This window comes from Neorhizobium alkalisoli (assembly GCF_007829835.1).
Taxonomy (GTDB): domain Bacteria; phylum Pseudomonadota; class Alphaproteobacteria; order Rhizobiales; family Rhizobiaceae; genus Neorhizobium.
This window is the reverse complement of record NZ_VIWP01000005.1, coordinates 1-230,686: the sequence shown is the minus strand read 5'-3', so window position 1 is coordinate 230,686 and position 230,686 is coordinate 1. Positions and strand designations below refer to the sequence as shown.

The 230,686-nt window shown below is 60.2% G+C and carries 205 protein-coding genes, 1 tRNA gene and 2 pseudogenes (1 of these 208 cut by a window edge); 115 read left to right on the top strand and 93 right to left on the bottom strand.

Going from position 1 to position 230,686, the window contains the following annotated elements:
- The 3 genes from FHW37_RS20220 to FHW37_RS20210 all read left to right on the top strand — a co-directional run.
- Positions 1–553 carry the final stretch of an amidase gene (locus FHW37_RS20220; protein ID WP_145639691.1) on the top strand. The gene continues 842 nt to the left of window position 1, outside the view, so 553 of the gene's 1,395 nt are visible here — the last part of the coding sequence; its start codon lies beyond the left edge, outside the window; the stop codon is at positions 551–553.
- Positions 554–794: 241 nt separating this feature from the next.
- Positions 795–1,136: a DUF883 family protein gene (locus FHW37_RS20215; RefSeq protein ID WP_145639689.1), complete on the top strand. Its 342-nt coding sequence runs from the start codon at positions 795–797 to the stop codon at positions 1,134–1,136.
- Between the two features lie 16 nt (positions 1,137–1,152).
- Complete coding sequence (locus FHW37_RS20210) at positions 1,153–1,596, top strand: hypothetical protein (RefSeq protein ID WP_210249310.1); 444 nt, start codon at positions 1,153–1,155, stop codon at positions 1,594–1,596.
- Positions 1,597–1,915: 319 nt separating this feature from the next.
- Here FHW37_RS20210 and FHW37_RS20205 read toward each other — a convergent pair whose 3' ends face one another.
- Positions 1,916–2,482: an RNA polymerase sigma factor gene (locus FHW37_RS20205; RefSeq protein ID WP_145639686.1), complete on the bottom strand. Its 567-nt coding sequence runs from the start codon at positions 2,480–2,482 to the stop codon at positions 1,916–1,918.
- Complete coding sequence (locus tag FHW37_RS20200) at positions 2,479–2,661, bottom strand: NepR family anti-sigma factor (protein WP_145640152.1); 183 nt, start codon at positions 2,659–2,661, stop codon at positions 2,479–2,481. The genes FHW37_RS20205 and FHW37_RS20200 overlap by 4 nt, the downstream gene beginning before the upstream one ends.
- Before the next feature lie 167 nt (positions 2,662–2,828).
- Between FHW37_RS20200 and FHW37_RS20195 the strand changes: the two genes are divergently transcribed.
- Both FHW37_RS20195 and FHW37_RS20190 read left to right on the top strand, forming a co-directional pair.
- The gene (locus FHW37_RS20195; protein WP_145639685.1) at positions 2,829–3,623 is read left to right on the top strand and encodes a response regulator; all 795 of its coding nucleotides are present in this window, start codon (positions 2,829–2,831) and stop codon (positions 3,621–3,623) included.
- Between the two features lie 394 nt (positions 3,624–4,017).
- The gene (locus tag FHW37_RS20190; protein ID WP_145639683.1) at positions 4,018–4,959 is read left to right on the top strand and encodes a sensor histidine kinase; all 942 of its coding nucleotides are present in this window, start codon (positions 4,018–4,020) and stop codon (positions 4,957–4,959) included.
- Positions 4,960–5,291: 332 nt separating this feature from the next.
- Here the strand turns inward: FHW37_RS20190 and FHW37_RS20185 are convergent, their stop codons facing one another.
- The 3 genes from FHW37_RS20185 to FHW37_RS20175 all read right to left on the bottom strand — a co-directional run bounded on the left by FHW37_RS20185 (position 5,292) and on the right by FHW37_RS20175 (position 9,005).
- On the bottom strand, positions 5,292–6,218 hold the full coding sequence (locus FHW37_RS20185; protein WP_145639682.1) for an ABC transporter permease: 927 nt from the start codon (positions 6,216–6,218) through the stop codon (positions 5,292–5,294).
- Entirely contained in the window at positions 6,211–7,221 is a 1,011-nt protein-coding gene (locus tag FHW37_RS20180; RefSeq protein WP_145639680.1) for an ABC transporter permease, read from the bottom strand. Before FHW37_RS20180 ends, FHW37_RS20185 begins: the two co-directional genes overlap by 8 nt.
- Before the next feature lie 74 nt (positions 7,222–7,295).
- On the bottom strand, positions 7,296–9,005 hold the full coding sequence (locus tag FHW37_RS20175) for a peptide ABC transporter substrate-binding protein (RefSeq protein ID WP_145639679.1): 1,710 nt from the start codon (positions 9,003–9,005) through the stop codon (positions 7,296–7,298).
- Between the two features lie 340 nt (positions 9,006–9,345).
- Here FHW37_RS20175 and FHW37_RS20170 point away from each other — a divergent pair, with 340 nt between their 5' ends.
- From FHW37_RS20170 to FHW37_RS20110, 13 genes are all read left to right on the top strand, one after another.
- Positions 9,346–10,509, top strand: a complete 1,164-nt coding sequence (locus tag FHW37_RS20170; RefSeq protein WP_186458334.1) for a M20 aminoacylase family protein — start codon at positions 9,346–9,348, stop codon at positions 10,507–10,509.
- A gap of 119 nt (positions 10,510–10,628) precedes the next feature.
- On the top strand, positions 10,629–12,476 hold the full coding sequence (locus FHW37_RS20165; RefSeq protein ID WP_145639677.1) for an ABC transporter ATP-binding protein: 1,848 nt from the start codon (positions 10,629–10,631) through the stop codon (positions 12,474–12,476).
- 108 nt (positions 12,477–12,584) lie between these two features.
- Positions 12,585–12,830, top strand: a complete 246-nt coding sequence (locus tag FHW37_RS20160; protein ID WP_145639676.1) for a hypothetical protein — start codon at positions 12,585–12,587, stop codon at positions 12,828–12,830.
- Positions 12,831–12,926: 96 nt separating this feature from the next.
- A complete protein-coding gene (locus tag FHW37_RS20155; protein ID WP_186458333.1) occupies positions 12,927–13,184 on the top strand; it encodes a type II toxin-antitoxin system prevent-host-death family antitoxin in 258 nt (85 codons plus the stop codon).
- Between the two features lies 1 nt (position 13,185).
- Positions 13,186–13,641 (top strand): type II toxin-antitoxin system PemK/MazF family toxin, encoded by a 456-nt coding sequence (locus FHW37_RS20150; RefSeq protein ID WP_145639673.1) that lies wholly within the window; start codon positions 13,186–13,188, stop codon positions 13,639–13,641.
- 77 nt (positions 13,642–13,718) lie between these two features.
- Positions 13,719–14,669 carry a sugar-binding transcriptional regulator gene (locus tag FHW37_RS20145; protein WP_145639671.1) on the top strand — a complete coding sequence of 317 codons (951 nt, stop codon included), beginning with the start codon at positions 13,719–13,721 and terminating at the stop codon, positions 14,667–14,669.
- 240 nt (positions 14,670–14,909) lie between these two features.
- Complete coding sequence (locus tag FHW37_RS20140; protein WP_145639669.1) at positions 14,910–16,235, top strand: ABC transporter substrate-binding protein; 1,326 nt, start codon at positions 14,910–14,912, stop codon at positions 16,233–16,235.
- Between the two features lie 201 nt (positions 16,236–16,436).
- Entirely contained in the window at positions 16,437–17,309 is an 873-nt protein-coding gene (locus tag FHW37_RS20135) for a carbohydrate ABC transporter permease (protein ID WP_145639667.1), read from the top strand.
- An 11-nt stretch (positions 17,310–17,320) separates the two neighbouring features.
- Positions 17,321–18,145, top strand: coding sequence for a carbohydrate ABC transporter permease (locus FHW37_RS20130; RefSeq protein ID WP_145639665.1), 825 nt, complete (start codon positions 17,321–17,323; stop codon positions 18,143–18,145).
- Between the two features lie 12 nt (positions 18,146–18,157).
- Positions 18,158–19,162, top strand: coding sequence for an ABC transporter ATP-binding protein (locus FHW37_RS20125; protein ID WP_145639663.1), 1,005 nt, complete (start codon positions 18,158–18,160; stop codon positions 19,160–19,162).
- Positions 19,163–19,207: 45 nt separating this feature from the next.
- Positions 19,208–20,692 carry a mannitol dehydrogenase family protein gene (locus FHW37_RS20120; protein ID WP_145639661.1) on the top strand — a complete coding sequence of 495 codons (1,485 nt, stop codon included), beginning with the start codon at positions 19,208–19,210 and terminating at the stop codon, positions 20,690–20,692.
- Positions 20,693–20,701: 9 nt separating this feature from the next.
- Complete coding sequence (locus FHW37_RS20115; protein WP_145639659.1) at positions 20,702–21,418, top strand: HAD family hydrolase; 717 nt, start codon at positions 20,702–20,704, stop codon at positions 21,416–21,418.
- A gap of 75 nt (positions 21,419–21,493) precedes the next feature.
- Positions 21,494–23,074: an FGGY-family carbohydrate kinase gene (locus FHW37_RS20110; protein ID WP_145639657.1), complete on the top strand. Its 1,581-nt coding sequence runs from the start codon at positions 21,494–21,496 to the stop codon at positions 23,072–23,074.
- Positions 23,075–23,100: 26 nt separating this feature from the next.
- On the opposite strand, the gene FHW37_RS20105 is transcribed toward FHW37_RS20110, so the two are convergent.
- The gene (locus tag FHW37_RS20105; protein WP_145639656.1) at positions 23,101–24,849 is read right to left on the bottom strand and encodes a hypothetical protein; all 1,749 of its coding nucleotides are present in this window, start codon (positions 24,847–24,849) and stop codon (positions 23,101–23,103) included.
- A 141-nt stretch (positions 24,850–24,990) separates the two neighbouring features.
- On the opposite strand from FHW37_RS20105, the gene FHW37_RS20100 reads away from it, so the two are divergent.
- On the top strand, positions 24,991–25,713 hold the full coding sequence (locus tag FHW37_RS20100; protein WP_145639654.1) for a sulfate transporter family protein: 723 nt from the start codon (positions 24,991–24,993) through the stop codon (positions 25,711–25,713).
- A 3-nt stretch (positions 25,714–25,716) separates the two neighbouring features.
- Here the strand turns inward: FHW37_RS20100 and nth are convergent, their stop codons facing one another.
- A complete protein-coding gene (gene nth / locus FHW37_RS20095) occupies positions 25,717–26,490 on the bottom strand; it encodes an endonuclease III (protein ID WP_145639652.1) in 774 nt (257 codons plus the stop codon).
- A gap of 21 nt (positions 26,491–26,511) precedes the next feature.
- Between nth and FHW37_RS20090 the strand changes: the two genes are divergently transcribed.
- From FHW37_RS20090 to FHW37_RS20080, 3 genes are all read left to right on the top strand, one after another.
- Positions 26,512–27,033 (top strand): DUF2244 domain-containing protein, encoded by a 522-nt coding sequence (locus tag FHW37_RS20090; RefSeq protein ID WP_145639649.1) that lies wholly within the window; start codon positions 26,512–26,514, stop codon positions 27,031–27,033.
- A 73-nt stretch (positions 27,034–27,106) separates the two neighbouring features.
- On the top strand, positions 27,107–27,997 hold the full coding sequence (locus FHW37_RS20085) for a methylated-DNA--[protein]-cysteine S-methyltransferase (RefSeq protein ID WP_145640149.1): 891 nt from the start codon (positions 27,107–27,109) through the stop codon (positions 27,995–27,997).
- Between the two features lie 105 nt (positions 27,998–28,102).
- On the top strand, positions 28,103–28,429 hold the full coding sequence (locus tag FHW37_RS20080; RefSeq protein WP_145639647.1) for a GCG_CRPN prefix-to-repeats domain-containing protein: 327 nt from the start codon (positions 28,103–28,105) through the stop codon (positions 28,427–28,429).
- 95 nt (positions 28,430–28,524) lie between these two features.
- On the opposite strand, the gene FHW37_RS20075 is transcribed toward FHW37_RS20080, so the two are convergent.
- Genes FHW37_RS20075 through FHW37_RS20065 form a run of 3 tightly spaced genes read right to left on the bottom strand, consistent with a single transcriptional unit; the run spans position 28,525 to position 30,166 of the window.
- A complete protein-coding gene (locus tag FHW37_RS20075) occupies positions 28,525–28,863 on the bottom strand; it encodes a type II toxin-antitoxin system RelE/ParE family toxin (RefSeq protein ID WP_145639645.1) in 339 nt (112 codons plus the stop codon).
- Complete coding sequence (locus FHW37_RS20070) at positions 28,860–29,120, bottom strand: CopG family ribbon-helix-helix protein (protein ID WP_145639643.1); 261 nt, start codon at positions 29,118–29,120, stop codon at positions 28,860–28,862. Before FHW37_RS20070 ends, FHW37_RS20075 begins: the two co-directional genes overlap by 4 nt.
- 53 nt (positions 29,121–29,173) lie before the next feature.
- Positions 29,174–30,166, bottom strand: a complete 993-nt coding sequence (locus FHW37_RS20065) for a sugar-binding transcriptional regulator (protein WP_145639642.1) — start codon at positions 30,164–30,166, stop codon at positions 29,174–29,176.
- A 211-nt stretch (positions 30,167–30,377) separates the two neighbouring features.
- Between FHW37_RS20065 and tal the strand changes: the two genes are divergently transcribed.
- A complete protein-coding gene (tal, locus tag FHW37_RS20060) occupies positions 30,378–31,343 on the top strand; it encodes a transaldolase (RefSeq protein ID WP_145639640.1) in 966 nt (321 codons plus the stop codon).
- 224 nt (positions 31,344–31,567) lie between these two features.
- Positions 31,568–33,277 (top strand): methyl-accepting chemotaxis protein, encoded by a 1,710-nt coding sequence (locus FHW37_RS20055; RefSeq protein WP_145639638.1) that lies wholly within the window; start codon positions 31,568–31,570, stop codon positions 33,275–33,277.
- 15 nt (positions 33,278–33,292) lie between these two features.
- On the opposite strand, the gene FHW37_RS20050 is transcribed toward FHW37_RS20055, so the two are convergent.
- The 3 genes from FHW37_RS20050 to FHW37_RS20040 form a co-directional block, all read right to left on the bottom strand.
- Positions 33,293–33,925: a GNAT family N-acetyltransferase gene (locus FHW37_RS20050; RefSeq protein ID WP_145639637.1), complete on the bottom strand. Its 633-nt coding sequence runs from the start codon at positions 33,923–33,925 to the stop codon at positions 33,293–33,295.
- 133 nt (positions 33,926–34,058) lie between these two features.
- Positions 34,059–35,354 (bottom strand): MFS transporter, encoded by a 1,296-nt coding sequence (locus FHW37_RS20045; RefSeq protein WP_145639636.1) that lies wholly within the window; start codon positions 35,352–35,354, stop codon positions 34,059–34,061.
- An 82-nt stretch (positions 35,355–35,436) separates the two neighbouring features.
- Positions 35,437–35,838: a MarR family winged helix-turn-helix transcriptional regulator gene (locus FHW37_RS20040; protein WP_145639634.1), complete on the bottom strand. Its 402-nt coding sequence runs from the start codon at positions 35,836–35,838 to the stop codon at positions 35,437–35,439.
- 383 nt (positions 35,839–36,221) lie between these two features.
- Between FHW37_RS20040 and FHW37_RS20035 the strand changes: the two genes are divergently transcribed.
- The 4 genes from FHW37_RS20035 to FHW37_RS20020 all read left to right on the top strand — a co-directional run bounded on the left by FHW37_RS20035 (position 36,222) and on the right by FHW37_RS20020 (position 41,298).
- Complete coding sequence (locus tag FHW37_RS20035) at positions 36,222–38,018, top strand: type I secretion system permease/ATPase (protein ID WP_432442878.1); 1,797 nt, start codon at positions 36,222–36,224, stop codon at positions 38,016–38,018.
- Complete coding sequence (locus FHW37_RS20030) at positions 38,015–39,313, top strand: HlyD family type I secretion periplasmic adaptor subunit (RefSeq protein WP_145639631.1); 1,299 nt, start codon at positions 38,015–38,017, stop codon at positions 39,311–39,313. The genes FHW37_RS20035 and FHW37_RS20030 overlap by 4 nt, the downstream gene beginning before the upstream one ends.
- A gap of 225 nt (positions 39,314–39,538) precedes the next feature.
- Positions 39,539–40,987 carry a hypothetical protein gene (locus FHW37_RS20025; protein WP_145639630.1) on the top strand — a complete coding sequence of 483 codons (1,449 nt, stop codon included), beginning with the start codon at positions 39,539–39,541 and terminating at the stop codon, positions 40,985–40,987.
- Between the two features lie 131 nt (positions 40,988–41,118).
- On the top strand, positions 41,119–41,298 hold the full coding sequence (locus FHW37_RS20020; RefSeq protein WP_145639628.1) for a hypothetical protein: 180 nt from the start codon (positions 41,119–41,121) through the stop codon (positions 41,296–41,298).
- Between the two features lie 77 nt (positions 41,299–41,375).
- Here FHW37_RS20020 and lysS read toward each other — a convergent pair whose 3' ends face one another.
- The 3 genes from lysS to FHW37_RS20005 form a co-directional block, all read right to left on the bottom strand.
- Entirely contained in the window at positions 41,376–42,875 is a 1,500-nt protein-coding gene (gene lysS / locus FHW37_RS20015) for a lysine--tRNA ligase (protein WP_145639627.1), read from the bottom strand.
- Between the two features lie 163 nt (positions 42,876–43,038).
- Positions 43,039–44,496 carry a glutamate--tRNA ligase gene (gltX, locus tag FHW37_RS20010; RefSeq protein WP_145639625.1) on the bottom strand — a complete coding sequence of 486 codons (1,458 nt, stop codon included), beginning with the start codon at positions 44,494–44,496 and terminating at the stop codon, positions 43,039–43,041.
- A gap of 150 nt (positions 44,497–44,646) precedes the next feature.
- Positions 44,647–46,419 carry an SLC13 family permease gene (locus tag FHW37_RS20005; protein WP_145639624.1) on the bottom strand — a complete coding sequence of 591 codons (1,773 nt, stop codon included), beginning with the start codon at positions 46,417–46,419 and terminating at the stop codon, positions 44,647–44,649.
- A gap of 292 nt (positions 46,420–46,711) precedes the next feature.
- Between FHW37_RS20005 and FHW37_RS20000 the strand changes: the two genes are divergently transcribed.
- The 5 genes from FHW37_RS20000 (at position 46,712) to FHW37_RS19980 (ending at position 50,850) form a co-directional block, all read left to right on the top strand.
- Positions 46,712–47,833 carry an ABC transporter substrate-binding protein gene (locus FHW37_RS20000; protein WP_145639622.1) on the top strand — a complete coding sequence of 374 codons (1,122 nt, stop codon included), beginning with the start codon at positions 46,712–46,714 and terminating at the stop codon, positions 47,831–47,833.
- Between the two features lie 24 nt (positions 47,834–47,857).
- On the top strand, positions 47,858–48,922 hold the full coding sequence (locus FHW37_RS19995; RefSeq protein WP_432442885.1) for a FecCD family ABC transporter permease: 1,065 nt from the start codon (positions 47,858–47,860) through the stop codon (positions 48,920–48,922).
- Positions 48,922–49,680 (top strand): ABC transporter ATP-binding protein, encoded by a 759-nt coding sequence (locus FHW37_RS19990; protein ID WP_145639619.1) that lies wholly within the window; start codon positions 48,922–48,924, stop codon positions 49,678–49,680. Before FHW37_RS19995 ends, FHW37_RS19990 begins: the two co-directional genes overlap by 1 nt.
- 71 nt (positions 49,681–49,751) lie before the next feature.
- A complete protein-coding gene (locus tag FHW37_RS19985; RefSeq protein ID WP_145639618.1) occupies positions 49,752–50,297 on the top strand; it encodes a glutathione peroxidase in 546 nt (181 codons plus the stop codon).
- Between the two features lie 139 nt (positions 50,298–50,436).
- Complete coding sequence (locus FHW37_RS19980) at positions 50,437–50,850, top strand: ester cyclase (protein WP_145639616.1); 414 nt, start codon at positions 50,437–50,439, stop codon at positions 50,848–50,850.
- A 20-nt stretch (positions 50,851–50,870) separates the two neighbouring features.
- Here the strand turns inward: FHW37_RS19980 and FHW37_RS19975 are convergent, their stop codons facing one another.
- From FHW37_RS19975 to FHW37_RS19965, 3 genes are read right to left on the bottom strand one after another with little or no spacing between them, the layout of a single operon-like run.
- The gene (locus FHW37_RS19975; protein ID WP_210249309.1) at positions 50,871–51,326 is read right to left on the bottom strand and encodes a MarR family winged helix-turn-helix transcriptional regulator; all 456 of its coding nucleotides are present in this window, start codon (positions 51,324–51,326) and stop codon (positions 50,871–50,873) included.
- A 13-nt stretch (positions 51,327–51,339) separates the two neighbouring features.
- Positions 51,340–51,621: a helix-turn-helix domain-containing protein gene (locus FHW37_RS19970; RefSeq protein ID WP_145639614.1), complete on the bottom strand. Its 282-nt coding sequence runs from the start codon at positions 51,619–51,621 to the stop codon at positions 51,340–51,342.
- Entirely contained in the window at positions 51,618–51,947 is a 330-nt protein-coding gene (locus tag FHW37_RS19965) for a type II toxin-antitoxin system RelE/ParE family toxin (RefSeq protein WP_210249312.1), read from the bottom strand. The genes FHW37_RS19970 and FHW37_RS19965 overlap by 4 nt, the downstream gene beginning before the upstream one ends.
- Positions 51,948–52,115: 168 nt before the next feature.
- Between FHW37_RS19965 and FHW37_RS19960 the strand changes: the two genes are divergently transcribed.
- Positions 52,116–52,478, top strand: coding sequence for a VOC family protein (locus FHW37_RS19960; protein WP_145639611.1), 363 nt, complete (start codon positions 52,116–52,118; stop codon positions 52,476–52,478).
- 10 nt (positions 52,479–52,488) lie between these two features.
- On the opposite strand, the gene FHW37_RS19955 is transcribed toward FHW37_RS19960, so the two are convergent.
- Entirely contained in the window at positions 52,489–53,250 is a 762-nt protein-coding gene (locus tag FHW37_RS19955; protein WP_145639610.1) for a TerC family protein, read from the bottom strand.
- A gap of 98 nt (positions 53,251–53,348) precedes the next feature.
- The gene (locus FHW37_RS19950) at positions 53,349–54,062 is read right to left on the bottom strand and encodes a TetR/AcrR family transcriptional regulator (RefSeq protein WP_432442884.1); all 714 of its coding nucleotides are present in this window, start codon (positions 54,060–54,062) and stop codon (positions 53,349–53,351) included.
- Positions 54,063–54,227: 165 nt separating this feature from the next.
- Here FHW37_RS19950 and FHW37_RS19945 point away from each other — a divergent pair, with 165 nt between their 5' ends.
- From FHW37_RS19945 to xylA, 5 genes are all read left to right on the top strand, one after another.
- The gene (locus FHW37_RS19945; RefSeq protein WP_145639606.1) at positions 54,228–55,421 is read left to right on the top strand and encodes an HlyD family secretion protein; all 1,194 of its coding nucleotides are present in this window, start codon (positions 54,228–54,230) and stop codon (positions 55,419–55,421) included.
- A 63-nt stretch (positions 55,422–55,484) separates the two neighbouring features.
- On the top strand, positions 55,485–57,086 hold the full coding sequence (locus FHW37_RS19940; protein WP_145639604.1) for a DHA2 family efflux MFS transporter permease subunit: 1,602 nt from the start codon (positions 55,485–55,487) through the stop codon (positions 57,084–57,086).
- 206 nt (positions 57,087–57,292) lie between these two features.
- Positions 57,293–58,318 carry a LacI family DNA-binding transcriptional regulator gene (locus tag FHW37_RS19935; protein ID WP_145639602.1) on the top strand — a complete coding sequence of 342 codons (1,026 nt, stop codon included), beginning with the start codon at positions 57,293–57,295 and terminating at the stop codon, positions 58,316–58,318.
- Between the two features lie 62 nt (positions 58,319–58,380).
- The gene (gene xylB, locus FHW37_RS19930; RefSeq protein ID WP_145639600.1) at positions 58,381–59,835 is read left to right on the top strand and encodes a xylulokinase; all 1,455 of its coding nucleotides are present in this window, start codon (positions 58,381–58,383) and stop codon (positions 59,833–59,835) included.
- A gap of 247 nt (positions 59,836–60,082) precedes the next feature.
- Positions 60,083–61,393 carry a xylose isomerase gene (xylA, locus tag FHW37_RS19925; RefSeq protein WP_145639598.1) on the top strand — a complete coding sequence of 437 codons (1,311 nt, stop codon included), beginning with the start codon at positions 60,083–60,085 and terminating at the stop codon, positions 61,391–61,393.
- 58 nt (positions 61,394–61,451) lie between these two features.
- On the opposite strand, the gene FHW37_RS19920 is transcribed toward xylA, so the two are convergent.
- Positions 61,452–61,838 carry a DUF930 domain-containing protein gene (locus FHW37_RS19920; RefSeq protein ID WP_246690842.1) on the bottom strand — a complete coding sequence of 129 codons (387 nt, stop codon included), beginning with the start codon at positions 61,836–61,838 and terminating at the stop codon, positions 61,452–61,454.
- Positions 61,839–61,909: 71 nt separating this feature from the next.
- On the opposite strand from FHW37_RS19920, the gene FHW37_RS19915 reads away from it, so the two are divergent.
- The 6 genes from FHW37_RS19915 to FHW37_RS19885 all read left to right on the top strand — a co-directional run bounded on the left by FHW37_RS19915 (position 61,910) and on the right by FHW37_RS19885 (position 69,853).
- Positions 61,910–62,842 (top strand): LysR family transcriptional regulator, encoded by a 933-nt coding sequence (locus tag FHW37_RS19915; RefSeq protein ID WP_145639595.1) that lies wholly within the window; start codon positions 61,910–61,912, stop codon positions 62,840–62,842.
- Between the two features lie 522 nt (positions 62,843–63,364).
- Positions 63,365–64,891, top strand: coding sequence for a sugar ABC transporter ATP-binding protein (locus FHW37_RS19910; protein ID WP_145640146.1), 1,527 nt, complete (start codon positions 63,365–63,367; stop codon positions 64,889–64,891).
- A gap of 226 nt (positions 64,892–65,117) precedes the next feature.
- A complete protein-coding gene (locus FHW37_RS19900) occupies positions 65,118–66,122 on the top strand; it encodes an ABC transporter permease (RefSeq protein ID WP_145639592.1) in 1,005 nt (334 codons plus the stop codon).
- A gap of 240 nt (positions 66,123–66,362) precedes the next feature.
- Positions 66,363–67,328, top strand: coding sequence for a substrate-binding domain-containing protein (locus FHW37_RS19895; RefSeq protein WP_145639591.1), 966 nt, complete (start codon positions 66,363–66,365; stop codon positions 67,326–67,328).
- Between the two features lie 217 nt (positions 67,329–67,545).
- Positions 67,546–68,604, top strand: a complete 1,059-nt coding sequence (locus tag FHW37_RS19890; protein WP_145639589.1) for a sugar phosphate isomerase/epimerase family protein — start codon at positions 67,546–67,548, stop codon at positions 68,602–68,604.
- A 73-nt stretch (positions 68,605–68,677) separates the two neighbouring features.
- Positions 68,678–69,853, top strand: a complete 1,176-nt coding sequence (locus FHW37_RS19885) for a Gfo/Idh/MocA family protein (protein ID WP_145639587.1) — start codon at positions 68,678–68,680, stop codon at positions 69,851–69,853.
- Between the two features lie 33 nt (positions 69,854–69,886).
- On the opposite strand, the gene FHW37_RS19880 is transcribed toward FHW37_RS19885, so the two are convergent.
- Entirely contained in the window at positions 69,887–70,279 is a 393-nt protein-coding gene (locus FHW37_RS19880) for a hypothetical protein (RefSeq protein WP_145639585.1), read from the bottom strand.
- A 66-nt stretch (positions 70,280–70,345) separates the two neighbouring features.
- On the opposite strand from FHW37_RS19880, the gene FHW37_RS19875 reads away from it, so the two are divergent.
- Positions 70,346–70,987 carry a TetR/AcrR family transcriptional regulator C-terminal domain-containing protein gene (locus FHW37_RS19875; RefSeq protein ID WP_145639584.1) on the top strand — a complete coding sequence of 214 codons (642 nt, stop codon included), beginning with the start codon at positions 70,346–70,348 and terminating at the stop codon, positions 70,985–70,987.
- A 102-nt stretch (positions 70,988–71,089) separates the two neighbouring features.
- Here FHW37_RS19875 and FHW37_RS19870 read toward each other — a convergent pair whose 3' ends face one another.
- Genes FHW37_RS19870 through FHW37_RS19860 form a run of 3 tightly spaced genes read right to left on the bottom strand, consistent with a single transcriptional unit; the run spans position 71,090 to position 74,897 of the window.
- The gene (locus FHW37_RS19870) at positions 71,090–72,403 is read right to left on the bottom strand and encodes a cytochrome c (RefSeq protein ID WP_145639583.1); all 1,314 of its coding nucleotides are present in this window, start codon (positions 72,401–72,403) and stop codon (positions 71,090–71,092) included.
- Positions 72,404–72,414: 11 nt separating this feature from the next.
- Complete coding sequence (locus FHW37_RS19865) at positions 72,415–74,184, bottom strand: GMC family oxidoreductase (protein WP_145639581.1); 1,770 nt, start codon at positions 74,182–74,184, stop codon at positions 72,415–72,417.
- Between the two features lie 5 nt (positions 74,185–74,189).
- Complete coding sequence (locus tag FHW37_RS19860; protein ID WP_145639579.1) at positions 74,190–74,897, bottom strand: gluconate 2-dehydrogenase subunit 3 family protein; 708 nt, start codon at positions 74,895–74,897, stop codon at positions 74,190–74,192.
- A gap of 386 nt (positions 74,898–75,283) precedes the next feature.
- Here FHW37_RS19860 and FHW37_RS19855 point away from each other — a divergent pair, with 386 nt between their 5' ends.
- From FHW37_RS19855 to FHW37_RS19830, 6 genes are all read left to right on the top strand, one after another.
- Entirely contained in the window at positions 75,284–76,657 is a 1,374-nt protein-coding gene (locus tag FHW37_RS19855; RefSeq protein ID WP_145639578.1) for a GH1 family beta-glucosidase, read from the top strand.
- A 332-nt stretch (positions 76,658–76,989) separates the two neighbouring features.
- Positions 76,990–78,024 (top strand): methionine ABC transporter ATP-binding protein, encoded by a 1,035-nt coding sequence (locus FHW37_RS19850; RefSeq protein WP_145640144.1) that lies wholly within the window; start codon positions 76,990–76,992, stop codon positions 78,022–78,024.
- Positions 78,014–78,682, top strand: a complete 669-nt coding sequence (locus tag FHW37_RS19845) for a methionine ABC transporter permease (protein WP_145639577.1) — start codon at positions 78,014–78,016, stop codon at positions 78,680–78,682. Before FHW37_RS19850 ends, FHW37_RS19845 begins: the two co-directional genes overlap by 11 nt.
- A 33-nt stretch (positions 78,683–78,715) precedes the next feature.
- Positions 78,716–79,495, top strand: a complete 780-nt coding sequence (locus FHW37_RS19840) for a MetQ/NlpA family ABC transporter substrate-binding protein (RefSeq protein ID WP_145639576.1) — start codon at positions 78,716–78,718, stop codon at positions 79,493–79,495.
- A gap of 106 nt (positions 79,496–79,601) precedes the next feature.
- A complete protein-coding gene (locus tag FHW37_RS19835; RefSeq protein ID WP_145639574.1) occupies positions 79,602–80,378 on the top strand; it encodes a MetQ/NlpA family ABC transporter substrate-binding protein in 777 nt (258 codons plus the stop codon).
- A gap of 144 nt (positions 80,379–80,522) precedes the next feature.
- Complete coding sequence (locus FHW37_RS19830) at positions 80,523–82,718, top strand: putative bifunctional diguanylate cyclase/phosphodiesterase (protein ID WP_145639573.1); 2,196 nt, start codon at positions 80,523–80,525, stop codon at positions 82,716–82,718.
- 186 nt (positions 82,719–82,904) lie between these two features.
- Here FHW37_RS19830 and FHW37_RS19825 read toward each other — a convergent pair whose 3' ends face one another.
- From FHW37_RS19825 to FHW37_RS19815, 3 genes are read right to left on the bottom strand one after another with little or no spacing between them, the layout of a single operon-like run.
- The gene (locus FHW37_RS19825; protein ID WP_145639572.1) at positions 82,905–83,849 is read right to left on the bottom strand and encodes a rhodanese-related sulfurtransferase; all 945 of its coding nucleotides are present in this window, start codon (positions 83,847–83,849) and stop codon (positions 82,905–82,907) included.
- Positions 83,850–83,866: 17 nt separating this feature from the next.
- On the bottom strand, positions 83,867–84,853 hold the full coding sequence (locus FHW37_RS19820) for a CHAD domain-containing protein (protein WP_145639570.1): 987 nt from the start codon (positions 84,851–84,853) through the stop codon (positions 83,867–83,869).
- Complete coding sequence (locus tag FHW37_RS19815; protein ID WP_145639568.1) at positions 84,828–85,325, bottom strand: CYTH domain-containing protein; 498 nt, start codon at positions 85,323–85,325, stop codon at positions 84,828–84,830. Before FHW37_RS19815 ends, FHW37_RS19820 begins: the two co-directional genes overlap by 26 nt.
- 185 nt (positions 85,326–85,510) lie before the next feature.
- Between FHW37_RS19815 and FHW37_RS19810 the strand changes: the two genes are divergently transcribed.
- The 5 genes from FHW37_RS19810 (at position 85,511) to FHW37_RS19790 (ending at position 88,779) form a co-directional block, all read left to right on the top strand.
- Complete coding sequence (locus tag FHW37_RS19810) at positions 85,511–86,149, top strand: 2-dehydro-3-deoxy-phosphogluconate aldolase (protein ID WP_145639566.1); 639 nt, start codon at positions 85,511–85,513, stop codon at positions 86,147–86,149.
- 201 nt (positions 86,150–86,350) lie between these two features.
- The gene (locus FHW37_RS19805; protein WP_145639564.1) at positions 86,351–87,118 is read left to right on the top strand and encodes a M10 family metallopeptidase C-terminal domain-containing protein; all 768 of its coding nucleotides are present in this window, start codon (positions 86,351–86,353) and stop codon (positions 87,116–87,118) included.
- 118 nt (positions 87,119–87,236) lie between these two features.
- Positions 87,237–87,947, top strand: a complete 711-nt coding sequence (locus FHW37_RS19800) for a tellurite resistance TerB family protein (RefSeq protein WP_145639562.1) — start codon at positions 87,237–87,239, stop codon at positions 87,945–87,947.
- Between the two features lie 93 nt (positions 87,948–88,040).
- The gene (locus tag FHW37_RS19795; protein ID WP_145639560.1) at positions 88,041–88,427 is read left to right on the top strand and encodes an ester cyclase; all 387 of its coding nucleotides are present in this window, start codon (positions 88,041–88,043) and stop codon (positions 88,425–88,427) included.
- A gap of 34 nt (positions 88,428–88,461) precedes the next feature.
- Positions 88,462–88,779: a hypothetical protein gene (locus tag FHW37_RS19790; protein WP_145639558.1), complete on the top strand. Its 318-nt coding sequence runs from the start codon at positions 88,462–88,464 to the stop codon at positions 88,777–88,779.
- Positions 88,780–88,853: 74 nt separating this feature from the next.
- Here FHW37_RS19790 and FHW37_RS19785 read toward each other — a convergent pair whose 3' ends face one another.
- Positions 88,854–89,783: a hypothetical protein gene (locus FHW37_RS19785; protein ID WP_145639556.1), complete on the bottom strand. Its 930-nt coding sequence runs from the start codon at positions 89,781–89,783 to the stop codon at positions 88,854–88,856.
- A 255-nt stretch (positions 89,784–90,038) separates the two neighbouring features.
- Here FHW37_RS19785 and FHW37_RS19780 point away from each other — a divergent pair, with 255 nt between their 5' ends.
- Both FHW37_RS19780 and FHW37_RS19775 read left to right on the top strand, forming a co-directional pair.
- Positions 90,039–90,731 (top strand): GNAT family N-acetyltransferase, encoded by a 693-nt coding sequence (locus tag FHW37_RS19780; protein WP_145639554.1) that lies wholly within the window; start codon positions 90,039–90,041, stop codon positions 90,729–90,731.
- 13 nt (positions 90,732–90,744) lie between these two features.
- On the top strand, positions 90,745–90,954 hold the full coding sequence (locus tag FHW37_RS19775) for a hypothetical protein (RefSeq protein ID WP_145639552.1): 210 nt from the start codon (positions 90,745–90,747) through the stop codon (positions 90,952–90,954).
- A 206-nt stretch (positions 90,955–91,160) separates the two neighbouring features.
- On the opposite strand, the gene FHW37_RS19770 is transcribed toward FHW37_RS19775, so the two are convergent.
- Positions 91,161–92,039 (bottom strand): aldo/keto reductase family oxidoreductase, encoded by an 879-nt coding sequence (locus tag FHW37_RS19770; RefSeq protein WP_145639550.1) that lies wholly within the window; start codon positions 92,037–92,039, stop codon positions 91,161–91,163.
- 120 nt (positions 92,040–92,159) lie between these two features.
- On the opposite strand from FHW37_RS19770, the gene FHW37_RS19765 reads away from it, so the two are divergent.
- Positions 92,160–93,083, top strand: coding sequence for a LysR family transcriptional regulator (locus FHW37_RS19765; protein ID WP_145639548.1), 924 nt, complete (start codon positions 92,160–92,162; stop codon positions 93,081–93,083).
- On the opposite strand, the gene FHW37_RS19760 is transcribed toward FHW37_RS19765, so the two are convergent.
- From FHW37_RS19760 to FHW37_RS19740, 5 genes are all read right to left on the bottom strand, one after another.
- Complete coding sequence (locus FHW37_RS19760) at positions 93,072–94,127, bottom strand: nickel/cobalt transporter (protein ID WP_145639546.1); 1,056 nt, start codon at positions 94,125–94,127, stop codon at positions 93,072–93,074. The two genes, FHW37_RS19765 and FHW37_RS19760, sit on opposite strands and share 12 nt — an antisense overlap.
- Entirely contained in the window at positions 94,121–94,765 is a 645-nt protein-coding gene (locus FHW37_RS19755; protein WP_145639544.1) for a DUF1007 family protein, read from the bottom strand. The genes FHW37_RS19760 and FHW37_RS19755 overlap by 7 nt, the downstream gene beginning before the upstream one ends.
- A gap of 88 nt (positions 94,766–94,853) precedes the next feature.
- On the bottom strand, positions 94,854–95,747 hold the full coding sequence (locus FHW37_RS19750) for a LysR family transcriptional regulator (RefSeq protein WP_145639542.1): 894 nt from the start codon (positions 95,745–95,747) through the stop codon (positions 94,854–94,856).
- A gap of 34 nt (positions 95,748–95,781) precedes the next feature.
- Positions 95,782–96,111, bottom strand: coding sequence for a type II toxin-antitoxin system PemK/MazF family toxin (locus FHW37_RS19745; protein ID WP_145639541.1), 330 nt, complete (start codon positions 96,109–96,111; stop codon positions 95,782–95,784).
- The gene (locus FHW37_RS19740) at positions 96,108–96,326 is read right to left on the bottom strand and encodes a hypothetical protein (protein WP_145639539.1); all 219 of its coding nucleotides are present in this window, start codon (positions 96,324–96,326) and stop codon (positions 96,108–96,110) included. The genes FHW37_RS19745 and FHW37_RS19740 overlap by 4 nt, the downstream gene beginning before the upstream one ends.
- Positions 96,327–96,894: 568 nt before the next feature.
- Here FHW37_RS19740 and odc2 point away from each other — a divergent pair.
- The 4 genes from odc2 (at position 96,895) to FHW37_RS19720 (ending at position 100,521) form a co-directional block, all read left to right on the top strand.
- Entirely contained in the window at positions 96,895–98,028 is a 1,134-nt protein-coding gene (gene odc2 / locus FHW37_RS19735) for an ornithine/lysine decarboxylase (protein ID WP_145639538.1), read from the top strand.
- Between the two features lie 132 nt (positions 98,029–98,160).
- Complete coding sequence (locus tag FHW37_RS19730; protein ID WP_145639537.1) at positions 98,161–98,730, top strand: GNAT family N-acetyltransferase; 570 nt, start codon at positions 98,161–98,163, stop codon at positions 98,728–98,730.
- 295 nt (positions 98,731–99,025) lie between these two features.
- Positions 99,026–99,679, top strand: a complete 654-nt coding sequence (locus tag FHW37_RS19725; RefSeq protein ID WP_145639535.1) for a cysteine hydrolase family protein — start codon at positions 99,026–99,028, stop codon at positions 99,677–99,679.
- Positions 99,680–99,831: 152 nt separating this feature from the next.
- Positions 99,832–100,521, top strand: a complete 690-nt coding sequence (locus tag FHW37_RS19720; RefSeq protein ID WP_145639534.1) for an OmpW/AlkL family protein — start codon at positions 99,832–99,834, stop codon at positions 100,519–100,521.
- Positions 100,522–100,607: 86 nt separating this feature from the next.
- On the opposite strand, the gene FHW37_RS34515 is transcribed toward FHW37_RS19720, so the two are convergent.
- From FHW37_RS34515 to FHW37_RS19705, 3 genes are all read right to left on the bottom strand, one after another.
- Positions 100,608–102,449, bottom strand: a complete 1,842-nt coding sequence (locus FHW37_RS34515; protein WP_145639532.1) for a methyl-accepting chemotaxis protein — start codon at positions 102,447–102,449, stop codon at positions 100,608–100,610.
- A 257-nt stretch (positions 102,450–102,706) separates the two neighbouring features.
- Positions 102,707–102,946: a hypothetical protein gene (locus tag FHW37_RS19710; protein ID WP_145639531.1), complete on the bottom strand. Its 240-nt coding sequence runs from the start codon at positions 102,944–102,946 to the stop codon at positions 102,707–102,709.
- On the bottom strand, positions 102,946–103,221 hold the full coding sequence (locus tag FHW37_RS19705; RefSeq protein ID WP_145640143.1) for a hypothetical protein: 276 nt from the start codon (positions 103,219–103,221) through the stop codon (positions 102,946–102,948). The genes FHW37_RS19710 and FHW37_RS19705 overlap by 1 nt, the downstream gene beginning before the upstream one ends.
- Positions 103,222–103,483: 262 nt before the next feature.
- Between FHW37_RS19705 and FHW37_RS19700 the strand changes: the two genes are divergently transcribed.
- Together FHW37_RS19700 and FHW37_RS19695 are read left to right on the top strand one after the other, a co-directional pair.
- Entirely contained in the window at positions 103,484–104,521 is a 1,038-nt protein-coding gene (locus FHW37_RS19700; protein WP_145639530.1) for a serine hydrolase domain-containing protein, read from the top strand.
- Positions 104,522–104,585: 64 nt separating this feature from the next.
- Positions 104,586–105,743, top strand: coding sequence for a GGDEF domain-containing protein (locus FHW37_RS19695; RefSeq protein ID WP_145639528.1), 1,158 nt, complete (start codon positions 104,586–104,588; stop codon positions 105,741–105,743).
- 30 nt (positions 105,744–105,773) lie between these two features.
- On the opposite strand, the gene FHW37_RS19690 is transcribed toward FHW37_RS19695, so the two are convergent.
- Positions 105,774–106,943 (bottom strand): hypothetical protein, encoded by a 1,170-nt coding sequence (locus FHW37_RS19690; protein WP_145639527.1) that lies wholly within the window; start codon positions 106,941–106,943, stop codon positions 105,774–105,776.
- A gap of 258 nt (positions 106,944–107,201) precedes the next feature.
- Here FHW37_RS19690 and FHW37_RS19685 point away from each other — a divergent pair, with 258 nt between their 5' ends.
- Positions 107,202–107,501, top strand: a complete 300-nt coding sequence (locus tag FHW37_RS19685) for a hypothetical protein (RefSeq protein WP_210249308.1) — start codon at positions 107,202–107,204, stop codon at positions 107,499–107,501.
- An 82-nt stretch (positions 107,502–107,583) separates the two neighbouring features.
- Here FHW37_RS19685 and FHW37_RS19680 read toward each other — a convergent pair whose 3' ends face one another.
- Positions 107,584–108,570 (bottom strand): WD40 repeat domain-containing protein, encoded by a 987-nt coding sequence (locus FHW37_RS19680; protein WP_145639524.1) that lies wholly within the window; start codon positions 108,568–108,570, stop codon positions 107,584–107,586.
- Between the two features lie 58 nt (positions 108,571–108,628).
- A complete protein-coding gene (locus FHW37_RS19675; protein ID WP_145639522.1) occupies positions 108,629–109,780 on the bottom strand; it encodes a CobW family GTP-binding protein in 1,152 nt (383 codons plus the stop codon).
- A gap of 315 nt (positions 109,781–110,095) precedes the next feature.
- Here FHW37_RS19675 and FHW37_RS19670 point away from each other — a divergent pair, with 315 nt between their 5' ends.
- A complete protein-coding gene (locus tag FHW37_RS19670) occupies positions 110,096–111,649 on the top strand; it encodes a calcium-binding protein (protein WP_186458332.1) in 1,554 nt (517 codons plus the stop codon).
- 75 nt (positions 111,650–111,724) lie between these two features.
- Here the strand turns inward: FHW37_RS19670 and FHW37_RS19665 are convergent, their stop codons facing one another.
- Positions 111,725–112,078 carry a nuclear transport factor 2 family protein gene (locus FHW37_RS19665; RefSeq protein WP_145639519.1) on the bottom strand — a complete coding sequence of 118 codons (354 nt, stop codon included), beginning with the start codon at positions 112,076–112,078 and terminating at the stop codon, positions 111,725–111,727.
- A 63-nt stretch (positions 112,079–112,141) separates the two neighbouring features.
- Between FHW37_RS19665 and FHW37_RS34665 the strand changes: the two are divergent.
- Positions 112,142–112,671: pseudogene (locus FHW37_RS34665) on the top strand (cupin domain-containing protein); the annotation flags it as partial.
- 24 nt (positions 112,672–112,695) lie between these two features.
- On the top strand, positions 112,696–113,103 hold the full coding sequence (locus tag FHW37_RS34660; protein ID WP_432442883.1) for a helix-turn-helix transcriptional regulator: 408 nt from the start codon (positions 112,696–112,698) through the stop codon (positions 113,101–113,103).
- A gap of 27 nt (positions 113,104–113,130) precedes the next feature.
- On the opposite strand, the gene FHW37_RS19650 is transcribed toward FHW37_RS34660, so the two are convergent.
- Positions 113,131–113,913, bottom strand: coding sequence for a creatininase family protein (locus FHW37_RS19650; protein ID WP_145639513.1), 783 nt, complete (start codon positions 113,911–113,913; stop codon positions 113,131–113,133).
- 84 nt (positions 113,914–113,997) lie between these two features.
- On the opposite strand from FHW37_RS19650, the gene FHW37_RS19645 reads away from it, so the two are divergent.
- From FHW37_RS19645 to FHW37_RS19635, 3 genes are all read left to right on the top strand, one after another.
- Positions 113,998–114,504: a MarR family winged helix-turn-helix transcriptional regulator gene (locus FHW37_RS19645; protein WP_145639511.1), complete on the top strand. Its 507-nt coding sequence runs from the start codon at positions 113,998–114,000 to the stop codon at positions 114,502–114,504.
- A gap of 206 nt (positions 114,505–114,710) precedes the next feature.
- On the top strand, positions 114,711–115,730 hold the full coding sequence (locus FHW37_RS19640; protein ID WP_145639509.1) for a LacI family DNA-binding transcriptional regulator: 1,020 nt from the start codon (positions 114,711–114,713) through the stop codon (positions 115,728–115,730).
- A 40-nt stretch (positions 115,731–115,770) separates the two neighbouring features.
- The gene (locus FHW37_RS19635) at positions 115,771–116,724 is read left to right on the top strand and encodes a 2-hydroxyacid dehydrogenase (RefSeq protein WP_145639507.1); all 954 of its coding nucleotides are present in this window, start codon (positions 115,771–115,773) and stop codon (positions 116,722–116,724) included.
- Positions 116,725–116,764: 40 nt separating this feature from the next.
- On the opposite strand, the gene FHW37_RS19630 is transcribed toward FHW37_RS19635, so the two are convergent.
- Positions 116,765–117,553 carry a gamma-glutamyl-gamma-aminobutyrate hydrolase family protein gene (locus FHW37_RS19630; RefSeq protein ID WP_145639506.1) on the bottom strand — a complete coding sequence of 263 codons (789 nt, stop codon included), beginning with the start codon at positions 117,551–117,553 and terminating at the stop codon, positions 116,765–116,767.
- 311 nt (positions 117,554–117,864) lie between these two features.
- On the opposite strand from FHW37_RS19630, the gene FHW37_RS19625 reads away from it, so the two are divergent.
- Complete coding sequence (locus FHW37_RS19625) at positions 117,865–118,983, top strand: TRAP transporter substrate-binding protein (protein ID WP_145639504.1); 1,119 nt, start codon at positions 117,865–117,867, stop codon at positions 118,981–118,983.
- A gap of 402 nt (positions 118,984–119,385) precedes the next feature.
- On the opposite strand, the gene FHW37_RS19620 is transcribed toward FHW37_RS19625, so the two are convergent.
- From FHW37_RS19620 to FHW37_RS19605, 4 genes are all read right to left on the bottom strand, one after another.
- Complete coding sequence (locus FHW37_RS19620; protein WP_145639501.1) at positions 119,386–120,228, bottom strand: oxidoreductase; 843 nt, start codon at positions 120,226–120,228, stop codon at positions 119,386–119,388.
- 136 nt (positions 120,229–120,364) lie between these two features.
- Complete coding sequence (locus FHW37_RS19615) at positions 120,365–120,850, bottom strand: GNAT family N-acetyltransferase (protein ID WP_145639500.1); 486 nt, start codon at positions 120,848–120,850, stop codon at positions 120,365–120,367.
- Between the two features lie 553 nt (positions 120,851–121,403).
- Complete coding sequence (locus FHW37_RS19610; protein ID WP_145639498.1) at positions 121,404–122,909, bottom strand: TRAP transporter large permease; 1,506 nt, start codon at positions 122,907–122,909, stop codon at positions 121,404–121,406.
- A gap of 21 nt (positions 122,910–122,930) precedes the next feature.
- Complete coding sequence (locus FHW37_RS19605) at positions 122,931–123,470, bottom strand: TRAP transporter small permease subunit (RefSeq protein ID WP_145639497.1); 540 nt, start codon at positions 123,468–123,470, stop codon at positions 122,931–122,933.
- Between the two features lie 314 nt (positions 123,471–123,784).
- Here FHW37_RS19605 and FHW37_RS19600 point away from each other — a divergent pair, with 314 nt between their 5' ends.
- From FHW37_RS19600 to FHW37_RS19570, 7 genes are all read left to right on the top strand, one after another.
- The gene (locus FHW37_RS19600; protein ID WP_145639495.1) at positions 123,785–126,103 is read left to right on the top strand and encodes a putative bifunctional diguanylate cyclase/phosphodiesterase; all 2,319 of its coding nucleotides are present in this window, start codon (positions 123,785–123,787) and stop codon (positions 126,101–126,103) included.
- Positions 126,104–126,396: 293 nt separating this feature from the next.
- Positions 126,397–127,155: an N-acyl amino acid synthase FeeM domain-containing protein gene (locus FHW37_RS19595; protein WP_145639493.1), complete on the top strand. Its 759-nt coding sequence runs from the start codon at positions 126,397–126,399 to the stop codon at positions 127,153–127,155.
- 230 nt (positions 127,156–127,385) lie between these two features.
- Positions 127,386–127,622, top strand: coding sequence for an aa3-type cytochrome c oxidase subunit IV (locus tag FHW37_RS19590; RefSeq protein WP_145639492.1), 237 nt, complete (start codon positions 127,386–127,388; stop codon positions 127,620–127,622).
- Between the two features lie 156 nt (positions 127,623–127,778).
- A complete protein-coding gene (locus tag FHW37_RS19585; RefSeq protein ID WP_145639491.1) occupies positions 127,779–128,009 on the top strand; it encodes an AbrB/MazE/SpoVT family DNA-binding domain-containing protein in 231 nt (76 codons plus the stop codon).
- Positions 127,999–128,403, top strand: coding sequence for a PIN domain-containing protein (locus tag FHW37_RS19580; protein WP_145639489.1), 405 nt, complete (start codon positions 127,999–128,001; stop codon positions 128,401–128,403). Before FHW37_RS19585 ends, FHW37_RS19580 begins: the two co-directional genes overlap by 11 nt.
- A complete protein-coding gene (locus tag FHW37_RS19575) occupies positions 128,400–129,407 on the top strand; it encodes an acetylxylan esterase (RefSeq protein ID WP_145639488.1) in 1,008 nt (335 codons plus the stop codon). Before FHW37_RS19580 ends, FHW37_RS19575 begins: the two co-directional genes overlap by 4 nt.
- Positions 129,407–130,135 carry an esterase family protein gene (locus tag FHW37_RS19570; protein ID WP_145639487.1) on the top strand — a complete coding sequence of 243 codons (729 nt, stop codon included), beginning with the start codon at positions 129,407–129,409 and terminating at the stop codon, positions 130,133–130,135. Before FHW37_RS19575 ends, FHW37_RS19570 begins: the two co-directional genes overlap by 1 nt.
- Positions 130,136–130,162: 27 nt before the next feature.
- Here the strand turns inward: FHW37_RS19570 and FHW37_RS19565 are convergent, their stop codons facing one another.
- From FHW37_RS19565 to rpsU, 3 genes are all read right to left on the bottom strand, one after another.
- Positions 130,163–131,227 carry an NAD(P)/FAD-dependent oxidoreductase gene (locus tag FHW37_RS19565; protein ID WP_145639485.1) on the bottom strand — a complete coding sequence of 355 codons (1,065 nt, stop codon included), beginning with the start codon at positions 131,225–131,227 and terminating at the stop codon, positions 130,163–130,165.
- 132 nt (positions 131,228–131,359) lie between these two features.
- The gene (locus FHW37_RS19560; protein ID WP_246690862.1) at positions 131,360–132,142 is read right to left on the bottom strand and encodes a tetratricopeptide repeat protein; all 783 of its coding nucleotides are present in this window, start codon (positions 132,140–132,142) and stop codon (positions 131,360–131,362) included.
- Positions 132,143–132,364: 222 nt separating this feature from the next.
- Positions 132,365–132,595 carry a 30S ribosomal protein S21 gene (gene rpsU / locus FHW37_RS19555; RefSeq protein ID WP_145640141.1) on the bottom strand — a complete coding sequence of 77 codons (231 nt, stop codon included), beginning with the start codon at positions 132,593–132,595 and terminating at the stop codon, positions 132,365–132,367.
- A gap of 278 nt (positions 132,596–132,873) precedes the next feature.
- On the opposite strand from rpsU, the gene FHW37_RS19550 reads away from it, so the two are divergent.
- From FHW37_RS19550 to FHW37_RS19530, 5 genes are all read left to right on the top strand, one after another.
- Entirely contained in the window at positions 132,874–133,848 is a 975-nt protein-coding gene (locus FHW37_RS19550) for a zinc-binding dehydrogenase (protein WP_145639481.1), read from the top strand.
- Between the two features lie 152 nt (positions 133,849–134,000).
- Entirely contained in the window at positions 134,001–135,254 is a 1,254-nt protein-coding gene (locus tag FHW37_RS19545) for a sarcosine oxidase subunit beta family protein (RefSeq protein ID WP_145639479.1), read from the top strand.
- 19 nt (positions 135,255–135,273) lie between these two features.
- On the top strand, positions 135,274–135,579 hold the full coding sequence (locus FHW37_RS19540) for a sarcosine oxidase subunit delta (protein ID WP_145639478.1): 306 nt from the start codon (positions 135,274–135,276) through the stop codon (positions 135,577–135,579).
- Positions 135,576–138,548: a sarcosine oxidase subunit alpha gene (locus FHW37_RS19535; RefSeq protein ID WP_145639476.1), complete on the top strand. Its 2,973-nt coding sequence runs from the start codon at positions 135,576–135,578 to the stop codon at positions 138,546–138,548. The genes FHW37_RS19540 and FHW37_RS19535 overlap by 4 nt, the downstream gene beginning before the upstream one ends.
- Positions 138,541–139,101, top strand: coding sequence for a sarcosine oxidase subunit gamma (locus FHW37_RS19530; protein ID WP_145639473.1), 561 nt, complete (start codon positions 138,541–138,543; stop codon positions 139,099–139,101). The genes FHW37_RS19535 and FHW37_RS19530 overlap by 8 nt, the downstream gene beginning before the upstream one ends.
- 16 nt (positions 139,102–139,117) lie before the next feature.
- Here FHW37_RS19530 and FHW37_RS19525 read toward each other — a convergent pair whose 3' ends face one another.
- From FHW37_RS19525 to FHW37_RS19435, 18 genes are all read right to left on the bottom strand, one after another.
- The gene (locus FHW37_RS19525; protein ID WP_145639464.1) at positions 139,118–140,170 is read right to left on the bottom strand and encodes a DUF2332 domain-containing protein; all 1,053 of its coding nucleotides are present in this window, start codon (positions 140,168–140,170) and stop codon (positions 139,118–139,120) included.
- Positions 140,171–140,209: 39 nt separating this feature from the next.
- Positions 140,210–141,451 (bottom strand): SAM-dependent methyltransferase, encoded by a 1,242-nt coding sequence (locus tag FHW37_RS19520; protein WP_145639461.1) that lies wholly within the window; start codon positions 141,449–141,451, stop codon positions 140,210–140,212.
- 80 nt (positions 141,452–141,531) lie between these two features.
- Positions 141,532–142,017 carry a MaoC family dehydratase gene (locus tag FHW37_RS19515; protein WP_145639459.1) on the bottom strand — a complete coding sequence of 162 codons (486 nt, stop codon included), beginning with the start codon at positions 142,015–142,017 and terminating at the stop codon, positions 141,532–141,534.
- Positions 142,018–142,081: 64 nt separating this feature from the next.
- Positions 142,082–144,040, bottom strand: coding sequence for a glycogen debranching protein GlgX (gene glgX / locus FHW37_RS19510; protein WP_145639457.1), 1,959 nt, complete (start codon positions 144,038–144,040; stop codon positions 142,082–142,084).
- A 209-nt stretch (positions 144,041–144,249) separates the two neighbouring features.
- Positions 144,250–145,878: an alpha-D-glucose phosphate-specific phosphoglucomutase gene (locus FHW37_RS19505; RefSeq protein ID WP_145639455.1), complete on the bottom strand. Its 1,629-nt coding sequence runs from the start codon at positions 145,876–145,878 to the stop codon at positions 144,250–144,252.
- A 1-nt stretch (position 145,879) separates the two neighbouring features.
- Positions 145,880–147,328, bottom strand: coding sequence for a glycogen synthase GlgA (glgA, locus tag FHW37_RS19500; RefSeq protein WP_145639453.1), 1,449 nt, complete (start codon positions 147,326–147,328; stop codon positions 145,880–145,882).
- A gap of 34 nt (positions 147,329–147,362) precedes the next feature.
- A complete protein-coding gene (glgC, locus tag FHW37_RS19495; protein ID WP_145639451.1) occupies positions 147,363–148,628 on the bottom strand; it encodes a glucose-1-phosphate adenylyltransferase in 1,266 nt (421 codons plus the stop codon).
- A 17-nt stretch (positions 148,629–148,645) separates the two neighbouring features.
- On the bottom strand, positions 148,646–150,859 hold the full coding sequence (gene glgB, locus FHW37_RS19490) for a 1,4-alpha-glucan branching protein GlgB (RefSeq protein WP_145639449.1): 2,214 nt from the start codon (positions 150,857–150,859) through the stop codon (positions 148,646–148,648).
- Entirely contained in the window at positions 150,859–153,321 is a 2,463-nt protein-coding gene (locus FHW37_RS19485) for a glycogen/starch/alpha-glucan phosphorylase (RefSeq protein ID WP_145639448.1), read from the bottom strand. The genes glgB and FHW37_RS19485 overlap by 1 nt, the downstream gene beginning before the upstream one ends.
- 230 nt (positions 153,322–153,551) lie before the next feature.
- Positions 153,552–154,733 (bottom strand): vWA domain-containing protein, encoded by a 1,182-nt coding sequence (locus FHW37_RS19480; protein WP_145639447.1) that lies wholly within the window; start codon positions 154,731–154,733, stop codon positions 153,552–153,554.
- A 157-nt stretch (positions 154,734–154,890) separates the two neighbouring features.
- On the bottom strand, positions 154,891–155,850 hold the full coding sequence (locus tag FHW37_RS19475; protein ID WP_145639445.1) for a TadE/TadG family type IV pilus assembly protein: 960 nt from the start codon (positions 155,848–155,850) through the stop codon (positions 154,891–154,893).
- A 272-nt stretch (positions 155,851–156,122) separates the two neighbouring features.
- Positions 156,123–157,001 carry a transglutaminase family protein gene (locus FHW37_RS19470; protein WP_145639443.1) on the bottom strand — a complete coding sequence of 293 codons (879 nt, stop codon included), beginning with the start codon at positions 156,999–157,001 and terminating at the stop codon, positions 156,123–156,125.
- An 18-nt stretch (positions 157,002–157,019) separates the two neighbouring features.
- Positions 157,020–159,437 carry a circularly permuted type 2 ATP-grasp protein gene (locus FHW37_RS19465; protein WP_145639441.1) on the bottom strand — a complete coding sequence of 806 codons (2,418 nt, stop codon included), beginning with the start codon at positions 159,435–159,437 and terminating at the stop codon, positions 157,020–157,022.
- 8 nt (positions 159,438–159,445) lie between these two features.
- Positions 159,446–162,790, bottom strand: a complete 3,345-nt coding sequence (locus tag FHW37_RS19460; RefSeq protein WP_145639439.1) for a DUF2126 domain-containing protein — start codon at positions 162,788–162,790, stop codon at positions 159,446–159,448.
- 259 nt (positions 162,791–163,049) lie between these two features.
- The gene (locus tag FHW37_RS19455; protein ID WP_145639437.1) at positions 163,050–163,502 is read right to left on the bottom strand and encodes a cupin domain-containing protein; all 453 of its coding nucleotides are present in this window, start codon (positions 163,500–163,502) and stop codon (positions 163,050–163,052) included.
- 214 nt (positions 163,503–163,716) lie between these two features.
- Positions 163,717–164,532 (bottom strand): ATP-binding cassette domain-containing protein, encoded by an 816-nt coding sequence (locus FHW37_RS19450; protein WP_145639435.1) that lies wholly within the window; start codon positions 164,530–164,532, stop codon positions 163,717–163,719.
- The gene (locus FHW37_RS19445) at positions 164,508–165,587 is read right to left on the bottom strand and encodes an ABC transporter permease (protein WP_145639434.1); all 1,080 of its coding nucleotides are present in this window, start codon (positions 165,585–165,587) and stop codon (positions 164,508–164,510) included. Before FHW37_RS19445 ends, FHW37_RS19450 begins: the two co-directional genes overlap by 25 nt.
- Before the next feature lie 241 nt (positions 165,588–165,828).
- Entirely contained in the window at positions 165,829–166,854 is a 1,026-nt protein-coding gene (locus FHW37_RS19435) for a sugar ABC transporter substrate-binding protein (RefSeq protein WP_145639430.1), read from the bottom strand.
- A gap of 311 nt (positions 166,855–167,165) precedes the next feature.
- Between FHW37_RS19435 and FHW37_RS19430 the strand changes: the two genes are divergently transcribed.
- The 3 genes from FHW37_RS19430 to FHW37_RS19420 all read left to right on the top strand — a co-directional run bounded on the left by FHW37_RS19430 (position 167,166) and on the right by FHW37_RS19420 (position 171,042).
- Positions 167,166–168,389, top strand: coding sequence for an ROK family transcriptional regulator (locus tag FHW37_RS19430; protein ID WP_145639428.1), 1,224 nt, complete (start codon positions 167,166–167,168; stop codon positions 168,387–168,389).
- 108 nt (positions 168,390–168,497) lie between these two features.
- Positions 168,498–170,327 (top strand): ABC transporter ATP-binding protein/permease, encoded by a 1,830-nt coding sequence (locus FHW37_RS19425; RefSeq protein WP_145639426.1) that lies wholly within the window; start codon positions 168,498–168,500, stop codon positions 170,325–170,327.
- Complete coding sequence (locus tag FHW37_RS19420) at positions 170,311–171,042, top strand: DUF1003 domain-containing protein (RefSeq protein ID WP_348642846.1); 732 nt, start codon at positions 170,311–170,313, stop codon at positions 171,040–171,042. The genes FHW37_RS19425 and FHW37_RS19420 overlap by 17 nt, the downstream gene beginning before the upstream one ends.
- A 207-nt stretch (positions 171,043–171,249) precedes the next feature.
- Here FHW37_RS19420 and FHW37_RS19415 read toward each other — a convergent pair whose 3' ends face one another.
- The 4 genes from FHW37_RS19415 to FHW37_RS19400 all read right to left on the bottom strand — a co-directional run bounded on the left by FHW37_RS19415 (position 171,250) and on the right by FHW37_RS19400 (position 175,882).
- Positions 171,250–172,092 (bottom strand): DMT family transporter, encoded by an 843-nt coding sequence (locus FHW37_RS19415; RefSeq protein ID WP_145640138.1) that lies wholly within the window; start codon positions 172,090–172,092, stop codon positions 171,250–171,252.
- A gap of 108 nt (positions 172,093–172,200) precedes the next feature.
- Positions 172,201–174,288 (bottom strand): ATP-dependent helicase, encoded by a 2,088-nt coding sequence (locus FHW37_RS19410; protein WP_145639424.1) that lies wholly within the window; start codon positions 174,286–174,288, stop codon positions 172,201–172,203.
- Positions 174,289–174,536: 248 nt separating this feature from the next.
- Positions 174,537–175,361: an anti-sigma factor family protein gene (locus FHW37_RS19405; RefSeq protein WP_145639422.1), complete on the bottom strand. Its 825-nt coding sequence runs from the start codon at positions 175,359–175,361 to the stop codon at positions 174,537–174,539.
- Positions 175,358–175,882 carry an RNA polymerase sigma factor gene (locus tag FHW37_RS19400; RefSeq protein WP_145639420.1) on the bottom strand — a complete coding sequence of 175 codons (525 nt, stop codon included), beginning with the start codon at positions 175,880–175,882 and terminating at the stop codon, positions 175,358–175,360. The genes FHW37_RS19405 and FHW37_RS19400 overlap by 4 nt, the downstream gene beginning before the upstream one ends.
- A 412-nt stretch (positions 175,883–176,294) precedes the next feature.
- Here FHW37_RS19400 and FHW37_RS19395 point away from each other — a divergent pair, with 412 nt between their 5' ends.
- From FHW37_RS19395 to FHW37_RS19380, 4 genes are all read left to right on the top strand, one after another.
- Positions 176,295–177,305, top strand: a complete 1,011-nt coding sequence (locus FHW37_RS19395) for an iron ABC transporter substrate-binding protein (protein ID WP_145639418.1) — start codon at positions 176,295–176,297, stop codon at positions 177,303–177,305.
- 106 nt (positions 177,306–177,411) lie between these two features.
- Positions 177,412–178,980, top strand: coding sequence for an ABC transporter permease (locus FHW37_RS19390; protein WP_145639416.1), 1,569 nt, complete (start codon positions 177,412–177,414; stop codon positions 178,978–178,980).
- Entirely contained in the window at positions 178,977–180,005 is a 1,029-nt protein-coding gene (locus FHW37_RS19385) for an ABC transporter ATP-binding protein (protein ID WP_145639415.1), read from the top strand. The genes FHW37_RS19390 and FHW37_RS19385 overlap by 4 nt, the downstream gene beginning before the upstream one ends.
- Positions 180,006–180,113: 108 nt before the next feature.
- Entirely contained in the window at positions 180,114–180,287 is a 174-nt protein-coding gene (locus FHW37_RS19380; protein WP_145639413.1) for a DUF1328 domain-containing protein, read from the top strand.
- Between the two features lie 93 nt (positions 180,288–180,380).
- Here FHW37_RS19380 and FHW37_RS19375 read toward each other — a convergent pair whose 3' ends face one another.
- Positions 180,381–180,617: a hypothetical protein gene (locus FHW37_RS19375; protein ID WP_145639411.1), complete on the bottom strand. Its 237-nt coding sequence runs from the start codon at positions 180,615–180,617 to the stop codon at positions 180,381–180,383.
- Positions 180,618–181,059: 442 nt separating this feature from the next.
- Here FHW37_RS19375 and glf point away from each other — a divergent pair, with 442 nt between their 5' ends.
- From glf to FHW37_RS19350, 5 genes are all read left to right on the top strand, one after another.
- On the top strand, positions 181,060–182,214 hold the full coding sequence (glf, locus tag FHW37_RS19370; protein ID WP_145639409.1) for a UDP-galactopyranose mutase: 1,155 nt from the start codon (positions 181,060–181,062) through the stop codon (positions 182,212–182,214).
- A 520-nt stretch (positions 182,215–182,734) separates the two neighbouring features.
- Positions 182,735–187,387, top strand: coding sequence for a beta strand repeat-containing protein (locus FHW37_RS19365; protein WP_145639407.1), 4,653 nt, complete (start codon positions 182,735–182,737; stop codon positions 187,385–187,387).
- A gap of 245 nt (positions 187,388–187,632) precedes the next feature.
- Positions 187,633–189,678, top strand: a complete 2,046-nt coding sequence (locus FHW37_RS19360) for a glycosyl transferase (protein WP_432442877.1) — start codon at positions 187,633–187,635, stop codon at positions 189,676–189,678.
- Positions 189,679–189,820: 142 nt separating this feature from the next.
- Positions 189,821–191,095, top strand: a complete 1,275-nt coding sequence (locus FHW37_RS19355) for a hypothetical protein (RefSeq protein ID WP_246690840.1) — start codon at positions 189,821–189,823, stop codon at positions 191,093–191,095.
- A gap of 220 nt (positions 191,096–191,315) precedes the next feature.
- A complete protein-coding gene (locus FHW37_RS19350) occupies positions 191,316–191,549 on the top strand; it encodes a DUF6894 family protein (protein ID WP_145639403.1) in 234 nt (77 codons plus the stop codon).
- A 299-nt stretch (positions 191,550–191,848) separates the two neighbouring features.
- On the opposite strand, the gene FHW37_RS19345 is transcribed toward FHW37_RS19350, so the two are convergent.
- Positions 191,849–192,172 carry a hypothetical protein gene (locus FHW37_RS19345; protein WP_145639401.1) on the bottom strand — a complete coding sequence of 108 codons (324 nt, stop codon included), beginning with the start codon at positions 192,170–192,172 and terminating at the stop codon, positions 191,849–191,851.
- A gap of 428 nt (positions 192,173–192,600) precedes the next feature.
- Between FHW37_RS19345 and FHW37_RS19340 the strand changes: the two genes are divergently transcribed.
- Entirely contained in the window at positions 192,601–196,005 is a 3,405-nt protein-coding gene (locus tag FHW37_RS19340; RefSeq protein WP_145639399.1) for a beta strand repeat-containing protein, read from the top strand.
- Positions 196,006–196,038: 33 nt separating this feature from the next.
- On the opposite strand, the gene FHW37_RS19335 is transcribed toward FHW37_RS19340, so the two are convergent.
- The 3 genes from FHW37_RS19335 to cpdR1 all read right to left on the bottom strand — a co-directional run bounded on the left by FHW37_RS19335 (position 196,039) and on the right by cpdR1 (position 197,283).
- On the bottom strand, positions 196,039–196,245 hold the full coding sequence (locus FHW37_RS19335) for a hypothetical protein (protein WP_145639397.1): 207 nt from the start codon (positions 196,243–196,245) through the stop codon (positions 196,039–196,041).
- A gap of 328 nt (positions 196,246–196,573) precedes the next feature.
- Positions 196,574–196,648 (bottom strand) — tRNA-Val (locus FHW37_RS19330).
- 272 nt (positions 196,649–196,920) lie between these two features.
- On the bottom strand, positions 196,921–197,283 hold the full coding sequence (gene cpdR1, locus FHW37_RS19325; protein WP_062460988.1) for a response regulator CpdR1: 363 nt from the start codon (positions 197,281–197,283) through the stop codon (positions 196,921–196,923).
- Between the two features lie 180 nt (positions 197,284–197,463).
- Here cpdR1 and FHW37_RS19320 point away from each other — a divergent pair, with 180 nt between their 5' ends.
- Positions 197,464–198,354, top strand: a complete 891-nt coding sequence (locus FHW37_RS19320; protein ID WP_145639395.1) for an N-formylglutamate amidohydrolase — start codon at positions 197,464–197,466, stop codon at positions 198,352–198,354.
- 271 nt (positions 198,355–198,625) lie between these two features.
- Here FHW37_RS19320 and FHW37_RS33660 read toward each other — a convergent pair whose 3' ends face one another.
- Positions 198,626–198,769 (bottom strand): hypothetical protein, encoded by a 144-nt coding sequence (locus FHW37_RS33660; protein ID WP_186458330.1) that lies wholly within the window; start codon positions 198,767–198,769, stop codon positions 198,626–198,628.
- Between FHW37_RS33660 and hisN the strand changes: the two genes are divergently transcribed.
- The 5 genes and pseudogenes from hisN (at position 198,768) to FHW37_RS19300 (ending at position 203,539) form a co-directional block, all read left to right on the top strand.
- A complete protein-coding gene (hisN, locus tag FHW37_RS19315) occupies positions 198,768–199,544 on the top strand; it encodes a histidinol-phosphatase (protein WP_145639393.1) in 777 nt (258 codons plus the stop codon). The two genes, FHW37_RS33660 and hisN, sit on opposite strands and share 2 nt — an antisense overlap.
- A 98-nt stretch (positions 199,545–199,642) precedes the next feature.
- The gene (locus tag FHW37_RS19310; RefSeq protein WP_246690839.1) at positions 199,643–200,248 is read left to right on the top strand and encodes a sugar O-acetyltransferase; all 606 of its coding nucleotides are present in this window, start codon (positions 199,643–199,645) and stop codon (positions 200,246–200,248) included.
- A gap of 183 nt (positions 200,249–200,431) precedes the next feature.
- Positions 200,432–200,800, top strand: a pseudogene (locus FHW37_RS34150) (hypothetical protein); the annotation flags it as partial.
- 94 nt (positions 200,801–200,894) lie between these two features.
- Positions 200,895–201,425, top strand: a complete 531-nt coding sequence (locus tag FHW37_RS34145; protein ID WP_246690838.1) for a GGDEF domain-containing protein — start codon at positions 200,895–200,897, stop codon at positions 201,423–201,425.
- Between the two features lie 356 nt (positions 201,426–201,781).
- Positions 201,782–203,539 (top strand): peptidoglycan D,D-transpeptidase FtsI family protein, encoded by a 1,758-nt coding sequence (locus FHW37_RS19300; protein WP_145639392.1) that lies wholly within the window; start codon positions 201,782–201,784, stop codon positions 203,537–203,539.
- A gap of 18 nt (positions 203,540–203,557) precedes the next feature.
- Here FHW37_RS19300 and FHW37_RS19295 read toward each other — a convergent pair whose 3' ends face one another.
- Complete coding sequence (locus tag FHW37_RS19295; protein ID WP_145639390.1) at positions 203,558–204,175, bottom strand: TetR/AcrR family transcriptional regulator; 618 nt, start codon at positions 204,173–204,175, stop codon at positions 203,558–203,560.
- A 176-nt stretch (positions 204,176–204,351) separates the two neighbouring features.
- On the opposite strand from FHW37_RS19295, the gene FHW37_RS19290 reads away from it, so the two are divergent.
- Complete coding sequence (locus FHW37_RS19290; RefSeq protein WP_145639388.1) at positions 204,352–204,825, top strand: VOC family protein; 474 nt, start codon at positions 204,352–204,354, stop codon at positions 204,823–204,825.
- Between the two features lie 11 nt (positions 204,826–204,836).
- Here FHW37_RS19290 and FHW37_RS19285 read toward each other — a convergent pair whose 3' ends face one another.
- Both FHW37_RS19285 and FHW37_RS19280 read right to left on the bottom strand, forming a co-directional pair.
- The gene (locus FHW37_RS19285) at positions 204,837–205,889 is read right to left on the bottom strand and encodes an alpha/beta fold hydrolase (protein ID WP_246690837.1); all 1,053 of its coding nucleotides are present in this window, start codon (positions 205,887–205,889) and stop codon (positions 204,837–204,839) included.
- Positions 205,890–205,956: 67 nt separating this feature from the next.
- Positions 205,957–206,391, bottom strand: a complete 435-nt coding sequence (locus FHW37_RS19280) for a winged helix-turn-helix transcriptional regulator (RefSeq protein WP_432442876.1) — start codon at positions 206,389–206,391, stop codon at positions 205,957–205,959.
- A gap of 100 nt (positions 206,392–206,491) precedes the next feature.
- On the opposite strand from FHW37_RS19280, the gene FHW37_RS19275 reads away from it, so the two are divergent.
- The gene (locus FHW37_RS19275; RefSeq protein WP_145639386.1) at positions 206,492–207,331 is read left to right on the top strand and encodes an enoyl-CoA hydratase/isomerase family protein; all 840 of its coding nucleotides are present in this window, start codon (positions 206,492–206,494) and stop codon (positions 207,329–207,331) included.
- A gap of 122 nt (positions 207,332–207,453) precedes the next feature.
- Here the strand turns inward: FHW37_RS19275 and FHW37_RS19270 are convergent, their stop codons facing one another.
- Positions 207,454–208,341, bottom strand: coding sequence for an SDR family oxidoreductase (locus FHW37_RS19270; RefSeq protein WP_145639384.1), 888 nt, complete (start codon positions 208,339–208,341; stop codon positions 207,454–207,456).
- A 171-nt stretch (positions 208,342–208,512) separates the two neighbouring features.
- On the opposite strand from FHW37_RS19270, the gene FHW37_RS19265 reads away from it, so the two are divergent.
- Together FHW37_RS19265 and FHW37_RS19260 are read left to right on the top strand one after the other, a co-directional pair.
- Entirely contained in the window at positions 208,513–209,481 is a 969-nt protein-coding gene (locus tag FHW37_RS19265) for an AraC family transcriptional regulator (RefSeq protein ID WP_145639382.1), read from the top strand.
- A 401-nt stretch (positions 209,482–209,882) separates the two neighbouring features.
- On the top strand, positions 209,883–210,365 hold the full coding sequence (locus FHW37_RS19260) for an Hsp20 family protein (RefSeq protein WP_145639380.1): 483 nt from the start codon (positions 209,883–209,885) through the stop codon (positions 210,363–210,365).
- A gap of 93 nt (positions 210,366–210,458) precedes the next feature.
- Here the strand turns inward: FHW37_RS19260 and FHW37_RS19255 are convergent, their stop codons facing one another.
- Positions 210,459–210,830 (bottom strand): DUF2442 domain-containing protein, encoded by a 372-nt coding sequence (locus tag FHW37_RS19255; protein WP_246690836.1) that lies wholly within the window; start codon positions 210,828–210,830, stop codon positions 210,459–210,461.
- Positions 210,831–210,942: 112 nt separating this feature from the next.
- Complete coding sequence (locus FHW37_RS19250) at positions 210,943–211,947, bottom strand: bile acid:sodium symporter family protein (protein WP_145639376.1); 1,005 nt, start codon at positions 211,945–211,947, stop codon at positions 210,943–210,945.
- A 203-nt stretch (positions 211,948–212,150) separates the two neighbouring features.
- On the opposite strand from FHW37_RS19250, the gene FHW37_RS19245 reads away from it, so the two are divergent.
- Positions 212,151–213,014, top strand: a complete 864-nt coding sequence (locus tag FHW37_RS19245; RefSeq protein ID WP_145639374.1) for a LysR substrate-binding domain-containing protein — start codon at positions 212,151–212,153, stop codon at positions 213,012–213,014.
- A 19-nt stretch (positions 213,015–213,033) separates the two neighbouring features.
- On the opposite strand, the gene FHW37_RS19240 is transcribed toward FHW37_RS19245, so the two are convergent.
- A complete protein-coding gene (locus FHW37_RS19240; protein ID WP_145639372.1) occupies positions 213,034–214,086 on the bottom strand; it encodes a threonine aldolase family protein in 1,053 nt (350 codons plus the stop codon).
- 495 nt (positions 214,087–214,581) lie between these two features.
- On the opposite strand from FHW37_RS19240, the gene gltB reads away from it, so the two are divergent.
- Genes gltB through FHW37_RS19230 form a run of 3 tightly spaced genes read left to right on the top strand, consistent with a single transcriptional unit; the run spans position 214,582 to position 220,949 of the window.
- Entirely contained in the window at positions 214,582–219,318 is a 4,737-nt protein-coding gene (gene gltB, locus FHW37_RS19235) for a glutamate synthase large subunit (RefSeq protein ID WP_348642845.1), read from the top strand.
- A 5-nt stretch (positions 219,319–219,323) separates the two neighbouring features.
- On the top strand, positions 219,324–219,482 hold the full coding sequence (locus FHW37_RS33655) for a hypothetical protein (protein WP_186458329.1): 159 nt from the start codon (positions 219,324–219,326) through the stop codon (positions 219,480–219,482).
- Positions 219,483–219,494: 12 nt separating this feature from the next.
- The gene (locus FHW37_RS19230) at positions 219,495–220,949 is read left to right on the top strand and encodes a glutamate synthase subunit beta (RefSeq protein WP_145639370.1); all 1,455 of its coding nucleotides are present in this window, start codon (positions 219,495–219,497) and stop codon (positions 220,947–220,949) included.
- Between the two features lie 116 nt (positions 220,950–221,065).
- Here the strand turns inward: FHW37_RS19230 and FHW37_RS19225 are convergent, their stop codons facing one another.
- Positions 221,066–221,425 (bottom strand): PAS domain-containing protein, encoded by a 360-nt coding sequence (locus FHW37_RS19225; RefSeq protein ID WP_186458328.1) that lies wholly within the window; start codon positions 221,423–221,425, stop codon positions 221,066–221,068.
- Between the two features lie 295 nt (positions 221,426–221,720).
- Between FHW37_RS19225 and FHW37_RS19220 the strand changes: the two genes are divergently transcribed.
- Positions 221,721–222,209: a hypothetical protein gene (locus FHW37_RS19220; RefSeq protein WP_145639367.1), complete on the top strand. Its 489-nt coding sequence runs from the start codon at positions 221,721–221,723 to the stop codon at positions 222,207–222,209.
- 6 nt (positions 222,210–222,215) lie between these two features.
- On the opposite strand, the gene FHW37_RS19215 is transcribed toward FHW37_RS19220, so the two are convergent.
- Complete coding sequence (locus FHW37_RS19215) at positions 222,216–223,457, bottom strand: SGNH/GDSL hydrolase family protein (RefSeq protein WP_145639365.1); 1,242 nt, start codon at positions 223,455–223,457, stop codon at positions 222,216–222,218.
- 98 nt (positions 223,458–223,555) lie between these two features.
- Positions 223,556–224,776, bottom strand: a complete 1,221-nt coding sequence (locus FHW37_RS19210; RefSeq protein ID WP_145639363.1) for a lytic murein transglycosylase — start codon at positions 224,774–224,776, stop codon at positions 223,556–223,558.
- A 198-nt stretch (positions 224,777–224,974) separates the two neighbouring features.
- Between FHW37_RS19210 and galU the strand changes: the two genes are divergently transcribed.
- Entirely contained in the window at positions 224,975–225,862 is an 888-nt protein-coding gene (gene galU, locus FHW37_RS19205) for a UTP--glucose-1-phosphate uridylyltransferase GalU (protein WP_145639361.1), read from the top strand.
- Positions 225,863–225,964: 102 nt separating this feature from the next.
- Here the strand turns inward: galU and FHW37_RS19200 are convergent, their stop codons facing one another.
- From FHW37_RS19200 to FHW37_RS19190, 3 genes are all read right to left on the bottom strand, one after another.
- Positions 225,965–227,251: a sugar MFS transporter gene (locus FHW37_RS19200; RefSeq protein WP_246690834.1), complete on the bottom strand. Its 1,287-nt coding sequence runs from the start codon at positions 227,249–227,251 to the stop codon at positions 225,965–225,967.
- A 425-nt stretch (positions 227,252–227,676) separates the two neighbouring features.
- A complete protein-coding gene (locus tag FHW37_RS19195; protein WP_145639357.1) occupies positions 227,677–229,209 on the bottom strand; it encodes an outer membrane beta-barrel protein in 1,533 nt (510 codons plus the stop codon).
- A 279-nt stretch (positions 229,210–229,488) separates the two neighbouring features.
- Complete coding sequence (locus FHW37_RS19190; protein WP_432442882.1) at positions 229,489–230,655, bottom strand: flagellin; 1,167 nt, start codon at positions 230,653–230,655, stop codon at positions 229,489–229,491.
- Positions 230,656–230,686: the final 31 nt, after the last annotated feature.

Genomic DNA, 230,686 nt, shown 5'->3' with positions numbered 1-230,686 from the left:
CAAAAAGTTCGAGGTGGCGGGGGCAGAAATTATTCCGGTCGGGCCGGTCATGACCCGCGGCATGCTCGATGGTCTCGACAATTTCTGGCGGGCGCGGTTCTGGGGCGATATCGCCACCATGCCGGAAGAGCGCAAGGCGCTGATCCTGCCTTATATTTTCGAATGGGCGAAGGGTGGCGAATTCGTCTCCGGTGTCGATGCGGTCAAGGGCTTCAACCAGACGATCGAGATGCGCAAGGCCTGCGGAAAGCTGTTTACCACGGTCGATGCGGTGCTTTCGCCGACCAATCCGATCGTCTCCTATCCGGCCGACTGGGCTTCGCCCACTAATGATCCGGCAAAACCTTTCGAACATATCGGCTTCACCGTGCCGTGGAACATGTCGGAACAGCCGGCCGCCTCGATCAATTGCGGGTTTTCTGCCTCCGGCATGCCGATCGGGTTGCAGATCGTCGGGCCGCGTTATGGCGATCTTCTGGTGCTGAAACTGTCGAAAGCATTCGAGGTCTGGGATGGCGGGATCAGCCAGTGGCCGGAGCCGCCGAAGGGCTGAAACAAGCCGGGCTCAGCTTTTGGGGGAACAATCTGGCGACAGTGACGTTTACCGCCCGGAGCTTGAATGTCAGGATGTGTTTCGGCATTCCGGTTGGACGAAGAACGGGGGCGATGATGGGCTGTATCTTTCGAGGATCTGCCGAATTTGTTTTTCCCGCGCTTGGTCGCCACGAGATTTGACTTTTCGCAAAGCCGGCGCGACCCTCGTGCCGCGATGATCCCCAAAAGAGGAGATTTCCATGCCAGCCGCCAATTCCACGACTGAATTCGCCCGCAACGGTAACGGTTCCGCATCCACTAAGGATATCGAGGCACAGCTGCAGCAGCTGCGCGAGGATATTTCTGCGCTCGCCAAGACCGTCGCCGCCGTCGGCAACGAAAAGGCCGCAGAAGTGCGCGGCAAAGCCCGCAAAGCTGCCAACGAGGCTGCTGACGTCTCGATCGGCGTTGTCGAAGCTGCCCGTGAACAGGCCGTTTCGCTGGAGCGTGATCTCGAGAACCAGATCCGCAGCAATCCGATCCAGTCGGTTGCGATTGCGGCCGGCGTTGGCTTTCTCTTCGCACTGATGACCCGCCGCTAATGTCGGGTGCACGCTGATGTTGGGTGCATTGGGGCCATTGCTCGCGTCCCTCGTTGCAGTGGACATGGGCTCCATGAAGCGCCGGATCAGGCGCAACGCGATCCTTTACGGGATCGCGTTCGCGTTTTTCCTGACCGCCTATTGTCTGCTGGTGACGGCGCTTGCGCTTTACCTCGGTGAACGCTGGGGTCTGTCGATCGCGCTTCTGGCGATTGCCGGCGGCATGATCGTTCTGGCGCTGATCCTGATCGGCTCTGCCGCGATTGCCAACAGCATGGAAGCCAAGCGGCGGCGGGAGGCTGCCCAGGCCGCCAGCGCCCAGGCGATGATGGTGACGGCCGCGCTTTCGGCAGTGCCTTCCGTCATCAAGTCGAAGCCGCTGATGGCGGTGACGATCGCTGCCGGTCTCGGTTTTCTGCTGATGAAGGGTGTGGGACGGTCGTCGGGTAGCGAGGACTGATCTGGAATTTTTGTATTGTTTTTGGAACGGCTGCTCGTGGTTCGGGTGGCCGTTTTTCGTTGTGTCTTTCTGTTGTCGCGAAAGTTGCCCCTCACCCTAGCCCTCTCCCCGCAGGCGGGGAGAGGGGACTTGCCTCACTTTGGGCTTGAGAGCGTGCCGCTTGTGTCCTTCTCCCCGCGCGCGGGGAGAAGGTGCCCGGCAGGGCGGATGAGGGGCAGATCAGAAAATGATGATCCGAGGCAGTCATCGGCACAAACAGAAGCGCCGCCCCATTCCAGGGGCGGCGCCATTCGTTTCGTCTGCTTTGGAGAGGTTTGGCTCAGCTGCCGAAGGCGCGCGAAGTGATCGCTGCGTCGCCGGCATCCGGGCCGTAATCGACTTCGCCGGAAACACCGAGCAATTCCTGTAGTCTTGTGCGAGCGCGCGAGACGCGGCTCTTGATCGTACCGACGGCACAGCCGCAGATTTCGGCAGCTTCCTCGTAGGCAAAACCCGCTGCACCGACGAGAACGATCGCTTCGCGCTGGTCATCCGGCAGCTTGTCGAGCGCCTTGCGGAAATCCTGCAGGTCTAGGCGGCCATGCTGTTCGGGATGAACCGAAAAGCGTTCGGAAAACAGGCCGTCACTATCCTGCACTTCACGGCCACGCTTGCGCATCTGGCTGTAAAATTCGTTGCGCAGAATGGTGAAGAGCCAGGCGCGCATGTTGGTGCCGGCGGTAAAGCTCTTCTGGTTGGCCCAGGCCTTCATGATCGTGTCCTGAACCAGATCGTCCGCCTTGTCATGGCGGCCGGTCAAGGACACGGCGAAGGCGCGCAGGTTCGGCAGAGACGCCAGAAGGTCGCGCTTGAAGGCGCGGTCGTCGTTATCCTCTTCCTTGCTCATTTCGCATCCACCGGTTTGGCGTTGCGTTCGGCTTCATCAAGCCTTTCGAGCAGATCGAGAAAACGATCCGGAATTCCTTCTTCCTGGACGGCCTCATAGAATTCACGCAGCTTTCGGGAAATAGACGCGTTCGGCGTCACTGTCCCAGGTTTTGTCTCTTGTGATTGGAAAGTCGTCATATCAGATTTTTTTCTGAGGTCATCACTCATACTTAAGGCAGCCCATTGCGATATCGTGTGAACTATAATGTGCGATGCGAAAAAAAGTTCCCCCCTTGCGGAACTTTTTTTCCGGCCCCACGTTGTTATCAGTCAATTGCCCGTCCGGGCACCTGGGGAGATTTTGTATGTCACTCACTACACGCGTTGCGTCCCACCTTCCGTATCTGCGCCGTTATGCCCGCGCTGTTACCGGATCGCAGACTTCTGGGGATGCATATGTCGCGGCTGTTCTCGAGGCCCTGATTGCGGACGTTTCTATTTTTCCGGAAACATCCAAGGATCGGGTTTCGCTGTATAAACTTTTTGTCGCAATCTTTGGTTCCACGCAGATTGAGATCCGCCCGGTGGAGTCGCCTTTCGCCTGGGAGCAGCGCGCAGCGTCCAATCTGTCCAGCCTCCCGTCGCAGGCACGTCATGCCTTCCTGCTGATTTCGGTCGAGGGTTTCACGGTCGATGAGGCTGCCGAGGTTCTGAACGTCAGCACGACCGAAGTGAACCGGCTGCTCGACGAGGCTTCCCGCGAGATTTCCCGTCAAGTCGCGACCGACATCATGATCATCGAAGACGAGCCGCTGATCGCGCTCGACATCGAGCAGATGGTGCAGGATCTCGGCCACCGCGTCACCGGTATCGCCCGTACGCATAAGGAAGCGGTGTCGCTGTTCCAGTCGTCGCATCCGAAAATGGTTCTGGCCGATATCCAGCTCGCCGATGGCAGCTCGGGCATCGATGCCGTCAACGAGATCCTCAAGAGCTCGGCCATTCCTGTGATCTTCATCACTGCCTTCCCGGAACGTCTGCTGACGGGCGAACGCCCGGAGCCGGCCTTCCTTGTGACCAAGCCGTTCAATCCGGACATGGTCAAGGCGCTGATCAGCCAGGCGCTGTTCTTCAACGAAACGGTGAGGGCGGCTGCCTGAGCCGTTAAGATGCCGGCATCCCGACAGGAACGAATTCTGAAAAACGGCGTTTGGTCATTCGGTAAGAATGGCCAGACGACCGGTTTTTCATCCTTGCCTTCTGGCCTGCCGGTACCATGTTCATCACGGGCGGCTTTAACACGCCGTTCGAATGTTTAGAGTACCTGCCGGATGTTCCCTCAAAGTCGCCCACATTTCTTCGAATGATCAGCAGTTTGCAGATTGTTCCAGAAAGTGTGAGACTTTATAAGATTTTGGCAATACAGAGAAATCGGTGTGCCCATGGCGGGTGCCCGGTTCTCCTGAAAGCCCGCAGACGGAGTGATAAGAAGTGACGCATCCGCTGACATGGCAGCAAGCTGGTCAGAGTGATGATAAACTGCGTGAATTTTTCATGCCGGCACTCGTCGATCTGGGCGCGAGCATCATCATTCAGGATGCAAGCCACAATTATCTTTTCGTCACCAACCTTCCCGAAAGCTGGGCGGTCGAGAAATTCTCGGCGCCAAGCGACGAGGTGCTGTTTGGCGCCGAGGTTGCGGCAAAGCTTCTGACGCTCAAGAAGGGTATGACGGAGCCGGGCCGCAAGGGCCATATCGAGGTGACGATCGGCGCGGAAGACGTCTATGAATTCCGGGTCCAGGCCGTCGAATTCGAAAAGGGCGGCATTCATCTCGTCACGACGATTGTCGATCGTTCGGAAGAGCGGCACCGCGAGCGGCTGCTGAGAGCCCTGCTGCGCGAAGTCAGCCACCGCTCGAAAAACCTGCTTGCCATCATCCAGAGCATTGCGCTGCAGACGGCGCGTTATTCCGGCTCGCTCGATCTCTTCCTGCACAAGTTCCGTGGTCGTCTCTACTCGCTATCGCAGAGCCAGGATCTGATCACGGATTCGAGCTGGCGCGGCGCCTATCTGTTCGAACTGGTGCAGCAGCAGACCGAAAAATACCTTCCGGACAACCGGCATCTGATCCGCATGAGCGGCGATAACGTGCTTTTGACACCGAATGCTTCGCTGCATGTGGGGCTTGCGCTGCACGAACTGGTCGTCAACGCCGTCAGCCATGGCTCCATCCTGCGCAGCCACAATGCCATCAACGTCACCTCGCTGCGTTCGCATACGAATGGTCATGAATGTCTGGAAGTGGTCTGGGACGAGGCACTCGACCATGTCAACGGATCTGCGGTCGATCACGAGGCGCTGAAATCGCATTTCGGCAGCACAGTGCTGGAACGCGTCGTGCCGGCTTCGGTCAATGGCAAGGCGCAATATGTGATTTCCGACGAGCGGATCAGCTATCGTCTGACCTTCCCGCTCGAGGGCGCTGCCGAATAGCGATTTCCATTATCATTTGCCGCTGACCGGGAAACTGCCCGGTTCGCGGTCATGCGCGCAAAAAAAGCGCTCAAAACTGATCTGGCCCGGTTCCTGAGGGAACCGAGCCAGCTCATCTCTTCGAGGGGGATTGAAGAGTATATCCGAAGGCTTTTTGTAGGGCGGGGGACGGGGGGTCGCCTTCGGATACTTTGATAACGAGGCTCCCGAAAATAGGTTCCAAAAGAATCTGAATTTTTTCAGGTCTTTTTTTCATTCCACCGTTGGCCCGCAATTTAACGGAAAACGGCGGCAAAAGCCGCCGTTTCCAACCGGTGAGATCAATCCGCTAATCAGCGTCTGAGGCTGCGCGGATCAAGCGCGTCGCGGATCGCGTCGCCGATATAATTGACGCTGAGAACGGTGGCCGAAATCGCAAGGCCGGGCCACAGAACACGCGAAGGCGTCAGCTGCAGGAAGTTGGCGCCGTCGAACAGCAGGCGGCCCCAGGTCGGGTAATCCGAAGGAAAACCGAGGCCGAGGAAGCTGAGCGACGATTCCGTGATGATCGCGGATGCGATGCCCAATGTTGCCGAAACCATGATCGAGGACAGGACATTGGGCAGGATATGCCGCAGGATGATGCGGTATTCCCGCATGCCGCTCGATTTCGCCGCCAGGATGAATTCCTGACTTTTCACCGCCAGCACGTCGCCGCGGACGATGCGGGCGGTGTGCATCCAGCTCGTGACGCCGATGACGAAGACGATCAGGATGAAGATGCCGGTTTCCGGCCCGAATGCCGACCGCAACGTATCGCGGAACAACATCAGGATGACGAGGAGGAGCGGCAGCAGCGGCAGGGCGAGAAACAGGTCGGTCAGGCGCATCAGCGGACCGTCGATGCGCCGGAAATAACCCGAGACAACGCCGACAAGCGTGCCGAGGAAAAGCGCCAGCAGCATGGCGGCAAAACCGACTGCAAGCGAGGTCTTTCCGCCAGCGAGAACCTGGGCCAGCATGTCCTTGCCCAGATTGTCGGTGCCGAACGGGTGGGCGAGCGACGGCCACTGGTTCTTGTCGCGGATGTTGATCTGGTTCGGGGCGACGCGGTGGATATAAGGCCCGAGATAGACCGCGGCGACGATGAAGACGAAGACAATGAGCCCCGCCACGCCGCCCTTGTGGGCGCGGAACTGGTGCCAGATATCGGCAAAAGCCGAGCGGGCAGGGGTGGCCGCCTTGGCGGGTTCCGCAGTTGCGATGGTGGCGTCAGTCATAACGGATCCTCGGGTCGAGAATGCCGTAAAGCACGTCGGCAATCAGGTTGAAGAGGACGATCAGGACCGCAAAGATGAAGGTCAGCGTCTGAACGAGCGGAATGTCAGCGCCCTGCACGGCGATGATCAGAAGCTGGCCGAGACCATTCACGCGAAAGATCTGTTCGGTGATGATGGCGCCGGAAAAGATGGTTGGCACGCCGAGCGCGATCACGGTCACGACCGGGATCAGGCTGTTGCGCAGCACGTGCACGAGCAGCACGGCCTTTTCCTTGACGCCTTTGGCGCGGGCGGTGCGGACGTAATCCTGATGCAGGTTGTCGAGCATCGAGGCACGCACGAAACGGGTGATCTGCGAGGCGTTGTAGAGCGCAAGCACGCCGACCGGTAGGATCATCTGTTTCACCTGGGCAATGAAGCTCGAAAGATCCCTAACCTCGAGATTGGTGTCGTAAACCGACGGGAACCATTGCAGATAGGAGGAAAAGACGACGATCAGCAGAACGCCGGTGAAGAAGGTCGGGACCGAGTAACCGACCATCGAGACAAACGTGCCGAGCTGGTCGAAGATCGAATACTGGCGATAGGCGGAGATGACGCCGATCGGGATGGCGATCAGGATGCCGAACAGATAGGCGAGGCCGACGACCCACAGCGTCTGCGGTAGGCGCTGGACGATCAGATCGACCACCGGACTGCGGGTCGCCCAGGAGAGGACGCGCATGCGGTTGCCATCACCGAACTGCCAGCCGGTCAGCTTTTCGATGATGTTCAGCGGTTCGTTGATAAAGAACTGCTGCAGCCAATACATGTAACGGATGAAAAAGGGCTGATCGAGGCCGAGAGAGGCGCGGATCTGCAAGCGGACTTCTGGCGGGATCGTCAAAGGCAGGTCGCCGGTCGGATCGTTGGGCGCCAGATCGAGAAGCGCGAAGATGATGAAGCTGATGACCAGCAGGGTCGGGATTGCAAACAGCAATCGCCGCAGTGTGAATGTGAACATATAAAATGTCTCCAGACGAGCGCGGAGAAGAGCAGCGCCGGGCAAGCCTTGTCAGGCCTGCCCGGCGCCAGCGATTACTTCTTGCGCGACCAGTCTGCGACGTTCCACAGTTCCGAGTCCCAGGCATTCATCTTGACGCCTTCCAGCATCAGGGAGTGGGACGAGGTGCTGCCGCGGTGGACGAGCGGGATATGCGCGCCTTCTTCGGTCAGCATGTCGTTCAGTTCCTTGGAAAGCGCTTCGCGCTTTGCCGGATCGGCGGTCTTGGAGAGTTCGGCAACCTTCTTGTCATAGGCCGGGTTGCAGTAACGAACTTCGTTCTCGCCCTGCCAGCCGTTTGCCGGCGTCGGCATCTTGTCGCAAAGCCAGCCGGCCAGATACTTCTCCGGATCGGTGCCGTCGAAATTGTTCGTCAGCATTTCGATATCGGCAAAGAACTTCTGGAACGTGTCCGGGCTTGCCGGGTCACCGCCGAAATAGACGGAGGCCGAGATGTTGCGCAGTTCGGTTGCAACGCCGATCTGCGACCACATGTCCTTGACCAGTTCCTGGGTGGCCTGACGGACCGAGTTGGTCGAGGTCTGGTAGAGGAAGGAAAGTTTGACGCCGTTCTTGGCGCGGATGCCATCCGGACCCTTCTTCCAGCCGGCATCGTCGAGCAGCTTGTTGGCGCCTTCGATATCCTGCTTCAGGCACCAGCTGTCGTTCTTGGTCGAAGCGACGGCGGCCGGGGCCGGAACGATGTTGCAGGTTGCCTTGCCGGATTCGCCGTAACCGGCATCGACGATGATCTGGCGGTCGATCGCCATCGAAAGTGCGCGACGGACGGCCGGATCGGAGAGCGACGGATGCGGGCCGCCTTCCTTGGTGGCGCGCTTGTCGCCGAGCTTCGGATCCGGGTTCATCCAGTTGAGGTCGATACGTTCGACCTGGGTGCCGAAGGCGCGCTCGAGCTTGCCCTTGCCGGCTTTCAGCATGGTGGCCAGAACTTCAGGCTCGACCTGCATGTTCCAGGCATAGTCGTATTCGCCGGTTTCCAGAACTGCGCGGGCGGCAGAGGCCGCGTCGCCGCCGCCCTTGAGGGTGGCCGTTGCGAAGGCGGGCTTTGCCGGATCACGATAGTTCGGGTTGGCGACAAAAGTGATGACGTCGTTCGGCTTGAAATCCTTGACCATGAAGGGGCCGGTGCCGATCGGGCCGAAATTGGCCGCCGTGCAGCCCGGAGCCTTGGCGCCGACGCAGTTTTCGAACTGCTTCTTCTGGATGATCGGCGACTGGGCGCCGACGAAGGCCGAATAGGGGTAGGGCTTCGGTTCGGTGAAGGTGATCTTGACCGTGTGCGGATCCGGAGCCTCGACCGACTTAACGCCTTCGAAATAAGCGCCCTGGGCGCAGCCGCCATCCGGCGCCTTGCAATATTGCCAGGTGAAGATCGCGTCGTCGGCAGTGAACGGCGTGCCGTCTGCCCACTTGACGTCAGGCTTCAGCTTCCAGGTCATGCTGAGCAGATCCTTGGCAACGCCGCCATTGGCGACAGTCGGGATCTCGGTCACCAGCATCGGTACCAGCTCGCCCTTTTCGTCGTAGCGGGCCAGAGGCTCGATCACCATCGAGGATGCGTAGACTTCCTTCGTGCCACCCGAAAGATACGGGTTCATGGTGGAAACCGCCTGCCAGAACAGGATCTTCAGATCACCGTCCGTCCCCCGGGCAGCCTGTGCGGCAGACGTGGCAAGGCCAAGCGCCGCCACCGTGCCGATCAGGGCGAGTTTCAAGTTCTTCATGCTGCTATTCCCCTTTGTTTTGTAGGTCTCGTGAGAGAGTTCTCTTGTCGAGTTTTGTTCGGCTCGCCCATTCTTTGGGGCAATGCCGCAATAGGTTCGTAACGCCGGCAGAAGCCGTCGATACTAGAGAAGAAATTCGCCGCTCCTCCTGAGAAATGATGTTTTGAAAAACACAACCTGTCGGCCGCCCTCGATGCGACTGATCAAATTTTGAGCTATCTAAGCATAGGCCTATTTTCCGTTCAAGACGGAAAATTGAAGCTTGCAAAGACTGGCATTGTCGTCGCAATATCCCCTCCTTCGAGACCAAAAAACACTGAAAATAAAGGGGATTTCCTGAATGCCGGTCATCAATCGCGTCGCCGAGATGCAGGACCAGATCGCCGAGTGGCGTCGCTACCTGCACGAGAATCCGGAACTCCTCTATGATGTTCACAACACGTCACGCTTCGTCGCGGAGAAGCTGAAATCCTTCGGCTGTGACGTGGTGGAAACCGGCATCGGCAGGACCGGTGTTGTCGCCATCATCAAGGGCAATCATGGCGATGGACCGGTGATCGGTTTCCGCGCCGATATGGACGCGCTGCCGATCCTCGAGACCTCCGGAAAACCCTGGGCTTCCAAGACGCCGGGCAAGGCGCATTCCTGCGGTCATGACGGCCATACCGCGATGCTGCTCGGGGCGGCGCAATATCTTGCCGAGACCCGCAATTTCAAGGGTTCCGTCGCCGTGATCTTCCAGCCGGCCGAAGAGGGCGGTGCCGGCGCGCTTGCCATGATCAATGACGGGATGATGGACAAGTTCGGCATCAAGGAAGTGTATGGCATGCACAACGAGCCGCGCCTGCCGCTCGGCAATTTCGCGATCGCCAAGGGCGGCGTGATGGCGGCGGCCGACACGTTCGAAATCACCGTCAGCGGTCGCGGCAGCCATGCGGCCCAGCCGCATCTGTCGATCGATCCGGTACTGGCTGCCTCGCATATCGTCATCGCGCTGCAGTCGCTCGTTTCGCGCGAGACCGACCCCTTGAAATCACTGGTCGTCACCGTCGCTTCCGTTCACGGCGGCGAGGCGAGCAATGTCATTCCGGACTTCGTCAAGCTTTCCGGCACGGTGCGCACGCTTGCGCCGGAAATCCGCGATTTTGCCGAAAAGCGGCTGAAGGAAGTCGCCGAGGCGACCGGGATCGCCCATAATGCCAAGGCCGAAGTTACCTACCGGCGCGGGTATCCGGTGACGTTCAATCACGATGTGGAAACGGACTTTGCAGCCAGCATTGCCGGCAAGGTGGCCGGCCCGAAGGCGGTCGATACCGCCATGTCGCCACATATGGGTGCGGAGGACTTTTCCTACATGCTGGAGAAGCGGCCGGGCGCCTTCATCTTCATCGGCAATGGCGATACCGCGACGCTGCACAATGCGGCTTACGACTTCAACGACGAGGCCATTCCCTTCGGTGTCAGCTACTGGGTGACGCTTGCCGAAACGGCGCTTGCCGCCTGAACCGTACCGCTCGGCCGCTTGCCTGATCCACAGGGCAGGCGGCCAAGCCCTTCGTTTTTTCCGCAATGCCGGCTGCTGGAAACGCCTCGCGATCGCAGCCATTGCTTCAGGAGATCGAAATGCTGCTTTCCGGTACCCAGTTCGAACAGTCGGGCGGCTCTGTCACGCCAGTCCTGTCGGTGAAAAACCTGTCGACCTCGTTTCGCGTCAATGACGAGTGGAAGACGGTGGTGCGCAACATTTCCTTCGATGTCGCGCCGCGCGAGACGGTAGCGATCGTCGGTGAATCGGGCTCCGGCAAATCGGTGACCTCGCTGTCGATCATGCGGCTTCTGGCAAAACATTCGAGCCGGATCGAAGGCCAGGTCATGCTCGGCGGGCGCGACCTTCTTTCGCTTCCGGAAGAAGAGATGCGCAAGGTGCGCGGCAACGAGATCTCGATGATCTTTCAGGAGCCGATGACCTCGCTCAATCCGATCTTCCCGATCGGCAAGCAGATTGCCGAGGCACTGACGGTGCATAAGGATATTTCCAAGGCCGAAGCCAAGGCGGAGGTGATCCGGCTTCTGGAAAAGGTGCGCATTCCGAACGCCAAGGGTCGGTTCGACGAATATCCGCACCAGTTTTCCGGCGGCATGCGCCAGCGCGTGATGATCGCCATGGCGCTTGCCTCCAAGCCGAAACTGTTGATCGCCGATGAGCCGACGACTGCGCTCGACGTGACGATCCAGGGCCAGATCCTCGACCTGATCAAGGTGTTGCAGGAAGAGGAGGGCATGTCGGTTCTCTTCATCACCCATGACATGGGCGTGGTGGCGGAAGTTGCCGACCGGACGATCGTGATGTTCCGCGGCGATGCCGTTGAAGTGGGCGAGACCGATGATATCTTTCATCGCGGCAAACATCCGTATACGCGCGCTCTTCTCTCCGCTGTGCCAAAGCTCGGCTCGATGGGTGAAAGCCGGCTGCCGATGCGGTTTCCGCTGATCGATGTGAAGACCGGCGAACAGCAGATTCTGAAGGATGTCACCGACACGGTGTCGAAGCTGAAGACGCCGATCCTCGACGTCAAGGATCTGACGACGCGCTTCGACATCCATTCCGGGCTTCTCGGCCGCAAGACCGGCGCCGTCCATGCCGTCGAAAAGGTGTCGTTCAACCTGTTCGAGGGCGAGACGCTGTCGCTGGTCGGCGAATCCGGTTGCGGCAAGTCGACGACCGGGCGTTCGGTCACGCGGTTGATCACGCCGACGAGCGGCAATGTCCAGATCGACGGTTACGACGTGATGAGCCTCGACCAGCATGCGCTCAGGAAGATGCGCCGCTCGATCCAGATGGTGTTTCAGGATCCGTTCGCCTCGCTCAATCCGCGCATGACGATCGGCTCGGCGGTAATGGAACCGTTCATTGAGCACAAGCTCGGCACGAAGGCCGAGGCGCGTGAAAAGGCGGCGGCGATCCTGGAAAAGGTCGGTCTGGCGGCCGAGATGATGCGGCGTTTCCCGCATGAATTCTCCGGTGGCCAGCGGCAGCGCATCGCAATTGCCCGCGCGCTGATGCTCGATCCGAAGGTAATCGTCGCCGACGAGGCGGTGTCGGCGCTCGACGTGTCGATCAAGGCGCAGGTCTGCAATCTTCTGCTCGACCTGCAGGAAAGCCTCAACCTTGCCTTCCTGTTCATTTCCCACGACATGGCCGTGGTCGAGCGCGTCAGCCACCGGGTGGCGGTGATGTATCTCGGCGAGATCGTCGAGATCGGCCCGCGCGCGGCGGTTTTCGAAAACCCGCAGCATGCCTATACCAAAAAGCTGATGTCGGCCGTGCCGATCCCCGATCCGGCCCGCCGCAAGATCAAACGCAACATGTCGACCGACGAGATCAAGAGCCCGATCCGTTCGGTGGATTACGTGCCGCCGGTCAGGGAATATCGCGAGGTGAGCGAGGGACATCTGGTGCAGGTGGCCTAAGGGCCTGTCTATATCTGGCGAATTTGCCGAAGGTCCGCGTTTCTGGTATATTTCGGGAGCCTGAGACGCGGATATCCGCTCTTGCGGAGATGGAGGCGAAAGGCGCAGATGACCGACAAGGAGACGATCCGCCAGCGCACGCTCGAAGCAGCGCATCTGCAGGAAATCGAGGGCAATCCGCTCGATGCGGATCAGATGGCGATGTTCGAGATGTTCGATCGTGAAGGGTTTTCGCCAGAGCAAGAGATTGAATATATCCGCGCTGATATTGAACGCCGCAAACTTGCGCGGGAAACGCAGTCTGTGACGCTAGTGGATCGAGGCGTCCAAGCAGGCGCAGCTTGCTCGCTATGACCGGATGACAGCGGTGATCGAAAAGGCGCTGTAACGAGCAATCCATGGACATTTTTCCTGGAAAACGTTATGATCACGCCGTTTCCGGAGGGCTTCATGGTCAAGATTACTGCCGCCCAATTGCAGAGTGATTTCGACCACTATCGCGATCTGGCACAGCACCAGCCCGTGTCTGTGACGGAGAATGGCGAAGAAAGCCTCGTCATTCTGTCCGCTGACGAATATCGGCGACTGAAATATTTCGATAACAGGCAGGCGCTTTATCCTTGGGAACTGCCGGACGACGTTATCGAGGTGCTCGACAAAGGATATCAGGGCGAGGCCACGCCGCATCTCGATCATTTGATGAAGTGACATGGCGCTGGATCCCAAGCCGGGCCTTGTGATCCGTTATGATTTCCTCTGGAAGGAGGAAGAGAAAACCGGTTTGGAAAGCGGCAAGGATCGGCCTTGTTCAATCGTCCTTATTTCCGCGGAGCGAGCGGATGGGGCGAAGGATGTGTTGCTTTGCGCGATAACCCATACGCCACCCGCAAGTGGAGAAACGGCCGTAAAGATTCCGATCGCAGTGGCAAGGCATCTCGGTTTTGATGATATGCCGTCATGGATCAAGACCGACCAGGTCAATCTCTTGAAGTGGGAAAAGGGGCGTATCCCTCATGGCGTAAGTCAGGTGCGCCCGGGAGAATGGTTTTACGGAATGCTGCCACGCAGCCTCGGTGAACAGGCATTCAACCAAGTCCGGGAGAAGGCGCATGCTCGCACGCTTCGAACCGTGCGACGCGACGATCTCATACCGCCGGAAAAATAAGCCGCAGCCCGAATGTTCCAATCATTTGACAGTCCCTCACAAAACATGTCAGCAAATCGTTGGAGGAGATTTCTGTCATGGCAAAACGGTCGGATACCCAGGGTCGGCTCGACGACGCGGCGCGTGCGGGGTGGCTCTACTACGTCGCTGGGCGAACCCAGGACGAGATCGCCAATGCCATGGGCATTTCGCGCCAGTCGGCGCAGCGGCTTGTGTCGCTTGCCGTTGCCGAGCGGCTGATCAAAGTGCGGCTCGATCATCCGATTGCCGCCTGTCTCGAACTCGCGGAAGGTCTTCGCGCAAAATACGGGCTGAAACATGCCGAAGTCGTGCCGAGCGATCCGGGCAGCACGTCCTCGACGGTCGGCATTGCCGAGGCGGGGGCGGCCGAGATCGAGCGCTGGCTGAAGCGGCCGGATCCGATCGTGATTGCCGTCGGGACCGGGCGTACGCTGAAGGCTGCCGTCGACCAGTTGCCGCCGATGGAATGCCCGCAGCATCGCATCGTGTCGCTCACCGGCAATATCGGGCCGGACGGTTCTGCCGCTTTCTACAATGTCATCTTTTCGATGGCCGATGCCATCAAGGCGCGGCATTTTCCGATGCCACTGCCGGTTCTCTGTTCCTCTGCCGAAGAGCGCGAGACGCTGCATGACCAGGCGCTGGTGCGCTCGACTTTGTCGCTCGGAGCCCAAGCGGATGTCACCTTTGTCGGCATCGGCGAACTCGGTGTCGACGGGCCGCTCTGTGTCGACGGATTTCTTGCGCGCGACGAAATGACGGGCCTGATGGAGCGCGGCGCCACCGGCGAAATCTGCGGTTGGATTTTTAACGAGCGCGGTATCCTGTTCGACAACGCGGTGAACAACCGGGTTGCCAGCGTGCCGATCCCTTCGCGCGAGACGTCCCGCGTCATCGGTATTGCCCAGGGACCGAAGAAATGGCCCGCCATGCGGGCAGCGCTGGCAGGTGGCTTGCTGAACGGCATCATCACCGATGAAGCCGCAGCGGAATTCCTCCTTTCCTGACATCGGTGCCTGCCAGATCGAGGGTGCGACTCGGGTGCGTCAAATCCGGTGCAAGCCTTTAAATCGATTAGGTATTTTCTCCGCACCTTTAGCTTTTGCAAAAATAACCAAGCCAATTCAGAGGCTTATTTTCTTTCGTTGCGCCGCAGCGATGAATTCGCATTGACTTGTCCTAGGTATCTGTGGGTAATTGCCCACGAGCAAAGCGAATGCTCGTATTCATCTTCTCGGGAGGAAGATATGACATTGAAGACCATTTTGCTGAGCGCATGCTCGGCGCTGATGCTTGCTGGCGTTTCGGCCACGGTTGCATCGGCAGAAACCCTCACCATCGCAACGGTCAATAACGGCGACATGGTTCGCATGCAGAGCCTGACCGGCGAATTCACCAAGGCCAATCCGGATATCCAGGTGAACTGGGTCACGCTCGAAGAAAACGTTCTTCGCGAGCGCGTCACCACCGATATCGCTGCAAACGGCGGCCAGTACGACATCGTCACGATCGGCAATTACGAAGTTCCGATCTGGGCCAAGCAGAAGTGGCTGCTGGCGCTCGACGGTCTCGGCGACAAATACGATATGGACGACCTTCTGCCGGCAATCCGCGGCGGTCTGTCTGTCGATGGCAAGCTCTATGCCGCACCGTTCTACGGTGAATCGGCCATGATCATGTACCGCAAGGACCTGTTCGACAAAGCCGGCCTGAAAATGCCCGATAGCCCGACCTGGGAATTCATCGGCGATGCAGCCCGCAAGATCACCGACAAGAAGTCCGACCTCGCCGGCATCTGCCTGCGCGGCAAGGCTGGCTGGGGTGAAAACATGGCTTTCGTCTCGGCGCTCAACAACTCCTTCGGCGGCCGCTGGTTCGACGAAAAGTGGAAGCCGCAGTTCGATCAGCCGGAATGGAAGGCATCGCTCAAGTTCTATGCCGACCTGATGAAGGATGCCGGCCCGGCCGGTGCTTCCTCGAACGGCTTCAACGAAAACCTGACGCTGTTCCAGCAGGGCAAGTGCGGCATGTGGATCGACGCGACCGTCGCCGCATCCTTCGTATCGAACCCGAAGGATTCCAAGGTTGCCGACAAGGTCGGTTACGCGATCTTCCCGTCCAAGGAAGGCGTATCCAACCACGGCAACTGGCTGTGGTCGTGGAACCTTGCCGTTCCGGCTTCTTCCAAGAAGGCTGCTGCTGCACAGAAGTTCATCTCCTGGGCAACCAGCAAGGAATACACGGCACTCGTCGCTTCCAAGGAAGGCTGGGCTAACGTTCCTCCGGGCACGCGCACCTCGCTCTACAAGAACGCCGACTACCAGAAGGCTGCTGCCTTCGCGGCTCCGACGCTGGCTGCCATGGACGCTGCCGACATCACCAAGCCGACCATCAAGCCGGTTCCCTATACCGGTGGCCAGTTCGTCGCGATCCCTGAATTCCAGGCTCTCGGCACCACGGTTGGTCAGCTGTTCTCGGCTGTCATTGCCGGCCAGTCCTCGGTCGACGACGCGCTTGCTGCTGCCCAGGCAACGGCAACCCGCGACATGACCCGCGCCGGTTACATCAAGTAAGTCCTCCCAAGACAGAAACTGCCCGGAATTTTTCCGGGCAGTTTCCACTGGGAATGCCAGCTTGTGAATATTCGGGCGGCATCTCCTCTTTTCGGTTGGGAATCCTATAAAAAGAAAATCATGTTTCCGCACACATGTTCCTGAAGGGCAGGTGCGGTGGCTAGGCTGCACAAGCGGTTAGCTCCGGGGAGGGCCGTTGAAATGGCGACGCAAAATACCAAAACCCTTGCACGTCTGATGATGGCGCCGTCCGTCATCGTGCTTCTGGTCTGGATGGTCGTGCCGCTGGCGATGACGCTGTGGTATTCGTTCCAGAACTACAATCTGCTGACACCGATGAATGTCAGCTTCGCAGGCTTCTTCAATTACCAGTATTTTTATACCGATCCGGCCTTCTTCCAGTCGATCTGGAACACGCTGGTCCTGGTTCTTGGCGTGCTTGCGATCACGGTCATCGGCGGCATTCTGATCGCGCTCCTGATCGACCAGCCGATCTTCGGCCAGGGCATCGTGCGCATTCTCGTCATTTCGCCCTTCTTCGTCATGCCGCCCGTCGCGGCGCTGATCTGGAAGAACATGATCATGCACCCGAGCTACGGGGTGCTTGCGGATCTGGCCCGTTTCTTCGGCCTGCAGCCGGTCGACTGGTTTGCGCAATACCCGCTCTTCTCGGTCATCGTCATCGTTGCCTGGCAATGGCTGCCCTTCGCGACGCTCATTCTCCTGACCGCGCTGCAGTCGCTCGACAGCGAGCAGAAGGAAGCGGCCGAGATGGACGGGGCGAATTTCGTCAACCGCTTCATCTATCTGACGCTGCCGCATCTTTCGCGCGCGATCACGGTCGTCATCCTGATCCAGACGATCTTCCTGCTCGGCATCTATGCGGAAATCCTCGTCACCACCAATGGCGGTCCGGGTTACGCATCGACCAACCTCACCTTCCTGATCTACCGCACCGCGCGTCTCGGTTATGACGTGGGTGGTGGTGCTGCCGGCGGTATCATCGCGGTCGTGCTTGCCAATATCGTCGCCTTCTTCCTGATGCGCGCCGTCGGCAAGAACCTGGACAAGTAGGAGAGAAGATCATGGCTCGCTCAGCAACAACAGGAACCAAGATCGGCTGGACCATCCTCGCATGGGTGGTCGCCCTCCTGATCTTCTTTCCCATTCTTTATGCGATCATCACCAGCCTGAAGACCGAACCGGAGGCGATCGACGGGTTCAGCCTGTTCCCGTCCTTCACCTTCGAGAACTACGTCACCGTTCAGACGCAGCGCGACTATTTCAAGCCGTTCACCAATTCGGTGATCCTGTCGCTCGGTTCCACGGTTCTGGCGCTTATCATCGCCATCCCGTCCGCCTGGGCTATGGCGTTTGCACCGGGCAAGCGGACGAAGGACATCCTGATGTGGATGCTCTCGACAAAGATGATGCCGTCGGTCGCGGTTCTGCTGCCGATCTTCATCCTGTTCCGCAATTTCGGCCTGCTCGATACGCGGATCGGCCTCACCTTCATGCTGACGCTGATCAACCTGCCGATCGTGGTGTGGATGCTCTATACCTACTTCCGCGAAATTCCGGGCGAGATCCTGGAAGCGGCCCGCATGGACGGCGCCAATCTGTGGAAGGAAATTGTCTATGTTCTGACGCCGATGGCGGTGCCGGGCATTGCCTCGACGCTGCTGCTCAACATCATCCTTGCCTGGAACGAAGCGTTCTGGACCATCCAGCTGACGACCACCAATGCGGCGCCGCTGACGGCCTTCATCGCCTCCTTCTCGTCCCCGCAGGGCCTGTTCTGGGCAAAGCTTTCGGCGGCATCGACCATGGCGATCGCGCCCATCCTCATCCTCGGCTGGTTCAGCCAGAAGCAACTCGTTCGCGGCCTCACGTTTGGCGCGGTTAAGTAAGGATCTCCTCTCATGGGTAGCATCACTCTCAAGAACGTGCAGAAGCACTTTGGTGAAGCCAAGGTCATCCCGTCCGTCGATCTCGAAATCAAGAATGGCGAGTTCGTTGTGTTCGTCGGCCCGTCCGGTAGCGGCAAGTCGACGCTGCTGCGCCTGATCGCCGGTCTCGAAGACGTCACCGGCGGTACGATCACCATCGACGGCAAGGATGTGACGCAGGCGGCCCCCGCCGCCCGTGGTCTTGCCATGGTGTTCCAGTCCTATGCGCTTTATCCGCATATGAGCGTGCGCAAGAACATCGCCTTCCCGCTGAAGATGGCGAAGATGGATCAGGCGAAGATCGACAAGAAGGTCGAAGATGCAGCCCGCGTGCTGAACCTTACCGACTATCTCGAGCGCCGCCCTTCGCAGCTTTCCGGCGGTCAGCGCCAGCGTGTCGCGATCGGTCGCGCCATCGTCCGCGAACCGTCGGCCTTCCTGTTCGACGAACCGCTGTCCAACCTCGATGCGGCCCTGCGCGGCACGATGCGTCTCGAAATCAGCGATCTGCACAACCAGCTGAAGACGACGATGATCTACGTCACGCACGATCAGATCGAAGCCATGACCATGGCCGACAAGATCGTCGTCCTGAACCGTGGCAATATCGAGCAGGTCGGTTCGCCGATGGAGCTCTACAACACGCCGCGCAATCTCTTCGTCGCAGGCTTTATCGGTTCGCCGCGCATGAACCTCATCACCGGCGACTACGCGAAGTCCAAGGGTGCCGTCACTGCCGGCATCCGTCCCGAACACATGACCCTGTCCAAGGACAGCGGTACCTGGAAGGGAACCGTTACCGTCGCCGAGCATCTCGGTGCCGACACGTTTCTGCATCTCGATGTCGATGGCATCGGCAAGATGACCGCCCGCGCCGGCGGCGAGTTCGGCGCGCGGCACGGCGACACGGTCTACCTGACGCCGGATGAAACCAAACTGCATCGCTTTGACGACAAGGGCCTGGCACTCAAGGCCTGATTGATCCTACCGGCCTCAAAAACAGGCCAACCGGAGTATGAGAAAATGACTGTGAAGCTTTCGTTGGCAAGCCTCAAGGATGCCGCTGCGACCGCTGGTGTGCCCAATTACGACCCGAAGACGCTTTCGCCGGGCATCATCCATTTCGGCGTCGGCAATTTTCACCGTGCGCATCAGGCCGTCTATCTCGACGACCTGTTCAATACCGGCAAGGGTCATGACTGGGCGCTGATCGGCGCCGGCGTTCTGCCGTCTGATGCCGCCATGCGCGACAAGCTCAAGGCGCAGGATTATCTCACCACCGTTGTCGAGCAGGACAATAACAAGACCGGCGCGCGCGTGACCGCGCCGATGATCGACATCATCGCGCCGGACAGCAAGGACGCGCTGATCGAGAAGCTGGCCGAGCCGGCGATCCGCATCGTTTCGATGACGATTACCGAAGGCGGCTATTTCATTGACGCGGCCGGACATTTCAACCCGGCGCATCCGGCCATGGTCGAGGACGGCAAGAACCCGGCGGCGCCTAAAACGGTGTTCGGCCTGATCCTCGCCGGCCTGAAGCTGCGCCGCGAGCGAGGCGTTACGCCCTTCACGATCATGTCGTGCGACAACATTCCGGGCAACGGCCATGTCACGGAAAACACCGTGATCGGCCTTGCCAAGATGTCCGACCCGGCCTTTGCCGAGTGGATCCATGGCAATGTCGCTTTCCCGAATTCGATGGTTGACCGCATCACGCCGGCCACCGGCGCGCGTGAGATCGACATCCTCAAGAACGATTTCAACATCGACGACAACTGGCCGGTCTTCTGCGAAGAATTCAAGCAGTGGGTCATGGAAGACAATTTCCCGGCCGGTCGCCCGGCTCTGGAAGAAGTCGGTGTCCAGTTCGTGCCCGACGTTGCGCCTTACGAGCTGATGAAGATCCGTATCCTCAACGGTGGCCATGCGACGATCGCCTATCCGGGCGAACTTCTCGACATCCATTTCGTCCATGAGGCGATGGAACATCCGCTGATCCGCGCCTTCCTCGCGAAGCTCGAGAAGGAAGAGATCATCCCGATCGTTCCGCCGGTGCCGGATACCAATCTCGACGAGTATTTCGACCTGATCGAGCGGCGTTTCCTCAACCCGAAGATCGGCGATACCATTCCGCGCCTGGCGCAGGACGGCTCCAACCGCCAGCCGAAATTCATCCTGCCTTCGACTCGCGACCGTCTGGCCAAGGGTGACGACATCGTCGGCCTGTCGCTGGTATCGGCCCTGTGGTGCCGCTACTTTGCCGGCACCTCGGACAGTGGCCGCAAGATCGTCTTCAACGATGCGAGCGCCGAGAAGCTGCAGGCCGCGGCCATCAAGGCCAAGGACGATCCGAACGCCTTCCTCGTCTTCGACGAGATTTTTGGCGAAGTGTCGAAAAACGAGCTGTTCCGCAAGCGTTTCGCCCATGCTCTGAAGACGCTTTGGGCGGAAGGCACGGCCAAGACGCTGCAGCTCTATCTCGACGATAAGCTCGTCCAGGACTGAGGTGATGCCATGAACCCGGCAGCGGCAAAACAGGATGCACCCCTGGTGATCTTCGATTGCGACGGCGTGCTGGTCGACAGCGAGCCGCTCTCGGTCCGGGTTCTTGTCGAGGCGCTGCGGCGCCGCGGCGTCGAGATGACCGAGGAGGAGGCCTATGGCCACTTCCTCGGCAAAAGCCTTTCGACGATGAAGCAGATTCTCGACGAGGAATACGGGTTCCATACCGGACCTGAATTCCTTGAAGAGATGCGGCTTGATCTCTACGCATTGTTCAAAACGGATCTCCAGCCGATCTCCGGTATTGCCGAGACACTGGACGGGTTGAAGGCTCTGGGGTTTCGCACCTGCGTCGCATCCTCTAGCCAGCCGGAGCGGATCCGCCTGTCGCTGACGCTGACCGGTATTGTCGACAAGCTCGACCCGCATCTCTTTTCCGCAACCATGGTGAAAAACGGCAAGCCGGCGCCGGATCTTTTCCTGCATGCTGCAAGTGAAATGGGCGTTCTCCCGGAAAACTGCATTGTCATCGAGGACAGCCCGGCCGGCATCGAGGCCGGCCATCGGGCGGGCATGGCAGTGTTTGCATTTACCGGTGGATCTCATGCCATTCTTCCCGGCCACCGGGAGAAGATCGAGGCGCTCTCTCCCGAACGTGTGTTTGACGTGATGACGGATTTGCTCCACCTTGTTCCGCAATACAAAGAGGGTCGGCGGGACGCGGTTTGACCGGGCGCTCAGCGCTTGAGAAAACCTGCCCGGTTGTGTAACCCCATGCGGCACTAGGGAGAGGAACAGAGCCGGATGCGTGATCACCTCGTTGCGGTCGATATCGGCACGGCCAGCGCCCGCGCCGGCGTCTTCGATCGCGATGGCCGACTGCTTGCCAAGGCAAAACATCCGATCCGAATGTTTCGGCCGAAGGAAAATCACGCCGAGCACTCCTCCGAGGATATTTGGGACGCCGTCTGCCGGTCCGTCCGTCAGGCGATGATGGAGGCCGCGATTGCGCCGACCGAAGTGGCGGCAATCGGTTTCGACGCGACCTGCTCGCTCGTCCTGCGCGACCGCGATGGCGCTCCGTTGACTGTCTCCACCACTGGTATGGCCGATCAGGATACGATCGTCTGGCTCGACCATCGCGCGATCCGGCAGGCGGAGGCGATTTCGGCGACCGGTCATACGGTCTTGAAATTTTCCGGTGGTTCGCTTTCGCCCGAAATGGAAATGCCGAAGCTGAAATGGCTGAAGGCGCATAGGCCGCAGAGCTGGGAAAAGGCCGGATATTTCTTCGATCTCGCCGATTTCCTGACCTGGAAGGCGACGGGTTCGACTGCGCGCTCGCGCTGCACCCTGTCGGCCAAGTGGAACTATCTCTCCCATGAAAAATCCGGCTGGGACTCGGATTTTCTAGGCGCGATCGGCCTTGAAGACCTGTTGCAGAAGGGCGCTCTGCCGGCAGAGACGGTCGGCCCCGGCGAGACCATCGGCGAGCTTTCCACGCAGGCTGCCGAAGAGCTTGGCCTCGATACGGGCATTGCCGTGGCGCCGGGCATGATCGATGCCTATGCCGGTGCTTTTGGTGTTCTGGGCGGAGTTCTCGCCGGCCCGAAACTGGAGACGAGCGTGGCGCTGATCGGCGGCACGTCAAGTTGCATCGTCGCGCTGTCGAAAGACGGCAAGCCGGGCCGGAGCCTGTGGGGACCCTATTACGAGGCGGTTCTGCCAAAACACTGGCTGGTCGAAGGTGGCCAGTCGGCCGCCGGTGCGCTGCTCGACTACGTCGTCCAGATGCATGCGGCCGGCGGCGAACCGAGCAACGAGCTGCATGGCCGCATCATCGCCCGGATCGCCGAATTGCGGACGGCAAGCGATGGGGACATCGCCCCGGACCTGCATATCCTGCCGGATTTCCACGGCAACCGTTCGCCGCTTGCCGACCCGCATGCGACCGGCGTGATCAGCGGCCTGACGCTCGATACCTCGTTCGATGGCCTTTGCCGGCTCTATTGGCGGACCTGCGTGGCGATCGCTCTCGGCATCCGCCATATCCTCGATGCCATGTCGGATTACGGCTATCGGTTCGAAACGCTGCATGTGACCGGCGGCCATGTGAACAACCCGCTGCTGCTTGAGCTCTATGCCGATGTGACGGGCCGCAAGGTGGTCATCCCCGATACGCGTGACGCCGTCCTGCTCGGCACGGCGATGGCGGCGGCGGTCGCGGGTGGCGTGCATGCCTCGCCCTTCGAAGCTGGGGAAGCGATGGCGGGTGGAGATACAGAATATCTGCCGGACGCGGGCCGGGCAGTGCTCTACGAAAAGGATTACCGGATCTTCCTGGCGATGATCCGGCATCGGGATGAGCTTAAGGGCATGAGGTGAGCGGAGCCGGCACCTGCTCGGGTTGGTCATACACCCCAGTCGTCTTCCAACTGTTTTAGCTGGGCGGATTTCCGACGCTGTTCCTCTTCCGCCGCCTCTGCCGGCCTGGAATCGTCTGGTCTGGCTTTTTGCCTCTTGTCGGCGCCCTTCTGTCCGGTCTCGCCATATTCGGAGGTATCCATCGAAGTCTGCTGGCGCTTGCGTGCCCAGATCCAGACATCCTCGCTGAACACTGCTGCAACGAAGCAGGCAAAGAAGATTGCATAAGCATTGAGCGGGGCATCGCCCTTCGTAAAAACGGCCGTGCCGCCCTTGGCAAGAAGAAAAACGAGGACCGCCGCGCCGATGCCGCGGATGAAGGCAGGGATGACAAAGGAGAGGCTCGGGAACTCAGCATCTCTTCGATTGGCATATTGGCGGATGAAGCTCGCGGCCAGCGCGCCGAAGAAGCCGAAGCCGAGCAGGCCGGTGATCAGAGCGAGCTCCTGATTTTCCGTCTGTAGCAGCCACGCCGCAGCGGCGCCGAATGGGCCAAGCGACTGAGCGAGAGCCGACCGTTGTGGCAAAAAGCCCTGTATGCTGGGCTGAAGGTAGGAGCAGCTACCGGAACTTGGCAGGTCGATGGATGGTCTCGAGGCGATCGGATCCAGCGCAACCGATTGAAGATTTGATCGAATAACTCTCAGCGTCCCGAGCGTATAGCGCAAGGCCGAATAGCAACTGAGTACATTGCTCCGATAGTCATTCTGCCAATCGGAGAATTCCGCGGTAATTCGGCTGACATGTCGTCTCGAGAGCATCTCGCCTATATGGCCCTCGTTGTTGACCTGGAAAAACAACTTTGCATTGCGGATAAATTCGCTCGATCGAGCAGGCATTGCGGCTGCTGCAGCGAGCAGATTTTCGTAATCCCTGTCCCAGGACAAAAGCTGGGTTTCCCAGATGGAGGTGACGAAATCAGGGGTCTTGTTCTGCCCTGCCTTTAGGGAGAGTTCGGCCGCAAACGCTTCCTTCGTCGGCAAGGCCGACCGTTCGTGCTGCAAGAAGGGCAACTCTGCGAAATTGATGTCGAATTGTTTCGACGTCTCGTCGAGGCGGGTTTCGAGTTCTTTGGCCATCTCGGTCAGATCGGGCGCTTTCTGATCGAATACCGGTACGGCGACAATCGCGATGAAGGCGAGGTAGGCGGCGAAGATGAATGCGACGGAAAGTCCGATGAATGCGGCGACTTTGTCCCGGCTGGCGCCGAATATGGGCCTTCCGGTAGTTTCGGTTTTCGATCCACCGATCATAACCGCAATCGTTGCGACAATCATGAAGGCTAGTGCCGCTCGATCAAGGCCGGGCGGGAACTGGAAATCGTTCAGCGAGGATCTGAGGGTATCCTGCCAGAGTTGCGAGATCAGGTTGCTGGATTCCGCGGCGCATTGAAGCGGCGAATCGCAATTGTAAATATTGATCGCAAATTTGGCCGCAATCGTCGGGACATTGAAGATAATCGCCTTGCCGAGCGAGACGAACCAGTTCCAGAGATAGATGAATGGCTCGGGTACCAGCACGACCGCCCAGAGTATCGTCAGCAGCGCCGCCGGCTGTGAGATTTCACGGATGGCACCGCGCGCTGCCTTGCGACCAAGCCGCAGCGGCAGAAACATGATCCTGAAGCCGATGAGAAGCACGACAAGCGTGAAGAATAAGTAGGTAGCCAGGACGGCGAGGCTCATAAGCTCGCGGCCATTCAGCCCCAGGCCTGCATTAGAGAAGTATTCAAACATTCTTACCACCCCTGGCCTCGCGGGTGAATCTTATAGCATGTGCATCTTTTGCGCGAGATCGCTTTTTTATCGATAGTTAATCATTGCGAGCGCGCGAACCGATAATATCTTACATATCTCCACGCCAACCCGGAGACGCCGATGATCCTCGACGCCACACGCCTTGCCCTCGTCAACCTCTTGTCCCCCGAAAGCCGGTCCGCCTTCTGGAAGACATTGGGGCTGACGCTTCTGATCCTGATCGGGCTGTGGTTCGCCTTTCGCGAGGTCTTTGTTATCTATCTCTGGCCTTGGTTTGCCGCCTTCCTTCCGGCCATGCCGGAATGGACCGGCTGGCTGACGCTGATTGCCGGGATTGCCGCCAGTATCGGGCTTGCGCTCGGGCTGGCGCTGTTGATCGCGCCGATCACGGCGCTGATCGCCGGCCTGTTTCTCGATGACGTCGCCGAAGTGATCGAGAAGCGCGATTATCCCAGTGATCCGCCCGGAAAATCCATGCCCTTCGGCGAGGCGATGCTGGGGTCGATCCGCTTTCTCGGGGTCGTCATTCTCGGCAATATTGTAGCGCTGATCCTGCTGCTCGTGCCCGGCGTCAATCTCGTCGCCTTCTTCCTGGTCAACGGGTACCTGCTTGGGCGGGAGTTTTTCGAATTTGCGGCCATGCGTTTCCGGCCGCCGGCGGAGGCGCGAGATTTCCGGGCGAAACATTCGAGCACGGTGTTTATCGCCGGTCTCGTCATCGCCTGTTTCCTGGCGATCCCGATCGTCAACCTTCTGACGCCGCTGTTTGCGGCCGGGCTGATGGTGCATCTGCACAAGGCGATTTCGAAGAAGGATCCGTCCTTCGCCGTCGCTCCGCGATAGGCGTCAGACGCCGCCGATCACCTGTTGCGGCAGTTCGACCAGCGGTGCCGGAATATCGACGGTCTTTTCCGGTGAGCGACAGAGATCGGCAATCACGCAGGCCTCGCATTCGGGCTTGCGCGCCTTGCAGCAATAGCGGCCGTGCAGGATCAGCCAGTGATGCGCGTGGAACAGGTATTGGTCCGGAATAACCTTCAAAAACTGTTCTTCCACCTCGTCCGGCGTCTTGCCGGGCGCCATCAGACAGCGGTTGCCAATGCGGAAGACATGGGTGTCGACGGCAAGCGTCGGGATACCGAAGGCCATGGACATGACGACATTGGCGGTCTTGCGGCCGACGCCGGGAAGGCGCACCAGTTCCTCGCGCGTCTTCGGCACTTCCGAGCCGAAATCGTCGATCAGCATGCGACAGAGGGCGATGACGTTTTTTGCCTTGTTGCGGTAAAGGCCGATCGTCTTGATATGCTCGATGACGCCGTCTTCGCCGAGCGCCAGCATCTTTTCCGGCGTGTCGGCTATTCTGAAGAGGGCGCGTGTCGCCTTGTTCACGCCGGCATCGGTCGCCTGCGCCGACAGTGCCACGGCGACGACGAGTGTAAACGGATTGACGTGTTCCAGCTCGCCCTTCGGCTCGGGCCGCTGGATCGACCAGCGGCGAAAGATTTCTTCCATCTCGGCCTTGGAATAGGCCGGTTTGTAGAGCTTCTTGCCGCGCGCGGGCGCAGCATTTGACTTTTTCGGGGTGCTGGTTTTGGATCGGGTTTTCGCGACGGCCATATGCCTCTATAGCCGCCCTTCATGAAGGAAAGCAACGTGGATGCGGGGATGGATCAAGGGAGCGGCGAGGGTTTCGACAGGCCGATCTTTGCGGCCGAGCTGACGCCCTATCGCTCGCTCGGCAGGACGGGTTTTCGCGTCGTGCTTTGCCTTTGCGGAGCGGTCTGCCTCGTCTATGGCGGCTTTTTTCTGGTGACCGGCGCCTATCCGATCGGACTGTTTTTCGGGCTCGATTTCATCGGCCTCTATGTAGCGCTGAAACTCAGCTATCGCTCCGGCCGGGCGCGGGAAGAAGTGTCCGTCTCACGCACCAATGTGCTGATCCGCAAATTTTCGCCGGCGGGGCGGATGGTCGAGCACCGGTTCAATCCGTTCTGGGCGCGGTTCCGGGTCAAGCGGCATCAGGAATTCGGCATTACCTCCATGTATGTGACGGGCGAAGGGCATGGCACGGATGTCGGCTCCTTCCTCAACCCCGATGATCGCGAGAGTTTTGCCAAGGCCTTTGGCGGCGCGCTTTCGACGATCAAGCAGCGGATATGAATTTGGACAAGAAACGGGTGGTGCGGCGACATAGGAAGGGGCATCTATGAGCGAAAGGAGAGACGCCATGAACATGCTTTCGAAAGTCGCTCTGGATCCCGTTCCAGAAGGTGCCATCGACGTGACGCCGCAGGGTTCCGATTACGAGACGGTGCGGCGGGTGATCGAGATGATCACGCTCGAATATCGCGATCAGCCTTCGCTGGAGGCGATCGCCGCCGAACTCGGCCAGTCGCCGACGCAGCTGCAGAAGCTTTTCATCCGCTGGGCGGGGCTTTCGCCGAAGGCGTTTCTGCAGGCGGTGACGCTCGACCATGCCAAGCGGCTGCTCGGTCAGGAAGGCTTGCCGCTGCTCGAAACCTCCTATGAGATCGGGCTGTCCGGTCCCGGTCGGCTGCATGACCTGTTCGTCACCCATGAGGCGATGTCGCCCGGCGAATGGAAGGCGCGCGGCAGCGGGCTGACGATCCGGTATGGCTTTCATGTCTGCCCGTTCGGTCTGGCGCTGGTCATGGTCACCGATCGCGGTCTTGCCGGTCTTGCCTTTGCCGATCCGGGCGAGGAGCGAGCGGCGCTGGAAGACATGATGGGTCGCTGGCGCAATGCGCATTATGTCGAGGATCTGGAGGCGACGGCGCCTTATGTCGGACGTGTCTTCGAACGGGAAAAATGGTCGGCCGACCGGCCGCTCAATATCGTGCTGATCGGCACGGATTTTCAGGTCAAGGTCTGGCAGAGCCTGCTCAAAATCCCGTTCGGCAAGGCGGTGACCTATTCCGACGTCGCCTGCGATATCGGCAATCCTGCCGCCAATCGTGCGGTGGGGGCGGCGGTCGGCGCCAATCCGATCTCCTTCGTCGTGCCTTGCCACAGGGCGGTCGCCAAGAATGGCGCGCTGACCGGCTATCACTGGGGGCTCACCCGCAAACGGGCCATGCTCGGTTGGGAACAGGGCGGGGCCTAAGCATTTAGCTGCCCGGCGAAACCGGCGATTGGCTGAACGGCAAATTCATGCGTCGTTCAGTGCGCCGGACTTAGTCTCATCCTACCTTTCAAGGAGGGTAACAGGATGAAGAAGCTGATTTTTGCAGCCGGTATTTTGGCAAGCGCTCTGACCGGCATGGGTATGGGCTCCGTTGCGCAGGCGGCGCCTATGTCCGTCGAGCGTCCGGTCGGTATTGCGCCCGAGCGCACGGTATCCGGCGATGTCGTCAGGGTCGATTACGCCTGCGGCCGCGGCTGGCACCTCTCGCGTCACGGCATATGCCGCCCGAACCGGCCACCACCGCCGCCACCGCGCTGGCACCGCCCGCCGCCGCGTTGGGATGACCGGCCGCATCACTGGTACGGTCACCACAGACCCCCACCGCCGCCACCCGGCTGGTACCGGTACTGAATGGTTGAGTTGAAGATGGACCCGGTCTCGCAGGAGGCCGGGTTTTTTGTTATCTGAACAACGGCATGTTGCTGTGAGGGTTGGCTGAGTGGATATCACTCGGCGTCGGGATGATGGTCTCGTTCCTCGAAATCGAAGTCGTCTTCGATAGGCGTGCCCGGCGGGCGCTCGCGGCCATGCCGGATTGCCAAGACGAATAGGATTTTTCCGGAGATCTCGTAATCGACGAGATAAGAACCCATCACAAACCGGAGGAAGCCCGGAATCGGGATTTCCTCGGTAACCTTTCCCATTTCAGGAAATTGGGCGAGCCCCTGTTTCAGGCGCTTGAGGTGGTCGCTGAACTGCTGGGCAGCGGCCGGATTTTTCGATTTCAGATATTGGGCCTCGCGCCTGACATAGTCCAGTGCCTTGGGCGAGAGGATGACATTCAAGCGGCCGCCCCTTTGATGATGGCCTCGACTTCGTCGATCACGTCATCAAGATTCTGGCCGAGACCATTTTCGATGTCTCGCTTTGCTTCGGCAAGCTCGATGATCTCGCGCCCTTCCGCGGCCAGATAGGATTTTACGGCGCGGACGAAAACCCAGCTGCGGCTGCGGTTGCAAATCTTGGCAATTTCTTCGATTTCCGACAGCAGGTCTGTCGGCAGGCGCATGGTGATCGGGTCTGAAAGCTCACGGTCCGACATCGTTTTTGCCTCCGTTTGTAATACGAAGACGATAGATCAGCCTTGGCGAAGCGTCAAATTCCAGACTGTGCTTCCGCCAGCCGCAAAAGTTCCTCGGCGGCACTTTCATCCGTGATCAGCGTATTGCAGCCGACGCGGGTGATCGTGGCGCGGATGGCGATGGCGCGGTGGGCGCCGCCGGAGGAGAGCACGATGTGCTTTGCTTTTTTCAGCGTGTCGAGATCGACGGACATGACGCGGTCGTTCAAGGCGTGGTCGACGGAGCGGCCGTCCTCGTCCAGAAAATTGAACATCGTGTCGCAAACGCAGCCGGCGGAGATCAGGCGCTCAAGCTCGGTTTTGGAAATGAAACCTTCCGACAGGGAGGTGGAGTGCGGGCCGATATCGCCGCAGCTGACGACAGCGAGGTCGAGGTTTTCGGCAAGATCATAGATGGCGTTGAGGCCGCATTTTTCGATCAGCGCGCGTTTGGTGGCAATCGTATCGACGAGCAGCGGTGCCAAAAACATGTAACATTCGGCGCCGAGTTGGCCGGCGAAACGCCATGTATAGTCGATAGGGTTGGTCTGGTGCACGGTGACGATGCCGCCGAGCAGGGAGACGACCTTGCAATTCTGGCGGCGGGGCGGGCGGAAGCTGGAGAGTGAGGCGGTCATCGTGCGGCCCCAGCCGACGCCGATGGTCATGTCGTCCTGAATGACTTCCGAGAGGAACTGGCCGAGGGCCAGACCAACGGCGCTGGCGATCGCATCGGCGCTGGCATCGCGCGGCGAGGGGACGACGACCGCTTCATCCAGCCCATAGGCCTTTTCCAGCCGTGTCGCGAGTTCGACGCAGGTATCGATGCCTTCGGAAATCCAGATCTGCACTTCCGAGCGTTTCATCGCCTCGTCGAGCAGGCGGATCACCGTCGAGCGGCTGAGCCCAAGCTTTTCCGCCACGTCCTTCTGGGTCAGGCCCTGGTTATAATAAAGCCAGGCCGCGCGCAGCCTGAGCGAGGCTGCGTCGGAATAGGCGGTATGGGTTTCTTTTCTCAGCCTGGCCAATGTTTTTTCGGATCCCGAATTCTGCAGCCCGGATTTTTGGGCAAGCTGCAACCCTTGCGGCAACAGGCAGGATATTATGTCGCATGAAACATATGTCAATTGCGAAGGACAAATGTCTTGACTTCTTTACCCTAAGCGGGTGTTATTCGGGCAAATGCAAGGGACCTAATAGGCCCGGAACGCGTTAGGGACATAAAGCGAGGAAAATCCGATGACGTCTAAACTAGAGCAGCTTCGTTCCATGACCACGGTCGTCGCCGACACGGGCGACATCGAGGCGGTTGCCCGCCTGAAGCCGGTGGATTGCACGACCAACCCGTCGATCGTTCTGAAGGCGATCGGTTCGGCAGCCTTTGCCGACAAGTTCAAGGAAGCCGTCGCCTGGGGCCGCAAGCAGGGTGGTACGGAAGATGCGATCGCCGCTGCCGTGGCTGACCGTCTGGCCATCGATGTCGGTTCGGCTCTTGCCGGCCTCGTCCCGGGCCGCGTTTCGACCGAAGTCGATGCCGACCTTTCCTTCGACACCAAGGCTTCGATCGACAAGGCACACCAGATCATTGCCGCCTACAAGGAGCGTGGCATCGAGAAGGATCGCATCCTGATCAAGCTTGCCTCCACCTGGGAAGGCATCAAGGCTGCCGAAGTGCTGCAGAAGGAAGGCATCGACTGCAACCTGACGCTGCTCTTCTCGATGGCCCAGGCCGTTGCCTGCGCCGATGCCAAGGCATTCCTGATCTCGCCCTTCGTCGGCCGTATCCTTGACTGGTACAAGAAATCGACCGGCCAGGATTACACGGCCGAGACCGATCCGGGCGTCGTTTCCGTTCGCGCCATCTACAACTACTACAAGGCCAACGGCATCAACACGATCGTCATGGGCGCCTCGTTCCGCAACACGGGCGAAATCGAAGCTCTGGCCGGTTGCGACCGCCTGACGATCGCTCCGAACCTGCTCGACGAGCTGGACAAGGCCGAAGGCACGCTGGAGCGCAAGCTCTCGCCGGAGAAGTTCGAGCCGGTCAAGCCGATCGCCATGGACGAAAAGACCTTCCGCTGGATGCTCAACGAAGACCAGATGGGCACCGAGAAGCTGTCGGACGGTATCCGCCTGTTCGCCAAGGACCTCGGCATCCTGCGCGACATGGTCAAGAAGGAACTGACGCTCGCTGCGGCCTGATCCCAGAGAGTTAAAAATAATATTTTTGACGAAAAGGCCCGCTTCTGCGGGCCTTTTTGCGTTTCGTCATGTCCTTGATCTAGGGTGCCTATTCTGGGTTGTTCTAATCGGTTGAATTCGCGAGAAAATCTAAAGGACGGCCGCGACGTGGTTAACCGAAAGTTCAAGGAGCGTGGCTAGTCTTCGCCATCGAGATCACGCCTCATTTTTTCTGGAGTTCATTGATGGCTGTCACGCCCTTCGGCCGCATCCGATCCAATACCGCAATCATGGACGCCCTCAATCGATCGCAGGCGATCATCGAGTTCGACCTCAAGGGCGTGATCCTTCATGCCAACGAGAATTTCTGCAAAACGCTCGGTTATGCGCTGTCGGAAATCGTCGGCAAGCATCACAGTATTTTCGTCGATCCGACGGAGGCGAAGTCCGAGGATTATGCCCGTTTCTGGCAGCGGCTCGGCAGGGGCGAGTTCGACCAGGGCAAGTATCGTCGCCTTGCCAAAGGCGGCCGCGATGTCTGGATCGAGGCCTCCTACAATCCGATCCTCAAGGGCGGCAAGCCTTACAAGGTGGTGAAGCTCGCGACCGATATCACGGCTGCGCGCAAGCGGGCGCTGGAGGATCGCGGCAAGCTGGATGCGCTGTCGCGTGCGCAGGCGGTGATCGAATTCACGCCGACCGGCGAGATCATCACCGCCAACGAGAATTTTCTGCAGACGCTGGGTTATTCGCTTTCTGAAATCGTCGGCAAACACCATTCGATGTTCTGCGAGCCGCAATATGCCCGCTCGGAGGAATATCGCGCCTTCTGGAAGAGCCTCGGCGAAGGCAAGTTCGCTGCCGACCAGTTTACCCGCGTCGCGAAGGACGGTAGCGCCGTCTATATCCAGGCTTCCTACAATCCGATCATCGACGACAATGGCCGCGTCCTCAAGGTCGTCAAGTTCGCGACCGATGTCAGCGAGCGGGTCAAAGTGGTGAAGGAACTCGGTGCCGGCCTGTCACGCCTGTCGGACTGCAATATCCGCCAGACGATCGACGTGCCTTTCATCGCCGAATTCGAACCCTTGCGTCGCGATTTCAATGCCTCGATCGGCGCCTTCCAGGAAACGCTGGTCAATGTGCTGCGGCAGACCAACCAGCTGAACGGCAACAGCCAGCAGATGCATGATGCGGCAGACCAGCTGTCGATGCGCACCAAGGAACAGGCGGCCTCGCTGGAGCAGACGTCGGCGGCCCTCGAGCTGGTGACTGATACGGTCCGCACCTCGACTTCCAATACCGAGGATACGCGCAAGCTCGTCAAGAACGCCCTGCAATCGGCAACGACTTCGTCGACCGTGGTTCAGGAAACGATCACCGCCATGCAGCGGATCGAGGGGGCTTCCACCGAAATCTCCAAGATTATCGGCGTCATCGATGAGATCGCTTTCCAGACCAACCTGCTGGCGCTGAATGCCGGCGTCGAGGCAGCCCGTGCCGGCGAGGCGGGCAAGGGCTTTGCAGTCGTCGCGCAGGAAGTGCGCGAGCTGGCGCAGCGCTCAGCCAAGGCTGCCAAGGAGATCAAGGACCTGATCGAAAATTCCGGTCGCGAAGTGACCGAGGGCGTGCGCCTCGTCGATGAGACCGGAGCGGCGCTGCACGAGATCGAACAGTTCGTCGCCTCGATCGATCGCAACATGCAGTCGCTGGCAACGGCCGCCACCGAACAGTCGGTGGGTCTGGCCGAGATCAACAACGCCGTTTCGCAGATCGACCGGATGACGCAGCAGAATGCCGCGATGGTGGAGCAGACCACGAATATCAGCGGTCAGCTGGCAAGCGGTGCGGCGCAACTCGCCGAACTCGTCAACCACTTCAAGCTCAACCGCCGCAGCGCGATCCGCGAAGGCGATGCGAGCATGCGCGGAACGGGAGCACGCAAGGTCGCCTGAGGTTAAATGATGGGTTCAGACTGCCGGCAGGTCCAATCTGCCGGCTGATCGCCCCATCCAGGCTGTCCTGCCGTTTTCCTGATCCAGTTCGTGAAAACCGGCCCTCGCCCAAAAGCGCAGGGCCGTTTCGTTTTGGCGGTTGACGCCGACATGGATGCCCTCTGGTGGTGCCGGTTCGATCAATGCCAGCCAGGCGTCGAGAAGTTTCAGGCCGAGGCCAAATCCCTGCGCGCGAGGCAAAAGGTTCATGTGCAGATGTGCCGGATAGGGCCCCGAAATCGCGAGCGGAACCCGTGAAGGGTGGTGGATCATCGACTGGCGGCGCTGGTCGGCGGTCCAGTCGGGTTGCGGAGCATAGCTGGGATCGGGGATTTTCTGCCGCAGTTCTGGCCACCATTCGCGCTCCAGCCGATCTTCCCAGGCTGCGGTGTCGGTCGCGCCGAGCGCGTAGCCGGCAACGCCCAGATCGTCGACCGCGACGAGAACAAACGAGGGGGCAAGAACCGCATAGGGTGCGGAATAGATATGCCCGATGAGGTCCGGATCATCATAGAGATGCGCAGCATCGCCGCCCTGATGGCCCGTTGCCAGTGATATGGCATAGAGGTCGCGAAGATGGCGGCTTTCGAAAGGCTTGATCGAGATCATCTGCAGGCCCACCCGGAATGGCGGCATATCTCGGGGAAAGTCGTGCTGAAGTCAATTCGGCCACAATGCTCGCTGGCGAAATAGAAAAGGCCCGTCATGGACGGGCCTTTCGGGATCGGGATGTGATGGCCGATCAGGCTGCCTGCGGCACCAGCTTCGGGGCGCCCGGCTTCTTCAGCAGCATGACTGCAACGGCAGCGATCATGCAGGCGACGCCGGCGATCTGCAGGGCGGGCATGTAGGTGTCGAAACCGCTCTTGAAGAAGCCTGCACCATAAGCCGCGGTCGCTGCACCCAGCTGGTGGCCGGTGAAGACCCAGCCGAATACCAGTCCGGCCTTTTCGCGGCCAAAACGGTCGGCGGCGAGCTTGACGGTCGGCGGAACGGTGGCGATCCAGTCGAGGCCGTAGAAGACGGCAAAGGCGGAAAGCTCGTAGAACGAAAAGCCCGAGAAGGACAGGTAGATCAGCGACAGGCCGCGCAGGCCGTAATACCAGAAGAGCAGGACGCGGTTGTCGTAACGGTCCGACAGCCAGCCCGAAGCGATCGTGCCGAAGAAGTCGAAAATGCCGAGGACCGCCAGCGTGCCGGCGGCGCCGACCGGTGTGATGCCGAAATCGCCGCAGATCGAGATCCAGTGGGTCTGGATCAGGCCGTTGGTCGACAGGCCGCAGACGAAGAAGCTGCCGAACAGGACCCAGAAGGTGCCGCTGGTCGAAGCATCTCTCAGCACCTTGATCGGCGAGGCAAGAGTGGCGAGCAGCTTATGGTCCTGCTTCACCGGCTTGGCGACCGTGGTTTCGCCATAGACCGGCAGGCCGAGATCGGACGGGTTGTCGCGCATCAGGAGCAGCACGAGAACCATGGCGACGGTAATTGCGCCGGCGGTCAGCATCAGGGCCGTGCGCCAGCCATAGGTCTCGCTGAGATCGGCAAGCAGCGGCAGGAAAAGCAGCTGGCCGGTGGCATTGCTGGCGCTGAGCATGCCCATGACGAGGCCGCGGCGGTGGGAAAACCAGCGCGATGCGACGGTTGCGCCGAGAACCATGGCGGTCATGCCGGTGCCGACGCCGATGACGATGCCCCAGAGGGCCACGAGCTGCCAGACCTCGGTCATGAACATCGAGACGACGATGCCACCGAGTATCAGCGCCAAGGCGGTTGCGACGACCTGGCGGATGCCGAAATGGTTCATGAAGGCGGCTGCGAAGGGGCCGAGCAGACCGAACAGGACGAGGCGGACGGCCATGGCCGAGGAAATATCGGCGATATCCCAGCCGAATTCCTCATGCAGCGGCTGGATCATCACGCCCGCCGAGCCCATCGCCGCTGCCGTCGCCAGCATGGTGAGGAAGGTCGTCGCGATGACCACCCATCCGTAATGCAGATTCCGTCCGGCCATCCAGCGGGCGGCGTAGGTGGAAATCATCGGTCAGTCCCTTCCTGGTATCCGCTGCCCCGCTATCGGTGTCTGGCGGCGTTTCGGGTATATACCCGCATTGAGGTTTAATTCATAGAGCTGCGAGCAGATCTTGCAGCTGTGCAGTTTTCTCCGGCCCAAGCCGTGTCTCGATCTCGTCCTGGACACCGTCCCAGAGCGGCGAACCTTTTTTCAGCAGGGCCTTGCCGGCATCGCTGAGTTCGATCACCGCTTCGCGATGGTCCTCGCTCTGGCCGTGCCTGACGAGGTTCATGCGTTCCAAAACCTTGGTATTGCGGCCAACGGTGGAGCGATCCAGTTCGACATGGGTAGCAAGTTCGGTGAGTGAGACCGGCGCAAGCCGGTTGATGTTTCTCAGCAGGCTGAACTGTCCGATGTTGACGCCAAGCGGCGCCAGGGCCTCGTCGTAATAGGACGAGAGCTTGCGGGAGGCTTTGCGCAACAGGATGCAGTGGCAGGTATCGCTTGGCATGAGCGTGGGTATATACCCGCACCTTGCTCGGCGCAAGATTTACCTGTGCGAAATTGTAGAAGAATCCAAGATCAGGCAATTGTATACCTCTGTTCTTCCTGTTACGACGCAGGCGCATAACATGACGAATTCACTCATCTTAAATTCTGAAGAGGCCTTAACCCCGATATCAGGTTCTTCTAAAATCGATTTTGATTTGGACGCCAATGTTGTAGTTTCGAGGCCGTGACGGGGAGAGAGTGCAGACGGCGCTTACGGTAAGGCGATGTTGCCGGGCTGGTTGAGCCCAAATCATGTCGTCATCCGTCCATGGTGTGCAGGCTTTTACGGCCGATGGGAAGGTCGCCCTTTTGGGGCGCAAGTGCAGCGTTTGGCTGAGGAGCATGCAGAGCATGGTGGGATTTGGCCGTGAGCCGGCGGCGCATTCGGAGCTGGCAAGCCAGGCAGTCAAGCGCAGCCTGAGCGGATTCATGATGGTCGGCGTCGCAAGCGCGCTGATCAATATTCTCTATCTCACCGGCTCGTTCTTCATGCTGCAGGTCTATGACCGCGTCATCCCGAGCCGCAGCATTCCGTCCCTGATCGCGCTCAGTATTCTGGCGCTGATGCTCTATCTCTTCCAGGGTGCCTTCGAAGTCGCGCGCAGCCGCATGCTGGTGCGTGTTTCGGGCATATTCGACGAGATCATGAGCTCGCAGGTCTTCCAGGCCATGGTCAAGGCGCCGGTCAAGGCGAAGGGCGGCGAGAGCAACAGCATGCTGCGCGACTTCGATCAGGTCCGCAGCTTCCTTGCCAGCCCCGGTCCGTCGGCGTTTTTCGATCTGCCCTGGCTGCCTTTCTACATCGCCATCTGCTTCATGTTCCATCCGGTGATCGGTTTTATCGCGGTCGGTGGCGGCATCGTTCTGACCTTCCTGACCTATCTGACCAATCGCGGCATCCAGGCATCGGCCAAGCAGGTCTATGAACATGGCGCCAAGCGCACCGGCATGGCGGATGCGGCCCAGCGCAATGCCGAAGTGGTCGAGGCCATGGGCATGGGCAAGGATCTCGCCCGGCTCTGGCTGGTCTCCAACGAAAATTACCGCAACCAGCATCGCCGCAATTCCGATACCGCCAATACCTATGCGACGATCTCGAAGATTTTTCGCATCGCGCTGCAATCCGGCGTGCTGGCGGCGGGTGCGGTTCTGGTGATCGAAGGTCAGGCATCCGGCGGCATCATCATCGCATCTTCAATCCTGACTTCGCGTGCACTTGCGCCGGTCGAGTTGGCGATTTCCCATTGGCGCGGTTTCGTGCAGGCGCAGCAGTCGTGGAAGCGACTGGGCCGGGCGCTTTCCGCCTTCCCGCAGACGGACACGCCGCTTGCCCTGCCGGCTCCGACGCAGAGCCTGACCGTCGAACAGGTATCGAGCGGCCCGCCCGGTCGCGAGCAGATCATCGTTCAGGCCGTCAGCTTCGAACTGAAGGCCGGCAGTGCGCTTGGCGTCATCGGTCCGAGCGCATCCGGAAAGTCCTCGCTGTCGCGCGCCTTGACCGGTATCTGGCCGATCTATCGCGGCAGCGTGCGCCTCGACGGCGCGGCGCTCGACCAGTGGGACGATGTTTCGCGTGGGCGGCATATCGGTTATCTGCCGCAGGATATCGAGCTGTTTGCCGGGACGATCACGGACAATATCGCCCGTTTCCAGGAAAACCCGCCGGCAGAGACGGTGATCGCAGCTGCCAAGGCGGCCGGCGTGCATGACCTCATCCTGCGCCTGCCGAACGGTTACGGCACGGAAATCGGCCAGGGTGGTTCAGTGCTTTCGGCCGGCCAGCGGCAGCGCGTCGGTCTGGCGCGTGCGCTTTACAATGATCCCTTCCTCGTCGTGCTTGATGAACCGAATTCCAACCTCGATGCCGAAGGTGAGCAGGCGCTGACCGATGCGATCGTCGGCATCCGTCGCCGCGGTGGTATTGCCATCGTCATCGCCCACCGGCCGAGTGCGCTTGCCGCAGTCGATCAGGTGCTGATGATGGGCGAGGGCAAGGTCATGGCCTTCGGTCCCAAGGAAGAAGTTCTGCCGCGCATCCTGCGCCGTGAGCCGCCGCAAGGTGGCCAGGGCGGCCAGGCTGCCGAACAGCGGCCGGTACCGCTCAAGATCGTTTCCGAACAGCAGGAGGAAGGTCGATGAGCAACCTGTCTCAACGTTCGCTTCGCCAGCACATGCTGTTCGTCGGCATTTTGGGTCTCGGCCTTGTCGGCGGCGTCGGCGGCTGGGCCGCGACGACCATGCTGTCCAATGCCGTGGTCGGTGAAGCGACCGTGGTCATCGACGACAATGTCAAGAAGGTGCAGCACCTGACGGGCGGGATCGTGTCCAACCTGCCGGTGCGCGAAGGCATGCATGTCAAGGCCGGCGACATGTTGTTGCAGCTGGATGGCACGTCGCTGAAGGCGAGCCTCGGCATCGTCAACAGCAGCCTCAGCCAGCTTTACGCCCGCCGCGCCCGCCTTCAGGCGGAGCGCGCCGGCGATAGTTCCTTTTCCACCGACGACCTCGTCAAGGCCGGCCTCGACCTCGAAGCGAACAAAGCGCTGATCGAAGGTGAGACCCAGCTGTTCCAGACCCGCCGCTCGGCCCTGGAAGGCATGAAGAAGCAGCTCGCGGAACGTAAGGGCCAGCTCGCCGAGGAAATCCAGGGCGATACGCTGCAGATCCAGGCGACCGAGGAATCGCTGCGCCTGATCGAGGAAGAGCACAAGGCGATCAACTCGCTCTACGAACAGCAGCTGGTAACGATGCAGCGCGTCAACGTGCTGAAGCGCGGCCGGGCCGAGCTCGAGGGCAATCGCGGCGAGCGGATTGCGGCCCGCGCCCAGGCCGAAGGCAAGATCAACGAGATCAACCTGCAGATCCTGCAGCTCGACGAGGACCGTTCAAGCGAGAACGCCAAGGAACTGACGGATGTCGAGGCGAAGATCGCCGAAGCGCAGGAACGTCGCGTTGCCGTCACCGATCAGCTGACGCGGCTTGATCTCAAGGCGCCGATGGATGGTTATATCTACCAGCTGTCGATCCACACGGTCGGTGGTGTCGTGAATGCCGGCGAGCCGCTGATGCTGTTGGCACCCGATACGCGCACGCTGACGGTCGAAGCCAAGATCGCCACCCGCAATATCGACCAGATCCATATCGGCCAGAATGTCGATATCCGTTTCAGCGCCTTCGACCAGCGCACGACGCCGGAAGTGGATGGAAACGTGACGTCCGTGTCTCCGGATGCAATCGCCGACCAGCGGACCGGTGCGACCTATTACACCGTGCGGATAACCCCTTCCAAGGAGGGGATTGCCAAGCTGAGCGGGCTTTCGCTCTATCCCGGCATGCCGGCGGAAGTGTTCATCAAGGTCGCCGACCGCACCGTGATTTCCTATCTGACGAAGCCGCTCACCGACCAGATGCGCCATACGTTCCGGGAAGAATAAGCGTTTCTCGGCTGCACCGAAGATATTGATAGAAAAGAGATCGGGCTGCGGAGACGCAGCCCGAAGCTTTTGCGGTATTGTCCCAAATCGAGATCCGGATAAACGCGATTTTCGAGGAAAGTGTCGGCGCGCTTAAAGCTTCTTCAATAAGAGTCCCGGCATATAGCTGCGATATTCCATGTTTTTGTTTTGCGTGAATGGAGTAAGCATGCCGGAGTTCGGCGTATGAAAATCCGGCTGTCGAAGAAATTCGCGCTGATCCTCGGCGGGGCGACCCTGCTTTGTGGTGGCAGCGGTGCCGCGGCCGTGTTTGTCGGCGCCGACCGGCTGCTCGGCCCTTCCTATCGTGACCTCAATGGCCTCGAATGTCAGGCACTCCAGATCGTCAAGATGAAGCGCGACCAGCGTGTCTGGGTGCGCAAATACGTGACCAGTGACGGCGAGCCCGCTGATGGCATGACCCGCATCCGCACGGCGCTGCGCGTGGCGCGCGCAGTGCAGGAAAAGGAAAAGGCCGATATCGTCCAGGTCGCCATGATCGACAAGGCCGGACCGACGGACCGTGCCCAGATGCGCGGCCGGGCAATCGGCGCGCAGGTGGTCTACATCCCCGATCCCTCCAAGGCACCCGAAGGGACTGATCCGCAGATCTATTCCGCCTATTATCTCGACGGCACGCCGACCTCGAAGGGCGAATATTACGGCATGCGTATCGACCTTCCGCTGGAAGACGTCGAAGGATTGACGGCGAAGCTGACCGACAAGACCGATTGCGCGGATCCGATCGTCAAGGTGGATCCGAATGCGGCGGTCGATCCGACCAAGCCGAAGACGCACGGCAAGATGGAAGGCAAGAAGGAACACGGCGAGGGTGAAGCCAAGGGCCACGGCGAAGCCAAGAGCGAGGGCCATGGTGAAGAACCTGCGGCCGAAGGCCACGGCGCCGCACCTGCCGAAGGTCACGGCGAAGAAGTCGCCTCCAAGGAAAGCGGCGGTTTCCTGAGTTCGATCACCGGAATGATCTTTGGTGCCAAGGAGGAAGCGCCTGCAGCGGCTCATGGCAGCGAAGGCGAGGGGCAGGCAGCGGGATCGCATGACGCGCCGGCCGACGGCCATGCTGCGCCGAAAACTGCCGAAGCCCATGGCGATCAGAAGCCGGTCGAGGGACATGGTTCTCCATCGACGGCAGAGGCACATTCCAACGACGGCGGCGAGAACAAGCCTGCGGCGGCGGCCGGTCATGCCGAGCCTGTTGCAGCCGAGAAGCCCGCACCGGCGGAAGCCGCATCCGACGCCCATGCTCCGGCAGAGCCTGCCAAGGCCGAAGCGCATGGCGAGCAGAAGGCGGAAGTGCCTGCAGCGAAGGAAGACGGTGGTCTCTTCGCATCGGTGAAAAGCATGATCTTCGGCAGCGGCGAAGAGGCGAAGCCCGCTGCGGCTGCCAACAAGGATCACGTCGAGGCGAAGGCCGAAACGCCTGCTCCGGCGGAAAAGCCTGCGGCCAGCGACCACGCTGCCAAGCCCGATGCCGCGGCAAACCACGCGCCGACCGCAGCCGATGCTGCTGGTGCGGCATTCCTGGCCAAGATGCGCGGGCAGTCTGCTCCCGCAGCTGCTACACCGGTTCAGGAAGCGACGACGGGGAAAGCGCCCGTTGCGAGCGACACGCATTGATATGAGAGCAGGGGGATCACCCCCGCTCATCTTGTTTATTCCATGGTTTCAAGTGCGAACCATTCACGTCACCCTTCTTGATACACAACTGTTGCGCGCTATCTCCACCTCGGTTTTCAAAGGGGTGATGGATGACGAAAGATCTGATCTGGAAGGGTGCGCTGGCGGTGGTCGGCTGTTTTGCTGCTGCCTATGTCGGCCAGGAATTGCTTGGCGGTGAAGCGGCCGGGTGGGTCGCCGGTGGCGCCATCCTTGGGGCCACATGTTACCCCTTGTTCAAGACATTGATGGAGCGCCGCGGTCTTCGCTGACCGATCGGCGGCAACGCGCCACAAAAGGAAACGGCCGCGTCTTGCGCGGCCGTCTTTCATTCTGATGAACCTTGTTCTCAGTCCGCCTTGTTGCGGCGGGCGGGGAAGAGGATGACGTCGCGGATGGACGGGGCGTTGGTCAGGAGCATGATCAGGCGGTCGACGCCGATGCCGAGGCCGCCTGCCGGCGGCATGCCCTGGTCGATCGCGTCCAGGAACTCGTCGTCCAGCTGCTTGTCCTTCTCGCCGCGGGCATGGGCCTGTTCCAGCTGTTCCACCATGCGGCGGCGCTGTTCTTCGGGATCGTTCAGTTCGGAGAAGGCGTTGCCGACTTCCCAGGCGTTGCAATAGCTTTCGAAACGCTCGACGAGGCGCGGTTCGCCCGGCACTTCCTTGGCGAAGGGCGAGATATCCTTCGGGAAATGCGTGACGTGGCTCGGCTGGATCAGCGTGCCTTCGACCTTTTCCTCGAAGATGAAGGCGAGGCATTCGCCCCAGGTCCAGTCCTTCTCGACCTCGAAACCGGCAGCCTTGGAAGCGGCGCGGGCTTCCTCGTCGGTCTTGATGGCGAGGAAGTCGATGCCGGTCGCTTCCTTGACGGCGTCGGGCATGGGCACGCGCTTGAACGGGCCCTTGAAGGAAATCGTCTGGCCCTGGAATTCGACATCGGTCGTGCCGTGGATGGAGAGCGCCAACGTTTCGAACAGCCGTTCGACGAGGCCCATAATGTCCTCGTAATCAGCATAGGCCCAGTAGCATTCCATCATCGTGAATTCAGGATTGTGCCTGGTGGAGACGCCTTCGTTGCGGAAGTTGCGGTTGATCTCGAACACCTTGTCCGAGAGGCCCGAAACCAGCGTGCGCTTCAGGAACAGTTCCGGCGCGATACGCAGGTACATGTCCATCTTCAGCGTGTTGTGGAAGGTCTTGAACGGGTCGGCCGTGGCACCGCCGTAAACGGTCTGCAGCATCGGGGTTTCGACTTCGAGGAAGTTTTCGCCTTCCATGAAGCGGCGGATGCCGGAGACGATCTTCGAACGCTGCTGGAAACGCAGCTTGGATTCCTCGTTGCTGAGGATATCGAGATGGCGCTTGCGATAACGGATCTCGACATCGGCAATGCCGTTCCACTTCTCCGGCATGGGGAGAAGCGACTTGGTCAGCATGGTGATTTCCTGGGCATTGATCGACAGTTCGCCGCGCTTGGTGCGACGCACGGTGCCGGTCACGCCGATAATGTCGCCGATATCGATCATCGGCAGCATTTCGCGGGCAGCCTCGGGGGTCACGTCCTTGTGCGAAAAAATCTGGATCTTGCCGGAGGCGTCATGGATATCCATGAACATGCCGGAATTGCGCGAGGAATAGACACGGCCGGCGACGGTGACGACATCTTGCGTCTCGACGTCGGATTCCAGATCCTTGTACTTTTCCGACAGTTCCGCATTGGTCATTGTGCGGTGGAAATGCGCCGGATAGACGTCGCCGATCTTTTCGCGCAGCAGTTTCAGTTTTTGCGCGCGCACTTCCGTGGCGTCGGAGGAGAGGGCGGTTTCGGTCTTGGTCGTGTCGGTCATCGTTTAGTTCCTATGGCAGCCTTGTGCCGTGTCGCTTGCCCCTCACCCTAGCCCTCTCCCCGCAGGCGGGGCGAGGGGACCGGGAGTTCGCGGCTGGTGTCCTTCTCCCCGTCTTTACGGGGAGAAGGTGGCGGCAGCCGGATGAGGGGCTGCCTCAAACAATTTACTTTCCGTCGCCCACCATGGAAGCCACCACGGTTGCGGCGATCTTGAGGCGCTGGCGCACGACAGAACGGCCGAGGATGGCCATCGAGTCGAACAGCGGCAGCGAACGCGACGAACCGGACATGGCGATGAAAAGCGGCGGGGTGACGACGCGCAGCTTCTTTTCGAGCTTGTCGGCCACGGCGCGGAGTTCCGCGTCGATCGCCTCGACATTCCACTCGATCATCTTTTCGATATCGGCCTGGACCGTGTTGATGATTTCGAGCGTTTCCGCCGGCGAGGTCTTGAGGCCCGCAAACGAGGCCGGCGTCAGGCCGACATCGGCGGCGAGCAGGAAGCCGGCAAGGTTCGGCAGGTCGCCCAGCTTCGAGACGCGGCTCTGCGAGTGTTTAAGACCCTCGGTGAGGCGCTGGTTTTCCATCGCCCATTCCAGCGTGCGGGAGATGAATTCTTCCGGCGACAGCTTTTCGCGCAGCCAGCGGCCGTTCAGCCAGTCCAGCTTCTGCAGATCGAAGATCGCACCGGCTTTGGACAGCGCTTCCGGATCGAACTTGCCGATCAGCTCGTCCATGGTGAGCAGTTCTTCGCCCTCGGCGATCTGTACGAAGAACAGGCCGAGGAAGTTCATCAGGGCTTCCGGCAGGTAGCCGAGCGCCGAATAATAGCTGATCGAGGTCGGGTTCTTGCGCTTCGACAGCTTCGACTTGTCCGCATTGCGCATCAGCGAGAGGTGCATGAATACAGGCGCTTCCCAGCCGAAATACCGGTAGAGAAGAATGTGCTTCGGCACCGAGGCCAGCCACTCTTCGCCGCGCGCGACATGAGTGATCTTCATCAGATGGTCGTCGATGACGTTTGCCATGTGGTAGGTCGGCATGCCGTCGCCCTTGATCAGGACCTGCATGTCAACCGAATCCCACGGGATCGACACGTCGCCGTAAACGCCGTCGGTGAAATCGCACGAGCCTTCGGTCGGGATCTTCATGCGCACGACAGAGCTTTCGCCGGCTTCCATGCGCGACGTGACTTCCTCGGCGGAATAGCTCAGGCAGAGACCGTCATATTTCGGCGGCTTGCCGGCGGCGCGCTGGCCTTCGCGCATCTGCTCCAGCCGCTCGGGCGTGCAGAAGCAGCGGAAGGCATGGCCCTTGTCGAGCAGGTCCTGCGCGAAAGGCTGGTACATGTCCTTGCGGTCGGACTGGCGGTAAGGGCCGTAAGGGCCGCCGACATCCGGGCCTTCCGCCCAGGTCAGGCCGGTCCATTTCAGCGCGTCCAGAACCTTCTGCTCGAATTCGAGCGTCGAGCGGGTGGCATCCGTATCCTCGATGCGCAGGATGAACTCGCCACCGTGCTTCTTGGCGAAGAGGTAGTTGAAGAGCGCGATATAGGCAGTGCCGACATGCGGCTCGCCGGTTGGCGAGGGAGCGATGCGGACGCGGGGTGTCGGATGGATCATGGATGCTGCTCGATCTCTTGCGCGCACCAATCCGGTATGATTTGGGCGCAAAGCCTGCTTTAGAATGAGGGTTTGCGCAGGCTTAGGCCATATTCAGGCGGAAGCGTCAAGAAATTTAGGGCAGCAACCCTAGTGGGCCGTTTCCGGGGGTCATTTTACCGGCCAAATATAGAGCAGCCCCGGCACGCTGACGAGGATGATCAGCAGCGACAGAGGCAGGCCAAGGCGCGGATAATCGGAGAATTTGTAGCCGCCCGGACCGAAGACCAGCGTGTTGCACTGGTGGCCGACGGGGGTCAAAAAGTCCGAGCCGGCACCGACGGCGACGGCCATCAGAAAAGCCTCGGGCTTGAAGCCCAGATTGGTGGCGAAGCTGGCGGCGATCGGCGCCATGACGAGCACGGTTGCGGCATTGTTGAGGAAGGGCGTGACGGCCATGGCGGTGATCAGGATCATTGCCAGCGCACCCCAGGCGGGCAGGCTTGCGGCGACATGGCCGAGCCAGCCGGCAATCAGCTCGCTGCCGCCGGTGGTGCGAAGCGAATCCGAGACCGGGATCAGGGCTGCCAGCATGACGAGGATCGGGCCGTCGACGGATTTGTAAAAGTCCGTGAGCGGGATTGCCCTGAAAACGACCATGCCAAGTGCGGCGGCGAAAAAGGCGACCGGCACCGGCGCAAGGCCGACCGCTGTTGCTGCCATGGCGAGCGCCAGGATGATCAGCGGAATGAAGGCGCGCCGGCGGGTGCCGAGAAGGACTTCACGCTGGGCGAGCGGCAGGAGCGAAAAATCCTGCAGCACGGAGGGCAGGTTCTTGCGGCTGCCCTGCAGCACTAGCACGTCGCCGGCCATCAGGGTCAGGCTGCCGAGGCGTTGGGTCAGGCGTTCACCATGGCGGCTGATGGCGAGCAGGTTGATGCCGCGGGTATAGGACAGCGCCAGTTCCTTGGCAGACAAACCTTTCAGCAGCGAATCTTGGCCGATGATCGCCTCGACGGAGATGACGTCCGTCTGGTTCTGGCCATTTTCCTTCAGCGGTTTTCCGGAAAGCTGCAGCTTGCCACCGGAGACGATGCGGTCGAGCGCCTTGGATGGGCCTTCGAGCATGACGACATCGCCATCGCGCAAAAGCAGGTCGGGGAAGGGCGACATGCGCCTTGCGCCGCGCAGCACGGCGGTCGAGATCACCTCGCCATCGCCGAGTTTCAAAAGTTCGCTGATCGGCTTGTCGAGCAAGGTCGACTGGTCGGTGATCGAGACTTCGGATGTATAATTCTTGATCTCGACGGCTTCCTCGATCGAATTCATTTCCTTCGTCCGGCTCGGCACCAGCCAGTGGAAGAACAGAAGGAAGGTGATGCCGACGACGGTGAGGATCGCACCCATCGGGGTGAAGTCGAACATGGTGAAAGGCGTTCCGGTCATTTCGCCGCGCAGGCGGGACACGACGATATTGGGCGAAGTACCGATCTGCGTCATCAGCCCGCCAAGCAGGGCGGCAAAGGACATCGGCATCAGGTACTTTGACGGCGAGGCGCCGGATTTCTTGGCGAACTGGAAGGCGACCGGCATCATGATTGCCAGCGCGCCGATATTCTTGATGAAGGCCGACAGAAGCGCGACGACGATCATCAAAAGCGCCAGCTGCGTATGCAGGGTCGTCAGGTTGGGAAAGAACTTCTTGATGGCCGTATCGACGATCCCTGACCGAGCGACGCCGGCCGAAACGACCAGCGCACTGCCGACGATGATGACGATATCGTCCGAAAAGCCGGAAAAGGCCTTGTCGACCGGCACGACACCGAGCGCGACCGCCAGAACCAGCGCACAACAGGCAACGACATCATAACGGAACCTGTCCCAGATGAAGACCGCCATCATGAGGGCGATGACGGAGAAGGCGAGGATCTGCTGAGTTGTCATGCGGCTCCAAGGGGATGGAGTTGAGGGATGCGGGCGGAGAATACGGTCGGCGGGGCGCTGACCGGCAGGATTCCAGTTCAGCGCTGCTGATAATGCCCGAGACGCGACTTCGTTTCAAACACCGATGCCGCGAATGCCGATTTGGATGAAAGTCCGACCATTTGGACAATCATATCGAGAAATTCGAACATCCGATGCCGTCATGGTTTTTCAAGTTAAAGTTGATTGTCATAATCATGAAATCGGCGTAGGCCGCCTACCGGGAGGATTTCTGACGCAAGGGATGACATTCATGAAAGCGATCGCCTTATCAGTCCTCGCCCTCCTGGCCGGCACGGCTGGCGCCATGGCAACCGATTATCCGCTGACCCTGACGGATGTCGCGGGACATACGGTCACCATCGAGAAAAAGCCCGAGCGCATCATTCTCCAGGACGGCCGCGACATGCTGACCATGGCGCTGCTCGATCGCGATAATCCCTACAAACGCGTCGTCGGCTGGTCTTCCAATTTCGTCAAGTCGGATCCCGGTAGCGCCAAGCTGATGGATCAGGCCTTTGGCAAGGCGCCGCCTGTCATGAGCCTTTCGGAAGATGGCGAGGTCGATCTCGAAGCCATCATCGCCGCCAAGCCGGACATCGTCGTCGCGCAGCTGCGTGCGCAGAAGGCCTTTCAACAGGGTGGCGTCGAAGACAAGCTGAAGAGCGTCGGCATTGCCGTCGTTTATCTCGACCTGATGGAAAAGCCGGTTGAGGGCGCGCTGAAGAGCGTCGAAGTTCTCGGCAAGGCGATCGACCGCGAGAAGGAAGCCGCGGAATACATCTCCTTCTATACCAAGCATCTCGACCACCTCAACGAAGTGATCGCCAAGCAGACGAGCCATCCGAACGTCTTTGTCGAAGCGAAGGCCGGCAACAAGGGTGACGGTTGCTGCTTCACCCATGGCGATACCGGCTTCGGCAAGCTGGTCGCGGCCTTGAAGGGCAACAATCTCGGCACAAAGCTGCTGCCGGGCCAGACAGGCAATGTTTCGCTCGAAACGCTGCTCTCCAGCAACCCGCCGGATGTCTACATCATGTCCGGTTCGCAATGGACCAATCCGGAAAACGCTGCCGTACCGTTCGGCTACAATGTCACGCCGCAGCAGGTTTCCGCGGCACTCGGCAAGCTCGAGCAGCGCGATGGTTTCCCGGCGATGAAGGCTGTGCAGGATGGCCGCGTCTACGGCATCTATCACCAGTTCTACAACCATCCCTACAATATTGTCGGGTTGGAATATTTCGCGACCTTCATGTATCCGGACGCCTTCAAGGACCTGAAGCCGGCCGAAACCTATGCGACGCTCATCAAGGATTTCACGAAAATCCCGGATGCGCCGGTCGTTCTGGGCGCCAGCGCGCCGGTCAGCCAGTAATCCGCATCGGAGCATAATATGACGATCGCCGAAGATCGTCCGTCAGCGCTGCTGGCGGACGCGGAAACGGCCTATCATGGCAAGATCCGCCTCAAGATCGGGATATTGGTCGCTCTCGCCGTGGCGCTTTGCGCCGCGGCAGTGATCGATATCTGCCTGGGTTCGGCCAATCTTGCGCCGGGTGACGTCTTGGCGGCGATTTTTGATCCGCAAAGCGTCAGCCGTGGCACGAAGGCGATCGTCGTCGATGTGCGTCTTCCCTATTCGCTGATGGCGCTGCTGGTCGGGGCGGCGCTGTCGCTTTCGGGGGCCGAGATGCAGACCATTCTCGACAATCCGCTAGCAAGCCCGTTCACGCTCGGCGTTTCCTCGGCAGCCTCCTTTGGCGCGGCGCTGGCGATCGTGCTGCAGCTCGGCATTCCGGGCGTGCCGGCCGAATGGTTCATTCCGGCCAATGCCTTCGTCTTTGCCTTCGGTTCGGTCCTTCTGCTGCAGCTCCTGTCCGGTCTGCGCGGGGCAGGCGTCGAGACGCTGGTTCTGTTCGGCATTGCGCTTGTCTTCATCTTTAATGCACTGGTCGCGATCATGCAGTTCATCGCGTCTGCGGAAGCGCTGCAGCAGCTCGTATTCTGGAGCATGGGCAGTCTCACCCGCTCCAACTGGACGAAGCTGCAGATCATGTCCGTCATCATGTGCTGCGTCATTCCGTTTTCGCTCGCGGCCTCGTGGAAGCTGACGGCCTTGCGGCTTGGCGAGGACCGTGCCCGGTCGTTCGGTATCGACGTCACCCGGCTGCGCTTCTTCTCGCTGCTCAGGGTCAGCATTCTGGCCGCGACCTCGGTTTCCTTTGTCGGCACGATCGGTTTCATCGGTCTGGTCGGGCCGCATATCGCCCGCATGCTGGTGGGTGAGGATCATCGCTTCTTCCTGCCGGGCAGCATGCTCTGTGGCGCCCTTGTCATGGCGCTCGCCTCGGCCGCCAGCAAGATGATCGTGCCGGGCGTGCTAATGCCGGTCGGCATCGTCACCTCGCTGATCGGTGTTCCCTTCTTCCTCGCGCTGATCTTCACCAAAAAGGGGAGGGCGTGATGCTGTCGGTTTCAAAACTGTCGGCTGGTTACGGCAAGAAAGCGGTGCTGACCGATATCGACATTCTAGCCATGCAGCCGGGCACGATCACCGCGTTTCTCGGCCAGAATGGTGCGGGAAAATCGACATTGCTGCGATCGCTTGCAGGTCTGCACCGGGCGAGCGGCACGCTTTCGTTTTCCGGCGAGGATATCAGCCACCATTCGCCGGCGCAGCGTGCGCGCGCCATCACCTATATGCCGCAATCCCTGCCGCAGCGTGTGGCGCTGACCGTGCTTGAGGCGACGATCGGCGCATTGCGGGCCTCCTCGCGTGATCCGGATGCGGTAAAACGCTCGCTTGCCGTGCTTGAACGGCTCGGCATCGAGAAGCTGGCCATGGCGCAGCTGGATTCGCTCTCCGGCGGCCAGCGACAGCTGGCGAGCCTTGCCCAGGCGCTGGTGCGCAAGCCGCGGGTTCTGCTTCTCGACGAGCCGACCTCGGCACTCGATGTCGCGCATCAGATCAGGGTCATGCGGACGATCCGGGAGATTACCGAGGAACAGCAGATCATCGCGATTGCCGTCCTCCACGATCTTGGTCTTGCCTGCCGCTGGTGCGACAGGCTGGTCATGCTGGCCGGTGGCCGTGTCGTTTCGGATGGCGAGCCGCAGGTGGCGCTGACGCCATCCGTGCTCAATCAGGTCTATGGCGTGACGGGGCGGATCGAGCGCTGTTCGCGCGGTCGTATTCAGGTGCTGATCGACGAAGTCGCCTGAACCATTCAGGCTCTGGACAATGGATGCGCGGGGAATAGAGTGCCGCGCATTGCAGTCTTCAGGAGCTTTCCATGACCGATATTCTCGACATCCCCGTCAAGCTTGCCGACGGGCGCGAAACCTCGCTTGCCGAATACAAGGGCAAGGTCATGCTGGTGGTGAATGTCGCCTCCAAATGCGGGCTCACCAAGCAGTATGAGGGTCTTGAAAAGCTCTACGAAGACAAGCAGGGCGATGGGCTGGTGATCGCGGCCTTTCCGGCCAACAATTTCAAGGGCCAGGAGCCCGGTTCCGACGCCGAGATCGTCGAATTCTGCCAGCTTACCTATGACGTGAAATTCCCGATCTTTTCAAAAGTTTCGGTGAAGGGCGAGGACAAGCATCCGCTCTACAAGGGTCTGACCGGCTCCGGCGTGCCGACCACCGGCGACGGCCCGATGAAGGAACGCCTGCGCGGTTTCGGCATGGAGGTCGCCGATGATGCGGAGATCGTCTGGAATTTCGAAAAGTTCCTGATCGGCCGCGACGGCGAGATCAAGGCCCGGTTCGCACCGGATGTGACCGCTGACGATAGCCGGCTTGTCGGTGCCGTTGAAAAGGAACTGGCGAAAGGCTGAGTTTTCGGGCGGGCCGCGCTCTATCAATAAGGAGCGCCGGTCCGCCATTCCCATTCCGGATTGATATGTACAGTTTGACTGTATATGTTGTGCCTGTCGCGCACCGCTTAGGTGCGCCTTGAATTCGGAAGGGAAGGCCATGACGCTGGCAGAAAACAAGGACGTTGTTCGCCGCTTCAATCAGGACGTCATCCAGAATGGCGATGCGGAAGTCTTCGCGGCGCTGATGGCGGGTGATTTCGTCAATCACGCCGCTCCGCCTTCTGCCCTAAAAGGGCCGGAGGGCATGTGGAATACGTTTCAGAACATTCTGCGCCCGGCTTTGTCCGATCTGACCGTGACCATTCATGACCAGGTGGCGGAAGGCGACAAGGTTGTGACCCGCAAGACGATTTCGGGCGTCCACACCGGAACTTTCATGGGGATTGCCGCGACAGGCAGAACCGTCGAGATCGACGTTATCGACATCATTCGCGTGCGGGATGGGCAATATGTCGAGCATTGGGGTGTGAACACGCTGGTGGCCGTGCTCGCCTCGCTTCGGCAGGGATGATTTTCGGCCGGTACCGGGTTTCAGGCGCCGGCTTCACCAAGCTTGGCCAGAATGCCGATCGACTGGCGCAGGACCTGCCGCTCCTCTTCGGTCAATTCGCTCTCCAGCGCCGTCGCAATCCAGTCGACACGGGCGCCGCGGCTTGAAGACAGCGCCTCTTTTCCCTTCGGTGTAATCGACACAAGCTGGCTGCGACGGTCCTGCGGATCGGCCAGTCGCTCCACGAGGCCGTCACCCTCGAGCTGGGCGACGACGAGGCGCATGCTCTGGTGTTTGACATTGCGGGTCTGCGCCATGCCGGCGACGCTGAGCGGGCCGTTGCGATCGAGAAGGCCGAGGGTTTCGGATTGGGCCGAGGTCGGCGTGCCGGCGCCGGTGCGGACATTGCGCACGAAACGGCCAATGACATCGCGCAGGCTTTCCGCTAGTTCGATTGTGTCATTCGCAAAAGTCGGCTGGATCTGTTGTTTGGTCACTCGAAATCCTTGATCAGGCCGCTTCAGTTATACGGATTTCGATCTGCAGGCCCGCCGCAACAAGCATGTTGACGAGCGTATCCAGCGCAAAGAGATTGATCTTGCCGCGCAGGAGATCGGATATGCGAGGCTGCGTCACGCCGAGCTGGCTTGCCGCTTCCGACTGCGTCCAGCCCTTGGCGCGGATATGCTGATCCAGCGCCATCATCAGCTTTGAGCGAAGCTTCATGTTTTCCGCGTCGGCAGGATTGGCTTCAATCGCTTCCCAGACGCTGGAATAGGTTTTGCTGCTCATAGGTCCAGTTCCTTCAAGAGCTCGTTATATCGCCTGGCAGCCAATTCCAGGTCGGTCCTGCCCGTCTTCTGGGACTTTTTCTGAAAGCAGTGAAGGACATGGACTGCGTCCGCGAACCTTGCGATGTAGATCACTCGAAATGCGCCGGCCTCATCCCTCAGCCTGATTTCTTCGACACCTTTGCCAATCGATGGCATCGGCTTCCAGTTGGTCGGCTTCTGCTCGTTCTGAAGCCTGTCGAGCTGGTAGCCGGCCTCCCGCCTTGCCGTTTCGGGAAAGGCACGCAGATCATCCAATGCGCGACCCCGAAAGCTGAGCGGTTTGATGTCGCGATTATACGAAATTTTGTATAGTTATTGCAAGCTGCGCATCACCAGGCGGAAGCGATCGGATCGAGGCTGGAAATCAATCCGGTTTCGTCTTGGCGTTCCGTAGACTTCTTGGGGATGGGCATACTATTCCCGTGTTCTTATCAAGGTCCTCAAGGCTTCAACATGCCCCTCAACCGCCTGACCATTTACGCAAAAGACGTCGAGGAAACGGCGCGGTTCTACACGACCTATTTCGACTTCGACGTGCTGCGGCTGCCGGGCGATCGTATCGTCGAACTGGTCAGCCGGGACGGCGGTGCGAATATCATGCTGCACCCTGCGGGCAAGGCGCAAAAGATGGGGCAGGTACTGGTCAAGCTTGTCTTCGATATCGAGGATGTCGAGGCATTCTGTGCTGATGCCGCAGAGAAGGGCCTGCAGTTCGGGCCGATCCACAAGGCCGATGGTTATGTCTTTGCCAATGCAAAAGACCCGAACCTGAACCCGATTTCGGTTTCAAGCCGGGCCTTTCGCGAAAAGGCTTAAGTGCTGAAGTTTAGTGCAGCGTCTGGCTGCCGGACTTTTTCTTCTTTCGGTTCCGCACCACCATGTTGAGCACCTCGACACTCGCCGAGAAGGCCATGGCGGCGTAGATATAACCCTTCGGCACATGCACGCCAAAACCTTCGACGATCAGCGTGCCGCCGATCATCAGCAGGAAAGCGAGCGCCAGCATGACGATGGTCGGATTGCGCTCGATGAAATTGGCAAGCGGCGTTGCGGCCAGAAGCATGACCGTGACGGCCGCGATGACGGCGACGATCATGATCGGCAGGTGCGGGGTCATGCCGACGGCGGTGATGATGCTGTCGATCGAGAAGACCAGGTCGAGAATGAGGATCTGGCCGATCGCCGAGGCGAAGCTCATCTTCACCACATCCTTGCCGGCGCCGACCATGTCTTCCTTGTGGTCGTCGACATCGACGGAATGGTGGATTTCCTTGGTCGCCTTGTAGACGAGGAACAGGCCACCGGCGATAAGGATCAGGTCCTTCCACGAGAAGGGATGACCAAAAGCCTCGAAGATCGGGTTGGTGAGCTGGACGATCCAGGCGACGGTGCCGAGCAGGCCGAGACGCATGATCAGCGCAAGGCCGATACCGATCTTGCGGGCGCGTTCACGATGCTCTGGTGGAAGCTTGTTCGTCAGGATGGAGATGAAGATCAGGTTGTCGATGCCAAGCACCACTTCCATGACCACAAGTGTAACGAGCGCTACCCAGGCCGCCGGGTCTGTTACAAGCGCCGCAATATCCATCCATCTCTCCTGTTTTCAATCCAAAGGGGCAATTTCGGCCCGCATGTAAGGATCATCGAAGGGAAGACAAGAGAAGGTTGCAGGGAAAGCGGCTGGAATCAGGCGTGCTCTTTCGCTTTTTCGATCACGGATACGTCATGTCTGCCATAGGCGGCCATGAAAACGCGGATGGCGCCATTGATGACGCGGTCGATCTCTTCGCGCGGCGGCGGGGTTTCCATCGTGCCGAAAAGGCGCAGCTTGAAGAAGCTGCCGCTGACCAGGTCGAGAAACTGGCCGACCGCAAGTTCAAGATCGTCGGTAATGAGCCTGCCTTCCGCCACATGCGTTTCAAGGAAGCCATGCAGGACGGTGCGCAGGTTCTGCGGCCCGGCGAAGAAGTGGCGACACAGGCCGGGCATGCGTTCGCGCACGCCAAGCACGATGCGCATGGCCGTCACCACCTTCTCATCCGTCATATGGGTGAGGAAGGTGACGCCGAAGGCATAAAGGCCTTCCCTGATATCCTGATGGCCGGCCAGAACCGAGCGGACCGAGGCGAGAAACGCTGCGCGCTCGCTTTCCACCATGGCGATGAAAAGGTCTTCCTTGTTTTCGAAATAGACGTAGATCGTGCCCTTGGAGACGCCGGCCTCACGGGTAATGTCGTTCATGCTGGCGGCATCAAAGCCCATCTTCATGAAGACGCGTTTGGCACCTTCCAGAATCTGTTCGCGCTTGGCCGGATCGGAGCCTGCTGCAAAGCGTCCGCTCGCCCCAGCGTCCCTGTCGGAGACGTCCTTTCGGGCCGCCTCCTTGGCGGCAGGGACTATTAGCGAAGCCTCTTTTAACGATTTCGGCATGATAATATTACGTTCCGATTTTTTTCGAACCGATCGGTTCGATCTGCACTTGATATGTGACATGGAACCCTCTATGTCAACGCCATCGAACTGAACGGTTCGATCAAACATGCCTCTTTTGATGGTTATAATAAGATGACGGCCTCCCAGAATGCGGGCGCCTTGCGCGCAGTGAGCGATAAAGACGCCAATCTCGCTGAAAACGAAGCGCGCAAGACCGCGCCTGCGACAGATCAGCCCGCTGCTGCCGCCCCGCCGCCCGCCGCCCAGCCGGCAGCCGAGCCGAAAAAGAAAAAGCGCGGCGTGGTTCTGCCGATCGTCGTGCTCGCCCTTCTCGCCGGTGGTGCCTGGTATGGTTACGAATGGTGGACGACCGGCCGTTTCATGGTTTCCACCGATGACGCCTATATCGAAGGCGATATCGCAACGATCTCGCCGAAGGTGACCGCTTTCGTTTCGAAGGTGAATGTCGTCGCCAACCAGCAGGTCAAGGCCGGCGACGTGCTCGTCACGCTCGACAATGGCGATTACCAGAACGCGCTCGACCAGGCGAATGCGGCCATCGACACCGAAAAGCTGTCGCTCAGCCGTATCGACGCACAGGTTGATGGCGCGAAGGCAAGTCTTGCTCAGGCGCAGGCCTCCAAGGTCGCGCTCGAGGCTTCGGTGCGCGGTGCCGAGATCACCCAGAAGCGGCAGCAGGAACTTGCTGCCAAGTCTGTCGGCACCGCTGCCGATCTCGATAGCGCCAATGTCGCGCTCGATCAGGCCAAGGCCAATCTTGTCGGCGGCGACGCTGCGATCAAGTCGGCCGAAGCCAATATCACCATCCTCGAAGCGCAGCGCAAGGAAGCGGAAGGCCAGGTCCGGACGCTCGAACTGCAGCGCGACAAGGCTGCCCGCGACCTGTCCTTCACCGTGCTGAAGGCACCTTATGACGGTATCGTCGGCAATCGTTCGGTACAGGAAGGCGATCTCGTTTCGCCCGGTCAGCGGCTGATGGCGCTGGTGCCGAGCCGCGAACTCTATATCGACGCCAATTTCAAGGAAACCCAGATCCAGCATCTGGTTCCGGGCTCGAAGGTCAAGGTGCATGTCGACGCCTATAGCGACGATCCGATCATCGGCACCGTGCAGTCGATCGCGCCGGCTTCCGGTGCCGTGTTCTCGCTGCTGCCGCCTGAAAATGCGACGGGCAACTTCACCAAGATCATCCAGCGCGTGCCGGTTCGCATCGCGCTGCCGAAGGACGCCCTCGATACCGGCCGCCTGCGCGCGGGCCTGAGTGTCGTCGTCGACGTCGATACCCGCACGGCGCCGTCCAACTAACGGCGCCGGGCATCAGCCCATTCTTGATAAGAGCCCTCCTCGTGGAGGGCGGAAGGTGGTCCCATGGCCGGGAGCGCAACAGCAACGGCAGGATCGATCCCCGCGGCTCCGGCCAAGGCGGATGACAGCATGGATCCGAAGCGCCTCATCGCCTTCTTCGCGATGGTGCTCGGCATGTTCATGTCGATCCTCGACATCCAGATCGTTTCGGCTTCCCTTGCCGAAATTCAGGCCGGCCTCTCTGCCGGTTCGGACGAGATCGGCTGGGTGCAGACCGCCTATCTGATCGCCGAAGTCATCATGATCCCGCTTTCGGGCACGCTCGCCCGGATCATCTCGACACGTTATCTCTTCGCCTTCTCGGCCGCTGGCTTCACCGCAGCCTCGGCGCTTGCCGCGACGGCGACGAATATCGACCAGATGATCGTCTACCGCGCCATCCAGGGCTTTATCGGCGGTGGCATGATCCCCTCGGTCTTCGCGGCCGCCTTCACCATTTTCCCGCCGTCGAAGCGCAGCATCGTCTCGCCGATCATCGGCCTCATCGCGACGCTGGCGCCGACCATCGGCCCGACGGTCGGCGGTTATCTTTCCAATGCCTTTTCCTGGCACTGGCTGTTCCTCGTTAACATCATTCCTGGCATCATCGTCACGATCGTTACCTGGAATTTCATCGATTTCGACAAGCCGGAACTGTCGCTGTTCAAGAAGTTCGACTGGTGGGGCCTCATCTCCATGGGCGTCTTCCTCGGTGCGCTGGAATATGTGCTGGAAGAGGGCAATTCGAACGACTGGTTCAATGACGACATGATCGTACTGGGCGCGATCGCGTCCGGCATCGGCTGTATCGTGTTCTTCTACCGCGCCTTTACGGTGTCTTTCCCCGTGGTGGACCTGACGGCGTTCAGCAACCGAAACTTTGCCTTCGGCTCGATCTTTTCCTTCGTCATGGGCATCGGGCTTTATGGCCTCACCTATATCTATCCGGTCTATCTCAGCCGTATCCGTGGTTACGATAGCCAGATGATTGGCGAGACGATGTTCGTGTCGGGTCTGGCAATGTTCTTCACCGCGCCGATCGCCGGGCGGCTGTCGACGAAGCTGGATCTGCGGCTGATGATGGTGATCGGCTTCCTGAGCTTTGCCGCCGGCACCTATATCATGACCGGCATTACCCAGGACTGGGACTTTTACGAACTCTTCCTGCCGCAGATCCTGCGCGGGTTCGGTCTTATGATGTGTATGGTGCCGATCAACAATATCGCGCTCGGCACCTTGCCGCCGGCCCGTATCCGCGGCGCGTCCGGCCTGTTCAACCTGACCCGTAACCTCGGCGGTGCCGTTGGTCTTGCGATCATCAGCACGGTTCTGTCCAACCGCCAGGACCTGCATTACGAGCGCCTGCGTGAATCGATGGACTGGGGCAAAAAGGCCGCCGTCGATCAGCTGAACAACATGGCCGCCAATCTCAATGCGGTCGGGCTGGATGGCACGACCGGAGCCCTGAAACAGATGGTGCAGCTTGCCACCAAGCAGGCTGTGGTCATGTCCTTCAGCGATGTCTTCATGATCCTGACCGTGCTTTTCGCTGCCATGATCCTCGGCGTCGGCATGATCGCAAAGCCAGCGCCCCAGGGTGGAGGAGGCGGTGGCGGCGGCCACTGACCAGACCCGAACCTTATTCCGGAAACCACCGCCGAAGGGGTCGTCGCACAAGCGGCGGCCCTTTCCGCATGGAAGCATCCTAGCTCCTTGTTCCGATGCAAGTCCGGGCGTAAAACGGGTCGCGCTTCGACTGGAATTGCTTTCATCGAAAAATTTCTGATTTACGTACCTCAATAACTGCGATACCACCCTCTGCGGAGGAAATCATGAAGCCGACCGTCCATGACATAGCCCGCAGCGCGGGCGTCAGTCTGGCGACCGTGGACCGGGTGCTGAACGGCCGGCCGGGCGTGCGCAGCATCACCCGCGAAAGGGTGGAGGAGGCGATCTCGTCGCTCGGTTACGTGCGCGACGTGGCGGCTGCGAACCTTGCCAAGGGTCGCACCTATTCCTTCACCTTCATCCTGCCGGACAACGACAATTCCTTCATGATCGGCCTTCGCGACGAGGTGCGTCTGGCAATGGCGCGCTCGGGGGCCGAAAGGGTCTTGATCCGTACGCTGACCGTGCCGCCTTTCGATGCCGAGGCTTTGGTTGCCGCGCTCGAGACCGTGCTTGAGGAACAGCCGGCAGGCATAGCCTTCGTTGCAGTGGATGCGCCGTCGGTGCGGGCCATGACGCAGCGGCTGAAGGAGGCCGGGGTCGCCGTGGTGACGCTGGTGTCGGATCTGCCGGGCTCGGCCCGCGACCATTATGCCGGCATAGACAACCAGGCGGCGGGGCGCACGGCCGCGGGCCTGATGGGACGCTTTCTCGACGGAAAGGGAGGGCGGGTTGCCGTGCTTGCCGGATCCATGCTGCTGCGCGACCATCGCGAGCGGCTGGAAGGTTTTCTCTCCGTTCTCGCCGAGGATTATCCAAAACTCGCCATCCTGCCCGTGATGGAAGCGCGCGACGATGCGACACTTGCCGGCGAGCTCGTCTCTTCCGCGCTGGCGCGGCATCCGGATATTGCCGGTATCTACAGTCTCGGCGCCGGCAATCGCGGCCTGATCCGGGCGCTGCGCGACATGAAGGCGGAGCGGCGGCCGAGGGTCATTGCCCATGAGCTCACCAGTTCGGCCCGAGCGGCACTTTCCGAAGGCCTGATCGATGCCGTACTCAACCAGGATGCAGGTCATGAAGTCAGGAGCGCGCTTCGGGTGCTCAAATCCAAGGCGGATGGACTGTCGGTGATTGCCGCGCAGGAACGCATTCGTATCGACATATTCTTGAAGGACAATCTGCCCTGAGGGCATGCGTCCGTACAGACGACAACCGGCCGCCCAAAGGTGGCAGCAACAGGAGAAGGCATATGTATCTCGGTCTCGATCTCGGCACATCCGGCGTCAAGGCGATGCTGATCGATGGCGATCAGAAGATCATCGGCTCGGCGAGCGGCTCGCTCGACGTGTCGCGCCCGCATTCCGGCTGGTCGGAGCAGGATCCGGCCCATTGGATCCGCGCCAGCGAAGAGGCGATTGCCGGGCTGAAGGCAAAATTCCCGGCCGAGCTTTCCGCCGTCAGGGGCATCGGCCTTTCGGGCCAGATGCATGGCGCAACACTGCTCGATGCCGAGGACAAGGTGCTGCGCCCCTGCATTCTGTGGAACGACACGCGCTCGTTCCATGAAGCGGCCGCACTGGATGCTGATCCGCGTTTCCGCAAGATCACCGGCAATATCGTGTTCCCCGGCTTCACCGCGCCAAAACTGGCCTGGGTGAAGAGACACGAGCCGGAGATCTTCGCCAAGGTTGCCAAGGTTCTTCTGCCGAAGGACTTTTTGCGCCTGTGGCTGACCGGCGAGCATATTTCGGAAATGTCCGACTCCGCCGGCACGTCCTGGCTCGATACGGGTGCGCGTAAATGGTCTGATGAGCTTCTGGCCGCGACCGATCTTTCCGAAAAGCAGATGCCGTCACTCGTCGAAGGCACGGATGAGGCCGGCGTGCTGCGCGCCGAGCTTGCTGCGAAATGGGGCATTTCCGGCAAGGCCGTGGTTGCCGGCGGTGCCGGCGATAATGCGGCCTCGGCCTGCGGCATGGGTACGGTCAGCCATGGTTCGGCCTTCGTGTCGCTCGGAACGTCGGGTGTTCTGTTTGCCGCGACCGACAGCTATCTGCCGAAGCCGGAAAGCGCCGTGCATGCCTTCTGCCACGCGCTGCCTAAGACATGGCACCAGATGGGCGTCATCCTGTCGGCAACCGATGCGCTGAACTGGCATGCAAAGGTTACGGGCCATTCGGCCGCTGATCTTGTCAGCGAGGTCGGAGACGCGCTCAAGGCCCCGACTGGTGTCACCTTCCTTCCCTATCTCTCGGGCGAACGCACGCCGCATAACGATGCCGTCATCCGCGGCGCCTTCTTGGGGCTTGAGCATGAATCGAGCCGCGCGGTGCTGACCCAGGCGGTGCTGGAAGGCGTCACCTTCGCCATCCGCGACAATCTTGAGGCCCTGAAATCGGCCGGCACGCCGATCTCTCGCGTCACCGCAATCGGTGGCGGTTCGCGCTCACGCTACTGGCTCTCGTCGATCGCAACCTCGCTCGGTGTTCCGGTCGATATCCCGGCCGATGGCGATTTCGGCGCGGCCTTCGGGGCTGCTCGTCTCGGTCTGATCGCCGCAACGGGTGCCGATCCGGTGGCCGTCTGCTCGGCACCGAAGACGGATGAGACGATCGATCCGGTTACGGGGCTGACGGATGCTTATGAGGCTGCGTATCAGCGTTACCGCGCCGCCTATCCGGCGATCCGCGGGCTGGCGGGCTGAGATTGCAAGGTTGCCCCTCACCCTAACCCTCTCCCCGCTTGCGGGGAGAGGGGACTTGCCCCGATTGGGCCGGGGAGTAAGCCATTCGTGCCCTTCTCCCCGCTTGCGGGGAGAAGGTGCCCGGCAGGGCGGATGAGGGGCAGGATACACGATCAGCGCAACGCGGGGCCTTTGCCGGTCAAGCTGCACATCAATTTGAGGTACGTATCTCAATTCTTACAAACCACACTCACCAAGGAGGAATATAGTGAGCACAGGGTTTTTCGGAGACATTCAGAAGATCAAGTATGAAGGGCCGGACAGCACCAATCCGCTGGCCTTCCGCTTCTACAATCCCGACGAGATCGTCGCCGGCAAGCGGATGGAAGATCACCTGCGGTTTGCCGTCGCCTATTGGCATTCCTTTGCCTGGGAAGGCAGCGACCCGTTTGGCGGCCGCACGTTCGATCGTCCCTGGTATGGCGATGAGATGAGCAAGGCGAAACTGAAGGCGGATGTTGCCTTCGAAATGTTCTCGCTGCTCGGCGCGCCCTTCTATTGCTTCCACGATGCGGATGCGCGCCCCGAAGGCAAGAATTTTGCCGAAAGCACAAAGAACCTCAACGAGATCGTCGATTATCTCGGCGAAAAACAGCAGCAGACCGGCGTGAAACTGCTCTGGGGCACGGCCAACCTGTTCTCCAACCGCCGTTTCATGGCGGGCGCCTCGACCAATCCGGATCCGGATGTGTTTGCCTATTCGGCCGCGACCATCAAGACCTGCATGGACGCGACGATGAAGCTCGGCGGCGACAATTACGTGCTGTGGGGCGGTCGCGAAGGGTATGAAACCCTGCTCAATACCGATCTCAAGCGCGAGCTCGACCAGATGGCGCGGATGCTGCATCTCGTCGTCGAATACAAGCACAAGATCGGTTTCAAGGGCACGATCCTCGTCGAGCCCAAGCCGCAGGAACCGACCAAGCACCAGTACGATTACGACGTCGCGACGGTGTACGGTTTCCTGAAGAAATACGGCCTTGAGAACGAAGTGAAGATGAATATCGAACAGGGCCATGCAATCCTTGCCGGCCATACGTTCGAGCACGAGCTGGCGCTTGCCTCGGCGCTCGGCATCTTCGGTTCGATCGACATGAACCGCAACGATTACCAGTCCGGCTGGGATACCGACCAGTTCCCGAACAATGTGCCGGAAATGGCGCTGGCCTATTACCAGGTCCTGCTGGCTGGTGGCTTCACCACGGGCGGCACGAATTTCGACTCGAAACTGCGTCGCCAGTCGATCGATCCGGCCGATCTGCTGATCGGTCACATCGGTGGCATGGATTGCTGCGCCCGTGGCCTGAAGGCTGCTGCCAAGATGGTCGAGGATGGCGCGCTGTCGAAGCCGCTCAGCGAGCGTTATTCGAAGTGGGACAGCCCGGAATACCAGAAGATGCTGCGCGGCGAGTACAAGCTGGACGATATCGCAGGCTGGGTCGAAAAGCAGGATATCAACCCGCAGCCGAAGTCCGGCCGTCAGGAATATCTCGAAAACGTCGTCAACCGTTACGTTTGATGCGATAAAACCGATCGGCCGGAGTTTTTGCGCTCCGGCCGGTCAAACCCGCTCGTGTTCAGGGCGGGTAAAGATAAAGCCGCGGCCAGTCCTTGTGAGCGATGCGTTCGCCCGGCTTGAAATCGAAAGCGAGCACCGTCATCCGGTCCGCGCTCACGGTGCAGCGATAGGCCAGCTTGTACCATTCGCCATTGCGACGGAACACCGCGCCTTTTGCCTCGATATGCGTCGGTTCGTAAACCGGTCGGCCGAACGTGTAGGCGATCACCTTGTCGGCCTTCAGCCTCTCCATGCCTTCCGTATCGCAGCGCTGCTCCAGCTGATCGACGGGTTTCAGCCGCTTCAGCTGCTGGATCATCTTCTGGTCGACGGCGAGGGCGCTGAGCGGCAGTGTGGAGGCGATGAAGCACGCGGCGCATGCCGCAAGGAGAGAAGGCTTGGTCATGGCCTCTGGATAAAGTCTGGCCATCTTTCTGAAAATTAGAATAAGAAGAATGCAGGTTTCTGGATTTTGGAATGGATCTGCATCAGCTCAAACTCTTCGTGCATGTTTATGAAGCCGGCAGTCTTTCCGCTGCGGCAGAGCGTGGCCGTCTGGCGGTCTCCGCAGTCAGCCTGCATCTCTCCAATCTGGAAGCGGAGCTCGGCACGCTGCTGTTTCACCGTGTTCCGCGCGGCATGCGCCCGACATCGGCCGGCGAACGGCTGATCCTGCATGCGCGCGGAATTTTGGGATCCGTCGAGACGGCGCGTGCGGACATGCTCGGCACGACGGCGCCGGTCTCAGGTGTGCTTCGCGTCGGCATGGCATCGTCTGCCGTCGCCGCATTCGGTGGTGCGTTTTTGAGCGCGATGTCGGCGCAGTTTCCGCTTGTCGATCTCTCGATCAGCGACAGCGTTCCGAGCGACCGGCTGGTGGAAATCCTGGAAGGCGAATTCGATCTCGCCATCGCCTTCAATCCGGTCACGCATCCGCAGCTCGATTGCCGGCCTCTGCTACGCGAGCGCCTGTTCTGTATGGGGCTGCCGAACATGCTTGCGGAGGGGGCGGATCCGATCAGCCTGAAGGAGGTGCTCGACATTCCCCTGATCCTGCCGCGTCAGGGCGAGGGGATGCGGGCGCTGACCGGCGAACATGCATGGCTGAAGAAGATCGAGGCGAAGGCCCATATGCAGCCGGGCTCGGGGCTGGCGATCAAGGAGGCTCTTTTTCAAGGCCTAGGCGCAACCATCGCCTCGCCGCTTCTGGTCTCGCATGATGTGCGGGCAGCCGACCTTGTCATCCGCCCGATCGTCGAACCGCAATTGTGGCGGACGCTTGCGCTCTGCAGCCATCGGGGCAGGCCGGAGACGTCGGCCAAGGAAGCCTGTATCTCGACCATCCGGTCGCTTGTGAAAACCTTGCTCGCTTCAGACACGTGGGTTGGCGCCGAAGCGCCCGAAGCCTGATAATCTGCCTATTCATCGGAATTAACGGCCGGCCTGCCATCGCAAGCCATCCGCATCCGGTGAAATCAGGTTCGATTTTTTTAAAGCGCTCTCGGGCCCGACGTCTACTCGTGTGTGGTCCGCCTCGCCGAGCCCGATGCCATCCCGCGCCTCGGGCTCAAATTATTAGCATTCACTAATTTGTCAACGAAACTTGTGCTCATCTGTTTCGATTTGGCACGGTCTGTGGATATCCGGGATTGACGAAAGATAATTCTTGATCGCCCTGTCCGATGTTGTTGGCGGCTTGAAAACAAACCCGAGTGACCGGCCGCGTCAATTCAGCAAAAGCTGTTTACGTACCTCAGAATCTCCGATAGCTTTCGTTTCGGGAGGATTTTTCTGTGAATTCGATCGCTTGCGAGGAGGCTGGCGTTCGGATTGCGATTTCGCGTGAGATCGCGTCCGCGTCAATCATTTCAGAGACTTGTCATGACTGACGCGCCCGGCAAAGGCGTGCCGGCCAATCATTTGTCTCGTGATATGAATGGTTCCGTGCCCGGAAGTCCGGCCCAGCCGCTGCTTTCCGCAAAAGGGCTCTCCAAGACATTCGGCATTGTCGAGGTGCTGCGCGATATCGACCTTGCCGTCCATGCCGGCGAGGTGCATGCGATCATCGGCGAAAACGGCGCCGGCAAATCGACATTGATGAAAATTCTGGCCGGCAATCACCAGCCGACGCGCGGCGAAATGTCGATCGACGGTCAGCCGGTCAGCTTTTCCGGTCCTGTCGATGCCGAACATCATGGCATCGTGCTGGTGCATCAGGAAATCCTGCTCGCACCCGATTTGACCGTGGCGCAGAACATCTTTCTCGGCCGGGAGATCCGTCGTGGCCTGACGCTCGACGACAAGGCGATGAACGAGGGTGCGGCGAAGGCGATCCGCGATCTCGGCGCTGATATCGATCCGAACACGATCGTTTCGCGCCTGTCGATTGCCCAGCGGCAACTGGTGCAGATCGCGCGTGTTTTGCTGGTGCCGCATCGCATCGTCATCTTCGACGAGCCGACGGCGTCGCTGACGCCGCATGAGACGGATGCGCTGATCAAGGTGATCCGCGATATCCGCGCCAGAGGCGTTGGCGTGCTTTACATTTCGCACCGGTTGCCGGAGGTGAAGGAGATTGCCGACCGGGTGACGGTGTTGCGTGATGGAAGGCTCGTTACTTCTCAAGCGGCGAGCGAGCTACAGCCGGCCGACATGGCGCGGCTGATGGTCGGACGTGATGTCGCAAAACTTTATCCCGACCGGCATGCGGAGGCGGCCCGCGAGACCGCGCTGGAGGTGGAGGGCATGAATGTGCCCGGTTATGCCAGCGATGCGGCCTTCACACTGCGCAAGGGAGAGATTCTCGGTTTCGCGGGTCTCGTCGGAGCCGGTCGCACGGAGCTGATGGAAGGTGTGGTCGGTCTGCGGCCGGGGCGTGGGACGATCCGGCTGAATGGCCAGCCGGTGCGTTTTGCCGAAGTGCATGCGAGCCTGAAAGCGGGCATTGCCTATCTCTCGGAAGACCGCAAGGGCAAGGGCCTGCTGCTGTCCAAGGACCTGCGCGTCAACCTGACGCTCGCCTCGCTCGGCAAATTCATCCGCGGTTTCCAGATCGACGCCAAACGCGAGCGCGAGGCGTTGGACGAGGCGATCCGCGAATTCGACATCCGCACTGGTACAAAGGAAATCCTGGCCGGCCAGCTTTCCGGCGGCAACCAGCAGAAACTGCTGATCGCGAAAATGATGCTGCTCGATCCGCAGGTCGTCATCATCGACGAGCCGACCCGCGGCATCGATATCGGCAACAAGGAACAGATTTACAAATTCATCGCCGGACTGGCCGAAGAGGGGCGTTCAATCATCGTCGTGTCCTCCGAAATGCCGGAACTGATCGGTATCTGCGACCGCATCTTGGTGATGCGTTCGGGCCGGATCGTCGGCGAAGTGACGGGAGAGGATATGAACGAGAATACGATCGTGGCGCTTGCCACCGGCGTCACTACGGGGGCTGCGGCATGATGATGAGGGCGCGGATGCACGGTGAGCGCGACACACCCTCCCTCATTCCTGTGCTTGTCACAGGAATCCAGCAGCGTCGCGTCTGCGACGCGAAAGGGCCTTTTCAGCCCAAGGACTTGGGCTGGCTGGATCCCTGTGACAAGCACAGGGATGAGGTTGGAGACATCGCTTTCGGCTCTTCCCCCAAGGCATCCCCTAGAATATTTAGCCATACGGGAGCCGCGTCATGAGCGCAGTCACCGGCCAGACGCCGGCCAAAACGCCAAAGACATCGCGCGACTGGGATCTTGCCGCCGTCGCACCCTTCATCGCGCTCGCACTTCTTCTCGTGCTTGGTTATTTCGCCAATCCGAATTTCGTCTCTGTCGCCAATCTTCTGAACGTCATTACCCGCAGCGCCTTCGTCGCCATCATCGCGCTCGGGGCAACCTATGTGATCTCGTCGGGCGGGCTCGATCTTTCGGTCGGCTCGATGGTCGCCTTCGTGGCGAGCCTGATGATCCTGTTTTTGAATTCCGGGGCGATTGCCGATCCGGTTCTGCTGCTCGCCTGCGCCATGTTGCTGGCGCTCGTTCTGGGCGCTGCCTGCGGGCTGGCGAACGGGCTGATCACCACCGTCGGCAAGATCGAACCGTTCATTGCCACGCTCGGCACGATGGGCATTTTTCGCGGACTGACCACCTGGCTGTCTCAAGGCGGCGCGATCACGCTGAAAGACCGCGAATTGCAGGCACTCTACCGGCCGGTCTATTTCGGCAATCTTTTGGGCGTGCCGATCCCGATCGTCGCGATTTTCGTCACTGCCGCGATTGCAGCCTTCGTGCTCTATCGCACCCGTTACGGTCGCCATCTGCTGGCCACCGGCTCGAACGAGGATGTGGCGCGTTATTCCGGCATCAAGGTCAATCGGGTGCGCACCATCGCCTATGTCGTGCAGGGACTTTGTGTGGCCGTCGCGGTGCTGATCTATGTGCCGCGGCTTGGCTCGACTTCGGCCACGACCGGCATTCTGTGGGAATTGCAGGCGATCACCGCTGTGGTGGTCGGCGGCACGGCCTTGAGGGGCGGGGTAGGCCGCATCTGGGGAACGGTCTGCGGCGCGTTCATTCTGGAAATCGTCGGCAATATCATGCTGCTTTCGAACTTTGTCAGCGAATACCTGATTGGGGCGATCCAGGGGGCGATCATCATCATCGCCATGCTGGTGCAAAGGTCGCTGATGCGGAGGTGATGACGCTGCGTCTGCCCCTCACCCTAACCCTCTCCCCGTTTTGACGGGGAGAGGGGACTTGCCCGACGAGAGGGTGGCGGCAGAGCGGAGAGGGCACGGCATATCCCTTCTCCCCGTATGCGGGGAGAAGGTGGCGGCAGCCGGATGAGGGGCTGCCACCGATGAAGCATAAAAATCGGCCGGACGTCTGGGGCGTGTCCGGTTCTGGAGGAGACCCCTTAAAACACTGGGAGAGAGAAGATGCAGAGAAGAACATTCGGGCTTGGTGCGGCGGGCCTTGTTGCCGCCGCCGTTGCAGCCCCCGGCCTGGCGCTTGCACAGGAAGGCAAGAAGATCACCATCGGCGTATCCATTCCGGCTGCCGACCATGGCTGGACGGGTGGCGTGGTCTATCACGCAGAGCGCGTCGCAAAGCTCTTGATGGCCGAGCACAAGGGGCTCAATGTCATCGTCAAGACGTCGCCGGATGCGGCAAGCCAGGCCAATGCGGTGCAGGATCTTGCAGTACAGGGCATCGATGCGCTGGTCATCCTGCCATCGGATCCGGATCCGCTCGTCAACGCCATCCAGCAGGTCAAGGATGCGGGAAAATTCGTGGCGCTGGTCGACCGCGCGCCTTCGGTCAATGACGGCACGATCCGCGATCTTTATGTGGCCGGCAACAACCCGGCACTCGGCGAAGTCGCCGGCAAATACATTGCCAAGACGACGCCGGATGCGCAGGTCGTCATCATCCGCGGCCTGCCGATCCCGATCGACCAGCAGCGCCAGGACGGTTTCGACAAGGGCATTGCCGGTTCGAAGGTCAAAATCCTCGATCGCCAGTTCGGCAACTGGAGCCGCGACGATGCGTTCAAGGTGATGCAGGACTTTCTGACCAAGTACCAGAAGATCGATGTGGTCTGGTGCCAGGACGACGACATGGCGGTCGGCGTGCTGGAAGCCATTTCGCAGGCCAAGCGCACGGATATCAAATATGTCGTGGGCGGCGCCGGCTCCAAGGACATGGTCAAGAAGGTCATGGATGGCGACAAGATGATCCCCGTCGACGTGCTGTATCCGCCGGCGATGGTTGGAACGGCGCTGCAGCTGACGGCGGCGAACTTCTACGATCAGGTTCCGGTCTCCGGCAGCTATATTCTGGATGCGACGCTGGTCACCAAGGAGAATGCGAAGGGGTTCTATTTCCCGGATTCGCCGTTCTGAGAAACGTAGTGGCGCCTGTTGTTTTCTACGATAGGCGCCTTACCCTCCTAACCTCATCCCTGTGCTTGTCACAGGGATCCAGCCAGCCCAAGTCCTTGGGCTGAATAGAGTCTTTCACCGCGCAGACGCGCGGTTGCTGGATTCCTGTGACAAGCACAGGAATGAGGTGTGGAGGCGATCTCGCTGACATTCCAAATCTGTGAAGAGGACGATTTTCATGAAGACGATCAAGGGCCCGGCCATCTTTCTCGGCCAGTTTGCAGGCGACGAGGCGCCGTTCAATTCCTGGGACGGGATCACCAAATGGGCAGCCGACAAGGGCTATATCGGCGTACAGGTGCCGACCTGGGCCGGCCAGCTGATCGACCTGAAAAAAGCCTCGACCTCCAAGGATTATTGCGACGAATTCGCCGGCGTAGCCCGGCAGAACGGCATCGAGGTGACCGAGCTTTCGACCCATCTTCAGGGCCAGCTCGTTGCCGTTCATCCCGCCTATGACGAAGGCTTTGATGGTTTTGCCGCACCGGAAGTGCGCGGCAATCCAAAAGCCCGGCAGGAATGGGCGGTGGATCAGGTGAAGATGGCGCTGACGGCGTCAAGACATCTCGGCATCAAGGCGCATGCGACCTTTTCCGGCGCGCTTGCCTGGCCCTATCTCTATCCCTGGCCGCAGCGCCCGGCCGGCCTTGTCGAGACCGCCTTCGACGAGCTGGCAAAACGCTGGAAGCCGATCCTCGACCACGCCGACGAAAACGGCGTCGATGTCTGCTACGAGATCCACCCCGGCGAAGACCTGCATGACGGCGTCACGTTCGAGATGTTCCTGGAGCGGGTGAAAAACCATCCGCGCGCCAACATGCTCTACGATCCGTCGCATTACGTGCTGCAATGCCTCGATTATCTCGACAATATCGACATCTACAAAGACCGGATAAAAATGTTCCACGTCAAGGACGCGGAGTTCAATCCGACCGGGCGGCAGGGCGTGTATGGCGGCTATCAGGGCTGGGTGAACCGCGCTGGCCGGTTCCGCTCGCTTGGCGACGGGCAGGTGGATTTCGGGGCGGTGTTTTCGAAGCTGACCGCCAATGATTTCGATGGCTGGGCCGTGGTCGAGTGGGAATGCGCGCTGAAGAACTCCGAGGACGGTGCGCGCGAAGGTTCGGAATTCGTGCGGGCGCATATCATCAAGGTCACCGAAAAGGCGTTTGACGATTTCGCCTCCGGCGGCACCGACGAGGCGGCGAACAGGCGGATGCTCGGGCTGTCGCGTTAACAGCAGGCCCTCCTTTGCCGATCGACAGAGGAGGGTATTTTTGTGCGGTAGAAAGATTGCAGGGAGATTTTTGATGACGATCGAAGGCAGACAGGAAGCAGCGCGCGAGGCCCGTATCCGGCTCGGCATGGTGGGCGGCGGTTCGGGTGCCTTTATCGGTGCAGTGCACCGGATGGCGGCACGGCTGGATGACCGGTTCGAGCTGGTTGCCGGCGCTCTGTCCTCGACGCCGGAAAAGGCGATGGCATCGGGGCAGGAACTGGGGCTCGATCCGTCGCGCACCTATGCCTCCTACAAGGAGATGGCGATCCGCGAGGCGCGACTGAAGGACGGGATCGAGGCGGTGTCGATCGTCACGCCGAACCATGTGCATTACGAAGCGGCGAAAGAATTCTTGAAGCGCGGTATTCATGTGATCTGCGACAAGCCGCTGACCTCCAATCTGGCTGACGCGAAGAAGCTGAAGAAGGCGGCCGACGACAGCGGTGCGCTGTTCATCCTCACCCATAACTATACCGGCTATCCGATGGTGCGGCAGGCGCGCGAAATGATCGCCAATGGCGAACTGGGCACGCTTCGGGTCGTGCAGGTGGAATATGCGCAGGACTGGCTGACCGAGGCTGTCGAGCAGACCGGTGCCAAGGGCGCCGTCTGGCGTACCGATCCGGCACAGTCCGGCGCCGGCGGTTCGACCGGCGATATCGGAACGCATGCCTATAATCTTGCCTCTTTCGTCACCGGGCTTTCGCTGGAAAGTCTTAGCGCCGATCTCGACAGTTTTGTCGAGGGCCGCAGGCTGGATGACAATGCGCATGTGATGCTGCGCTTCGAAGGCGGCGCCAAGGGCATGCTCTGGTGCAGCCAGGTCGCGCCAGGCAATGAAAACGGCCTTCGCCTGCGTGTCTATGGCACCAAGGGCGGTATCGAATGGGCGCAGGAAAACCCGAATTATCTCTGGTTCACGCCGTTCGGCGAACAGAAGCGGCTGATCACCCGCAATGGCGCCGGGGCAGGGGCTGCGGCTGGCCGCGTCAGCCGCATCCCGTCGGGTCACCCGGAAGGTTATCTCGAAGCTTTTGCGACGATCTATACCGAGGCTGCGCATGCGATCAACGCGGCCAAGAAGGGTGTGGCGGTCGACAAGGCCGTGATCTACCCGACCGTCGATGACGGGGTGAAGGGCGTGGCTTTCGTGGAAGCCTGCGTGGCGTCTTCGAAGAAGAATGGTGGTTGGGTGAAGCTTTCCTGACTTCAAATTTGCAAGAGAGATCGCCTGCTGGGCTCACACCTGCAGGCGCTCCCTTGCGATCGCTTCAGCGGTCATGGCGTCGGCAGCGAAATTCAGTGGCACGCCCATGGCGGCCGTCAGGCCTTCGACCGCTTTTCGCACTGGCAGCGAGAGCGGCGTCTCCCGCATGATAACGATGAAGCCAACGCAGAGACGCGACAGGTCGGCCCGGTGTGACTTGAAGAGTTTTGCGCGTTTCACCTTTTCCTCGGGATACAGCCGATCCTTCGGCAGGAATTGCGGTGGCTTTTCCACGATGATCGCGAATGGCCTGCTCTGGTGCAGCAGCGCCTCGAAGGCGGCAATTTCCTTTTCATCATTATGATCGTGCTCGTCTTCATGTTCGCGCAGCCAGACGAGCGGGAAATTTTCAGTGTCCAATTTCATGATGGCCTCCAACTTAACACCGTTAAATTAATTTAACGGTGTTAAGTTGGCAAGAAGGAGATTCGCATGAAGCTGGAAAAGCAGACTATCGTCCGGACGGCGCTGGACCTTCTGGACAGAGCAGGGTTGGAAGGGCTGACGATGCGCAAGCTTGCGGATGCGCTGGGCGTGCAGGCGCCGGCCCTCTATTGGCATTTTCCCAATAAGCAGGCGCTGCTCGACGACATGGCCGAAGCTCTGTTGGACAATGTTCCAGCGCAGATGGTGGATAGGGGTGACGCCGCTGAAACGCTCGAAAGTCTTGCGATCGCGCTTCGTCAGGCCTTCCTGTCGCGGCGGGATGGGGCACGGGTCTATGCCGGCACATTCATCGCGCGGCCGAATGCCATGCTGGTCGGGGAGGTTGCGTCGGCTGCGCTGTTGCGGGCGGGGCTGGATGGGCAATCGGCTTTCCGCGGCCTCACCTCGCTCCTTTATTTCGTGCTGGGTTTCGTGATCGAGGAACAGGCACTCGCCGAACAGAGCAGGCCGGAAGCGGGGCAGCATCCGATGGCGGAAAAGCTGATGCCGCCCGATCTTGATCGCTATCCGCATGTCGCGGCCATCTGGGGGCAGCTGCTGGAGCCGGATCAGGATGCGCGTTTCCGTTTCGGGGTCGATCTCATCGTTCGGCCGCTGATCGAAAAGCATGGTGGCCACTGTCGCTGACGAGTTTCAGCCCCGATCCAAACAGAAAACCCCGCCGCGTTGCCGCAGCGGGGTTTTTCTTTGTCCGATCGCCTGGCGCTTTCACAGCGCCGGGCGAATCCATCAATGATGGGCTTCGTCGCGGACGGCCTTGACTTCGGCGGCGGTCACGGCCGGAGCCTTGTTGTGCCAGCCGTCGCGCAGGAAGGTTGCGAGCGTTGCGACTTCCTCGTCGGAGAGGCGGTCGTCGTAACCCTGCATGCGCAGTTTCATCGGGCGCCGTTCCGTCGAGGGCAGTTCGGCACCATGCAGGATGACGCTGATCAGGCCCTTGGCCGACTTGGCGGTGACGAGCGAGTTGCCGTCGAGTGCCGGGAAGGTTTCGCCCGCACCCTTGCCGTTGACGATATGGCAGGCGGCGCAGTTGTCGAGGTAGAGGCGCGGACCGAGCGGCATGTCGGGCTTGGCATCCGTCAGCAGGGTCTGTGTCGGGGTGACCTCGGCCTTTTCGGCGACGGGAGCAGCACCCTTGCCGGCGCCGATCTTGCGCAGGTAGGTGGCGATCGCCATCGCGTCGTCCTTGGTCAGGTATTGCAGCGAGTCGCGGATCGCGAGCGCCATTTCGCCGGTGGCCGACGAATGGGCGTTACGGGCCGTCAGCAGATATTCTGCCAGCTGCTCGGTCGTCCACTGCTGCGGGCCGCTCTGCGGACCACGCAGATCGGGGGCGGTGAAGCCGTCGATCTCGCCGCCGGACAGGAAGGCCGCATCCTTGGCATTGGTGCCGGAGGACATCATCATCAGGTTACGCGGGCTATGGCAGGCGGCGCAGTGGGCTGCACCCTCGACCAGATAGGCACCACGGTTGAACATGGCGTCCTCGCTGGCATCCGGCTTGAAGCCGGCATCGCCGAGAGCGAGCCAGTTCCAGGCTCTGAGGCCGAAGCGCATGTTGAACGGGAAGGCCAGCTTGGTTTCCGGAACCTCAGCCTTGACCGGCTGAACTTCCTTCATGAAGTAGTCGTAGAGGGCCACGACGTCTTCTTCCGAAAGCTTGCGATAGCTGTCGTAAGGCATGGCCGGGTAGAGGTGGTGGCCTTCCTTGTCGACGCCGTCATAGAGCGCTGCACGGAAATCGTCCAGCGACCAGGTGCCGATGCCGGTTTCCTTGTCCGGGGTGATGTTGGTCGTGTAGATCACGCCCATCGGGCTGTTGATCGCACGGCCGCCGGCGAAGGGCTTGCCGCCCTCCGACGTATGACAGGCCATGCAGTCGCCGGCGCGCATGACATATTCACCCTGGCCCTTGGCCGGCTTGAAGTCGGCGGCAAGCTGGGTGACCGGGCCGGTGCGCTGCACCGGCACGAAGATGAAGGCGAGAAGGGCGACGACGCCGAGCACGACGAGCGTGCCGATGATACGGAAAAAGGTTTTCATCGTCTGTCTCCTCACACCAGCGGCCGCGGATTGGGCAGGTAATCCTTGCGGATGTGGTGGACCGCCCAGTAGGCGAGGCCACCGACCATGCCGGTCGGGTTGTACTGCGTGTTCTGCGGGAAGACGTTGGCGCCCATGACGAACAGGTTATGGCAATCCCAGGACTGCAGGTAGCGGTTCAGAACCGAGGTCTTGGGGTCGGAGCCGGTGACGGTGCCGCCCGTGTTGTGGGTGGTCTGGTAAGGACGGACGTCGAACATGGCGCCTTCCTTCTTGAAACCTTCCTGCAGCGTGGTCGGGTTCATCGACTTGGCGAGCGGTTCCATCTTCGACTTCATGAACTGCGTCTGGCGGATTTCGTTCGGGTGCCAGTTATAGGTCATGCGCATCATCGGACGGCCGTGACGGTCCTTGTAGGTCGGGTCGAGATCGAGATAGTGGCCGCGATAGGACATGACGGAGCCGTGGGCGCCGATGTTCATCGAATGGCCGTACCATTCCCCAATGCCCTTCTTCCAGCCCGCGCCCCAGGACGGGGTGCCTGCCGGAAGCGCCATCGTGTGGCCCGGCTGACCATTGGTCTGGCCGGCACGCCAGTAGGCGCCACCGATAAAGCCTTCCTTGGCGAAATCGATATTGTCGATGCCGAAATCGTCGATGCAGAAGCCGTTGGCGCCCGTGCCGATGAAGGGGTTGAAGTTTTCGTCCTTGAAGAACAGCGTGTAGCCGCCGGTGATCTGGTAGGCATAGTTACGGCCGACGACACCTTCATTGGTGACGGGATCGTAAGGCTGGCCAATGCCCGAAACGAGCATCAGATGGACGTTGTTCAGTGCAAACGCGGTCAGGATAACCAGGTCTGCCGGCTGGAACACTTCCTCGCCCGTCTTGTGGTCGAAATAGGTGACGCCGGTGACGGTCTTGCCGTCGGCGGCCTTTTCGACACGCAGAACTTCCGAGTTGACGCGGTATTCGAAATTCTTCTTGCGCTTCAGGGCATCGATGATGGCCGTCTGCGGCGAGGACTTCGAATAGTTGTAGCAGCCGTAGCGCTCGCAGAAACCACAGTGGTTACACGGGCCCATCTGCATGTTGTATTCGTTGACATAGTCCTTGGAGGCAATGCCGCCCGGCGACGGGAACGGGTGATAACCCGCAGCCTTGGCCGCATCGCGGAATTTTACGCCGTCCCAGGTCGAGGGCATTGCCGGCATCGGGTAGTCGTCCGAACGCGGAGCTTCGAACGGGTTGCCGCCTTCGACGATCTTGCCCTTGACGTTGCCGGCCTGACCGGAAATGCCGGCGACCTTTTCGAAACGGTCGAAGAAGGGTTCCAGCTCGTCATAGGTGACCGGATAGTTCTGGATCGTCATGTCTTCCGTCATGACGCCTGCACCGAACTTTTCGGTCACGTAGGACTTCAGGTGGTATTCCGACTGCATCGGGCGCCAGTTGAGGCCGTTCCAGTGCGTGCCAGCGCCTCCCACGCCGGTACCCAGCAGGAAGGTGCCGAGGCTGCGGTAAGGCAGGGCGGTCTCATCCAGCGAGCGGCGGATGGTGACCGTCGTGTTTGCCGGCTTTTCCATCATGCCGTAGCGGATGCCGTATTTCAGTTCGTCGATCATTTCCGGGTACTGGAAGTCCGGAACGGTCGCCTGGTCGTGACCGCGTTCCAGCGCCAGAACTTCGAGGCCTTCATTGGCAAGCTCGATGCCCATGATCGCGCCGGTCCAGCCGAAGCCGACGAGAACGACGTCTTTCTTCTTTTCTGTACGTGCCATAATCGTTAGCCCCTTTCGCCAGAGATCGAGACGGGGCCGAGCGGATACTTCACGTTATGCTTGCCTACCCATTCCTTGTAGCTGCCGCGGGCGCCCGGGAAGCCGATATATTTCCAGGCAGCCATGCCGTGGTTGCCGCCGTACATCGGGTCGGCGAAATAGCCTTCCTTGGTGTTGGCAAGCAGGATGCCGAAGAACTCGCGCAGTTCCGGCTTGATCTTCATCTCGTCCTTCTGGAGCGAGGTCAGCGCCTTGTCCTGCGTTGCCGCATCAAGTTCGGCGAAGATCTTGCCGTGGGTCGCCTTGCACCAGTCGTCGAAGACCGGGATGGCCTGCTGGTAGATTTCCAGCGGGTTGAGCGGCGTCTGCCAGCCACGCAGCGGGCTTGCTGCCGGCTCGTACGGTCCGACCATGTACCAGTCGGAAGCCTTGCCGAAGTCGCCGGCAAGCTGCTTGTCGATGAAGACGGGCACGCGGGTTTCGATCGCGCCGGGGCCATCGCCATCCGAGGGGATCAATCGTGCGACCGCTGCCATGACGAAGGCCCACTCCGTGGGCTTAAGACAGTCCGGCTTGTATTCGGTAAGGGGCGTCGGTGCCGGTGCAGCCGCTTCGGCTGGCATCGACACGGCGGCTACGCCGGCGACTGCTGCACTCGCTGCCGACGCCTTCAGGAAGGTGCGGCGGGAGGGCAAGCCCGGAAGGTCTCTCATTGGAATGCTCCTTGCGTCAAATGGGAGGATCGTGTCGCTTCAAAACGTCTCATGGCATTTTAGCGCACGACAATATGACGCAGCGGCTGTACGCCTCAGTTCTCACGCTCGCAAGGTCGGTTTAGTTGAATTTATCAGCCTAGCGCCAATTCTTGGCTGAATTTACGTTTCCGGCGGAAAATGTGAGTAAAATAGTTCACTTATCCGGCTTTCCTTGAAACAAAGCGCTTTGCGGCGTTTTCCGGGCCTTTTCAAGGCTATAGAGGTCCGCTATCTCGAATACGCCAATTACAAGTGAAAAAATGTCGCATGTCTGGTATGCGGATTGTCGATAGTTCGAAAATCTTCGAGTTGCTCGATATCAAGGCGCCTGAAGGATCATTGCCATGACCGATTCCCGCTCGTTAGCCTCCCGTTTTCCCGGCGATTTCCTGTTCGGAGTGGCCACCGCTTCCTACCAGATCGAGGGCTCTACCAAGGCGGACGGGCGAAAACCGTCGATCTGGGATGCGTTTTCGAACATGCCGGGGCGGGTGCACAATCGCGACAATGGCGATGTCGCCTGCGACCATTACAATCGCTGGGAAAGCGATCTCGATCTGATCAAGGACATGGGTGTCGAGGCCTACCGGTTTTCGATCGCCTGGCCGCGGATCATCCCTGAAGGAACCGGCCGGATCAATGAAAAGGGGCTCGATTTCTACGACCGCCTGATCGACGGCTGCAAGGCGCGCGGCATCAAGACCTATGCGACGCTCTATCACTGGGATCTGCCGCTTGCGTTGATGGGTGATGGCGGCTGGGCGGCGCGCTCCACGGCCTATGCCTTCCAGCGTTACGCCAAGGTGGTGATGGCGCGGCTCGGTGACCGGCTGGATGCGGTCGCAACCTTCAACGAGCCCTGGTGCTCGGTCTGGCTTTCGCATCTCTACGGCTTGCATGCGCCGGGCGAGCGGAACATGGAGGCGGCGCTTGCCGCCATGCACCATACCAATCTCGCGCATGGGCTCGCCGTCGAGGCGATCCGGCATGTGACGCCGAACGTGCCGGTGGGGCTGGTGCTCAATGCCCACTCGGTCATTCCAGGATCGGACAGCACGGAAGACAAGGCTGCCGCTGAGCGCGCCTTCGACTTCCATAACGGCGCGTTTTTCGGTCCGGTCTTCAAGAAGGAATATCCGGCCTCCTTGCTGGAGGCGCTCGGCGGGCGGATGCCGGCGGTCGAGGCGGGAGATCTTGAAATCATCGGCCAGAAGCTCGACTGGTGGGGCCTCAATTATTACACGCCGATGCGCGTGACCGCCGACACGACGGAAGGCGCGGAATATCCGGCGACGAAGGCGGCAGCTTTTGTGAGCAAAACGGTCACCGATATCGGCTGGGAGGTTTTTTCGCCGGCGATGAAGTCGCTGGTCGAGGAGCTTTACCGCCGTTACGACCTACCGGACTGCTACGTCACCGAAAACGGCGCCTGCGACAATACCGGGATCGTGAATGGCGAAATCGATGACCAGATGCGGCTCGATTATTATGTCGACCACCTTTCGGTCGTCGCCGACCTGATCAAGGACGGGTATCCGATGAAGGGCTATTTTGCCTGGAGCCTGATGGACAATTTCGAATGGGCGGAAGGCTACCGGATGCGCTTCGGTCTCGTCCATGTCGATTACGAGACGCAGGAGCGGACGATCAAGAAAAGCGGAAAATGGTACCGGGAACTCGCCGCCCAATTTCCGAAAGGCAACCATATCGGGGGCTGATTTCGCAGTTGCGAGAAGGATTTTTCCCGATTGGCCGATAATTGAAATTCCATCCCTGTCAAATGCGGTGAGTCCGGGGCATTGATGCGCCATCAGAAGAGGCCATCCCGGTCTCACGCGAAAGCCGCTCGAAATGCTCCGGAAAGTCACCTGTCATCGAATGTGCCGCCTGGCTGCATGAATTTGAACCGGCGCGTCCATCGCCGGGATGACACGACTTAATTTGCGAGCAGACAATGACGATCCCCAATGCCGCGGCAAATGCCGCTCCGCCAGAAGAGGCGGGACAGGCGCCAATACGCCCCCTTGCGGCCTCCACCGCAGCGGCACCCATGGTCGCCTTCGAGGCGGTTACCAAACGTTTCGGTGAGGCCGGCGGCAAGCCGGGCTTCACGGCTCTCGATGGCATCGACTTCACCGTGGCGCGCGGTGCGATCACCGGCATTATCGGCCGCTCCGGTGCCGGCAAGTCGACGCTGATCCGGCTCGTCAACGGACTTGAAAAGGCGTCGTCCGGCCGTGTCACCGTCGATGGTGTGGAGGTTGGCGGGCTTTCGGAACATGGTCTTCGCGATCTGCGCCGCCAGGTCGGCATGATTTTCCAGCATTTCAATCTGCTCACCTCGCGCACCGCCTTCGACAATGTGGCGCTGCCGCTCGAGATCGCCGGTGTCGACAAAAAGACGATCCGCGACAAGGTCACGCCGCTGCTTGATCTGGTCGGGCTCGGCGACAAGGCCGGTCGTTATCCGTCGGAACTGTCGGGTGGCCAGAAACAGCGCGTTGGCATTGCCCGCGCGCTTGCGACCTCGCCGAAGCTGCTGCTCTCGGACGAGGCGACTTCTGCGCTCGATCCGGAAACGACCCAATCCATTCTTGAACTGCTGAAGCGGATCAATGCCGAACTCGGCCTGACCGTCCTGCTCATCACCCATGAAATGGAAGTGGTGAAGGAGATCGCGACCGACGTTGCCGTGATCGACAGGGGCAGGATCGTCGAGGCGGGCAGCACGTTCGACGTCTATGCCAGCCCGAAACATGAAACGACCCGCACGCTGCTTGCTACCGCATTGAAACTGCCGGAATGGCTGCGCAATGGTCTGAAGGCCCAGCCTTCGGTGGGTGACCGCGTTCTGGTGCGTCTCGTCTTCTTCGGCGAGACGGCTTTCAAGCCGCTGACCGGCAGGCTGGTTTCCGAGCTCGGCTCGGACGTCAATATTCTCGCCGGCGGGATCGAGGAGATCGGCGGCAAGCCGTTCGGATCGCTGGTCGTTTCCTATTCGGCCGCGCCCGATGTCGTCGAGCGCGCCAACCGCTTTTATGCCGAAACCGGCCTTTCCACGGAGGTGCTCGGTTATGTCGCCTGATATGATGTTCAACCTCCTCACCAAGGCGCTCGGCCAGACGCTGCAGATGGTGGTTATCGCCGGCCTGATCGGTTCGCTGATCGGCCTGCCGATCGGCGTCTTCCTCGCCACCAGCGGCAAGGGCGAGCTGTTTCCGGCGCCGGCGGTCAATCGCGTCATCGGCCTCATCGTCAATGCCGCGCGCTCGACGCCGTTCATTATCCTCGTCGTCGCGATCATTCCCTTCACACGGCTCGTCACCGGAACTTCGATCGGCACCTATGCGGCGATCGTGCCGCTGACGATCGCGACCATTCCCTTTTTCGCGCGTCTGGTCGAGGCGGCGATCCGCGAGATCGATACCGGGTTGATCGAGGCTGCGCGCGCCATGGGCGCCACGCCGATGCAGATCGTTTTCAAGGTGCTACTGGCCGAAGCGCGGCCGGCGCTGATGGCGGCGCTCACCATGACCATGGTCAGCCTGATCGGCTATTCGGCCATGGTCGGTGCGGTCGGCGGCGGCGGTCTTGGCGACCTCGGTATCCGCTACGGTTACCAGCGTTTCATGCCGGAAATGATGCTCGCGGTCGTCGTCGTGCTGATCGTGCTGGTGCAGCTCGTGCAGAGCGCCGGCGATCTGCTCGCCCGCCGCTTCGACAAGCGCAATCGTAAGAATTGATTACCGGAACTGTTTTTAAAGAGGGGTAAGACCATGAAGAAACTGATCGTTGCTGCGGCCATTGCAGCACTTGTCTCCGCCGGTTCGGCTTTTGCCGAAACCAAGAAGGTTGGCGTCACGCCCGGCCCGCACGCGCAGATCCTTGAAAAGGTGAAGGAAGTTGCGGCTAAGAAGGGGCTCGAGCTCGATATCACCGAGTTCTCCGATTATGTCGTGCCGAACCAGGCGCTGTCGGATGGCGAGATCGACATCAATTCCTTCCAGCACCAGCCTTACCTCGACAACCAGGTCAAGGAACGCGGGCTTGATCTCGTCAGCGTCGCGAAGTCGGTCAATTTCCCGATGGCCGGTTATTCCAAGAAGATCAAGTCGCTCGCCGAGCTGAAAGACGGCGCTTCGGTCGCGATCCCGAACGACCCGAGCAATGGCGGTCGCGCGCTGATCCTGCTTGCCGACCAGAAGCTGATCACGCTGAAGGACGGCGTCGGCGTCAAGGCATCGGTTGCCGATATCACCGGCAATCCGAAGAACCTCAACATTGTCGAACTCGATGCCGCCCAGCTGCCGCGCTCGCTCGATGACGTCGATCTCGCCGCCATCACCACCAATTACGCGCTCGCCGCCAATCTCAACCCGAAGAAGGACGGCCTGTTCCAGGAAAGCGTCAAGGCGCCTTATGTCGGCATCATCGCCGTGCGCGCCAAGGACAAGGATGCCGCCTGGGTAAAGACCTTCGTCGAAAGCTATCACAGCCCGGAAGTGGCGGCCTTCATCGAGGAAAAATTCAAGGGCGCCATCACGCCCACCTGGTAATGCCCATCGGGTAATGCCCAAAAGTTTTCGTCGCCTGTTACGTGTCCGGAGAGGCAAGGGCAGGCGGTGACCTGAAGAACAACAAGATCATATAGAGGAAACACCCATGAAGAGACTGATCATCGCGGCAGCCGTCGCTGCCCTTTCCGCCTTCCCGGCACTTGCCGAAAATATCAAGGTCGGCGTTACGCCCGGCGAACATGCCCAGATCATGGAAAAGGTCGCGGCGATCGCTGCCAAGAAGGGCCTCAACATCGAGATCGTCGAGTTCTCCGACTATGTCGTGCCGAACCAGGCGCTGAACGATGGCGACATCCAGGCCAATTCGTTCCAGCATCAGCCCTATCTCGACAACCAGATCGCCGACCGCAAGTTCGATCTCGTCAGCGTCGGCAAGACGATCACCACCCCGATGGGCGTCTATTCCAAGAAGGTGAAGAGCCTCGACGAGCTGAAGGAAGGCGCGACCGTGGCGATCCCGAACGATCCGACCAATGGCGGCCGCGCGCTGCTCGTTCTCGCCTCCAAGGGCCTGATCAAGTTCAAGGACAATCCGGGCGTCAAGGTGACGGTCGCAGACATCATCGAGAACCCGAAGAAGATCGAGTTCGCCGAGATCGACGCCGCCCAGCTGCCGCGCTCGCTCGATGACGTCGCCGCTGCCGTCATCAACACCAATTACGCGATGGAAGCCGGCCTGAACCCGAAGAAGGACGCGATCGCCATCGAAGGCGAGAAGTCGCCTTATGCAAACGTCATCGTCGTGCGCACCGCCGACAAGGACAAGCCCTGGGTCAAGACGCTGGTCGAAGCCTATCATGACGATAGCATCAAGGCCTTCATCAATGACCAGTTCAAGGGTGCGCTGATCCCCTCCTGGTAATACAGGGTTGCAGCAGACGGCATTTTGTCGTCCGGACCAAATATAAATCCTGGAAAGCCGGCCTTATTGTTAAGGTCGGCTCTTCTTTTAACTGTATTTGAATATATGCTCGCCAAGGATGTGGCGTTCTTGGAAGGTTGTCGAATGCGGCTTCTACCGTCACGTTTTGGGCGCCCGGTCGGCCGTCGGTCTGCCGTGACCTGGACGTTGCTCGCGTTTGCCGTCGTCGTGACGATCGTTACCGTTTTTATCATCACCGCCGTCGATCGTATTGCCGACCATGCCAACCGTTTCGACGACGAGCGGTCGCGCCAGACCACGGATGGTGCCCTCAAGACATTCAAGAGCCAGCTGCACGCGACGCTGAACGATTATGCGGCCTGGGACGATGCGGCCAATTTCGTCTATGCGCCGGATGGAAAAGACTGGGTCGTCAGCAATTACGGCGACATGACCGCCAATAGCGATCTGTTCGATGTCGCAGTCGTGCTGGATTCCGAGCGCAACGCAGTGATGGCCTATCAGGATGGCCTGCCGGCGAGCTGGAACCCACGCAGCTATTTCGACGCCTCCGTCTGGACGATGTTCGACAATGTCCGCTCCGTCGGTGCGGAAGCCTTACCGGAAGCGGCCGGGTTTGCGCGTGCCGGAGACGGCATTGCCGCGGTCGGGATCGCATTGATCCGCGAAAAATCCGGCGCGCTCGACAAGCAGATTGGCGAGCGGCGTTATCTGATCTTCGCCCGTCATCTCGATGACAGGAAGGTCGGCCAGCTTGCGGATACCTATGTGATCGGTGGCCTGCATTTCACGGCACCCGACGAGGTCGCCAAGGAAATGGTCGATATCCGCAATGTCCATGGCCAGTTGCTCGCCAGGCTTGCCTGGAACCGGAATCTACCGGGGGATCGCGGTTATCTGCAGGTTCGGCCGCTGGTTTACGGCGCGCTCGCCATGGTCGGCATCTTCTTTCTGCTGCTTTATGTCAGCGGCACCAATACGCTTGACCGGCTGAAGGCGGATGAGGCGGCGGCCCGGCATCTGGCGCTGACCGACCGGCTGAGCGGGCTTCTGAACCGCGCCGGTTTCTTTGCGGCACTCGACGAGCTCGTGCGGCTTCATCAGGGGCGCGATGCGCATGTCGTGCTGCTCTATCTCGATCTCGACGGCTTCAAGGAAGTCAACGACGCCTATGGCCACGGAACCGGCGACAAGGTGATCCGCGGCGTGTCTGCCGGGCTTCGGGCGCTGGTCAGCGAGAATGCGGTGCTTGCCCGCGTCGGCGGCGACGAATTCGCGATCGCCTTTTCGACAGCCGAGATGCATGTGCCGACGGAAGACCTCTGCGACCGCATTCTCGGCTTCTTCGACGAGCCCTTTGTGATCGGCGAGCGGGTGGCGATCATCGGCACCAGTATCGGCGTGGCGATCTCGCCGGGCGGGAAAGTGTCAGGCGAAGAACTCGTGCGGCGGGCTGACATGGCCATGTATGCCGCCAAGGAAGCCGGTCGTGGTCGCACGGACTATTACCGGGCGGAGATGGACCACGAGCGCGAGGAGCGCAACCGGCTCGAAGTCGATCTCAGGATCGCGATCGAGCGGCGGGAAATCGTTATCGTCTACCAGCCGCTGGTCGAGGCAGGCAGCTGGCAGCTGATCGGGGTCGAGGCGCTGGCGCGCTGGACACGCCGCGGTTACGGGCCGGTGCCGCCGGAAGTGTTCATTCCGATCGCTGAATCGACCGGGCTGATCGACCAGCTCGGCCTGTTCGTGCTGCATCGCGCCTGCGAGCGGATGGCTAGGTGGCCGGAGATCAAGGTGGCGGTGAATATCTCGCCCGGCCAGTTCCGAGATCCGGCCTTTGCGCTGCATGTGGATTCGGTGTTCCGCAAGACCAACACCAATCCCGCACGGGTGACGCTGGAAATGACGGAAGGGTATCTGGTCCAGAACCCGGAGCGGGCGAGGGCGGCGATTTCAAAGCTGAAACGGCTCGGGGTGAAGATCGCGCTCGACGATTTCGGCGCCGGCTTCTCGAGTGTGGGTTACCTACGCCAGTTCGGCTTCGACCGGATGAAGATCGACAAGTCGCTCGTGGACGGGCTGAACGACGGCGTGCAGGCGATCGAGATGCTGCAGGCAACGGTGGCGCTTGCTCGCTCGCTGGATCTGCCGGTGACGGCAGAGGGCGTGGAGAGCGAGCGGCAGGCCATGCAGCTGCGCACGATCGGTTGCGATGAGCTGCAGGGCTATTTCTTCGGGCGCCCGGTGCCAGCGGAAGAGATCGACCGGATGTACGAGAATGGCCGGCGTACTCGGGGCAATGGGCCGGTGGCTTGATTTTTCAGGTCTAAAACGACCAAAGCCACCCGAGGTAAAAACCCTCTCTGGCCTGCTGGCCATCTCCCCCACAAGAGGGGAGAAGACTCGCGGCTACCGTCTGCCTCAATTGAGCCTCGCCGGAACGGCTAGGTTAAGCCCTCCCCCTTGTGGGGAGGGTTGGGAGGGGCCTTTGCCGCTTCGATATCAGCTGCCGATATGCTTCTCGCCGCGCTGCTTGGCGAGCGCGATCTGCAGCTGACGCTGGCGATAGCGCTGGCGGTCTTCCTCGGTGCGTGTGTCATAACAATGCGAGCAGGAGACGCCTTCCTCGTATTTCGGCGAGGTGATCTCTTCGGCGGTGATCGGGTTGCGGCAGGCATGGCAAAGCTTGTGATTGCCCTGTTTCAGGCCGTGCTCGATCGAGACGCGTTCATCGAAAACGAAACAGGCGCCTTCCCAGAGGCTTTCCTCGGCCGGCACTTCCTCGAGATATTTCAGGATGCCGCCCTTGAGGTGATAGACCTCGTCAAAACCCTGTTCCTTCATGAAGGCTGTGGCCTTCTCGCAGCGGATGCCGCCGGTGCAGTACATGGCAATTTTTGGCTTGTTGTGCAGGCCAGTATGGTTCTTCACCCAGTCCGGAAACTCGCGAAACGTCTTGGTCTGCGGATCGACTGCGCCCTTGAAGATGCCGATCGCCGTCTCGTAATCGTTGCGGGTGTCGATCAGGATGGTTTCCGGATCGGAGATCAGCGCGTTCCAGTCCTTCGGATCGACATAGGTGCCGACGATCCGGTTGGGGTCGATATCCTCGACGCCCATGGTGACGATCTCTTTCTTGAGCTTCACCTTCATGCGCAGGAAGGGCATTTTTGCTGCCCGGCTTTCCTTGTGCTCAAGGTTTTTGAATTCCGGCTGCGCACGCAGGAAGGCGAGCATGTCGGCGATCGCCGCATCGGATCCGGCGACCGTGCCGTTGATACCCTCGCGGGCGATCAGCAGCGTGCCCTTGATGCCGTTTTCGTCGCAAAAAGCCTGCAGGGGGCTGCGAAAATCCTCGAAGCGTTCGAAACGCGCGAAGTGATACAGCGCGGCCACGAGAAAGGCGCCCGTCGTCTCTGGGCGGGGAAGGGTCTGGTTTTCGGTCATGGCGCTGAAATACAGCCTCAGGACACGCCGCGCAACGCGATTTCTTGCCCTTGAATGTGTTTGTCGCTCGGTTTTTCCGCGTGAACTTTGCCACTGAGGCGACTTGCTTCGAGCCAGAGAAGTGCGATCACATCGCTTTCCCTCTCGGCGCTGTCGGCAAACACCTTTTCCGCCAAGTCGAGCGCCTCGTGCCGCAGCGCCTGCTGGCGGGTGATGATGGCGCCGATCACGAGCGCCAGCGTCTCGCTCGAACCGAAAATGTCCGGGCTTTCATTGATGATCTCGGTCAGCACCGAAAGGTCGTGCTCATGGCCGAGGCGATCGACCAGAAGTTTCGTTTCCCGCTGCTTGGCGGCCATGGCCGAGGGCCAGGCGTCCCTCAAGAGCGACAGATGCATCCAGTAGACCTGGCCGCATTTCCTGAGATCGTGAAAAGCTTCTGCATGGGTGTTGTCATGGCATTGGCTCAGGGCTGCAATTGCCTTGCGACGCTGCTTTTCCCAGACCTTGCCAAGTCTTTTTGCCGTCCTGCGGTGATGGTCGTCGAGTTCGAGCCCATCGAGTGCAGCAATCGCCGCGCGGCAGGTGTCTGCGGCGGCTGCCATTTTCGCCGGCAGATCGTGTTCCTCGGCGGCGATCCGGTCGCGCCGTTTCGTCAGGGCATTGGAAGCAGAGGCGAGCGCTGCTTGCTCTTCCTCTGAACCGGCCTCGGTTGTGAGATAATCGACGGTTTCGATCAGCGCGGTCGCATCGCGGACGGCCGAAAGGGTTTTTGCCATGTCGCGCAGGCGGGCATTCTCGGCGCGGCGAAAATCCTTGGCGTCCGGCTCGATCAGCCGATAGAGGGCGCGGACGCGCTTGAACTTCTTGCGGGCGTCGTGGATCGCCTCGTGCGGGCCATCGGGCTGGTTTTCGAGAAAGCCGATCGCCTTCTTCAGCTGGTTTTCGGCAACCGACCGGAATTCGGCGGTGAAAGGTCTATCGGGCCGCAGCCGGAACGCCATGGATCAGCTCCCTGCTCAGGTCTTCCGTTGCCATGACAAGATTGGAATAACGGCGGTCGCCGGTGATTTCGCGGCCGATCCAGGCGGGCAGCTCTGGCCGCGCCTTCTCGTCCTCGATCTCCACCTCGGCAACGATCAGCCCCTCATAGGTGCCGGAATAGACGTCGATTTCCCAGATGTAACCCTTGTGCTCGACACGATGGCGGACCTTTTCGAGCACGATGCCGATGGAAAGATCGGCAAGTTCATTCGCGTCGGATACCGGGATGTCGTATTCGAACTCGTCGCGAGAAAGCATTTCGCGGCCGATCTTGACGGTCAGCCTCGCCTTGGTTCCGTCGATGATGCGCACCCGGATCGACCTGTCGTCGCCCGACGCGATATAGGCCTGCAGAAATTGCGAGGATGAAGCGGCTTCTATGCGCCATCCATCGTTGCGTACCAGAAACTTGCGCTCGATTTCCTTGGCCATGGCCACCCCTGTCGCAGTACTGGAACAAATTCTAGAGTATTTTCCGTGGAAAGGGAAACGCAACCGGCCATGGCTTTGTCTTCGTGATTGCGGCCTGCCGTCGCGGGCGCTTTTTCCTCGACAATGCGGATAGGCGGCGTTATTCCCAACACCCGCATTTCAATCGTTTGAACGGAGGATTCATCATGGCAACCAAGACCGAAAAGCTGCTTTCCATCCTAAAATTGCAGCCTGTCGTGCCGGTGCTGATCGTCGACGATGCGAAATCCGCTGTCGGCCTCGCCAGGGCGCTCGTCGCCGGTGGCCTCAGGGCAATCGAGATCACCATGCGCACGCCGGCTGCTCTCGACGCGGTCAAGGCCGTGGCTGAAGAAGTCGAAGGCGCCAATGTCGGTGCCGGCACCATTCTCAATGCTCGTAACTGGGACGCCGCCGTCAAGGCCGGCTCGACCTTCATCGTTTCGCCGGGCGTCACTCCGGGCGTGCTGGCTGCCGCCAAGGATTCGGACGTGCCACTGCTTCCGGGTGCTGCCACCGCAAGCGAAGTGATGACGCTGCGCGAAGCCGGTTACGACGTGATGAAGTTCTTCCCGGCCGAACAGGCTGGCGGCGCGCCTTACCTCAAGGCCCTGTCTTCGCCGCTTGCCGGCACGCTGTTCTGCCCGACCGGCGGCGTTTCGCTGAAGAATGCCATGGATTACCTGTCGCTGCCGAACGTCGTCTGCGTCGGCGGTTCCTGGGTTGCGCCGAAGGACCTGATCGCTGCCGGCGACTGGGCAGGCATTACCAAGCTCGCTTCGGAAGCGTTCGCGCTGAAGGGCTGAGTTCTTCATCCAGGACTTCGAGCCGAAAGAATAGATTTTCGGCTCGACTTCTCTCCGGACGACGCAATTCTCGGTGTCGTCAATAAAGGCAGCCTCCGCGTAAGTCGTGGGTGTCAGCGATTTCTCGTATGTGAAACGTAGCATTTGCTTTGGCCTGCCGGGTTGCTATGAATTCCTCAACCATCGGTGGGGAGACATTTCATGGCAAAGCTTGTTTTGGGCGATATCGGGCGTGGGCTCGACATGTCGGATCTCGGCATGGAAGGCCTGTTCGATTACGACTACGCCAGCGCGACGTCGAAAGCGTTGAAGCTTTATGACGATAGCTCTAACTATTTTCAGTTCGGCGGCTCCGGCCTGACCTATGAAAAGGACAGCAAGGGCCAGGTTTCCGACGTGCATGGCACGGTTACGAGCATGACGCTGAAATATTCGGGCGTAACGGCAATTTCAGTCACCGGCCTGAAGCTTGATGCGCATTCCGTTGCTGAAGCGGTACTCGGCCTCGATGAAAAGTCCTTCGTCGCTCTTCTGAACGGCGGCAATGACAGCTTTTCCGGCAGCAAATATGCCGACACGCTGCTTGGCGGCGCGGGCAAGGACACGCTGTATGGCGGCCTCGGCGCCGATGATCTCGGTGGTGGCGCAGCTGCCGATACGTTCGTGTTCAAGAATGTCAAGGAATCGCTCCCAACGCCATCTGGCATGGATCACATCCTTGACTTCTCGATTTCGGAAAAGGATCGCATCGATCTCAAGGCGATCGACGCCAATACGAAGCTTGCCGGCAACCAGGCCTTCTCCTTTATCGGCACGTCGAAATTCGACGGCAAGGCCGGCGAGCTGCGCTACGAAAAGCATGGCAGCAGCGTTTACGTCTATGGCGATGTCAACGGTGACAAGAAGGCCGATTTCGGCATCGTTCTGGAACATGTCACCAAGGTTACGGGCGACTTTTTCCTGCTCTGAAGAGCGCCGCCTGATCGACACGGCATTCTGACAATCACGTTATCGGCCGCGCGGAAAAATTGTTTTCCGCGCGGCCGTTCCTATCTCTGGGGCTGATTACAACCTCCAGGAGATGTGAATGTTCGATGCAAAGAAGCTTCTCGACCAGTTCCTCGGGTCGCAGGTTCCAGGTCTTTCGGGAAGCGTGAAGGATCGGGCAGGCCAGTTCGGCGATATCGCCAAGAACAATCCCCTGAAAACCGCCGGCATCGTTGCCGCGATCCTCGGCACCAAGACAGGCCGCAAGATCGCCGGCAATGTCGCGACGGTCGGCGGTATCGCGGCTGTCGCGGGCCTCGGTTATCTCGCCTACAAGAACTACCAGTCCGGCCAGACGCCGCAGACAGCGCCCCAGCCCGTGCCGGCAGCCGAGCCGATCGCCCTGCCACCGCCGGATTCGGCTTTCAGCCTGCAATCGCCGCAGCTTTCCAATGATTTCGCGCTGGTGCTGGTCAGGGCGATGATCGCCGCTGCGCGCGCCGATGGCCATATCGACGAGGCCGAGCGGGCGAATATCATGGACAAGATCCATGCGGTCGATCTCGGCAATGAAGCGGAAGCCTTCATCCAGAACGAGCTCGCCAATCCGGTCGATATCGACGATCTCGTTGCCGCGGCACGGACGGAAGAGCAGAAGGTCGAACTTTATACCGCGACGCGCCTGACGATCGATCCGGATACGCGCGCCGAACGCGGTTATCTCGACCTCTTGGCCGGTCGCCTTGGCCTGCCGGACGCGCTGCTCGACCATATCGATGCAACGGTGACGGCGGCGAAGGTCACGGCGTAACGCGGTCACTGCGCCGCCAGAAAATGCGGCGCACCCATCGTCTTCTGCGGACACTGCTCCATCTCGTTCCAGGACGGGAATGGAGGAGTGAATATGGCCGCAGCCGATCTCAGAGATATCTATAAAAACTATATCGCCTGCCTCAACGCCCGGGACTGGGCGCGACTTGGCGAATTCGTCAGCGACGACGCCGTCCACAATGGCCGGCCGCTCGGTGTTTCGGGGTATCGCGCGATGCTGGAAAAGGATTTCGACGACATTCCGGACCTGCGGTTCAACATCGAGCTGCTCGCCGCCGATCCGCCCTTCATCGCCAGCCGGCTTTCCTTTTCCTGCTCGCCGAAAGGAAAGTTCATGGGGCTTGATGTGAACGGGCGAAAAGTGTCGTTCTGCGAAAACGTCTTTTATGAATTTCGCGACGGGCGGATAATCGAAGTGTGGTCGGTGATCGACAAATCGGTGATTGAAGCGCAACTTTGATCGCAAGTATGTCGTACGGGCTTGGGGCAGGTCGATGAAAGAATGGTCGAAAGCAAATATCGAAAAGATGAAGCTATATGCTTTGGGCTTGTCGATGATTGCTGTCGGGATCTTCGTTCTAAGCGTAGTTGATGATGTCACTTATCTCCGCAAGGCTGCGATCTTAGTTGACATGTTTGGTCCGCAAGGCGCTCTCTGGTTCTTCCGTATCGGTATCTTGGTCGTGCTGTTTCTATTGCCGGCTGCGATGTTTTTGCTCTCGCGGCTTCATGATCCTCACTACGATCGGTTCGTTCGGCAGAAATACGAATTGGACAACAGCATTCGCGACGACCGTGAAAGGTCTGACTGAGTTCCGCGGAATTTAAACGGGATCACGGCTTCTTTGCCACAGGTAAAAGAAGCCGCAATCTCTTTCAAACGTCCCTAAAACTTGATGCTCAGCGTGATTTTCGCGTTGCTGTGGTCCGGAAGCGGTGTCGGATTGGCCGGATCGAAACGATAGGGCTGGGCCGGAGCCGTGCTCGGCGGGCGATAGTCAGGGCGCAGGTTAACCGTCAGGGTCGTCGACTTGGTGATGTCTGCGCCGATATTGTATTCGCGGTTGCGGCTCGTGCCGTCGCTCGACACTTTTGCATTGGCGAAATAGCGGCCTTTGCGCAGTTCGGCCGTCTGGGTCAGCGTCTGGCCGGCGCGTTCCAGGCCGGCGCGGAAGGACAGGTCGCCGGTCTTGCCATAGAGGCTCGCCGATCGGCTCAGGACCTGGCGCCCCTCCCAGTCCATCGTCGCCGACGCTTCGCCGCCGAGCGACGTGTTGTCGTTGAACTTGTGTTCGTAGCCGAGATCGAAGGTGATCGTGCCATTGGCGACATAGACGCCGCCGCGCGGATTGGTGCCTTCGGTCTTAAAGCCGATATCGTTGCGGGTCTTGGTGGCCAGCACGATCCGGTTTTCCGAATTGTGCAGGAGATTGCCGAGCAGTTTCTGCTCCTTGGCGGTCGGCGGGGATGGCTGCCCGGCCTTGTCGAAGGCGCCCATCATCGTCGTATAGCGGCCATCGATGCGGCTGTTGACGCCGAAGACCAGCCGTCCATCCGGCATCAGGCCGGCAATGCCGTCATGCAGCGTGTTGCGCACGCAATATCCGCCGCGGCAGCTCATCAGGTTGTCGAGATCGTCGAGATAGGCCGTATTGCCACTGAAGATGACGCCGGATTGGGTGACCGTGTCGCCCGGTCCTGGAAAGCTCTGGCCGCTGTGCAGAATGATCGGGCGAAATTCCGGTGTCGCCTGTTGCTGTTGCGCTGCTGCTTGTGCTGCCTGGCCCGCTTGTCGCGCCTGCGATGGTATTGGCATCTCTTCCCGTCCGTTTCTGTTGCGTGGATTGCTCGAAAGATCTTTCTGAAGGTCCGCGGGTCGTCGCCGCGGATGAAGGTGGCAGTCGTGTCGTCTATTTGACGAAGGTCAAATTAGGCCGGGCGGCTTCATTGTCCACCCCAAAACCACCCCTCAAAATCGTTCGAGGATGAAGGCCCGGATCTGGCGAAGGCTTTGCCGTTGCCTTTCAGGGACGCCTGTCCTAGCGTCGCCAAATCAATTGCAGAGGCATTCATGCGCGATCTTTCCAATTACAAGCCGGCCGCTCCCTCTCCCGTCACGCTCAAGGGGCACTATGTCACCCTGGAGCCCTATGACCGGGATAAACATCTGGCGGCCTTGTGGGATGCTCTTGGTGGGGCAGAGGCGATCAACGACCTGATCCGCTATTTTCCGAACGATCATTATGAGAATTCGGAACAGTTCGGTGCCTGGCTGGAGAATGTCCGCGCCAATTCCGGTTTCGTGACGCTGGTCGCGCGCGAAAACGCAAGCGGCAATGTGGTCGGGATGGCGAGCTATATGCGGCCGGATCCGAAGAATGGCGTGATCGAAGTCGGCTCCGTGGCGCATGGCCTGGCGATGAAGCGTTCGCCGATGTCGACCGAACTGCATTACCTGATGGCGAAACACGTGTTCGAAGGGCTGGATTATCGCCGTTACGAATGGAAATGCCATAACGAAAACGAGCCGAGCAAGGTCACGGCAATCCGTTACGGTTTCACCTTCGAAGGTGTGTTTCGCCAGCACGTGATTTCGCGCGGCAAGAACCGCGATACCGCCTGGTTCTCGATGATCGACAGCGAATGGCCGGTGATCGGCAAGGCGTTCGAGGCCTGGCTTTCGCCGGACAATTTTGATGCCGATGGCAAGCAGAAGCGCCGGCTGGAAGAGATCCGTGCCGAGATCGCCAAGGCTGCGGCATGATCGGGAGACGGCAATGACCCCGGAGGCGAAATCGCAGGCGATTGCCGCGGCGCTGATCCTGCTCGGCGCGGGGCTCGTCATCTATTTCCTGCCGACTCTGGTCCTGTGGATCGGCCAATATTCGCCGGCGCTTGCCTTTGTCGTCGGGGCGATATTGTTGCTCGGGTTTTTTGCGGTGTTCTGGCTTCGGGCTCGGTATCAGCGGAAGAGGGGCGGAGAGTAGGGCAAGGCTGTTGTCGCTGTTGTGTTTCAGCATAGCCCCTCACCCCGCCTCCGCTTCGCTCGGCGCACCCTCTCCCCGTAAACGGGGCGAGGGGAAACGGCACGGTTGCGGCATCTCCCTTCTCCCCATCAAGACGGGGAGAAGGTGCTGGCAGGCGGATGAGGGGCTGGGCTGCGGCAGTCAGGCCAACAAAGCCGTGCCTCTGGTCAGGCAGCCTTGGCGCCGGCAATCCCGTCCAGTTCCTTCATTGCATCGGCCGGCAGCTCGATATCGGCCACAGCCAGATTTTCCGCCAAATGCCCGCGCGAAGACGTGCCCGGAATGAGCAGGATATTCTTCGAGCGCTGCAGCAGCCAGGCAAGCGCCACCTGCAGCGGCGTTGCGCCGACACGGGCTGCGACATCCGAAAGGGTGGAGGATTGCAGCGGCGAGAAGCCGCCGAGCGGGAAGAAGGGCACGTAGGCTGTGCCCTCCTGCGCCAGCTGGTCGATCAGCGCGTCATCCTCGCGATGGGCGAGATTGTACTGGTTCTGGACGCAGACGATCGGCGCGATCTTGCGGCCGTCGGCAATCTGCTTCGCCGTGACGTTGGAGAGGCCGATATGCTTGACGAGGCCCTTTTGCTGCAATTCGGCAAGCACCGTCAGCGGCTCTTCCAGCGAGCCTTCGGCCGGGCCGTGGATCGAGAACATTGCACGCAGATTAACGACTTCGATTGCGTCGAGGCCGAGGTTCTTCAGGTTGTCATGCACGGCCTGGGTCAGCTGTTCCTTGGAAAAGGCCGGGTTCCAGGAGGCGTCGTCGCCGCGGACCGCGCCGATCTTGGTGACGATGACGAGATCGTCCTGATAGGGATGCAGGGCTTCCTTGATGATTTGGTTGGTGACGTGAGGACCGTAAAAATCGCTGGTGTCGATATGGTCGACGCCGGCCTCGATTGCGGCGCGCAGTACGGCCACGGCTTCCGTGCGGTCCTTCGGTGGGCCGAAGACGCCCTTGCCGGCAAGCTGCATGGCGCCATAGCCGAGGCGCTTGACGGTGCGGTTGCCCAGTTTGAAGGTTCCGGATTTTGCGATGTTCGACATGGTCGTTCTCCGTTGTGGCTCGGTTGTCGTCTGAACGCAAAATAGGCCCTGCTGGTTCGCGCGAAAACGGGCTATAATTCGTACGGGCTGTACGATTTGGCGGACAATGCGGGATGGGTGATGCAATTTGATCTCGGAGATATCAGGGCGCTGCTTGCGGTCGCCGAAGCGAAGGGGTTTCGCGAGGCGGGTCGGTTGACGGGATCGAGCGCATCTGGCCTGTCGGACGCGGTGCGGCGGCTGGAGGCGCAGCTTGGCGTGCGGCTGCTCAACCGCACGACCCGCAGTGTCGTGCCGACCGAGGCAGGCAGGGCGCTTCTGGAGCGTCTGGGGCCGGCCGTTGCCGAGATGCAGGCGGCGCTCAACATTGCCAGCGGCTTTCGCGACCGGCCTGCTGGGCTTTTGCGGCTCAACGTGCCGGTCAGCGCCGCGAAGCTTGTTCTGCCGTCCATCGTGCCCGACTTCCTGAAAGCCTATCCGGACATAAGACTTGAAATCGTCACCGAGGAAAGTTTCGTCGATATCATTGCTGCCGGCTGCGATGCCGGAATCCGGTATGACGAGCGGCTGGAACAGGACATGATCGCCGTGCCGATCGGGCCGCGCGTGCAGCGTTTCGCCTTTGCTGCGTCAACGGCCTATCTCGATGCCCATGGCAGGCCTCAGCATCCGCGCGACCTGCTTGAACATGCCTGTATCCGCGGCCGGTTTGCGGGACGGCCGATCCCGGCCTGGGAATTCGAGCACGGTGATGAAGTGGTGAAGGTCGATCCGCCGGGGCCGCTGATCGTGCAGTCGGGTGGCGGTTCGGATCTTGGTGTGTATGCCGCCATTGCCGGCGTGGGGATCGTTGCGCTGTTCGAGGACTGGCTGCAGCCGCATTTCGAAAATGGCGCGCTGGAGCCGGTGCTGAAGGACTGGTGGCAGAGCTTTTCCGGCCCGTTCCTTTATTATCCGGGCCGGCGTCTGGTGCCCGCGCCTTTGCGCGCCTTCATCGATTTCATCAAGGCTCGAAAGCCCGAGGCGGACGCATCAGGCCTGTAGCGAGGCGCCGAGCAGGGTGAGGCCGACCAGAAGCACGAAAAGCGCGCCGCCGATCTCGATCGCATGGCCGATGCGTCGGCCGGTCTTCGAACGCGGGCCGGCAAGTTTGAGCGCCAGATCCTTGGCGCCGACGGCAATGGTGGCAAGGATGGTGACAGTGATCGCCGTGCCGATCGACATCGCAAGGACCGACAGGATGCCGCCGAGATAGAGCCCGTTGAGAAACGAAAAGCTCATGACGAGGATGGCGCCCGAGCAGGGACGCAGGCCGACAGCGACGATGGCCGACCAGGCTTCCTTGAGGTTGAATTCCTTACCATTCAGAAGGGCGGGGTCGGGCATGTGGCTGATACCGCAGGTCTCGCAATAATCGCCTTCGCCCTGATAGTCGTGATCGTCGATCTCGACCGCCTGGAATTTCAGTCCGGTCGAGCTGCCGCCGCCGGCGCGCGTGGAAAAGCCGGAGAAGGATGAGACCGGTTCTGCCGCCGGAACGCTCACGACGCGCAGTCTGAGCGCGCGTATCTTCTTGATCAGCAGCCACGCACCGAACAGCACGACCATCGCGAAACTGGCGATTTCCATCGCCTGGGTGGCGGCGGTCATGGTGATGCCTGTGCCGCGCAGGACGAGAAAGGCGGCGCCGACGAGAAGGACCGCAACGATGCCCTGCAGCAGCGACGAGATGAAGGAGATCACCACGCCGCGTTTCAGCTCGACTTCATTGGCGATCATATAGGAGGAGATGACGGCCTTGCCGTGGCCCGGCCCTGCGGCATGGAAGACGCCATAAGCGAAGGACAGGCCGATCAGGCCGGAAATCGCCCAGGGATCCTGGCGCATCGCCCGCAGCGCATCGGTCAGCGAACGGTAAAAGGCCTGCTGATAATGGTTGATGAAGGCAAGGAAGGGCGCAAACGGCCCGCCAACTGCAAATGAAGGTTCTGCGGAGCCAATGCCGAGCGGAGATTGCGCATGGGCAGCGCCTGCCAATGCCAGGACCGCAATTAGGAGGAAAGGCGCGGCGCGTCGAAACGTCAGCATGAGACCTCGATGCGCGTGGCGAAGAGTTTTGTCATGTCGGTGCCGGTCGGATCGTTGAAGAAGGCGTCGGTCAGCGTCGATGTGTTCTGGGAGATCACTTCGTCCGGATCTGGGCGGACGACCTTGTGCTGACATTTCTGGAAGGCAGCACCTTTCAGAACGAGATCGCCATCGGTCGGAAAATCGATCGCCGTATACATGGTCGGGTCGTAGATGCCGAAGGTGAGGCGGCCTTTAAGCGGCACGGGTTTTGCCGGCTTGACCGCGAAGATGACCAGAAGCTGGTTGTCTTTCAGCGAGGCGTGGATGACATCCGGTTTCTGCACGCCGATCGTCGCGCCGTTCATGGTGATGGTCGCGAAATAATGATAATCGGCCATCGATGTGCGCATCGTCTCGCCGAGTTCTGCCAATTCCTTGGCATCGAGCTTCAGATCGCCGTTCTTGTCGAAATCGAGAAGCACGCTCGATGAAAACACCTCGTCGAAACGCCAGACATTGCGCAGTTCCGAAACATTGCCGTCATCGCCGGCCACCACTTCGAGCCGTGCCTGGGCGAAGATGTGGGGATGGGCAAAGGCTGGCACCGGGATTGCCGCAAGCGCCAGCAATGCCATGGTCATGATTCGGTTTCGCATTGCTTTCCCCGTTTGTCCGCGCCCCATGTGCGGGCGAAATGGGACGGAATTTCGGCTCCGGCCCCGTGCTTTTTGTGACAGCGGCGGTTCAGCGCGGCTGACGGAACCAGTTGGCCAGGAAATCGACGAAGCTGCGCACCTTGGCGGGCAGGTAACGACGGTGCGGATAGACCGCATAGATGCCGCGTTCCTTGGTGATGTAATCGTCGAACAAGGTCACCAGTTCGCCTGACTGGATCGAGGCATTGGCGATGAAATCCGGGATGATCGCAACGCCGAGGCCGGCGCGGGCGGCGCGCAGCGTCGCCTGCGGGCTGTTGACCTCGATCGGGCCAGCAACGGCAACCGACAGCGTCGAGCCATCCGTGTCGTTGAAGCGAATATTGTTGTGCCAGCGAGTGTTGGTGTCGATGATGAAGGGTACGCCGTTCAAACTCTGCGGATGGGTGAGCGGACCGTAGCGGGCGACGAAATCGGCGGTAGCGACGGCATGAACCCGAAAATCCGAGAGTTTCTTTGCGATCAGGCCTGAATCGTCGAGTTTGGTGATTCGGATCGCGAGGTCGAAATTTTCCTCGATCAGGTCGACAAACCGGTCTTCGGCGACGATTTCCAGTGACACGTCCGGATGGGCCTTGGCGAAATCGATCAGCGACTGGCCGACATCGGCATCGACGAAGGTGCGCGGCACGGAGACACGCAGGCGGCCCTTCAGGTCGGCATTGTTCTCGCGCACGAGGTCGGCGAGGTTGTCGATCTCCTTCAGGATGTCAGAGGCGGTCCTGTAATAAGTGTGGCCGGCCTCTGTCATCGAGAACTGGCGGGTCGTGCGGTTGAGGAGCAGGGCGCCGAGATCGTCTTCCAGCTCACGGACATATTTCGACAGAAGTGCCTTGGAGCGGCCGGTGCGCCGGGCGGCGGCGGAAAAGCCCTCTGCCTCGACGACGTCGATGAAGGCGCGCATGCGGGTGAGTGTGTCCATGGAAAACTGCTTGCTCCAGCTCTTGTCGGCTGTCTTAGTCGGATAAACCCAGGACGAAGGCAAGCGCGCCGTTAAGCCGCAATATGTCGAGTTCGCTCAGATGGCCAATAATTGGGCCCACGCGATGCCTGAGGACAGTCAAAGGCTTGTCCGCCATAATTTGCGATCGAAGTTTCAGGCCGTTTTCAGCGCTGGGCTCGATGGTCACGCGAAAAGCCAAGGATGCGTTGATTGTTGTGGTGAATTGGCAAAAAGAAATGGATGAATGATCAGTGACTATGCTGTTCCTCAGAATGATGACAGCAGGTCGTGGCTTTCCATAGTCGCCCGGTGCCGCGACGATTACCAGGTCGCCGCGCCTCATTCGCTTTCCAGCAACCCTTCCGCATCGTAATCGGAAACGGCCTCGATCCAGCGAAGAGCCTCAGCCTCATCTTCAGGGTCCAGAGTCGCGATGGCTGCCTTTAGGCGCGCTTGGAATTCCGGGTCATTTACATCCGGGATAAAGGCCCGGATTTCGGGTCGTAGAACATATCCGGGCAAGTCTGCGTCTGTTTGCTGCTTCTTGACGATTGGCATCTGGCTTCTCCAAGTGCGCCCCGATCGGCACAATATAATCCCGCGCATGCCGCTCCGCAAATTCCACCCTGGGCTGCCGCTCCATTATTTTCCCTCCGCCATAAAAAACTTCTTGATTATGACCGCGAATATTCTTATCTCCCGGTCAGCCCAAAGTCGCACGTGCCCATGGGTGTCCGCCGACCCCTCGAACTGGGATTTATCCCTAAGGTGAGGTCATCGGTAAGGTACCTGGAACTAACCCCTCCAGTCGCTATTCCGGCCAACCGGAAAATGCGAGGACATCTGAAGCAACGACGGTGCGGGCCTTTTTGTTCTCTCCCGGCTTTCCATCAGCCGGGGATTTTAAAGAGGCACACCATCATTGCCGGAAGTGCGGTAGGGAAAACCCTCCAATCCAAGGCAGACAAAGCCGGATCAAAGCTCTTGGCGGGGCGTTGATCTATCCGTCGCGCGGTAGAGCGTGTCTAGGTTCCGGGGTCTCCATCGGCCGGGCCTTGCGCATTCTCATCCGTCCTTTGTCCTCCGGTTCATAGCCGGAGCTTTGAGATTTTGAAGGGACTGTCCCATGACCACTGCTCGTATCCTCGACTTCATCAAGACCCGCCGTCCGGAAGGTCCGTGCCTGGTTGTTGATCTCGACGTCGTGCGCGACAATTTCCATGCTTTCCGTCATGCCCTGCCGGACAGCGCGATCTATTATGCAGTCAAGGCCAACCCGGAGCCGGCGATCCTGAAGCTTCTTGCTTCTCTCGGCTCGAACTTCGACTGCGCTTCGGTCGCCGAAATCCAGATGGCTCTTGATGCAGGCGCCACCGCCGACCGCATCTCCTTTGGCAACACGATCAAGAAGGAGCGCGACATTGCGCGTGCCTTCGCGCTCGGCGTCGGCCTCTATGCCGTCGACAGCCACGAGGAAGTCGAAAAGATTTCCCGCGCTGCGCCGGGTGCAAAAGTGTTCTGCCGCGTTCTGACGGATGGCGAAGGCGCCGAGTGGCCGCTGTCGCGCAAGTTCGGCTGCGTTCCGCAGATGGCCGTCGACGTTCTCGTCTACGCACACCAGCTGGGCCTCGAGTCCTACGGTGTTTCGTTCCACGTCGGTTCTCAGATGACCAAGGTCGATGCCTGGGATTCGGCTCTGGCCGATGCCAAGCGCGTCTTCGGCCAGCTGGCCAAGCAAGGCATTGTCCTGCAGATGGTCAACATGGGCGGCGGTTTCCCGACCAAGTACCTGCGCGACATCCCGAAGGCCGAAGAATACGGTCAGGCGATCTCTGCTTCGCTGCGCAAGCACTTTGGCAACAACCTGCCGAAGACGATCATCGAGCCGGGTCGCGGCATGGTCGGCAATGCTGGTGTCATCAAGGCGGAAGTTGTGCTCGTCTCGAAAAAGTCGGACAACGACAACCATCGCTGGGTCTTCCTCGACATCGGCAAGTTCGGCGGTCTCGCCGAAACCATGGACGAGGCCATCCGTTACCCGATCCGTACCGAGCGCGACGGCGACGAAATGGAACCCTGCGTTCTGGCTGGCCCGACCTGCGATTCGGCCGACGTGATGTACGAGAAGAACATGTATCCGCTGCCGATCACCCTTTCGATCGGCGACGAGGTTCTGATCGAAGGCACCGGCGCCTATACGACGACCTATTCGGCCGTCGCCTTCAACGGCTTCGATCCGCTGAAGGCCTACGTCATCTAAAAGGGCGTCATCTAACTGGCGTTATTCTCCAGGCGGTTCTCGCCTCTGCCAGCCCCGTATTCAGCCGGAGCTGGCCAATCCACAATGATCCGTCGATACCGTTTGAATCGGTTTTGAGCGCGGGAGGCCAGGATGGCCACTGTTCTTGATTCTGTACGCGCATTCTTTGCGCCCGCTACCACCTACACGATCGATGCCGAGACTTCGGCCGATGTCGTTGCCCGCGAAACTCTGCTCGACCGCGCCATGGGCCCGGATCGTCGTCTGAAGTCGTCGGAAAAGATCCGCCGCAGCCGCCTGCCGGCCGAAGGCCTGGCGCTGGTTGCGCGCGACGGCGATGGCCATGTCGTCGGCACCGTCCGCCTCTGGAACATCGAAGCAGGCATTGCCGCCGATGGTCAGCCGATCGATGCGCTGCTGCTTGGCCCGCTGGCCGTCGATTCGGCCCATGAGGGCAAGGGTATCGGTGCGGCGCTGATGAAGGCCGCCATTGCAGAAGCGCAGAAGCGCGACCACGGCGCCATCCTGCTCGTCGGCGATGCCGCCTATTACGAGCGTTTCGGCTTCTTTGCCGACAAGACCCGGCACCTTGTCATGCCTGGCCCCTCTGACCGCGCCCGTTTCCTGGCGCTGGAACTGAAGGCCGGCTGGCTTGATGGTGCCGCCGGCATGATCGTCGCAAGCGGACGCAAACTGGCCTGACGCATGTCACCCTGACGGCGGTGGTGTTCAGCGCGCCGCCTCGGGAATAACGACATCGCGAAACAGGGACAGGCGAGACAAGACGAACCACCAATAACACTCGCCCTCCCGGTATTTGGCCTCCCGCTTCACGATCTGCCGAACCCCGCTTCCCCTTCAAACGGGAAGCGGGGTTTTCCATTTGGCGACATATGGATCACGCGTCTCTCACACCCCAGCAATATCCTGTGACCGGCTTGACGCTTCGGTGACGGCGCACAGATAGTCCCCCCGACCCACACAGGAGACTATCGTCATGTTCTTCCCCAAAATCGCAGCGGCCGCAGGCGCGCTGGTGTTTGCCACTCTGTCGGTCATGCCGGCGCAGGCCGAAACGATCATCGACGACTGGAGCAAGGTGAAGGTGCCGGCGGCGCCTGAGCTCAAGCCGGCTACCCTCGATGCCAAGACGACGGCGCTTCTGCTGCTGGATTTCAACGGCGCGCAGGATGCCACGAAGGGCCCCTGCAACAAGGACAACAAGCCGCGCTGCCTCGCCTCCCTGCCCAAGGTTCAGGCCTTCCTGGAGGAAGCCCGCAAGGCCGGCGTCTATATCGTCTATACGCTCGGCGGCGCCGGTGAAAAGGCGGATATCGCCACGGCGATCGCGCCGAAATCGGATGACCCGGTCGTCAAGTCTGGTCCGAACAAGTTCATCAATACCGATCTCGGCAAGCTTCTCGAAGCCAAGGGCATCAAGACGGTCATCGTCACCGGCACGGCCTCCGAGGGTGCGGTTCTTAATACCGGTGCGCAGGCGGCCTTTACCGGCATGAACGTCGTCGTGCCGGTCGACGGCATGTCCTCGACCGAGCTTTATGCCGAACAATATGTGGCTTGGCATTTCACCCATGCGCCGGGTGTTTCGGCAAAAACCACGCTGACGCAGTTCAGCCAGATCAAGTTCTGATCTCGGTTTGCCGTTCTGGCCGCAGGTTCAACCTGCGGCCTTTTTGCCTCACTGCCGGTTTGCATCGCATTCGTTGATATTGGTCAATCCGGCCGCTTCCCCGCAGTCCTACTCCTTCGCTTGTAATTCAATGTCGATTCAAGGAGAGGGCAATGAGCATGAATGGGGCGCGGTATCTGAGATGGATCGCGGGCGCGGGTGCCGTTTTTTTCGCATTCGGAGTGCAGGCCGCGGATATGATGCCGCTGGATCAGGCGCCGGCCGCGCAGGAAAGTGTCGCTGCGCAGAGCCCGTGGCAGATCCGCGTGCGCGCACTCGGTGTGATCACCAATGACAAGGGTTCGATTAACGGTATTCCCGGTTCGGATCTTTCCTATTCCGACACGGTCGTTCCCGAATTCGATATCAGCTATTTCTTCACCGAGAATATTGCGGCCGAACTGATCCTCGGAACGACGTTCGCGCATATCAAGGAAGATGGCGCTGTGGGCGTGCCGGTCGGCAAGACCTGGCTTCTGCCGCCGACGGTGACCCTGCAATATCACTTCACCGATTTCGGCAACTTCAAGCCTTATGTCGGTGCCGGCGTGAACTACTCGCTGTTCTACGGCGAATCGGAAAAGCCGGGTTTTCATAACCTCGATATCGACAACCATTTCGGCGTCGCCCTTCAGGCGGGTTTCGACTACATGATCGACCAGCATTGGGGCGTCAACTTAGACGTCAAGAAGATCTTCCTGAAGACAAACTGGTCGGCTGATCTCGATGGCGTCGGTCATCTGACCGGCAAGGCCAAGCTCGATCCCTGGCTGATCGGCGCTGGCGTCACCTACCGCTTCTGACAAGAAGAAGACGGAAGCGGAGGCGCGGTCCCGCCTGGGGCAGGGAGGGGCCGCGCCATTTTCTCGAAGACAAGCGGGCCTGAATTTCAGGCTCGCATGGCTCGGCGTGCCGGTTCCGGCATGCTGGCCGAGTTTGTGTTCGCATTGTCGAAGGTGAAATGGCCGAGAAGCGCCGCCAGCGATGCGGCTTCCTTGGCAAGGCCATGGCTTGCCGCCGTCGACTGCTCGACCATGGCGGCATTCTGCTGCGTACCCTGGTCCATCGTGTTGACGGCCTTGTTGATTTCCTGCAGCCCGGTCGACTGTTCGCGCGCCGCCTCGACGATGGCGCTGACGTGGCGGTTGATCTCCTGGACTTCCGTGACGATCAGTTTCAGCGCGTCGCCGGCCTGTCCGACCAGGGCAACACCGTTGCGGACCTGGTCGCCGGAACCATTGATCAAGGCCTTGATCTCTTTGGCGGCGGTGGCGGAGCGCTGTGACAGCTCGCGCACTTCATGGGCCACGACCGCAAATCCCTTGCCCTGTTCGCCTGCCCGGGCTGCCTCGACACCGGCATTCAGCGCCAGAAGATTGGTCTGGAAGGCAATGTCGTCGATCACCGAGATGATGGTGGTGATCTCGGCCGAGGATTTTTCGATCTCTTCCATTGCCGAGACTGCGCTCGCGACGATCTGGCCCGACTGCTGGGCCGTTTCGCGGGCACGCGCCACGAACCTGCCGGCCTCCTCGGCGCGCTTCGTCGAGTCCTTGACCGTGGTGGTGATTTCCTCCAGCGCTGCCGCCGTTTCCTCGACGGATGCTGCCTGTTCTTCCGTGCGTTTTGAAAGATCGGTTGCTGCGCTGCGGATCTCGCCGGCGCCAGCATCGATCGCGCGGGCATTCTGGCCAACCGTCATCAGCGCATCCTGAAGGGTTTTCAGTGATGCGTTGAAATTGATGCGCAATTCATCGAAGGCGGGTGCGAAAGGCTGGTTGATGCGATAACCGACATGGCCACCTGCAAGAGCCTTCAGGCCGCCGCCGAGGGCGTCGACGACAGTCCTGATATCTGCGGCTTCGCGGGCCTTCTGGGCTTCGTGTTCTGCCTTGGTCTTTTCTGAAAGGCTGCGGCCGGCTTCCGCCTCGGCCTCAAGCCGAATGCGCTCGATGGCATTGTCGCGGAACGCGGAGACGGCCTTGGCCATCGAACCGACTTCGTCGCGACGGTCGAGGCCAAGGACCGGGGCCTCGGTCTCGCCGGCCGCCAAGGATCGCATTCTGGCCTGCAGCCGACCGAGCGGCGCGGTTATCTCGCGGCGATTGACGATCATCGACAGGACGATGCCGGCTGCGAAGATCACGGCCAGTGCGCTGAGAGAATAGGTGATCGTCTGGTTGGTATGCTGCCTCAACTCTTCGGTCTGCCGGTCGATGACGTCGCTCGACTTGTTGATCCAGTCGCGCATGCGGGGCAGGAGGGTATCGACCATAGTATCGGCCTTGATGAGCCCGGCCTTGGCTTCTTCGATCCGGCTACCATCGAGGGCGATCAGAACACCGTCGAGTACCGCGGCAATCGCCTTCGAATCGCTATGGAAACTGTCTATCGACGCCGCATCCGGGGAGACCGCCTCGGCGGCATCGAACAGGCCGAACAGTCGCGTCTTGCTGGCACCATAGTCCGCCTTGGCGCGCTCCAGTTCCTTCGAACCGGCTTCATGCAGGTAGATCTGATGCACGTCATAGGCAATGGCGACCAGCCGCTGGCTGGCAATCGCCACGTTGATTTCCGAGCGCGCATTGCGGCCGATAAAGTCGGAATAGGTTGTGTCGGCATGTTTGTAATTGGTCGAGACATATCCGACGCCGGCAATGCCGATCAGTCCGGTCGGAATGAGAAGGCAAAGGATTTTCGTACGGATGCTGAAATGCTGCAACAAAGACATGGCGGCCCAAACGGTCGGAGTTGAACAGACTTTTGCATCGAACTTCCGCCCGCGCGGAATTTCTGTTGCGAATCATGAGCCTTAAGTATTCCGCCCAATATTTAATAATTTAGCTTAACCTATTTTTAGTTGTTTTATTAATCTCTAATATAATATTTTACGATGCTTCGGATCGGCACGGTATTTTTGGAGAATTGCGGGGAATGGGCGCCGGATAGAGCTTATGGTCTTGGCAGCAATTGCAGGCGCCGAGACCTTCAGGACTGGTAGATCGCCTGCAGTTTGGCAAGATCGGCTATCTTCACCTCGACCGGATCCGTGCCGTCGCGCGAAGGTCGGAACCAGGTGATCGCGGCCTGCACGTGGGCGCCATGCGGCTCCGGATAGGAGCTGAGGCCGATCACCCACTGGCGCACGATATCGCGCTCCATGCGCCCGGCGGCATAACGGTCATGCACCGTTCTGGCCGCGGTGATCAGATCCTCGACCTTTTTCATCAATGCACCGCAGGTTCCGGATCGGCTTCGCCGAAGAAGGAGCGGATACCGTCGCGCTCAACAGTTGCCAGGAATTCGTCGAAAGCCTCGCGGTCGGTGGCGAAGGGCTCGTCCCAGGAGGTGACGTCGTCCTCTTCGGTGATCACTTCCATCGTCCAGTCACCCTGGGTGCCTGCCTCGCGATAGATATCGACCAGCACGGTGATACCGTCATCGGTGAATTCGCCCGCCAGTTCGGAATGTTCTGTCTTGGGTTCTTTCGGTGCCTTGGCCATCATCTTTCCGATCGTCTCGAATGCGGCTGCCGGGCCGTTACGGGGAACGGTCTTCCAACATCCGGCGCTTGCCGTTCAGGACTGCGCGGCGTTTTCTTACACCGCCCGAGAGCGTTGTTCCATCCGTAGTTGGCAGCGCCGGCAAAAGCTCCACCGATTCACATCGTGCCGCAGTCGGATGATGTTTCACAGGGCATCACCTTGGCGTGAGTCGAAGGGATTTGCCCTGTCGTGGCCGGAAAGGCGGCCTATTCTTGGTGGAATGATAACCCGACGCACCGCCTTGCTCTCCCTGCCTTTTGCTGCTGCCGCCTCGCGCAGCTTCGCCCAGCAGCCTTCCTCGCCGCTGACGCCGCGGCCTCCTGCCAGTTTCAATGCACCGCTCGAAAGGGCGGCGGGGCTCGAGGCGCTGAAGGTCGTTCTCGTCTGTCGGAATGGCGGGATCGTCGCTGAGCGGGCCTATAACGGCCATGCGCTCAATGCCTCGACGAATATCAAGTCTGCATCGAAATCGATCATATCCTGTCTAGTCGGTATCGCGATCGACAAGGGACTGCTTTCCGGTCCGGATCAGAAGGTCGCGCCGATCCTGAAAGCCGACCTGTCGGCCAATGCCGATCCGCGCGTCAACGAGATTACCATCGGCAATCTTCTTTCCATGCAGGCGGGATTGTCGCGCATGTCGGGGCCGAATTACGGCCGCTGGGTTTCGAGCCGCAACTGGGTGCGGTTTGCGCTGGCCGAGCCCTTCGATGGCGAGCCGGGCGGCGACATGCTCTATTCCACGGCCTCGACACATCTTCTCTCCGCCATCCTCACGCGGGTAGGGCGTCGCTCCACCCTGTCTTTGGCGAAGGACTGGCTCGGTTCTGTCGAAGGCTTTCATATCGGCGCATGGGAGCGTGACCCGCAGGGCGTCTATCTCGGCGGCAACCAGATGGCGATGACAGCGCGCTCGCTGCTGGCCTTTGGCGAACTCTATCGCAATGGCGGTCGTGGCCGGGATGGGAAACAGGTCGTGTCGCAAGCCTGGATCGAACAGTCGTGGATGCCGCGCACCACATCACGTTATAGCGGCGACGGTTACGGATATGGCTGGTTCCTGCGCACGATCGGCGGCGAGGAGGTGAAGTTCGGCTGGGGTTATGGCGGGCAGATGCTCTACATCGTGCCACGGCTCGACCTGACCGTGGTCATGACCTCGAGCGACAGCGGTCCTTCGGCGCGCAGCGGCTACCGGGACGAGCTGCACAATCTGCTTGCCGACATCATCGATGTGGGTCGATCGTTAAAAATCTAACGGTTGCCGGTACGATCTCGAAAGCGGTTGGCGCTATGGTCTGCGCGGTTATTCGGGGGCGGCCATGACGTTCGATCTGCGGACGATATATGCGATGACGGCGATCGCCTGCATCGTGCTTGGACTGTTCCAGTGCTTTGCCTATTTCACCGGCCGTTTCGAACGCTGGCTCGCCGTCTGGAGCGCCAGCAATATCCTGATCGGCATCGGTTCGCTTTTCATCGCGTTTCGCGGCCTTGTGCCGGATCTTGTCGCCACGCAAGCCGGCAACGGCCTGACGATTGTCGGCTGCCTTCTTCTGCCCGTATCGCTCAGGATCTTTGCCGGGCGGCGTGTCGATGCGCCGCTGCTTTTGGCCGCGATCGTCGCCATCAATGTGCCGCTTCTGCTGATGGACGGGCCGGAACAGTGGAGCCAGCGCATTGCCTTTTCGTCGCTGATCTTTGCGATGATCGATCTCACCGTCGTGCGGGAGACCTTTCGTCTCTGGCGCGACGAGGGGCTGACCTCGGCGCTGCTGACCGCGGCTTTGTTCGGCACGACGGCCACCATGTATATTTCCCGCTCGATCATGGCGCATAACGGCCAGCTCGGAGATATGGGCCTGTTCCAGCCGGGGAATGGCCTGCATGCACTGATCGGTCTTTCGGCGCTTCTGTTCGTGACGCTGCGCTCGATGCTGATCATGCTGATGGGGATGGAGCGCGCCAATCTCCGCCTTCAGGATGCCGCGTATCGCGATCCGTTAACGGGTGTGCTCAATCGCAGTGGCCTGGCGCGCTGGTTTTCCGCGGCAACGACGATGCCGATTGCGGTTCTGGTGGTCGATCTCGATCGTTTCAAGGAATTCAACGACAATTGCGGCCATGCGATCGGCGACAAGGTGCTGCGCGCCTTTGCACAGGCTGCGGGCAGCGTCGTCGGGGCAAGCGGGCTGATAGCCCGCCATGGCGGTGATGAATTCGTCGTCGTTCTCAAGGGCCGGTCGCTGGAACAGGCGGTGCTTGTGGCGGAGAACCTGCGGATCGCCTTCTCGCTCGGCACGGCGGGGCTCGACGCGGCCCTGCCGATCCGCCCGACATTGAGCATTGGCGCGGCTGCGCAGGCCGGCGGCACGGTCGATCTGCCGTCGCTGCTGCATCAGGCCGATCAGGCGCTTTACCGCCGCAAGCGCGACGGCCGCGACGGTGTCGATGTCTATAGTCCGGAACTGGCGGCCTGACCGCCGGCACTGCTTCCCGATGGCGTCGGATCAGAAAGAGCCCGCGACACGTGCCAGATATTGCTGGCTGGTGAAATTCTCCTGATCGTTTTTCTCGTTACGGTCGATGTGGCGGTATTCGAGTTCCAGCCGGTGGTTCTTGGCGAATTGCCAGGAGACCGTGCCGACGAGCCGGCGGGTTTCGGTATTGTAGAGATAATACATCCATTCGCTGGAGGCGATCTCGTAGGCGAGCTTGGCGTTGAGGCTGTCGGTCAGCTTCAGGCCCGCGGCCAGCTTCCAGGTGCCGATATATTCGCCGAGCGGATCGTCGATATCGGTAATGCCGAAATCGCGGTCGTAACCGGCGGCGAGCCCCAGCCGGTCGGTCGCCTTCCATTCCAGCGCCGTATGCAGATAGGGTCTGACACGGCGGACATTCGAGCCGAGTTCATCGCCGTCGATTGCGGTTGCGCCGAATTCGGCAATCAGCGTCAGGTTCGGGGCAAGCTGCCGGCCGTAGGCGATGGAACCGCGCAGGACGGAGGCCGGGAAGCGCGACAGCTTCGTCTGTTCGAGCGTCGGCACATAGGACGAGCGGTAGGCAACGGTGAAACCGACCTCGCCGGAGAGCGCGGGCCGGATATGGGTTGCCGTCAGATCCATCGAGGCAACATCTGCTTCGATCTTCGAAGGAAGGAGAAGGTTGGTCGTGAACTTCGCCTTGCCGCGATCGAGCTGGTTGACGGTCGCCGTCAGCGTGTTCTTGCCACCCCAGAACTCGGCGGCAAGGCTTCCCGCAAGTGCATAATTCAGATCCGTCGAGCGATAACCGACCACCGTGCCGGGGACGGCGACCAGCACGTCTCCGTCGGTGGTGCGCGAGGCGGCGCCCTCTAGTGTGAGCGTGACATTGTCGCCGAGCTTCGTCTTGTAACCGAGATTGACGCCGGTCGCGTTCTCATTGCCGAAATGATAGCGCGACAGGCGTTTTTCGCGGTGCCAGAGCGCGTAGGTGAAATCCGATCCATCGATATCGATCGTGCCGCGCAGCTTCCCTTCGGCCTCCACAAAGGAGCCGGACAGCTTGTTGGTGTCCTCGAAGAGGTTGGAACTGTGCCCGGCGCGCAGGTCGTAATCAAAGTTCAGTTCGGCCGCCGCGAGCGGGATCGCGGGCGCGCATAAGCAGGCCGAGAGAAGAAAAGGAACAAGCCGGGGCATTTTGGCCTTCGCATCATCTAAATAAGCAAAACCTTATAGATAGATGATTAATGAAAGCCTTATGCACGCTTTGCGCGTGTCTTCGTCGTTGCGAAAAGAAGCGCAAGTAAAGCCGAAGTTCAAATCATTCGAATTTTAATAAAACCCGGTCTATTAGGCTTAATGATTTATTATAACTTACGCATGTTATTGCATAATAAATTGCTAATATTATGGTCTGACTTGCGCAACATCGCGCTGATTAACTGGGAGAAAGTTATGAAAATCAAGATGATATCCATCGCTGTCGTGCTCTCGGCAGCAGTTGTCTCGCAGGCTTCGGCCGGCGGGCTTCTGTCCGGGGGCAAGGGTGGCATCGGCAGCGGCGCGATCGCCGTCGCTCCGGGCATCAGCGTTCTGAACGGTAGCAATACCAGCGTTCTGAGCGGCATCCTCAGCGGCAATTCCATCCTGAATGGAAATGCCATCTTGTCGGGCAACAACGGCAACAGCCTGTTGGGCCTGGGCATTCTCTCGGGCAACAATAACGACAATTCTAAGAACAAGAATCGTCGTTAAGGTGCCAGGGGTGGGCGGGCCGGTGTGGGGCCCGCCCACTTTCCGGCCGCGATCGGGCGGCGGTAAACGCCCGACAAGCCGATCAGGCGGAAATATCGATGACGCCACAGTCCCCAGCGTCAGACGAGAAGGCAAGTAGCTTGCCGCTGGAGCTCCAGCTCATGCCGGTAATGCCGCCCTTTCCAGGTCGCCGCAGCAATGCCTCCTTGCTGTCGGAGATGCGGACGCCGAGAATCATGCCGTCGACGAAGCCGATGGCAAGAACCTCTTCGGCCGGGTGGAAGGCCACCTGCGACACCATGATGTTCGCACGGGTGCCCAGTTCCAGCGGCGCTCTTCCCATCGGACCGTCCTTGGCCGAAAACGGCCAGACGATGGCGGCCGGTGCGCCGGAAGAGGCGAGCCACTTGCCCTTGACCGACCAGGACAGCGACTTGACCTTGGCCGGGTAGCCGGTCATCCGCATATGGCGGTTTTCACCCTGCTTGCCGTCGAGCTTCCAGCCATGCAGGGCGTTTTCCTGCATCATGGTGACGAGGAAGCGGCCATCGGGCGAGAAGGTGACGCCGGTATGGGCGCCCTTCCAGTCCAGATCCTGTGCCGGAGCGCTGGTGCCGACCCAATGCAGCGAGACGCCGTTATAACGCGCGGCGGCGATGCGCAGGCCCTTGCTCGCAAAGGCGAGCCCTTCGACGCTGCGTTCTTCCTTGAATTCCTTCACCGAACCGTCGTTCTGGACGACGAAGCTGGATTTTCCCTGCGCATAGGCGACCGCGTTCTGCGGGCCGCCGGCGACGACGGAAATCCATTTGCGCGGTACCTCGGCAATCACCTTGGCTTCGCCATCGCGACCGATGCGCAAAACCTTGCCATCCTCGCCGCCCGTCAGCAGCGTCTGGCTGAACGGATCGCGGATGCAGGTGAGCAGACCCTGATGGGCCTCGGTCACCTTCTCACCTTCGTCCAGACGATGGATGGTGCCTGCGGCAGTGGCGAAAAACGGGACGTCACCGAGAAAATGGGCGGCGACGACATGGCCTTCGAGATCAAGCGGAGCAACTGTCGGCATCAGAAAAACCGCCCCATTGGGGCGGCCCTATATCTGGAATTCATCGGAATGTTCATGATCATGCAGGCGCGGTTTCGGTCGCCGCCGCCTGGCAGGCGAGGAAGCTCTTTTCGATCTTGTCGAAATCGAGTTCGCGGCCAATGAAGACGAGGCGGCTTTCGCGCTTCTCGCCATCCTTCCACGGGCGCTGGTGATCGCCTTCGACGATCATATGCACGCCCTGGACGACATAACGTTCCTCGTCGCCCTTGAAGGCGATGATGCCCTTGAGGCGCAGGATGTTCGGGCCTTCGGTCTGGGTGATCTTCTGGATCCAGGGGAAGAAACGGTCCGGGTTCATCTCGCCGCCGCGCAGCGAGATCGACTTTACCGTCACGTCATGGATCGGCGACATCGGGCCGTGGTCATGGTGATGATGGTCATGATCGTGATCATGGTGGTGGTGATCGTGGTCGTGCCCATGATCATGGTTGTGATGATGGTGGCCATGGTGATCGTGATGATGATGGTCGTGGCCACAGTCCGGGCCGCAGACATGGTCTTCATGATCGTGGTCGAGGAAATGCGGATCGTTTTCCAGCGCCCGTTCCAGGTTGAAAGCACCCTGGTCGAGAACGCGGGCAAGATCGACGCCCGAACGGCTGGTCTTGTAGACGCGGGCGGTCGGGTTGATGGCGCGCACGACATCCTCGACGACGGCCAGTTCTTCCGGCGTCACGAGATCGGTCTTGTTGATGAGGACGACATCGGCAAAGGCGATCTGGTCTTCAGCCTCGCGGCTATCCTTGAGGCGCAGCGGCAGGTGCTTTGCATCGACCAGTGCGACGACGGCGTCGAGCTCGGTCTTGGTGCGGACGTCATCGTCCATGAAGAAGGTCTGGGCGACCGGGACCGGATCGGCAAGGCCGGTGGTTTCGACGATGATGCCGTCAAAGCGGCCGGGGCGGCGCATCAGGCCTTCGACAACGCGGATCAGGTCACCGCGCACCGTGCAGCAGACGCAGCCATTGTTCATTTCGTAGATTTCTTCGTCCGACTCGACGATCAGGTCGTTGTCGATGCCGATCTCGCCGAATTCGTTGACGATGACCGCATATTTCTTGCCGTGGCTTTCGGAAAGAATGCGGTTGAGAAGCGTCGTCTTGCCGGCGCCGAGATAGCCCGTGAGCACGGTAACGGGAATGGGCTTGGTCGTGGCTGTGTCGGTCATGGAAAACCTCGATGACTTTGGTGACTTTGAGGAGGCGCCGGGCGGCGCAAAAGCTTGTCGGCTCCATATAAGGACAAGCCGGGGCGAGTTCAAAGGGTTTGTCGTTACGGAATTACGTAACGGCCGGATGGCGCATGCCTGCGGTGTTTCGATACCGTATTGGGTGCCGTATCGATGAGCATATCGCTAAAATTAGCGATTTCACAAAAGCATATCTGGAAAGAACGGGAAAAGAAGCTAGCATAGTCCCAGTAATAAATGCCGCAGCGGCGAGATTATGCTGCCGGTCCAGCGCAATATTTCAGGGAAGCTCTCATGGCAGACAATACCTATGTGATTGATACGCTGGCTTTGTCCGGCCAGCCCACCAAGGAAATCAACGATGATGGCAGCGGTATAGATACGCTGACCTTCAACAGCGTCTTTCCGAACCCGACCAGCATCGATCTTGCGTGGAGCACGGAGAATGGCCATGCCACAGCGGCTGCCGGATCTTACGAGCTTTCGACGACCGGCAACCGCCTGATCGTTTACGGTTCGATCGAGAACGCTCGCGGCAGCAATGGCGTCGACGTGATCAAGGGCAATGAGCTGGATAACGTCCTTTATGGCGACCAGACCGCCGACGGCGCCGGCGGTGCCGATACGATCGATGGCGGCGCGGGTAATGACACGATTTATGGCGGCGCCGGCGATGACAAGATCGGCGGCCAGAATGGTGACGACAAGCTTTATGGCGGCGCCGGCAATGATGATATCAGCGGTGGCGCCGGTGTCGACCTGATCGAAGGCGGGGCAGGGGCCGACATTCTCTATGGCGGCGCCGATGCCGGAGATACTGTCTCTTACGCATCGTCTGGTGCAGGCGTGGCAATCAGCATCACCTATGGCTCGGCGACGACCGGGGTTGGCGGCGATGCGCAAGGAGATTCGATCGGCGGTTTTACCGATGTCATCGGCTCGGCCTATGACGACATCATCACCGATACCGTCAAGGATACGATCGCCTTCGGCTACAACGACAACGAATTTTTCGGCGGTGGCGGCAATGACCAGCTTTATCTCGGTGGCGGCAATGATGTCGGCTGGGGCGGCACGGGCAATGACCTGATCCGTGGCGAGATCGGTGACGACAGGCTTTACGGCGAGGCGGGTGACGACAAGCTTTATGGCGATGCCGGCAACGACATCCTGTCCGGCGGCGACGGCAAGGACACGCTGGACGGAGGCTCCGGCAATGACAGCCTCTACGGCGACAATGGCAATGACGTACTGATCGGCGGATCCGGCGCCGACAAGCTTTATGGCGGCGCGGGAACGGATACGGCCTCTTATGCCGGCGCGACCAAGGGTGTGACGGCCAATCTCGGTGCGTCCCGCCTTAATGCCGGCGATGCCAAGGGCGATACCTATTCGTCGATCGAGAACCTGACCGGTTCCTCGAAGGCCGATATCCTGACCGGCAACAAGCTCGCCAACACCATTTCCGGCGGCAGCGGCAATGACGTGCTGAATGGCGGTCTGGGAAAGGATGTGCTGATCGGCGGCGCCGGCAAGGACACTTTTCAGTTCACCACCAAGCTTGGCTCGACCAATATCGACAGGATCGACGATCTTGCGGTGAAGTCCGATGTGATCGCGCTGGACGACGACATCTTCAAGAAGATCGGCAAGGTCGGCGATCTCGATGACGACGCCTTCTATATCGGCAGGAAGGCGCATGATGCCTCCGACCGCATCATCTATGACAAGGCGAGCGGCAAGCTCTGGTACGATGCCGATGGCAGCGGTGCCGGCAAGGCCGTGCAGTTCGCGACGCTCGACCATGGCCTGAAACTCACGGCCGACAATTTTGACATCATCGCCTGACGGTTTTTGCAATCGATCCGGCCGGGCTGATATGCCCGGGCGGATCTCTGTCGGTTCGGAAATTGATGGTCCGTTTCAGACCTGCCAGAACCCGGCCAGATGGACAATGCGTCCTTGCTCGCCGTAGCGGGCATAGCTGTGGCCATTCAAAAGCACGGTCCCGGCCCGGTCGGTCATGGCCCAGGTCGCAAGCGACTGGTTGTTCTGAACGATCAGGTCGGTCGTCTCGAAATAGGCACCCGGAAAGGTTTTCTGGAATTTTTCCAGAACAGGTATGAAGTTGGCAATCCCCTGATCGTTGTTGTCCGGTGATGTGAACGTCACGTCGTCGACAAGGCATGCGTCGAGAAGGCGCTGCCGCTCCTCCGGCGAAACATCTCGCCATGCGTCGGCATAAATGGTCCAGAGTTCCTGAATGGTCGCTGTCATGATGATCTCCGTTGCGTTATCGTGATAGCGTCATTCTAGGCATGCAGGGGATGCGGTCGATAATTGAAGAGCCATGATCGTTTATCGATCGTCCAATATTCGGGCGATCCGCTGTCCGGATTGATCCGCTTGTTGAGGCCGAAGGCAACGCTCTGGTCGGGCATCGATGCGGCCGGCCGATGGGGCGTGAGCTTTCCCAAGCGGGATGATCTTCTGTTCTGCTGGGTCGAAAGCGGCGCATGTGTGCTTCTGCGTCCCGACGCCGAGCGATGCCCTTGCGGCCGCATGATTTCGCCTTCGTGCGCACATCAACGCCGTTCACACTTGCCTCCGATCCCGGCGCTGCCCCGCTTGACAGCGCGGCGCTCGTCTCGGCCACCGGGCGCCTGCATATGAGCGTCGGAGATGGCGATGGCGGCGAGCCGGTCATGTTGCGGGGCGGGCGCTTCGTCTTCAATGCTGCCAACGAAATGCTGCTGATGGGCATGCTGCCGCAGGTCGTGAAGTTGAATGCGGGCGATCCCAAAACCTCGGGGCATCTGAAGGCGCTTCTGGCGATGAATGCTGAGGAAAGCCGATCCCAAAACCCGGGGAGCGAATTTTTCGTCGGGCGCCTGATGGAGCTTATCCTGCTCGAGGCCCTGCGGCGGGTTGCGATCGATATGGATGAGCGCGAGACCGGCTTGCTTGCGGGGCTTGCCGATCCCAAGCTTGCCGTAGCGATTGCCGCAATCCATCAAAAGCCCGCACATCCATGGTCGGTCGAAACGTTGGCGCGCCTCTGCGGCCTTTCGCGATCTGGCTTCGCTTCCCGCTTCAGCACGATTATGGGCATGGGGGTGATCGAATATATCCAGCAATGGCGGATGGCGCTGGCGCGGGATGCGCTTCGGTCCAGCGCATCCACGGTCGGGGAGATTGCGCTGGAACTGGGATTCCAGTCGTCGAGCGCTTTCAGCACGGCATTCAGCCGGATTGTCGGCTGTTCTCCAAAGCAGTTCCGGGAAGGTGGGCCCGAGGATTAGAGGCTGTACGCCCGGCGTCCGCAGCTTTCAGAATTCGTCGAACTTTGCCACATCCTCGAAGAGTTCGATAATTCCCTTCACAGCATGCGCGACCAGCTGTTCGCCCCGTTCGGCCGTTGCAGCACTCGCATTGCCGGCGACGCCTTTTTCGTTGAGGTCAGACATTTTCCAGCCGAAGGCATGCGGCCCATAGGCGCGCAGATGTTTGAACCTTTCGGTGAAGACGGATTGGCGCGACGAAAAGTTTTCCGCTTTCTTCATGTCAACCTTGTCAGGCCAGAGAGCCAGCATGACGGAAGTCTCGATATCGCCGCCATGGATATCGATCGCCTTGTCCTGCGGCGAGATCCAGCCGTCCGGCTGGCCGAATCGCGTCCAGCTTGTCGCGACCGCCAGCATGCCGAAACGGATGCGTGCCTCCGTCGCAACGATCGTCATGAGTGGCGAATTGCCACCATGGGCATTGAGCATGACGAGCTTGCGGATGCCTTTTTCGTGTAGTGTCTCGGCAATGCCGAGCCAGCGGGTGACAGCTTCGTCGAAGGCGAGCGTTTTCGTGCCGGCCACATCCATGTGCTCGACGGAATAACCAATTTTTTCAACGGGAAGGAAGGTGACCGGCAGGTTTTTGGGCAAAGCAGGAATCAGGCGCGAGACGAGTCCTTCGGCGATCAGCGTGTCGGTCTCGAACGGCAGGTGCGGCCCGTGTTGTTCATGGGCGCCAAGTGGCAGGACGGCGATCCAATCGCGTCTTTCTGTGGACGCAGTCGTGAGATCATTGTCATGATAGGCAGGTAGGGGATGCGACATCTGGCGGCCAATTCAGGGTTTCGATATGGATAGCGCGGCTAGAGATATAACGCCGACCTTACCGCGGCAAAACAGGCGGAGCCGATGAGCAAGAAAAAGGGCGAGAAAAAATCGAAGTCCGGCAAGAAGAAGGACGGCGCCAACCTTTCCGCCGCCGATCTCGCGCCGGCAATCACGCAGGCAGCCCGATCGATGCGCACCGCGCTTTCCCGCAGTCTTGGTGAAAGCGGGCTTTATGCCGGCCAGGATGGCGTCATTCTGGCGCTTGCCGAGGAAGAGGGCATGACACCGGGGCAGCTCGCGGCCCGGCTCGGCGTCAAGGCGCCGACGATGACGCGCACGATCGGCCGCATGGAGGCTCAGGGCTTCCTGCAGCGTCGTTCGGACGAAAGCGATGGCCGGCTGACAAAGGTCTTCCTCACCGATTCGGGGATGAGGAGTGTCGAGCAGATCGGCCGTTCGGTCGCCGATTGCGGTGCGCAGGCCGTCAACGGACTGTCCGACAAGGAAGTCCGTACGCTTCTGAAGCTGTTGAAGGTCGTGGACCAGAACCTGCATTCCGATTCCAATGCGGACGAAGACGACGAATAGCCGTCGTCGAGCTTCAACTTTTTCATCTTCGGTCGATCAGAGCTCCGCGTCATTTGCGCGGGGCTTTCCATCCATGCGCTCTTTGGCCGCTGCTGTGAAATGACCGTCACAGGATTGTCGCATGGAATTAAATTGTTTATTTAAAATTTAAAGCCGCCGCCGGATAACGGCGTGGGCGCGTATGGGGAGAGGGTAACGGGGAAAGCATGGCTCAGAAGATCAAACTGTCGACGATCGCCGAAAGCCTCGGTCTTTCAACCGCCACCATCTCGCTCGCCTTGCGCGATAGCCCGCTCGTCGCCGCAGATACACGGGAAAAGATCAAGGAACAGGCGCGGACGCTCGGTTATATCTACAACCGCCGTGCCGCCAGTCTCAGAACCTCCCGCTCCGGCATTATCGGCGTTGTCGTGCATGACGTGATGAACCCGTTCTACGGGGAAATCCTGAAGGCGATCGAGAGCGAACTCGACCGCAGCCGTCATACGTTCATTCTCTCCAACCATTACGACTCGGTCGAAAAGCAGCGCACCTTCATCGAGACGCTGCTGCAGCTCGGCGGCGACGGCGTCATCATGTCGCCGGCAATCGGTACGCCGATCGAGGACGTGAAGCTCGCCGAACAGAACGGCATGCCGGCCATTCTCGTTGCCCGTACGATGGACGGCGTCGACCTGCCGACCTATCGCGGCGACGACAGCTACGGCATTTCTCTTGCCACCAATCATCTGATCGGGCTCGGGCACCGGACGATCGCGATGATTGGCGGTACCGATCAGACCTCGACCGGCCGTGACCGTTACCAGGGCTATGTCAACGCACTGCGCAAGGCCAATATCGAGGTCGATCCGAACCTGCGTATTCCCGGCCCCCGCTCGATGCAGGGCGGTTATGAGGCGGCCGTCAATTTCCTCTCCCTGCCACAGAAGCCGACGGCCGCCGTCTGCTGGAACGATCTTGTCGCGATCGGCCTGATGAACGGTATTGCGCGCGCTGGTCTCATCGTCGGCCAGGATATTTCGGTCACCGGCTACGACGACCTCGAACAGGCGGCGATCTCCATGCCGGCGCTGACGACGGTTTCCAACCAGCAGGCGGATGTCGGCCGGCTTGCCGCGCGTGCGCTGCTCGACCGTCTCGCCGGCAGCCATGAACCGGACGGTATCCATCTGATCCGGCCTGAAATGCGCATCCGCCAATCGACCGGAATTTGCCGGCCACGCTGATTTTTCCCAAAACTGTCCATCATTCAAAGAGGTTTGCATCATGTCGGAAAGCCCTATCGCCATCTTTGTGCCGGGCCGTATCAACCCGCGCGTGCTCGATCGCCTGAAGACGGTTTTCGACGTGATCAACGGTTCCGTCGATGCGCTCGATGCAGACCAGAAGAACCGCGTTCGCGGCATTGCAGTGTCCGGCAAATGCGATGCGGCGATGATCGACGCCTTTCCCAATCTGGAAGTGATTTCGAGCTTTGGTGTCGGCTATGACGGCACCGACACTGCGAAGGCGGCGGAACGCGGCATCATTGTCACCAATACGCCCGACGTGCTGAATGACGAAGTGGCCGATACGGCCATCGCCCTCCTGCTCAACACGCTTCGCCAGCTGCCGCGTGCGGAAAACTATCTGCGCGAAGGACGCTGGGCGAAAGAGGGCCCGTTTGCGCTGTCTCCGTTGTCGCTGAAGGGGCGTTCTGTCGGTATTCTCGGCCTTGGCCGCATCGGGCTGGAGATCGCCAGGCGGCTTGAGCCGTTCAAGGTGACGATCGGTTATCATACGCGCAGCCAGCGCAGCGATGTCGGTTACACTTATTATCCGTCGCTGAAGGAGATGGCCGGGGCCGTCGATACGCTGATCAACATTGCGCCGGGCACACCGTCGACCTTCAAGATCATCGATACGGAAATCTTCAAGGCGCTCGGTCCGAACGGCGTGTTCATCAATGTCGGCCGTGGCAGCAGTGTCGACGAGGAAGCGCTGGTTGTTGCTCTCCGTGAACGGACGATTGCTGCAGCCGGTCTCGACGTGTTCTTCGCCGAACCGCAGGTTCCGGCAGAACTGATCGCGCTCGACAATGCGAGCCTGCTGCCGCATGTCGCTTCCGCATCGGTGCCGACGCGCAATGCCATGGCCGATCTGGTCGTCGACAACCTGATTGGCTGGTTCAAGGACAAGACGGTTCTTACACCGGTGCCGGAAACGCCGGTGAAGAAGTAAGCGACACCTTCAGGGCAGTTCTGGCCGCTCGCGAACCGGCTTAGCTGGCGCGGGCGATCGGCATGTCCTGCTTGCCCTGTGAGCGGCCAGCATAGGCGCGTACCGCCTCGCCAAAAGCTTCGAAGAGGGCGCGGGACGGGGCATCCGTTTCCGCCCAGTATTCCGGATGCCATTGCACGCCGACGGCGAAATTCTTGGCGTCGATCACCGAGACGGCTTCGACAGTGCCGTCCTCTGCCGTCGCTTCCACCTTCAGACGCGGCGCCGTTTCGGCGATGGCCTGGCGGTGCAGCGAATTGACCTGCACCTCTCCTGCAAGGCCGAGATAGTTGGCGATGCACGATCCTTCCTCGACGAAGACCGGTTGACGAATGGCATACATGCCGTCGCGTTCCGGAACCGGCGGCTTGCGGTGGTCCCAGATACCGGGCTGCTCCTGGATCTCGCTTGCAAGCGTGCCGCCGAGGGCAACGTTCAGTTCCTGGATGCCACGGCAGATGGCGAGAAGCGGAATGCCACGCTCGATGGCGCGGCGGATCAGTGGCAGCGAGGTCGCATCGCGCGCAGGATCGAAAGGCCCGTCGATCTCGGTCGCTTCCTTGCCGTAGAGCGAGGGATGGACATTGCTGGCCGCACCCGAAACCAGGACGCCGTCCACCCGGTCGAGAATGCTGTCTATATCATTGCCTTCCTCGAAGGCCGGAACGATCAGGGTCATGACGCCGGCGACCTTGGCTGCCGCTTTCAGATACTGGTCTGGGGCTGCGTGCCAGATCGCATCCTCGATCACGCGGATATCGGCAGGGACGGCGACTACGGGTTTCGGCATCAGGTATTCTCCGGCGGGCAGCTTCAGTATGGCCCGTTTTGCCGCCAGAGCGGCTCTCAAGTCAAGCGATGGCTTATGCACGAGAGAGTGCGCGGATAAAACACTGTTTCGCCCAAAAAAGTCGCAGGTATAGTGGCGGATAACGCCAATATCCCCATGTCCGACCAAAGTATAAGCGCAAATAGCCCCCGGCGCCGACCAATGCCACAGCCCGCGCTTGCAAGCCTTTGGGCGGCATGTTTACCTCGTTGCATGGTCCGCGAAGCGGGAGGGAAAAACTTCGCGGCCTTACCTAACAAGGGAGGATATTCATGGATCGTCGTTCATTTCTGAAGAAGGCGGCTATCGGCGGTGCCGGTGCTGCAGCCGCAACCGCCCTGTCCGTGCCGCTTTCGGCACCTGCCATCGCGCAGGCCAACCCCAAGGTCAGCTGGCGTCTCACCTCGTCGTTTCCGAAGTCACTGGATACGATCTATGGCGGCGCGGAGGATATTGCCAAGCATGTTGCCGAGGCGACCGACGGCAATTTCACCATCCAGCCCTTTGCCGCTGCGGAAATCGTGCCGGCCATGCAGGCGCAGGACGCGGTGAGCAATTCCACCGTCGAGATGTGCCATACCTGCTCCTATTATTTCGTCGGCAAGGATCCGACCTATGCGATCGGCACGGCGATCCCGTTCGGCCTCAATGCACGGTTGAACAATGCCTGGTTCTACCAGGGCAACGGCAACAAGCTGATGAACGAGTTCTACGCCACGCAGAACATCTATGGCCTGCCTTCGGGTAATACGGGCGCGCAGATGGGTGGCTGGTTCCGTAAAGAGATCAACACGGTCGACGACTTCAAGGGCGTCAAGATGCGCATCGCCGGCATTGCCGGCAAGGTGCTCGAGAAGCTCGGTGCCGTGCCGCAGCAGATCGCCGGCGGTGATATCTATCCGGCGCTCGAAAAAGGCACGATCGATGCGGCCGAATGGGTCGGTCCCTATGACGACTACAAGCTCGGCTTCTACAAGGTCGCGAAGTACTACTACTATCCCGCCTTCTGGGAAGGCGGCCCGACCATCCATTCCTTCATCAATCTGGAGAAGTGGAACAGCTTGCCGAAACAGTATCAGGCCGCGCTGACGGATGCCTGTGCCTTTGCCAACACCAACATGATGGCGAAATACGACACGAAGAACCCGACGGCGATCAAGCAGATCGTTTCGCAGGGAACGACGCTGCGGCCCTTCAGCCAGGACATTCTTGAAGCCTGCTACAATGCGGCGATGGAGGTCTACAAGGACATCTCCGCCAAGAACCCGATGTTCAAGAAGGTCTACGAGGATCAGGTGGCCTTCAAGAAGGAAGGTTACCTCTGGATGCAGCTGTCGGAATACACGTTCGACACCTTCATGATGATCCAGCAGCGCAACGGCAAGATCTGATCGGTTCCGGCCGACCATTTTACAAAGCCCGGATCGAGAGGTCCGGGCTTTTTTGCACTTGGCTCTCCACCTTTGGTTGCTTTTCCTCGACTCTGCCGGGCCGCCGCGTATTCTCACTATGTTGGAGAGCAGAAGCAGACAGCTCCGAGGCCAGCCGGAGCATCGGTGAAGACGGGCTTCACCGACTTAGGCAAAAGCCTTGCTCTCAAACCGGAGGTAGTGCGATGTGGAAACCACTGAGCATTACGCTATGGGTTAGGAAGACCCGGACAGGCTGGTCAGTCTCGTTCCGGGTCAACTTCTTAACGAAGTAGTCCGTGAGGGCAGAGCGCCAACTCTGCCCTCACTCCGAATATACGCCTCGCGCCTTTTTCTGACAAGGGAATGGCTATTTCGGCGGGTTTACGACGGGAAATCGGCGCTCAGCGTCGTGTCGGACCAGGCGTCGAAATTGACCTTCAGCGCATCCAGTCTTGCATTGGCAACTTTCAGTGCAAGTGCGCCGAGAAGCAGGCGCAGCGGCGCTTCGGGCGCCTCATAGGCCTTGATGATCGCGGCAGCGGCGCGAGCGGGGTCGCCCGGCTGGTTGCCGGACACGGCGCGGGTTGCTGCCCGTCGCTTGCCGGCGGTCTCGGCATAGTCGTCGATCACAGTCTTTGCCTCCACCATGGAGCGGCCCGCCCAGTCGGTGCGGAAAGCGGCCGGTTCGACGATCGTCATGCGGATGCCGAGCGGTGCGACTTCCTGGGCCAGCGATTCCGACAGGGCTTCGACGGCGAACTTGCTGGCGTGGTAATAACCGGTTGCCGCAAAGGCGACGAGGCCGCCAAGCGAGGAGATGTTAAAGATGTGGCCCTTTCGGCGGGCGCGCATGTCGGGCAGGACGCGTTTGGTGACGTCGACAAGCCCGAAGACATTGGTGTCGAACTGGTCGCGGATTTCCCGGTCGTCACCTTCCTCGATCGCCGCGAGATAACCGTAGCCGGCGCTGTTGACGAGGACGTCGATCGCGCCGAACTGCGTTTCTGCGGCCGAGACGGCCTTGTCGATCGATGCCTTGTCGGTCACGTCGAGGCTGATCGCGAGGGCCTGATTGCCGTAGCGTGAAACGAGTTCTTCGAGGCTTTCCGGTCGGCGGGCCGTTAGAACGGCACGCCAGCCGCGCTTCAAAACGGCTTCGGCCAAGGCAAGGCCGAGGCCGGAGGAGGCGCCGGTAATGAGCCAGACGGGATTTTCGGTTGTCATGTTGTTTCCTTCTTGTCGCACGGTGCAGGCCGTATTTTCGGCCGATGCGCCAAGGCGCGTTTGTCACCCACGACAGGAAATAGAAGCTTTGGTGGTTATGAGAATGCCGCCAATGTGTATGCTCTGGTTAATAAATCTAACCAATCGTTCGAGCGTCTCGCAGGAGGTATTTGCTCATATGTAAAGTTGTGCCGCCCATGAAGGACTCTGATGCGGTGATGACGTAACCGGTTTTCTCATAGAGACGGACATTTGAAACGAAAGCCGCGTTTGTCAGAAGGCGCACCTCGGACAGTCCGTTTTCCTTCGCGATGGTTTCGGCATGGGCCAGCAGTCGGCGTCCCAGGCCCTTGCCTTGTTGCTCAGGGCTGACGGCAACGTTCTCAATCCAGAGATGGTCCTCGCGCAGCATCATCTCGATCAGGCCGGTTATGCTTTCCGCCGAACAGACCAGGTCGATGCGATGTTCACTGACGGCCTTTTGGTAATCGGCCTTCATCGGCAGCGGTTCTCGGCCGATGACAGGTATCCAGCGCGCATAGGCAGCGCGGACGACGTCACGGATCGCATCTGCGTCCTCGGTTCTCGCTGATCTGAATTCCAGATGGCTTTCCAGAGACATGGTAGGTCCTTGTCGTACATAACAAAAAACCTGCCGGCCGGATGGCGGGCAGGGTGGTTCTCGATCGGGAAATGGAGTGAAAAGGTTCTTAAATCACTCGCTGGCCCGCGCGCACGAAAACGCCCTGCACGATGGTGCGGCGTCGGCGCGAAAGGGTTGGCGTGGCGAGTTTCATGATGGCGAAGCTAACAGTTGGCCTGCCGTTGTCAACGCGATTGCAATCAGAAATGGTTTTAGGTTGCATTTCTGCACAATTGCAACCTTAATCGCAGGCGTGCGATGTTTGAGAGCAAAAGCAGATCGCTCCCTGACCAGCCGGAGCATCGGTGAAGACGGGCTTCACCGACTTAGGCAAGAGCCTTGCTCTCGAACTGGAGGTAATGCGATGTGGAGACCACTGAGCATTACGTTGTCAGTCAGGAAAAACCGGATGAGCTGGTCCATAGCAATCCGGTTCATTTTCTTGTCTAGATAGCAAAGGAGGGCAGGGTTTCCGCCCTGTCCTCCACTCCAAATATACTCGCCTGCCCACCTGGAAGCAAGTGTAGCACCCTCAAGGGTTGACCTTGGGTGGCTCACCGAAGTTTGGCATGGGTGCAAGGCCGGGTGCCGGCTGACCGGGAGCGCCGTCCATCGGCGGCAGGCCGAAATTGGGCATCTGGTTATTGCCGCTGCCACTGCCGAAGCCCGGTACCTCGATCTTGATCGTGTTCAGATCCACATCCGGCGCCTTGTCCAGCCAGTAGGTGACGGATTCCGGCCAGAAGATGATGATCGCGACCAGAATCAGCTGCATGAACAGCCACGGTATGGCGCCAAGATAGATGTCTCTTGTCTTGACGGTCTTCGGGGCGATCGAGCGCAGGTAGAAAAGCGCAAAACCGAACGGCGGATGCATGAACGATGTCTGCATGTTGACGCAGAGCAGCACGCCGAACCAGATCAGGTCGATGCCGAGTGAATTCGCGACCGGCGCCAGCATCGGCAGGACGATGAAGGCGATTTCGAAGAAATCCAGGAAGAATGCCAGGAAGAAGACGAAGATATTGACGAAGATCAGGAAGCCGACCACGCCGCCCGGCACGTGGCTGAGCAGGAACTCGATCCATAGACCGCCATTCATGCCCTGAAAGACAAGGCTGAAGCAGGTGGAGCCGACCAGGATGAAGACGACCATGGAGGTGATCGTCATGGTCGAGTGCATGGCCTGCTGGGTGAGATCCCAGGTGAGGCGGCGGTGCATGGCGGCAAGCACCATGGCGCCGACGACACCGAGCGCTCCTGCTTCCGTCGGGGTCGCAAGGCCCATGAAGATGGTACCGAGGACGAGGAAGATCAGCACGATCGAGGGGATCATGCCCCACAGAACCCTTATCACGAGAGCCGCATTCAGCTCACCGCGGGCTTCCGGAGGCAGAGCCGGCACGTCCTTCGGGCGGAAAATTGACAGGCCGAGGATGAAGGCGAGGAAAATCGCGACCTGCAGGATCGAAGGACCGATCGCGCCGAGATACATGTCGCCAACCGATTTCCCGAGCTGGTCGGCAAGAATGATCAGGACCAGCGACGGCGGGATGACCTGGGTGATGGTGCCGGACGCGGCAATGACACCGGTCGCGAGGCGGGGATTGTAGCCATATTTCAGCATGATCGGCAGCGAGATCACGCCCATGGTGATGACCGAGGCGGCGACCGTGCCGGTAATGGCGCCGAGGATGGCGCCGACGATGATGACGGCATAGGCAAGGCCGCCTGGAATGGCGCCGAACAGTTTGCCGGTGCCTTCGAGCAGGTCTTCTGCCAGTCCGCATCGCTCGAGGATCGCGCCCATCAATGTGAAGAAGGGGATGGCGAGCAGCAGATCGTTGGAAATGATATTGCCGAAGATGCGCAGCGGCAGCGCCTGCAGAAAGGCGAACTCGAAATGGCCGGTGGCGACACCGAGCAACCCGAAGAACATGCCGACGGCGGCGAGTGAAAAGGCCACGGGGAAGCCATAGAGCATGAAGATGATCATGCCGATGAACATGGCTGGCGGCATTATTCCGAATTCAAACATGGGTTATCCTCGCCCGTTCCGTTACTGCAGCGGCTTTTCATAGGTCGTATCGACCTGGAGGATGCCCATGAGGGCGGCGACGCGCTTGATCAGTTCGGATACTCCCTGGATGGCCAGAAGCACGAAACCGACAACGATAATCAGCTTGATCGGCCAGCGGACCAGACCGCCGGCATTCGACGACATCTCGCCCTGCAAATAGGAAAGTGTGAAGAACGGCCAGGAGAGCCAGGCGAGATAAAGACAGGCGGGGATCAGGAAAAGGATCAGGCCGATCACGTCGATCCAAAGGCGCGCCCGCTCCGAGACGGCGCCATAGATGAGATCGACGCGGACATGTTCGTTAAGCTTCAGCGTATAGGACGCGCCGAGCATGACGACGAAGCCGAACAGGTACCACTGGATTTCCAGCCAGCCGTTCGAGCTATAGTTGAACACATGACGGATGCAGGCATTGCCGGCGCTGATCAGGCAGCAGGCAAGAACAAGGTAGCCGGAAAATTTTCCGACGATCTCGCTTAAGCGGTCTACAAGCCCGCTGAACTTCAATAAAACGGCCATCGATCCCCCGATTTGCGCCGGGTTCTCCTTGATCCCGCCCGGCCCATCTTGGCGATTTAAAACAAGCCCCGAAAAAATGATAGTAGCAAGGGCTTCTGCTTTCGTCGCATTCACAGCGCTTTGCGGCCTCCGGAAGGGCTCGCAGCCTTAGGTCAATGCCTGCAACCGGCCGTATTGTATTTTAGCAATGTTGTTTATGGTTTGTTGAGTGAGACTCACAATCTCCCCCACAATCACAGGGGTGAGGATTGGGAACAATCAAATGTTAAAAGGTTTTATGCAGTGTCGTTCTGGATCGAAGGGAATGAGACCCGATGAAGCAGATGAAAGCGACGACGCTGCCGACAGATGTCTATCTGTCCTTTGTCAATTCGCTGTTCGGTAACCGTGGAACGCTTTTCACCGGCGTGGTGGTCCACGTCGCATGGTGCCTTATCGTCTATAGCAGCACGGGTTCGACCTTCTATGTCGGCATGTCCTTCGCCTTCGTGGCGGTGTTCCTTTATCGCATCTATGGCTTCCGCCAGTATGATCGTCTCGACCGGCAGGCGCTGACGCGCAAGAAGGTCGCGGATGTCGAACGCGCCTATGTGATCGGAGCGGCAAGCACTGCGCTTATGCTCGGCATTTCAAGCGGTTATGCACTGCTTGTTCTTGAAAATACGACCGTCGCGCTCACCTGCGTTGCCATGACGCTCGGCACGATGATGTCGATCGTCGGCCGCAATTATGGCTCTCGCCACGCGGTCGATTTCCAGACGCTCGGATGCTGCGTGCCGATCATGATCGCCTGCATCCTGACCGGCGAACCGCATCTGGCGCTGATGTCGCTGCTGCTCATTCCCTTTGGCCTGACCACCCGTTCCATGGCCAAGGGCGTGCGCGAGTTCCTCTATGAAAACGTCATCGCCTCGCGCGAAATGGCCATTATTGCCGGCCGTCTCGACACCGCGCTGACGACCATGACGCATGGCCTGATCATGCTCGATGGCGAGGCCCGGATCGAGGTCATCAACCGTCAGGCACGCGACCTTCTGTCGATCGATCCGCTTCTCGACATCAAGGATCTCGATCTGCTCGACGTGCTGCGGCACGATGCGGCCAATGTTCCGGCGGATGCGCTTCGCGATATCGAGCGTCTGGCGGAAGGCAAGCTCAACCGGGCGCTACTCCGCGTCGGTGAGGAGCAGCATCTGGAATTCTCCGTCAGCCATCGCACTGATGGCGGCGTCGTCCTGATCTTCGAAGATGTCAGCGCCCGTGTCGCTGCCGAGCAGAAGATCCTTCACATGGTCCGTTTCGATTCGTTGACCGGACTGCCGAGCCGAGGTCATTTCGGCGAACTCGCAAATGCGGCGCTTGCCCGCCAGGGCGGCAAGCTCGCCAGTCTCGTCGTCATCGATGTCGAGGGCTTCAAACACGTCAACGACATGCGTGGTCATGTGGTCGGCGACCGGCTGCTAGGTGCGATCGGTGCGCGCATCGGCTCGGCATGTGCCGATGACTGCGTTGCCGGCCGTTTGATCGGCGACGAGTTCGTTCTGTTCCTGACCGGCAGCGACCGCAACAGCCTCGAGCGGCGGATCCGCCAGCTGCATACCGAAATCCAGGGCGCCTATCAGGTCGGCGACCTTCGCCTCGTCATGTCGATGAATGGCGGCTGCGTGATTGCCGATGCCGAAAGCTTTGCCATGGAGCCGTGGCAGATCAAGGCCGACCTGGCGCTCAACGATGCCAAGGTCAAGGGCAATGGCAGCCTCGTCGTCTTCCGTCCGGAAATGGACGCCCGTTATGTCGAAGAACAGAAATTGAGGACCGATCTGCGGCAGGCGCTGGAAGACCGCAATCTCCACGTCGTCTACCAGCCGATGTATCTGCCGGATGGTTCGCAGATCGAATGCTTCGAGGCCCTGGTGCGCTGGACGCATCCGGAAAAGGGCATGGTCGGCCCCAATATCTTCGTGCCGATGGCAGAAGAGATGGGCCTTGTGTCGCTGATCACCAAATTCGTCATCGAACAGGCATGCCGCGATTGCGCCAATTGGGCAAAGCCCGTGCCTGTGTCGGTCAATCTTTCGGTTCATGACCTGCAGAATGCCGATATCGTCGGCTTCGTCACCGAGACACTTGCCAAATACGGGCTGGAGCCGTCGCGCCTGCATTTGGAAGTGACGGAAAGCTGCTTCATGAACGAGCCGGTGGCGGTCAGCGCCATCCTCAACCTGTTCCGTCAGAAGGGCGTGACGATCGCCATCGACGATTTCGGCACCGGCTTCTCCAGCCTCAGCTATCTCAATTCGCTGCCGCTCGATATCGTCAAGATCGATCGCGCCTTCGTTCGCGACATCGGCAGCGATCATCGCCGCCTCAAGCTTCTGCGCGGTATCGTCAACCTGTCGCGTGAACTGGAACTGAAGATCGTCGTGGAAGGCGTCGAGACGCCCGAACAGCTCGAGATCATCAACCGGCACCATATTGCCGATCTGGTCCAGGGTTATATTTTCTCGCCGCCGGTGCCGGCGGATGCGATTGCCGGGCTTACCCCGAAGACGCATTTATCCAACAAGGCATCCGGCGGTGTCCGGCGTCGGGCGAAAAGCTCGGATACGCGCAGCCTGAGCGCTGCGAGCTGATCGGATACGGTTTCGCATGAGGCGGGCATCAGGCTCTGTCTGATGCCAAAAGCCCTGAAAATCTCGAGATTTTGCATAGGTGGCCAGCGAGGGTCGGAAATGATCTTCGCTTTCTGCGTGTGTGAACTGCTCTTCCCGGCTGCTATTTTGCAATTCTAAAACAATCAAAAATTGTATTAACGCTTGCAGCGATTAACCATAATCATTCAATGTCTGTTAAACATGGACGTTTTGTGTTGCGGTGGATCGCAAGGTTAAGGTTAATCCCTGGTTAACAGCCACGGATTAAATCTATGCTTGTTAACCAATCGATTTCCGAAGGAAATTTTTCAGATAAGCTCCTCGCCACCCTCGATCACGTCGAATACCGGCGGATCCAGAGCCACGAGGATTTCGAGGATATAGCCCGGCTCCGCTACCGGGCTTACAAGGCGCGCAATGTTTTGCCCGTCTCTGCGAAGTCGATGCTCGACGCGATCGACTTCGACGAGCAGGCCTATGTGTTCGGCGTCTATTATTACGAGCAGCTGGTCAGCACCTTGCGCATCCACCACGTCACGCCTGACCACAGGGTCAGCCAGTCGGCAGGGGTGTTTTCGGAGGCGATCAATGCGTTTCTGGACGCGGGTCTGACGCTGATCGATCCGGCCCGTTTCGCAGTCGATCCTGAATTCGCCAGCGAGCGGTCCGCCATGCCTTACCTAACGGTCAGGCCGACGATCATGGCGGCAATCCATTTCGATGCAGACCGGATGCTGCAGCATATCCGCCCCCAGCATTCGGCCTTCTATCGCCGTTTCTTTTATGCGGATGTTGTCGTGCCGCCGACCATGACGACGACCTATGGGTTCGAATTGACGCTGCTTGCCTCACCGACGCGCGAATTGCGCAAGAGGCTGATGCGACGGTTCCCGGCCTTCCAGTCGGAAGCCTATGAGAGGCGATTGATGTTCGGGAGTGCGGCGGATCTTGCCTTGCCGCCACTCACCGTGTTGCCGACCGCAAGGCTTGCCGGACGGCCGGATTCGCCGGAAATGGCCTTTTTGCGCTGAGCGGCCGAGAGGGCTTCGGTTGAAGAGGGGCAGCCGAAGTATCCGCGTGGACTTGTCTGCGCGGAAGATGTTTCGCGCCATTGCGCATTGCGGTCGCTTATGTAACTTTTGCTGGTGACCGACCCGGCATTGCAAGGCAGCAGCTGAGTCCTGTCCGGCGGTCGAAAGATGGAGGATTGCCGCATTCATCGGGAGAGGCTGGTGAGTTGCGGCTCGTTGGAGGGCGAGCAATGGACGATCATCAGGCTAGCGGTCAAAGCGGGCCAGTCGAGCTTGGTGCTGCGATGGACTATCGCGAGCACGAAAAGACCTATGAAATGTTCCTGGCTGGCGCCAAGTGGGGCACGATGGTCATCGTGGTGCTGATGATCGCGATGGCTGCGGGCTTCTTTGGCGGCGCCGGCGCGATCGGCAGCCTTGCTCTCTTCATCATCCTCAATGTCGCGGGCGTTTTCCTGCTGCGCTGATGGGCTGTTTGGCAGGGCTGGAATGAGCGGCTGAAGCCGGGCGCTGTCTTTTTTGGGGCGGTTGTCCGGCCAGCCGTTGAAGTCCGATTGCGGCGGCTTTTTTCGATGCCTCGGCGATGATATATAATCTCGATTTCATATCACCCGGAGGCGTGCATGCAGGTTTCCAAGTGGGGCGACAGCCTCGCAGTCAGGCTTCCCTCAGCGGTCGTGGATGCGCTTGACCTGAAGGAAGGTGACGAGATCCAGATACGTGCCGTCGATGCGCGCGAGTTCGAAGTTGCGCGCAAGCCCAGCCGGCGTGAGCTTCTCGATCGGTTGAAACAGTTCCGTGGCCGCCTGCCCGAGGATTTCGTTTTCGATCGAGACGAGGCGAATGCCAGGTAATTTCTTCGATACGAACATCCTTCTCTATCTGGCGTCTGGGGATGTCGAAAAGGCGGAGGCTGCCGATCGCGCCTTGGCATTGGGTGGTACGATCAGTGTGCAGGTTCTGAACGAGTTTGCGCATGTGGCGACTCGCAAAATGGGATTCTCCGCGCAGGAGGTTCATTCATTTCTCAACACCATCCGAAGCCTGCTGGACGTCATACCGCTGACCGTGGATATCCACGACATGGGATTGGCGTTGGCGGAACGGTTCAAGCTCTCGATTTACGATGCGATGATCGTTGCGGCCGCCATATCGGTGAATAGTGATATCCTTTTCACCGAGGACCTGCAGCACGGAATGAAAATAGGCGGTCTTTCGATCGTCAATCCGCTACGACAAGATCCATGACCATCCCGAAAACCTACCCATACGACTTCGACCCCACCTATGGCATGACGCTCGCCGATCTTCGGGCCGTCGTGCCGCCGGTGGCGCCGGACAGGTTCGATGGGTTCTGGTCGGATCGCTATGCACGTGCAATGACGATCGATCCGCAGCCGAAGCTTTCCAAAAGCAAAAGCAGCCACCCGAGATGGAGCGTCTTCGACATCACCTATACGTCTACGGATGCGTTTACGATCGGCGGCTGGCTGCTGGTACCGAAGCGTGGTGAGGTCAGGCGCGGGCTGGTGGTCGGGCATGGGTATGGCGGGCGGGATGCGCCCAATTTCGATGTGCCGGTGGAGAATACGGCTGTTCTGTTTCCCTGCTTTCGCGGCATGTCGCGCAGCGCCCGGCCGCCGATCTCGAGCGAGGCCGACTGGCACGTGCTGCATGATATCGACAAGCCGGAGCGATATATCATTGGCGGCTGCGTCGAGGATCTTTGGCTGGCAGTCAGCGCATTGACCGTTCTCTATCCGCGGGTTGCAGGGCGGATCGGATATAGCGGCATCAGCTTTGGCGGCGGCATAGGCGGGCTTGCCATCCCCTTCGACAGGAGGATCGATCGCGGCCATCTTTCGCTGCCGACTTTTGGCAGTCAGGAATTGCGGCTGAAACTGCCCAGTATCGGCAGTGCTGCCTCCGTGCAGCGGTATCAGGCGAAATACGGCAATGCCCTGCCGACGCTGCGGCTGCACGATTCGGCGGTGGCGGCGAACAGGATCACCATTCCGATGCTGGCAAGCGTGGCACAGTTCGACCCTGCGGTGGCGCCGCCCTGCCAGTTCGCCATTGCCAATGCGCTCTGCCAGCCGCGCGCGGCCGGTCTGCCACTGCCTTCAAAATTTAATGAAATATTCATTCTCGATGCCGGGCATTTCGATTATCCTGGCAAAACTTCCCAAGACACAGTCCTCACCACCAAGCTTCGTCACTTCTTCAAGCCGGACCCTTCCTTCGAGCTGTAATGAACCGCGAATATCTGCGCTGGTACAGTTCTCGGCTTTCCCGTGAGATGGAACTCCTCATCTTCGGGCATGCCGGGGCCAAAGTCTTGATGTTTCCAACCCGGGAAGGGCGCTCCTGGGAATACGAACAGCTTGGCCTTGTCGCCGCCCTGAAAGACAAGATCGAGGCCGGCCATCTGCAGCTGTTCTGCATCGACGGACTGGCATCGGAAACCTTTTACGCACAGCACGTTCATCCCGCTGAGCGCATGGCCCGACATGTCGCCTTCGAGGAATATGTCCTCAACGAAGTCATGCCGCTGATGGCATCACGCAACGACAATCCCTGCACGATCGCGCAAGGATGCAGCCTCGGTGCCTTCCAGGCGGCGAGCCTTGCCTTCCGGCATCCGCATCTGTTCCAGAAACTGGTCGCCTTTTCCGGGCGTTACGATCTGACGATGAGGATCGAGTGTTTCGGTGATCTGCTCGATGGCCATCATGATGACCGTGTCTATTTTCACATGCCGTCGCAATTCCTGCCGGGGCTCGGCGACAGCTGGCAGCTCGACCGATTGCGGCAGATGGATATCGTGCTGACGATCGGCCGCGAGGATCCGTTTCTCGACAACAATCTCCATCTCGCCCGCGTATTGTCGGAGAAGGGCGTGCGCCACCAGCTGCATCTCTGGGAGGGAAGGGCACATCGCGCCGGCGTATGGCGCAAGATGGCAGCGCTTTATATCTGACGTTTTTCGGTTTGGTGGCCGGTCCGCTCAGGCGAAACGCGAAAGCCGATAAGGGGCGAGAAGCGGTTCCGACGTGCCCTCGAGGATTTCCTGTGAAGCGAACAGGCCGAGTGCCGGGGCGAGCGTGATGCCGGAATGGGTGATGGCGAGATAGAGGCCGTCGGCGCCATTCGCCCTGCCGATGATCGGAAAGCCGTCGCGCGGCGTCGGGCGATAACCGATCGTGTAGAAATCCAGGCGGAGATCGTCGCCGCCCTTTAGGAAGGCTTTTACCTTGCCGAACAGTTCGGCAGCAGCAGCCTCCGGATCCGTGCCAGGGTCCATGCCGCCGAAATCGGTTCCGGCAACGATCCGGCCCTCGTCAGTCTGCCGCACATGCAGTTCTGGCGCGATGATCAGGCCGTTCAGCATGGCCGCCACCGGCTTCGAATGCACGAGAAGGCCAGGCGGGGTTTCGAGCGGAACGTCGATGCCGGCCGTTGCGGCAAGTTCTGCCGTCTCGGCGCCGGCGGCCAGCACGATTTCGTCGTCATGGAACTCGCCTGCCGTCGTGCGCACTGCCGTTACGCGGCCCTGCTCATTCCGGTGAAGCCCGTTGACCCGCGCTTCGATGATCTTCAACCCCTTGCGTGCTGCATCCTCGAGCAGGGCATTGGCTGCGGCAAGCGGTTCGGCAACGCCTTCGGTGCGTGCAAGGGCGGCAAGGTCAGGCAGATCTTTCAGCGCCGGTTCCATACGGGCGATCTCGGCGGCATCGATCGTGCCGATATCATAGCCCCATTCCGCATGCTGTTTCGCATAGGCCAGCAGCTCGTCATGGGACATATCCCAGCATATGCCGCCCTTGAAGGAGAGGGGCAGGCCTGGGACTTTTTCGGCAAGCCGCGGCCATTCGGCGATCGAGCGCATGCGCAGTTGGAAATAGTCGGGCGGATTGCTCCGGCTGGCATTGATCCAGGCGAAGGAATTGGGCGTGGCGACACCGCCTTGTGTTTCGCAGATCAGGGAGACCTTGGCGCCGGCTTCCGTCAGATGCCAGGCGATGGAGGCGCCGATAATGCCGCCGCCGATGACCACTATTTCCCGTGCCATGGATCCTTGCTCTCCGGAAGCTGCCTTTCATGAGCGAGGCGCAGGAGATCGTGATGTCCCTGTCGCGATATCCATGCGGAAAGGCGAAACGAAAACTCCCGCCTTTTGGGCGGGAGCGGGTGTCTTTTATGATCAGCTGCGGGTTCTGGCCGAACCGTCCTGTGCCGGCTTGTAGTTCGGGTCCAGCCGGACAGCGTGCGAGAAGGACCGGTAGGCTTTTGCCTTGTCGCCGCGGGCTTCGTAAACCAGCGCCTGGTTGGTCCAGGATTCGGCGAGCTTGTCGTTTAGCTCGATCGCGTGGTTGAAGTCGGCGAAGGCATTGTCGAGATCGTTGGTCGCCAGATAGGAGACGCCACGGCCGTTATAGGGTTCCGGCGAGTTCGGCGAGAGCGAGATTGCCTTGGCAAAGTCTTCGATCGCCTGCGCATGCTGGCCACGGCTCTGGTAGATCAGGCCGCGATTGTGCCAGGCGCGCCCATCGGTCGTTTCCAGCTGGATGGCGCGGTTGAAATCGTTGAACGCCTCGTTCATGCGGCCGGCCTGGCGGTAGATATTGCCGCGGCCGATGAGGGCGACGTCGTAATTCGCATTGATCTGCAGGGCGCGGTTATAATCATTCGCCGCATCGACCGGACGGCCCATGTTGCGATAGACGAGCGCGCGGTTGGCATAGGCCTGGTAGAACTGCGGATTGATCTGGATCGCGCGGTTGAAATCGTCGAGCGCACGGCGGAAGTCGCCGCCACGGCCGTAAGCCGAACCGCGGTTGTTATAGCCCTCGGGATCCTGCGGGTTCGCCTGGATGACGGAAGACAGCGAGGCGATATTTTCCTGGCTGCCCTGGGCGCGATCGACCGTGATCATATCGTTCGAGGTCGTGGTCGAGCAGCCGGCGAGCGCCAGAAGGCCGAGCATCGCAGCGGGGATCAGGATTTTGCCATGGATGCGAGAAACGATCGGGAAGCGGTTGGAATTCAGACTTCCGTTGTCGGTAACAGCATTCGTCGCAGCCATCAGGCGCATTTCCTCATGTGGGCTGAAGCCGGCCAATTGTGGCCAGTGTAAATCAAAAAGGCGGCGGCGACTTGAGATCGCCCCCGCCTGATAATCACAGGAAAACGTCTAAAAGACGGCTGATCAGCGGGCCGGACGCGGGGTGCTCGGCAGCAGGCCTTCGCGCTGCATGCGCTTGCGGGCCAGCTTGCGAACGCGACGAACAGCTTCAGCCTTTTCGCGAGCGCGCTTTTCCGACGGCTTTTCGTAGTAGTCGCGCATCTTCATTTCACGAAAAATGCCTTCGCGCTGCATCTTCTTCTTGAGAGCGCGGAGAGCCTGATCAACGTTGTTGTCGCGGACAAGTACCTGCACGTGAAATCCCGTTCCTTTGGTTTGTTGTTCGCCCGGAGATCGCAGGATTCGAGGCGAAAGAATAGTGATGCCCGGCGTCAGGCCGTGCGATTGGTGAAGGCAGATAACAGAGGAGGTTGCAAAAGTCCAGCCACAGCCGCGTGCTTCCTGCGAAATTTGCGGATTGCGCAGATGGCCGCTTCGTTTCAATGCTGTGGCACCCATATTTCAGGGTGGGTGGCTTCGAGCAATGCAGCCCTCTCTCTACAATATTCATGACCAATTTGTCGGAGTTTTTCATGCGCAGTGCCATCTATTCCCGATTCGGTGATCCAGCGACCGTGCTTTCCGTCGAAGAAAGGCCTCTTCCCGAGCCGGGAGCGGGGCAGGTGAGAATCAGGATGTCGATGGCATCGATCCACAATCACGATTTGCTGACGGTCGCCGGCCAGTACGGGATCAAGCCCGATCTGCCGGCTGTCGCGGGTACGGAAGCCGTCGGTATCGTCGATGCGCTCGGAGAAGGCGTCGGCCACTTGAGGGTCGGACAACGGGTCGCCGCCTCGGGCAAGGGCACCTGGGCGGAGTTCTATATTGCCAATGCGGCAACCTGCGTGCCCTTGCCTGAGATGATTTCCGACGAGGCGGGCGCGCAGCTGATTTCCATGCCGCTCAGCGCGCTCACGCTTCTCGATTTCATCGCTGCGGAGCGCGGCGACTGGATCATCCAGAATGCGGCCAATGGTGCTGTCGGCAAGGCGCTCGCAATGTTTGCCAAGCCGCGTGGCATCAATGTCGTCAATCTCGTGCGGCGCGATGAAGCGGTGACCGAACTTGCCGATCTCGGCATTGAGAATGTCGTCTCGACCGGTCAGGCGGACTGGCAGGATACCGTTCGGGCTATTACCGGCGGTGCGCCGATCAAGGCTGCGATCGATGGCGTCGGCGGCAAGTCTTCCGGTGATATCCTTTCCACGGTCGGCGAGAATGGCCTTCTGGTCTCCTTCGGCATGATGTCGGGTGAGCCGATGCAGATTTCCGCCGGCGACCTGGTTTTCAAGCAGGCCATCGTCAAGGGTTTCTGGCTGGCAAAGATTGCACCGACGCTGGCGCCTGAGAAGCTGAAAAGCCTTGTCGGCGAGATCGTGCAGGGTGTGGCGAGCGGCGCAGTCACGCTCACCGTCTCGGAGGTGTTGTCGCTCGATGATGTCGCAAAGGCGGCTGCTGCGGCCGGCGAGACGGCACGAAAGGGTAAAGTGCTGATCCGGGCCTGAGCCGGCACGCAATTTTACCCGTGTCGAAACAATCTTCCCATGCGTCGCAAAAGAGCCATTGCGGCGCATATTGATTTGCGATGGGTATGACACTACCCAAAGTCTCGCGGTCACCAGGACCGGACGGGCTTGAGCCAAGGAAGAGGGTTGCGATGCGCAAATATTCGGTTTTCGCCATAGCTCGTGAGGCGATGCGCGCCCACAAGGGCTGGGATGCGCAATGGACCTCGCCGGAGCCGCGGGCGAGCTATGACGTGATCATCGTCGGCGCGGGCGGCCACGGGCTTGGCGCTGCCTATTATCTGGCCAAGGAACACGGCATCACCAATATCGCCGTCATCGAAAAGGGCTGGCTCGGCGGCGGCAATACCGGCCGCAACACGACGATCATCCGCTCCAACTATCTCTATGAAGAGAGCATGGATATCTACGAGCATTCCCTGAAACTGTGGGAAGGCCTCAGCCAGGATCTGAATTACAACACGATGTATTCGCCGCGCGGCGTGATGATGTTGTCGCACAATGTGCATGACCAGCAGTCGTTCAAGCGCCATATCAATGCCAACCGTCTGTACGGCATCGACAATGAATGGCTGACGCCGGAACAGGCGAAGGACTTTGTGCCGGTCCTGGATATTTCCAAGACCGCGCGTTACCCGATCAATGGCGCCGCCCTGCAGCGCCGCGGCGGCACGGCCCGCCACGATGCCGTTGCCTGGGGTTATGCCCGCGCAGCGTCGGATCGTGGCGTACACATCATCCAGAATTGCGAAGTTACCGGCATCCGCCGCGGCCCGAATGGCGAAGTCCAGGGCGTCGAGACGTCCAAGGGCTTTATCGGTGCCAAGAAGATCGGCGTGTCCGCCGCCGGCCATTCTTCGGTGGTGATGGAGATGGCGGGCGTGCGCGTGCCGCTGCATTCCAATCCGCTGCAGGCGCTGGTTTCGGAACCGCTGAAACCGATCTTCCCCTGCGTCGTCATGTCGAACACGGTGCATGCCTATATCTCGCAGTCCGACAAGGGCGAGCTGGTGATCGGCGCGGGTACCGACCAGTATAATTCCTATAGCCAGACCGGCGGCCTGCAGATCATCACCCATACGCTCGATGCCATCTGCGAACTTTTTCCGATCTTCCGCCGGGTCAAAATGATGCGCCAGTGGGGCGGCATTACCGACAACACGCCGGACCGTTCGCCGATCCAGGGGGTGACGCCGGTTCCGGGCCTGTTCGTCAATTGCGGCTGGGGCACGGGTGGCTTCAAGGCGACGCCGGGGTCTGCCAATCTGTTCGCGCATCTCATCGCCAAGGGCGAGCCGCATCGTCTGGCCGCCGGCCTGACACTCGATCGTTTCCGCACCGGACGCCTGATCGACGAAGCGGCAGCCGCCGCCGTCGCGCACTAATCGATAGGGGATAGACCATATGCTTTTGATCCACTGCCCCTATTGCGAAGAAGATCGCTCGGAGCTGGAATTCCGCTGGGCTGGCGAGGCGCATATCGCCCGGCCGGAAAACATTTCGGCGATTTCCGACGAGGAATTCGCGGAGTTTTTCTTCCTGCGCAACAATGAAAAGGGCCTCACCTATGAACGGTGGCGGCATATCCATGGCTGCGGCCGCTTCTTCAATGCGGCGCGCGATACGATAAGCGACAAGTTCCTGATGACCTACAAGGCCGGACTTCCCAAACAGCCGGTCCCTGCATCCGGTGAAGGAGAGACCCGATGAGCGGTTCTTCCAACAGCGGTGCATTCCGCATCAAGGGCGCTGGCCGCCATACGCCGGCCCGCACGGCCCGCTTCACCTTTGACGGCAAGACCTATACGGCGCTCGAGGGCGATACGGTTGCCTCTGCGCTTCTGGCGCATGGGGTGCATCTGCTCGGTCGTTCGTTCAAATATCATCGCCCGCGCGGCATCCTGACCGCGGGTCCGGAAGAGCCGAATGCGCTGCTCGACGTGTCCCGCGATGCCGCCCGTCGCCAGCCGAACGTGCGCGCCACGGTGCAGGAAGTGTTTGATGGCGCAAAGATCGCCTCGCAGAACCGCTGGCCGTCGCTGAAATACGATATCGGCAGCTTCAACGATCTCCTGTCGCCCTTCTTCGCGGCCGGCTTCTACTACAAGACCTTCATGTGGCCGCGTGAGGCCTGGCATAAGCTGTATGAGCCGATCATCCGTCGTGCCGCCGGTCTCGGCGAGGCACCGAAGGAAGGCGATCCGGACCATTATGCCAGCCGGTACGTGCATTGCGACATACTGATCGCCGGTGCCGGCGTGGCCGGCCTGACGGCGGCTCTGTCCGCTGCCGCCACGGGCAAAAAGGTCATTCTCGTCGACGAACAGCCGGAAGTTGGCGGCGCGCTGCATTACGCTTCCACCACGATCGACGGGCAGGATGGTTATGACTGGGCACAGGCGACGGCTGCGAAGCTGAAGGCCATGCCTAACGTCACCGTGCTCACCCGCACGACCGTATTCGGTTATTACAATCACGGTTTCCTCGGCCTGACCGAGCGCGTCACTGACCATATCGCGCTGCCGGGCAAGGATAGCCCGCGCGAGCGCCTTTGGCAGGTGCGTGCGAAGAAGGTCATTCTCGCGACCGGCTCGATCGAGCGCCACATGGTGTTTGCCAACAATGACCGGCCTGGGATCATGCTCGCCTCTGCAGCGCGCAGCTTCCTCAACCACCATGGTGTTGCCGTCGGCCACAGTGTTGGTGTCTACACGGCGCATGACTCGGCTTACGAAGCCGCTTTCGACCTGAAGCGTGCCGGTGTCTCGATCGCCGCGATCGTCGACAGCCGCAGCAATCCGGGCGAGGCTGTTCTGTCTGAAGCGCGCGCGCTCGGCATCGACGTGCTGGCCGGTCATTCGGTCAAGGACACGTCCGGCCGTCTGCGCATTTCCTCGATGACCGTCGTGCGCAATGGCGGCGCCAATGCGCGCAAGATCAAGGTCGATGCGCTGATCGTTTCGGCCGGCTGGACGCCGTCCGTGCATCTCTTCTCGCAGTCGCGCGGGAAACTGCGTTTCGACGAGGCAAACCAGCGGTTCCTGCCGGATGTCTATGCGCAGAACTCGATTTCCGTCGGCGCCTGCAACGGCACGGACGATCTGGCCGAACTGATCGACGAGGCGATTGCTGCCGGTGGTGGTTCGGTTGCCGTTTCGGGCGAGAACCGGTTCGAATGGACGGGCGGCATGATCGGTGCGGCCGAAGGCGCTGGTCCGGAACATGCGGTCAAGGCCTTCGTCGATTTCCAGCATGACGTGACGGCGAAGGATATCCGCCTTGCCGTGCGCGAGGGCATGCATTCGATCGAGCATATCAAGCGGTTCACCACCAACGGCATGGCTTCCGACCAGGGCAAGCTTTCCAACATGCATGGCCTCGCCATCGCATCGGAAATGCTCGGGAAGCCAATCCCGCAAGTGGGTCTCACCACCTTCCGCGCGCCTTACACGCCAGTCACCTATGGCACGCTGATCGCGCATTCCCGCGGCGAGCTGTTCGATCCGGCGCGGAAAACGCCGATGCATGCTCTGGAAGCGGCTGAAGGCGCCGAGTTCGAGGATGTCGGCAACTGGAGACGCGCCTGGTATTTCCCGAAGCGCGGCGAGGATATGCATGCTGCGGTCAACCGCGAGTGCAAGACGGTGCGCGAAGTCGGCGGCGTGTTCGACGCCTCGACGCTCGGCAAGATCGAGGTGGTCGGCCCGGATGCGGCAGCCTTCCTCAATCTGCTCTACACCAATGCCTGGGACACGCTGAAGCCGGGCAAGAGCCGTTACGGCATCATGACCCGTGAAGACGGCTTTATCTATGACGACGGCGTCGTCGGCCGGCTTGCGGAAGACCGGTTCCATGTGACGACCACGACCGGCGGTGCGCCGCGCGTCTTGAACCACATGGAAGACTATCTGCAGACGGAATTCCCGCATCTAAAAGTCTGGCTCACCTCGACGACCGAACAATGGGCTGTCATCGCGGTGCAGGGGCCGAAGGCACGGGAGATCATCCAGCCCTTCGTCGAAGGCCTCGATATTTCCAACGAAGCCTTCCCGCATATGAGCGTTGCCGAGTGCAATGTCATGGGCGTGCCGTCGCGGCTATTCCGCATGTCGTTTACCGGTGAACTCGGTTTCGAAGTCAACGTGCCGGCCGATTTCGGCCCGGCTGTGTGGAAGGCGATCTGGGAGCGGGCGCAGAGCCTCGGCGCTTGCCTCTATGGCACCGAGACCATGCACGTGCTGCGCGCCGAAAAGGGCTATATCATCGTTGGCCAGGATACGGATGGTACCGTGACGCCTGACGATGCCGGCCTCAACTGGGCGGTTTCCAAGAAGAAGACGGATTTCGTCGGCATCCGCGGCCTGAAGCGCCCGGACCTCGTGCGCGACGGTCGCAAGCAACTTGTTGGCTTGCTGACCAAGGATCCGAAGGAAGTGCTGGAGGAGGGCGGCCAGATCGTTGCCGATCCGAACCAGCCGAAGCCGATGACCATGCTTGGCCATGTTACCTCGTCCTACTGGTCGGAAAATCTCGGCCGGTCTATCGCGATCGCGCTGGTGGCCGGCGGGCGCGCAAGAATGGGCGAAACGCTTTATGTGCCGATGGCGGACAAGACGATCGCCGTCGAAGTGACCGACATGGTGTTCGTCGACAAGGAAGGAGGCCGGATCAATGGTTGATTCTGGGGCTAACGTTGCAACAAGAACCCTTCCGCTGTCCGGCGTCCATGGCGGCTCGTCCGTCGTCAGGCTTGAAGCCGCAGCGCCCGCCGAGCGCATCAATCTGCGCGTCCGCGCGGAAGATGTGGCAGCGCTTTCGGCAGCTCTCGGCGTCGATCTGCCGGTGAAGCCTAAAACCTCGTCTTCGGGCAACGGTCGTACGGCGCTTTGGATCGGGCCGGATGAATGGCTGGTGTTCGGCGACGTCCGGACCGGTCTCGTTGCGTCAGCTGCGAAATCCGGCGCGCTGCATTCGGCGACAGACGTTTCTCACCGCAACACGGCGATCCTCGTCTCCGGCCCGGGTTCTGCTGCGGCGATCAACACGGGCTGCCCGCAGGATCTTTCGCTCGACGCCTTCCCGATCGGCGCATGCTCGCGCACGCTGTTCGGCAAGGTGGAGATCGTGCTTCTGCGGACTGCGGAAGACGCTTTCCGCGTCGAAGTCTGGCGCTCGTTTTCGGATTATGCCTTTGGACTTCTGTCCGAAGGTGCAAGGGATGCGGCGCTTTAAGCGCCGCTCCAGCCCCTTATTCCCAGCCCTGCCATCTTACCCAGCGACCATGGAAATCGGCGCGGCCGAGTTCCCGCATTTCACCGCCCGGCCAGATCTGCAGGCTGAGTGCGGCGCCGTCTGAGCCTTCATCGGCCTCCATCTGCAGGCGTGCAAGCGGGGCATGATCGGTCGCCTTGCCACCGGCTTCGGCTATTATCGCTTCGCCCTTGGCGCGTGCCTCGGGCGGCAGATATTGCCAGGCGATCGAGTGGTAAATCACGCGCACCGTGCCGTCCGCGGGCTTTGACAGTTCCCGTGGCAGCCATTCCAGCGCATCGGCGCGTTCGACATGTGGCGGGTCGTTTGCCGCGATCGCCAATGCCGCGCGGAGATTCTGCATGCGGTCCGGCTGGTCGGCCCAGACATAGGACATCAGCCGCAGCCGATCCTCCGCACAGGTCGGGTCGAGCGGGTTGAGATCACAACCGAGCCGGCGTGCCACCTTGATCTCGGCTTCGGGTGGCGACGGTCCTTCCCAGTCGGGCGACAGGCGCACGGGTGACGCCGGATCACCCCAGGAGCGGCCGGCCAAGTCATAATGATAACGGTCCCATTGCAGATTGAGGCCGGCGCTGGCCCCGACTTCAAGCAGCTGCAGCGGTTTGCTGAACAGTTTTGCGATCGTCAGGAAGCCCGGGAGCAGGGCGTTGCAGCGGCGGATCTCGTTCGTTTGCGGCGCATACTGCAAGCGCTGCAGGATGAAGTCGGCATGGCTTTCGAAGGCGCCGGTGACGGCCTGCCAGAGCTGGTCGTCATCGACCTGCTTTGGCGGGTAGGCGGCGCTCAATCCGGCATCGCCTTCTGACAGGAGCAACGCGTGCAGGGCACCGGTCAGCCGGGCAGGGAGAAGGTCGTTCCTGACCGAGGCATCGCCCGGCCAGTCGAACAGGGCGTGGCCGACGGCGGTGCCATCGTTCAGCCTTTCCGCAACAAGCCCGCAAAGGCGGGCGGTAAAGGGCGAGCCGAGCAATGTTGCGGCCTTGGCCTGCTCGCGAAAAGAATGTCGGACGATATCTGCAACAGTCATGGTGGCAATGTCCTTGGTGGAGCAATAGGTGGGTAATATCTAGAGCGAGAGATCCAGCATCCTTTCCCTCTCGATATAATCGCGCTGCTTGTCGGTGATGTAGTCGCGGACGATCGGCGAAGCGTCGCGGCTGCGCGACAGCTGCATGTGGAAAACCAGCTGGCTGCCGGTGCGGAACATCATCTCGGCGCTGATCAGGTAAAATTCCCACATGCGGGCAAAACGCTCATCGTAGAGCGCGATCACCTTGTCGCGGTTTGCCTGAAAACGGGAGTTCCAATGGGCAAGCGTCGTGGCGTAATGCACGCGCAGAAATTCGAGATCGCTGACCCAGAGGCTGTTGCGTTCGACGACATCAAAAACTTCCGAGAGAGCCGGCGAATAGGCGCCGGGAAAAATGTATTTGCGCAGCCATGGGCTCGCCATGCCGGGCGGGCTCATATGGCCGATCGAATGCAGGACCATGACACCGTCATCCGGCATCAGCGTGTTGATCTTCGAAAAATACTCGTCGTAGTGATGCACGCCGACATGTTCGAACATACCGACGGAAACGATGCGGTCAAACTTGTCATTGACGTCGCGATAGTCGCGCAGCTCGAATTTCACCCGGTCGGCAAGGCCGGCCTTTTGCGCGCGCTGGGAGGCAAGCGCCTGCTGTTCCTTCGAGAGCGTCACGCCCGTGACCTGAACGTTTTCGAGTGCGGCCAGATAAAGCGCCAGATCTCCCCAGCCACAGCCGATGTCCAGAACCTTCATGCCGTCTTTCAGGCCAAGTTTTGCCGCAAGCAGCCGCAGCTTGTTGCGCTGCGCCTGTTCCAGCGTCTCGCCCGGCTCACGAAAATAGGCGCAGGAATAGAGCATGTTGTCGTCGAGGAAGAGTTTGTAGAACTCGTTGCCGAGATCGTAGTGATGCGCGACGTTCTGCTGTGCCTGACCCTTGCGGTTGGACTGCTGGCGCTTGCGGAAGCGCATCTTGATTGCCCTGAGCACCTTCTGCAGCGGATAGGAGCCGAGCGACAGGCGGTTGACGGAAAAGAGCGTCAGAAAATCCTTGAGCGTCGAGCCGTCCTCGAACCGCATCGTGCCGTCCATATAGGCTTCGCCGGCGGCAAGTTCGGGATTGAAGACCAGCGACTTGTAGAGTTTCGGATCGGTCAGCCGCATCGTCACTTCGAGGCCCGCCGTGCCGGCAAACACGTGACGTTTGCCCTCGGCGTCGATGACCGTCAGTTTGCCCTTGCGGATGAAGGACTTCATCATGTGGGAAAGCGGAAACATGAGGCCTCGCAGGCTGGCTGGCTCGGATTTCCCGGCCGACCGACGCATGCGACCGTGCCGGGATCATGCGGGATGGGATGTCAGGCGTCTTCCGGCCGGTCCTTTGGATCGAACTGGACGATGGTGATCCAGTTCGCCGTCAGGGCCGGTTTCTTCTCGTTCTCGATTTCGACCGTCACGTCATAGGTCGTCATCAGCATGCCGGCGCCGCGAAAACGGCTGTCCGCCAGCGTGAAGCGGCCACGCACCCGGCTTCCGGGCTTGACGGGTGACATGAAGCGCACCCGGTCGAAGCCGTAATTGATGCCCATCGTCTGTTCCCGGATCTTCGGGATACTCTCGAAATTCATTGCCGAGAGAAGCGAGAGGGTGAGGAAGCCATGCGCAATCGTGCCGCCGAACGGGCTTTCTGCCGCGGCGCGTTCCGGATCGACATGGATGAACTGGTGGTCGAGCGTTGCATCGGCAAACAGGTTGATCATGGATTGATCGACGGTGATCCACTCCGAAATGCCGAGTTCCTGACCCACGAGGCCGGCCACATCGACCAGGGAAATTTCACGCATGCGACCTCACTTCAGATTTCTTGCTATGAGACTTTACAGAGTCTTGGCGCCTTAGCGAGCGGTTTTATGGCGCGACGTCCTCGACGCAGAAACGCACCGAACGCGGCGGCAGGACCTGATTCCAGAGGTCACCCGATGGAAGCTGTTTCCAGTCCCAGCCGGGCAGGGTGAAACTGACCGGCTCGTGGCCGCGGTTGAAGAGAATGGCGAGGCGGACGGTCTTGCCGCTCGTGCGGTCCAACGTCTTCAGCAGCATGCCGAGCACCGGATTTCCGGGGTTTTCCCAGTCGCCGACCTGCATTGGTTGACCCGAGGCGGCGATCCATTCGACATCGCCATTGCCGGAAAAGAAGCCGGTTTCGGAAAAGGCGGCAAAACGCTTGCGCAGGGCGGACAGCATCGCCGTGTGTTCGACGAGCGAACTGTCGATCTTCGACCAGTCCAGCCAGGTGATGGCATTGTCCTGCGCGTAGGCGTTGTTATTGCCGCCCTGCGAGCGACCGGCCTCATCGCCCATGGTCAGCATGATCGCGCCGCGGCTGGCAAACAGGGTGGAGAGAAGCGCCTCGACATCGCGGCGGCGGTTTTCGATGATCGCCGGATCGTCGCTATGGCCCTCGACGCCGTTGTTCCAGGAATGGTTTTCGCCGTGGCCGTCGCGGTTTTCCTCGCCATTCGCCTCATTGTGCTTGTGGCTGTTGGAAACGAGGTCCATCAGCGTAAAACCATCATGGGCGGCGAGAAAATTGACGCTGCGGGTTTTGCCCGACAGTTCGAAAATGTCGGAGGAGCCGGCAAGCCGGGTCGCGAGCGCGCCCGTCGTCCACTGGTCGCCACGCCAGTAGCGGCGGATATCGTCGCGGGCGCGGTCGTTCCATTCGAGAAATTTTTCGGGGAAATTGCCGAGCTGGTAACCGCCGGGGCCGATATCCCAGGGTTCGGCGATCAGCAGACGGTCTTTCAGCACGTCGTCCTCGATCATCGCCGTCAGGGTCTCGCCATGGGCTTCGAAACCGTTTGCGGTGCGGCCGATGATTGGCGCGAGATCGAAGCGGAAACCGTCTATGCCGGCATGACGGACGAAATGGCGCAGCGTCTCGACGATCAGCCGGCGCACTTCCGGATGGTCGCAGGCAAGCGTATTGCCGGTGCCGGTATCGTTGACGAGATGGCCGGGCTCGCCCGGCACGTGGCGGTAATAGGCGAGATTGTCGAGGCCGCGCATGGAGAGCGTCGCGCCAAAACGGTCGCTTTCGCCGGAATGGTTGAAGACGAGGTCGAGAATGACGCCGATGCCTGCTTCGTGCAGGGTCGCGACCGTTTCCCGCAATTCCTTCATGCCGCCGGGGCAGAGCCGCGGGTCGAGCGCCATGAAGGCGATCGGGTTGTAACCCCAGCCATTGGTGAGGCCGAGGGGACCAAGATGGCGCTCGTCGATCCAGGCGGTGATCGGCATCAGCTCGATCGCGTCGACCCCGATCTTCTTGAGATGCGCGATGATGGCGGGGTGGGCGAGGGCGGCGATCGTGCCGCGGATTTTTTCCGGCACGTCGGGGTGGAGCATGGTGAAGGGTTTTACGGCCACTTCGTAGATGAAGCCGCCGGGGGCAAAGAGCGGGGCGGTGATGGCGGCCGGCTGGTCCTGGGTGACGATCGCCTTCGGCACAAGATGGGCGGTGTCTATGCCGGGGGCCGAGAGGATCGGGTCGTAAACGAAGGGGCGGTCGAGTTCGCTGGCATAGGGATCGACCAGGAGCTTTGACGGGTCGAACCAGAGGCCGCGGTCGGGTTCATAGGTGCCGTGAGCACGAAAACCGTAACGCTGGCCGGGTCTGATCGAAGGGAGTTCGATCCGATGCACGCCGTCGTCACCATGCTGCATCGTGTAATCGGCGATCTGCTTCTTACCTTCGTGATCGAAGAGGCAGAGGTCGATCTGTTCGGCATGCTGCGACCAGACGGAAAATTCGGCGAATTTCTCGGTCAGGATGACGCCGCGTTTGTGATTTGCTGCACTGGACATGTTGGCCCCCTTGCCACTCACCCGTCTAACGGCGCTGTTCTGTGCCTGCCCCTCATCCGCCCTGCCGGGCACCTTCTCCCCGTTCTGACGGGGAGAAGGATACTTGTGGCACGCTCCCAGCCTCACGCATGGCACGTCCCCTCTCCCCGCATGCGGGGAGAGGGTTAGGGTGAGGGGCCGGAGCTGGCAATGCCGAGCCCGCTACCCGATCACGTAATAACCGTCGGCGCGTCGCGGCCCGAGCGCTTCTTAAGCTCGGAAATCTCGTCGGCAACGGCGATCAGGTCGGCCAGTGCCGCCTGCGTGTCGATGTCGTGCTTGGCCGCATCCGGCTCGTAGCGCTCGACATAAACGCGGATTGTCGCGCCGGAAGTGCCGGTGCCCGAGAGGCGGAAGACGACGCGGCTGCCACCTTCGAACAGGACGCGCACGCCCTGGTTCTTCGAGACCGAGCCGTCGATCGGGTCGTGATAGGCAAAATCGTCGGCGCTTGCGACTTTCAGCGCGCCAAAGGTCTTGCCCGGCAGGCTCGGCAGCTTTTCGCGCAGAGCCGTGATCATGCCGTTTGCGGCATCCGAATCGACTTCTTCATAGTCGTGGCGCGAATAGTAGTTGCGGCCATATTCGGCCCAGTGCTTCTTCACGATCTCGGCGACGCTTTCGTTGCGGGCGGCGAGAATGTTCAGCCAGAAGAGCACGGCCCAGAGGCCGTCCTTTTCGCGCACATGGTCGGAACCGGTGCCAAAACTTTCTTCGCCGCAGATCGTCGCCTTGCCGGCGTCGAGCAGGTTGCCGAAGAATTTCCAGCCGGTCGGGGTCTCGTACATGCCGATCTTCAGCTTTTCGGCGACGCGGTCGGCGGCGGCACTGGTCGGCATGGAGCGGGCAATACCGGCAATGCCCTTGGCATAACCGGGCGCGAGTTTTGCATTGGCAGCGATGATGGCAAGGCTGTCGGACGGCGTCACGAACATGCCCTTGCCGACGATCATGTTGCGGTCACCGTCGCCGTCGGAAGCCGCGCCGAAATGCGGGCCTTCCTTGCTCATCACGTCGTCATAGAGTTCCTTGGCGTGAACGAGGTTCGGATCGGGGTGGTGGCCGCCGAAATCCGGCAGCGGGATGGCGTTGCGCACGGCACCATCGGGTGCACCAAGGCGGTTTTCGAGGATTTCCGTCGCGTAGGGGCCGGTGACGGCACCCATGGAATCGATGACGACCTGGAAACCGCTGGCGATCAGCGCGCGGATCGATGGGAAATCGAACAGCTGTTCCATCAGTTCGGCATAGTCGGTGACGGGGTCGATCACCTCGACGGTCATGCCGGAAATGTCGAACTTGCCGATCTGGTCGAGGTTGAGGTCAGAGGCGTCGGCGATCTTGTAGGTGTCGATGACCTTGGTGCGGGCATAGATCGCGTCTGTGATCTTTTCCGGTGCCGGGCCGCCATTGCCGATATTGTATTTGATGCCAAAGTCTTCGTTCGGGCCGCCGGGATTGTGGCTGGCCGAGAGGATGATGCCGCCGAATGCCTTGTATTTGCGGATGATGTTGGAGGCGGCCGGCGTCGAAAGAATGCCGCCCTGGCCGACCATGACCTTGCCGAAGCCGGCGGCGGCGGCCATCTTGATCGCCTTCTGGATGACTTCGCGGTTGTAATAACGGCCGTCGCCGCCGATCACCAGCGTCTTGCCTTCAAAGCCTTCCAGGCTGTCGAAGATCGACTGGATGAAATTTTCTGCATAGTTCTGCTGGGCAAAGACCGGCACTTTCTTGCGCAGGCCGGAGGTTCCCGGTTTCTGATCCTGATAGGGTGTGGTCGTAACGGTCTTGATCATCTCAGGTACCTTTTCTTGCATGCAGATCGGAATAGAGCGCGGCGTAAAGCCCGGCGCTGTTCTCCCAGGAAACGTCTGATTTCATGCCCTGCTTCTGCATCGCCGTCCAGACCTTCGGGTCCTTGTAGAGACGCACGGCACGGCGGATGGCGCGGCCAAGGTTGTCTGATGTAACGGGACCGAAGGAAACGCCGGTCGCGGCCTTGGCTGCAAGGCCGGCGGGGCTCGCATCGATCACGGTGTCGTTGAGGCCGCCGGTGCGGGCGACGACCGGCACACAGCCGTAACGCAGGCCATAAAGCTGGGTGAGGCCGCAAGGCTCGAAACGTGAAGGGATGAGGATGGCGTCGCAGCCCGCCTGCATCAGGTGCGACAGCGGTTCGTCATAGGCGGTCAGCACCGAGACGCTGCCGGGATGGCGGCCGGCGGCGGCGCTGAACGTCGTCTCCAGAAGCGGATCGCCCGAGCCGAGCACGGCAAGCTTGCCGCCGAGTGCGACGAGATTGTCGATCTCTTCGGCCAGCAGATCCATGCCTTTCTGCCAGGTGAGGCGGGAGACGACGCAGAAGATCGGGCCGTCATCCTGGATCAGGCCGAAACGCTCGGCAACCGCCTTGCGGTTTTCCGCCCGCACCTTGAGGCTGCTGGCACCATAATGTGCCGCGATCAGAGGATCGGTTTCCGGGTTCCAGACCGTTGCATCGATGCCGTTGACGATGCCGGTCATGTCGGCGGCGCGCCATTTCAGGAGGCCTTCGAGACCCATGCCGTATTCGGGGGTGAGGATTTCCTCGGCATAGGAAGGGCTGACCGTCGAGATCGCCCAGCTGTGCTGCAGGCCGGCCTTGAGAAAGCCGATACCTCCGAAATATTCGATGCCGTCCACGGAAAATGCATGTATCGGCAGGCCGAGATGCGGAAAGATGCTGGCCGAAAAGGTGCCTTGGAAGGCGATGTTGTGGATAGTGATCAGTGTCGGGATTTCCGGCGCCTCGGCATAGCGCATGTAGCTCGGCAGCATGGCGGCCTGCCAGTCATGCACATGGGCGATATCCGGGCGCCAGCCGTCTTCCAGACCCTGTTGGGCAATGATGGCGCCGGCCTTGGCAAGCGCTGCGAAACGCCGCCAGTTGTCGGCATGGTCCTTGCCGGCCGTGTCGAGATAGGGGCCGCCGGGGCGATCGAAGAAGATCGGGCAATCGAAGATGAGCAGGTCGAGCCCCTCATGCTCGACTTCCAGCACGTCCGCGCTTGCGCCGAGAAGGTCGGGCAGACTCAGGACACGTTTTGCATCCTTGAGCCGCGCCATGACGCCCGGATAACCGGGCATCAGTGTCTTGACCGAAACGCCATGGGATTTCAGCGCCAGCGGCAGCGCGCCGGCGACATCGGCAAGGCCGCCGGTCTTGACCAGCGGGTAGACTTCGGATGCGACGGAAAGGACCTGCATGTCCGGGCTCACCCTTTTGAACGCTCTTTTCCGATCAGAGATCGAGCTTGTCGATCATCGACTGAGTGATCAGGCAAATGCCGGTTTCGGTGCGGCGGAAACGCTTGGCATCGAGTTCCGGATCCTCACCGACCACCAGACCTTCGGGAATGGTTACACCGTGATCGATGACAACATCGCGAAGCTGGGCGCGCCGTCCGATTCGAACGTTCGGCAGCACCACCGCACCGTCGAGCTTGGAATAGGAATTGGCGCGCACGCCGGTGAAGAGAAGGCTGCGGTTGAGCGAGGAGCCGGAAATAATGCAGTCGCCCGAAATGACCGAGGACGTCGCCGAACCGCGACGGTCCTCGTCGTCATGCACGAATTTGGCCGGTGCGGTGATTTCCGCATAGGTCCAGATCGGCCAGGACTTGTCGTAGAGGTCGAGGCCGGGGACGATTTCCGTCAGGTCGATATTCGCCTGCCAATAGGCATCGATCGTGCCGGCATCGCGCCAATAAGGCTCGCGCTCGAAATCGGAGCGGACGCAACTGTCGGCGAAACGGTGGGCGATCGCCTTACCATGCTCGACGATATAGGGGATGATGTCCTTGCCGAAATCGCGGCTGGATCCGTCGGATGCCGCATCGCGCTTCAGGGCTTCGATCAGGAATTTCGTGTGGAAGACATAGATGCCCATCGAGGCGAGCGCGAAATCCGGCTTGCCGGGAATGCCGGGCGGATCGGCGGGCTTTTCGACGAAGGCGATGATCTCGTCCTTCTCGTTGACATGCATGACGCCAAAGCCGGTCGCTTCCATGCGCGGCACTTCCAGGCAACCGACGGTGACGTCGGCGCCGGAATTGACGTGCTGCTGCAGCATCAGTTCGTAATCCATCTTGTAGACGTGGTCGCCGGCAAGGATGACCATGTATTCGGGGGCGTAACCCTCGATGATGTCGATATTCTGGTAGACGGCGTCGGCCGTGCCTTCATACCACTGCGTTTCGGAAACGCGCTGGGAGGCGGGGAGGATGTCAAAGCTTTCGTTTCGTTCGGGACGGAAGAAGTTCCAGCCGCGCTGCATGTGGCGGATCAGCGAATGCGCCTTGTACTGGGTCGCAACACCGATGCGGCGGATGCCGGAATTCAGCGCATTGGAGAGCGCGAAATCGATGATGCGGGTCTTGCCGCCGAAATAGACGGCCGGCTTGGCGCGGCGATCGGTCAGTTCCTTGAGGCGGCTGCCGCGGCCACCGGCCAGAACATAGGCCATGGCATCGCGTGACAGAGGCTGAATGCGCTGTTTTTCGTTCATGTTTCCCTCCCTATTACTCAGTTCTGTTCCAGTTCCAACATGATCGTCGCGAGCGGCGGCAATGTGATCTCGGCGGCAATGCTTCCTCCCGCATTGACTGCCTGCACGCGTCCGCCATTGCCCTTGCCGCTGCCGCCGTAAATTTCTGCGTCAGTATTGAGGATTTCCCGCCATCTCCCCTCCTTTGGCAAGGGGATGCGGTAGTTTTCCCGATAGACGGGCGTAAAATTGCTGATCACGGCCACCGGCTTTTCGCCCGGCGCCATGCGCAGCCAGGCATAAACCGAGTTATCGGCATCGTCGGCGATCAACCATGTAAAGCCTTCTCCTTCGCAATCGCGCGCGTGTAGCGCAGGCTTCGAACGATAGCAGAAGTTGAGATCACGCACGAGGCGGCGCATGCCCTCATGCGGGCTGTAGGCGAGCAGATTCCAATCCAGCGAGCGGGCCTCGCTCCATTCGCTCCATTGGGCAAATTCCTGGCCCATGAAGAGCAGTTTTTTGCCCGGATAACCCCACATGAAGCCGTAGAAGGCGCGCAGGTTGGCGAATTTCTGCCAGTCGTCGCCGGCCATCTTGGCAATCAGCGAGCCCTTGCCGTGCACGACCTCGTCATGAGACAGCGGCAGGACGAAGTTTTCCGAATAGGCGTAAATCAGGCCGAAGGTCAGTTCATTGTGGTGATGCTTGCGGTGCACGGGCTCACGCGCGAGATAACTTAGCGTGTCGTGCATGAAACCCATGTTCCATTTGAAGCCGAAACCGAGCCCGCCTTCATGCACCGGGTGCGAGACCTTCGGCCAGGACGTGCTTTCTTCCGCGATCGTCATCATGCCAGGATGGGCGGAATAGGAGAGCGAGTTCATCTTCTGCAGGAAGCGGACGGATTCGAGGTTTTCGCGGCCGCCATATTCGTTCGGGATCCACTCGCCGTCTTTGCGGGAGTAATCGAGATAGAGCATGGAGGCGACGGCATCGACGCGCAGGCCGTCGAGGTGGAATTTTTCCGCCCAGTAGAGGGCGTTGTTGATCAGATAAGACAGGACCTCGACGCGGCCGAAATTGTAGATCGCGGTGTTCCAGTCCGGGTGAAAGCCCTGACGCGGATCGGCATGTTCGTAAAGCGCCGTGCCATCGAAATTGCGAAGGCCATGGGCGTCGGTCGGGAAATGCGCCGGCACCCAGTCCAAAATGACGCCGAGTCCGACCTTGTGGCAGCCGTTGACGAAACGGGCAAAACCTTCCGGTTCGCCGAAACGGGCGGTCGGGGCAAACAGGCCGGTCGTCTGGTAACCCCAGGACGGGTCATAGGGGTGTTCGGTGACGGGCAGGAATTCGATATGGGTGAAGCCCATGTCGACGCAATAGGGAATGAGTTCGGAGGCAAGCTCGTCCCAGGACAGGAAAGAGCCGTCCGGCTTTTTGCGCCAGGAGCCGGCATGGACCTCGTAGATCGAGATCGGCTGGCGGCGATGGTCGGCCTTGGCCCAGAATTCCTGGTGGGCGGCGTCATCCCATTTCTGCACGAGTTCAGGGGCCGTGACCGAGGCCGTCTTCGGCCGCATCTCGGCGCGGCGCGCATAGGGGTCCGCCTTCAGCGGCAGCATCTTGCCTTCGGCGCCGATGATCTCGAACTTGTAGGCGGAATAGGGCTGCACGTCGGGTGCAAAGATTTCCCAGATACCGGTGTCGCGGCGCAGCCGCATGATATGGCGGCGGCCGTCCCAGTTGTTGAAATCGCCGACGACGGAGACACGCGCGGCATTCGGCGCCCAGACGGCGAAGTGAAAGCCTTCGACGCCTTCATGTTTCAGCGGATGGGCGCCCATCTTGTCGAACAGGCGCAGGTGCGAACCTTCGCGGACGAGATAGTCGTCCATCGGGCCGAGGACCGGACCGAAGGAGTAAGGATCGGTCACAGCCCATTCGTCGTCGCCGCGGCGGGCGCGGTAACGGATCGGCTGCAGCTGTGTGGCAGTGACGAGACCCTCGAAATAACCCGCCTCGTGGCGGCGGGTCAGTTCTCCGAGTTCGGTTCCGTTCAGCGCAAGAACGGTGACCGCTTCGGCGCCGGGAATGAAGCACCGGGCCCGAAAACCGTCCCCGAGCTTATGCAGCCCGAGAACGGCGAACGGGTTGGTGTGATTGCCCTGCAGGATCGCCTCGATCTCGGATGACGGTATTTCTCCAGGAGCTCTATCGTCATGGAGCGCACGCGGCGATTTCTTCATCAGGCTCTCCAGATTTCCGAGGCGTATTGACGAATAGTTCTGTCGGAGGAGAACCATCCCATACGGGCGGTGTTGAGAATAGTCTTGGAATACCAAGACTTAGGGTCCGTCCAGATTTGGTCAACGGTGCGCTGTGCGGCAGCATAGGCATCGAAATCGGCGGCGACCATGAACCAGTCATGGCTGTAGATGCCGTCGATCAGGGCCGAGAAGCGCGACCGGTCGTCCGGCGAGAAGACGCCCGACGCGATGGCGTTGAGCGCCTGCGCCAGTTCCGGCGATTTTTCGATGACGGCGCGCGGATTGTGACCTTCGTCGCGGACCTTCTGCACCTCGTCTGCGGTCATGCCGAAGATGACGATATTGTCGTCGCCGACATGTTCCTTCATCTCGACATTGGCGCCGTCGAGCGTGCCGATGGTCAGCGCGCCGTTGAGGCCGAACTTCATGTTGCCGGTGCCGGATGCTTCCATGCCGGCGGTCGAGATCTGTTCCGACAGGTCGGCCGCCGGAACCATGATTTCGGCGAGCGAGACATTGTAGTTCGGCACGAACACGACCTTCAGCAGGCCACGGACGGACGGGTCGTTATTGATGACGCGGGCGACATCATTGGCGAGCTTGATGATCAGCTTGGCGTTGTGATAGCTCGGCGCCGCCTTGCCCGCGAACAGTTTTACGCGAGGCACCCAGTCGAGTTCGGGATGCGAACGGATCTGGTCGTAGAGGGCGACGGCCTCGACGATGTTCAGGAGCTGGCGCTTGTATTCATGGATGCGCTTGATCTGGATATCGAACAGGGCCGAAGGATCGAGTCGGATGCCCATGCGGCTTCCGACGAGATTGGCGAGCTGGATCTTGTTGGCGCGCTTCACCTCCGCGAATTTTTCACGGAAGGCATTGTCGTCGGCAAACTTTTCCAGTTCCGTCAGCGCCTGCGTATCATCCAGGAACTTGTCGCCGATCGCGTCGCGGATCAGCGAGGTCAGGCCCGGATTGCACTGCATCAGCCAGCGACGCGGCGTGATGCCGTTGGTCTTGTTGTTGATGCGGGTCGGATAAAGCTTGTGCAGATCGGAGAAGACCGTGACCTTCATCAGGTCGGTATGCAGGGCCGAAACGCCGTTGACCGAATGCGAGCCGACAAAGGCAAGATTGCCCATGCGCACGCGGCGTTCGCCACCTTCGTCGATCAGAGAGATCGAGCGGATCTGGGTATCGGAGAAGCTCTTCTGCTTGCGGGCTTCGACGAGGATCAAGGCGTTGATCGCATAGACGAGCTGCATGTGGCGCGGCAGAAGCCGCTCGAACAGCGGCACCGGCCAGCTTTCCAGCGCCTCGGGCAGAAGCGTGTGGTTGGTATAGGAGAAGGTCTCGCGGGTGATTTCCCAGGCCTGCTGGAAATCCATGCCGTGGATATCGACCAGAAGACGCATCATTTCGGTGATCGAGATCGCCGGATGGGTGTCGTTCAGCTGGATCGACACCTTCTCATGCAGATTGGTGAAATCCGGGTACTGCTGCAGGTGGCGGCGCAGGATGTCCTGCAGAGAGGCCGAGGAGAAGAAGAATTCCTGGCGCAGGCGCAGTTCCTGGCCGGCCGGGTTGGCATCGGCCGGGTAGAGGACGCGGGTCAGGGCTTCGGCCTTGTTGCTCTCGCGCAGAGCGCCGATATGGTCGCCGGCGTTGAAGGCGTCGAGCAGGATCGGGTCGATCGGCTGGGCCGACCAGAGGCGCAGCGTGTTGACGCGGTTGCCGCGCCAGCCGACGATCGGCGTGTCATAGGCCATGGCGATGACACGTTCGGCCGGCTTCCAGACGTAACGCGGGGTGTCTTCGTAACCGCCGACGGTTTCGACGGCGCCGCCGTAGCCGATCTCGTAGGAGCTTTCGCGGCGTTCGAATTCCCAGGGGTTGCCGTGGGCAAGCCAGGTTTCCGGCAGTTCCACCTGCCAGCCATCCGCCATCTGCTGGCGGAAGAGGCCGTGGACGTAGCGGATGCCGTAGCCATAGGCCGGGATATCGACCGTCGCCATCGATTCCATGAAGCAGGCGGCGAGGCGGCCGAGACCGCCATTGCCGAGCGCCGCATCCGGCTCGAGGCCGGCGATGACGTCGATATCGACGCCGAGCGAGATCAGGGCATCGCGGATTTCGGACATCAGGCCGAGATTGCTGACGGCATCGCGCATCAGGCGGCCGATCAGGAATTCGAGCGATAGGTAATAAACGCGCTTCGCACCCGTCTTGTAGGCCTTGCGGGTGCTCTCCATCCAGCGGTCGATGATTCGGTCGCGCACGACGAGGATCGTGGCGGTCAACCAGTCGTGCGGCTTGGCGACTTTCGCATCCTTGCCGATGCGGTAGGTCAGGCGCTCGATGATCTCCTCCGCCATGATTTCCGGGCGGGAGCTGCGGGGAGCCGGGTAGGGAATTTCGACCGTCGAAGAAGGTTTATCCATGTGCCAACTTTCTGGTGGAGCGAGGGAGAAGGTGCGTCCGATTCAGTCATACGGCAAGATGTAGCGAGACAGTTTACGCACCGTTATGACAGTGTTGCAACGACGGAATTATCTTCGCAGATGCGAAGAAAATGTGTCTTCTCTCGAAATCGCCTGCGGGTTGCTACGGGCACAAAGCAAAACGCCCCACCGCAAGGGCAGGGCGTGTGTTCATTTAACGCTGAACCTGGTCAGTTGGTGAGGCGTGTGCCAATCTGGGATGCCTTCTCGCCGATCGACTTGAAGGCTGCCACGAGTTCGACCGCATCGCTTGCGTCGTAATAGTGGCTCGCGTCGGTGGCACAGGTGTTCAGGAGGCTGCGGCCCGCAGACGGCGCCATGAAGGCGACCGAATAGACCTCGATGCCGGCCGTCTTGGCATTGGCGCAAGCCGTCTTGGTCTTGGCATCGGCGCCGGAAATGTTGTTTTCGCCGTCCGTCATGAAGATGATGAACTTGCTCGGCTTGGTCTGGCCGTTCTTGTTCTTGTGGGCGGTCGTCTCCGCGGCATCGTTCAGCGACGTATAGGCCAAGGTCATTGCTTCGCCCGAGTTGGTCGTGCCGCCCGAAGTCAGGTCGTCAACATAGTCCGAGACCTTGGATGTGCCCCAGCCCAGTTTTTCGGGTGACTGCATGACGTTGTTATAGGACACGGCGCCGAGACGTGCGTATTTCGTATCCGGATCGGCCGTCTTGATCGTGTCGAGCAGGCTGCCGACAGCGATCTTCAGGGCGTCGATCTTGATGATGTAATTGGTCTTCGTCTTGGTGCATTTGCCGTTCTTCGTTTCCGTGCACGTGCTCGGGTTCGTAGAGTCGACAGTGTCCGTGTTCTCACCCATCGAGCCAGAACGGTCGAGGACGAGATACATGGAAAGCGCATTCTGTGCCTGGGTGCTGCTGCGTGCGGTGCCGGCGACGGCGACGTTCAGCGTCTTGAAGCCCATGATCGAGCTCAGGCCGTTGAGCGGCATCTTGTAGACGGAATTGATGGTGACATCAAAGGTCTGGCCGGACGTGGCGGTACCGGTCGTCGCGACGCTCACATCGGTATTGTCCTTGACGGACTTGGCTGTCTCGGCCGCGGCCTGGGCGTCCGCAGGATTGGTATAATTGCTGATCTGGGCGGCGAGGATCGACTTCGCCTGCTCCTGCGCCTGCGATGACGTCAGCCCCTTGTCGGCCATCGACGAAGCGGCAGACAGCGCCGCCGAATCGGCGAGGCCCTGCATCGTATTCTTCATCTGCATGGCATTGGTTAGATCCAGCGCCACGCCTGCGGCACCGACCAGTACCGGCAACAGAATTGCCGTCATCAGACCGAAATTTCCGGCGCGGTCCTCGAGGAACCGACGCAGATGATGCTTTGTCATGGACTTGACCCCCTGGCTGTCCAAATCATTTGGTGCCTGCGTTCCTCTTAATGCCGGGGGGTAGAGGAAGGCCTAAAACATCCGCTAAAAATTTATCGATGTGTCTGATTGAGTGGCAGGTCGGCTCAAAATCTTCTGAAAAGTGAGCCGAGTTTGACTATTGCGTCAGCCGCACGAACTCGCCGTCCGGCGCGCAGGTCGTCTTCACCGTGTAGAAGAAGTCCTGGCGATCCCAGCCGCCGCCGTCTTCCCAGGCGTGGCTGGATGTCTTGCCGCAGACGAGAATGCCGTCGAGCGGGCTGGTGACGCCCTTGGCAAGCTGGGTGCCATCGACGAAGAGATAATAGCTCGTATCCGGATTGTCGGTGCGCAGGGTGAGATCGTATTTGGAATAGGCGGCGTTGCCATTCTTGTCGCAGGTAACCGCAGAACCGGTGATTGTCGCCTTGTAACCGACGGCGCAGCCATCGTTCTTGATTTCCATCTGCAGAACGAGCTTTGAATATTTGCCGAGATTGATGGTGCCGGTCGGCGATACCGTCATCGTGCCCTGACCGCCATTGTTATGGGTCAGCGGCTGATAGATGACCGTGCCGACCACTTCCTCATTGGTGGTATTGGGCCTCACGACCATGATCGAGACCTTCTTGTAATACCAGCCTTGCGCCTGGGTCGGCGTGAAGTCGATCGTCTTCGGCTTGAGCGGCGCGATCGATTGCGAGGCGACGCCGACATCGAGTGTCGTGATGCCGGCCACCTGCATGAAGCTGTTGACCGACTTGGCGCTGACCGTGACGTTGACGTTCTGGTCGCTCATCGTCACCTGATAGGTGGCGCCGTCAGGCAGCTTGTCCTTGTATCCCTTCAGGAAATTCTGCGCGGCGGTGATCGCGGCTGCACTGTTGGTGCCGTCATAGACCCGGCCGCCGGCAAGGGCTGCGGCATCGGCAATGTCCTGCATGCCGGTCTTCTGGCCGTAGGCGGTCGAAAAATCGATGGCACTGCCGGCCGCGTAGACGAGCGGAATGCTGAGAAGTGCCGTCATCAGCGCGAAATTGCCGTCCCGATTTGCGACAAGACGCGAAGCTGTGTCTCTGAGACGCTGCAAGATGGTCATAGCTGATCCCGACTCGTGTTTTTCAGGGGGCGGTAGACGCGCTACCCTTCACCCACCGCCATCCAAGTCATTCGAATGGTTCAGCGAATTTTTAGAAGGCGGGAATTGAGAAAGTCCTAAACAAGCTTTTGAAAGTTTACGAATATTCGCACTTGTTGCCCCAAAAGGGCCTGTGGAATCTACCTAATCTTGACGATTGTCACGTTATGGGAGCGGCCCGCGCGGCCATGTTTCAAGATCTCGCCATCGGGCCGTTCTGATCCGGTGGGCGGTTACTTGACGGGCACGACGTCGACGGCCTGCACGGTCTTCTGGTTGCCATATCCTTTGAGCGTGCCAATGACAGGGGCGATGTCGGCATAGTCGCGGCCATAGGCGACGACGATATGGTCGGTGCCGGCCGGCATGTTGTTGGTCGGGTCGAGCTCGACATAACCGCTTGCCTCGCCGCACCAGACCCTGACCCAGGCATGCATGGCATCGGCGCCTTCCAGCCTTTCCTTGCCGGGCGGGGGTAGGGTGCGCAGGAAGCCGGAGACGTAGCCTGCCGGAATGCCGAGGCTGCGCAGGGCGACGATCATGATATGCGAAAAATCCTGGCAGACGCCGCGCTTCAGCCGAAAGGCCTCGCGCGGTGTCGTGTCGACCGTCGTTGCCTTCGGATCGTAGGTGAAGTCCTTGTGGATGCGGCTGCAGAGGACGGTGGCGATCTCGCGCACGGTCTGGCCGGGCTTGACCGCCTCGCGGGCATAAGCGGCGATCTGCGGATCGTCGGGAAGGCGCGGGCTCGGGCCGCTCAGGTGATGCGGGGAGGCGGCGTCCACAGACCAGAGGCCGGCAAGCTCATCCTTCAATTCGTCGAGTGGTGGCGAGAGATCGGCCGTCAGCGATGGCGTTTCGACCATCACGCGCGCCTGCATGCGGATATCGAGCCGCTCATGCGGGGCGCGGATGAGGACGGCGGTCGCCTGCTGGCCGAAAAAGTCGATGAAGGTGGTGCGCTCGTCGGCGCCCGGCGTGACGGTGACCGAGCCGGCGATGAGCCGCTGTCTTTCCGGCACGGAGAGCGGCAGGACGCGGATCAGGTGACGGGCGCCGGAAGCGGCGACGTCGTAGACATAGCCCATATGCAGGGAGAGGTCGTAAAGCATCGGTCTCCTCCCTCTGGCCTAGCTGAAATAGGTCTGGCCGAGTATATCGGACAGCCGTTCGAATTCCTGTTCCAGCTTGCGGTATGTCTCCGTGTTCATGCCTTCTGGCGTCATCACGGCAAGGCCTGAATGCAGGCGCATCGCTTCACGGTAGAAAGGCGACATCTGGCCGTTGACGAAGGCATTTGGCAATTGCTCGACCTCGGTGCGGATCTCGTTCAGCTGAAAGAGGATCGAGCGGGGGTTGAGAGGATCGAGCGCCAGCAGGTCCGAGACGGTTAGGCGCGCGGTGTTGACATTGTAGCGGCGGCGATGGGTCATGACGCTATCGCCGATTTCCAGCAGCATGTCGAGCGAACCGTCCGGCGCATCCGGGCCGGACATATGGCCGAGAAGGCGGGTCATGTGCAGGCCGCGTTCCAGATAACGGCCGATCGAGAGGAAACGCCAGCCGGTAAACCGGTACATGTTTTCGTGCACGAGACCGGCGAAGCCTGCGAGCTTGCGCAGCAGGATCGTCATCGCATGGGCGGCGTCGTCACCCGGCTGGGCGGCTTCGTGGAAACGTTTTGTGGTCTTGGCAAGGTCGGTCAGCGCCAGCCAGCCGTCCGGCGAGAACCGGTCGCGGATATTGCTGGCCGAATAGATGGCGCTGTTGATGTTTTGCAGCAGCGGCGCGGGTACGGCCTTTTCCATGTCCATGTCGATGGACTTTAGATAGCGGGCGACATCGGCGAGAAGCGGTGCGTTCGGATCGGCGGATTCGGCAAAACGCAGATGCCAGGCGCGCAGGATGCGCAAGGCCCCTTCGGCGCGCTCGATGTAACGGCCGAGCCAATAGAGATTGTCGGCGGCCCGGCTCGGCAGCGAGCCCGGCATGTTGCGGGTAAAACTTTCCTCGGGCGGCAGCAGCGTCGGCTTGGCGACCGGCTTGTCGGAGACGATCCACACGTCCGCAGCCGTGCCGCCGGCCTGCATGGCGATCGCCGACACGTCGTCGCCGGAGCCGATGCGCGCAAAACCACCCGGCATGATCTGCCAGCCGTTTGCGGTGCGGGCGGCAAAGACGCGCAGCGACATCGGCCGCGGGACGAGTTTTCCGTCGACATAGGCGGGTGTCGTCGAAAGGGTGACGACTTCCTGGCCGACCAGCTTGGTGCCTTCGGTCGACAGCCATTCGCCGATCGTATCGCGCGCCGTCTGGCGCAGCGACGAGCCGAGCACGGACTGGCCGTTATCGTCGAAGAAGGGCAGGCCGGAATAGGCGGGGCCGATCACCATGCGTTCGATATTGCCGGCAACATGTTCGCGCTCGGCCTTCTGGCCGCACCACCAGGTGGCGATCGACGGCATGATCGGGTCTTCGCCGGTGAGGCGACGGCAGACGGTCGGCATGAAGGCAAGGAGCGCGCGGGTTTCGAGAATGCCGGAGCCGAGCGCATTGACCAGCGTCAGCGAGCCGGAGCGCAGCGCCTGCACCATGCCGGGCGTGCCGATATGGGAGTTCTGGTTCAGCTCCAGCGGATCGGCATAGGAGGCGTCCAGACGACGCCAGAGGACGCCGACGGGTTTCAGGCCGGCAGCGGTGCGGACCATGACCCGGTTGTTGACGACGGTCAGGTCCTCGCCTTCGAGCAGCATGAAGCCGAGATAACGGGCGATATAGGCGTGTTCGAAATAGGTTTCGTTGGCCGGGCCGGGAGAAAGAACCGCGATGCGGTCGTCCGGATATTGCTTGTGGCTCTGCAGCGCGTCGCGGAAGGCGCCGAAGAAGGAGGCGAGGCGATGGACGTGGCTTTCGGCATAGATGTCGGAAAAGGCGCGGGTGGTGGCGACGCGGTTTTCCAGCGCGAAGCCGGCGCCCGACGGCGCCTGGGTGCGATCCGCCAGAACCCACCAGTTTCCGTCCGGGCCGCGGCCGACTTCGAAGGAACAGAAATGCAGGTAATGGCCACCAACCGGCTTGATGCCGACCAGCGGGCGCAGGAATTCCGGATTGTTGGCGATCAGCTGCGGCGGAAGAATGCCTTCCTGCACCAGCCTGTTCTCGCCATAGATATCGGAGATCAGCGCTTCCAGAAGGTCGGCGCGCTGCATCAGCCCCTTGGAAATGGTCTCCCATTCCCGCTCGTCGATCAGAACCGGCACATGGCTGATCGGCCAGCTGCGTTCACCGCTGCCGCCGCCGGTGGCGCCATAGGTGCGATAGAAAACGCCGGCATCGCGCAGATAACGGTCGGCGCGGGCAAAACGCTCGTGCAGCTCGGCTTCCGAAAGACGGCTGAGGTGCGCGATGAGATTGGCCCAGACCGGCTTGATCTCACCATTGGCATCGAGCATCTCGTCGGCAACGCCGGGCAAAGCTCTATAGCCGAGGATCGGATCGGTCGCGATCTCCTCGGTTAAAACACGCTCTGTGGCCGGCCCTTTGGACATGGCTCGTTTCAAACTCCTAGCGGCCGACGCAGATCGAGCGTCAGCGGAAATTCCGGTGATGGTGTTTCCGGCATGAGCGCATAACCGCCCGCCGTATGACCCCATGGTTCGAACCGCGCAAGCCGGCGTGCTTCCGCCTCGTTGCCGTTGACCGGGAAGGTCTCATAATTGCGTCCGCCCGGATGAGCAACATGGTAGATACACCCACCGATCGAACGGCCGGACCATGTATCATAGATATCGAATGTAAGCGGCGAATTAACCGGCAGAACCGGGTGCAGGCCGGAGGCCGGCTGCCAGGCCTTGAAACGCACGCCGGCAACCGAGACGCCGGAGGTTCCGGTTTCCTTCAAGGGGACTGCGCGGCCGTTGCAGGCGACGGTGTAACGCGACGGATTGCTGGTTTCGAGCCGGACCTGCAGACGTTCGACCGACGAGTCGACATAGCGCACCGTGCCGCCGATCGCGCCCTGTTCACCCATGACATGCCAGGGTTCGAGTGCCTGGCGAAGTTCCAGCTTCGAGCCCTGATATTCGACCTCGCCGAAGAAGGGGAAGCGAAACTCCAGCTGTGCCTCGAACCATTCCGGGCGCAGGTCGAAACCGTTTTCGCGCAGGTCCTGCAGCACGTCCATGAAATCCGCCCAGATGTATTGCGGCAGCATGAAACGGTCGGCGAGCGCCGTGCCCCAGCGCACGAATTTCCCCTGGACCGGGTTCTTCCAGAAACGGGCGAGAAGTGCGCGAACGAGAAGCTGCTGGGCGAGCGACATGCGGGCATTCGGCGGCATTTCGAAACCGCGGAATTCGACAAGGCCAAGCCGGCCTGTCGGGCCGTCCGGCGAAAACAGCTTGTCGATGCAGATTTCCGAGCGGTGGGTATTGCCGGTGACGTCGGTCAAGAGATTGCGGAAGAGGCGGTCGACGAGCCATGGCAGCGGTGCCGGGCCTTGTCCGGGTGCCGGCACCTGCGACAGGGCTATTTCTAGCTCGTAAAGCGAATCATGGCGAGCCTCGTCGATGCGCGGCGCCTGGCTGGTCGGGCCGATGAACAGGCCGGAGAAGAGGTAGGAAAGCGACGGGTGGCGCTGCCAGTGCAGGACGATGCTTTTGAGCAGATCCGGGCGGCGCAGGAAGGGGCTGTCGTTCGGATTGGCGCCACCGACCACGACATGGTTGCCGCCGCCGGTGCCGGTATGGCGGCCGTCGATCATGAACTTGTCGGCGCCGAGGCGGCTCTGGCGGGCCTCCTCATAGATCGCCGTGGTGATGTCGACCGTCTCCTTCCAGCTCGAGGCCGGATGGATGTTGACCTCGATGACGCCGGGATCGGGCGCGACGCGGATGACGTTGATGCGCTCGTCATGTGGCGGCGCATAACCTTCGATATGGACGGGCAGGCCGAGCGCCGTTGCGGCGTTTTCTGCAGCGGCGATCAGTTCGAGATAATCCTCGATCCGCTCGACCGGCGGCATGAAGACACAAAGGCGGCCATCGCGCGGCTCGACGGAGATTGCGGTGCGCACCGCGCCGCCGATTTCGCCGATCGCCTGCTCGATGCGGCCGGGATTGGCGGCCTCACCAGCCTTGAAGGAGGATTCGGGCATAGCCCGGCCTTCCGATGTCCCGTGACCCGCAGGCACGATCTTTTCCGGCAGGGGCTTGCGCGGGATCGAAGGATCCGCCTCGTGGATATAGGGGAATTGCGAGGGCGAGATATAAGGCAGCGTGCCGAGTGGCAGGCGGTAACCGACGGGGCTGTCGCCGGGCACGAGAAAGATGCGGCCGCGGCGGGTGCTCCATTTTTCGCTGATCCAGCGGTGTCCGCCGGCCTGCGCGTTCCAGGCCTGGACCGGAAGGATATAGCCAGTCGGGCGCGTCAGGCCGCGTTCGAAAACGCGGGCGATGCGATTGCGCTCTTCCGGGTCTTTCAGCTTGGAATTCGACGGATCGACATTGTCGGGCAGCGAGCCTTCCTTGATGATCCATTCGGCCGGGTCTTCATAGGCCGGCACGACCATGTCGGCGCCGATGCCAAGTTCGCCGGCAAGGGCCGCCAACAGCTTTTGCGAATCGTCTTCGCCGACGCCGTAATTGCGGCCTTCTTCGGCGACGAGATCCGGGTTGTTCCAGATCGGCTTGCCGTCTTTCCGCCAATAGAGCGAAAAGGTCCAGCGCGGCAGGCTTTCGCCGGGATACCACTTGCCCTGGCCGTAATGCAGAAAGCCGCCGGGCGCGAATTTTTCGCGCAGCTTGCGGATCAGGATATCGGCCTTGTCGCGCTTGGTCGGGCCGACGGCGCCGGTATTCCATTCATCGGATTCGAAATCGTCGATCGACACGAAGGTCGGTTCGCCGCCCATGGTGAGGCGCACGTCCTGGGCGGCGAGGACACGGTCCACCTGCTCGCCGAGATCGTTCAGCGCCTCCCAGCTTTCGTCGGAAAACGGTTTGGTGATGCGCGGGTGTTCGGCGACGCGGGTGACGTTCATGGCGAAGTCGAAAGAGGTGTTCGCCTCGCCGAAATAGCCGCCGGAGATCGGGGCGGCATTTCTGTAATGCGGGGTGGCGGCGAGCGGAATATGGCTTTCGCCGGTCAGCAAGCCGGAAGTCGGGTCTAGGCCGACCCAGCCGGCACCGGGAAGATAGACTTCGCACCAGGCATGCAGGTCGGTGAAATCGACCTCGGTGCCGGAAGGGCCGTCGAGCGCCTTCAGGTCGGGCGTCAGCTGGATCAGGTAACCGGAGACGAAACGGGCGGCGAGGCCGAGGTGGCGCAGGATCTGCACCAGCAGCCAGCTCGTGTCACGGCAGGAGCCCATGGCGGAGGTCAGCGTCTGTTCCGGCGTCTGTACGCCGGGCTCCATGCGGATGACATAACCGATCGCCTGCTGAAGGCGGGCATTGATGCCGACGATCATATCGACGGTCCGCTGGCCGGGCGACATGTCGAATGTCTTCAGATACTCGACGAGGGCCGGCTCAGGCGGCTCGGGCGTCATGTAGATCGACAGGTCCTGGACCAGTTCCGCCGGGTATTGGAACGGCCATTTGGTCGCCTCCTCCTCGACGAAAAAGTCGAAGGGATTGTAGACCGTCATATCGGCAACGAGATCGACCTCGATCTTGAACTCGGTGACCGGCTCGGGAAATACGAAGCGGGCGAGATAATTGCCGTAAGGATCCTGCTGCAGGTTCACGAAATGGTTTTCGGGCGTGACCTTGAGCGAATGGCTCAAAACCTTGGTGCGCGAATGGGCGGCGGGTTTTAGGCGGATGATCTGGGGTCCGAGACGGACGGGGTTGTCGTAGGTGTAGTGGGTGAGGTGGTAGATACTCGCCTTGATCGACATACTTTCCCTTTGGCTTTCCCCTTGGCCTATCCCTTTGACGGTCCGTCTGGCCGTCAAAGGCTGCCGTTTGCGCCGTCCGCCGGGATCTCCGGGGCGGCCTTTAAGTTACCCTCTGGCCAGCCTCTTTAGATCGGGCCGGTTCGTCTGTTGCCGCGAGTTTGTGCAATGCACGGAAAGAATGCAAGGCGGATCACGCGGTTATGGACGGGTAAGGCAAATCACCGTCGGATGACTGCCAAAAACGACGAAGAATCCGGCGTTAATAGGATGAACCGTCCTTGTGCACGAAGCGGCCATCGGCATTGGCGCTCTTCATGTCGATATCCGAACAGGTCGTCATATCCTCGTGTTGGCGCGAGCCGATCTCGATATAGACGGCGACTGTGGTCGAGCGGTTGATCATGTGGTGGCCGTTGCCGGTATTTTTCGGGAAAGCGGCGCAATCGCCGGCCCTGAGCAGGGTTTCGCCTTCGTCCTCCACCAGCACGACTTCGCCTTGAAGAATGTAGACGAATTCGTCCTCGTGGCTGTGCCAGTGGCGCTGGCTCGACCAGTTGCCGGGTGGCAGGTGCATGAGGTTGATGCCGAAATCGGTAAGACCGCCGGCATCGCCGAGACGCTGGCGGATGCGGTCTGCGCATGGAGCGTCGAAAGGGGCGGGGTAGCCGGCGCCTTTGATTTTCGGGATTTTGGAGAGGTCGAGCTTGGGCATGGGGTTCCTCCAGTCGCATGTGCGAGGGGAGGGTAGCCGAAATTTTCGGTCGGTGCGCGTCTCGGCCCCTCATCCGGCTGCGTCCTTCGGACCCTTCTCCCCGCATGCGGGGAGAAGGTGCCGCACCCTTGACGCCTAATCAGGGCACGTCCCCTCTCCCCGTCAAAACGGGGAGAGGGTTAGGGTGAGGGGCGCAAGACCCGGCGCAGTAGCGCTAAGCCGCCACCGCTTCCTCCGGCACTTTCGCCCCGGTCATAAACGCCACCGCATCCGACATCGTATACTGCTTCGGATCGATCACCGTCAGCCGCCGGCCAAGCCTGTGGATGTGGATCCGGTCGGCGACCTCGAAGACATGCGGCATGTTGTGGGAAATCAGCACGATCGGAATGCCGCGGGAGCGGACGTCGAGGATGAGTTCCAGCACCTTGCGGCTTTCCTTGACGCCGAGTGCTGCAGTCGGTTCATCGAGGATGATGACCTTCGAGCCGAAGGCGGCGGCGCGGGCGACGGCGACGCCCTGGCGCTGGCCGCCCGAAAGCGTCTCCACCGCCTGGTTGATGTTCTGGATCGTCATCAGGCCGAGTTCGGAAAGCTTTTCACGGGCGAATTTTTCCATCGCGCCGTGGTCCAGCTTTCGCAAGACATTGCCCATAAAACCCGGCTTGCGGATTTCACGGCCCAAAAACATGTTGTCGGCGATCGACAGCGCCGGCGAGAGCGCGAGGTTCTGGTAGACGGTCTCGATGCCTGCCTTGCGGGCCTCGTTGGGGGAGGCGAAATGCACGACCTCGCCTTCCATGCGGATCTCGCCCTCGTCCGGCCGGATGGCGCCGGAAATCGCCTTGATCAGCGAGGATTTGCCCGCGCCGTTGTCGCCGATTACAGCGAGGATTTCGCCGGGATAGAGGTCGAAATCGGCATTGTTGAGGGCGGTGACCCGGCCGTAACGCTTGACCAGACCTTTGGCCGAAAGAATGGGTTGAGAAGTCATGTCGCGAGCCATCAGCCTGCTGCCTTTCTGATCCATTGATCCACTGCGACGGCGACGATGATAAGCACGCCGATCAGGAGATAGGTCCATTGCACGTCGGTCCCGAGAAGTCGGAGGCCCAGCGAGAAGACGCCGACGATCAAGGCGCCGAACATCATGCCGAGGATGGAGCCGCGGCCGCCGAAGAGCGAAATGCCGCCGATCACCACTGCAGTGATCGATTCGATATTGGCGAACTGGCCGGCGGTCGGCGATACCGAGCCGATACGGCCGATCAGCGCCCAGCCGGCCAGCGCGCATATGACGCCGGAAAGCATGTAGACGGAGATCAGCATGCGCTTGACGTTGACGCCGGAAAGTTCTGCCGCATCGGGATCGTCTCCGACTGCATAGAGATGGCGGCCCCAGGCGGTGTGGTTCAGCACGTACCAGAGCACGGCGACGAGCAGGACCATGGTGATGACGCCATAGGTGAAGACTGCGCCGCCGATGCGGAACGTATTGCCGAAGAATTGCAGAAGCGGTGCCGTCGTTTCGATTTCCTGGGCGCGGATCGTCTCGTTGGCGGAATAGAGAAAGTTCGAGGCGAGAACGATCTGCCACATACCGAGCGTGACGATGAAGGGCGGCAGTTTCATGCGTGCCACGAGCACGCCATTGATGAAGCCGCAAAGCGCGCCGCAGGCAAAACCGCAGAGAATGGAGAGTTCTACCGGCAGGCCATAGCGGAAGGTGAATTGGCCCATGACGACCGATGACAGGACCATGATGGCGCCGACCGAGAGATCGATGCCGGCGGTCATGATGATCAGTGTCTGCGCGGCGCCGACAATGCCGGTGATCGCCACCTGTTGCAGGATCAGCGTCAGCGAGAAGGCGGAGAAGAACTTTCCGCCGAGCAGGATGCCGAAGACCAGCAAGGCCGCCACCAGCACGATCAGCGACACCGCCGAAGGGCTGGTATGCAGAAAATTCTGCAGCCGCTGTACGGCCGTCTTGTCATTGCCGGTGAAGGAAGCGACCTCGGTGGCGCTGTCCTTGATCACCTTTTCGTATTCGTGATGCGGCGATGCCGCGGTTGGCTCGCTCATGGATGCTCCTCCCCGTTTTCCGGAAGCGCGGCGGCGGTTTTTGCCCGCCTGTCGTTTGGCTGCGTGTGGTCTGCCCCTCATCCGCCTGCCGGCACCTTCTCCCCGCATGCGGGGAGAAGGGATATGCCGCACACTCGGCACTTGATCGGGGCACGTCCCCTCTCCCCGCGAGCGGGGAGAGGGTTAGGGTGAGGGGCGAGGCCGCACAGCCGGCATAAGGCCCTTGTCGATCAGTGCTTTATCAGCCCCAGCACTTGCCGAGCGCTTCCTTCGTGTCGATCGACTTGATACCGGGGACCGGCTTGTCGGTGACGAGGATCACGCCCGTATCGAAGAAGTCCTTGCCGGCCGTTGCCTTCGGCTTTTCACCGGTATCGGCGAATTTCTTGATCGCCTCGATGCCGAGCGATGCCATCTGCAGCGGATATTGCTGCGAGGTGGCGCCGATCACGCCGTCCTTGACGTTCTTCACGCCCGGGCAACCGCCGTCGATCGAAACGATCAGCGTGTCCTTTTCGCGGCCGACGGCCTTCAGCGCTTCATAAGCGCCGGCGGCAGCCGGTTCGTTGATCGTGTGAACGACGTTGATGGTCGGATCCTTCTGGAGAAGGTTTTCCATCGCGGTACGGCCGCCTTCTTCATTGCCGTTGGTGATGTCATGGCCGACGATGCGCTTGTCGCTTTCGTCACCGATCTTGTTCGGATCCTTCGGGTCGATGCCAAAGCCCATCATGAAACCCTGGTCGCGCAACACGTCAACGGAAGGCTGCGACGGGGTGAGGTCGAGGAAGGCTACCTTGGCGTCCTTCGCCTTGTCGCCCAGCGTTTCCTTGGCCCACTGGCCGATCAGCTTGCCGGCGAGAAGGTTGTCGGTGGCGAATGTCATGTCGGCGGCAGTGATCGGCTCCAGCGGCGTGTCGAGCGCGATGACCAGCAGGCCGGCGTCGCGGGCCTTTTTCAGGTTCGGCACGATGCCCTTTGTGTCGGAAGCGGTGATCAGGATGCCCTTGGCGCCGTCTGCAATGCAGGTCTCGATGGCGGCCACCTGGCTTTCACTGTCGCCGTCGATCTTGCCGGCATAGGATTTCAGCGTCACGCCGAGTTCCTTGGCCTTGGCGGTCGCGCCTTCCTTCATCTTGACGAAGAAGGGATTGGTGTCGGTCTTGGTGATAAGGCAGGCCGAGGTGCCGGCTGCATGGGCGGGCGCCGCGAACACGACACCGAGAGCGAGCGCCGCGAAAGCGCCCGAAAGCATGGTCTTCTTCATGATATCTCCTCCCGAGAGATCTTGCCGTCCGCTCTAGCGGACCGATGGACGGGGCACCGGTGCCATCGAATTCGACAGGTGCCTCCTCCAAAGCCAGCCTGTGCCCTCACAGCCTAAATTAAGACCGAGTTAAATGCGGCTGTCAATAATTAATTCCGATTGATTTATTTATCCCCAGTGGCATAGTCTGGCCGCTTGTGGAGGAGCGATTTTCTGGCGGCCGCTGTTGGAGGATGGCGACGCGCATGAGGATCGATATAGAGATCTTGCCCCCGGCGGCCAGTGCCGGAGCGGATGATGGGAGAAGGGCGATGTCGGCGTCGGACGGCATGGCGCAGGGCCATGCGCCGCTTGGCAATTTCACCGGTGGTTCGAACCAGGTGCGTGTCAGAGCTTATAACGAGCGGCTGGTGCTTTCGCTCGTCAGGTTGCATGGCGCCATGTCGAAGGCCGATATCACCCGCCGCAGCGGGCTTTCGGCGCAGACGGTCTCGGTTATCATGCGTTCGCTGGAAAAGGACGGGCTGCTTTTGCGCGGCGAACCAATCCGCGGAAAGGTCGGCCAGCCTTCGGTGCCGATGCGGCTCAATCCGGATGCGGTCTATTCCTTCGGCGTCAAGATCGGCCGGCGCAGCGCCGATCTGGTGCTGATGGATTTCGTCGGCCAGATCCGGCTGCAATATCACGTCACCTATGCCTATCCGCTGCCGGACAAGATCCTGCAAATCATCACGTCAGGCATCGAGAGGCTTGAAGCGCAGCTGAGCGAGGCGGAGCGGGGAAGGATCGCCGGTGTCGGCATTGCCGCGCCGTTCGAACTCTGGAACTGGGCGGAGGAGGTGGGGGCACCAGCCGATGCGATGGAGGCTTGGCGCGATTTTGACCTGCATGCCGAGATTTCCGCGAGAATTCGCCACGCGACCTATCTGCAGAACGACGCCACGAGTGCCTGCGGTGCGGAGCTCGTCTTCGGCGTCGGGCCATCCTACCCGGACTTCGTCTATTTCTATATCGGCTCCTTTATCGGTGGCGGTATCGTCCTGAACTCGGCGATCTTTTCCGGCCGGACGGGCACGGCCGGCGCCGTCGCGCCGCTGCCGGTCAGGGGCAGAGACGGGCAGACCCGGCAGCTTCTGGAAGTGGCCTCGATCTTCGTCTTCGAAAACCTGCTGCTCGATGCGGGTATCGATCCGCAGCCGCTCTGGTATTCGGCCGATGACTGGGTCGATTTCGGCGAGCCGATGACGCGCTGGGTCGATGATACCGCGGATGCCCTGGCGCAGGCGATCGTTGCCGCCGCCTCGATCATCGATTTCGGCGCGGCGGTGATCGATGGCGGATTTCCGCCGTGGGTCCGCAAGCGTATCGTTGAGCGAACCATTGAGGCCGTGCGGCGGCTCGACCTGCAGGGCGTCATCACGCCCGATATCATCGAGGGCAAGGTCGGCAGCCAGGCCCGCGCCATCGGCGGCGCCAGCCTGCCGATCTTCGCCAAATATCTCACCGATCCGAGTGTGCTCTTCAAGGAAGTCTGAAGGGGTTCTTCGCCATACTCTTGCCCGACGCGCGGCTTCCCTTTCGTGATGAACGGGCCTAAGTGTGCGGCGCAGCGCGAAATGTTGTGGTCGAGGAGCCAGCATCCGATGTCGCAGACTTCCGAGGGGACGCCGGAGACCTACGAGCTTTCGTTCGGCGGCCAGCTTCGGATGATGATGGCAGCCTTCTGGGCATCGTCGGTGCGCAATCGCGTTCTGGTTCTCACTGTCGCGCTGCTCGCCGTCATTTTTGCCACGACCTATGCCGCTTACCGGCTGAACGAGTGGAACGGGCCGTTCTATGACGCGCTGGAACGGCGCGACATGCCGGAATTCATGCGCCAGCTGGTCGTCTTCGCGGTCATCGCCTTTTCGCTGACGCTGTTGAACGTGGTGCAGACCTGGCTGAACCAGATTACTGCGATGCGCATGCGCGAAGGGCTGGCGCGCGATCTGGCCGATGTCTGGTTGAAGCCGGGCAGAGCGCTGAAACTCGGCAGCGCCGGCGCGATTGCCGACAATCCGGACCAGCGGCTGCACGAGGATACCCGCATCCTTGCCGAAAACACCACGGCGCTGGCGATCGGCCTCGTCAATTCGACCATCCTGCTCGCCAGTTTCATTGGAGTCCTCTGGTCGATCTCTTCCGATTTCGCGCTGCCGATTGCCGGAAAGCTCATCTACATTCCCGGTTACATGGTCTGGGCGACGATCCTTTATGCCGTCCTCGGTTCAGTGCTCAGCAACATTGTTGGTGGCCGGCTGGCGCGGCTGAATGCCGACCGTTATGCCCGCGAGGCGGATCTGCGTGCAGCCCTTGTACGTACCAACGAAAACCTGAAGCCGATCACGCTTGCCCGCGGCGAGCCGAACGAGCTGGTGCGCGTGCAGGGCGCGATTGGCGGCGTTTTGGAAATGCTGCGGAAACTGGCCTGGGCACTGACCAATCTCACCTGGGTTTCCTCCGGTTTCGGCTGGCTGGCGCTGGTGGCGCCGATCATCATCGCCTCGCCGATGTATTTTTCCGGCGAACTGACTTTTGGTGGCCTGATGATGGCGGTCGGCGCCTTCAACCAGGTCAATCAGGCCTTGCGCTGGTACGTCGCCAATTTCAGCGTCATCGCCGACTGGCGGGCAACACTTGCCCGCGTCACCTTCTTCCGCAATGCCCTGCTTGCCATGGACAATCCGGCCGCTGAAGGCACGCTGATCAGCTACAGAGAAAATGCTGCCGAGCAGGGGCTCTCCTTCGCAGGGCTCGCCATCTACGGCGAACCGGAGAAGGGCGAACAGGGCCATGGCATCAAGCTTGCCGAAGACGGCTGTGCCATCGCGCCGGGTGACCGGGTGATGATCAACGGCGATCCGGGGCCGGGTCGCCACCTGTTCTTCCAGGCGGTTGCGCGGATCTGGCCCTGGGGGCGCGGCGAGATCGGCCTGCCGGTGGCCGATCGGATGATCATCATGCCGCAGGAGGGCTATCTGCCGACCGCGACGCTCAGGGAAGTGATGACCTATCCGGCTGCGGCAGCGACCGATGCTCCGGACCTTTCCGACGCGGCACTGGCTGCGGCGCTGGAAGAGGTCGGCCTGCACCGGCTGGCCACGCGCCTCGACGAGGTGGAGCGCTGGGACCGGCTGCTCGACAAGGACGAGGAAGCCGCGCTGCAGGTCGCCAATGCCGTCTTGCGCAAGCCGGACTGGCTGATCATGGACGACGTGCTGGAAGGACTGGAGCCTGAAGTGCGCGAAAGGCTGATCGGCGTGCTGGCTGGGCTTAAGGAGTCGACGCTGATCTATATCGGCCGCTCCGAGGAATTCTCCAAGACATTCTCGCCGAAGGTCTATCATCTGGCGCCCTTGCAGCCGGATGCGGATGCCGAAACGAAAACCAACAGCAAAACCGAGACCGGAAAAGACGATGCTGGACATGCATAAACACTCGCCGTCCAACGGCAAGACAGGCCGCTGCGTCGTCTGCGGCCGGACATTCCCGTTTTCCAAGCTGCACAAGGTGGCAAGCCTTCGGCCGCGCCTGTTCGAGATGATCGCGGAAGAGGTGAAGGACTGTAATGTCGAGAGCCTGATCTGCGACGAGGACCTTGCCCGCTACCGCCGCCGTTATGTCGAAAGCCTGCTGGAGGCCGAACGCGGCGAACTTTCCGCCCTCGACAAACAGGTTCTCGATGATTTCGAGAAAGGCACGCTGACCGTTCAGGACAGCGAGCCGGCCGCGCTGGAAAGCAAGGAGAGTTTTGGCGCAAGGGTTGCCGACAAGGTTGCCTCCTTCGGCGGCTCCTGGACCTTCATCCTGTCCTTCCTCGGCATTCTGATCGTCTGGATGGGAGTGAATGCGATCGGCATCATGTCCGCTCCGTTCGATCCCTATCCCTTCATCCTTCTCAACCTCGTCCTCTCCTGCCTTGCGGCTCTTCAGGCACCCGTCATCATGATGAGCCAGAAGCGACAGGAAGAGAAAGACCGGCTGCGGGCCGAAAACGACTATATGATCAACCTGCGCGCCGAACTCGAAATCCGCCAGCTGCACGAAAAGATCGACCACCAGATGGCCAAGCAATGGGAAAGGCTGGCGGAGCTGCAGCAGATCCAGATCGAGCTGTTGGAGAAGCGAGACGATCCGCGGAAGGGGTGAAGGAGAGCGCGCGCTTCGTAATACCCCCCTCTGGCCTGCCGGCCATCTCCCCCACAAGGGGGGAGATCGAATCGCGGTTTAATCTCGACGATCTCCTCGGTTGAAATCTGGGAAATGTTGGTGCGGCCAGCAGATCTCCCCACCTGTGGGGGAGATGGCCGGTAGGCCAGAGGGGGGCGGCTCGCACCGTGGCCTATCGCGTTATCTTCACGTCGGCGTCTGCTGGATCTTTCCTGCATTCGGGCGGCGCAGGTTGAAGAGGTTGCCAGCGAGGATGAGGGCGGCGCCCAGCGCCATCAGGGCATCGACGCCTTCGGCATAGAGGAAATAACCGATAATGGCCGAGAGCGGCACGCGCAGGTAATCCATCGGCATCGCCACTGTAGCATCCGCATGCGACAGGGCCTTCGCCATGCAGAAATGCGCGAATGTGCCGGTGAAGGCGATCACGAAGATCCAGGGCCAGACGCCGGCGGACGGCCAGATCCAGACCCTGAGTGCTGGAATGAGGCCGATGATCGACTGGATGATCAGCATCCAGAAGATGATCTTCGTCGCGCTGTCCGAGCGCGTCAGAAACTTCGTCATGATGAAGGAAATGGCGAAGAAGAAGGCGGCGGTGAGCACGATCAGGTGGCCGGGATTGAGCGGGGCGGCACCCGGTTTGAGGATCAGCAGCACGCCGGCAAGGCCGAAGCCGATTGCCAGACCTTTTCGCCATGTCAGTCGCTCGCCGAGGAAAAATGCCGCCATCAGCGCGGCCCAGATCGGTGCGGTGAATTCGATGGCGATGACCTGCGCCAGTGGAATCATCGTCAGGCCCATCAGCCAGGCGAACTGGCCGACATAATGGGCGACGTTGCGGCCGATATGGCCGGGCAGGACCGGCGTGCGCATCGCCCGGAAACCACCCTCGCGGAAGACCAGTGGCAGAAGCATGAAAAAGGCGATCACGGAGCGCATCTCCATGACCTGAAAGACATTGATCTCTTGAGTGATGATGCGGCCTGACACGGCCATCAGCATGAGCAATGCGATCGACGTCATCATCCAGCCGGCGGCCTTCAGGGTCGATTGGGTATTCTCCACGTCCGTCTCCTCCTGACGCAGCATGATTGCGTCAAGGGTCTAAATGGTTTTGGCGGTTAAGCAAATCCTTTAGCGCCACATGCCCCGCATCTTCGCGGTCACATCGATCCGCACCTGCTGGCGGTGCTGGCGTTCCGCCTCCGACATCGGCGCGACGACCGGCCATGCGGCGCTTTCGAAGAATTGCAGCAGCGTGGCCGGGATGAAGCGGGTGCGGGAGGCATAGACATGCCGGTCGCCTTGCGAATTCTGGCCATGTACGAAGAAACGCTGCGGCGTGATCAGGTGCAGATGGTCTTTTGCGCGAGTCATGGCGACATAGAGCAGGCGGCGTTCCTCCTCGATCTCGGCGGTCGAGCCGACACCGAGATCGGAGGGGATGCAGCCGTCGATGCAGTTCAAGAGGAAGACCGAGCGCCATTCCTGGCCTTTTGCGGAATGGATGGTCGAGAGTATCAGGTAATCCTCGTCGAGCAGCGGCACGCCGGCCTGATCGCTGGTCGCATTCGGCGGATCGAGCGTCAGTTCGGTCAAGAACCGTTCGCGAGAGGCGTAGCCGGAGGCGATCTGTTCGAGCTGCAACAGGTCGGCCTTGCGGGTGTCGGCATCCTCGTGGATGCGTTCGAGATGCGGCTGATACCATTCGCGGGCAATACCCATTTCCGCAGGCCAGCCTTCGCCCCTGCGGATCGCGCCCAGCATCTCGACAAAGGCGGGCCAGTCGGCGCCGGAACGCGGCGGGGCGGGGATTTCCTGCAGGGCGGAGAGCGGTTCCGGATCGGCTGCGATCGCGTCGAGGATCTTGCCGGCGGTCTGCGGGCCGATGCCGGGCAGAAGCTGCATCAGCCGGAAGCCGGCGACGCGGTCGCGCGGGTTCTGGGCGAAACGCAGGGCGGCCAGCATGTCTTTCACATGGGCGCTGTCGAGAAATTTCAGGCCGCCGAATTTGACGAAGGGGATGTTGCGGCGGGTCAGTTCCACTTCCAGCGGGCCGGAATGGTGCGAGGCGCGAAACAGCACGGCCTGCTGTTTCAAGGTCATGCCGGTTTCGCGGTTTTCGAGGATCTTTTCGACGATGTAATTGGCCTGCTCGTTCTCGTCCTTGACGGTGACGAGGCGCGGACGCTCCTCCGACTTGCGGTCGGTCCACAGGTTCTTGGTAAAACGCTCGCGGGCAAGCTCGATGACGCCATTGGCGGCGGCGAGGATCGTGCTGGTGGAACGATAGTTTCGATCGAGCGTGACGATATTGGCGGGCGGATCGAAGGTGTTCGGGAAATCGAGGATGTTGCGGATCGTCGCAGCCCGAAACGAGTAGATCGACTGGGCATCGTCGCCGACGACGGTCAGTCCCTTTCCGCCGGGTTTCATGCCCATCAGGATTGAGGATTGTAGCCGGTTGGTGTCCTGGTATTCGTCGACCATGACATGGTCGAAACGGGCGCCGACATCGTCGGCGATCGACGGCTCGCCCATCATCTGCGCCCAGTAGAGCAGGAGGTCGTCGTAATCGAGGACGTTCTGGGCCTGCTTGGCCTCGACATAGGCACCGAAGAGGTCGCGCAGTTCCTTGCCCCAGGCCTGACACCAGGGGAACCAGGTTTTCAGCACTTCATCGAGCGGGGTCTCGGAATTGACGGTACGGGAATAGATGGCAAGGCAGGTGCCCTTGGTCGGAAAGCGGCTTTCCATTTTGGAAAAACCGAGTTCGTGGCGGATGAGGTTCATCAGATCGGCGGAATCTTCCCGGTCGTGGATGGTGAAATCCGGGTCGAGGCCGATCTGGTGGGCGTAAAGGCGCAGGATGCGCGCACCGATGCCGTGGAACGTCCCGGCCCAGGCGAGCGCGTCGGTCATGATGCCGGCATTGGCACCCATGACCTGTTTGCAGATGCGCTCAACACGGCGGCCCATTTCGGAGGCCGCGCGGCGGGAAAAGGTCATCATCAGGATGCGGCGCGGATCGGCGCCGGAAACGATCAGATGCGCGACGCGATGGGCGAGCGTGTTCGTCTTGCCGGAACCGGCGCCGGCGATGACGAGAAGCGGGCCGGCCGGACCGCCATTGGCGACCTCCGAACCATGCTCGACCGCGCGGCGCTGAGCATCATTCAGTTTATCCAGATAGGAGGGTTTTTCCTGAGAGGCGAGCTGCATTCTCTTTCCGACGTTCCCGATGTGTTCGATGAGCCATAACTGATTCGTTCGGGAACAGGGACGGGTGGATGATGTTGTGCGCTGTGTGATTGCCCCTCACCCTAACCCTCTCCCCGCTCGCGGGGAGAGGGGACGTGCCCTGATTGGGGTAGGGAATGCGCCGCAAGTGCCCTTCTCCCCGCGAGCGGGGAGAAGGTGGCGGCAGCCGGATGAGAGGCCTGTCCATGACTCAGCCGTCTAAAGGCACATCACGCCTGGTTCCGGTCCGCCAGATCATCGCGGATCTCGTCGGCGCGAGCCTTGAGCTCGTCCATCGGATTGCGCGCCGCCATGACGAAGCTGTGGGTGTCGCTCGACCAGTAGATCAGGTTGAGGCCGCTGCGTTGCTCACGATGCATTTTCGTCGCGCCGGAGGAGACGGGGATGATGCAGAGCGCGACCGGGCCATGGTCCGGATCGAGATACATGATCTGGCCTAATGGCTTGCCGTCATATTCCAGAACCTGGGTGCGGCGCATTTCAAGGCCGCCGAGCGTCATGGCGAAGGGGTCGAGTTTCAGGCCGAGCCGCTCGCTTGCTACCCGCAGCTGGTCGGTGCGCTTGGCAAGACTGATCGTCATCTGGCGCAGCGTGTCCGGCGTGTAGAGCGCCAGATATTCGGCGACTTCCGAGCGGAAAGCGGCTGCTTCGTCGACCGGGGGCGGTGAGGGCTCGAGCGCAATCAGGACGCGGTCGAGTGCCACACCGGCGACAAGAGAGACGGCGGCTGCGGCGATCAGGCCGCGGCGGCTGATACCGGTCTGCGATGCGGGTTCGGACGGTGCTGCTGCTTCATACTGGGGTGGGGCGGGCGGAATGGCCGCGAGCATAGCTTCCAGTCTTGCCCTTGGCGCAGCCTCGAGCATTGGCGCGAATGCTTCGGCAAAGGGCAGGTCGCTGCGGCGCAGGTCATCAAGGCGTGCGGTGACTGCTGCATCCCGCGTCATTGCCTCTTCAAGGGCACGGCGCTGGTCGGCGGGCAGTTCGCCATCCAGATAGGCGACGAGAACTTCGTCGGTGAAGGCGATCGTCACTGGGCGCCTCCTCTTGAAAAGGTTGGTAGTCTCGGAGCGGTTGCCTCCGCGATGCGGGCACGGGCGGCGGCGAGGCGGCTCATGACAGTGCCGATCGGGATATCCAGCACATCGGCGACTTCGCGATAGGAAAGGCCTTCGACATAGCAGAGGAAAACGACGGAGCGCTGCGCTTCCGGCAAGGCATGGACATGATCCATCACCTGCATGGCAAGGATATGGGTTTCGGTCGTTGCGGCGCCATCAAATATCAGTGCCTCCGCGGCCTCGACAAAACCCTGGCCTTCGCGGACGCGGCGTGAACGCACCTCGTTCAGCCAGATCGAATGCAGGATCGAGAAAAGCCAGTGGTCGAGCCTCGTGCCGGGCGAAAACTGCGCCGCGCGTTCGAGCGCGCGCAGGCAGGTCGCCTGCACGAGATCGTCCGCCGTATCGCGGTGATGCGACAACATGGCGCCGTAGCGCCACAGCCGTGTCAGCTGCGCGCCGAGCCCGGCCCGGATTTCCTGCTCGCTGGCGATGACGGCCTCCGCAAAACCTCGCCCCGATGGCGGCTTTGCTTCGGCTTATCCCCGATCCGGCGGCACCGTCCAGAGGCTGTCAAAAAAGATGAGAAGAAAAATCCGAATAATTTTCGAGCTGAGGTGTTCAGGTGTCTGTCAGGTAGTTTTCGCACTCACCCACCTGACCGCAATGGCGCCTTGAAAGGGCGTCATCGGTGCAAGGGGCGAAAGGCAGGTTGTCTTTCGCGAGGGCGAATAAAGCCGCGGAGAAATCCGCCTCAATCCGATCGAAGTTCTTTCGATCGGATGTATTTTCTTTTGTATTCAATAATTTAATCACGACTTTGTCAGAATAGTTTTTCAATTAAACTTGACCACGCTTCTCCTGTTTGGCTAAGAGGTCGCCATCAATTCTTAACTGGAGGCGATTTTGAAAAACTCTGTTCTTCTGGCCGGCGTCACGCTTGCCTTTTCCGTTGTCGCTCTTGTCAGCCCGGCTTCGGCTCAGGTGGCAAACAGCCTGACGATCTATAACGCCCAGCATGAAGGCCTGACCAAGGAATGGGTCGATGCCTTCAAGGAAGAAACCGGCATTGCGGTCACCGTCCGCAACGGTGGCGACCTCGACATGGCGAACCAGATCGTTCAGGAAGGCGCCAATTCGCCGGCCGACGTCTTCCTCACCGAAAACTCGCCCGCCATGGTTCTGGTCGACAGCAAGGGCCTGTTCGCGCCGATCGAAAAGTCGACGCTCGACCAGGTTCTGCCCGGCTTCCATCCGGCCAACGGCAACTGGGTCGGCATTGCCGCCCGCTCGACCGTATTCGCCTATGACAAGACGAAGCTGACTGAAGACAAGCTGCCGAAGTCGATGCTCGATCTCGCCAAGCCGGAATGGAAGGGCCGCTGGACGGCGTCTCCGTCGGGTGCCGACTTCCAGGCCATCGTTGGCGCGCTGCTGCAGCTGAAGGGCGAAGAGGCAACCGCTGCCTGGCTGAAGGGCATGAAGGAAAATGCCACTCCGATCCGTGGTAACTCGACCGCGATGAAGGCCGTCAATGCCGGTCAGTTCGAAGGCGCGCTGATCTATCACTACTACTTCACCGGCGATCAGGCGAAGACGGGTGAAAACAGCAAGAACGTTGCCCTGCATTACTTCAAGAACCAGGATCCGGGCGCGTTCGTCTCGATCTCCGGCGGCGGTATCCTTGCTTCCTCCAAGCACAAGGAACAGGCTCAGGCCTTCCTGAAGTGGGTTACCGGCAAGGGCGGTCAGAAGATCCTTCGCGATGGCACGTCGTTCGAATATGCCGTCGGCAAGGGCGATGAGTCCAACAAGGCGCTCGTGCCGATCGCCGATCTGCAGGCACCGAAGGTCGAGCCCTCGACCCTCAACAATGCCAAGGTCACCGAAATGATGACCGCAGCCGGCCTGCTCTAAGCATTTGCGATAAATCTTGCGTCGAGACATCGCAGGGCGTACCTGCGATGTCTCTTGCTTTTCGGATCGTCCAATCGCACCAGTCGCACGAATAGCCTTGCCGTCCATGAGTTCCATCGCAGACACTCGCGCCCCGACCGTTCCCCACCGCCGCATGCCTGCGGCCACGTCGTGGACGCTCTCGATCGCGGTCGTCGTGGCACTTCTCTCGCTTCTGCCGCTCGGCTTTGTCATCTGGGCAGGGATCGTCACCGGCTGGGACACCGCCGTGCAGCTGATCTTCCGCGGCCGGGTCGGCGAGCTGATGGTCAATACGGTCCTTTTGATCCTCATCACCATTCCGATCTGCGCGGTGCTTGCCGTGACGCTGGCATGGCTGACGGAGCGCACGGATCTTCCCGGTGCGCGGCTTTGGTCCTGGCTTGCTGTCGTGCCGCTTGCCGTGCCCGCCTTCGTCCATTCCTATGCATGGCTCGGGCTCTGGCCGGGTCTGAACGGGCTCACTGCCGGCGTGTCGATCTCGGTCGTTGCCTATTTTCCGTTTCTCTATCTGCCGATCTCGGCCGCCTTCCGGTTGCTTGATCCGGCCCTTGAGGACCAGGCTTCTTCGCTGGGTCTGCCACCTTTCGCCGTCTTCCGGCGGGTCGTGCTGCCGCAGCTGAGATTGTCGCTCTGCGGCGGCGCGCTTCTGATCGGGCTGCATCTTCTGTCCGAATACGGCCTGTTCGCGATGATCCGCTTCGACACGTTCACGACGGCGATCATCGACCAGTTCCAGTCCACTTATAACGGAGTTGCCGCCTATATGCTGGCGCTGGTGCTGGTCGCCTGCTGCTTCGTGCTGCTCGGGCTGGAAGCGGCCTTGCGTGGGCGCAGGCGCTATGCGCGGCTCGGTCCGGGTGTCGCGCGGCAGGTGCGCAAGGTGCGACTCGGGTTCTGGAAATATCCGGCACTCATCCTGCCGCTTGGCGTTGCCGTCTTTTCGCTCGGCATTCCGTCCCTGACGCTTGGCCGCTGGCTGATTGCCGGCGGTGCAGAGATCTGGCGGACCGACGAGGTCTGGCTGGCGCTCTGGCAGACGCTGGTCATCTGCATTATCGGCGGTATCGCCACGGCGGCGGCTGCGGTGCCGATCGCCTGGCTTTCGGTGCGCCGGCCGACACCGGCGAGCCGTTTTCTCGAAGGCTGCTATTATCTGGCAAGCTCAATGCCGGGCGTGGTGATCGCGCTCGCCCTGGTGACGGTGACGATCCGGGTCATCCTGCCGCTCTACCAGACGGTCGCCACCATCGCGATTGCCTATGTCATCATGTTCTTGCCGCGGGCGCTCGTGTCCTTGAGGGCCAGCATCGCGCAGGTGCCGGTCGAGCTCGAACAGGCGGCGACCAGCCTTGGGCGTTCGCCCGGCAATGCGCTCTGGTCCACGACGGTGCGGTTGGCGGCACCAGGAGCGGCGGCCGGAATGGCGCTCGCCTCGCTCGGCATCATGAACGAACTCACCGCCACGCAGATGCTGGCGCCAAACGGCACGCGTACGCTTGCCATGGCCTTCTGGGCGCTGACCAGCGAGATCGATTATGCGGCTGCCGCACCTTATGCGGTGCTGATGATCGTCTTTTCGTTGCCGCTGACGCTTCTCCTCCACCATCATTCAAAGAAGATTGCCGGGCGATGACCGAGCTGAAACTTCAGTCCCTGAAAAAGACCTATGGTTCCGTTGCCGCACTGGCCGGCGTCGGCCTGACCGTGCCGAGCGGTAGCCGCACCGCGATCGTCGGTCCTTCCGGCTGCGGCAAGACCACGCTGCTGCGGCTGATCGCCGGTTTCGATACGCCGGACGATGGCACGATCGCTTTCGACGGCGAGACGGTGGCGAGTTTTGAGGAGCAGGTGCCGGCGCATCGGCGCAATGTCGGCATCGTCGCGCAGGACGGCTGCCTTTTTCCGCATCTGACTGTCGCCGACAATATCGGTTTCGGCATGAAGGCGGATCGCGCGACCAAGCTCGCCAAGGCCTCGGAACTGATGGAAATGGTCGGGCTCGACCGGGCGATGCTGTCGCGCAAGCCGGACGAACTTTCCGGTGGGCAGCAGCAGCGTGTGGCGCTGGCCCGCGCGCTTGCCTGCCGCCCAAGGCTGATGCTGCTCGATGAGCCGTTTTCCGCGCTCGATACCGGCCTGCGTGCCGCGACCCGCAAAGCGGTCAGCGAAGTTCTGTCGGCAGCCGGGATCACCACCATTCTCGTCACCCATGACCAGGCCGAGGCGCTTGCCTTTGCCGATCAGCTGGCCGTCATGCGGGCTGGCAATTTTTCGCAGGTAGGCGCCCCGCGCCAGGTCTATGCCCGGCCGGTCGATGCCGAGACGGCAATGTTCCTCGGTGAGGCTATCGTGCTGCCGGCGGTGGTGGGGCAGGGGCGTGCGGATACGCCGCTTGGGTCGCTCGCGGTCGATGATGCTTCTTATACCGGCAAGACGCAGGTCATGTTGCGGCCTGAACAGATGACGCTTCAGCAGAGTGATACCGGTGCGGCGGTGATCGGCGAAATGGTGTTTTCCGGCTCGACCTGCGAAGTGCTGGTGACGCTTGAGGGAGAGGGTGGGCCGTCATTCCGCCTCGACATCCCGAGTCTGTCGCCACTTGCCTCCGGAGACCGGGTAGCGATTTCCGTCAGCGGCGCAGCACATCTGTTTCGCTAGAGGCGATCAAACGCCGCGCATTGAATTTGTGGCGAAATATTGTTCCGGCATGGAACCTTGGAACATTTCCGGCGTTGTCTGGGCATCAACTCTCAAGGACAGAATTCCATGCTGAAAATGGCTCTCTTTTTCCTCGTCGTCTCGCTGGTCGCGGGCTTTTTCGGTTTCTCCGGTATTTCGGCAGCCACCGCCTCGATCGCGAAGATCCTCTTCTTCATCGCCATCGTCATCTTCCTTGTCTTCCTCGTGCTCGCGCTGATGGCGGGACAGGCGATATTCTGACGACGCGACTTCGGCCGCATGATGCGGCGCAGAACAGGAAATCAACAAAAGCCGTCCGAAAGGGCGGCTTTTTCTGTATCGGGAATGGGGCGCTCAGCGGCCGGGATGTTTCTGGGCGAAAACCAGCAGCGTCCAGACGACGGGGCCAAGCACCGTATGTTCGTGGTGGTGCTGGGGAATGACGCCGCCCTTGTCGACGACGATTTCGTCGCCGCAGGTGCGGCAGCGATAGATACCGGCATTGCGGACCGGCTGTCCGGGCTTCCAGTCCTGGTCGAAAGCCCAGGACTTGGTCTCCACGAGATGAACCGGGTATTTGTACTGCGCCATCGCCATCTCCTTGATTGCGTGGAGGCAGTCTAGGCGACGAAGGTAACCAATGAATTGCGCTAGCGCATTTTTTTGCTGCGCAGCAAATCAGCTTTCGCCCAGATCGGCTTTGGCTCGCTCGACATGGCCTCAACGCCCAGCGGAGATGTCGGAAATAGGGAGGCGGCCAGGATCCCACACCGACCCCGGCCGCCGAAGGAGCCCGTCAACAGTGTCGGACTTCCGAGGCTCAACGTGTACTGCATTTTGGCCTCGCGCTATTGGTATTGTTACGTATTGGCAGGATGCGTGACACCTTGAACCTGCGACGTTACGTCGTTGAGAGAATCGCGTAAGGGATTCGCCGCTGGTATCAGGCTGCGGTTGAAAACCGGGCTGTTGCCAGGCCCGAAACAACAGGTTTTTCGCCAAAAAGACGAAATGCCGACGAGCGACTGGAGATGTGGCCGTGGAAAAGCGAGTTTTGATGGTCGGAGCTGGCCTGTCCGGCGCAGTCATGGCGAGGAAGCTTGCCGAAGCCGGTCATCTCGTTACGGTCTGTGACGAGCGCAGCCACATCGCCGGCAATTGCTACACCGAGCGCGATGCCGATACCGGCGTCATGGTGCATGTCTACGGGCCGCATATCTTCCACACCGACGACGAGGGCGTGTGGGATTATGTTAACCGCTTTGCCAATTTCCTGCCTTTCGTCAACCGCGTGAAGACGACGAGCGGTGGCCGGGTTTTTCTGCTGCCGGTCAATCTTCACACGATCAACCAGTTCTTCAACAAGACTTTGCGGCCGGATGAGGCGAAGGAGTTCATCACCTCGATCGCCGACCAGACGATCGGCGAGCCGAAGACGTTTGAAGACCAGGCACTGAAATTCGTCGGCCGCGATCTCTACGAGGCCTTCTTCAAGGGCTATACGATGAAGCAGTGGGGCGTCGAGCCGACTCAGCTTCCGGCCAGCATTCTGAAGCGCCTGCCTGTCCGCTTCAATTACGACGACAACTACTTCTTCCACCGTTTCCAGGGCATGCCGGAAAACGGCTATACGGAGATGGTCGAGAAGATCCTCGATCACGACAATATCGAGCTGAAGCTCAATACCCGTTATAGCCGGGCGGAAAGCGCGTCCTACGCGCATGTCTTCTATTCCGGCCCGCTCGATGGCTATTTCGACTTCGAACTGGGGCGTCTGGGCTATAGAACGCTGGATTTCGAGCGTTTTTATTATGACGGCGACTATCAGGGCTGCGCGGTCATGAACTACGGCGATCTCGATGTGCCTTATACCCGCATCACCGAGCACAAGCATTTCTCGCCCTGGGAAAAGCACGAGAAGAGCATCTGCTATCGCGAATCGGCGCGTTCCTGCGAAGAAGGGGACATTCCCTATTACCCGATCCGCATGGCCGACGAAAAAGCGCTTCTGGCGCGCTACGTCGAAAGGGCCGGTCAGGAGCCCGGCGTTACCTTTGTCGGCCGGCTCGGCACCTACCGCTATCTCGACATGGACGTGACCATTCGTGAAGCGCTGGATACTGCGGATGCTTACCTCAATGCTTCCGCCAATGCCCAGAAACTTGGTGCATTCTTCGTCTCTCCTTAAGTATCTGCGCATATTCTGCAACGCCGCGGGGCGTCGGTGTAAAGCCCGTCCCGCGTCTCGTAACTAAACTTGACGACACAGAATAGGTTACGAGAAAAAACTGCGGCCACCCCGATTTTAACCCAAAGTTAAAGGTTCGAGGGGTAGGTTTTCGGTGATCGCGAAAGTTGTTTCGGGGGATGCGGTCTTTCTGGATGCCGATTTTGGCGGATTGAAGGGCGGTATCACGAAGTTCAAGACGTTCGTGTCCACTGGCTTGAAGGGTCAGAGCTGTCGCGCGGCTCTGAGAGCATGATGCCCTTTCAATGCTCAGGCTCGTGCGAGCCATGTCTCACTCAATATTGTTTCGGTCCGACAGGACGCTCTTGGCTGCGGTCGCATATTTGCGCCCGGCTCTGAAGGCGGCTGCGTCGGCAGGCGTGTTACGCGCCTGAGCCGATGTGAAGGTTCGGTTTGCGAGCCTTTTGCGGCCGAGGACAGGGAATGCGTACGTGATCAACAGCACCGAGGGCGCACTTAGATGACTTCCATTGTTACTTCTCTGAGCATCAACCAGATCAAGGCGATGTCGACAGCGACGATTGCGTCGCTCTCCACCGAAGACGTGGCTGCTCTGAGCTCCGCACAGCTCAAGGTTCTTTCCTCGGCTCAGATCCACGCCATTGAGACCGAAGATCTCAAGGTCATGAGCGCCGACCAGTTGAAGAACGTCTCGGCTGCATCGTTGGTCGGCCTTGGCCTCGATCAGATCGCGGTCCTTTCGACCCTTCAGATCGGTGGCCTTGCCACCAGCCAGATCGCTGCACTGACCTCGACGCAGATCGGTGCGCTGACCTCGACGCAGTCCGGCGCGCTCACCGAGGCACAGATCGGCGTCCTCAGCGCTGCTGCCATCGGCGCGATGGACACGGCAGACCTCGCCAGCTTCACCACGGCTGAAATTGCCGTCATCAGCACCAAGGCAATTTCCGGCCTGACTTCGGATACGCTTGCCGCCCTCGGCACGGATGCGATCGCTGCTCTTTCTTCCAAGCAGATCGCCTCGCTCAGCACCGGCCAGGTTGCCGCCCTCGGCTCCACACAGCTCGGCGTGCTCTCCAGCGACCAGATCGGTGCACTGAATTCCAAGCAGATCGCTGCCCTCGGCACTTCGGGTCTTGCAGGCCTCAAGACCTCGCAGATGGAATATCTGAAGACCGGTCAGCTCACCTCGCTGACCACGACCCAGATCGCGGCTCTGAGCTCCACCCAGATTGGCGGACTTTCGACCACCCAGGTCTCCGTCATGTCGACCAAGCAGATCGCTGCCCTTTCGACCGACGAACTTGCCGGTCTGAAGACCGATCAGGTCGCCGCGATGAAGACGACGCAGATCGCTGCGCTCAGCACCGCTCAGATCGTCGCGCTTTCGACCAGCCAGGTCGAAGCCCTGACGACCGGCCAGGTCGCCGTTCTTTCGAGCGCTTCCATCGCAGCGCTTTCTTCGGAAGATCTGTCGAAGTTCTCGACCGATGATATCGCCTCGATCAGCACCAAGGCTCTTGCCGCTCTTTCGACCGATACGCTTTCCAAGCTCAGCACGACCAATGTCGCTGCGCTGAACTCCAAGCAGCTCATCGCTCTCTCGACCGCTCAGATCGCGGCGATGGACTCGGCCCAGATCGGCGCCCTTTCCAGCGACCAGATCTCGGTTCTTTCTTCCAAGCAGATCGCGGCTCTGACGACCGCCGAACTTGCCGGTATCAAGACCGACACCATCGCCGGCCTGAAGACCCTGCAGCTCGCAGCCCTCAGCACCGATCAGATCGCAGCTCTTTCGACCGCACAGGTCGAAGCCCTGACCACCGGTCAGGTTGCAACCCTCAGCTCGGCAGCACTGGGTGCTCTGGGTACCGATGATCTGGCGAAGTTCTCGACCGACGACATCGCTGCCATCAGCACCAAGGCTCTTGCTGCTCTTTCGACCGACACGCTTGCCAAGCTCAGCACGACCAACATCGCAGCGCTGAACTCCAAGCAGCTCGTCTCGCTCTCGACGGCTCAGATCGCCGCCATGGACTCGGCCCAGATCGGTGCCCTTTCCAGCGACCAGATCTCGGTTCTTTCTTCCAAGCAGATCGCAGCTCTGACGACCGCTGAACTCGCAGGCCTCAAGACCGACACGATTGCCGGCCTGAAGACCCTGCAGCTCGCAGCCCTCAGCACCGACCAGATCGCAGCGCTCTCGACCGCACAGACAGAGGCCCTGACGACCAGCCAGGTCGCCGTCCTTAGCTCCGCTGCGATCGGCGCCCTCGGCACTGACGACCTCGCGAAGTTCTCGACCGACGACATTGCGGCCATCAGCACCAAGGCTCTTGCAGCACTCTCGACTGACACACTTGCCAAGCTCAGCACGACCAACATCGCAGCGCTGAACTCCAAGCAGCTCGTCTCGCTCTCGACGGCCCAGATCGCCGCCATGGACTCGGCTCAGATCGGCGCCCTTTCCAGCGACCAGATCTCGGTTCTTTCTTCCAAGCAGATCGCAGCTCTGACGACCGCTGAACTCGCCGGCCTCAAGACCGACACGATCGCCGGCCTCAAGACCCTGCAGCTCGCAGCCATGAGCACCGACCAGATCGCAGCTCTTTCGACAGCACAGGTCGAAGCTCTGACCACCGGTCAGGTTGCGACCCTGAGCTCGGCAGCACTGGGTGCTCTGGGTACCGATGATCTGGCGAAGTTCTCGACCGATGACATCGCTGCCATCAGCACCAAGGCTCTTGCCGCGCTTTCGACCGATACGCTTGCCAAGCTCAGCACGACGAATGTCGCTGCGCTGAACTCCAAGCAGCTCATCGCTCTCTCGACCGCTCAGATCGCGGCGATGGACTCGGCCCAGATCGGCGCCCTTACCAGCGACCAGATCTCGGTCCTGTCGAGCAAGCAGATCGCAGCTCTGACGACTGCCGAACTCGCCGGCCTGAAGACCGACACGATCGCCGGCCTGAAGACCCTGCAGCTCGCAGCCCTCAGCACCGACCAGATCGTCGCTCTCTCGACGGCTCAGGTCGAGGCTCTGACGAGCACTCAGGTGGCTGTCCTCAGCTCGGCTTCGATCGCAGCTCTGGGTACGGACGATCTTGCGAAGTTCTCGACCGATGATATCGCCTCGATCAGCACCAAGGCTCTTGCCGCTCTTTCGACCGATACGCTTGCCAAGCTCAGCACGACGAATGTCGCCGCTCTGAACTCTAAGCAGCTCATCGCCCTCTCTACCGCCCAGATCGCGGCGATGGACTCGGCCCAGATTGGCGCCCTTTCCACCGACCAGATCTCGGTTCTGTCGAGCAAGCAGATCGCAGCTCTGACGACTGCCGAACTCGCAGGCCTGAAGACCGACACGATTGCCGGCCTCAAGACCCTGCAGCTCGCAGCCCTCAGCACCGATCAGATCGCAGCTCTTTCGACCGCACAGGTCGAGGCTCTGACGAGCACTCAGATTGCAACCCTTAGCTCGGCTGCACTCGGTGCCCTGGGTACGGATGATCTGGCGAAGTTCTCTACTGATGAGATTGCATCGATCAGCACCAAGGCTCTTGCCGCGCTGTCGACCGATACGCTTGCCAAGCTCAGCACGACGAATGTCGCTGCACTGAACTCCAAGCAGCTCATCGCTCTCTCGACCGCTCAGATCGCGGCGATGGACTCGGCCCAGATCGGCGCCCTCACCAGCGACCAGATCTCGGTCCTGTCGAGCAAGCAGATCGCAGCTCTGACGACCGCCGAACTCGCAGGCCTGAAGACCGACACGATCGCCGGCCTGAAGACCCTGCAGCTCGCAGCCCTCAGCACCGACCAGATCGTCGCCCTCTCGACGGCTCAGGTCGAGGCTCTGACGAGCACCCAGGTGGCTGTCCTTAGCTCGGCTTCGATTGCAGCTCTGGGTACGGACGATCTTGCGAAGTTCTCGACCGATGATATCGCATCGATCAGCACCAAGGCTCTTGCTGCTCTGTCGACCGATACGCTTGCCAAGCTCAGCACGACGAATGTCGCCGCTCTGAACTCCAAGCAGCTCATCGCTCTCTCGACCGCCCAGATCGCCGCCATGGACTCGGCCCAGATCGGTGCCCTTTCCAGTGACCAGATCTCGGTTCTTTCTTCCAAGCAGATCGCTGCTCTGACGACCGCCGAACTTGCCGGTATCAAGACCGACACGATCGCCGGCCTGAAGACCCTGCAGCTCGCAGCCCTCAGCACCGACCAGATCGTCGCTCTCTCGACTGCACAGGTTGAAGCCCTGACGAGCAGCCAGATTGCAACGCTCAGCTCGGCGGCAATCGGCGCCCTCGGTACCGATGACCTGGCGAAGTTCACCACGGACGAGATTGCATCGATCAGCACCAAGGCTCTTTCCGCGCTGTCGACCGATACGCTTGCCAAGCTCAGCACGACGAATGTCGCCGCTCTGAACTCCAAGCAGCTCATCGCTCTCTCGACCGACCAGATCGCGGCGATGGACTCGGCCCAGATTGGCGCCCTTTCCACCGACCAGATCTCGGTTCTGTCGAGCAAGCAGATCGCAGCACTGACGACTGCCGAACTCGCAGGCCTCAAGACCGACACGATCGCCGGCCTGAAGACCATGCAGCTCGCAGCCCTCAGCACCGACCAGATCGTCGCTCTCTCGACTGCACAGGTTGAAGCCCTGACGAGCAGCCAGATTGCAACGCTCAGCTCGGCGGCAATCGGCGCCCTCGGTACCGATGACCTGGCGAAGTTCACCACGGACGAGATCGTTGCGATCAGCAGCAAGGCTCTTGCAGCCCTGTCGACCGACACGGTCGCCAGCCTCGGCACCGCTACGGTCGCTGCGCTGAGCACAAGCCAGATCACCGCGCTCAGCACGGCACAGATCGCGGCTCTGAGCTCGGCTCAGTCGGAAGCCCTGACCTCCGCCCAGGTCGCTGTTCTGAGCTCCGCTGCTCTGGCCGCGCTCGGCACCGAAGATATCGCCACCTTCTCGACGGACGATATGAAGGCGCTGACGACCGGAGCTCTGAAGGGTCTTTCGACCGCAGATATCGCGGCGCTCGGCACGGACAAGCTGGATGCCCTGACATCGACTCAGATCCAGTCGCTCAGCGACGAGCAGGTCGCAGCGATCATCGCTCGCTACGACAACTAATCGCCAGCGGCGAAAGCTGATAAAGATCAAAAGGCGGCGGGGCTTCGGCTCCGCCGCTTTTTTATTTGATGCTGATGTAAGACTTTGAAGCGCATGTAAGAACAGGCGCATGACTTGTAACCGAGAGCATGTCCTGCCCCGGAAACAATAAGCCCGACGCAAGCTAGCCCCGATAACACTGCCGATGAAGCAAAGTTACTTCGTCATATGCACTGGCCGCCGTGCGGCCTTGTCGTGGGATGCTCATGAACGCCAATATCGTATCTGTCCAGGACGCCTCTTCGCCCTTCGCGACCATCCTTGATCGTGCCCGGAACCAGACCCTTTCGCTTACCGAGCTTTTTCAGGTCGCCGAAGCATTCGGGAATGCCGGCATGGGTGCCCAGGCCGCCGAGGTTTACAAGACCTGGATCGCCTTCAACGATACGAGCCCGCTCGCGCATCTGGCCTGCTTCAATTACGCCGTGACGCTGAGCCAGCTTGGCGACAAGGCCGGCGCGGTTCAGGCTCTGCGTCAGGCGAAGCGGATCGATCCGAAATTCGGCCCGGCTTATATCAATCTCGGCCGTGTGCTCGAAGATAGCGGCCTCATCAATCAGGCTGTGCAGCAGTGGCGTGATTTTGCCGAGATGACCAGCGAGGTGACGTCCGAGCGGGTAGGGCACCGGCTGATGGCGCTGCAGCATGTCGGACGCGTTCTGGAAGGCGCGAACGTGCTTGAGGAAGCTGAAAACGCACTCTGGCAGGCGATTGAGCTGCAGCCGGCCAAGTTCGAGGCCGGTCAGCACTGGAGCTCGCTGCGCCAGCGCCAGTGCAAGTGGCCGACGATCACCGGTTCGATGCATGTGACGGAGCGCCAGCTGCTCGATTCGATGTCGCCGCTGACGATTGCCTGCCATACCGACGATCCGCTTTTCCATGCAGCCAAGGCCTATCGCTATCTGAAGACCCTGGTCAGCCGTCCGGACCTTTCCGCTTTCCCGCGCATCGCGCCGCGCAAGAAGACCGGCACGGGCAAGCGGGTGCGCGTCGGCTACCTTTCGTCCGACCTGCGTGATCATGCCGTCGGTTTCGCGTTGCGCGAAGTCTTCGAACTGCACGACAAGAAGAATGTTGAGGTTTATGCCTATTACTGCGGCGAACCGCGGGTGGGCGACGCGACCCAGGACCGGATCAAGGCGGTTGTCGATGGCTGGCGCGATATTCTCACGGTCAGCGATGCGGATGCGGCACGACAGATCCGCGCTGACGAGATCGACATCCTGATCGACGTCAACGGCTTTACCAAACATGCCCGCACGAAGATCTTTGCCCACCGTCCGGCGCCGGTCATCGTCAATTTCTGCGGTTATCCCGGCACGATGGCGAGCCCGTTCCACCAGTATATGATTGCCGACGGCAATATCGTGCCGCCGGAAAACGAGATCTATTATTCGGAAAAGGTTCTGCGCATCGCCTGCAACCAGCCGCTCGACCGCAAGCGGGTGATCGCCCAGACGCCGAGCCGCGCCCAGGCCGGACTGCCGGAAGATGCCTTCGTCTTTGCAAGCTTCAACGGCATGCAGAAGATCAGCGACAAGTGCTTTGCACGCTGGATGGCGATCCTTGCCGGAGCGCCGGGCAGCGTGCTCTGGCTGCTTGCCGGCGACGAAGAGGTCAATGTTCGTCTGCGCAATCTTGCCGAACAGCATGGTATTTCACCGGAACGGCTGATCTTCGCGCAGAAGGCTGCGAACCCGCATCATCTGGCGCGTATCGCGCTGGCCGATCTGTTCCTCGATACTTTCCCCTATGGCGCCCATTCCACGGCTGCCGATGCGGTCACCATGGGCCTGCCGATCCTGACCATGCCAGGCAAGAGCTTTGCCTCGCGTTTCTGCTTCAGCATTCTCGATGCCGCCGGTATTCCCGAAATGGCCTGCGCCACACCGGAGGAATATGTCGCGCGCGCGATCGGTTATGCCAAGGCGCCGGAGACGATCAAGGCCGTCCGGCAGTCGCTGCAGGAAAAGCGCGAGACCAGCGTGCTGCGCGACATGCCGGCACTGGCCCGCCGTCTGGAAGAGTTGTTCTGGCAGATGCAGGGCGAGGCCGAGCGCGGCGAAACGCCAACGCCCAATCTCAAGAACCTCGACATCTATTACGAGATCGGCGCTGAGATCGTGCTTGAGAACATCGAGCACCAGACAGAAGCCGCCTATCGCCGGCGTTATATCGACAAGCTAGCTGCCTGGCACGATTTCGAGCCGATCGAGGCCGATGGCAAGCTGTGGAATGGCGGCGCGGCATAAGCGCCACGCTCATCGATTTGCCGGCGCAGCGTGCGGAAAACTCGCGCCGGCGCCGGTTCAAGCATAGACAGAAACACGACGGGACAGTGAGGATCCGATGACCCCGGTTATACTTGTGACATTTGCCGGCAGGCAGAAACGAATGGAGATTCTCACTCAATACGTTCGCCAGGCTATCGATCTTGGTATTATCGACGAATGGCATATCTGGGATTTCACGCGCTCCCAGGAAGATCATGAGTGGGTAACGCAGGAATTCGGCCCGGTCCGCTTCATGGGATCCGCCGCGCCATATCAGGCAAAGGGATCACTTTCTCCGCGCAGTTCCTTCCGCACGGCGGCGCGTATCAAGAGCGACCTGCATCTTGCCATCGTGCCGCATGGCGAGCCGGACAAGTGCTATGAGATCGTTGTCGGTGGCTGGAACAACAGCCATTCCGTGCTGCGCAAGATCGGGCGTGCCGATCTGAAGAGTTTTGATCGTCCCGAAGAAGCGATCATCTGGCGGCGTTCGACGCCGGCCATTCTTTCGCCGAGTGTCGAAAACCAGGTCGTATTGACCATGGATGGGCGCGGCGTTCCGACCCTGCATGTTAATAATATCCTGATCGGCCGCTGGCCGGAGCTCGATCTCGGCGCGGGCGCCGAGGTGATGATCCGTGGCGGCTGGGGTGCCGACCTCGAGATCTGCGACGTTTCTGCGCCGGTGCGTCGTTATGTCGGTAATCCGGGCGAAAAGATGCCTTACTGGCAGGCCTTCGACTATTATGCGACGCATATGCAGCAGTTCGCCGACACGATCTTCCTGAAATGCGATGACGACATCGTTTACATGGATGTCGACAAGCTCAGCGATTTCATCGAATTCCGTCGCGCCAACCCGCATTACTTCGTCATCTCGGCCAATGTCGTCAACAACGGCGTCTGCGCCTATTTCCAGCAGGCGGCGGGCTCGATCCCGGAAAGCGTCGGCCATTTCGAGCGGCCTCCGGGCGGTTTCGGTGGCAGCCTGTGGCTGAGCGGCGAGACGGCGACGCGCCTGCACGACTTCTTCCTGCAGAAGGGCGATCAGGACATGCCGCTGCCGACCAAGGTTGTCGACTGGCGCGAGCGTCAATCGATCAACTTCATCGCCTGGCTCGGCAAGGACCTCTTGAAAATGGCCCTGCCGAAGGGCGACGACGAATATTACCTGACCGTGGACCTGCCGACCTTCCTCAACCGGCCGACGGCGATCTATTCGGATTTCGTGGTCAGCCATCTGAGCTTTGGCCCGCAGGAAAACGCGCTGGATGTCGAGCGCCTGATCCATGGTTATCAGCGCCTGATGCTTTCGAAACTCGCAGCCGAGCCGCATGAGGACGCCCGCGAGCTTTCGACCGCGGCGGATGCACTTCGCTCTCAGGCGGTTGCCTGATATCGACGAACCTTTAAGACGCTGCGCCAACGCAGAGCGTCAAATGATCGAAAAGCCATAACAAGATGCGTACTCATCCGCGATGAGGGCGCATTTTTACTTCGGATGTCACAAAACGATATTCTGGGATTGCAGGTATCTGCCCGCGTTCTTCTTTCTTCTCATTATGGAACGAAATGAGCTGCAGGTACTTTTCCCATGAGTGACCTTGGAGGAACTCATGGCATCGTTTCATTTCAAGATATCGGATGGGCGGGAAGGGGAGACCTCGATCGAGGCTGCCAACGCGCACGAGGCTGTTAACGAGGGTTTGAACGCGCTTGCCCTGTTTGCCTGCCGGCGCTTTCCGCCACCCGACAATATCACCATCACTGTATCAGACGAGCAACGTCGCAAGGTCGCGACGCTGAAGTTCAAGTTCGAGATCGACTATGCGGCAGGTGTGGCGGTCTAGCTTTCCGGACTTTTCGCGCGGGTGATCGACAGCCCGCGCCTGGTTTCTCAGGCAAAAAGCATGCTGAGGACATAATGGCCGGTCGTGACCGATATGGCCATGCTGGTTGCGTATATGATCCGCAACCCCTTGTTGGAAGCCCACCAATCCAGTGTCACGCAAACTCTCCTTGAAGACGGTGTGCCGCTTGAGGGTCACTGCATGACATGAACATTAGTATTCCCTTAACAATAATCAAGTCCAGTGGGTTACATCGGCGCAACCGGTGCGAAACATCGTTAATTCCGCTTCGTGTCATATCAGCCTGCCGGCTTGCCATTGCTGAGATGGATCCGCGTCTTGCTGGCCAGGACGATATGCAGATCGCGCGCCATTCCGGCGGCATCCAGAAGGGCTGCGCTCACCTGGGAATGGCTGTAATTGGCAAGATGTTCGCCCACCATATAAACTTCGATCAGGGCGTCGCGCGCGGCCGGGCTAGGCGGAATGCCGACTTCCGCGCGCATATCCCGGATGGCAGCATCGGCTTTCTTGATCAGCCGACGGATCTCGTAGTCCCCGACCTTGTCGATATCGTTGGCGGCGCGGATGAGTTCCGCGATCAGGTCGTTCACACTGCTCAAGTCGGAAACCCTCGGTCTCACCCAGTCTGGCGAGCGGCTGGGGAAGAGTCAACGGGACTGTCACAAAGGATTTAGACTGCAGATTACGGCGATAGAAAATCTATTTAATCTCAATGGTTTAAATTCTAATTCGCGACTTTGTTCCAGATGTGTCTCGATATCGCGGAGGTTTTATTTCAGGGCTGTAGTTTTGTTTCAAAATTTATCTGATTGCGCTGATTTCCGTGTAATGAAATTTCAAAAAAATGCCATTTTAAATAATTTTCTTGCAGTTTTTACTTGAGAATGTAATCTAAAAGTTGAAAATAATTCCGCAGTGCAGCAAATAATTGCTGCCGTGTGTATTTTTATGCCTGGAAAATCAAGAAGACCCGAAGTGCGACATGATGGCGTTCGTGCTGCGATAAGCAGTCTGGGGAGAATTGATAGTGGCAACCATTACATACGTCAAATCTGACTTCACGCAATTCAACCTGAACGCCTACACGACGGGCATTCAACAATATCCTGATATTCTTAGCCTCAAGGGCGGCGGATTTGTTGTCGCCTATAACAATGGCGGGGATTTTCTTTCTCTGAATTTCTATGATGCTTCCGGGGCGATCGTCGGTACGACGCAAGTTCCCGCAAGCGCCGCCACCACGGCGCCTTTGAGGCAGCCCTCGCTGACCCAGCTTGCGGATGGCAACGTAGTGGTCATCTGGGACGATACGCAATTCGGTTCCGGTACACCCAAAGGAGCACTTTATTCGCCGACGGGTACCCTCCTCCAGGCCAATATGACGCTCGGCTCTCTGTCCTCTCCGTCCTTGGGATTGCCGACCGTCAGCGCGTTGGCAAATGGCAATTTCGCCGTTGCGGTGGAATTCAGCGGCGAGATCTACTCTGCCGTCTTCGGTCCGACCGGCAGTACGATCTCATCCTACAGCTTGGCCAATACGACTTCGACCGGCATTCAGAACGACGCCCAGATCGTAGGCCTGAACGATGGTTATGTCGTGATCTGGGCGGATACGAACCCTGCCGACCAGCAGATCCGTGGCCGCATGTTTTATTCCAGCGGTGCTCCGGTTTCCGGTTCTGATTTTCTGATTGCGGCTACCGGTGACAATACCCAGCCCTCAATAGCGAAGCTCCAGGATGGTGGCTTCGTCGTGGCCTACACCGATTCTGGCTGGGCCGAAGCCGGTGGTGTGCTTGGAAACGGCATCACGCTGCAATATGTCAGTGCGACCGGCGTGCTGGGCGCGCAGGTGCATGTCAACAATATCTCGTCGGGTGACGAGTCGGACCCGGACGTCACCGTGCTGCCCAATGGCTTCGTGCTGGTCACCTGGTCCTATCCCTACGATCCGACGGATACGGACATTCGTGCGGCGCTGTTCGATTCGAGCGGAACCCGTATTCAGGTCGGTGGAGCAAATCAGTTCACCCTCGTTAATACGACCCAGAACGAGATCCACTCGACCGTCGCCGGCCTTTCCAATGGCAGTTTCGTCGCCGGTTGGGAGAATGTGAGCACGACCGACATCGTTGGCGGACTGCATCAGATCGTCCGGGTGACGACAGGAGATGCGACGGACGAAACGCTGAACGGCGATGAGCTCCGCGACATCATCAATGCCGGCGGCGGTAACGATACGATCAATGGCGGCGCCGGGCAGGACTGGATTTATGGCGAGGCCGGCGATGACACGATCATCCTGAGCAAGCCGCAGACCTCGGCGGGCAATGTCTATGACGGGGGAGGCGGCACGGACACGCTGAGCCTTACCGGTGCGAGCTTCGATTATGATTTTCGTGACGATACCGTGACCTCCATCGAAAAGGTGAACTACGGCTATCCCGGGGCTGTTGTGACTGCGATCGCACATTTCAACGCCGATCAGTTCGGAACGGGCATTTCCCTGACGGCGACGATTACCGGCCAGGCCTTTTATTATGTCTTCGAAACATTCGATGTGACTATGGGCATCAGTACGTCGCTTGATTTGAGCGGCCTGACATTCGTCAATTTCAGCGGCGGAATCGACTCGGTTATTATTCATGGCGACAACGATGCCGAAACGGTCGTCGGTTCCAAGGTCAGGGATACGATCTATGGCGGGGGCGGGGCCGACTATATCGACGGCAAGGGCGGCGCTGATATGCTCTATGGCGGCGCCGGCAATGATAAGTTCGTTGTCGACAATGCATCTGACAAGGTCTTTGAAACGGCCGGCGAGGGCAGTGATACGGTCCTTGCGTCCGTCAGCTTTATCTTGATAGCCGGTTCGGCCGTAGAGAATATCGCGACGACCTCGACTGCCGGCGCGGGCGCCATCAATCTAACCGGCAACGAATTTGCCCAGACGATTACCGGCAATGCCGGTAGCAATGTGCTCGATGGTGGCGGTGGCAGCGATACGCTGGTCGGAGGTCTCGGCAATGACACCTATATCATCACCAATGCAGCCGAAGTTGTCGTTGAGCTGGACAGCCAAGGCTCAGACAGCTTGCTTGCTGCGGTAAGCTACGTTCTGGCGACTGGTGTTTCAGTCGAAAATCTGGCGACGGATTCGGGTGGCGGGACCTCTGCCATCAACCTGACTGGCAACGAGTTCTCGCAGAGCCTGACCGGCAATGCCGGCGATAACGTGCTGAATGGCGGCGGCGGTGTCGATACAATCGCAGGCGGCCTCGGCAATGATACTTATGTCGTCGACAACGCCGCCGATATCGTTACGGAACTCGGTGGTGAGGGGATCGATACGGTTCTGACATCGGTCAGCTATGTACTTGGTGCTGGCATGTCTGTCGAAACTCTTGCGACCGATTTTGCGGCGGGTACAGCCAATATCAACCTGATCGGAAATGAATTCTCACAGAGCCTGACTGGAAATGCCGGCGCCAACATATTGAACGGCATGGGCGGCGCGGACACGATGGCTGGTGGGCTTGGCAATGATACCTATGTCGTCGACAATGCCGGCGATGTGATTGTCGAGGCTCAAGCGCAGGGTAGTGACACGGTGCTGACATCGGTCAGCTATACGCTGACGCCCGGCGCTCGTGTCGAAAGTCTGGCAGCCAGCTCAAGCGGCAGTACAGCGGCGCTGAAACTGACCGGTAACGAGTTCTCGCAAAGTGTCCTGGGGACCAAGGGCAACAATACGTTGAGCGGGCTCGGTGGCAATGACACGCTTTATGGCTTTGCCGGCAAGGACATGCTAAATGGCGGAACGGGACATGATACGCTGATCGGTGGCGCCAATGGTGACAAGCTGATCGGTGGCACGGGATCCGACACGGCATCCTATGCGACTGCGCTAAAAGGTGTCGTCGCCAATCTGACGTCTACCGTCAAAAATACCGGTGACGCAAAGGGGGACACCTATTCCTCGATCGAAAATCTGACCGGTTCCAGCAAGGCCGACGTGCTGATCGGCAATCTTGTTGCCAACAAGATCCTGGGCGGTTCCGGCGACGACAAGATCAGTGGCGGCCTTGGCAAGGACTTTCTGGTCGGTGGCGCCGGCAAAGATACGTTCGTTTTCGATACCAAGCTCGGGCCAGGCAATGTGGATGTGCTGAACGATTTCTCGGTTAAATCCGATACGATCTTCCTCGACGACGATATCTTCAAGACGGCCGGCAAGGTTGGTCAGCTTCAGGCGTCGGCTTTCCACATCGGCAAGACGGCTGAGGACGCCGATGATCGGATCCTTTACGACAAGGTAACCGGCAAGCTCTGGTACGATGCCGACGGAACCGGCAGCGATGCAGCGGTGCAATTCGCCACGATGGGCAAGGGGCTTGCACTGACGGCGGCAGATTTTGTCATCATCAGTTGATTGTTCCAACTGCTGCTGAGATGCCAGGCCGTTTCAACGGTCATAGCTTGGGCGCCAGCCGCGCGTGAAGCCGGAACTCATTGCGGTTTCGGCCAGCGACATCTGCTGTCTCAGATGCCTGCAATCCTCCAGCAGGGTTTTTACGGCTGCAAGCGCGTCACCATCGTGATGGGAGAGAACCTGATCAATCTCGCTTTCGCGCGGCTCGACGATATGTGCCTTTTCTTCTGTCGCGGGCATAGGATCTCCTTCACGCCTGAGCATGGTCTCAAAATCAAAAAAATCACGGAAGGGCCGACGTCATTTCGGCCTCGATGTTTCCATTATGTTCTCATGATTGAGAGAGTCAATTGCGGCCGTGAAAAGAATCGGCAGGGCCGTGGCGATGGCAAACTCGGTGAATGTCGACGCTGTTGATTCGAGGCGTCTGCTTGCTCTTCGTATGATTGATGCGCAGGCCGTTTGGGCTGACGGGCAGGCTATGATTTGACCAGTGGAAAGCCAAATTCCCAAAACGAAAAAAAGGCCTGTCGATTTCTCGAAAGGCCTTTTTTATCAGAAACTTGGATGGTGGTCGTGACAGGGATTGAACCTGTGACCCCTACGATGTCAACGTAGTGCTCTCCCGCTGAGCTACACGACCATCCGATGTCGGCGCATAGACCATAGACTGATTTCGCCGTCAACTGGTTTCGCCAGAATTTTTGAAGGTTTTTTGACGAAGCCCGGATTTGCTGGGTTTTGCCGTGAAAACTGTTGTGTCCGGTTTCGAGCGGGTGCTGTGGATAATCCATAAGCGGCGGATTCTTTTGGTGAATCGTGGAGCGGCTAAACGAAAAAAAGCGCCGCATCGGTTCGATGAGGCGCTTTTTTGAATTGGGAAAGAAGAGCCCGTTGGTTCCGGGCTCGAAAAAATCAGGCGGCCAGAAGCTTGTTCACTTCGTCCACGAGGTCGCGCAGGTGGAAGGGCTTGGAAAGCACCTTGGCATCCTTCGGAGCCTTGGAATCGGAATTGAGTGCCACGGCGGCAAAACCGGTGATGAACATGACCTTGAGATCCGGGTCGAGTTCTGTGGCACGACGCGCCAGCTCGATGCCGTCCATTTCCGGCATGACGATATCGGTCAGCAGCAGCGAGAAGGGCTCTTCGCGAAGACGGTCATAGGCGCTGGCGCCGTTGTCGAACGAGATGACCTTGTACCCCGCCTTTTCGAGCGCCTTCACCAGGAAGCGGCGCATATCGTTGTCATCTTCGGCGAGAAGAATTTTTGGAAGCATCTCGGGACCGTTATCCGTCTATGAGTCATGGGTGTATGGCCGTCTACCCTGCCAACTCACGGTAAATATCCGTTTAATGCGGCGGGAAGCGACCAGGTTAGGGTATACATAGTATGGACTTCGCGGCGGGCAACTGGCAACATGCTGCTTCGAACTAGTTCGTGACATGGTAAAAGCAGGATGGATTGCAGCGCGGGCGATTTTGAGCACTTCGAGGTGAGGGAGCCCGCCACCCAGACAATCCCCTTCGTTTTCAACTCTCCCCATAGCGGTCGGCGTTATCCGGCAAGTTTTCTGGCCGAGAGCAATCTCGATTCGATGGCAATCCGCCGTTCGGCCGATCATTATGTCGACGAGCTTTTTGCCGATGCGCCCGAACTCGGTGCGCCGCTGCTGCTGGCGCATTTCCCGCGTGCCTATCTCGATGTCAATCGCGAGCCTTATGAGCTCGATCCGCGCATGTTCGACGGGCCTTTGCCGTCCTATACCAATATCGGCTCAATGCGGGTCGCCGGCGGGCTTGGCACGATCCCGCGGATCGTCGCGGAGAATATGGAAATCTACCGCAAGCGGCTGCCGGTCGAAGAGGCGCTGTTGCGCATCGAAAGCATCTACAAGCCCTATCACGCCTGCCTGCGGCGGCTGATTGCCGGGACGCATGCGCGGTTCGGTACCTGCGTGCTGATCGATTGCCATTCCATGCCCGGCAATATCCGTCTGGCTGGCTCCGATATCCGTCCGGATTTCATCATCGGCGACCGTTATGGCACCAGTGCCTCCGCCGAGCTTTCGCGCGCCGCCCTGCATTTCTTCGAGGAAATGGGTTTTTCGGCTGTGCGCAACAAGCCTTATGCCGGCGGTTTCATCACCGAGCATTACGGGCGTCCGGTACGTGGTCTGCATGCTCTGCAGATCGAGATCAACCGCAGCCTTTATGTCGATGAACAGACACTGATCAAGCGGCCGGAATTCGATGCTATTGCCGCAGCGCTTTCGCTGTTCATGCGGCAGATGGCGGATTTTGTCGCCGAATTTTCGGCCAGTGACGACAGCGCGCTGGCTGCCGAATAAATTCCCGATTGTCTTCCTGCGAATTCGCCTGGATGGGCATTGCCTGTCCGGGTGAGCGAATGCCCGTCGAGGCAAAAACACATAACGCCAAGCGTGATCTCGCAGGCTCGACGGATGCTTAGCCGTGCCGCCCCAGCGCCATTTCCCCCGAAAAAAGCCAAAAAAAACCGCGCTCTTGGCGCGGCTAAGTCTAGGGAGGAAACACCCAAGGAGGGTATTTACAGTCAAAGACTGTGAGGACGAGGCTAGGCCTGCTATGCACAATTGTCAATCACTTTATTTTGGTGATTAAAATTGCATCATTATTAGTCGTCTTGATGGCTTTTTGATCACTGTCTGCCGCTGTTTTGTGGTTTCCATGGCCGGTGTTTCCTTCTAAAACCGCTGCATCTCCACTCACCGAAAGCCTTGTCATGCTGCCAGATCGCGCCTTTTTCGACCTGCTTGCCGAAGCCGCTGCGGAAGAAACGCTACCGCGGTTCCGCACCGGGCTTTCCGTCGTCAACAAGCAGCAGGGCGGGTTCGATCCGGTCACTGAAGGTGACCGGGCGGCCGAGACAGCGATCCGCGCGCTGATCGGCGAACGGTTCCCCGAACATGGCATTCTGGGCGAAGAGCACGAAAATGTCGGGCTCGACCGCGAGCATATTTGGGTGATCGATCCGATCGACGGTACGCGCGCCTTCATTTCCGGCCTTCCGGTCTGGGGTACGCTGATCGGCTTTCAGTCGAACGGTCGCGCGACGATGGGGCTGATGGACCAGCCCTTTACCGGAGAGCGCTATTACGCCGATGGCCAGAAATCCTGGTATCGCGGTCGCGACGGCAAAAGACAGATTTCTACACGCGATTGCGGAAAACTGTCGGATGCGATCCTGTTCACCACGTCGCCGCATATCTTTGGCGGCGAGGATCTGGTGCGCTACCGTGCCGTCGAGGAAAAAGTGCGCCTGTTCCGGTATGGCTGCGATTGCTACGCCTATGTCCTGCTCGCATCCGGCCATATCGATCTCGTGGTCGAGAACAATCTGAAACCCTATGATGTCGGCGCGCTGATCCCGATCATCGAACAGGCGGGCGGCATCATCACGACATGGGATGGCGGCCGGCCAGAAGCGGGTGGCAATATCATCGCAGCCGGGTCCAAGGCCGTGCATGCGGAAGCGATGGCGCTGCTGGCGGGGCGGTAGGCGCTTCAATCGACATCGGCAAAGCCTGGAAGCGACGCCGAGCGCTGTTCAGAACGGGTTCACGCGGCGGACGGTAGGCAAGTGCCTCCGGAAACTGCGTGAAGGAACTTTCCATGACGCTTGCCGACCAGATGCAATCGATCCGCTCCGGGGCGATGTACAATGATCTCACCGCAGAACTGATCGCCGCGCGCGAGGCGGCGGTTTTCCTGACAAACGAATATAATTCGAGTTTCGGTCAGTCGCCCGCGACGCGGGAAGTGATCCTGCAAAAACTTCTGGCCTCGGTCGGTGAGCGGGTGCATTTCGAGCCGACTTTTCGCTGCGAGTTCGGGCGCAATATCTCGATCGGCAATAATTTCTATGCCAATTTCGATTGTGTCATGCTGGATGGCGGTGGCATCGAGATCGGCAATGATGTCCTGTTTGGCCCGCGCGTCGGCATCTACACGTCCAACCATGCGATCGATGCGGCGGAGCGCGCGGCGGGTGCCTGTTATGCAAAGCCGGTGAAGATCGGCAACCGCGTCTGGATCGGCGCCGGCGTGCATATTAATCCGGGCGTGACGATCGGCGACGATACGATCATCGGTTCGGGAAGCGTCGTCACCAAGGATATTCCTGCCGGCGTCATCGCTGCGGGCGTTTCCTGCAAGGTCATACGAGACATTACGGAATCCGACAGGACAGGATTTTGTGCCTGACCGGGCATGCCGTCGACCTGCTTCGGAATGCCTCACCCATCATTATGATTTTTATACGTAAATTTGTCTCCATCTCTTTTTTCCGAGGGTTTATTAGTTTTTAAGGAAAGAGAAATGAAACGTTTTTGATCCATGCTGGAACAATCCAATCGCCGATATGAAATCGGAATCTAGGAAGCAGTTATGCCGAACGGTCTGCAATGTGATTGTGCAGCATCTCCCGAAGCGGAGAAATCGCAGGCCCGTGGGCCATTTCCGCCAACGTCGGCAAATTCGGAGCAGTTTCACCGGCTCCAGGAACTGTTCGACAAATCCTTCAAGGCGGCGCGGATCGGCATCTGGGAATGCACCCTGCCGGATGAAACGATCACCTGGACCGATACCGTCTACGAATTGTTCGATCTTGAACCCCGCTCGGCTCTGACGCGTGATGCGACTGTCGCGCTTTATTCGCCCGAATCCCGCAAGAAGCTGAATGAAGCCCGCTCGGCGGCGATCCGGGATGGCGAAGGTTTTTCGCTCGATGCGGAGATCATCACCGCCCAGGGCAATCATCGCTGGATCCGGATCACTGCGATCGTCGAGAGAGATCACGGCGTGCCGGTTCGCCTGTTCGGAATGAAGCAGGATCACGGCCGAGAAGATGATGTTCGACCATATCCGCCGTCTGGCCGAAACCGACACGATGACGGGGCTTGCCTCGCGTGCGCGGTTCGAAACGGTGTTCGACGAGGTCGTGTCTTCAGCTCCATCGGCGGGCAAGGCGCTGCTTCTGGTCGATCTCGACAGTTTCAAGGCGGTCAATGACAGGCTCGGGCATCAGGCCGGTGACGATTGTCTGCGCGAGGCCGGCCGCCGGCTTTCGGAAGCCGTGCCGGAGGCGATCCTGATTGCCCGGCTCGGAGGTGACGAGTTTGCCATTCTCCATGATTGCGGATCGCTGAAGAACCTCGAGGATATCTGCAAGCGTATCGTGACCAAACTGGAATGGTGGGTCGGCCCCGCGCCGAACAAGCTCAAGGTCAGCGCATCCGTCGGTGCAGCGATGATCCTGCCGGGCATTCCCGCCAAGGATATTTTTGCCGAAGCCGATAAGGCGCTTTATGTCGTCAAGGCAAGCGGCAAGAACAGTTTTGGCCTTCTGCCTTCCGCCAGCCCCGTTGCGGACGTCGCCTGACGAAAATCCTGTGATCCAAGCCGGTATAGGCGCTACGTGCGCCCATCCGGTGTCGGCATGAAAATGCCGAGGCGCCTTGTCGCATGGCGGGTTTTCATGCCGCAGAACAGAGGAGGGCAGGGCGTTGCATGAGCCCTTTTTCCATGGGGAATAAGGGGCCTTGGGAGCGTAAAAAAATTGATCGATCGCGAGACGTTCCCGTCACCGGGATTGGCGCCGTCTTAACCTCTCGTTAATCTTCTTAATGCTACGAAAAATGCGTTAGTGTGGCGTTCGCTGGTTTTGCGTTCGCACGGGAATTCGCTGCCGCTCCATGGGCGCAGCCGAGGTTCCCGGGCGGTTTTCTGGATTTTCCGATGCAGTTGATTTCTCGCGTTTTTTCCGCACGGAGCCGCAGCCACTTTGCCGTCCGCAAGTCGGGCAGCACGGCCTTCAAGGGCGCCGCGCAGCTGCGCCGGAAGCAGGCCAAGCAGCGGCTTGCCATTCTCGCCAGCGGGTTTCTTGTTGCCTATGTGGTGATCGGCGCGCGTCTTGCCCAATATGGCATGACCGAGGACATCACGACCGGCTCCATTCCGGAAAATACAAACCCGGTTGCCTCGCGCCCGGATATCGTCGACCGCAACGGCGCGCTTCTGGCGACCGATCTCAACATGGTTTCGCTTTATGCCGAGCCGCGCCGGATCGTCGATGTCGACGAGGCGGTGGAGAAGCTTGCGAGCGTCATTCCGGATCTCGACTGGACCGACGTCCACAAGAAGCTCAAATCCAGGACCGGGTTCCAGTGGCTGAAGCGGCAGCTGACGCCGCGCCAGCAGGCCCGCATCATGGCGCTCGGCATTCCCGGCATCGGCTTTCGCCCAGAAAAACGCCGCTTCTATCCAGGCGGGTCGACGGCCGCACATATTCTCGGTCACGTGAATATCGACAATCAGGGGCTGGCCGGGATCGAGCGGTATATCGACCAGCAGGGCGTTGCAGCACTTCGGGCCGCAGGTCTGACGAGTGACGGGCCGCTGCAGCCGGTCAAACTGTCGATCGACATCCGCGTGCAGAATATCGTCCATCAAATCGTGACCCAGGCGATGCATGACGATCAGGCCGAGGCGGCCGGTGCCGTTGTGCTCGATGCCAATACGGGCGAAGTCATCGCCATGGCTTCGGTGCCGGATTACGATCCGAACGAGCCGTCTCGCCTGCTTCCCGACGGCACGGTCGACAAGGAATATGAGAAGGGCTGGTTCAACCGCATCACCAATGCGACCTTCGAGATGGGCTCGACCTTCAAGAGCTTTACGCTCGCCATGGGGCTCGACATGGGCAAGATCACGCTCAATACGGTGATCGACGCCACCAGTAAGCCGTTCCGCATGTCGGGTTTCACCATCCATGACGAACACGGGCAGTACCGGCCGTTGAACGTGCCGGAAATCTTTCAGTATTCGTCGAATATCGGCACCGCGACGATCGCCACCCGCGTTCCGATCCCCGACCACCAGGCCTTCCTGACGAAGCTCGGCCTTCTGACGAAGATGACGACCGAACTGCCTGAAGTCGCGACCCCGACGCAGCCGCATCCGTGGCGCGCCATCAACCAGGCGACGATTTCCTTCGGTCACGGTGTTGCCACGACGCCGATGCAGACGGCCGTTGCCGGCGCTGCGCTGATCAATGGCGGCAAGCTGATCGAGCCGACCTTCTTTCCGCGCAGCCAGGCGGAGGCGGATGCGCTGGCCACGCAGGTCATCAAGCCCTCCACCAGTGCCGACATGCGTTTCCTGTTTCACTGGAACGGCGTGAAGGGCTCCGGCCGCAATGCACTTGTTCCCGGCTACAATATCGGCGGCAAGACGGGGACGGCGGACAAGGTGGTCAATGGCCGCTACGCCCAGCACCAGAATTTCAATGACTTTCTCGCCGGCTTCCCGATCGATCATCCGCGTTACATCGTGCTGACGACGATCGATTCGCCGCAGACGGGCGAAAAGGGTGGCCGCCTTGCCGCTTACACGGCAGCACCGATGGCCCGCGAGATCGTCAGCAGGACCGCGCCACTGCTCGGCGTGCAGCCGAAATTCGGCGATGGCGAGCCGCAGCTGGTCGCGAATTACTGATCGCCCCACTACCGACGGTTATTGAGGGTCGTTCTCGTAAAGAACGTAATCGCGGATGGACGGCTGGCTGGCGAAGGCGACGGTCAGCTCAGCTGATTTCAGCACATTGGCGATCAGCTCCAGCTGATAGGCTTTCGAGATCGTCTGGCCGGTGAAGAACATTCTGTACACGACCGGGGCAAAGATCCGGTCCATCAGCCGGTCGGGATCAGGAACCGGCTCGCCGCGTGCCTCGCAACGGTCGCAGAGGCAGACAAGGTTCTGGAACGTATATCCGGCCGCCGTCTGGGCGATCCGGACATTGTTCAATCGCTCCCGCAAAAGCGTATGGCCCGGGCCGGAGGAAAGATCATCCACCAGCTGTTCCAGCCAGAGTTCGAGATCGCCTTTGAAGCTGCCGGTGTTCTTTGGAACGCTGTCGGGCAGAAAACGTTCGCTGGCGACGTCTTCCAGAAGATTGGCGAGCGTTTCCCAGCGGCGATAGATGGTGGAAGGCGGGACTTCGGCACGCGCGGCGATCAGGGCGATCGTCAGTTCCTGCTGCGGCTGTTCCGATATCAGTGCCCGGACCGCGTCATGCACTGCCACCTGAATGCGCTCGCTGCGGCCGCCGGGACGGATGAGTGTCCGCGCCATGCTCTTCCTTTCACTCTTTATGGGTGCGCTCTCTAACACGGAGGTGCCTGCCAATGAAGACCAGAAGGTGCAAATACGGGTCACGAGCCTGTCAGTGACTAGAGCTAGGCTGGGACTGGAGAAAGGTCACACCTGCCTTATCTTCCACGATGAGCCGAATATTGGGAGGAACGATAATGGCCAAGAACACGATCTGCCTTTGGTACGAAAGGGATGCCGAGGAGGCTGCGCGCTTTTACGCGAAAACCTTTCCGGACAGCGCCGTCGGCGCCATCACCCGCGCGCCGGGCGATTATCCGGACGGGAAGGAGGGCGATGTTCTGGTCGTCGCGTTCACCGTTTTCGGAATAGCCTGCATCGGGCTCAATGGCGGGCCGGTGTTCAAGCATAACGAGGCCTTTTCCTTCCAGATCGCCACCGACGATCAGGAGGAGACCGACCGTTACTGGAACGCGATTGTTGGCAATGGCGGCAAGGAAAGCGATTGCGGCTGGTGCAAGGACCGCTGGGGTATTTCCTGGCAGATCACGCCACGCGCGCTGACCGACGCGCTGGCGACCGGCGGTGGGGAAGCGAAGCGTGCTTTTGATGCGATGATGAAAATGCAGAAGATCGACGTTGCAGCGATCGAAGCGGCCCGGCGCGGCTGAGGCTTGACCGGTCAGGCGGCGGTTTCAGAAAGTTCGATCCCGCCGTCGAGGCCTGGCATGAAGGTCTCTATCGCGGCCATGGCCTGGGCGCGATAGATATCCTTTTCCTGCAGCAGTTCGTGGCGGGCGCCGGTGACGGTGATCAGCTGCGCGGCGCGGAAATTGCGCGACAGATCCTCCTGCAGCCGGTAGGGCACGACGCCGTCGAGAACGGGCGCGAGGATCAGCGTCGGAATGGTGATGCGGGTCAAATGTGCCTGCGCCGAAACACGGCTCGCGGCTTTCAGCGTCGTATGCACCCAGGTCGCCGTCGGGGCGCTGACCGTCAGGTCGGTCAGATCACGGTAGAGGCCGATATTGCGCTCGAAACGCGCCCGGTCGCCGGTCAGACCGTTCCTTTCGAAGGGGATCATCCTTTTGTCGCCGCCGAGCTGCAGGCCGCCGAGCCCGGTCCAGCGCAGGGCCGTCACCAGCGGGCGGACCAGCCTTTCCGGCATTTCCTGGCCATGAAAGCCGACATAGGGCGCAAGCAGTGCCATGCGGCTGATACGGTTCGACAGGCGGGGGGCAGCGGAGAGCGCGATCAGGGCCCCGGTCGAATGAGCGATCAGGAAAAAGGGCAGGCGGGTGTCGGGCAGAACCACCTGCTCGAGAAAGATTTCGAGATCTTTTTCGTAATCGGAAAATTGGCGGACATGGCCCTTCTTCGGGTTCTTTTTCAGCCGCGCCGATCCGCCCTGGCCGCGCAGGTCGTAGGTGGCGACCCAGAGGCCCATGGCGTTGAGTTCTCGGATGGTCTCAAAGTATTTCTCGATGAACTCGTTGCGCCCCTGCAGAAGCACGATCGTGCCCTTGGCCGGCACGGTTTTCGACCGGAACACGGCGTAGCGGATCTTCGTGCCGCGATGGCCGGTGAAATACCCGGTGGTAAAATCCTCCGGCGCGGGATTGCCCGGCGTCGGGCGCAGGATGGTGTCCGTTGCGGGCGATTGCGGCGCAGAAACAGCCTCCACCGTTGGGGTCGGCAGGTCGGCAGGGGCGGCTGTGTCATTCATGTCGGTCATGCTTCAAGGGTCCGGCGGAAAGCATTGTGCGTCAAGCGGAAACTCATTTTGACGAGTGGCCTCGGGTTCATTTCGAACCGGCATCGTAACGGGTGCGGGCGGTGCCGACATCCTCGCCATGTTTGACCGTCCAGTCCGCCAGCGCCTTGAATGGCGCTTCCAGCGTGCGGCCAAGCGGCGTGATGCCGTATTCGACGGAGACCGGCGAGGTGGGCAGGACCGTGCGGCTCAATATGCCGTCGCGTTCCAGCCGCCGCAGGCACTGGGTCAGTGCCTTCTGCGTCACGCCATCAAGCTCACGTTTCAGCTGGTTGAAGCGGAGCGGGCCATGGCAGAGGGCGCCAAGCACGAGGATCGACCATTTGCTGGCAATCTCGTCGAGCAGCAGACGGTCGGAGGCAAGCCGGGCTCCGGTCGGGCGCTCGTCCTTTTCCTCACGCATCGCAGCCGGAATGTTCTGGGTCCGGCGCGTTGCCTCTGCCTTCTGGCGGCGGTCGCTCATCGATGGTTTCCTCGACTATACCTGGTGGCATGAAGGTGCGTAATTGACGCTAGGTATCCAAATTATACCATTAGCCATTCACTGAAAAGGAGTGGCTTCGATGCCCTATGAGAATTACCGTTCGATCCGTATCGCCACCGAAGGCGGGGCCGCCTGGGCGACGATCGATCATCCGCCGCTCAATGTGCTGGATGCCGTGCTGATGCCCGAGCTCAACGATTTTGCCGGGCGGGTGGCGCAGGACGAGGCGATCCAGGTGATCGTTTTCCAGAGCGCCGATCCGGATTTCTTCATTCCCCATGGCGACATGAATTTCGTCAATGCGCCGGAAACGCTGATGTCGCTCGATCTCGGTGATCCCGGCACGGAACATCTGAACCCGATGATGCGGCTGCATGAACGGATCCGGGCCTTGCCGCAGGTGACGATCGGCAAGCTTGCAGGTCTTGCTCGTGGCGGCGGGGCCGAACTGTTTTCGGCGCTCGACATGCGGTTTGCAGCCAAGGGAAAGGCGGGGCTGGGGCAGATGGAAGCGCTGGTCGGTATCATTCCCGGTGCCGGCGGCACGGCCTATCTGCCGCAAATGGTCGGCCGGGCGCGGGCGCTCGAGATCATCACCGGCGCGGCACTGGTCGATGCGGAAACCGCGGAGCGTTATGGTTGGGTGAACCGGGCGCTTGCGCCGGAAGAGCTCGATCCCTTCGTCGACGCTTTGGCCCGCGATATTGCCAGCCGGGCACCGGGTATGGTGCGGGCGGCCAAGCGAGCGATCGATGCGGCCGTGCCTGATCTTGGCGGCGCTCTTGAGGTCAACAACCGGCTGCTCGGGGAAACCTTTGCCGCACCGAAGGCAATCGAGCTTGCGCTGGCGGGGCTGGCTGCGGGTGCACAGACCCGCAAGGGTGAAAAGGATCTGGAAGGACTGTTCAGAAAACTTTGAGGCGCGGAAGGCGTCCGGCCTCTTGATGACTGATCAGGACCGGGCTCTCCGAGCTTGATATCTCTTGCCGGATCGCCACGCCCATGTCGGGCATGGCGATCCGAGGTCGTTGTCGGGGCCGATCAGGCTGCGAAATAATAGCGCTCAGCCAGATCCTCGAGCAGGCCGATCTCCTTCGGCTGCCAGCCGAGAGCCGCGCGGGTCTTTTCGCTCGATGCGCGATTGTCGATCGCGGCGAAATGGGCGAACCAGCCGAAATGGGCGGCGGCCTCTTCCGGCGAGCGGCTTTCGACGGGAAGGCCAAGGCCCTTGCCGATCGCTTCGGCGATCTCGCGGAAAGGAATGCCGAGCTCGTCGGTTGCGTGATAGACGCTGCCGGCCGTGCCCTTTTCGATCGCAAGGCGGTAGGCCCTTGCGGCATCAAGGCGGTGAACGGCCGGCCAGTGATTGTTGCCTTCGCCGGTATAGACCGAAACACCCTTCTCACGGGCCATGCCGATCAGGATCGGCACGAAACCGTGGTCACCCTTGCCATGCACGGACGGGGGCAGGCGCATGGCCATGGCCTTGATGCCCTGAGGGGCCAGCGCCAGCACGGTCTGTTCCGAAACGCGCGGAATGTTCGGGTTGGACGGTTTGGTGTCTTCGGTGCTGATGGCGCCCGGCGCGATCAGGCCGGTGCCGGAGGTTGCGATCAGGGGGCGGTCAGACCCTTTCAGGACAGAGCCGAGTGCCTCGATCGCCAGGCGGTCGATCTCGCAGTTTTCCTTGAATTTTGAAAAATCATGGATGAAGCCGCAATGGATCACCGCATCGACGTCTTCGGCGCCGCGCTTGAGGCTGTCCAGGTCTTCCAGCGTGCCGTGATGCGGCTCGGCGCCGGCCGCCAGAAGTTTCTGGGCGCCCGCATCCGAGCGGGTGAAGCCAAGCACCTGATGGCCGTTTGCGATCAGTTCATCGGTGACGGCAGAACCGACGAAGCCGGTGGCTCCGGTTACGAAAACGCGCATGTCATGTCTCCTTGTTCATCCGGCCCGAAAATGGCGGCCCGTGAAGGACGACGGCCGGATGGTGGTGACATTAGGAGTCCGAAGCCGTACGATCCATTCTCTAACGTCCGTATTATCTTCGCGATCGTCCGGATCAGGCGTCTGAGGCCAAGGGCCGGAGAGAATGCAAGCATGGATCCGTTGTCGAATGTCCTGTCGCTTCTGAAACCGAAAAACCATCTCTCGGCGGGGTTCGAGGCCGGTGGCGAGTGGGCCGTGCAGTTTCCGCATCAGGGGCAGGGCATCAAATGCGGCACGCTGATTTTCGGAGAGTGCTGGCTGAAGGTGAATGATATTGGCGAGCCGGTTCTTCTGAAGGCGGGAGACAGTTTTCTTCTGCCAAGCGGGCGGCCTTTCCTTCTGGCAAGCGGACTGGACGTGGTGCCGACAGAGGCTGCGGCCATTTTCGCAAACAAGGGCAAGCGCGGTGTCGTCACGTTTAACGGCGGCGGCGAGATTTCGCTGATCAGCAGCCGTTTCGGGCTGGAAGGCGAACATGCCAGCATCCTTCTGAAAATGCTGCCGCCGATCATCCTGATCCGCGATGAGGCGGCCAGCGAAGCTCTGCGCTGGTCGGTCGAGCGGATGATGGATGAGCTGCGCGATCCGCAGCCGGGCGGGTTCCTCATTGTCCAGCATCTGGCGCATATGATCCTGCTGCAGGGGCTGCGGCTGCATGTGGCGGAGGAGGTCGCCGCGCCCACATCCCAGGTCGGCTGGCTTTTTGCGCTTGCCGACCGGCAGATCGGTGCCGCGATCGGTGCCATCCATGCCGATCCCGCGCATCGCTGGACGCTGCAGACGCTTGCCACGGAGGCCGGCATGTCGCGTTCAACCTTCGCGCTCAGATTCCGCGAGAAGGTGGGCGAGACGCCGATGGATTATCTCACCCGCTGGCGGATGCTTTTGGCCGCCGACCGGCTGATCCATTCCGGCGATTCCATCTCGGTGATTTCCGCATCGCTCGGCTACGAATCCGAAAGCGCCTTCAGCACGGCTTTTCGAAAAACTATGGGATGTTCGCCGCGGCAATACGGGCGCGGTGAGCGACCGAACGAGGCGGCAAGCCGACATGTCGTCGAGGAACGGCTGGCGAGTTAGGTGCGGGGAAAAAGAGGCCGGAACCGAGGGTACGGGAAACCCACCGGCTCCGGCAATCGAGAGTGACCGAAACGAAGGGACGCAAGAGCGTTTCGGTCGAAGGAGGCAGTCGCGGCCATCCATTCGCACTCTTCTAACGAGGCTGAGGTGAACCGGATCGGAACTCGCCGTTCATCGACAGTTCATGGGTTGCCGTCCCCGCTTTTTCAAGGAAATCCCGGCGTTTTTCCGTATCGGGCGCGTCTTGTCGGTTTCGCTGAAAAAGGTCTTGAAGGCGCAAAAAACAATTCCCATCTCAGGTCTGCGGGCGCCGAAAGGGTCCGTGAAACGGGCTCCGCCATCGCCAGAACGGGATGCGGATGCCGAACCCAAACCGCACCGTCGCTTCAATGGAGGACATTATGCGTCACGTCGATTTTTCGCCTCTCTATCGCTCCACCGTCGGTTTCGACCGTCTCTTCAACCTGCTCGACAATCGCAATTTTGCCGATCAGTCGCAGAGCTATCCGCCCTATAATATCGAGCGGACCGGCGAGAACACCTATCGCATCACCATGGCCGTTGCCGGCTTCGACGAAAAGGAACTTTCGATCGAATTCCAGGCCCACGCTTTGACCGTGAAGGGTGAAAAGAGCGAGGAAGAGGCCACCGAACAGAGCGAATACCTCTATCGCGGCATTGCCAAGCGCGCCTTCGAACGCCGCTTCCAGCTCGCCGACCACGTGGAAGTCGAAAATGCTTCGCTCAAGAACGGCCTGCTTCACATCGATCTCGTCCGGAACATTCCGGAAGCGATGAAGCCGCGTCGCATCGCGATCGCCGCCGAAGCCGGCGATACCGCGAAAACGATCGAAGCCCAGATCGCTCCGCAGCAGGTCAACTAATAGCCATACCCCTTTAGACCTCCAGTCATAAGGGTAATATGTGAAGCGCTCCTTCCTCTCCCCAGGGAAGGGGCGCTTTGCGTTTGGGGATGTTCAGTTCGATGCCGTTTTCCGCGGCCGACCGCCCTTGCGTCCGTTTTCGCGCGCAGTTGCCGACTTGGCTGCCGAACGTGAAGCACCGCCTGCCGCGCCCAGTTGCGCGGCCATCCAGCGGCGCGAGCCGAATATTCCTTGCAGCAAGGATGGCAGATAGACATCGGCATCGAGCTGCGGCCAATGAAGGCCAAGTCCGGAGGAGCTGATTTCGATATCGCGAAGGTCTTCCGGGTCAGCTTCCGAGAGGCCTTCGATCTTGCTTGTCGGTATTGCCACCTGGATGTCGGTATTCATGGTGATGACGAGGCGGCCGGAGCGGCGGTCGTAGCGGGCAGAAACGGCATAGCCGGAATCGCGCTCCGCATTCATCCTGGTCTCGGCCGCTTGAAGATCGTCTTCAGAAATCGCCATACCTGAAAATAACAAAACCCAAGCGCTTTGGAAAGCGCCTGGGTTTTTGATGCATCGGAGGCTGTCTGCCTTAAGCCGCCGCCGGCTTCGCTTCTGTCGTATCGGCCTTACGCTTCAGTCGCTCGGCATATTTCTGGGCGATCACGGCGCAGGTCATCAGCTGGATCTGGTGGAAAAGCATGATCGGCAGGACGATGGCGCCGATCGAGACGGACTGGCCGGCGAAGATGGCGTTGGCGATCGGCACGCCGCTGGCGAGCGATTTTTTCGAGCCGCAGAAGGTGATGGTGATCTCGTCTTCCTTGGAAAAGCCGAGCGCGCGGCTGCCATACATGGTGATGATAAGGACGAGCGCGAGCAGGACGATGTCGACGACGATGACGGCGGCAATATCGGTCAGCGAGAACGTGTGCCACAGGCCTTCGATGACGGCTTCCGAAAAGGCGCCATAAACGACCATCAAGATCGAGCCGCGATCGACCGGCATGAGCAATTTCTTGCGGGCGCGGATCCAGTCGCCGATCCAGGGCTGCAGGATCTGGCCGGCGACGAAGGGGGCGAGAAGCTGCAGGACGATCGTCTGTACCGCGTCGAGCGAGATGCCTGTGCTGCCGTTTGCCGACATCATCAGGCCGGCCAGAAGCGGGGTCAGCACGATGCCGAACAGGTTGGAACCGGAGGCCGAGCAGATCGCGGCCGGGACATTGCCGCCGGCCATCGAGGTGAAGGCGATCGACGACTGCACGGTCGAGGGCAGGACGGTCAGGAAGAGGATACCCATATAAAGCGGCGCCGGCAGGATGCTTTCGGGAATGAAGCCTGCGGCAAGACCGAGAAGCGGGAAGAGCGCAAAGGTCGTCAGCAGGATCGTCAGATGCAGACGCCAGTGCAGTACGCCTGCAATCACCACATCCCGCGACAGGCGGGCGCCATGCAGGAAGAACAGAGCTCCGATGGCGATATTGGTAGCGATGCCGAAGTAACCCGCCCAGACGCCATGGATCGGCAGGATCGAGGCGAGGATGACGGTGCAGACCAGCATGATCGTGAAACGATCCGGCATGAAGCGGCTCATGGCAGTTTCCCTTGGAGCCTGTCTTCCGAACTCAGGTGCGAGCTTCCGGGTACAGGCATGCGTTAAAACAACGAACCGAAGCGCAACCCGCGATCCGAACAATCGCGATGTGCTGCAGACGGAATTCCTTTGATGACATGGCCGTCTTCACTTATCATGAAACGAAATGCAAGAACTAACAGTTATTGCAAAGTCGGATAACCATGCTCAATCTCAACCATCTCAGCAGTTTCGTCGCCTTGCAACAGACGGGCAGCTTTACCGAAGCCGCAGCGCGGCTCGGGATAGGCCAGTCGACGGTGACGCAGCATATCCAGCGGCTGGAAAAGGCGCTCGGCCGGCAACTCGTGTTTCGCGACACGCATCAGGTGAAGCTGACGGCGGAAGGCGAGGCGTTGATCGGGTATGCGCGCGGCATGCTGGATCTGAACGGCAAGGTGTCTTCGCTGTTTTCCGAAACCCGGCTCCGCGGGCGGCTGCGGCTCGGTGTGTCCGAGGATGTGGTGGCAAACCGGCTGACCGGCATTCTGGAAGACTTTATTCGGCTTTACCCGCTGATCGATCTTGAGCTGACGGTGGCGCTGTCGGCCGTGCTGTATCAGATGCAGGATGCCGGCGATCTCGATCTCGTGCTGGCCAAGCGGCATCTCGGCGAAACGCACGGGCGGCTTCTTTATCGCGAGCCGCTGATCTGGCTGGCGCGCGATCCGGATCTTCTGCCGGCGCGAGGCGAGGCCCTGCCGCTGATCGCTTTTCCGCCACCCTCGATCACGCGACGGGTGGCGCAGGAGGCGCTGGATGGCGCGAACCTGCCGTGGCGGATTGTTTGTACCTGCGGCAGTCTCAGCGGCCTGACGGCGGCGGCGCGGGCCGGAATGGGCGTGCTGGTGCAGCCGCGCAGCATGGCGCCGGCGGGGCTGCGGGAAGTGCCGGCCGACCGGCTGCCCTTGCTGGAAGATGTGGAATTCGTGCTGATCTCGCGGCGTGGCACCGATACGGCGCTGGTCGATGCCCTGTCGAACCTGATTGCCGGGCAGATCGCGCCGCAGAATCCGCGGCGCGATTAGTTTTCTTATGATAGGCGGCTCAAACCGAGGCGCAGATCGACAGGAACTGATCGACGTCTTCTTCCGTCGTCGCGAAGGAGGTGACGAGACGGATCAGTCTTTCGTCACTGCGGACCATGCCGTCCAGCTTGAGCGGCACCAGCCAGTCGTAGAATTTGGCGCCCTGTTCCTCGGCAGATGCCGCGGCTGCCTTGTTGAGGATCGCAAACACCTCGTTGGATGTCGTGCTCCATGCCAGTCGTGCGCTGTTGGAGGCGCCGATGCCGGCGCGCAGGCGATCTGCCATGGCGTTTGCGTGGCCGGCAAGTTTCAGCCACAGGCCGTCCTGCAGATAGGCTTCGAACTGGGCCGAAATGAAGCGCGTCTTCGAAAACAGCTGGGCGGCGCGCTTGCGGATGAAGGCGAATTCCTTCGCCATTTCCGGGTTGAAGAAGACGATCGCTTCGGCGCACCAGCAGCCATTCTTGGTGCCGCCGAAAGACAGAACGTCGACGCCGCGTTTCCAGGTCATTTCTGCAGGCGAACAGCCGAGCGAGACGAGCGCATTACCGAAACGCGCGCCGTCCATATGCAGCGGCAGGCCATTTTCCTTGGCGATCTTCGAGATCGCGTCGATCTCGTCGAGCGAATAGATCGTGCCGGTTTCGGTTGCCTGGGTGATGGTAACGGCTGCCGAACGGCCGTGATGCACGGCATCCTGCGGGTAGCGCGCAATCGCGGCCTTCAGCGCGGCCGGATCGATCTTGCCATTATCGCCAGCGACCGGCGTCATGCGCATGCCGGACAGAAAGTCCGGAGCGCCGCATTCGTCCTCGATCACATGCGCTTCGGAATGGGCCAGCACGAGGCCGCCGATCCGCGCGATGCTGGCCAGCGACAGCGAGTTGGCAGCCGTCCCGGTGGAGACGAAATAAACGGAAACTTCGCGTTCGAAGATCTCGTTGAAACGCGCCTCGACGGCCTTGTCGAGGTCGCTATTGCCGTAGGCCGCAGCGAAACGGGTGGATTCACGCGAAAGGCGGTCATTGATGGCGGCGTGGGCACCGGCCCAGTTGTCGGAAGCGAAGAACATGCATGCACCTTGGAAGCGATTGGGAAAGCGTTTGGGGAGGCGAATGGAGATTAAGACTTTTCGCTGCGGGATCAATCGCGAAACGGGCGTGAGCGGTGTGGACCCATTTCGACGGCAATCAATGCGCCGAGACGAGCTATACCACGTAATAAAATTGCGCCGGGCTGGCATATGCGGCAATCTCGTGTCGCAGCCCTTTCTTTTCTCTCGTGGCCACACTTGTGGAAGTGTTAAAAACGTGTCATATAAATTTGCGAATTAGGACAGAAGTGCTGTCCTAATTTCGGTAAATAAACGGTTTCGACTGCTTTGTTTGCCGCTGACGTTGGCGCCGATCCGGGTTATGCTGCACCTGCTCAAGGTTGCGGCTGTGTCTGGCGGCGCTCTCCGCATGATTGCCTTCATGAAAAGCGCGTCGACACGCGCATGTCATGCGGGCCGACTTATAAGCCACTTTGCTCGCCGTATAACGGGCGGCCAACAGGAGGAATGACGATGACGAAGAAGATCCCGGAAGTGCACTGTTCCACCGCCACTGCGGCGAATGCAGAGACGGTCCTGGGTGCAGAAAAGCGTCTGCCCTTCATTGCCTCCGGTATTCCGGCTGCCCAGGGTCTCTATGATCCGCGCAACGAACACGATGCCTGCGGCGTCGGCTTCATCGCCCATATGAAGGGCGTCAAGTCGCACCAGAACGTCAAGGATGGCCTGTTCATCCTCGAAAACCTGACCCATCGCGGCGCGGTCGGCGCAGATCCGCTGATGGGCGATGGTGCGGGCATTCTGATCCAGATCCCGGATCGCTTCTTCCGCGAGGAAATGGCAAAGCAGGGCGTTACCCTGCCGAAGGCCGGCGAATACGCCGTCGGCCATTTCTTCCTGCCGCGCGATGCCGAGCAGATCGAGCATTTCAAGAAGGTGATCGTCGAAACGATCGCCGAAGAGGGCCAGCAGTTCATCGGTTTCCGCGAAGTGCCGGTCGACAACTCGTCGCTGTCCAAGGCGCCGGATATTGCCGCAACCGAGCCCTATCACCTTCAGGTCTTCATCGGTGCCGGCAAGGACGCCGCGACCAACCACGATTTCGAGCGCAAGCTTTTCCTCGTGCGCAAGGTGATCTCCAACCGCATCTATGATCAGTTTGGTGGCCAGGAAACCGGTTTCTACCCGGTTTCGCTGTCGTCCTCGACAATCGTCTACAAGGGCATGTTCCTGGCCTATCAGGTCGGCGCCTATTACAAGGATCTTTCGGATCCGCGTGTCGAGACGGCCGTGGCACTGGTCCACCAGCGTTTTTCGACCAACACGTTCCCGTCCTGGAAGCTGGCGCATCCTTACCGTATGGTTGCCCATAACGGCGAAATCAACACGCTGCGCTCCAACGTCAACTGGATGGCGGCGCGTCAGGCGTCAGTTTCCTCGCCGCTGTTCGGCGACGACATTTCCAAGCTGTGGCCGATCTCCTACGAAGGACAGTCGGATACGGCCTGTTTCGATAACGCGCTCGAGTTTCTGACCCGCGGCGGTTATTCGCTCGCTCATGCGATGATGATGCTGATTCCGGAAGCCTGGGCCGGCAATCAGTCCATGTCGAAGGAGCGCAAGGCGTTTTACGAATACCATGCCGCCCTGATGGAGCCGTGGGATGGTCCGGCTGCCGTCTGCTTTACCGATGGCAAGCAGATCGGCGCGACGCTCGACCGCAACGGCCTGCGTCCGGCCCGTTATCTCGTCACCGACGATGACCGCATCATTCTCGCCTCGGAAGCCGGCACGCTGCCGGTGCCGGAGGAAAGCATCGTCAAGAAGTGGCGCCTGCAGCCGGGCAAGATGCTGCTGATCGACATGGAAAAGGGCCAGATCGTCTCCGACGAGGAGCTGAAGACGGAGCTTGCCACCAAGCATCCTTACGAAAAGTGGCTGGATCGCACCCAGCTCATTCTCGAGGACCTGAAGCCGGTCGAGCCGCGCGCGCTGCGTCGCGACGTCTCGTTGCTCGATCGCCAGCAGGCCTTCGGTTACACGACCGAAGACACCAAGATCCTGATGTCGCCGATGGCGACGACGGGTCAGGAAGCCGTCGGCTCGATGGGCACGGACACGCCGATTTCAGCGATGTCGCTGAAGTCGAAGCTGCTCTACACCTATTTCAAGCAGAACTTTGCGCAGGTCACGAACCCGCCGATCGATCCGATCCGCGAAGAGCTCGTCATGAGCCTCGTGTCCTTCATCGGCCCGCGCCCGAACATTCTCGACCATGAAGGCATGGCCAATGCCAAGCGTCTGGAAGTGCGCCAGCCGATCCTGACCAATGGCGATCTCGAAAAGATCCGCTCGATCGGCCACACGGAAGACCGTTTCGACACCAAGACGCTCGATTTCACCTATGACATCGAGCGTGGCGCCGAAGGCATGCCGGAAATGCTCGACCGTCTCTGCGAACGTGCGGAAGCGGCGGTCAAGGGCGGCTATAACATCATCGTCCTCTCCGATCGCCAGATCGGCCCGGACCGCATCGCCATCCCGGCGCTGCTGGCAACCGCTGCCGTGCACCATCACCTGATCCGTAAGGGGCTGCGCACCTCGGTCGGCCTCGTCGTCGAATCCGGCGAGCCGCGCGAGATCCATCACTTCTGTCTTCTCGCCGGTTACGGCGCCGAAGCGATCAACCCCTATCTCGCCTTCGATACGCTGACCGACATGCATATGCGCGGCGAATTCCCGAAGGAAGTCGACAGCACGGAAGTCGTCTATCGTTATATCAAGGCGGTCGGTAAGGGCATTCTCAAGGTCATGTCCAAGATGGGCATTTCGACCTACCAGTCCTATTGCGGCGGCCAGATCTTTGACGCGGTCGGTCTCAACTCGGAACTGGTGAACCAGTATTTCTTCGGCACGGCGACCTCGATTGAAGGTATCGGCCTGTCGGAAATCGCCGACGAAACCGTTTCGCGCCACCATGCCGCTTTCGGCAAGGATCCGGTTCTGGCCTCGACACTCGATATCGGCGGCGAATATGCCTATCGCATGCGTGGCGAAAGCCATGCCTGGACGCCGGATGTCGTCGCGACCCTGCAGCATGCCGTGCGGGGCAACAGCCAGGACCGCTATCGCGAGTTCGCCGAGATCGTCAACGACAGCGCGGTCCGGATGAACACGATCCGCGGCCTGTTCAAGATCAAGTCGGCGGAAGCGCTCGGCCGCAAGCCGGTTTCGATCGACGAGGTCGAGCCTGCGGTCGATATCGTCAAGCGTTTCTCGACCGGCGCTATGTCCTTCGGCTCGATTTCCCGCGAGGCGCATACGACGCTGGCGATCGCCATGAACAAGATCGGCGGCAAGTCGAACACCGGTGAAGGTGGCGAGGAAAGCGATCGTTATCTGCCGCTGCCGGATGGTTCGATGAACCCCGAGCGTTCGGCGATCAAGCAGATCGCATCCGGCCGTTTCGGCGTGACGACCGAATATCTGGTCAATGCCGACATGCTGCAGATCAAGGTGGCGCAGGGTGCGAAGCCCGGCGAAGGCGGCCAGCTGCCCGGCCACAAGGTCGATGCGACGGTCGCAAAGACCCGTCACTCGACGCCGGGTGTCGGCCTGATTTCGCCGCCGCCACACCATGACATCTATTCGATCGAAGATCTGGCGCAGCTGATCTACGACCTGAAGAACGTCAACCCGACTTCGGACATCTCCGTCAAGCTCGTCTCGGAAGTCGGCGTCGGCACGGTTGCCGCCGGTGTCGCCAAGGCGCGTGCCGACCATATCACCGTTTCCGGTTTCGACGGCGGCACGGGTGCGTCTCCGCTCACCTCGCTGAAACATGCCGGCAGCCCTTGGGAAATCGGCCTTGCCGAGACCCAGCAGACGCTGGTGCTGAACGGCCTGCGTTCGCGTATCGCCCTGCAGGTCGACGGCGGTCTGAAGACCGGCCGCGACGTCATCATCGGTGCGCTTCTCGGCGCCGACGAGTTCGGCTTCGCGACGGCTCCGGTTATCGCAGCCGGCTGCATCATGATGCGCAAGTGCCATCTCAATACCTGCCCGGTCGGCGTTGCGACCCAGGACCCGGTCCTGCGCAAGCGCTTCAAGGGCACGCCGGAACACGTCATCAACTACTTCTTCTTCGTTGCAGAAGAAGTGCGCGAAATCCTGGCATCGCTCGGCTTCACCAGGTTCGACGAGATCATCGGTCTCTCCGAACTTCTGGAGAAGGACGACATGCTGGCGCACTGGAAGGCCAAGGGGTTGGATTTCTCGAAGATCTTCCACAAGGTGGAGGCTCCGAAGGAAGCGACCTATTGGACCACCCGCCAGAAGCACCCGATCGACGACATTCTCGACCGCAAGCTGATCGAGAAGTCGCAGGCCGCGCTCGAAAGCAAGGAACCGGTCGTCTTCGAAGTGCCGATCAAGAACGTCGACCGCTCTGCCGGCGCGATGCTCTCTGGCGCGCTTGCCAAGCGCTGGGGCCACAAGGGTCTGAAGGACGACACGATCCACGTGACGCTGACCGGAACCGCCGGCCAGTCCTTCGGCGCCTTCCTGGCGCGCGGCATCACCTTCGATCTCGTCGGTGACGGCAATGACTATGTCGGCAAGGGTCTTTCGGGCGGCCGCATCATTGTCCGTCCGCCGGAAAATTCGAAGATCGTTGCTGAAAACTCGATCATCGTCGGCAATACCGTGCTTTACGGCGCGACCACCGGCGAGTGCTATTTCCGCGGCGTTGCGGGCGAGCGTTTCTCGGTGCGCAACTCCGGTGCGATCGCCGTCGTCGAAGGCGTCGGTGACCATGGCTGCGAATACATGACCGGCGGCATCGTCGTCGTGCTCGGCGAAACCGGCCGTAACTTCGCAGCCGGCATGTCGGGCGGTGTCGCCTATGTGCTGGACGAGAAGGGCGATTTCGCCAAGCGCTGCAACATGGCGATGGTCGAACTCGAGCCGGTTCCGGAAGAAGATGAAATGCTGGAGAAGCTCAGCCATCAGGGCGGCGACATCATGCACAAGGGACGTGTCGACGTTTCCGAGGACATGACGCGTCACGACGAGGAGCGCCTCTACCAGCTGATCTCCAACCACATGCACTATACCGGCTCGACCCGCGCCAAGGAGATCCTGGATCGCTGGAGCGAATACCGGCCGAAATTCCGCAAGGTCATGCCGGTCGAATACCGCCGCGCACTGGTCGAGATGGAACGCATGCGGATGGGCATCGCGGCTGAATAAGCCATTTGGCTATCGTTCACCGGTTCATTTCGGTGGTCATCGCGGTCGCTGTGCCAGCGGCCGCGTTCATGGCGGGCGGCAACGTCGCATTGGAATTCATCGTATTGGGGGCGATCTTGGGTTTCGCCTACTGGTACTGGGGGCCGACAGGCACCCTGCTTTGAAGAGGGAATGACATGGGCAAGGTTACGGGTTTCATGGAAATCGACCGGCAGGTGGCGAAGTATCAGCCGGCCTCCGATCGTATCCGCCATTTCCGCGAATTCACCATTCCGATGTCGGATGCAGAGGTCACGAAACAGGCCGCGCGCTGCATGGACTGTGGCATCCCTTATTGCCACGGCCCGACCGGCTGTCCGGTTCATAACCAGATCCCGGACTGGAACGATCTCGTCTATAACAACAAGTGGGAAGAGGCGATCCGCAACCTCCATTCCACCAACAATTTTCCGGAATTCACCGGCCGCGTCTGCCCCGCGCCCTGCGAGGAGGCCTGCACGCTGAACCTCGAGGATACGCCGGTTGCGATCAAGACGGTCGAACAGGCGATTGCCGACAAGGCCTATGAGCTCGGCTACATCGTGCCGCAGCCGGCAACCGTGAAGACCGGTAAGAAGGTTGCCGTCATCGGTTCCGGTCCCGCCGGCATGGCGGCTGCCCAGCAGCTCGCTCGCGCCGGTCACGAAGTTCATGTCTATGAGCGTGAAAGCAAGGCCGGCGGTCTGCTGCGCTACGGCATTCCCGACTTCAAGATGGAGAAGAACTTTATCGATCGTCGCGTAGAGCAGATGACCGGTGAAGGCGTCACCTTCCATTACGGTGCCAATATCGGCGTCGATATCTCGGTCGAACAGCTGACCGCAGACCACGATGCCGTCGTGTATTGCGGCGGCTCGGAGACGCCGCGTCCGGCCGGCATTCCCGGCACCGAGCTGCATGGCGTCTATGATGCTATGCCCTATCTGGTGCAGCAGAACCGCCGCATCGGCCGCGAAAACATCGACAGCGTCGCATGGGCGGCGGAGCCGATCCTCGCCGGCGCCAAGCATATCGTCGTCGTCGGCGGTGGTGATACGGCTTCGGACTGCGTTGGTACGGCTTTCCGCCAGGGCGCCGTCAAGGTGACCCAGCTCGACATCCGCCCGCAGCCGCCGGAAAAGGAAGACAAGCTTGCCGTCTGGCCGTATTGGGCAACCAAGATGCGCACCTCGTCGTCACAGGCGGAAGGCGCAAACCGCGAGTTCCAGGTCGCGACGCTTGAATTCGTCGGTGAAGACGGTCAGCTGACTGGCGTACGCTGCTGCGAAGTGGACGAACGCCGCAAGCCGATCGCCGGCACGGAGTTCATCATCAAGGCGGACCTCGCCTTCATCGCGATCGGCTTCTCCGGCCCGATGAAGACCGGCGTTCTGGCCGATCTCGAAGGCAAGCTCGACATCAATGTCGACCGCCGTGGCTCGACCAACGTCGTTGCCAATGAAAAGGACTACAAGACCTCGGTTGACAAGCTTTGGACCGCCGGCGACGTGCGCCGTGGCCAGTCACTGGTCGTCTGGGCGATCCGTGAAGGCCGCCAGGCCGCCCGCGCCATCGACGAAGCGCTGATGGGATCGACCGTCCTTCCGCGGTAAAGGCGGAAGGCTTTCGCTTCCCTTTCTTGAGACACGCTCGATCCTCCCTCCCGTCACAAGGAGGGAGGATTTTGTTTTATTGGCGGGAGAGAAAGACGGTCTCGAATGGTCGTGGCTTACGAGAGATCGTCGACGGGATGGACAATCCCGGCATAATGAACCGGGTTTCCGGATTGATTGCGAAAACAGCGGCCAAAGGCCATCACGTGTCTCACCGTGTTTTTCGCATCCAGCACACGGTATTCCGCCCGATAGGGCAGGCCATTGATGACTGCTTCCGAGATCTTCCTGCCGACCTCGAGCCGGTCATCGGCATAGATGCGTTCCATATAGCTGGAGATCGGAAGGCCATTGACAGTCTTGTCCGGGTCGAGACCGAAAAGATCGGCGATGGCTGTATCGCCATAAGCGGTATCCGTATCCAAACACCATGCAAATATTCCCGCTTCCTGCTCGGTGTCCGAGACCGATGACATTGCGCTATCTCCTTGCGAATACATCGATATTAGGACGCTAAAATGCGTTCTCAAGGCGTTCGGCGCGTTATTTTTCATTTTCCTCAATTTTGAGCCGGAATGAAGGTCTCGCGAATTTGGCGCGGTTTTTCCGCGCGCCTGAAACCGACGGCAGCTGGTCGGATTTCGTCGGGGAACAAGTTTTGTCGAGGATGGCCTAAGGTGCCGCGACGATGCGTTGATGGGAGCGATTGTCCCGCGGCATAGATCGGGATGGCATTTTCGGATCGGCGGGAATCGGTTCTAATCCGGTGCCATGTACCACTTGAAACACGGCATCAAACGCAATCCAGAGCGGCGCTGGGCCTTGCCGGACCGCATCTTTTTCGGACATGGCGCCTGCGCCATCCTGGCCGGTGCCTTTCTGCGCAATCCGCCGCTCGAGGGTTTTTACACCGAGCGCATCGTTCCCGACGAAGGGTTCTTCGGCAATCATTATTACGTCACGGATGGCTGGGTCGCATTCGACTATCACGGTTATAGTGGCCGTGAGCGACTGCTTGCGCATCACGCAAGGGGGTGGGCCGGCGATTATCCCGGTTGGGGATGCAGGATCGAGGTGGTCGATTTCGACCTGCTCGATACGGCAGAATTGAACCGGAACAAGATGCTCGGCCCGGACCAATATCTGCACGATCCGATTGCGCGCGCCGAGGCGTTTATCGCCCGTGTTGACCATCCGAAAGCTTTTGCAAGAGCGCTGCGCACCACCGGGCCGGTTCGGCCTGATGACGATGACGCCTAAGAAAGCTTATTGCGTCGTCTTGATCCGGTAATCGTCGATCCGGCCGGCCGGTGGCGGGTCCAGTTCGCCGCGTTTGACGAGTTTGTCACGCGGGGTTTCCTGCATGGCAGGCTGGGTCGGCATGCCGCCCAGCAGTTCCTTGCCACCGTCCAGTTCGGGATCCGTGAGGCTGATCGGTCTTGTTGGCACGGCCGGGCCGATTGCCGAGGGCAGGGTCGTCAGGGCTGGAAGCGTGCTGGAATCGAAATTGGCAAGGTCCGGGCTTGCCATATCGCCCAGATGCCGGCGCAGGAATTTTTCCACGTAGAAGGCAAGTTTCTGCTTGCCCGCCTTGGTGAAGGTGATGCCGTCGGCACTGCGCAGGCGCACCTGCTGGCCGTTGACATCCGAGCCGGTCACTACAAAGGATCCGTCCTCGTCAACGAAGCCATCCCAGATATCGACGAACTCGCCGCCGACCTTCTCCATCTGGCCACGATAGATGGCGTTGAGGCTGACCGCGTCTGCGGTCATCGAAGGAGACTGGAAGGCGGGCAGGCCGACCCAGAGAAGCGGTATCTTTTTGGAGGTCACGATGCCGGCGAGCTTTGCGACGCGCGCCTCGTATTCCTTGAACCAGCCATCGGTGCGGAATTTCTGCTTGTCGGCACTGGCCGTCATCTGTTGCCGGTCATTGGCGCCGAGCATGACGACCACGATCGCCGGCTTCACCTCGTCCATGATGCCGGGCAATTCGCTCAACCAGTCGTAATAATCGTCGCGAACGAGACCGGAAGAAATATTGCTGCGGCCGATGATTTCCACACCCGGAGACGTTCGGAACGTGGTCTCCAGCTCGTCGCCGATGTTGCCGGCCAGAAAGTCGCCGATGACGAGAACCTTCTGGGCATTTTCGAGCTTGGCGATCGCTTCAACTTCCGGCACCGGTGGCGGTGCCTGTTCTCGCGGTGCTGTCGCGCGCACCGTGCCGCGGTTGCGCGGGCGGCGCGGCGGCATGTCAACGATCGAGCCGTCGCGGCGATCGTAGCGTTCATAGCGCTCCGGCCGGTCATATCGCTCGTCGCGCTGGGGAGGCGCGTCACGCTCATAACGAGGGCCGCCAAAGAGCATGTCGAGGAGATTGCGTCGCTGGCCCATTTCCTGCGCCGTAGCCTGGATCGGCTGCAGGACAAGTCCGAGCATAGCCAGCGCGATGGCGAGCGGGCGCATCGCTTTCAGCATCTGGCGTGGATCAAGGAGAAACGTCATCTTTCCCATGCGCTCCGCATTCCTCCGGCGCATGGCAAGGATGCGGCGGGATGGGGCCGATTGTCAACGCGGTGCCGTCGAGCACCGAAAGTCGGCTCTTACTGAAGGGCATTCAGCAACGAGCGGGACGGTTCGCCATCCTGCTGCATGCCGAGGCGCCGCTGGATCGCCGAGATCGCCGCCTTCGAGCCGGAGCCGAAATTGCCGTCGACTTCGCCATCGTAATAGCCGAGTTCCTTCATGCGACTCTGCAGCTGGAACTTTTCCTTGATGTCGAGCGTGTTCTGCGGCCGCGGCCAGGATTGCTGCATGCCGCCGTAACCGGCGATTTCATCTGCCAGAAGACCGACGGCGAGCGCGTAGCTGTCTGCGGCATTGTATTTCTTGATCGTGAAGAAATTCGCCGTCATCAGGAAGGCGGGGCCTTGTCCGCCGGCCATCAGCTTGAGGCTTGCCCGGTCTGAGCCGCGCGGAAACCCCTTGCCGTTCGGGCGGGCAAAGCCGAGGGCTGCCCACTGCGCCAAAGTCTTGGTCTGGCCTTCATAACGTTCGGCGCCAGCCGGTAGCACGGCTTCGTAACCCCAGGTCTTGCCCGTATCCCAGCCATTCTTGGCCAGAAGGTTTGCCGAGGTCGCAAGGGCATCCGGGACGGAGTGCCAGATATCGCGCTTGCCATTGCCATCGGCATCAATCGCATAAAGAAGATAGCTGGTCGGGATGAACTGGGTATGGCCCATGGCGCCGGCCCAGGAGCCGGTCAGCTGTTTTGGCGTGACGTCGCCATCCTGCAGGATTTTAAGCGCAGCGATCAGCTGCTTGCGGGCGTAGTTGGAGCGCTTCGGATCGGCCCAGGCAAGGGTCGCCAGCGCCTGCGGCACGTGATGCAGGCGCTCGGGGTTTTCGAGTGCTGCGCCATAATTGGATTCCATCGACCAGATGGCGAGGAGAACATTCTTGTCGACGCCGAAATGGCGTTCCAGCGCATTCAGCGTCGTGCCGTAACGGGCGGCCATCTCGCGGCCGATCTTGACCGTGTAGGGGTTCACGCGGCTGTCGAGATAGTCCCATATCCGCGACTTGAATTCCGGCTGGTAGGCTGCCTTGTCGAGCACGTCCTTATCCGGGCCGCTAATGCCGGCGAAGGCACGCTCATAGGTGGAGCGGCTAATGCCGCTCTTTGCCGCAGTCGTGTAGAAATTTGCAACCCACGTCTTGAAACCGGTGTCCGCCCGGGCATCTATCGAACTCATCGATACCGTTAATCCGGCAGCGAGCAGAAGTGCGAGCTTGCGAAGGCGAGTGGTGCAGAATTTGGTCATCGGCAGTCGTGTCCATCTTTCTCATCAGGCTTCAAGGGCGAGATCGGGATGCGGCTTAACGATGTGATAACAGAATAGGGTCAACAAATTCTTTACCATAGAAGCTGGCGCAACGGCAGCTCTTTGCGAAAAAGAAGCAAATGGCTATTACAAGCCAAGCATCTATATCCGCACAATGACGTGCTTCAGGAGGCATGAGTGTCAGAACAACGAAAAATCCGTAAAGCAGTCTTTCCCGTCGCCGGGCTCGGAACACGCTTCCTGCCGGCCACCAAGGCAGTGCCGAAGGAGATGCTCACGGTCGTCGACAAGCCGGTTATCCAGTATGTCGTCGATGAAGCGGCTGCCGCAGGCATCGAGCATTTCGTTTTCGTCACCGGCCGCGGCAAGGGTGTCATCGAAGACTATTTCGACATCCAGTACGAACTGGAGCAGATGCTGCGCGAGCGCAACAAGAATGCCGAGCTGACGCTGCTCTCGCATATCCTGCCGAAGGCCGGTACGGCGAGCTTCACGCGCCAGCAGGTGCCGCTCGGTCTCGGCCATGCCGTCTGGTGCGCCCGTGATATCGTCGGCAACGAGCCTTTCGCCGTTCTCCTGCCCGACATGATCATGTCCTCGGAAAAGAGCTGCCTTGCCGGCATGGTCGATCTTTACGGTCAGACCGGCGGCAACGTGCTTGCAGTCGAGGAATGCGATCCGGAACAGGCGCACAAATACGGTATCGTCGGCAAGGGCGCGGCCGTCGGCGACGGTTTCAAGATCACGGAAATGGTCGAGAAGCCGGCCAAGGGCACGGCGCCTTCGAACTTCTTCATCAACGGTCGCTACATCCTGCAGCCGGAGATCTTCAAGATCCTCGAAACCCAGGAACGTGGCGCCGGCAACGAAATCCAGCTGACCGACGGCATGCTGGCGCTTGCCAAGAGCCAGGATTTCTCGGCCTACCACTTCAAGGGCGAGACCTATGACTGCGGTGCGAAGGACGGCTTCATCCTCGCCAACCTGGCATTCGCCCTGCAGCGTGCGGATATCCGCCCGGCCATCGAAGGCCCGCTGAAGGATCTGGTTGCCAAGATGAAGTGATCGGGGAGCGGGTGCAAACCCGCTTTCGACCTTCCGCAATAGAAAAGGCCCTCGCGAGATGATCGCGAGGGCCTTTTGCGTTGTCTGTTATATCTGGCCTGATCAGGCGGCCTTGTGACCTTTGATGCCGTAATAGGCGATGAAGGCATAGCACAGGATCGGCATCAGGAAGGCGAGCTGGATGCCGACCGTATCGGCAAGCGCGCCCTGGACGACCGGCAGAAGAGCGCCACCGACGATGCCTAGGCAAAGGATGCCCGAGCCCTGGCTCGTGTGGCGTCCGAGGCCCTTCAGCGCCAGGCTGAAGATGGTCGGGAACATGATCGAGTTGAACAGGCCGATTGCCAGAACGGACCACATGGCAAGCGTGCCGCTCGAGAACACGGTGACGAGAAGCAGAAGCGCCGCAATCACCGCGTTGAAGGCGAGTGCCTTGCCGTCAGCAATGTAACGCATGGCGAAGGCGCCGATGAAGCGGCCGACCATGGCGCCACCCCAGAAATAGGCGACGTAATGGGCGGCCTGCGATTCCGGCAGGTTGGCGATGGTCGGTTCTGCGAGATAGTTGACGAGGAAGCTGCCGATGGAGACTTCGCCGCCGACATAAACAAAGATGCCGATCGTGCCGAGTACGAGGTGCGGGTAGGACCATGCGGAAGCACGCTCGCCGCCGTCAACCGTGGCACTGCTTTCTTCCTCGACATGCGGCAGCTTCAGGGCTGCAAAGATCGCGGCGAGAACGAGGAAAGCGATTGCGAGGATGAGGTAGGGGAAGCGGACTGCACCGGCTTCGGCCATACGGATGGCCTCAAGCTGCTCGCCGGTTGCGCCGTCCATGGCGCCGGTTGCTGCCGAGAGGATCAGGAACGCGCCGAAAAGCGGAGCGATCGTGGTGCCGAGAGCGTTGAAGGCCTGCGTCATCGTCAGACGGCTGGCTGCCGTTTCCGGAGCGCCGAGTTCGGTGACATAGGGGTTGGCTGCGACCTGGAGAACGGTGACGCCGGTTGCGAGCACGAAGAGAGCGCCAAGGAAGAGCGCGTAAACGCGGTAGCTGGCGGCCGGAATGAAGAGCGCGCAACCGACGGCGGCGATCAGCAGGCCGACGACGATGCCCCACTTATAGGTGATACGCTTGACCAGCGCCCCTGCCGGCAGCGACACGATGAAATAGGCGCCGAAGAAGCAAAGCTGAATCAGCATCGACTGGGTGTAGTTGAGCTGGAAAACGTTCTTCAGATGCGGGATCAGGATGTCGTTCAGGCAGGTGATGAAACCCCACATGAAAAACAGTGAAGTCAGTGCGACAAGTGCGAAACCGTAATTGTTGCTTTTGGCGGAAGACGAGGCGGATGTCGCCCTCTGCGCGCTATCGGTTGAATATGTAGCCACTTTAAGCCTCAGAATTCTATGGAGCAGTCCATGCTGCATTGCGACAGAAAAATGTCGCCTGCTTGCGTATATGTTGCATCTGCTCACAGAGGGAAGAGGTCTTTGAATGCCGTCCCGGTATAAAAGAGGCGAAAATGCGGTGCATTTCGCGAACTGATGCTGACTCAGCTATGCGCAAGGCGAATGGCTTTTGTTGCGGTGCATGATCGGCTCTCGCCGTCGCCGAAACATTCGTGCTCGCTCAGGGCGGTTCACGCAAGATGTGATTGTTATGCTGACGAGGCGTTACCTCGCTTCAGCATTATCGCCCAATAATGGGGCATTTGGGCTAAGGGGTGCGCCGTCCTGTCGCAGCTTTCTGACAAGTATGCTCACAAAAATGTGATCAATCGCCCGATGCGTGGGCGTTAGCTCAGGTCTTCGGCTTATCGTTTCAAGGTCAGGCCAACGCCTGCGCGCACAATGTTCTGGTTGGAACTGTTATCGCCGGTGGTGCGCTCGTATTCGATATCGCCGGTCAGATCGAGATAACGGTTGATGTTCCAGGTGAGGCCGGGGCCGATGACCCAGGTGATGTTGCTGCCGTCGCTGCCGCCGCGGAAATTGCGGAATGTGGCGCTGCCGCTGAGCCGGGCCACGAGATTGTCGCGCATTTCGTGGGCAAGGGCGGCGGTGAGGTCGTACTGGACCCAGCCGCTCTGGCCGGCGGTGGTCGAATCCTGCACGGTCGATCTCAGGCCGAAATTCACGTCCGTGCCGCGCTGTGGCGACCAGATGGCATTGCCGTCAAACGTGATGGCGCCGACATTGTCGAGCCGCTCGTCGTCGTAACGCACCATCTGGTAACCGGTGCCGACTTCGCCGCGCAGTTTTTCGCCAAGATCGAATTCGATACCGGTTCTGAGCGCATAGCTGCGCGAGGAGCGTTCGTAACCCGACGCATCGCGCTTGCGGTCATAGAATGTATGGCCCGTCGCGATTTCGGCGAACGGTATCAGCGCTGCGGAAAGCTCGTAACCAAGCCGGAGCCGGCCGTCGATCGAGGACCGGTTGCGGTCCTTCATATTGAGGACGGTGCCATCGGAGAGTTTGGCATCGGTATAGACATATCGCCTGCCATCGACCGCGGCGAGCGCACGGATACGGCCGAGATCGCGTTGCAGCGACAGACCACCGTCGAATTCGTTGACGCCGGATTGCACGGCAGCGCCGCCGATCGCGTTCGGATCGTCATTATCCTCGCGGGTGAAACCGTAACCGCCCTTGATATGGGCCACCGTGTCGTCGGAAAGATCGAGACGCAGGTCGGCATCGAGGCGGCCTTCGGGATCGTTCTTGCGCTGCCGGTTGCCGGCGAAATCATGCTCGAACGTGCCTTCGCCGGTGACGGTCAGCGCGTGGCGTGACCAATCCGACGTCAGGGTGCCGCGAATGCCGGTCGCGAGGAAATCGCGGGTTTCCTTGCGGCCGCTCTCGCGGGTGATCTCGGTATTGACGCTCTGGTTGACAGAGGGGCGCAGCATGAAGGTGCCGAGCCTTATGCCGGTCGGATCGACCGGTGTGCGCGGCTGTTCCTGCTGGTCGATCGCTTCGGCGCCGTTGTCGAGCGGTTGTTCATAAGGCTGGTTGAGCTCGTCCTCATCCTGCTGCAGCGTGCGTTCCGTGGCGGGCAGGGTGGTCAGGTTAGGCGAGGCCGTGCCATCGCCGGCCAGGGTATCGGTGCCATAGGTCGAGCCCGATTGCCCGGCAGTCGCCGGCTGGGCGTTGCGGGTGATCGTCGTCGTGCCGGCCGTGCCGATCTGCTGGCCGGACAGGGAGGGAAGCGGGCTGTCGTTCGAAGGGAACAGGCTTTGGGCCCGAACGGCGGCCGGCCCGACAAGTGCCGAACAGGCGAGCAACAGGCCAAAAGCCTGACGGCGCCGGTGGCGCAGCGTGCCTGTGTTCTTGCTGGTCGTCATCGAGCCGCCTGGACGTTCTGAAATCTTATCCAAAGCAAAGTCTGCCGCGGTTTTGCAAACACATGACGCTTTTCTTAAGCGTATGTTTTTTAACGGTATTCTTAGCCTTTGGTGTTCTCGATCAAGTATGAACAAAAAGGGTTAGTTTATGGTTAACACTTCATGAAAATCTGAAATTCGGCCATATCTGTGCTCGCCCTTTGATCCGATGGAAATGAACTCTTTGATATGATTTTTCAGAAAGTTTCAGAATTTCCGATACGCCCAATCGTCGATGCGCTACCTGAACAGCGAGAGAATGCCCTCCGAGCTCGAATTCGCAATGCTCAGGGATTGCGTTGCCAACTGCTGCTGCGTCTGGAGTGCTTTCAGGCGAGTCGATGCTTTATCCATATCTGCGTCGACAAGGCGACCAACGCCTTTGTTGATCGTATCAGACAAGCGACTGATGAAGTCGTCCTGCATGGATATGCGGGAAGAAAGTGAGCCGAGATTTGCGGCCGCATCAATCGTCTTTTGCATCCACCCATCTACCCGCGAGAGAAGGCCCGCCATGTCAATCTCTTTGGTTACGTCGATATCCATAATCGCGTAGTTTTGCTGAGTAGAGGTGCTTGTAACGCGGAAGTTGGAAAACAGGACGGGATTGGGGTAATCGTCAGCATACGCGTGATTGCCGTTTCCCCAGATGCCTGCGCCTGCAGCGATCGAGGACTGAGCCAAGACGTTCCAAAATTCGAAATCCGAATCTACAATTCCATTGTCGCCGGCGTATTCATCAAAAAGCGATTTTGTAACCGTGACCGTGTAGAGGTTGGGTCCGTCTTGGACATCGTACTGGAATTCTTCTCCCTCATACATCATGAACGATTTGGTGAAGTCGAAATAATCGGTCGGTGTCGTGAAGTTCTCGAAGTCACCGTATGTCCGGTCGCTGTTGTCGGTTACTGGGTTTGTCTCAAGGATGCCATCGTTCGTGGTGGTGAAAAGGGCCGTTTCGCTTAGATCGACGGATATCTGTTTGACGGCGAAGTTGCCATTAGCGTCACGCGTTGCGGAAGCCACGACAGAGGAGCTGGGTTCGCCATCAGTTGATAGCCAGTTGACGCCATTGAAACTAGCCGACGAGGCGATGCTGGCCAGTTGCCCCTTCAACTGTTCGATTTCTTCCTGAACCTTTGTTCGATCTACGCCATTCTCGCTTGCGATGATGACCTTCGATTTCACCTCGCTGACAACGTCCACGACACTTTTCATGCCAGCATAAGCGGTATCGACTGTCGCGGCGCCGAGGCCCAAAGCATCCTCAGCCGCCGACAGCGCGCCATTGTCGGAGCGCATCGTCGTCGCAATCGACCAATAAGCAGCATTGTCTGATGCGCTGCCGATTCCGATGAAGCCGCCCCTTTGTTCCGAGATGATTGCGCCCCGTGATTCCGGGATGATCTCGCCCCCTTCTGAGGAGGTTTGCAGGCAA

Coding starts and splice junctions, on each gene's coding strand:
- FHW37_RS19445 (WP_145639434.1), bottom strand. CDS start 165,587: ATGAGCGAGCCAACCGCGGCATCGCCGCATCACGAATACGAAAAGGTG.
- FHW37_RS20160 (WP_145639676.1), top strand. CDS start 12,585: ATGACCGACAAGGAGACGATCCGCCAGCGCACGCTCGAAGCAGCGCAT.
- FHW37_RS19285 (WP_246690837.1), bottom strand. CDS start 205,889: ATGACCGACATGAATGACACAGCCGCCCCTGCCGACCTGCCGACCCCA.
- FHW37_RS19650 (WP_145639513.1), bottom strand. CDS start 113,913: ATGTCGCATCCCCTACCTGCCTATCATGACAATGATCTCACGACTGCG.
- FHW37_RS19810 (WP_145639566.1), top strand. CDS start 85,511: ATGGCAACCAAGACCGAAAAGCTGCTTTCCATCCTAAAATTGCAGCCT.
- FHW37_RS19795 (WP_145639560.1), top strand. CDS start 88,041: ATGGCCGCAGCCGATCTCAGAGATATCTATAAAAACTATATCGCCTGC.
- FHW37_RS20180 (WP_145639680.1), bottom strand. CDS start 7,221: ATGTTCACATTCACACTGCGGCGATTGCTGTTTGCAATCCCGACCCTG.
- FHW37_RS19675 (WP_145639522.1), bottom strand. CDS start 109,780: ATGACCGACACAGCCACGACCAAGCCCATTCCCGTTACCGTGCTCACG.
- FHW37_RS19990 (WP_145639619.1), top strand. CDS start 48,922: ATGCTGTCGGTTTCAAAACTGTCGGCTGGTTACGGCAAGAAAGCGGTG.
- FHW37_RS20170 (WP_186458334.1), top strand. CDS start 9,346: ATGCCGGTCATCAATCGCGTCGCCGAGATGCAGGACCAGATCGCCGAG.
- FHW37_RS19430 (WP_145639428.1), top strand. CDS start 167,166: ATGTCGGCGTCGGACGGCATGGCGCAGGGCCATGCGCCGCTTGGCAAT.
- FHW37_RS19415 (WP_145640138.1), bottom strand. CDS start 172,092: ATGATGACGTCGATCGCATTGCTCATGCTGATGGCCGTGTCAGGCCGC.
- FHW37_RS19385 (WP_145639415.1), top strand. CDS start 178,977: ATGACCGAGCTGAAACTTCAGTCCCTGAAAAAGACCTATGGTTCCGTT.
- FHW37_RS19630 (WP_145639506.1), bottom strand. CDS start 117,553: ATGCCGAAACCCGTAGTCGCCGTCCCTGCCGATATCCGCGTGATCGAG.
- FHW37_RS19620 (WP_145639501.1), bottom strand. CDS start 120,228: ATGACAACCGAAAATCCCGTCTGGCTCATTACCGGCGCCTCCTCCGGC.
- FHW37_RS19580 (WP_145639489.1), top strand. CDS start 127,999: ATGCCAGGTAATTTCTTCGATACGAACATCCTTCTCTATCTGGCGTCT.
- FHW37_RS19805 (WP_145639564.1), top strand. CDS start 86,351: ATGGCAAAGCTTGTTTTGGGCGATATCGGGCGTGGGCTCGACATGTCG.
- FHW37_RS19210 (WP_145639363.1), bottom strand. CDS start 224,776: ATGACCAAATTCTGCACCACTCGCCTTCGCAAGCTCGCACTTCTGCTC.
- FHW37_RS20190 (WP_145639683.1), top strand. CDS start 4,018: ATGCCGGCACTCGTCGATCTGGGCGCGAGCATCATCATTCAGGATGCA.
- cpdR1 (WP_062460988.1), bottom strand. CDS start 197,283: ATGCTTCCAAAAATTCTTCTCGCCGAAGATGACAACGATATGCGCCGC.
- FHW37_RS20165 (WP_145639677.1), top strand. CDS start 10,629: ATGCTGCTTTCCGGTACCCAGTTCGAACAGTCGGGCGGCTCTGTCACG.
- FHW37_RS19610 (WP_145639498.1), bottom strand. CDS start 122,909: ATGTTTGAATTCGGAATAATGCCGCCAGCCATGTTCATCGGCATGATC.
- FHW37_RS19565 (WP_145639485.1), bottom strand. CDS start 131,227: ATGGCACGGGAAATAGTGGTCATCGGCGGCGGCATTATCGGCGCCTCC.
- FHW37_RS20020 (WP_145639628.1), top strand. CDS start 41,119: ATGACGAAAGATCTGATCTGGAAGGGTGCGCTGGCGGTGGTCGGCTGT.
- FHW37_RS34660 (WP_432442883.1), top strand. CDS start 112,696: ATGGAGCTTATCCTGCTCGAGGCCCTGCGGCGGGTTGCGATCGATATG.
- FHW37_RS19670 (WP_186458332.1), top strand. CDS start 110,096: ATGGCAGACAATACCTATGTGATTGATACGCTGGCTTTGTCCGGCCAG.
- FHW37_RS20200 (WP_145640152.1), bottom strand. CDS start 2,661: ATGACGACTTTCCAATCACAAGAGACAAAACCTGGGACAGTGACGCCG.
- FHW37_RS33660 (WP_186458330.1), bottom strand. CDS start 198,769: ATGACAAGGCTTTCGGTGAGTGGAGATGCAGCGGTTTTAGAAGGAAAC.
- FHW37_RS19535 (WP_145639476.1), top strand. CDS start 135,576: ATGAGCGGTTCTTCCAACAGCGGTGCATTCCGCATCAAGGGCGCTGGC.
- FHW37_RS19480 (WP_145639447.1), bottom strand. CDS start 154,733: ATGACAAAGCATCATCTGCGTCGGTTCCTCGAGGACCGCGCCGGAAAT.
- FHW37_RS19450 (WP_145639435.1), bottom strand. CDS start 164,532: ATGGATCAGAAAGGCAGCAGGCTGATGGCTCGCGACATGACTTCTCAA.
- FHW37_RS19870 (WP_145639583.1), bottom strand. CDS start 72,403: ATGAAAACCTTTTTCCGTATCATCGGCACGCTCGTCGTGCTCGGCGTC.
- FHW37_RS19980 (WP_145639616.1), top strand. CDS start 50,437: ATGACGCTGGCAGAAAACAAGGACGTTGTTCGCCGCTTCAATCAGGAC.
- FHW37_RS19260 (WP_145639380.1), top strand. CDS start 209,883: ATGCGTCACGTCGATTTTTCGCCTCTCTATCGCTCCACCGTCGGTTTC.
- FHW37_RS19645 (WP_145639511.1), top strand. CDS start 113,998: ATGAGCAAGAAAAAGGGCGAGAAAAAATCGAAGTCCGGCAAGAAGAAG.
- FHW37_RS19910 (WP_145640146.1), top strand. CDS start 63,365: ATGAATGGTTCCGTGCCCGGAAGTCCGGCCCAGCCGCTGCTTTCCGCA.
- FHW37_RS19860 (WP_145639579.1), bottom strand. CDS start 74,897: ATGAGAGACCTTCCGGGCTTGCCCTCCCGCCGCACCTTCCTGAAGGCG.
- FHW37_RS19935 (WP_145639602.1), top strand. CDS start 57,293: ATGAAGCCGACCGTCCATGACATAGCCCGCAGCGCGGGCGTCAGTCTG.
- FHW37_RS19585 (WP_145639491.1), top strand. CDS start 127,779: ATGCAGGTTTCCAAGTGGGGCGACAGCCTCGCAGTCAGGCTTCCCTCA.
- FHW37_RS19960 (WP_145639611.1), top strand. CDS start 52,116: ATGCCCCTCAACCGCCTGACCATTTACGCAAAAGACGTCGAGGAAACG.
- FHW37_RS19560 (WP_246690862.1), bottom strand. CDS start 132,142: ATGCTCGGCCTTCTGGCGCTCGCCGGCTGCTCGACCACGACCTCGAAC.
- FHW37_RS20025 (WP_145639630.1), top strand. CDS start 39,539: ATGAAAATCCGGCTGTCGAAGAAATTCGCGCTGATCCTCGGCGGGGCG.
- FHW37_RS19710 (WP_145639531.1), bottom strand. CDS start 102,946: ATGAAAAAGGTCGAGGATCTGATCACCGCGGCCAGAACGGTGCATGAC.
- FHW37_RS19800 (WP_145639562.1), top strand. CDS start 87,237: ATGTTCGATGCAAAGAAGCTTCTCGACCAGTTCCTCGGGTCGCAGGTT.
- FHW37_RS20135 (WP_145639667.1), top strand. CDS start 16,437: ATGGCGACGCAAAATACCAAAACCCTTGCACGTCTGATGATGGCGCCG.
- FHW37_RS19945 (WP_145639606.1), top strand. CDS start 54,228: ATGACGGCCTCCCAGAATGCGGGCGCCTTGCGCGCAGTGAGCGATAAA.
- FHW37_RS19365 (WP_145639407.1), top strand. CDS start 182,735: ATGACTTCCATTGTTACTTCTCTGAGCATCAACCAGATCAAGGCGATG.
- FHW37_RS19505 (WP_145639455.1), bottom strand. CDS start 145,878: ATGATCAAGACCGTTACGACCACACCCTATCAGGATCAGAAACCGGGA.
- FHW37_RS19475 (WP_145639445.1), bottom strand. CDS start 155,850: ATGACCATCTTGCAGCGTCTCAGAGACACAGCTTCGCGTCTTGTCGCA.
- FHW37_RS19850 (WP_145640144.1), top strand. CDS start 76,990: ATGGTCGCCTTCGAGGCGGTTACCAAACGTTTCGGTGAGGCCGGCGGC.
- FHW37_RS19985 (WP_145639618.1), top strand. CDS start 49,752: ATGACCGATATTCTCGACATCCCCGTCAAGCTTGCCGACGGGCGCGAA.
- FHW37_RS20185 (WP_145639682.1), bottom strand. CDS start 6,218: ATGACTGACGCCACCATCGCAACTGCGGAACCCGCCAAGGCGGCCACC.
- FHW37_RS19225 (WP_186458328.1), bottom strand. CDS start 221,425: ATGTCATCGGTCTCGGACACCGAGCAGGAAGCGGGAATATTTGCATGG.
- FHW37_RS19590 (WP_145639492.1), top strand. CDS start 127,386: ATGGACGATCATCAGGCTAGCGGTCAAAGCGGGCCAGTCGAGCTTGGT.
- FHW37_RS20100 (WP_145639654.1), top strand. CDS start 24,991: ATGATCCTCGACGCCACACGCCTTGCCCTCGTCAACCTCTTGTCCCCC.
- FHW37_RS20175 (WP_145639679.1), bottom strand. CDS start 9,005: ATGAAGAACTTGAAACTCGCCCTGATCGGCACGGTGGCGGCGCTTGGC.
- FHW37_RS19940 (WP_145639604.1), top strand. CDS start 55,485: ATGGCCGGGAGCGCAACAGCAACGGCAGGATCGATCCCCGCGGCTCCG.
- FHW37_RS19550 (WP_145639481.1), top strand. CDS start 132,874: ATGCGCAGTGCCATCTATTCCCGATTCGGTGATCCAGCGACCGTGCTT.
- FHW37_RS20070 (WP_145639643.1), bottom strand. CDS start 29,120: ATGTCGGACCGTGAGCTTTCAGACCCGATCACCATGCGCCTGCCGACA.
- FHW37_RS19195 (WP_145639357.1), bottom strand. CDS start 229,209: ATGACGACCAGCAAGAACACAGGCACGCTGCGCCACCGGCGCCGTCAG.
- FHW37_RS19640 (WP_145639509.1), top strand. CDS start 114,711: ATGGCTCAGAAGATCAAACTGTCGACGATCGCCGAAAGCCTCGGTCTT.
- FHW37_RS19375 (WP_145639411.1), bottom strand. CDS start 180,617: ATGGCGCAGTACAAATACCCGGTTCATCTCGTGGAGACCAAGTCCTGG.
- FHW37_RS19270 (WP_145639384.1), bottom strand. CDS start 208,341: ATGCGCGTTTTCGTAACCGGAGCCACCGGCTTCGTCGGTTCTGCCGTC.
- FHW37_RS19790 (WP_145639558.1), top strand. CDS start 88,462: ATGAAAGAATGGTCGAAAGCAAATATCGAAAAGATGAAGCTATATGCT.
- FHW37_RS19265 (WP_145639382.1), top strand. CDS start 208,513: ATGGATCCGTTGTCGAATGTCCTGTCGCTTCTGAAACCGAAAAACCAT.
- FHW37_RS19280 (WP_432442876.1), bottom strand. CDS start 206,391: ATGAGCGACCGCCGCCAGAAGGCAGAGGCAACGCGCCGGACCCAGAAC.
- FHW37_RS19575 (WP_145639488.1), top strand. CDS start 128,400: ATGACCATCCCGAAAACCTACCCATACGACTTCGACCCCACCTATGGC.
- FHW37_RS19775 (WP_145639552.1), top strand. CDS start 90,745: ATGACCCCGGAGGCGAAATCGCAGGCGATTGCCGCGGCGCTGATCCTG.
- FHW37_RS19840 (WP_145639576.1), top strand. CDS start 78,716: ATGAAGAAACTGATCGTTGCTGCGGCCATTGCAGCACTTGTCTCCGCC.
- FHW37_RS19470 (WP_145639443.1), bottom strand. CDS start 157,001: ATGCTTTACGACCTCTCCCTGCATATGGGCTATGTCTACGACGTCGCC.
- FHW37_RS19705 (WP_145640143.1), bottom strand. CDS start 103,221: ATGGCCAAGGCACCGAAAGAACCCAAGACAGAACATTCCGAACTGGCG.
- FHW37_RS19760 (WP_145639546.1), bottom strand. CDS start 94,127: ATGCTGACGTTTCGACGCGCCGCGCCTTTCCTCCTAATTGCGGTCCTG.
- FHW37_RS19230 (WP_145639370.1), top strand. CDS start 219,495: ATGGGCAAGGTTACGGGTTTCATGGAAATCGACCGGCAGGTGGCGAAG.
- FHW37_RS19525 (WP_145639464.1), bottom strand. CDS start 140,170: ATGACTGTTGCAGATATCGTCCGACATTCTTTTCGCGAGCAGGCCAAG.
- FHW37_RS19895 (WP_145639591.1), top strand. CDS start 66,363: ATGCAGAGAAGAACATTCGGGCTTGGTGCGGCGGGCCTTGTTGCCGCC.
- FHW37_RS19855 (WP_145639578.1), top strand. CDS start 75,284: ATGACCGATTCCCGCTCGTTAGCCTCCCGTTTTCCCGGCGATTTCCTG.
- FHW37_RS20210 (WP_210249310.1), top strand. CDS start 1,153: ATGTTGGGTGCATTGGGGCCATTGCTCGCGTCCCTCGTTGCAGTGGAC.
- FHW37_RS19520 (WP_145639461.1), bottom strand. CDS start 141,451: ATGTTTCCGCTTTCCCACATGATGAAGTCCTTCATCCGCAAGGGCAAA.
- FHW37_RS19680 (WP_145639524.1), bottom strand. CDS start 108,570: ATGCCGACAGTTGCTCCGCTTGATCTCGAAGGCCATGTCGTCGCCGCC.
- FHW37_RS19515 (WP_145639459.1), bottom strand. CDS start 142,017: ATGCGTGAAATTTCCCTGGTCGATGTGGCCGGCCTCGTGGGTCAGGAA.
- FHW37_RS19815 (WP_145639568.1), bottom strand. CDS start 85,325: ATGGCCAAGGAAATCGAGCGCAAGTTTCTGGTACGCAACGATGGATGG.
- FHW37_RS19350 (WP_145639403.1), top strand. CDS start 191,316: ATGGCATCGTTTCATTTCAAGATATCGGATGGGCGGGAAGGGGAGACC.
- FHW37_RS20005 (WP_145639624.1), bottom strand. CDS start 46,419: ATGACAACTCAGCAGATCCTCGCCTTCTCCGTCATCGCCCTCATGATG.
- FHW37_RS20115 (WP_145639659.1), top strand. CDS start 20,702: ATGAACCCGGCAGCGGCAAAACAGGATGCACCCCTGGTGATCTTCGAT.
- FHW37_RS19540 (WP_145639478.1), top strand. CDS start 135,274: ATGCTTTTGATCCACTGCCCCTATTGCGAAGAAGATCGCTCGGAGCTG.
- FHW37_RS19730 (WP_145639537.1), top strand. CDS start 98,161: ATGGCCACTGTTCTTGATTCTGTACGCGCATTCTTTGCGCCCGCTACC.
- FHW37_RS19725 (WP_145639535.1), top strand. CDS start 99,026: ATGTTCTTCCCCAAAATCGCAGCGGCCGCAGGCGCGCTGGTGTTTGCC.
- FHW37_RS19220 (WP_145639367.1), top strand. CDS start 221,721: ATGTACCACTTGAAACACGGCATCAAACGCAATCCAGAGCGGCGCTGG.
- FHW37_RS20155 (WP_186458333.1), top strand. CDS start 12,927: ATGGTCAAGATTACTGCCGCCCAATTGCAGAGTGATTTCGACCACTAT.
- FHW37_RS19360 (WP_432442877.1), top strand. CDS start 187,633: ATGAACGCCAATATCGTATCTGTCCAGGACGCCTCTTCGCCCTTCGCG.
- nth (WP_145639652.1), bottom strand. CDS start 26,490: ATGGCCGTCGCGAAAACCCGATCCAAAACCAGCACCCCGAAAAAGTCA.
- FHW37_RS20110 (WP_145639657.1), top strand. CDS start 21,494: ATGCGTGATCACCTCGTTGCGGTCGATATCGGCACGGCCAGCGCCCGC.
- FHW37_RS19890 (WP_145639589.1), top strand. CDS start 67,546: ATGAAGACGATCAAGGGCCCGGCCATCTTTCTCGGCCAGTTTGCAGGC.
- FHW37_RS20120 (WP_145639661.1), top strand. CDS start 19,208: ATGACTGTGAAGCTTTCGTTGGCAAGCCTCAAGGATGCCGCTGCGACC.
- FHW37_RS19745 (WP_145639541.1), bottom strand. CDS start 96,111: ATGAGGCGCGGCGACCTGGTAATCGTCGCGGCACCGGGCGACTATGGA.
- FHW37_RS19390 (WP_145639416.1), top strand. CDS start 177,412: ATGAGTTCCATCGCAGACACTCGCGCCCCGACCGTTCCCCACCGCCGC.
- FHW37_RS19380 (WP_145639413.1), top strand. CDS start 180,114: ATGCTGAAAATGGCTCTCTTTTTCCTCGTCGTCTCGCTGGTCGCGGGC.
- FHW37_RS20080 (WP_145639647.1), top strand. CDS start 28,103: ATGAAGAAGCTGATTTTTGCAGCCGGTATTTTGGCAAGCGCTCTGACC.
- FHW37_RS20045 (WP_145639636.1), bottom strand. CDS start 35,354: ATGATTTCCACCTACGCCGCCCGCTGGATGGCCGGACGGAATCTGCAT.
- FHW37_RS19835 (WP_145639574.1), top strand. CDS start 79,602: ATGAAGAGACTGATCATCGCGGCAGCCGTCGCTGCCCTTTCCGCCTTC.
- FHW37_RS20145 (WP_145639671.1), top strand. CDS start 13,719: ATGGCAAAACGGTCGGATACCCAGGGTCGGCTCGACGACGCGGCGCGT.
- FHW37_RS20030 (WP_145639631.1), top strand. CDS start 38,015: ATGAGCAACCTGTCTCAACGTTCGCTTCGCCAGCACATGCTGTTCGTC.
- FHW37_RS34145 (WP_246690838.1), top strand. CDS start 200,895: ATGTTCGACCATATCCGCCGTCTGGCCGAAACCGACACGATGACGGGG.
- FHW37_RS19215 (WP_145639365.1), bottom strand. CDS start 223,457: ATGACGTTTCTCCTTGATCCACGCCAGATGCTGAAAGCGATGCGCCCG.
- FHW37_RS20050 (WP_145639637.1), bottom strand. CDS start 33,925: ATGATCTCGATCAAGCCTTTCGAAAGCCGCCATCTTCGCGACCTCTAT.
- FHW37_RS19770 (WP_145639550.1), bottom strand. CDS start 92,039: ATGTCGAACATCGCAAAATCCGGAACCTTCAAACTGGGCAACCGCACC.
- FHW37_RS19545 (WP_145639479.1), top strand. CDS start 134,001: ATGCGCAAATATTCGGTTTTCGCCATAGCTCGTGAGGCGATGCGCGCC.
- FHW37_RS19425 (WP_145639426.1), top strand. CDS start 168,498: ATGTCGCAGACTTCCGAGGGGACGCCGGAGACCTACGAGCTTTCGTTC.
- FHW37_RS19355 (WP_246690840.1), top strand. CDS start 189,821: ATGGAGATTCTCACTCAATACGTTCGCCAGGCTATCGATCTTGGTATT.
- FHW37_RS19740 (WP_145639539.1), bottom strand. CDS start 96,326: ATGCCAATCGTCAAGAAGCAGCAAACAGACGCAGACTTGCCCGGATAT.
- glgB (WP_145639449.1), bottom strand. CDS start 150,859: ATGAAGAAATCGCCGCGTGCGCTCCATGACGATAGAGCTCCTGGAGAA.
- gltB (WP_348642845.1), top strand. CDS start 214,582: ATGACGAAGAAGATCCCGGAAGTGCACTGTTCCACCGCCACTGCGGCG.
- FHW37_RS19885 (WP_145639587.1), top strand. CDS start 68,678: ATGACGATCGAAGGCAGACAGGAAGCAGCGCGCGAGGCCCGTATCCGG.
- FHW37_RS19830 (WP_145639573.1), top strand. CDS start 80,523: ATGCGGCTTCTACCGTCACGTTTTGGGCGCCCGGTCGGCCGTCGGTCT.
- FHW37_RS19820 (WP_145639570.1), bottom strand. CDS start 84,853: ATGGCGTTCCGGCTGCGGCCCGATAGACCTTTCACCGCCGAATTCCGG.
- FHW37_RS19665 (WP_145639519.1), bottom strand. CDS start 112,078: ATGACAGCGACCATTCAGGAACTCTGGACCATTTATGCCGACGCATGG.
- FHW37_RS19250 (WP_145639376.1), bottom strand. CDS start 211,947: ATGAGCCGCTTCATGCCGGATCGTTTCACGATCATGCTGGTCTGCACC.
- tal (WP_145639640.1), top strand. CDS start 30,378: ATGACGTCTAAACTAGAGCAGCTTCGTTCCATGACCACGGTCGTCGCC.
- FHW37_RS19825 (WP_145639572.1), bottom strand. CDS start 83,849: ATGACCGAAAACCAGACCCTTCCCCGCCCAGAGACGACGGGCGCCTTT.
- FHW37_RS19615 (WP_145639500.1), bottom strand. CDS start 120,850: ATGTCTCTGGAAAGCCATCTGGAATTCAGATCAGCGAGAACCGAGGAC.
- FHW37_RS19900 (WP_145639592.1), top strand. CDS start 65,118: ATGAGCGCAGTCACCGGCCAGACGCCGGCCAAAACGCCAAAGACATCG.
- FHW37_RS19245 (WP_145639374.1), top strand. CDS start 212,151: ATGCTCAATCTCAACCATCTCAGCAGTTTCGTCGCCTTGCAACAGACG.
- hisN (WP_145639393.1), top strand. CDS start 198,768: ATGCTGCCAGATCGCGCCTTTTTCGACCTGCTTGCCGAAGCCGCTGCG.
- FHW37_RS19465 (WP_145639441.1), bottom strand. CDS start 159,437: ATGTCCAAAGGGCCGGCCACAGAGCGTGTTTTAACCGAGGAGATCGCG.
- FHW37_RS19765 (WP_145639548.1), top strand. CDS start 92,160: ATGCAATTTGATCTCGGAGATATCAGGGCGCTGCTTGCGGTCGCCGAA.
- FHW37_RS19300 (WP_145639392.1), top strand. CDS start 201,782: ATGCAGTTGATTTCTCGCGTTTTTTCCGCACGGAGCCGCAGCCACTTT.
- FHW37_RS19915 (WP_145639595.1), top strand. CDS start 61,910: ATGGATCTGCATCAGCTCAAACTCTTCGTGCATGTTTATGAAGCCGGC.
- FHW37_RS19690 (WP_145639527.1), bottom strand. CDS start 106,943: ATGCCCCGGCTTGTTCCTTTTCTTCTCTCGGCCTGCTTATGCGCGCCC.
- FHW37_RS20085 (WP_145640149.1), top strand. CDS start 27,107: ATGCTTTCGAAAGTCGCTCTGGATCCCGTTCCAGAAGGTGCCATCGAC.
- FHW37_RS20035 (WP_432442878.1), top strand. CDS start 36,222: ATGCAGAGCATGGTGGGATTTGGCCGTGAGCCGGCGGCGCATTCGGAG.
- FHW37_RS20195 (WP_145639685.1), top strand. CDS start 2,829: ATGTCACTCACTACACGCGTTGCGTCCCACCTTCCGTATCTGCGCCGT.
- FHW37_RS20125 (WP_145639663.1), top strand. CDS start 18,158: ATGGGTAGCATCACTCTCAAGAACGTGCAGAAGCACTTTGGTGAAGCC.
- FHW37_RS19755 (WP_145639544.1), bottom strand. CDS start 94,765: ATGCGAAACCGAATCATGACCATGGCATTGCTGGCGCTTGCGGCAATC.
- FHW37_RS19460 (WP_145639439.1), bottom strand. CDS start 162,790: ATGTCGATCAAGGCGAGTATCTACCACCTCACCCACTACACCTACGAC.
- FHW37_RS19570 (WP_145639487.1), top strand. CDS start 129,407: ATGAACCGCGAATATCTGCGCTGGTACAGTTCTCGGCTTTCCCGTGAG.
- FHW37_RS19275 (WP_145639386.1), top strand. CDS start 206,492: ATGCCCTATGAGAATTACCGTTCGATCCGTATCGCCACCGAAGGCGGG.
- FHW37_RS19920 (WP_246690842.1), bottom strand. CDS start 61,838: ATGACCAAGCCTTCTCTCCTTGCGGCATGCGCCGCGTGCTTCATCGCC.
- FHW37_RS20090 (WP_145639649.1), top strand. CDS start 26,512: ATGAAGGAAAGCAACGTGGATGCGGGGATGGATCAAGGGAGCGGCGAG.
- FHW37_RS19485 (WP_145639448.1), bottom strand. CDS start 153,321: ATGGATAAACCTTCTTCGACGGTCGAAATTCCCTACCCGGCTCCCCGC.
- FHW37_RS19785 (WP_145639556.1), bottom strand. CDS start 89,783: ATGCCAATACCATCGCAGGCGCGACAAGCGGGCCAGGCAGCACAAGCA.
- FHW37_RS19880 (WP_145639585.1), bottom strand. CDS start 70,279: ATGAAATTGGACACTGAAAATTTCCCGCTCGTCTGGCTGCGCGAACAT.
- FHW37_RS19720 (WP_145639534.1), top strand. CDS start 99,832: ATGAGCATGAATGGGGCGCGGTATCTGAGATGGATCGCGGGCGCGGGT.
- FHW37_RS19865 (WP_145639581.1), bottom strand. CDS start 74,184: ATGGCACGTACAGAAAAGAAGAAAGACGTCGTTCTCGTCGGCTTCGGC.
- FHW37_RS19750 (WP_145639542.1), bottom strand. CDS start 95,747: ATGGACACACTCACCCGCATGCGCGCCTTCATCGACGTCGTCGAGGCA.
- FHW37_RS19780 (WP_145639554.1), top strand. CDS start 90,039: ATGCGCGATCTTTCCAATTACAAGCCGGCCGCTCCCTCTCCCGTCACG.
- FHW37_RS34515 (WP_145639532.1), bottom strand. CDS start 102,449: ATGTCTTTGTTGCAGCATTTCAGCATCCGTACGAAAATCCTTTGCCTT.
- lysS (WP_145639627.1), bottom strand. CDS start 42,875: ATGACCGACACGACCAAGACCGAAACCGCCCTCTCCTCCGACGCCACG.
- FHW37_RS19845 (WP_145639577.1), top strand. CDS start 78,014: ATGTCGCCTGATATGATGTTCAACCTCCTCACCAAGGCGCTCGGCCAG.
- FHW37_RS19595 (WP_145639493.1), top strand. CDS start 126,397: ATGCTTGTTAACCAATCGATTTCCGAAGGAAATTTTTCAGATAAGCTC.
- FHW37_RS19530 (WP_145639473.1), top strand. CDS start 138,541: ATGGTTGATTCTGGGGCTAACGTTGCAACAAGAACCCTTCCGCTGTCC.
- glgA (WP_145639453.1), bottom strand. CDS start 147,328: ATGCAGGTCCTTTCCGTCGCATCCGAAGTCTACCCGCTGGTCAAGACC.
- FHW37_RS19435 (WP_145639430.1), bottom strand. CDS start 166,854: ATGAAGAAGACCATGCTTTCGGGCGCTTTCGCGGCGCTCGCTCTCGGT.
- FHW37_RS19295 (WP_145639390.1), bottom strand. CDS start 204,175: ATGGCGCGGACACTCATCCGTCCCGGCGGCCGCAGCGAGCGCATTCAG.
- FHW37_RS19685 (WP_210249308.1), top strand. CDS start 107,202: ATGAAAATCAAGATGATATCCATCGCTGTCGTGCTCTCGGCAGCAGTT.
- FHW37_RS20150 (WP_145639673.1), top strand. CDS start 13,186: ATGGCGCTGGATCCCAAGCCGGGCCTTGTGATCCGTTATGATTTCCTC.
- FHW37_RS19320 (WP_145639395.1), top strand. CDS start 197,464: ATGGATTGCAGCGCGGGCGATTTTGAGCACTTCGAGGTGAGGGAGCCC.
- gltX (WP_145639625.1), bottom strand. CDS start 44,496: ATGATCCATCCGACACCCCGCGTCCGCATCGCTCCCTCGCCAACCGGC.
- xylB (WP_145639600.1), top strand. CDS start 58,381: ATGTATCTCGGTCTCGATCTCGGCACATCCGGCGTCAAGGCGATGCTG.
- odc2 (WP_145639538.1), top strand. CDS start 96,895: ATGACCACTGCTCGTATCCTCGACTTCATCAAGACCCGCCGTCCGGAA.
- FHW37_RS19875 (WP_145639584.1), top strand. CDS start 70,346: ATGAAGCTGGAAAAGCAGACTATCGTCCGGACGGCGCTGGACCTTCTG.
- glgX (WP_145639457.1), bottom strand. CDS start 144,040: ATGTCCAGTGCAGCAAATCACAAACGCGGCGTCATCCTGACCGAGAAA.
- FHW37_RS20040 (WP_145639634.1), bottom strand. CDS start 35,838: ATGCCAAGCGATACCTGCCACTGCATCCTGTTGCGCAAAGCCTCCCGC.
- FHW37_RS20000 (WP_145639622.1), top strand. CDS start 46,712: ATGAAAGCGATCGCCTTATCAGTCCTCGCCCTCCTGGCCGGCACGGCT.
- FHW37_RS20055 (WP_145639638.1), top strand. CDS start 31,568: ATGGCTGTCACGCCCTTCGGCCGCATCCGATCCAATACCGCAATCATG.
- FHW37_RS19625 (WP_145639504.1), top strand. CDS start 117,865: ATGGATCGTCGTTCATTTCTGAAGAAGGCGGCTATCGGCGGTGCCGGT.
- FHW37_RS19455 (WP_145639437.1), bottom strand. CDS start 163,502: ATGCCCAAGCTCGACCTCTCCAAAATCCCGAAAATCAAAGGCGCCGGC.
- FHW37_RS20215 (WP_145639689.1), top strand. CDS start 795: ATGCCAGCCGCCAATTCCACGACTGAATTCGCCCGCAACGGTAACGGT.
- FHW37_RS19700 (WP_145639530.1), top strand. CDS start 103,484: ATGATAACCCGACGCACCGCCTTGCTCTCCCTGCCTTTTGCTGCTGCC.
- FHW37_RS19410 (WP_145639424.1), bottom strand. CDS start 174,288: ATGCAGCTCGCCTCTCAGGAAAAACCCTCCTATCTGGATAAACTGAAT.
- FHW37_RS19600 (WP_145639495.1), top strand. CDS start 123,785: ATGAAGCAGATGAAAGCGACGACGCTGCCGACAGATGTCTATCTGTCC.
- FHW37_RS20205 (WP_145639686.1), bottom strand. CDS start 2,482: ATGAGCAAGGAAGAGGATAACGACGACCGCGCCTTCAAGCGCGACCTT.
- FHW37_RS19420 (WP_348642846.1), top strand. CDS start 170,311: ATGCTGGACATGCATAAACACTCGCCGTCCAACGGCAAGACAGGCCGC.
- glgC (WP_145639451.1), bottom strand. CDS start 148,628: ATGAACGAAAAACAGCGCATTCAGCCTCTGTCACGCGATGCCATGGCC.
- FHW37_RS19255 (WP_246690836.1), bottom strand. CDS start 210,830: ATGAATGCGGAGCGCGATTCCGGCTATGCCGTTTCTGCCCGCTACGAC.
- FHW37_RS20130 (WP_145639665.1), top strand. CDS start 17,321: ATGGCTCGCTCAGCAACAACAGGAACCAAGATCGGCTGGACCATCCTC.
- FHW37_RS19970 (WP_145639614.1), bottom strand. CDS start 51,621: ATGAGCAGCAAAACCTATTCCAGCGTCTGGGAAGCGATTGAAGCCAAT.
- FHW37_RS20105 (WP_145639656.1), bottom strand. CDS start 24,849: ATGTTTGAATACTTCTCTAATGCAGGCCTGGGGCTGAATGGCCGCGAG.
- FHW37_RS19290 (WP_145639388.1), top strand. CDS start 204,352: ATGGCCAAGAACACGATCTGCCTTTGGTACGAAAGGGATGCCGAGGAG.
- FHW37_RS19695 (WP_145639528.1), top strand. CDS start 104,586: ATGACGTTCGATCTGCGGACGATATATGCGATGACGGCGATCGCCTGC.
- FHW37_RS19240 (WP_145639372.1), bottom strand. CDS start 214,086: ATGTTCTTCGCTTCCGACAACTGGGCCGGTGCCCACGCCGCCATCAAT.
- FHW37_RS19335 (WP_145639397.1), bottom strand. CDS start 196,245: ATGCCCGCGACAGAAGAAAAGGCACATATCGTCGAGCCGCGCGAAAGC.
- FHW37_RS20140 (WP_145639669.1), top strand. CDS start 14,910: ATGACATTGAAGACCATTTTGCTGAGCGCATGCTCGGCGCTGATGCTT.
- FHW37_RS19635 (WP_145639507.1), top strand. CDS start 115,771: ATGTCGGAAAGCCCTATCGCCATCTTTGTGCCGGGCCGTATCAACCCG.
- FHW37_RS19605 (WP_145639497.1), bottom strand. CDS start 123,470: ATGGCCGTTTTATTGAAGTTCAGCGGGCTTGTAGACCGCTTAAGCGAG.
- FHW37_RS19955 (WP_145639610.1), bottom strand. CDS start 53,250: ATGGATATTGCGGCGCTTGTAACAGACCCGGCGGCCTGGGTAGCGCTC.